199 protein-coding genes, 1 tRNA gene and 2 pseudogenes (2 of these 202 only partly in view) are annotated in these 227,566 nt (G+C 66.6%); 109 read left to right on the top strand and 93 right to left on the bottom strand.

The annotated features are described in order from the left end of the window. Together lolA and CYJ10_RS04395 are read right to left on the bottom strand one after the other, a co-directional pair. Positions 1 to 31, bottom strand: the 5' portion of a protein-coding gene (gene lolA / locus CYJ10_RS04400; protein WP_101680299.1) for an outer membrane lipoprotein chaperone LolA. The gene continues 605 nt to the left of window position 1, outside the view; the window shows 31 of its 636 coding nt (coding positions 1-31); its start codon is at positions 29 to 31; the stop codon falls past the left edge of the window. Positions 32 to 159: 128 nt separating this feature from the next. Then, a complete protein-coding gene (locus CYJ10_RS04395; RefSeq protein ID WP_101680298.1) occupies positions 160 to 2,490 on the bottom strand; it encodes a DNA translocase FtsK in 2,331 nt (776 codons plus the stop codon). Between the two features lie 181 nt (positions 2,491 to 2,671). Between CYJ10_RS04395 and trxB the strand changes: the two genes are divergently transcribed. The 3 genes from trxB (at position 2,672) to CYJ10_RS04380 (ending at position 5,084) form a co-directional block, all read left to right on the top strand. Continuing rightward, positions 2,672 to 3,625 (top strand): thioredoxin-disulfide reductase, encoded by a 954-nt coding sequence (gene trxB / locus CYJ10_RS04390; RefSeq protein ID WP_101680297.1) that lies wholly within the window; start codon positions 2,672 to 2,674, stop codon positions 3,623 to 3,625. A 115-nt stretch (positions 3,626 to 3,740) separates the two neighbouring features. Beyond that, on the top strand, positions 3,741 to 4,409 hold the full coding sequence (locus CYJ10_RS04385; RefSeq protein ID WP_101680296.1) for a Smr/MutS family protein: 669 nt from the start codon (positions 3,741 to 3,743) through the stop codon (positions 4,407 to 4,409). Positions 4,410 to 4,436: 27 nt separating this feature from the next. After that, positions 4,437 to 5,084: a trimeric intracellular cation channel family protein gene (locus CYJ10_RS04380; protein ID WP_101680295.1), complete on the top strand. Its 648-nt coding sequence runs from the start codon at positions 4,437 to 4,439 to the stop codon at positions 5,082 to 5,084. 69 nt (positions 5,085 to 5,153) lie between these two features. Here the strand turns inward: CYJ10_RS04380 and glnK are convergent, their stop codons facing one another. Together glnK and CYJ10_RS04370 are read right to left on the bottom strand one after the other, a co-directional pair. After that, positions 5,154 to 5,492: a P-II family nitrogen regulator gene (gene glnK / locus CYJ10_RS04375; protein WP_061957551.1), complete on the bottom strand. Its 339-nt coding sequence runs from the start codon at positions 5,490 to 5,492 to the stop codon at positions 5,154 to 5,156. A gap of 116 nt (positions 5,493 to 5,608) precedes the next feature. Then, complete coding sequence (locus CYJ10_RS04370; RefSeq protein ID WP_101680294.1) at positions 5,609 to 7,690, bottom strand: NAD(+) synthase; 2,082 nt, start codon at positions 7,688 to 7,690, stop codon at positions 5,609 to 5,611. Between the two features lie 165 nt (positions 7,691 to 7,855). Between CYJ10_RS04370 and CYJ10_RS04365 the strand changes: the two genes are divergently transcribed. Beyond that, positions 7,856 to 9,052 carry a GNAT family N-acetyltransferase gene (locus CYJ10_RS04365; protein ID WP_101680293.1) on the top strand — a complete coding sequence of 399 codons (1,197 nt, stop codon included), beginning with the start codon at positions 7,856 to 7,858 and terminating at the stop codon, positions 9,050 to 9,052. 25 nt (positions 9,053 to 9,077) lie between these two features. Here CYJ10_RS04365 and CYJ10_RS04360 read toward each other — a convergent pair whose 3' ends face one another. Next, positions 9,078 to 9,656, bottom strand: coding sequence for a cytochrome b (locus CYJ10_RS04360; RefSeq protein WP_101680292.1), 579 nt, complete (start codon positions 9,654 to 9,656; stop codon positions 9,078 to 9,080). 138 nt (positions 9,657 to 9,794) lie between these two features. Beyond that, entirely contained in the window at positions 9,795 to 10,322 is a 528-nt protein-coding gene (gene ppa, locus CYJ10_RS04355) for an inorganic diphosphatase (protein ID WP_101680291.1), read from the bottom strand. A gap of 184 nt (positions 10,323 to 10,506) precedes the next feature. On the opposite strand from ppa, the gene CYJ10_RS04350 reads away from it, so the two are divergent. From CYJ10_RS04350 to CYJ10_RS04335, 4 genes are all read left to right on the top strand, one after another. Continuing rightward, positions 10,507 to 11,943, top strand: coding sequence for an aldehyde dehydrogenase family protein (locus tag CYJ10_RS04350; RefSeq protein ID WP_101680290.1), 1,437 nt, complete (start codon positions 10,507 to 10,509; stop codon positions 11,941 to 11,943). Then, positions 11,936 to 12,175, top strand: a complete 240-nt coding sequence (locus tag CYJ10_RS04345; RefSeq protein WP_092594942.1) for a hypothetical protein — start codon at positions 11,936 to 11,938, stop codon at positions 12,173 to 12,175. The genes CYJ10_RS04350 and CYJ10_RS04345 overlap by 8 nt, the downstream gene beginning before the upstream one ends. Before the next feature lie 73 nt (positions 12,176 to 12,248). Further along, the gene (locus CYJ10_RS04340) at positions 12,249 to 13,010 is read left to right on the top strand and encodes an SDR family oxidoreductase (protein ID WP_101680289.1); all 762 of its coding nucleotides are present in this window, start codon (positions 12,249 to 12,251) and stop codon (positions 13,008 to 13,010) included. Between the two features lie 77 nt (positions 13,011 to 13,087). Beyond that, positions 13,088 to 14,401 (top strand): MFS transporter, encoded by a 1,314-nt coding sequence (locus CYJ10_RS04335; protein WP_101680288.1) that lies wholly within the window; start codon positions 13,088 to 13,090, stop codon positions 14,399 to 14,401. 67 nt (positions 14,402 to 14,468) lie between these two features. Here CYJ10_RS04335 and CYJ10_RS04330 read toward each other — a convergent pair whose 3' ends face one another. The 6 genes from CYJ10_RS04330 to CYJ10_RS04305 all read right to left on the bottom strand — a co-directional run bounded on the left by CYJ10_RS04330 (position 14,469) and on the right by CYJ10_RS04305 (position 24,847). Continuing rightward, positions 14,469 to 20,456 (bottom strand): hybrid sensor histidine kinase/response regulator, encoded by a 5,988-nt coding sequence (locus CYJ10_RS04330; protein WP_101680287.1) that lies wholly within the window; start codon positions 20,454 to 20,456, stop codon positions 14,469 to 14,471. A gap of 38 nt (positions 20,457 to 20,494) precedes the next feature. Further along, positions 20,495 to 22,690, bottom strand: coding sequence for a methyl-accepting chemotaxis protein (locus CYJ10_RS04325; RefSeq protein ID WP_101680286.1), 2,196 nt, complete (start codon positions 22,688 to 22,690; stop codon positions 20,495 to 20,497). A 55-nt stretch (positions 22,691 to 22,745) separates the two neighbouring features. Further along, on the bottom strand, positions 22,746 to 23,297 hold the full coding sequence (locus tag CYJ10_RS04320; protein ID WP_101680285.1) for a chemotaxis protein CheW: 552 nt from the start codon (positions 23,295 to 23,297) through the stop codon (positions 22,746 to 22,748). A gap of 124 nt (positions 23,298 to 23,421) precedes the next feature. Further along, positions 23,422 to 23,790, bottom strand: coding sequence for a response regulator (locus tag CYJ10_RS04315; protein WP_092594954.1), 369 nt, complete (start codon positions 23,788 to 23,790; stop codon positions 23,422 to 23,424). A 33-nt stretch (positions 23,791 to 23,823) separates the two neighbouring features. Beyond that, a complete protein-coding gene (locus CYJ10_RS04310; RefSeq protein WP_101680416.1) occupies positions 23,824 to 24,318 on the bottom strand; it encodes a response regulator in 495 nt (164 codons plus the stop codon). Positions 24,319 to 24,676: 358 nt separating this feature from the next. Further along, positions 24,677 to 24,847, bottom strand: coding sequence for a rubredoxin (locus tag CYJ10_RS04305; RefSeq protein ID WP_101680284.1), 171 nt, complete (start codon positions 24,845 to 24,847; stop codon positions 24,677 to 24,679). 253 nt (positions 24,848 to 25,100) lie between these two features. On the opposite strand from CYJ10_RS04305, the gene hemL reads away from it, so the two are divergent. Further along, entirely contained in the window at positions 25,101 to 26,393 is a 1,293-nt protein-coding gene (gene hemL / locus CYJ10_RS04300; protein ID WP_101680283.1) for a glutamate-1-semialdehyde 2,1-aminomutase, read from the top strand. Here the strand turns inward: hemL and dapA are convergent. Beyond that, complete coding sequence (gene dapA / locus CYJ10_RS04295) at positions 26,380 to 27,285, bottom strand: 4-hydroxy-tetrahydrodipicolinate synthase (RefSeq protein ID WP_101680282.1); 906 nt, start codon at positions 27,283 to 27,285, stop codon at positions 26,380 to 26,382. The two genes, hemL and dapA, sit on opposite strands and share 14 nt — an antisense overlap. Positions 27,286 to 27,651: 366 nt before the next feature. Here dapA and CYJ10_RS04290 point away from each other — a divergent pair, with 366 nt between their 5' ends. The 3 genes from CYJ10_RS04290 to CYJ10_RS04280 are packed head-to-tail and all read left to right on the top strand — an operon-like array spanning position 27,652 to position 29,722. Continuing rightward, entirely contained in the window at positions 27,652 to 28,266 is a 615-nt protein-coding gene (locus CYJ10_RS04290) for a LemA family protein (protein ID WP_101680281.1), read from the top strand. Positions 28,267 to 28,296: 30 nt separating this feature from the next. Further along, entirely contained in the window at positions 28,297 to 29,145 is an 849-nt protein-coding gene (locus tag CYJ10_RS04285; RefSeq protein ID WP_101680280.1) for a TPM domain-containing protein, read from the top strand. Between the two features lie 40 nt (positions 29,146 to 29,185). Continuing rightward, positions 29,186 to 29,722 carry a TPM domain-containing protein gene (locus tag CYJ10_RS04280; RefSeq protein WP_101680279.1) on the top strand — a complete coding sequence of 179 codons (537 nt, stop codon included), beginning with the start codon at positions 29,186 to 29,188 and terminating at the stop codon, positions 29,720 to 29,722. A 31-nt stretch (positions 29,723 to 29,753) separates the two neighbouring features. Here CYJ10_RS04280 and CYJ10_RS04275 read toward each other — a convergent pair whose 3' ends face one another. Continuing rightward, positions 29,754 to 31,016, bottom strand: a complete 1,263-nt coding sequence (locus CYJ10_RS04275; RefSeq protein ID WP_101680415.1) for an MFS transporter — start codon at positions 31,014 to 31,016, stop codon at positions 29,754 to 29,756. A gap of 90 nt (positions 31,017 to 31,106) precedes the next feature. On the opposite strand from CYJ10_RS04275, the gene CYJ10_RS04270 reads away from it, so the two are divergent. The 15 genes from CYJ10_RS04270 to CYJ10_RS04205 all read left to right on the top strand — a co-directional run bounded on the left by CYJ10_RS04270 (position 31,107) and on the right by CYJ10_RS04205 (position 45,557). Beyond that, complete coding sequence (locus CYJ10_RS04270) at positions 31,107 to 32,057, top strand: LysR substrate-binding domain-containing protein (protein WP_101680278.1); 951 nt, start codon at positions 31,107 to 31,109, stop codon at positions 32,055 to 32,057. A gap of 1,069 nt (positions 32,058 to 33,126) precedes the next feature. After that, on the top strand, positions 33,127 to 33,309 hold the full coding sequence (locus CYJ10_RS04265; protein WP_374703216.1) for a Flp family type IVb pilin: 183 nt from the start codon (positions 33,127 to 33,129) through the stop codon (positions 33,307 to 33,309). Between the two features lie 91 nt (positions 33,310 to 33,400). Next, complete coding sequence (locus tag CYJ10_RS04260; RefSeq protein WP_101680277.1) at positions 33,401 to 33,979, top strand: A24 family peptidase; 579 nt, start codon at positions 33,401 to 33,403, stop codon at positions 33,977 to 33,979. Positions 33,980 to 34,051: 72 nt separating this feature from the next. After that, positions 34,052 to 34,198 (top strand): hypothetical protein, encoded by a 147-nt coding sequence (locus tag CYJ10_RS34025; protein WP_180862833.1) that lies wholly within the window; start codon positions 34,052 to 34,054, stop codon positions 34,196 to 34,198. Positions 34,199 to 34,351: 153 nt separating this feature from the next. Further along, positions 34,352 to 35,197, top strand: coding sequence for a Flp pilus assembly protein CpaB (gene cpaB, locus CYJ10_RS04255; RefSeq protein ID WP_101680276.1), 846 nt, complete (start codon positions 34,352 to 34,354; stop codon positions 35,195 to 35,197). A gap of 47 nt (positions 35,198 to 35,244) precedes the next feature. Continuing rightward, on the top strand, positions 35,245 to 37,146 hold the full coding sequence (locus CYJ10_RS04250; RefSeq protein WP_101680275.1) for a type II and III secretion system protein family protein: 1,902 nt from the start codon (positions 35,245 to 35,247) through the stop codon (positions 37,144 to 37,146). A 23-nt stretch (positions 37,147 to 37,169) separates the two neighbouring features. Continuing rightward, positions 37,170 to 37,475 (top strand): hypothetical protein, encoded by a 306-nt coding sequence (locus CYJ10_RS04245; protein ID WP_101680274.1) that lies wholly within the window; start codon positions 37,170 to 37,172, stop codon positions 37,473 to 37,475. Between the two features lie 71 nt (positions 37,476 to 37,546). Next, positions 37,547 to 38,755, top strand: coding sequence for a nucleotide-binding protein (locus tag CYJ10_RS04240; protein ID WP_101680273.1), 1,209 nt, complete (start codon positions 37,547 to 37,549; stop codon positions 38,753 to 38,755). An 18-nt stretch (positions 38,756 to 38,773) separates the two neighbouring features. Further along, positions 38,774 to 40,162, top strand: coding sequence for a CpaF family protein (locus tag CYJ10_RS04235; RefSeq protein WP_101680272.1), 1,389 nt, complete (start codon positions 38,774 to 38,776; stop codon positions 40,160 to 40,162). Between the two features lie 27 nt (positions 40,163 to 40,189). Continuing rightward, complete coding sequence (locus tag CYJ10_RS04230; protein WP_101680271.1) at positions 40,190 to 41,167, top strand: type II secretion system F family protein; 978 nt, start codon at positions 40,190 to 40,192, stop codon at positions 41,165 to 41,167. A 10-nt stretch (positions 41,168 to 41,177) separates the two neighbouring features. Continuing rightward, positions 41,178 to 42,137, top strand: coding sequence for a type II secretion system F family protein (locus CYJ10_RS04225; protein WP_101680270.1), 960 nt, complete (start codon positions 41,178 to 41,180; stop codon positions 42,135 to 42,137). An 11-nt stretch (positions 42,138 to 42,148) separates the two neighbouring features. Further along, complete coding sequence (locus CYJ10_RS04220) at positions 42,149 to 42,622, top strand: TadE/TadG family type IV pilus assembly protein (protein ID WP_101680269.1); 474 nt, start codon at positions 42,149 to 42,151, stop codon at positions 42,620 to 42,622. A gap of 27 nt (positions 42,623 to 42,649) precedes the next feature. Further along, the gene (locus CYJ10_RS04215; protein ID WP_101680268.1) at positions 42,650 to 43,300 is read left to right on the top strand and encodes a TadE/TadG family type IV pilus assembly protein; all 651 of its coding nucleotides are present in this window, start codon (positions 42,650 to 42,652) and stop codon (positions 43,298 to 43,300) included. A gap of 20 nt (positions 43,301 to 43,320) precedes the next feature. Next, positions 43,321 to 44,637, top strand: a complete 1,317-nt coding sequence (locus CYJ10_RS04210; RefSeq protein WP_101680267.1) for a vWA domain-containing protein — start codon at positions 43,321 to 43,323, stop codon at positions 44,635 to 44,637. A 131-nt stretch (positions 44,638 to 44,768) separates the two neighbouring features. Next, entirely contained in the window at positions 44,769 to 45,557 is a 789-nt protein-coding gene (locus CYJ10_RS04205; RefSeq protein WP_101680266.1) for a metallophosphoesterase, read from the top strand. A gap of 124 nt (positions 45,558 to 45,681) precedes the next feature. On the opposite strand, the gene groL is transcribed toward CYJ10_RS04205, so the two are convergent. Continuing rightward, complete coding sequence (groL, locus tag CYJ10_RS04200; RefSeq protein ID WP_101680265.1) at positions 45,682 to 47,325, bottom strand: chaperonin GroEL; 1,644 nt, start codon at positions 47,323 to 47,325, stop codon at positions 45,682 to 45,684. A gap of 88 nt (positions 47,326 to 47,413) precedes the next feature. Then, positions 47,414 to 47,704, bottom strand: coding sequence for a co-chaperone GroES (gene groES, locus CYJ10_RS04195; protein ID WP_008644494.1), 291 nt, complete (start codon positions 47,702 to 47,704; stop codon positions 47,414 to 47,416). Positions 47,705 to 48,052: 348 nt separating this feature from the next. Here groES and CYJ10_RS04190 point away from each other — a divergent pair, with 348 nt between their 5' ends. Beyond that, positions 48,053 to 50,389 (top strand): patatin-like phospholipase family protein, encoded by a 2,337-nt coding sequence (locus tag CYJ10_RS04190; RefSeq protein WP_101680264.1) that lies wholly within the window; start codon positions 48,053 to 48,055, stop codon positions 50,387 to 50,389. 33 nt (positions 50,390 to 50,422) lie between these two features. Here CYJ10_RS04190 and CYJ10_RS04185 read toward each other — a convergent pair whose 3' ends face one another. From CYJ10_RS04185 to CYJ10_RS04175, 3 genes are all read right to left on the bottom strand, one after another. After that, the gene (locus CYJ10_RS04185) at positions 50,423 to 51,646 is read right to left on the bottom strand and encodes an alpha/beta fold hydrolase (protein ID WP_101680263.1); all 1,224 of its coding nucleotides are present in this window, start codon (positions 51,644 to 51,646) and stop codon (positions 50,423 to 50,425) included. Then, positions 51,643 to 52,932, bottom strand: a complete 1,290-nt coding sequence (locus CYJ10_RS04180; RefSeq protein ID WP_101680262.1) for an MASE1 domain-containing protein — start codon at positions 52,930 to 52,932, stop codon at positions 51,643 to 51,645. The genes CYJ10_RS04185 and CYJ10_RS04180 overlap by 4 nt, the downstream gene beginning before the upstream one ends. A gap of 112 nt (positions 52,933 to 53,044) precedes the next feature. Then, entirely contained in the window at positions 53,045 to 53,329 is a 285-nt protein-coding gene (locus CYJ10_RS04175) for a transcriptional regulator (RefSeq protein ID WP_101680261.1), read from the bottom strand. Positions 53,330 to 53,488: 159 nt separating this feature from the next. On the opposite strand from CYJ10_RS04175, the gene CYJ10_RS04170 reads away from it, so the two are divergent. After that, positions 53,489 to 54,718: an efflux RND transporter periplasmic adaptor subunit gene (locus CYJ10_RS04170; RefSeq protein ID WP_101680413.1), complete on the top strand. Its 1,230-nt coding sequence runs from the start codon at positions 53,489 to 53,491 to the stop codon at positions 54,716 to 54,718. After that, entirely contained in the window at positions 54,715 to 57,894 is a 3,180-nt protein-coding gene (locus CYJ10_RS04165; protein WP_101680260.1) for an efflux RND transporter permease subunit, read from the top strand. The genes CYJ10_RS04170 and CYJ10_RS04165 overlap by 4 nt, the downstream gene beginning before the upstream one ends. Before the next feature lie 47 nt (positions 57,895 to 57,941). On the opposite strand, the gene CYJ10_RS04160 is transcribed toward CYJ10_RS04165, so the two are convergent. Continuing rightward, positions 57,942 to 58,334 (bottom strand): cupredoxin domain-containing protein, encoded by a 393-nt coding sequence (locus CYJ10_RS04160; protein ID WP_374703227.1) that lies wholly within the window; start codon positions 58,332 to 58,334, stop codon positions 57,942 to 57,944. After that, positions 58,334 to 59,227: a metallophosphoesterase family protein gene (locus tag CYJ10_RS04155; protein ID WP_101680259.1), complete on the bottom strand. Its 894-nt coding sequence runs from the start codon at positions 59,225 to 59,227 to the stop codon at positions 58,334 to 58,336. The genes CYJ10_RS04160 and CYJ10_RS04155 overlap by 1 nt, the downstream gene beginning before the upstream one ends. Before the next feature lie 177 nt (positions 59,228 to 59,404). On the opposite strand from CYJ10_RS04155, the gene CYJ10_RS04150 reads away from it, so the two are divergent. Together CYJ10_RS04150 and CYJ10_RS04145 are read left to right on the top strand one after the other, a co-directional pair. Further along, complete coding sequence (locus tag CYJ10_RS04150) at positions 59,405 to 60,034, top strand: RNA polymerase sigma factor (protein WP_101680258.1); 630 nt, start codon at positions 59,405 to 59,407, stop codon at positions 60,032 to 60,034. Then, positions 60,021 to 60,818, top strand: a complete 798-nt coding sequence (locus CYJ10_RS04145) for an anti-sigma factor family protein (protein ID WP_101680257.1) — start codon at positions 60,021 to 60,023, stop codon at positions 60,816 to 60,818. Before CYJ10_RS04150 ends, CYJ10_RS04145 begins: the two co-directional genes overlap by 14 nt. A gap of 86 nt (positions 60,819 to 60,904) precedes the next feature. On the opposite strand, the gene CYJ10_RS04140 is transcribed toward CYJ10_RS04145, so the two are convergent. The 4 genes from CYJ10_RS04140 to CYJ10_RS04125 all read right to left on the bottom strand — a co-directional run bounded on the left by CYJ10_RS04140 (position 60,905) and on the right by CYJ10_RS04125 (position 65,224). Continuing rightward, on the bottom strand, positions 60,905 to 63,157 hold the full coding sequence (locus CYJ10_RS04140; RefSeq protein WP_101680256.1) for a xanthine dehydrogenase family protein molybdopterin-binding subunit: 2,253 nt from the start codon (positions 63,155 to 63,157) through the stop codon (positions 60,905 to 60,907). A 9-nt stretch (positions 63,158 to 63,166) separates the two neighbouring features. Further along, positions 63,167 to 63,634, bottom strand: a complete 468-nt coding sequence (locus tag CYJ10_RS04135; RefSeq protein WP_066739323.1) for a (2Fe-2S)-binding protein — start codon at positions 63,632 to 63,634, stop codon at positions 63,167 to 63,169. A gap of 165 nt (positions 63,635 to 63,799) precedes the next feature. Then, positions 63,800 to 64,678, bottom strand: a complete 879-nt coding sequence (locus tag CYJ10_RS04130; protein ID WP_101680255.1) for a c-type cytochrome — start codon at positions 64,676 to 64,678, stop codon at positions 63,800 to 63,802. A gap of 135 nt (positions 64,679 to 64,813) precedes the next feature. Beyond that, the gene (locus CYJ10_RS04125) at positions 64,814 to 65,224 is read right to left on the bottom strand and encodes a nuclear transport factor 2 family protein (protein ID WP_101680254.1); all 411 of its coding nucleotides are present in this window, start codon (positions 65,222 to 65,224) and stop codon (positions 64,814 to 64,816) included. A gap of 12 nt (positions 65,225 to 65,236) precedes the next feature. Between CYJ10_RS04125 and CYJ10_RS34020 the strand changes: the two genes are divergently transcribed. From CYJ10_RS34020 to CYJ10_RS04095, 6 genes are all read left to right on the top strand, one after another. Continuing rightward, entirely contained in the window at positions 65,237 to 65,554 is a 318-nt protein-coding gene (locus tag CYJ10_RS34020) for a hypothetical protein (protein ID WP_101680253.1), read from the top strand. Then, positions 65,544 to 68,915 carry a diguanylate cyclase gene (locus CYJ10_RS04115; protein ID WP_101680252.1) on the top strand — a complete coding sequence of 1,124 codons (3,372 nt, stop codon included), beginning with the start codon at positions 65,544 to 65,546 and terminating at the stop codon, positions 68,913 to 68,915. The genes CYJ10_RS34020 and CYJ10_RS04115 overlap by 11 nt, the downstream gene beginning before the upstream one ends. Before the next feature lie 303 nt (positions 68,916 to 69,218). Beyond that, positions 69,219 to 70,523: a dicarboxylate/amino acid:cation symporter gene (locus tag CYJ10_RS04110; protein WP_101680251.1), complete on the top strand. Its 1,305-nt coding sequence runs from the start codon at positions 69,219 to 69,221 to the stop codon at positions 70,521 to 70,523. A gap of 275 nt (positions 70,524 to 70,798) precedes the next feature. Beyond that, complete coding sequence (locus CYJ10_RS04105; protein ID WP_101680250.1) at positions 70,799 to 72,691, top strand: sensor histidine kinase; 1,893 nt, start codon at positions 70,799 to 70,801, stop codon at positions 72,689 to 72,691. Further along, on the top strand, positions 72,681 to 74,057 hold the full coding sequence (locus CYJ10_RS04100) for a sigma-54-dependent transcriptional regulator (protein ID WP_101680249.1): 1,377 nt from the start codon (positions 72,681 to 72,683) through the stop codon (positions 74,055 to 74,057). The genes CYJ10_RS04105 and CYJ10_RS04100 overlap by 11 nt, the downstream gene beginning before the upstream one ends. A gap of 531 nt (positions 74,058 to 74,588) precedes the next feature. Continuing rightward, positions 74,589 to 75,188: a helix-turn-helix domain-containing protein gene (locus CYJ10_RS04095; RefSeq protein ID WP_101680248.1), complete on the top strand. Its 600-nt coding sequence runs from the start codon at positions 74,589 to 74,591 to the stop codon at positions 75,186 to 75,188. A 78-nt stretch (positions 75,189 to 75,266) separates the two neighbouring features. On the opposite strand, the gene CYJ10_RS04090 is transcribed toward CYJ10_RS04095, so the two are convergent. Together CYJ10_RS04090 and CYJ10_RS04085 are read right to left on the bottom strand one after the other, a co-directional pair. Beyond that, positions 75,267 to 76,388: an ornithine cyclodeaminase gene (locus CYJ10_RS04090; protein WP_101680247.1), complete on the bottom strand. Its 1,122-nt coding sequence runs from the start codon at positions 76,386 to 76,388 to the stop codon at positions 75,267 to 75,269. Between the two features lie 12 nt (positions 76,389 to 76,400). Beyond that, complete coding sequence (locus CYJ10_RS04085) at positions 76,401 to 77,279, bottom strand: dimethylarginine dimethylaminohydrolase family protein (protein ID WP_101680246.1); 879 nt, start codon at positions 77,277 to 77,279, stop codon at positions 76,401 to 76,403. Between the two features lie 181 nt (positions 77,280 to 77,460). Between CYJ10_RS04085 and CYJ10_RS04080 the strand changes: the two genes are divergently transcribed. After that, the gene (locus CYJ10_RS04080; protein WP_092595042.1) at positions 77,461 to 77,883 is read left to right on the top strand and encodes an Lrp/AsnC family transcriptional regulator; all 423 of its coding nucleotides are present in this window, start codon (positions 77,461 to 77,463) and stop codon (positions 77,881 to 77,883) included. A gap of 54 nt (positions 77,884 to 77,937) precedes the next feature. On the opposite strand, the gene CYJ10_RS04075 is transcribed toward CYJ10_RS04080, so the two are convergent. Beyond that, the gene (locus CYJ10_RS04075) at positions 77,938 to 79,758 is read right to left on the bottom strand and encodes a chloride channel protein (RefSeq protein WP_101680245.1); all 1,821 of its coding nucleotides are present in this window, start codon (positions 79,756 to 79,758) and stop codon (positions 77,938 to 77,940) included. Between the two features lie 156 nt (positions 79,759 to 79,914). Here CYJ10_RS04075 and CYJ10_RS04070 point away from each other — a divergent pair, with 156 nt between their 5' ends. From CYJ10_RS04070 to CYJ10_RS04045, 6 genes are all read left to right on the top strand, one after another. Next, positions 79,915 to 81,075, top strand: coding sequence for an HPP family protein (locus CYJ10_RS04070; RefSeq protein WP_101680244.1), 1,161 nt, complete (start codon positions 79,915 to 79,917; stop codon positions 81,073 to 81,075). A gap of 133 nt (positions 81,076 to 81,208) precedes the next feature. After that, entirely contained in the window at positions 81,209 to 82,312 is a 1,104-nt protein-coding gene (locus CYJ10_RS04065) for an AI-2E family transporter (RefSeq protein ID WP_101680243.1), read from the top strand. Further along, positions 82,309 to 82,986 carry a paraquat-inducible protein A gene (locus CYJ10_RS04060; RefSeq protein ID WP_101680242.1) on the top strand — a complete coding sequence of 226 codons (678 nt, stop codon included), beginning with the start codon at positions 82,309 to 82,311 and terminating at the stop codon, positions 82,984 to 82,986. The genes CYJ10_RS04065 and CYJ10_RS04060 overlap by 4 nt, the downstream gene beginning before the upstream one ends. Before the next feature lie 59 nt (positions 82,987 to 83,045). Continuing rightward, entirely contained in the window at positions 83,046 to 83,753 is a 708-nt protein-coding gene (locus CYJ10_RS04055) for a paraquat-inducible protein A (RefSeq protein WP_101680411.1), read from the top strand. Then, the gene (locus CYJ10_RS04050) at positions 83,740 to 85,371 is read left to right on the top strand and encodes a PqiB family protein (protein ID WP_101680241.1); all 1,632 of its coding nucleotides are present in this window, start codon (positions 83,740 to 83,742) and stop codon (positions 85,369 to 85,371) included. The genes CYJ10_RS04055 and CYJ10_RS04050 overlap by 14 nt, the downstream gene beginning before the upstream one ends. Beyond that, a complete protein-coding gene (locus tag CYJ10_RS04045) occupies positions 85,368 to 85,994 on the top strand; it encodes a PqiC family protein (RefSeq protein ID WP_101680240.1) in 627 nt (208 codons plus the stop codon). Before CYJ10_RS04050 ends, CYJ10_RS04045 begins: the two co-directional genes overlap by 4 nt. A gap of 246 nt (positions 85,995 to 86,240) precedes the next feature. Here CYJ10_RS04045 and CYJ10_RS04040 read toward each other — a convergent pair whose 3' ends face one another. Continuing rightward, on the bottom strand, positions 86,241 to 86,792 hold the full coding sequence (locus CYJ10_RS04040; protein ID WP_101680239.1) for a nucleoside 2-deoxyribosyltransferase: 552 nt from the start codon (positions 86,790 to 86,792) through the stop codon (positions 86,241 to 86,243). A 288-nt stretch (positions 86,793 to 87,080) separates the two neighbouring features. Between CYJ10_RS04040 and CYJ10_RS34560 the strand changes: the two genes are divergently transcribed. Then, positions 87,081 to 87,278, top strand: a complete 198-nt coding sequence (locus tag CYJ10_RS34560; RefSeq protein WP_257992895.1) for a fimbria/pilus periplasmic chaperone — start codon at positions 87,081 to 87,083, stop codon at positions 87,276 to 87,278. Between the two features lie 22 nt (positions 87,279 to 87,300). Further along, positions 87,301 to 87,582 carry a fimbria/pilus periplasmic chaperone gene (locus CYJ10_RS34555; RefSeq protein WP_308302930.1) on the top strand — a complete coding sequence of 94 codons (282 nt, stop codon included), beginning with the start codon at positions 87,301 to 87,303 and terminating at the stop codon, positions 87,580 to 87,582. A gap of 43 nt (positions 87,583 to 87,625) precedes the next feature. Here the strand turns inward: CYJ10_RS34555 and CYJ10_RS04030 are convergent, their stop codons facing one another. Then, positions 87,626 to 88,456 carry a tetratricopeptide repeat protein gene (locus CYJ10_RS04030; RefSeq protein ID WP_101680238.1) on the bottom strand — a complete coding sequence of 277 codons (831 nt, stop codon included), beginning with the start codon at positions 88,454 to 88,456 and terminating at the stop codon, positions 87,626 to 87,628. A 10-nt stretch (positions 88,457 to 88,466) separates the two neighbouring features. Further along, positions 88,467 to 90,527: pseudogene (locus CYJ10_RS04025) on the bottom strand (bifunctional 2',3'-cyclic-nucleotide 2'-phosphodiesterase/3'-nucleotidase). A gap of 275 nt (positions 90,528 to 90,802) precedes the next feature. Between CYJ10_RS04025 and modA the strand changes: the two are divergent. The 4 genes from modA to CYJ10_RS04005 all read left to right on the top strand — a co-directional run bounded on the left by modA (position 90,803) and on the right by CYJ10_RS04005 (position 94,335). Further along, positions 90,803 to 91,573 (top strand): molybdate ABC transporter substrate-binding protein, encoded by a 771-nt coding sequence (modA, locus tag CYJ10_RS04020; protein WP_101680410.1) that lies wholly within the window; start codon positions 90,803 to 90,805, stop codon positions 91,571 to 91,573. A 59-nt stretch (positions 91,574 to 91,632) separates the two neighbouring features. Further along, positions 91,633 to 92,349, top strand: coding sequence for a molybdate ABC transporter permease subunit (gene modB / locus CYJ10_RS04015; protein ID WP_101680237.1), 717 nt, complete (start codon positions 91,633 to 91,635; stop codon positions 92,347 to 92,349). Positions 92,350 to 92,356: 7 nt separating this feature from the next. After that, positions 92,357 to 93,079, top strand: a complete 723-nt coding sequence (locus CYJ10_RS04010; RefSeq protein WP_101680236.1) for a sulfate/molybdate ABC transporter ATP-binding protein — start codon at positions 92,357 to 92,359, stop codon at positions 93,077 to 93,079. A 128-nt stretch (positions 93,080 to 93,207) separates the two neighbouring features. Further along, positions 93,208 to 94,335, top strand: coding sequence for an IS110 family transposase (locus CYJ10_RS04005; RefSeq protein ID WP_101680235.1), 1,128 nt, complete (start codon positions 93,208 to 93,210; stop codon positions 94,333 to 94,335). A 306-nt stretch (positions 94,336 to 94,641) separates the two neighbouring features. Here the strand turns inward: CYJ10_RS04005 and CYJ10_RS04000 are convergent, their stop codons facing one another. From CYJ10_RS04000 to CYJ10_RS03980, 5 genes are all read right to left on the bottom strand, one after another. Then, on the bottom strand, positions 94,642 to 95,160 hold the full coding sequence (locus CYJ10_RS04000; RefSeq protein WP_101680234.1) for a class IV adenylate cyclase: 519 nt from the start codon (positions 95,158 to 95,160) through the stop codon (positions 94,642 to 94,644). A 3-nt stretch (positions 95,161 to 95,163) separates the two neighbouring features. Next, positions 95,164 to 95,967, bottom strand: coding sequence for a TOBE domain-containing protein (locus tag CYJ10_RS03995; RefSeq protein WP_101680233.1), 804 nt, complete (start codon positions 95,965 to 95,967; stop codon positions 95,164 to 95,166). A gap of 86 nt (positions 95,968 to 96,053) precedes the next feature. Further along, positions 96,054 to 96,296, bottom strand: coding sequence for an RNA recognition motif domain-containing protein (locus tag CYJ10_RS03990; protein ID WP_101680232.1), 243 nt, complete (start codon positions 96,294 to 96,296; stop codon positions 96,054 to 96,056). Positions 96,297 to 96,387: 91 nt separating this feature from the next. Then, on the bottom strand, positions 96,388 to 97,167 hold the full coding sequence (gene fabI / locus CYJ10_RS03985) for an enoyl-ACP reductase FabI (protein ID WP_101680231.1): 780 nt from the start codon (positions 97,165 to 97,167) through the stop codon (positions 96,388 to 96,390). A gap of 87 nt (positions 97,168 to 97,254) precedes the next feature. Further along, positions 97,255 to 99,438: a DUF3141 domain-containing protein gene (locus CYJ10_RS03980; protein ID WP_374703226.1), complete on the bottom strand. Its 2,184-nt coding sequence runs from the start codon at positions 99,436 to 99,438 to the stop codon at positions 97,255 to 97,257. 400 nt (positions 99,439 to 99,838) lie between these two features. On the opposite strand from CYJ10_RS03980, the gene CYJ10_RS03975 reads away from it, so the two are divergent. Together CYJ10_RS03975 and CYJ10_RS03970 are read left to right on the top strand one after the other, a co-directional pair. Continuing rightward, positions 99,839 to 100,804: a bifunctional enoyl-CoA hydratase/phosphate acetyltransferase gene (locus CYJ10_RS03975; RefSeq protein WP_257993081.1), complete on the top strand. Its 966-nt coding sequence runs from the start codon at positions 99,839 to 99,841 to the stop codon at positions 100,802 to 100,804. 12 nt (positions 100,805 to 100,816) lie between these two features. Next, positions 100,817 to 102,040 carry an acetate/propionate family kinase gene (locus CYJ10_RS03970; RefSeq protein ID WP_101680228.1) on the top strand — a complete coding sequence of 408 codons (1,224 nt, stop codon included), beginning with the start codon at positions 100,817 to 100,819 and terminating at the stop codon, positions 102,038 to 102,040. Between the two features lie 15 nt (positions 102,041 to 102,055). Here CYJ10_RS03970 and CYJ10_RS03965 read toward each other — a convergent pair whose 3' ends face one another. Further along, a complete protein-coding gene (locus CYJ10_RS03965; protein ID WP_180862832.1) occupies positions 102,056 to 102,832 on the bottom strand; it encodes a tyrosine-protein phosphatase in 777 nt (258 codons plus the stop codon). Between the two features lie 357 nt (positions 102,833 to 103,189). Between CYJ10_RS03965 and CYJ10_RS03960 the strand changes: the two genes are divergently transcribed. The 3 genes from CYJ10_RS03960 to CYJ10_RS03950 all read left to right on the top strand — a co-directional run bounded on the left by CYJ10_RS03960 (position 103,190) and on the right by CYJ10_RS03950 (position 106,056). Then, positions 103,190 to 104,713 (top strand): DASS family sodium-coupled anion symporter, encoded by a 1,524-nt coding sequence (locus CYJ10_RS03960; RefSeq protein ID WP_219621415.1) that lies wholly within the window; start codon positions 103,190 to 103,192, stop codon positions 104,711 to 104,713. Positions 104,714 to 104,802: 89 nt separating this feature from the next. Then, on the top strand, positions 104,803 to 105,498 hold the full coding sequence (locus tag CYJ10_RS03955; RefSeq protein WP_101680226.1) for a transglycosylase domain-containing protein: 696 nt from the start codon (positions 104,803 to 104,805) through the stop codon (positions 105,496 to 105,498). Between the two features lie 87 nt (positions 105,499 to 105,585). Then, positions 105,586 to 106,056: an MgtC/SapB family protein gene (locus tag CYJ10_RS03950; protein ID WP_101680225.1), complete on the top strand. Its 471-nt coding sequence runs from the start codon at positions 105,586 to 105,588 to the stop codon at positions 106,054 to 106,056. A gap of 27 nt (positions 106,057 to 106,083) precedes the next feature. Here CYJ10_RS03950 and CYJ10_RS03945 read toward each other — a convergent pair whose 3' ends face one another. From CYJ10_RS03945 to CYJ10_RS03925, 5 genes are all read right to left on the bottom strand, one after another. After that, on the bottom strand, positions 106,084 to 106,326 hold the full coding sequence (locus tag CYJ10_RS03945; RefSeq protein WP_101680224.1) for a formate dehydrogenase subunit delta: 243 nt from the start codon (positions 106,324 to 106,326) through the stop codon (positions 106,084 to 106,086). Positions 106,327 to 106,335: 9 nt separating this feature from the next. Further along, positions 106,336 to 107,184, bottom strand: coding sequence for a formate dehydrogenase accessory sulfurtransferase FdhD (gene fdhD, locus CYJ10_RS03940; protein WP_101680223.1), 849 nt, complete (start codon positions 107,182 to 107,184; stop codon positions 106,336 to 106,338). Between the two features lie 13 nt (positions 107,185 to 107,197). Continuing rightward, complete coding sequence (fdhF, locus tag CYJ10_RS03935; protein WP_101680222.1) at positions 107,198 to 110,071, bottom strand: formate dehydrogenase subunit alpha; 2,874 nt, start codon at positions 110,069 to 110,071, stop codon at positions 107,198 to 107,200. Positions 110,072 to 110,145: 74 nt separating this feature from the next. Next, a complete protein-coding gene (locus tag CYJ10_RS03930; RefSeq protein WP_101680221.1) occupies positions 110,146 to 111,702 on the bottom strand; it encodes a formate dehydrogenase beta subunit in 1,557 nt (518 codons plus the stop codon). Then, entirely contained in the window at positions 111,699 to 112,217 is a 519-nt protein-coding gene (locus CYJ10_RS03925) for a formate dehydrogenase subunit gamma (RefSeq protein WP_101680220.1), read from the bottom strand. Before CYJ10_RS03925 ends, CYJ10_RS03930 begins: the two co-directional genes overlap by 4 nt. 136 nt (positions 112,218 to 112,353) lie before the next feature. On the opposite strand from CYJ10_RS03925, the gene CYJ10_RS03920 reads away from it, so the two are divergent. Continuing rightward, positions 112,354 to 113,445 (top strand): substrate-binding domain-containing protein, encoded by a 1,092-nt coding sequence (locus CYJ10_RS03920; protein WP_101680219.1) that lies wholly within the window; start codon positions 112,354 to 112,356, stop codon positions 113,443 to 113,445. 90 nt (positions 113,446 to 113,535) lie between these two features. On the opposite strand, the gene CYJ10_RS03915 is transcribed toward CYJ10_RS03920, so the two are convergent. From CYJ10_RS03915 to CYJ10_RS03905, 3 genes are all read right to left on the bottom strand, one after another. Beyond that, positions 113,536 to 115,224, bottom strand: coding sequence for a M30 family zinc metallopeptidase (locus CYJ10_RS03915; protein WP_101680218.1), 1,689 nt, complete (start codon positions 115,222 to 115,224; stop codon positions 113,536 to 113,538). A gap of 267 nt (positions 115,225 to 115,491) precedes the next feature. Continuing rightward, entirely contained in the window at positions 115,492 to 116,442 is a 951-nt protein-coding gene (gene ppk2 / locus CYJ10_RS03910; protein WP_101680217.1) for a polyphosphate kinase 2, read from the bottom strand. A 99-nt stretch (positions 116,443 to 116,541) separates the two neighbouring features. Beyond that, positions 116,542 to 117,597 carry a transporter gene (locus CYJ10_RS03905; RefSeq protein WP_101680216.1) on the bottom strand — a complete coding sequence of 352 codons (1,056 nt, stop codon included), beginning with the start codon at positions 117,595 to 117,597 and terminating at the stop codon, positions 116,542 to 116,544. A gap of 260 nt (positions 117,598 to 117,857) precedes the next feature. Here CYJ10_RS03905 and adh point away from each other — a divergent pair, with 260 nt between their 5' ends. Beyond that, entirely contained in the window at positions 117,858 to 119,378 is a 1,521-nt protein-coding gene (gene adh / locus CYJ10_RS03900; protein WP_101680215.1) for an aldehyde dehydrogenase, read from the top strand. Between the two features lie 38 nt (positions 119,379 to 119,416). On the opposite strand, the gene CYJ10_RS03895 is transcribed toward adh, so the two are convergent. Then, positions 119,417 to 121,318: a sigma-54-dependent Fis family transcriptional regulator gene (locus CYJ10_RS03895; RefSeq protein ID WP_101680214.1), complete on the bottom strand. Its 1,902-nt coding sequence runs from the start codon at positions 121,316 to 121,318 to the stop codon at positions 119,417 to 119,419. A gap of 69 nt (positions 121,319 to 121,387) precedes the next feature. After that, positions 121,388 to 122,899: a sigma-54 interaction domain-containing protein gene (locus CYJ10_RS03890; RefSeq protein WP_101680213.1), complete on the bottom strand. Its 1,512-nt coding sequence runs from the start codon at positions 122,897 to 122,899 to the stop codon at positions 121,388 to 121,390. 273 nt (positions 122,900 to 123,172) lie between these two features. Between CYJ10_RS03890 and CYJ10_RS03885 the strand changes: the two genes are divergently transcribed. From CYJ10_RS03885 to CYJ10_RS03875, 5 genes are all read left to right on the top strand, one after another. Further along, positions 123,173 to 124,564 carry a GntP family permease gene (locus CYJ10_RS03885; protein ID WP_101680212.1) on the top strand — a complete coding sequence of 464 codons (1,392 nt, stop codon included), beginning with the start codon at positions 123,173 to 123,175 and terminating at the stop codon, positions 124,562 to 124,564. A gap of 19 nt (positions 124,565 to 124,583) precedes the next feature. Beyond that, entirely contained in the window at positions 124,584 to 125,360 is a 777-nt protein-coding gene (locus CYJ10_RS03880; protein ID WP_101680211.1) for a 3-hydroxybutyrate dehydrogenase, read from the top strand. 162 nt (positions 125,361 to 125,522) lie between these two features. Further along, positions 125,523 to 125,651, top strand: a complete 129-nt coding sequence (locus tag CYJ10_RS34550) for a hypothetical protein (RefSeq protein ID WP_257992794.1) — start codon at positions 125,523 to 125,525, stop codon at positions 125,649 to 125,651. Positions 125,652 to 125,806: 155 nt separating this feature from the next. Next, positions 125,807 to 125,983, top strand: coding sequence for a hypothetical protein (locus CYJ10_RS34015; RefSeq protein WP_180862831.1), 177 nt, complete (start codon positions 125,807 to 125,809; stop codon positions 125,981 to 125,983). Positions 125,984 to 126,001: 18 nt separating this feature from the next. After that, positions 126,002 to 127,108 carry a GGDEF domain-containing protein gene (locus CYJ10_RS03875; RefSeq protein WP_101680210.1) on the top strand — a complete coding sequence of 369 codons (1,107 nt, stop codon included), beginning with the start codon at positions 126,002 to 126,004 and terminating at the stop codon, positions 127,106 to 127,108. A gap of 10 nt (positions 127,109 to 127,118) precedes the next feature. Here the strand turns inward: CYJ10_RS03875 and CYJ10_RS03870 are convergent, their stop codons facing one another. From CYJ10_RS03870 to CYJ10_RS03840, 7 genes are all read right to left on the bottom strand, one after another. Further along, positions 127,119 to 127,862 carry a response regulator transcription factor gene (locus tag CYJ10_RS03870; RefSeq protein ID WP_101680408.1) on the bottom strand — a complete coding sequence of 248 codons (744 nt, stop codon included), beginning with the start codon at positions 127,860 to 127,862 and terminating at the stop codon, positions 127,119 to 127,121. Positions 127,863 to 128,101: 239 nt separating this feature from the next. Then, on the bottom strand, positions 128,102 to 129,310 hold the full coding sequence (locus CYJ10_RS03865; RefSeq protein ID WP_101680209.1) for an NAD(P)/FAD-dependent oxidoreductase: 1,209 nt from the start codon (positions 129,308 to 129,310) through the stop codon (positions 128,102 to 128,104). A 156-nt stretch (positions 129,311 to 129,466) separates the two neighbouring features. Next, on the bottom strand, positions 129,467 to 129,874 hold the full coding sequence (locus tag CYJ10_RS03860; protein ID WP_101680208.1) for a cupin domain-containing protein: 408 nt from the start codon (positions 129,872 to 129,874) through the stop codon (positions 129,467 to 129,469). Between the two features lie 4 nt (positions 129,875 to 129,878). Continuing rightward, complete coding sequence (locus tag CYJ10_RS03855; RefSeq protein WP_101680207.1) at positions 129,879 to 130,358, bottom strand: carboxymuconolactone decarboxylase family protein; 480 nt, start codon at positions 130,356 to 130,358, stop codon at positions 129,879 to 129,881. Between the two features lie 190 nt (positions 130,359 to 130,548). After that, positions 130,549 to 131,049: an Ohr family peroxiredoxin gene (locus CYJ10_RS03850; protein ID WP_101680206.1), complete on the bottom strand. Its 501-nt coding sequence runs from the start codon at positions 131,047 to 131,049 to the stop codon at positions 130,549 to 130,551. Between the two features lie 15 nt (positions 131,050 to 131,064). Beyond that, positions 131,065 to 131,817: an SDR family oxidoreductase gene (locus CYJ10_RS03845; RefSeq protein ID WP_101680205.1), complete on the bottom strand. Its 753-nt coding sequence runs from the start codon at positions 131,815 to 131,817 to the stop codon at positions 131,065 to 131,067. 154 nt (positions 131,818 to 131,971) lie between these two features. Beyond that, positions 131,972 to 132,943, bottom strand: coding sequence for a GlxA family transcriptional regulator (locus CYJ10_RS03840; protein WP_257992775.1), 972 nt, complete (start codon positions 132,941 to 132,943; stop codon positions 131,972 to 131,974). Positions 132,944 to 133,491: 548 nt separating this feature from the next. On the opposite strand from CYJ10_RS03840, the gene CYJ10_RS03835 reads away from it, so the two are divergent. Genes CYJ10_RS03835 through CYJ10_RS03820 form a run of 4 tightly spaced genes read left to right on the top strand, consistent with a single transcriptional unit; the run spans position 133,492 to position 136,914 of the window. After that, positions 133,492 to 134,106 carry a flavodoxin family protein gene (locus tag CYJ10_RS03835; protein WP_101680203.1) on the top strand — a complete coding sequence of 205 codons (615 nt, stop codon included), beginning with the start codon at positions 133,492 to 133,494 and terminating at the stop codon, positions 134,104 to 134,106. 2 nt (positions 134,107 to 134,108) lie between these two features. Next, positions 134,109 to 134,948, top strand: a complete 840-nt coding sequence (locus CYJ10_RS03830; RefSeq protein ID WP_101680202.1) for a sensor histidine kinase — start codon at positions 134,109 to 134,111, stop codon at positions 134,946 to 134,948. Positions 134,949 to 134,971: 23 nt separating this feature from the next. Next, positions 134,972 to 136,021 carry a LysR family transcriptional regulator gene (locus CYJ10_RS03825; protein WP_101680201.1) on the top strand — a complete coding sequence of 350 codons (1,050 nt, stop codon included), beginning with the start codon at positions 134,972 to 134,974 and terminating at the stop codon, positions 136,019 to 136,021. Further along, on the top strand, positions 136,018 to 136,914 hold the full coding sequence (locus CYJ10_RS03820; RefSeq protein WP_180862830.1) for a DMT family transporter: 897 nt from the start codon (positions 136,018 to 136,020) through the stop codon (positions 136,912 to 136,914). The genes CYJ10_RS03825 and CYJ10_RS03820 overlap by 4 nt, the downstream gene beginning before the upstream one ends. 102 nt (positions 136,915 to 137,016) lie before the next feature. On the opposite strand, the gene sodB is transcribed toward CYJ10_RS03820, so the two are convergent. Beyond that, positions 137,017 to 137,595, bottom strand: coding sequence for a superoxide dismutase [Fe] (gene sodB / locus CYJ10_RS03815; RefSeq protein ID WP_101680199.1), 579 nt, complete (start codon positions 137,593 to 137,595; stop codon positions 137,017 to 137,019). A 183-nt stretch (positions 137,596 to 137,778) separates the two neighbouring features. Continuing rightward, positions 137,779 to 139,164: an exodeoxyribonuclease VII large subunit gene (gene xseA, locus CYJ10_RS03810; RefSeq protein WP_101680198.1), complete on the bottom strand. Its 1,386-nt coding sequence runs from the start codon at positions 139,162 to 139,164 to the stop codon at positions 137,779 to 137,781. A 1,030-nt stretch (positions 139,165 to 140,194) separates the two neighbouring features. Here xseA and CYJ10_RS03805 point away from each other — a divergent pair. From CYJ10_RS03805 to CYJ10_RS03775, 7 genes are all read left to right on the top strand, one after another. Continuing rightward, positions 140,195 to 140,815 (top strand): MotA/TolQ/ExbB proton channel family protein, encoded by a 621-nt coding sequence (locus CYJ10_RS03805; RefSeq protein WP_101680197.1) that lies wholly within the window; start codon positions 140,195 to 140,197, stop codon positions 140,813 to 140,815. Positions 140,816 to 140,833: 18 nt separating this feature from the next. After that, a complete protein-coding gene (locus tag CYJ10_RS03800) occupies positions 140,834 to 141,265 on the top strand; it encodes an ExbD/TolR family protein (RefSeq protein WP_101680196.1) in 432 nt (143 codons plus the stop codon). Positions 141,266 to 141,393: 128 nt separating this feature from the next. Continuing rightward, entirely contained in the window at positions 141,394 to 142,515 is a 1,122-nt protein-coding gene (gene lpxK, locus CYJ10_RS03795) for a tetraacyldisaccharide 4'-kinase (protein WP_101680195.1), read from the top strand. Continuing rightward, a complete protein-coding gene (locus CYJ10_RS03790; RefSeq protein WP_101680194.1) occupies positions 142,496 to 142,696 on the top strand; it encodes a Trm112 family protein in 201 nt (66 codons plus the stop codon). Before lpxK ends, CYJ10_RS03790 begins: the two co-directional genes overlap by 20 nt. Before the next feature lie 44 nt (positions 142,697 to 142,740). After that, entirely contained in the window at positions 142,741 to 143,550 is an 810-nt protein-coding gene (kdsB, locus tag CYJ10_RS03785) for a 3-deoxy-manno-octulosonate cytidylyltransferase (RefSeq protein WP_101680193.1), read from the top strand. 402 nt (positions 143,551 to 143,952) lie between these two features. Continuing rightward, the gene (gene adk, locus CYJ10_RS03780; RefSeq protein WP_101680192.1) at positions 143,953 to 144,618 is read left to right on the top strand and encodes an adenylate kinase; all 666 of its coding nucleotides are present in this window, start codon (positions 143,953 to 143,955) and stop codon (positions 144,616 to 144,618) included. Between the two features lie 209 nt (positions 144,619 to 144,827). Continuing rightward, entirely contained in the window at positions 144,828 to 145,586 is a 759-nt protein-coding gene (locus CYJ10_RS03775) for a 3-hydroxyacyl-CoA dehydrogenase (protein WP_066739379.1), read from the top strand. Positions 145,587 to 145,593: 7 nt separating this feature from the next. Here CYJ10_RS03775 and CYJ10_RS03770 read toward each other — a convergent pair whose 3' ends face one another. Beyond that, the gene (locus CYJ10_RS03770; protein ID WP_101680191.1) at positions 145,594 to 146,388 is read right to left on the bottom strand and encodes a helix-turn-helix transcriptional regulator; all 795 of its coding nucleotides are present in this window, start codon (positions 146,386 to 146,388) and stop codon (positions 145,594 to 145,596) included. 134 nt (positions 146,389 to 146,522) lie between these two features. Here CYJ10_RS03770 and CYJ10_RS03765 point away from each other — a divergent pair, with 134 nt between their 5' ends. After that, a complete protein-coding gene (locus tag CYJ10_RS03765; RefSeq protein ID WP_101680190.1) occupies positions 146,523 to 147,293 on the top strand; it encodes a class I SAM-dependent methyltransferase in 771 nt (256 codons plus the stop codon). Between the two features lie 37 nt (positions 147,294 to 147,330). Here the strand turns inward: CYJ10_RS03765 and CYJ10_RS03760 are convergent, their stop codons facing one another. Continuing rightward, a complete protein-coding gene (locus tag CYJ10_RS03760; protein WP_101680189.1) occupies positions 147,331 to 148,236 on the bottom strand; it encodes a LysR family transcriptional regulator in 906 nt (301 codons plus the stop codon). A 94-nt stretch (positions 148,237 to 148,330) separates the two neighbouring features. Here CYJ10_RS03760 and CYJ10_RS03755 point away from each other — a divergent pair, with 94 nt between their 5' ends. Continuing rightward, positions 148,331 to 149,356, top strand: coding sequence for a bile acid:sodium symporter family protein (locus CYJ10_RS03755; RefSeq protein WP_101680188.1), 1,026 nt, complete (start codon positions 148,331 to 148,333; stop codon positions 149,354 to 149,356). A 66-nt stretch (positions 149,357 to 149,422) separates the two neighbouring features. Here CYJ10_RS03755 and CYJ10_RS03750 read toward each other — a convergent pair whose 3' ends face one another. Both CYJ10_RS03750 and tsaE read right to left on the bottom strand, forming a co-directional pair. After that, the gene (locus CYJ10_RS03750) at positions 149,423 to 150,934 is read right to left on the bottom strand and encodes an N-acetylmuramoyl-L-alanine amidase (protein ID WP_101680187.1); all 1,512 of its coding nucleotides are present in this window, start codon (positions 150,932 to 150,934) and stop codon (positions 149,423 to 149,425) included. Further along, positions 150,928 to 151,461 carry a tRNA (adenosine(37)-N6)-threonylcarbamoyltransferase complex ATPase subunit type 1 TsaE gene (tsaE, locus tag CYJ10_RS03745; protein WP_101680186.1) on the bottom strand — a complete coding sequence of 178 codons (534 nt, stop codon included), beginning with the start codon at positions 151,459 to 151,461 and terminating at the stop codon, positions 150,928 to 150,930. The genes CYJ10_RS03750 and tsaE overlap by 7 nt, the downstream gene beginning before the upstream one ends. A 16-nt stretch (positions 151,462 to 151,477) precedes the next feature. On the opposite strand from tsaE, the gene queG reads away from it, so the two are divergent. After that, positions 151,478 to 152,671, top strand: a complete 1,194-nt coding sequence (gene queG, locus CYJ10_RS03740) for a tRNA epoxyqueuosine(34) reductase QueG (RefSeq protein ID WP_101680185.1) — start codon at positions 151,478 to 151,480, stop codon at positions 152,669 to 152,671. A gap of 57 nt (positions 152,672 to 152,728) precedes the next feature. On the opposite strand, the gene CYJ10_RS03735 is transcribed toward queG, so the two are convergent. After that, positions 152,729 to 153,622: an AEC family transporter gene (locus tag CYJ10_RS03735; protein ID WP_101680184.1), complete on the bottom strand. Its 894-nt coding sequence runs from the start codon at positions 153,620 to 153,622 to the stop codon at positions 152,729 to 152,731. A gap of 187 nt (positions 153,623 to 153,809) precedes the next feature. Here CYJ10_RS03735 and CYJ10_RS03730 point away from each other — a divergent pair, with 187 nt between their 5' ends. The 6 genes from CYJ10_RS03730 to plsY all read left to right on the top strand — a co-directional run bounded on the left by CYJ10_RS03730 (position 153,810) and on the right by plsY (position 158,453). Further along, positions 153,810 to 154,394, top strand: a complete 585-nt coding sequence (locus CYJ10_RS03730; protein ID WP_257992694.1) for a chalcone isomerase family protein — start codon at positions 153,810 to 153,812, stop codon at positions 154,392 to 154,394. A 105-nt stretch (positions 154,395 to 154,499) separates the two neighbouring features. Then, positions 154,500 to 155,489 (top strand): tripartite tricarboxylate transporter substrate binding protein BugE, encoded by a 990-nt coding sequence (locus CYJ10_RS03725; protein WP_101680182.1) that lies wholly within the window; start codon positions 154,500 to 154,502, stop codon positions 155,487 to 155,489. A 341-nt stretch (positions 155,490 to 155,830) separates the two neighbouring features. After that, positions 155,831 to 156,310 carry a methylated-DNA--[protein]-cysteine S-methyltransferase gene (locus CYJ10_RS03720; protein WP_101680181.1) on the top strand — a complete coding sequence of 160 codons (480 nt, stop codon included), beginning with the start codon at positions 155,831 to 155,833 and terminating at the stop codon, positions 156,308 to 156,310. Continuing rightward, positions 156,307 to 157,215 (top strand): site-specific tyrosine recombinase XerD, encoded by a 909-nt coding sequence (gene xerD / locus CYJ10_RS03715; RefSeq protein ID WP_101680180.1) that lies wholly within the window; start codon positions 156,307 to 156,309, stop codon positions 157,213 to 157,215. Before CYJ10_RS03720 ends, xerD begins: the two co-directional genes overlap by 4 nt. 22 nt (positions 157,216 to 157,237) lie before the next feature. Next, the gene (gene ybaK / locus CYJ10_RS03710) at positions 157,238 to 157,729 is read left to right on the top strand and encodes a Cys-tRNA(Pro) deacylase (RefSeq protein WP_101680179.1); all 492 of its coding nucleotides are present in this window, start codon (positions 157,238 to 157,240) and stop codon (positions 157,727 to 157,729) included. A gap of 115 nt (positions 157,730 to 157,844) precedes the next feature. Then, positions 157,845 to 158,453 (top strand): glycerol-3-phosphate 1-O-acyltransferase PlsY, encoded by a 609-nt coding sequence (plsY, locus tag CYJ10_RS03705; protein WP_101680178.1) that lies wholly within the window; start codon positions 157,845 to 157,847, stop codon positions 158,451 to 158,453. 70 nt (positions 158,454 to 158,523) lie between these two features. On the opposite strand, the gene CYJ10_RS03700 is transcribed toward plsY, so the two are convergent. Together CYJ10_RS03700 and CYJ10_RS03695 are read right to left on the bottom strand one after the other, a co-directional pair. Beyond that, entirely contained in the window at positions 158,524 to 159,807 is a 1,284-nt protein-coding gene (locus CYJ10_RS03700) for an ATP-binding protein (RefSeq protein WP_101680177.1), read from the bottom strand. A 36-nt stretch (positions 159,808 to 159,843) separates the two neighbouring features. After that, the gene (locus CYJ10_RS03695) at positions 159,844 to 160,578 is read right to left on the bottom strand and encodes a response regulator (protein ID WP_101680176.1); all 735 of its coding nucleotides are present in this window, start codon (positions 160,576 to 160,578) and stop codon (positions 159,844 to 159,846) included. A gap of 308 nt (positions 160,579 to 160,886) precedes the next feature. Here CYJ10_RS03695 and CYJ10_RS03690 point away from each other — a divergent pair, with 308 nt between their 5' ends. Genes CYJ10_RS03690 through CYJ10_RS03675 form a run of 4 tightly spaced genes read left to right on the top strand, consistent with a single transcriptional unit; the run spans position 160,887 to position 170,403 of the window. Next, positions 160,887 to 162,407, top strand: coding sequence for an MdtA/MuxA family multidrug efflux RND transporter periplasmic adaptor subunit (locus tag CYJ10_RS03690; RefSeq protein WP_101680175.1), 1,521 nt, complete (start codon positions 160,887 to 160,889; stop codon positions 162,405 to 162,407). A gap of 21 nt (positions 162,408 to 162,428) precedes the next feature. Beyond that, a complete protein-coding gene (locus tag CYJ10_RS03685) occupies positions 162,429 to 165,608 on the top strand; it encodes an MdtB/MuxB family multidrug efflux RND transporter permease subunit (RefSeq protein WP_101680174.1) in 3,180 nt (1,059 codons plus the stop codon). Further along, positions 165,608 to 168,904, top strand: a complete 3,297-nt coding sequence (locus CYJ10_RS03680; protein WP_101680173.1) for an efflux RND transporter permease subunit — start codon at positions 165,608 to 165,610, stop codon at positions 168,902 to 168,904. The genes CYJ10_RS03685 and CYJ10_RS03680 overlap by 1 nt, the downstream gene beginning before the upstream one ends. 14 nt (positions 168,905 to 168,918) lie before the next feature. After that, positions 168,919 to 170,403: an efflux transporter outer membrane subunit gene (locus CYJ10_RS03675; protein WP_101680172.1), complete on the top strand. Its 1,485-nt coding sequence runs from the start codon at positions 168,919 to 168,921 to the stop codon at positions 170,401 to 170,403. A 404-nt stretch (positions 170,404 to 170,807) separates the two neighbouring features. Here the strand turns inward: CYJ10_RS03675 and CYJ10_RS03670 are convergent, their stop codons facing one another. Further along, positions 170,808 to 171,707 (bottom strand): LysR family transcriptional regulator, encoded by a 900-nt coding sequence (locus CYJ10_RS03670; RefSeq protein WP_066739406.1) that lies wholly within the window; start codon positions 171,705 to 171,707, stop codon positions 170,808 to 170,810. A gap of 144 nt (positions 171,708 to 171,851) precedes the next feature. Here CYJ10_RS03670 and CYJ10_RS03665 point away from each other — a divergent pair, with 144 nt between their 5' ends. Then, positions 171,852 to 172,325 carry a PACE efflux transporter gene (locus tag CYJ10_RS03665; RefSeq protein WP_101680171.1) on the top strand — a complete coding sequence of 158 codons (474 nt, stop codon included), beginning with the start codon at positions 171,852 to 171,854 and terminating at the stop codon, positions 172,323 to 172,325. Positions 172,326 to 172,427: 102 nt separating this feature from the next. Beyond that, positions 172,428 to 174,017 (top strand): D-alanyl-D-alanine carboxypeptidase/D-alanyl-D-alanine endopeptidase, encoded by a 1,590-nt coding sequence (dacB, locus tag CYJ10_RS03660; protein ID WP_101680170.1) that lies wholly within the window; start codon positions 172,428 to 172,430, stop codon positions 174,015 to 174,017. A 205-nt stretch (positions 174,018 to 174,222) separates the two neighbouring features. Here the strand turns inward: dacB and CYJ10_RS03655 are convergent, their stop codons facing one another. From CYJ10_RS03655 to CYJ10_RS03625, 7 genes are all read right to left on the bottom strand, one after another. Continuing rightward, positions 174,223 to 175,215 carry an L-threonylcarbamoyladenylate synthase gene (locus CYJ10_RS03655; RefSeq protein ID WP_101680169.1) on the bottom strand — a complete coding sequence of 331 codons (993 nt, stop codon included), beginning with the start codon at positions 175,213 to 175,215 and terminating at the stop codon, positions 174,223 to 174,225. Between the two features lie 6 nt (positions 175,216 to 175,221). Beyond that, complete coding sequence (locus CYJ10_RS03650; protein WP_101680168.1) at positions 175,222 to 176,466, bottom strand: 5-(carboxyamino)imidazole ribonucleotide synthase; 1,245 nt, start codon at positions 176,464 to 176,466, stop codon at positions 175,222 to 175,224. Positions 176,467 to 176,494: 28 nt separating this feature from the next. Continuing rightward, positions 176,495 to 176,992 (bottom strand): 5-(carboxyamino)imidazole ribonucleotide mutase, encoded by a 498-nt coding sequence (purE, locus tag CYJ10_RS03645; protein ID WP_066739411.1) that lies wholly within the window; start codon positions 176,990 to 176,992, stop codon positions 176,495 to 176,497. An 18-nt stretch (positions 176,993 to 177,010) separates the two neighbouring features. Beyond that, positions 177,011 to 177,919, bottom strand: a complete 909-nt coding sequence (locus tag CYJ10_RS03640; RefSeq protein WP_101680167.1) for a phosphoribosylaminoimidazolesuccinocarboxamide synthase — start codon at positions 177,917 to 177,919, stop codon at positions 177,011 to 177,013. Between the two features lie 107 nt (positions 177,920 to 178,026). Then, entirely contained in the window at positions 178,027 to 179,091 is a 1,065-nt protein-coding gene (gene fba / locus CYJ10_RS03635; RefSeq protein ID WP_101680166.1) for a class II fructose-bisphosphate aldolase, read from the bottom strand. Between the two features lie 111 nt (positions 179,092 to 179,202). After that, complete coding sequence (pyk, locus tag CYJ10_RS03630) at positions 179,203 to 180,648, bottom strand: pyruvate kinase (protein WP_101680165.1); 1,446 nt, start codon at positions 180,646 to 180,648, stop codon at positions 179,203 to 179,205. 96 nt (positions 180,649 to 180,744) lie between these two features. Then, positions 180,745 to 181,941 carry a phosphoglycerate kinase gene (locus tag CYJ10_RS03625; RefSeq protein ID WP_101680164.1) on the bottom strand — a complete coding sequence of 399 codons (1,197 nt, stop codon included), beginning with the start codon at positions 181,939 to 181,941 and terminating at the stop codon, positions 180,745 to 180,747. Positions 181,942 to 182,308: 367 nt separating this feature from the next. Between CYJ10_RS03625 and CYJ10_RS03620 the strand changes: the two genes are divergently transcribed. Further along, positions 182,309 to 183,415, top strand: coding sequence for a helix-turn-helix transcriptional regulator (locus tag CYJ10_RS03620; protein WP_101680163.1), 1,107 nt, complete (start codon positions 182,309 to 182,311; stop codon positions 183,413 to 183,415). A 160-nt stretch (positions 183,416 to 183,575) separates the two neighbouring features. Continuing rightward, positions 183,576 to 184,727, top strand: coding sequence for a helix-turn-helix transcriptional regulator (locus tag CYJ10_RS03615; protein WP_101680162.1), 1,152 nt, complete (start codon positions 183,576 to 183,578; stop codon positions 184,725 to 184,727). Here CYJ10_RS03615 and CYJ10_RS03610 read toward each other — a convergent pair. From CYJ10_RS03610 to CYJ10_RS03590, 5 genes and pseudogenes are all read right to left on the bottom strand, one after another. Further along, positions 184,724 to 185,047: an AzlD domain-containing protein gene (locus CYJ10_RS03610; protein WP_101680161.1), complete on the bottom strand. Its 324-nt coding sequence runs from the start codon at positions 185,045 to 185,047 to the stop codon at positions 184,724 to 184,726. The two genes, CYJ10_RS03615 and CYJ10_RS03610, sit on opposite strands and share 4 nt — an antisense overlap. Next, positions 185,044 to 185,841, bottom strand: a complete 798-nt coding sequence (locus CYJ10_RS03605; protein WP_101680160.1) for an AzlC family ABC transporter permease — start codon at positions 185,839 to 185,841, stop codon at positions 185,044 to 185,046. Before CYJ10_RS03605 ends, CYJ10_RS03610 begins: the two co-directional genes overlap by 4 nt. A gap of 242 nt (positions 185,842 to 186,083) precedes the next feature. Then, on the bottom strand, positions 186,084 to 187,415 hold the full coding sequence (locus CYJ10_RS03600; RefSeq protein WP_101680159.1) for an MFS transporter: 1,332 nt from the start codon (positions 187,413 to 187,415) through the stop codon (positions 186,084 to 186,086). A 72-nt stretch (positions 187,416 to 187,487) separates the two neighbouring features. Then, positions 187,488 to 188,920: pseudogene (locus CYJ10_RS03595) on the bottom strand (amidase). Positions 188,921 to 189,354: 434 nt separating this feature from the next. Continuing rightward, the gene (locus CYJ10_RS03590; RefSeq protein WP_257992556.1) at positions 189,355 to 192,282 is read right to left on the bottom strand and encodes a DEAD/DEAH box helicase; all 2,928 of its coding nucleotides are present in this window, start codon (positions 192,280 to 192,282) and stop codon (positions 189,355 to 189,357) included. A gap of 241 nt (positions 192,283 to 192,523) precedes the next feature. Here CYJ10_RS03590 and CYJ10_RS03585 point away from each other — a divergent pair, with 241 nt between their 5' ends. From CYJ10_RS03585 to CYJ10_RS03565, 5 genes are all read left to right on the top strand, one after another. Further along, on the top strand, positions 192,524 to 192,718 hold the full coding sequence (locus CYJ10_RS03585) for a zinc-finger domain-containing protein (RefSeq protein ID WP_029051276.1): 195 nt from the start codon (positions 192,524 to 192,526) through the stop codon (positions 192,716 to 192,718). A gap of 130 nt (positions 192,719 to 192,848) precedes the next feature. Next, positions 192,849 to 193,871 carry a lipopolysaccharide heptosyltransferase II gene (gene waaF / locus CYJ10_RS03580; protein ID WP_101680157.1) on the top strand — a complete coding sequence of 341 codons (1,023 nt, stop codon included), beginning with the start codon at positions 192,849 to 192,851 and terminating at the stop codon, positions 193,869 to 193,871. Positions 193,872 to 193,882: 11 nt separating this feature from the next. Continuing rightward, the gene (locus CYJ10_RS03575; RefSeq protein ID WP_101680156.1) at positions 193,883 to 194,323 is read left to right on the top strand and encodes a YybH family protein; all 441 of its coding nucleotides are present in this window, start codon (positions 193,883 to 193,885) and stop codon (positions 194,321 to 194,323) included. 14 nt (positions 194,324 to 194,337) lie between these two features. Next, positions 194,338 to 195,354 (top strand): YheT family hydrolase, encoded by a 1,017-nt coding sequence (locus CYJ10_RS03570; RefSeq protein ID WP_101680155.1) that lies wholly within the window; start codon positions 194,338 to 194,340, stop codon positions 195,352 to 195,354. A gap of 10 nt (positions 195,355 to 195,364) precedes the next feature. Further along, positions 195,365 to 195,934, top strand: coding sequence for a DUF2946 family protein (locus CYJ10_RS03565; RefSeq protein WP_101680154.1), 570 nt, complete (start codon positions 195,365 to 195,367; stop codon positions 195,932 to 195,934). A gap of 21 nt (positions 195,935 to 195,955) precedes the next feature. Here CYJ10_RS03565 and CYJ10_RS03560 read toward each other — a convergent pair whose 3' ends face one another. Continuing rightward, a complete protein-coding gene (locus tag CYJ10_RS03560) occupies positions 195,956 to 197,818 on the bottom strand; it encodes a beta-barrel assembly-enhancing protease (RefSeq protein ID WP_374703215.1) in 1,863 nt (620 codons plus the stop codon). A 137-nt stretch (positions 197,819 to 197,955) separates the two neighbouring features. Here CYJ10_RS03560 and moaC point away from each other — a divergent pair, with 137 nt between their 5' ends. From moaC to CYJ10_RS03545, 3 genes are all read left to right on the top strand, one after another. Next, positions 197,956 to 198,432: a cyclic pyranopterin monophosphate synthase MoaC gene (gene moaC / locus CYJ10_RS03555; RefSeq protein ID WP_101680152.1), complete on the top strand. Its 477-nt coding sequence runs from the start codon at positions 197,956 to 197,958 to the stop codon at positions 198,430 to 198,432. A gap of 319 nt (positions 198,433 to 198,751) precedes the next feature. Beyond that, the gene (locus CYJ10_RS03550; RefSeq protein ID WP_101680151.1) at positions 198,752 to 199,213 is read left to right on the top strand and encodes a hypothetical protein; all 462 of its coding nucleotides are present in this window, start codon (positions 198,752 to 198,754) and stop codon (positions 199,211 to 199,213) included. After that, the gene (locus CYJ10_RS03545) at positions 199,210 to 199,734 is read left to right on the top strand and encodes a glycine zipper family protein (protein ID WP_101680150.1); all 525 of its coding nucleotides are present in this window, start codon (positions 199,210 to 199,212) and stop codon (positions 199,732 to 199,734) included. The genes CYJ10_RS03550 and CYJ10_RS03545 overlap by 4 nt, the downstream gene beginning before the upstream one ends. A gap of 8 nt (positions 199,735 to 199,742) precedes the next feature. Here the strand turns inward: CYJ10_RS03545 and CYJ10_RS03540 are convergent, their stop codons facing one another. From CYJ10_RS03540 to recA, 9 genes are all read right to left on the bottom strand, one after another. Then, a complete protein-coding gene (locus tag CYJ10_RS03540) occupies positions 199,743 to 201,557 on the bottom strand; it encodes a PglL family O-oligosaccharyltransferase (protein WP_101680149.1) in 1,815 nt (604 codons plus the stop codon). 106 nt (positions 201,558 to 201,663) lie between these two features. Next, positions 201,664 to 202,077 (bottom strand): pilin, encoded by a 414-nt coding sequence (locus CYJ10_RS03535; RefSeq protein WP_257992531.1) that lies wholly within the window; start codon positions 202,075 to 202,077, stop codon positions 201,664 to 201,666. Next, positions 202,047 to 202,235, bottom strand: coding sequence for a prepilin-type N-terminal cleavage/methylation domain-containing protein (locus tag CYJ10_RS34545; protein WP_257992522.1), 189 nt, complete (start codon positions 202,233 to 202,235; stop codon positions 202,047 to 202,049). Before CYJ10_RS34545 ends, CYJ10_RS03535 begins: the two co-directional genes overlap by 31 nt. A gap of 291 nt (positions 202,236 to 202,526) precedes the next feature. After that, a complete protein-coding gene (locus CYJ10_RS03530) occupies positions 202,527 to 203,222 on the bottom strand; it encodes a TerC family protein (protein WP_101680148.1) in 696 nt (231 codons plus the stop codon). 326 nt (positions 203,223 to 203,548) lie between these two features. Beyond that, positions 203,549 to 204,430, bottom strand: a complete 882-nt coding sequence (sucD, locus tag CYJ10_RS03525; RefSeq protein WP_101680147.1) for a succinate--CoA ligase subunit alpha — start codon at positions 204,428 to 204,430, stop codon at positions 203,549 to 203,551. A gap of 58 nt (positions 204,431 to 204,488) precedes the next feature. Beyond that, on the bottom strand, positions 204,489 to 205,655 hold the full coding sequence (gene sucC / locus CYJ10_RS03520; protein ID WP_101680146.1) for an ADP-forming succinate--CoA ligase subunit beta: 1,167 nt from the start codon (positions 205,653 to 205,655) through the stop codon (positions 204,489 to 204,491). Between the two features lie 90 nt (positions 205,656 to 205,745). Then, on the bottom strand, positions 205,746 to 206,417 hold the full coding sequence (locus CYJ10_RS03515) for a DUF2889 domain-containing protein (protein ID WP_101680145.1): 672 nt from the start codon (positions 206,415 to 206,417) through the stop codon (positions 205,746 to 205,748). Positions 206,418 to 206,784: 367 nt separating this feature from the next. Continuing rightward, positions 206,785 to 207,252, bottom strand: a complete 468-nt coding sequence (recX, locus tag CYJ10_RS03510) for a recombination regulator RecX (RefSeq protein ID WP_101680144.1) — start codon at positions 207,250 to 207,252, stop codon at positions 206,785 to 206,787. A gap of 128 nt (positions 207,253 to 207,380) precedes the next feature. Continuing rightward, positions 207,381 to 208,442, bottom strand: coding sequence for a recombinase RecA (gene recA, locus CYJ10_RS03505; RefSeq protein WP_101680143.1), 1,062 nt, complete (start codon positions 208,440 to 208,442; stop codon positions 207,381 to 207,383). Between the two features lie 271 nt (positions 208,443 to 208,713). On the opposite strand from recA, the gene CYJ10_RS03500 reads away from it, so the two are divergent. The 5 genes from CYJ10_RS03500 to CYJ10_RS03480 all read left to right on the top strand — a co-directional run bounded on the left by CYJ10_RS03500 (position 208,714) and on the right by CYJ10_RS03480 (position 213,647). After that, a complete protein-coding gene (locus CYJ10_RS03500; protein WP_101680142.1) occupies positions 208,714 to 209,403 on the top strand; it encodes a response regulator in 690 nt (229 codons plus the stop codon). Between the two features lie 12 nt (positions 209,404 to 209,415). After that, the gene (locus CYJ10_RS03495; RefSeq protein WP_101680141.1) at positions 209,416 to 210,990 is read left to right on the top strand and encodes a sensor histidine kinase; all 1,575 of its coding nucleotides are present in this window, start codon (positions 209,416 to 209,418) and stop codon (positions 210,988 to 210,990) included. Beyond that, positions 210,987 to 211,355: a DUF4212 domain-containing protein gene (locus tag CYJ10_RS03490; RefSeq protein WP_101680140.1), complete on the top strand. Its 369-nt coding sequence runs from the start codon at positions 210,987 to 210,989 to the stop codon at positions 211,353 to 211,355. Before CYJ10_RS03495 ends, CYJ10_RS03490 begins: the two co-directional genes overlap by 4 nt. Before the next feature lie 308 nt (positions 211,356 to 211,663). Then, positions 211,664 to 213,358, top strand: a complete 1,695-nt coding sequence (locus CYJ10_RS03485) for an MFS transporter (RefSeq protein ID WP_101680139.1) — start codon at positions 211,664 to 211,666, stop codon at positions 213,356 to 213,358. 212 nt (positions 213,359 to 213,570) lie between these two features. Next, positions 213,571 to 213,647: transfer RNA gene (locus CYJ10_RS03480), tRNA-Met, on the top strand. A 72-nt stretch (positions 213,648 to 213,719) separates the two neighbouring features. Here the strand turns inward: CYJ10_RS03480 and CYJ10_RS03475 are convergent. The 4 genes from CYJ10_RS03475 to CYJ10_RS03460 all read right to left on the bottom strand — a co-directional run bounded on the left by CYJ10_RS03475 (position 213,720) and on the right by CYJ10_RS03460 (position 219,457). Then, complete coding sequence (locus CYJ10_RS03475; protein ID WP_101680138.1) at positions 213,720 to 215,141, bottom strand: serine hydrolase; 1,422 nt, start codon at positions 215,139 to 215,141, stop codon at positions 213,720 to 213,722. Positions 215,142 to 215,256: 115 nt separating this feature from the next. Further along, entirely contained in the window at positions 215,257 to 216,900 is a 1,644-nt protein-coding gene (panP, locus tag CYJ10_RS03470) for a pyridoxal-dependent aspartate 1-decarboxylase PanP (RefSeq protein ID WP_101680137.1), read from the bottom strand. Between the two features lie 105 nt (positions 216,901 to 217,005). Then, positions 217,006 to 218,439 (bottom strand): N-acyl-D-amino-acid deacylase family protein, encoded by a 1,434-nt coding sequence (locus CYJ10_RS03465; RefSeq protein WP_101680136.1) that lies wholly within the window; start codon positions 218,437 to 218,439, stop codon positions 217,006 to 217,008. 13 nt (positions 218,440 to 218,452) lie between these two features. Further along, entirely contained in the window at positions 218,453 to 219,457 is a 1,005-nt protein-coding gene (locus CYJ10_RS03460) for a Bug family tripartite tricarboxylate transporter substrate binding protein (protein ID WP_257992474.1), read from the bottom strand. A gap of 112 nt (positions 219,458 to 219,569) precedes the next feature. Between CYJ10_RS03460 and CYJ10_RS03455 the strand changes: the two genes are divergently transcribed. Next, positions 219,570 to 220,490 carry a LysR substrate-binding domain-containing protein gene (locus CYJ10_RS03455; RefSeq protein WP_180862829.1) on the top strand — a complete coding sequence of 307 codons (921 nt, stop codon included), beginning with the start codon at positions 219,570 to 219,572 and terminating at the stop codon, positions 220,488 to 220,490. Positions 220,491 to 220,504: 14 nt separating this feature from the next. Here CYJ10_RS03455 and CYJ10_RS03450 read toward each other — a convergent pair whose 3' ends face one another. Beyond that, complete coding sequence (locus CYJ10_RS03450; RefSeq protein ID WP_101680134.1) at positions 220,505 to 221,191, bottom strand: response regulator transcription factor; 687 nt, start codon at positions 221,189 to 221,191, stop codon at positions 220,505 to 220,507. A gap of 328 nt (positions 221,192 to 221,519) precedes the next feature. On the opposite strand from CYJ10_RS03450, the gene CYJ10_RS03445 reads away from it, so the two are divergent. Continuing rightward, complete coding sequence (locus CYJ10_RS03445; protein ID WP_101680133.1) at positions 221,520 to 221,969, top strand: universal stress protein; 450 nt, start codon at positions 221,520 to 221,522, stop codon at positions 221,967 to 221,969. Positions 221,970 to 222,111: 142 nt separating this feature from the next. Here CYJ10_RS03445 and CYJ10_RS03440 read toward each other — a convergent pair whose 3' ends face one another. Together CYJ10_RS03440 and CYJ10_RS03435 are read right to left on the bottom strand one after the other, a co-directional pair. Beyond that, complete coding sequence (locus tag CYJ10_RS03440) at positions 222,112 to 223,161, bottom strand: serine/threonine protein kinase (RefSeq protein ID WP_101680132.1); 1,050 nt, start codon at positions 223,159 to 223,161, stop codon at positions 222,112 to 222,114. Between the two features lie 12 nt (positions 223,162 to 223,173). Then, positions 223,174 to 224,778, bottom strand: coding sequence for a DEAD/DEAH box helicase (locus CYJ10_RS03435; protein WP_101680131.1), 1,605 nt, complete (start codon positions 224,776 to 224,778; stop codon positions 223,174 to 223,176). A 256-nt stretch (positions 224,779 to 225,034) separates the two neighbouring features. On the opposite strand from CYJ10_RS03435, the gene CYJ10_RS03430 reads away from it, so the two are divergent. The 3 genes from CYJ10_RS03430 to miaB form a co-directional block, all read left to right on the top strand. Then, positions 225,035 to 226,723, top strand: a complete 1,689-nt coding sequence (locus tag CYJ10_RS03430) for a ClcB-like voltage-gated chloride channel protein (protein WP_101680406.1) — start codon at positions 225,035 to 225,037, stop codon at positions 226,721 to 226,723. A gap of 167 nt (positions 226,724 to 226,890) precedes the next feature. After that, positions 226,891 to 227,316 carry a hypothetical protein gene (locus CYJ10_RS03425; RefSeq protein WP_101680130.1) on the top strand — a complete coding sequence of 142 codons (426 nt, stop codon included), beginning with the start codon at positions 226,891 to 226,893 and terminating at the stop codon, positions 227,314 to 227,316. A gap of 61 nt (positions 227,317 to 227,377) precedes the next feature. Continuing rightward, a protein-coding gene (gene miaB / locus CYJ10_RS03420) for a tRNA (N6-isopentenyl adenosine(37)-C2)-methylthiotransferase MiaB (RefSeq protein ID WP_101680129.1) crosses the window boundary here: on the top strand, positions 227,378 to 227,566 show its beginning. 1,164 nt of this gene lie beyond the right edge of the window; 189 of the gene's 1,353 nt are visible here — the first part of the coding sequence; it begins with the start codon at positions 227,378 to 227,380; its stop codon lies beyond the right edge, outside the window.

Below are 227,566 nucleotides of genomic sequence, written 5' to 3'. Positions count from 1 at the left end.
CGCACAGCGGCGCGAGAATGCGATGTCGCATGGATCCTTCCCTTACGATTTGGCTGATGTCCAATTAGAGCACGCCGCGGATCGGCAATTCCGCGACAGGCTGTGACGGGCGTAACGGTATATTACCCGTCACTTCAGCCTGTGCGGAGGGGGACGGCTTCAGTCTTCTGCCGTGGCGCTGCTGCCGGCCGGCACCAGGATGTCGCGGTTGCCGTTGCCCGACATGGCCGAGACCAGGCCGGCCTTCTCCATGTCTTCCAGCAGCCGTGCCGCGCGGTTGTAGCCGATGCGCAGATGCCGCTGCACCAGCGAAATCGACGCCCGGCGGTTCTTGATCACCACTTCCACGGCCTGGTCATAGAGCGGATCGACTTCGCCGCCTCCCCCGCCAATGCCGGCGCCGCCGCCCAGGCTGTCGCCTGCGCCATCGCCATCGACCAGCCCGCCTTCGAGGATGCCCTCGATATAGTTGGCCTCGCCGCCCTCCTTGAGCTTGTCGACCACGCGGTGGACTTCCTCGTCGGATACGAACGCGCCGTGCACCCGCACCGGCAGACCGGTGCCGGGCGCCAGGTAGAGCATGTCGCCCATGCCCAGCAGCGCTTCGGCGCCCTGCTGGTCCAGGATCGTGCGCGAATCGATCTTGCTGCTGACCTGGAATGCGATACGCGTCGGCACGTTGGCCTTGATCAGGCCGGTAATCACGTCCACCGACGGACGCTGCGTCGCCAGCACCAGGTGCAGGCCCGCGGCACGCGCCTTCTGCGCGATACGGGCGATCAGTTCCTCGACCTTCTTGCCCACCACCATCATCAGGTCGGCCAGTTCGTCGATGACGATGACGATCGTCGGCAGCTTGTCCAGCGGCTCCGGGGCGTCCGGCGTCAGGCTGAACGGGTTCGGGATCTTTTCTTCCTTGGCCGCGGCCTCGTCGATTTTCTTGTTGTAACCGGCCAGGTTGCGCACGCCCAGCTTGCTCATGAGCTTGTAGCGGCGCTCCATCTCGCCCACCGCCCAGTTCAGAGCGTTGCCGGCCTGGCGCATGTCGGTCACCACCGGGCACAGCAGGTGCGGAATGCCTTCGTAGACGCTCATTTCGAGCATCTTCGGGTCGATCAGGATCAGGCGTACCTGGTCGGCCTTGGCCTTGTAGAGTAGCGACAGGATCATCGCGTTGATGCCCACCGACTTGCCCGACCCCGTGGTACCGGCCACCATGCAGTGCGGCATCTTGGCCAGGTCGGCCACCATCGGCTTGCCGGCGATGTCCTTGCCCAGCGCCATGGTCAGACTCGACGCGCTCTCGTTGTAGACCTGCGAGCCCAGAATCTCGGCCAGCCGTACGTTCTGGCGCTTCGGATTCGGCAGCTCCAGGCCCATGTAGTTCTTGCCCGGGATCGTCTCGACCACGCGGATCGACACCAGCGACAGGCTGCGCGCCAGGTCCCGTGCCAGGTTCACCACCTGGCTACCCTTCACGCCCGTGGCCGGCTCGATCTCGTAGCGGGTGATCACCGGGCCCGGATAGGCGGCCACCACCTTGACCTCGACACCGAAGTCCTTGAGCTTCTTCTCGATCAGGCGCGACGTGTATTCCAGCGTTTCGGCGCTGACCGTTTCCTGGTGGGCCGGCACTGCGTCCAGCAGCGACAACGGCGGCAGGTCGGCATCCTGCAAATCAGCGAACAGCGGCTGCTGCTTCTCGCGTTCCACGCGTTCGTGCTTGGGCACGGCCTGCGGGCGCACGATCTGCACCGGGGGGGCCTCTTCCTGCTTCACGCGCTGCACTTCCACGGTTTCGGTGCGTTCCACCTTGGCGGCCGCGCCGATGATGCGGTCCTGCTTCTTCTCGCGACGGGCCTTGAAGCCCTTGAACAGCGTTTCGACAAAGCCGCCCACGTGCTCGGCCACCGAAATCCAGGAGAAATGGAAGAACAGCGACAGGCCGATGGCAAACATCAGCAGCAGCAGCAGCGTGGCGCCCGAGAAACCCAGCGCCAGCTGCAGCCAGCCGCCAAGCAGGTCGCCCAGCACGCCGCCGGGTGCGCGCGGCAGCGCCGAGCGCAGCGGATACATGCGGATGGCTTCCAGGCCCATGCTGGACACCAGCGTCAACGCGAAGCCGATCCAGCTGATGGCCGTGCTGTGCTGGGCCTCCGGCACGCGCTCGGGCAGTTCGGCGGTCAGCACGCGCCAGCCGCGCCAGCAACGGCGCATCAGCAGCACGCTCCACCAGTAGGCCGAGAAGCCGAAGATGAAAAAGAGGATGTCGGCCACCCAGGCGCCCACGCGGCCGCCAAGGTTGCGAATATCGGACACCTGGCTGGCATGCGACCAGCCTGGATCAGCCTTGCTGTAGCTGGCCAGCACGCACAGGAAGCCAAGCGTCACGGCAAGCAGCAGGAACCAGCGCACCTCGCCAAGCAGCTTGCCGATGCGCGATGGAAGTGCCGACGGGTCGGTCCGGGTAGTCGTGGTTGCGCGAGCCATGCGTCAGGGTCTGTTCGATCGTGCGAAGTGGACGATGGCGGCCATTTTAACCTTGCCTGACCCTATCGCCTTCATTGGAATTTGCAACAGTCGGCAAACGCCGTGCCACATATAATGGCGGTTTCGAGTGACACCGGGGCGAATGCCGCACCGGCCCACTTGCTGCCTACAGGAATGCATCATGTCCGCAAAACACGCAAAAGTGCTGATTCTCGGGTCCGGCCCGGCCGGCTACACCGCCGCCGTCTACGCGGCCCGCGCCAATCTGAACCCGGTTCTGATCACCGGCCTGGCCCAGGGCGGCCAGCTGATGACCACGACCGACGTGGAAAACTGGCCCGCTGACCCTAACGGCGTCCAGGGCCCGGACTTGATGCAGCGCTTCCTGGCGCATGCCGAGCGCTTCAACACCGAAATCATCTTCGATCACATTCATACGGCCAACCTGACCGAGAAGCCGATCCGCCTGATCGGTGACGCCGGCGAGTACACCTGCGACGCGCTGATCATCGCCACCGGCGCCTCGGCACAGTACCTGGGCCTGCCGTCGGAAGAAAGCTTCATGGGCCGCGGCGTGTCCGCCTGCGCCACCTGCGACGGTTTCTTCTACAAGAACCAGGAAGTGGCCGTGATCGGCGGCGGCAACACGGCAGTGGAAGAAGCGCTCTACCTGTCGCATATCGCCAGCAAGGTTACCGTGATCCATCGCCGCGACAAGTTCCGCGCCGAGCCGATCCTGGTGGACCGCCTGCTCCAGCGCGTCAAGGAAGGCCGTGTGGAACTGCGTTACGACCATACGCTCGATGAAGTGCTGGGCGACCAGTCCGGCGTGACCGGCCTGCGCATCCGCAGCACCAAGGACGCGTCGAAGACCGAGGATCTCAAGCTCTCGGGCCTGTTCGTGGCCATCGGCCACAAGCCGAACACTGACCTGTTCGTGGACCAGCTGGAAATGAAAAACGGCTACATCGTCACCAAGAGCGGCCTGTCGGGCGATGCCACGGCCACCAGCATCCCGGGCGTGTTCGCGGCTGGCGACGTGCAGGACCACGTCTACCGCCAGGCCATCACCAGCGCCGGCACGGGCTGCATGGCCGCGCTGGACGCCCAGCGCTATGTGGAAGCACTGAAGTAATTTCCCGCAGGGCGGCCGCTGGCCAGCCCTGGCGCGAAGTCCACGGGGACGCCCGCCTTGCAGCGGCCGTCCCCGTTTTCCTTATAATCGGTGCCGAGCTTTTCGAGATTCCGCTATGTCGCACGGCGCAAAAAACCCTCCTCCCAAGCGATTCGGCCTGCACGATCTGGCTGCGCTACGTGATGACCTCAAGGCCGACGCCGAACGCCGCGAGGCGGATCGGCTCGCCGCCGAGGCCGCCGCCCGGCGTGCCGAGGAAGAGGCCAATGTCTTCCGGTCCAGTATCGGCTCGGTCAGTTCCCTGCGTGACCGCAACCGTGTGCAGCACGCCGCCAAGGCGCCGGCGCCGATCCCTGTACAGACCCAGCTCAACGACAAGGCAGTGCTGGACGCGTCGCTGTCCGACGAGTTCGATGTCGAGAACCTGCTCGATATCGACGAAACCATGTCGTTTCGCCGGCCCGGCATCGGCGAGGATGTGATCAAGAAACTGCGCCGTGGCGAGTGGGTGCCGCAAGACAAGGTGGACCTGCACGGCCTGCGCAGCGAGGAAGCCCGCGAAGCGCTGGCGAATTTCCTGCGTCGTTCGGTGCGCAACGGCGTGCGTTGCGTGCGCGTGATCCACGGCAAGGGCATCGGCTCGCCGGACAAGCTGCCCGTACTCAAGGGCAAGGTCCGCAGCTGGCTGGTGCAGAAGGAAGAAGTGATCGCTTTCGTCCAGGCCCGCGAGTCGCAAGGCGGCGCGGGCGCCCTGATGGTACTGCTGCGCCAGCCGCGTCCCTGACGCGCCGCCAGCCCTCTCCACGCCCCTATGCACCTTCACCTGCCGTTCGATCTGCTGATGGGGCGGCTGCCCCTGATTCTCCATGTCATGGAGATTACCGGGGTACTGGCGTTCGCCGTATCGGGCGTGGTGGATGCCCGCAAGCAGCGGCTGGACGCCGTGGGCACGTTCATCGTCGCCTTTGCCACGGCCTTTGGCGGCGGCACCGTGCGCGACGTGCTGCTGGACCGGCGGCCGTTCTACTGGGTCGAGCACGAATACTACGTGCTGCTGATCTTTGCGATGTCGATTGGTGCGGCGATGGTGTTCCGAGTGGTCAGCACAGTGGCGTCGGATCGCGCGATGCTGGTGGCGGACGCCATCGGCTTGGGGCTGTTCTCAGTCACGGGCACGTCGCTGGCGCTGGTGGCGCAGATGACCCCGACCGTGGCCGTGATGATGGGCATCATCTCCGCCGTGTTCGGCGGCGTGCTACGCGACGTGCTGTGCAACGAAGTGCCGATGATCCTGCGCGACCGCTCACCGTACGCCACGTGTTCGTTCGTGGGCTGCTGGGTATACGTGGGGCTTACGTGGCTGCGCGCGGACCAGGAAGTGGCGCTGCTGTCAGGCGCGCTGGTGACGATGGGGATGCGGCTGCTGTCGGTCCAGTTCGGATGGAAGCTGCCAAGCTGAACGTATCGACGTGAACGCATAAACAGAAAGGCCGGCAAAGCCGGCCTTTCTGTTTATGCACAAGTCCGCTCAGACTGCCGCTTCGTCCTGCTCGCCGGTACGAATGCGGATCACGCGTTCGATTTCGGTCACGAAGATCTTGCCGTCGCCAATCTTGCCCGTGTGGGCGGCCTTGACGATGGAATCGAGCACGGTGTCCAGCTGGTTCTCAGCCACCACCACCTCGATCTTGATCTTCGGCAGGAAGTCGACCACATACTCGGCGCCGCGGTACAGCTCGGTATGACCTTTCTGGCGGCCAAACCCCTTTACCTCGGTCACCGTCAGACCGGTCACGCCCACGTCGGCCAGTGCTTCGCGCACTTCGTCGAGCTTGAACGGTTTGATGATGGCGGTAATCTGCTTCATGGCTGGCCTCTGTCTCTAAAGGTGTCGGAAGATGTCAGATTCTAGCCCGAAACACCACACGCCGATTGCGGGACGGCCCACATTGCCCGCAATCGGCATGCCAGTCACCGTGAGAATCAGCCCACCTGGTCCGGAATCCGGGCCAGATCGCGCACCCAGACTGCCGACTCGCCGTCGCTGGGCGCCCGCCAGTCGCCGCGCGGCGACAGCGACCCGCCCGACCCAACCTTGGGCGCGTTCGGGATGCACGAGCGCTTGAACTGGCTGGTCCGGAAGAACCGGTCGACGAATATCCCGAGGATGCGCTTGATTTCCGGCAGTTGATAGCTGTTACGGGCCACATGGGGGCCGTTCGGCCACGTGCCGCGTGCCACGTCTCCCCAGGCGTGCAACGCCAGGAACGCGACCTTGGATGGCGCATAGCCATAGCGCAACGTGTAGTACAGGTTGAAATCCTGCAGTTCGTAGGGCCCGATGATCTGCTCGGTCTTCTGGCCGGGCGCCTCGTCCTGACCGTTGGCGGCGGGCCCGCTCGGCACCAGTTCGGGGCTGATATCGGTGTCCAGCACCGCCAGCAGCACGTCTTCGCCGCCCTTGCCGATCTGGCTGGTTTCGGCCACCCAACGCACCAGGTGGCTGATCAGCGTCTTGGGCACGCTGGCGTTGACGTTGTAATGGGACATGTGGTCGCCCACCCCATAGGTGCACCAGCCCAGCGCCAGTTCGCTGAGGTCGCCGGTGCCGATCACGATGGCGCCATTGTGGTTGGCCAGCCGGAACAGGTGGTTGGTGCGCTCGCCGGCCTGCACGTTCTCGAACGTGACGTCATAGACCGGCTCGCCGCGCGCATACGGGTGATCCAGGTCCTTCAGCATGGCCAGGCAGCTTGGCCGGATATCGATTTCGCGCGCCGTGCAGCCCACGGCCTGCATCAGTTCGCGCGCCTGCTTCAGCGTGCGGTCGCTGGTGGCGAACCCCGGCATCGTATAGGCCAGGATATTGGCGCGCGGCAGGCCCAGGCGATCCATCGCCTTGGCGCAGACCAGCAGCGCATGGGTGGAATCCAGGCCGCCCGACACCCCGATCACCACCTTCTGGATCCGGCTCGACGACAGCCGCTGCACCAGCGCCTGCACCTGGATGTTGTAGACCTCCATGCAGCGCTCGTCGCGGCGGCGCGGGTCGGCCGGCACATACGGGAAGCGCTCGACCTTGCGTTCCAGCGGCAGCGCCTGCGTGGTCGGCAGTTCCATCTGGAAAGCCACCACGTCGAACTCTTCGACCTCTTCCTTGTGCCGGCGCACCGTTTGGCCGAACGACGTCTGGTGCATGCGTTCGCGCGACAGCCGCTCCAGATCGATATCGGCGAACAGCAGGTGCGAGGTATCGGCAAAACGCGCCGATTCGCCCAGTAACTCGCCGTTTTCGTAGATCAGCGCCTGGCCGTCCCAGGCCAGGTCGGTGGTGGATTCGCCCTTGCCGGCCGACGTGTAGAGATAGGCCGCCAGGCAACGCGCCGACTGCTGCGACACCAGCTGATGGCGGTAACCAGACTTGCCGACCACGATATTCGACGCCGACAGGTTCACCAGTACCGTGGCGCCGGCCAGCGCCGCGAACGAAGACGGCGGAATCGGCACCCAGACGTCCTCGCAGATTTCAGCGTGGAAGCGGAAGAACGGGATGTTCTCGATCTCGAACAGCAGGTTGGCCCCGAACGGCACGTCGGCGCCAAGCAGCGACACCGTGTCGACGGCCGCGCAGTCGGCACTGCTGAACTGGCGTGCCTCGTAGAACTCCCAGTAGTTCGGCAGGTAGGTCTTCGGCACCACGCCCTGCACCACGCCGTTGGCCACGACCACGGCGCAATTGAACAGCTGATGCTCCACCAGCACCGGCATGCCGACGATCATGGCCGCGCGGATGCCGGCCGAAGCCTCGACGATCGCCTGCAGCGCCAGTTCGCACTCACGCAGCAGCGCGCGCTGGTGAAACAGGTCGTCGCAGGTGTAGGCCGGCAGGCCGAGTTCGGGAAACGCCACCAGCACGGCGCCGCCGTCGGCGGCCTGGCGGGCCAGGGCAATGGTCTGTTCGGCGTTGTAGGCGGGATCGGCCACGCGGCACTCGGGCACGCCAACGGCCACACGCGCAAAGCCGTGGGAATAGAGGTTGTAGAAGGGGTGCGTGGGGAGCGTCATGTCTGGGCCCGTACCGGGAAGGCACGTCGGGGGAGTGGACATCGGAAAACGGATATGCGCATTCTACGACGCCCTGTGGCAGGCCGTCGTCCGCGTCACGCTGACGACGCCTGCAGCACAATTTCAATTCCGGTAGACTCGCCCCGCACCCAAGCCAACCCGTTCATGAGTGATTCGCGCCCCAACTACCGCACGGAAATCGTGCTGGACCTTGCCGAGATCGACGCCGCCGACTGGGACGCGCTGCTGGCCGCACAGGCCGAACCCACGCCGTTCCTGCGCCACGCCTTCCTGCACGCCATGCACGCCAGCGGCAGCGCCACCGACGACACCGGCTGGTCGCCCCGCTTCCTGACGCTCTGGGTGCCCGACGGCAAGGGCCCGGGCCGCGACCGGCTGGCTGCCGCCATGCCGCTCTACGCCAAGTCCCACTCGTATGGCGAGTACGTCTTCGACTGGGCCTGGGCCGACGCCTATCGGCAACACGGACTCGACTACTACCCCAAGTGGCTGGCGGCGGTGCCGTTCACGCCGGTGCGCGGTGCACGCATGCTGGCCGAGGACGACCTGGCGCGCAGGGTGCTGCTGCGGTTCGCGCTGGCGCTGGCCGAGGAAAGCCAGATGTCGTCGCTGCACATCCTGTTTCCGTCCGACCACGAGGCCGACCTGATGCAGGAGGCCGGCATGATGATGCGCCACGGCGTGCAGTTCCACTGGACCAATCCCGGCTACGCCGACTTCGACGCTTTCCTGACCACGCTGTCACAGAAGAAGCGCAAGAACATCCGCGCCGAACGCCGGCACGTGGCCGAAGCCGGTATCACGTTTCGCCAGTTGCGCGGCGCGGAAATCGACGACGTAGCCTGGAAGTTCTTCAACCGCTGCTACCGGCAGACGTACCGCGAGCATCATTCCACGCCCTACCTGAACCTGGATTTCTTCCGGCGCATTGGCGAGGCGATGCCAGAAAACCTGCTGCTCGTGATTGCCACGCGCGACGGCGTGGACATCGCCAGTTCACTGCTGGTCTACGATGCCGATCCCGCGGTCAGCACGCTGTATGGCCGCTACTGGGGCGCGCTGGAACACCACCCGTGCCTGCACTTCGAGACGGCCTACTACCAGCCGCTGGAGTTCTGCATCGCCGAGGGCATCGGCACGTTCGAGGGTGGCGCGCAAGGCGAGCACAAGATGGCGCGCGGCTTCCTGCCCGTGGCCACCCGTTCGGCGCACTGGCTGGCGCATCCGTCCTTTGCCGACGCCGTCGAACGCTTCCTGGAACGTGAGCGCCAGGGCATGGATGCCTACCTGGACGAGCTGAACGACCGCAACCCGTTCGCGCGGCCGGCTGGCGGCGGCTGAAGCGCCGCCCCAGCCCCCGGGGTGCCTATTTCCGGCGCGGCAGCATCCGCCGCAACGTGTTGTCGCCCAGCATGTAGTGGTGGAACAGCGCAGCCATCGCATGCAGGCCGATCACCAGATAGAAGGCGTTGCCAACCGTCTCGTGGATCTCGCCCAGCAAGTCCTTGAGCGCCGCGTCGCGCGCGATCAGCGACGGCAGGTCGATACCGAGGCCGGGCACCGTCAGCGCATGTCCGCCCGCATTTATCATCAGGACGCCAAGGATCGGCTGCGCCAGCAGGAACAGGTACAGCAGGCCATGCACGGCCGCGCCGGCCAGTTGGCCCAAGCGCCCATAGGGTTCCGGCGCCGGGGCGCCGCGTACCGCACGCCAGATCAGGCGCGGAACGATCAGCGCCAGGACCAGCACGCCCGCCCACTCGTGGACGTCCATGACAACCATGCGCGCGGTGGTGCCCTTGCCGGTAAAGCCGCGCAGTTCGATCGCGGCGTACGCCACGGCCACCAGCACGAACATCAGCCAGTGAAACGCAATAGCCACGGCGTCATGGCGCGCGAATGGAGCCGCTTCAAGCGCGGCTGCTGTGCCTTTGTGAGCAGGCATCGGTACTCCATTTCTTGTGGGGAATGGCCGGAAGCTTAGCCCTGGGGTCCGGCATCTGGCCTTGCCGCCGATCATCACCCCCAACAAAAAACCCCGCCATCGGGCGGGGTTTTCCTCGGCCATCGGCCAGCGACGCGATTACTTCTTGAAGTTCGCCACGCCGTCGGTGATTTCCTTGTGGGCTTCCTCGATGCCGGCCCAGCCTTCGACCTTGACCCACTTGCCTGCTTCGAGTGCCTTGTAGTGCTCAAAGAAGTGCTTGATCTGGTCGAGCGTATTTTGCGCCACGTCCGACAGGCCCTTGATGTGGGCGGTGGCGGGGCTCAGCTTGTCCACCGGCACGGCCACCAGCTTGGCGTCCACGCCCGACTCGTCGGTCATCTTCAGCATGCCCAGGGCGCGGCAGCGCACGACGGCACCGGCCAGGATCGGGAAGGGGGTCAGCACCAGCACGTCCACCGGGTCGCCGTCGCCCGACAGCGTCTGCGGGATGAAGCCGTAGTTGGCCGGGTAGCGCATGCCCGTGCCAATGAAACGGTCCACGAACAGCAGGCCGGTTTCCTTGTCGGCCTCGTACTTCACCGGATCGCTTTGCGCGGAGATCTCGATGATGACGTTGAAATCGTTGGGAAGGTCCTTGCCCGGGGAGACGAGGTTGAAGCTCATGCGAGTTCTCCGAATACCTGTGGAATGGGATGGGCGGCATTATAGCGGGTCGGCCCTGACCGCAGCCTGACAGCCGCCGCAGCGACATGTGACGTGTAATGCCTTGCGTGCCCGGCGCGGTGCGCGATAATGCGGCATTCCCGATTTCAGCATTTGCTCCATAACCGGAGCCTTGGAGACCTGCATGCATGCCCAGCATTTCGTCGCCAATCGCCTGATCGCCCCCGATTCCGGCCTGCGCATCAAGGTGTTCGACCCGTCCAGCGGCGAGCCGTTCGCCGAGATCGCGCGCGGCAATGCCACCGATATCAGCGTGGCCGTGCGCGCCGCCCGCCAGGCCTTCGAGGGCGAATGGGGCGTGATGAACCCGGCCGACCGCGTGCGCCTACTGAACCGCCTGGCGTTCAAGCTGATCGAGCACGAAGACGAACTGACCGCGCTGGAGGCGCGCGACACCGGCAAGCCGCTGCGTCAGGCCCGCGCCGATGCCCGCGCGGTGGCCCGCTATTTCGAGTTCTACGCCGGCGCGGCCGACAAGCTGCACGGCGAGACCATTCCCTACACCACCGGCTACACGGTACTCACCGTGCGTGAACCGCATGGCGTGACCGGCCACATCATCCCGTGGAACTACCCGCTGCAGATCTTTGGCCGTAGCGTGGGCGCGGCGCTGGCCACCGGCAATGCCTGCGTGGTCAAACCGGCCGAGGACGCCTGCCTGTCGATCCTGCGCGTGGCCGAACTGGCCGCCGAAGCGGGGCTGCCGGAAGGCGCGCTGAACATCGTCACTGGCTACGGCCACGAGGCCGGCGCGGCGCTGGCCCGTCATCCGGGCATCAACCATATTTCGTTCACGGGGTCGCCGCAGACCGGCAAGCTCGTATCGCAACTGGCGTCCGAGAACCACGTGCCGGTGACGCTGGAACTGGGTGGCAAGTCGCCGCAGGTGGTCTTTGCCGATGCCGACCTGGACGCGCTCCTGCCCGTGGTGGTCAACGGCATCGTGCAGAATGCGGGCCAGACCTGCTCGGCCGGCAGCCGCCTGCTGGTGGAGCGGCCCGTCTACGAGGCCCTGCTCGACCGCCTGTCCGGCGTGTTCGAGGCGCTGCGCGTCGGCCCGTCGGAACTTGATCTCGAATGCGGCCCGCTGATCAGCCGCAAGCAGCAGCAACGCGTATGGGACTTCGTGTCCGATGCCCAGCACGCCGGCATCTCGGTGATGGCGCAGGGCCAGATCGTGGGCGATGCGCCGGAGTCCGGCTTCTACCAGGTGCCGATGCTGTTCCGCGACGTGCCCGACACGCACCGGCTGGCCCAGGAAGAAGTCTTCGGCCCGCTGCTGGCCGCCATGCCGTTCGATACCGAGGACGAGGCCATCCGCCTGGCCAACGGCACCGCGTACGGGCTGGTGGCCGGTGTCTGGACGCGCGACGGCGGCCGCCAGATGCGGCTGGCGCGCAAGCTGCGGGCCGGCCAGGTCTTCATCAACAACTATGGCGCCGGCGGCGGCGTCGAGCTGCCGTTCGGCGGCACAGGCCAGTCGGGCTATGGCCGCGAGAAGGGCTTCGAGGCCCTGTACGGATTCACCACTCTGAAAACCATCGCCATTCAACATGGGTAGCATCAACTTTCTATCGGTCACGTTCGCCATCTTCTTTTTCTGGATGGCCTGGCACGTGCGCAACAAGCGCGCCACCAATCCGTCCGGCATGCCCCGCCTGCAGGTATTCAAGCGCAAGTGGGGCGACACCGTAGGCGACCGCGTCCACTGGTGCCTCTACGTGGCCCTGCCCTTCCTGCTGGGCATCATGATGGTGGCCAACGCCCTGCAGAACAAAGGCCCCTTCCACTGATTCGATAATTCCGATGTTCCGCCCGTAGTGCGGCAACAGACCGCGCCGGGCTTCACCAACTGGAGACAAGGCAATGACCAGACTGGCTGGCAAGGTAGCGGTAGTGACGGGCGGCGGCTCGGGCTTTGGGGAAGGCATCGCTCATACGTTCGCGCGGGAAGGTGCAAGCGTGATGGTGGCCGACCTGAACCTCGACGCTGCCCATCGCGTGGCCGCGGCCATTCGTGACGCGGGCGGCAAGGCGGACGCGGTACGCGCCGACGTATCGCAGGGCGACGACGTGGCCGCGATGCGCGATGCCACGCTGACCGCCTTCGGCGACGTCCACTGCGTGGTCAACAACGCCGGCACCACCCATCGCAACAAGCCGATCCTGGAAGTCACCGAGGAAGAGTTCGACCGCGTCTACGCGGTCAACGTGAAGAGCATCTACTGGTCGGCGCACCACTTCATCCCGCACTTCCGCCAGCGTGGCGGCGGCAACTTCGTCAACGTGGCCTCGACGGCAGGCATCCGCCCGCGCCCCGGGCTGGTCTGGTACAACGGCAGCAAGGGCGCCGTCATCGTGGCCAGCAAGGCCATGGCCGCCGAACTGGGCCCCGACAATATCCGCGTTAACTGTGTGAATCCGGTGATCGGTGCCACGGGCCTGCTGGAGCAGTTCATGGGCGTACCCGATACCCCCGAGAACCGCGCCAGGTTTCTGGCGACCATCCCCATGGGGCGCATGTCCACACCGCGGGATGTGGCCAACGCCTGCCTGTACCTGGCATCGGACGACGCCAGCTTCATCACCGGCACCTGCATCGAGGTGGATGGCGGGCGCTGCGTCTAGCCCGCCGATCCCTCGCCGATTTGCTTTCCAACCCGCGGTAACGTCGTACTACTACAAGACCCAATGAGGAGACACCGATGACAACCACCGCAGTCAATACCGGCGCGCGCGACGCCGGCTTCGAGGACGCTACCTACCGCAAGGTCACTTGGCGCCTGGTGCCGTTCCTGCTGCTCTGCTACGTCGTGGCGTATCTGGACCGCGTCAACGTGGGCTTTGCCAAGCTGCAGATGCTCAACGACCTGCAGTTCAGCGAAACCATCTACGGGCTGGGCGCCGGCATCTTCTTCATCGGCTACTTCCTGTTCGAGGTGCCGAGCAACGTGATCCTGCACAAGGTGGGCGCGCGCATCTGGATCGCCCGGATCATGATCACGTGGGGCCTGATTTCGGCGGCCATGATGTTCGTCACCACGCCGACGATGTTCTACGTGCTGCGCTTCCTGCTGGGCATCGCCGAAGCCGGCTTCTTCCCGGGCATCATCCTGTACCTGACCTACTGGTATCCCGCCAGCCGGCGCGGGCGCACCACCACGTTCTTCATGACGGCCATCGCGCTGTCGGGCGTGATCGGCGGGCCGCTGTCGGGCTGGATCATGCAGTCATTCGACGGCCACAACGGCTGGGCCGGCTGGCAATGGATGTTCCTGGTGGAAGGCATCCCGTCGATCCTGGTCGGTATCTGGGTGCTGCTGTACCTGGACGACCGCATCGTCCACGCCAAGTGGCTGAACGACGATGAAAAGACACTGCTCCAACGCAATATCGCGGCCGAGGACCAGCACAAGGAAGATCCGCCCATCACGCAGGTATTGTCGAGCCCCCGCGTCTGGCTGATGAGCGCGATCTACTTCAGCTTCGTGATGGGCCTGTACGGTGTGAGTTTCTGGCTGCCGACGATCATCAAGCAGACCGGCGTGAAGGGGGCACTCGACGTGGGCCTGCTCACCGCCATTCCGTACGGCTGCGCCGTGGTCGGCATGATCCTGTTCGCGCAGAGCGCCGACCGCCGGGGCGAGCGCCGCTGGCACATCGCCGTGCCGGCCCTGCTCGGCGCACTGGGTCTGGTGCTGTCGGTGCAGTGGCATGGCGATACCACGATGGCCATGGTGGCGCTGACGCTGGCCACCATCGGCATCCTGACCACGCTGCCGCTGTTCTGGAGCCTGCCGACGGCTTTCCTGGCCGGCACGGGCGCCGCCGCGGGCATTGCACTGATTAATTCGCTGGGGAACCTGGCGGGCTTTATCAGCCCCTACGCGGTGGGCTGGCTCAAGGACATGACCCACAGCACCGACTCGGGCATGTACCTGCTGGCCGCCTGCATGGTGGTGGGCGCGGCACTGGCGCTGTCGGTTCCGGCGAAGATGGTGAATCCAAAGAGAGATTGATTGGAAGTTGGGGGGCTCCCCTCTCCCGCAAGGCGGGAGAGGGGAGCAAACACAGGGCGATACCAGCTTACGCCTCGCCCAGCATCTGCGCCACTGACGATGCCGTATCAGCGGCCTTTTCGCCGATCAGTTGCTGCAGCGTGCGCAGCAGTTCGTCTTCGTTGAACGGCTTGCCCAGGTAGACGTTCACGCCGATCTCCGCCGCATAGCGGCGATGCTTCTCCGCCGTGCGCGACGTGATCATGACCAGCGGCATGTGGTGGGTGCGCGCATCGGCCCGCACGTTCCGCGTCAGGTCAAAGCCGTCCATGTTCGGCATCTCGATGTCGACGAGCATCGCGTCGGGCATCACTTCCTGCAACTGACGCAGCGCATCCACACCATCGCGAGCCAGCACCACCTGGTAGCCGGCACGCGTCAGCAGACGCTGGCTGGCCTTGCGCACGGTCAGCGAATCGTCCACCACCATCACGGTCGGCTGCGTCATCAACCCCTGCACGGGCACTGCCGCGCCGGCGCCGATGAACTCGGCCACCGCGCCAGTCTGGCCGGCATGTTGCGGCGCGGCCAGCATCGGCGTGGCCGGCGCCGTGGCGCCGCGCTCGCGCACCCAGCGCTGGGCCAGCACCACCGGGTTGTAGATCAGCACGATCTCGCCATCGCCCAGCGTGGTCGCACCGGCAATGCCTTCCATACGCGCCAGATGCGGGCCGATGTGCTTCACCACCACTTCGCGGTTGCCTAGCACGTCGTCCACATGCACGGCCACGCGTTCGGCACCGGAGCGCAACACAACCACCGGCGAATACTTGCGGCTCGACGCCATCGCGGCGGTTTCCTCAAGCAGCGCACCGAAATAGAAGAACGGCACCTCGATACCGGCGGCGGTGAAGCGGCCAGCGTTGTAGGCCTCCACCAGCGGCTTCTCGCGCAACTGGTGGACCTGGTCGATCATGCCGCTCGGCATGGCGAACAGGCGGCCGCCCAGCGACACCAGCAGCACCTGCGTGATCGCCGTCGTCAGCGGCAGGTGCACCGTGAAGCTGGTGCCACGACCGGTCTCGGTCGACAGCGTGATACGGCCGCCCAGCGCCACCGTTTCGGCACGCACCACGTCCATCCCCACGCCACGGCCCGCCAGTTCGGACACCGCGTCGGCGGTCGAGAAGCCCGGCGCAAAGATCATTTCGGTCAGACGGGCGTCGCTGGCGTCCTCGTCGGGCGCCATCAGCTGGCGCGCCACGGCATGCTCGCGAATGCGCTGCAGGTTCAGGCCGCTGCCGTCGTCGAAGAACGTCAGCACCACTTCGTTGCCTTCCTGCTGCACTTCCAGCGTCAGCGCGCCGGTGGTCGACTTGCCCGCCGCACGGCGCGCGTCGGCCGGCTCGATGCCATGCACCACGGCGTTGCGGATCAGATGCTCGATCGGCCCGGCCATGCGGTCCAGCACCGAGCGGTCGATTTCCACGGTGCCACCCTTGATCAGCAGGCGCACTTCCTTGCCGGTCTCGGTGGCCGACTGGCGTGCCACGCGATACAGGCGTTCGGCCAGCGCATCAAACTGCACCATGCGCGCCTGCATCAGGCCGCGCTGCAGGCCACGCGTCAGCCGCGCCTGTGCGGCCAGGTCGCCCGACGCGCGGTCAAAGCCGCGCTGCAAGTTCTGCTCCACGGTGGCCACGTCGTTCACCGACTCGGCCATCATGCGCGTCAGTTCCTGGAAGCGCGTGAAGCGGTCGAACTCCAGCGGATCGAATTCCTGGTTGTGCTGCTGGTCGGCGATCCGCGATGCCATCTGCGTTTCAGCCTGGATTTCGATCTCGCGCAGCTGCATGCGCAGACGGGCGACGTTGTCGTTCAGTTCGCCCAAGTAGCTGCGCAGCGCCTCGAGTTCGCTGTCCAGGCGCGCGCGCGTGGCGCTCACTTCGCCGGCGTCGTTGATCAGCGTGTCCAGCGCGCGAGCCTGCACGCGTACCAAGGCGCGCTGGCGATCGGCGTCGCTCGGCAAGGCGGCCTGGCTGGCCGGCATCAGCGGCGTCACCGGCACGATCGCGTGCTGCGGCATGGCCGGCGCCGAAGCATCCAGCGCCTCCGCCGGTGCCGCCAGCGTGGCAGGGCCGGCAGGCGCAGCCACCAGGCCGTTGACCACATCGGCATCGTCCACCGGCAGCAGACGGCCGTTCTGCAGCGCGTCCACGTGCGCCAGGATGCGGTCGTACCACGCGTACAGCTTGCCGAACAGGTCCGGCGACACGCGCTGGCCGCGCACGCTGGCTTCCAGCAGCGTTTCCATTTCGTGGGCCGCCTGGCCCAGCGCCATGGCGCCGGCCATGCGCGCGCTGCCCTTCAGCGTGTGCAAGCCGCGCAGGATCAGGCCGCCGTGCTGCGCATCGTCGGGCGAGGCTTCCCACGAGCGCACCAGCTTGCCAAGATCGGGCAGCGCGCCGTGGGCTTCCTCCAGGAAAATCTCAACCAGCGCCGGGTCCAGCGCCGAAGTGTCGGTCGAGGTGTCCTCGGGCAGCGTTTCAGGCGAATCCGGCGTGACGTGCGCCACGGCGATCGAGTCGTGGCGCGGCGCGGTCGGCAGCGCGATCACCACGGCGTCCTGCACCGGCGTGACGGGCGTCAGTACCGGGCCCGCCGGCGCCGACACCGGCGGCAGCGACGTGATCGGCGTCAGCTTCACGGGCGGCAATTCCGCCACGGGCGCCTGCGCGTGAGCGTCGATCTCGGGCAGCGGCTGCGGCGTCGTCGGGTTCTGACCGAACAATTGCGATACCGAGCCTTCCTGGCCGGTGGACTGGGCCGCCGGCAGCGCGGCGCGCGGACGCACCAGCGCACGCTCGCCAAAGTCGTTCAGGTCGCGGCACAGCGGCGCATCGGCATCGGGCCAGATGCCGGCGGCAAACTGGTGCAGCATCGCGCGCAGTCGGTCGACGGCCATGTCCAGCAGGCGGAAGTCGGCCGGATGCATGACCACCGGATGGCGGCCAAGCAGCAACAGCAGATGTTCGAGCGCCTCGGCAATCTCGCGCACCGGCTCCAGGCCCACCGTCGACGCGCTGCCTTGCAGCGTGTGCGCCACGCGCAGGGCCAGCTCGCTCGGGCACGGATGATTCTCGTGCCGCCACTCGGACAGGTCCGTGGCGAACTGGCGCAGCAGGTCGTCGGCCTCCTGCAAGTAGACGTTGTACAGCGCCAGACCGATGCGAACCGGGCCAATGACCTTGTAGCCCTCGTCATCGTCGGCCAGGCCGCCGGACAGGCGGAACGGCAGCACGTTGTCGTCGGTGCCAGCCTGGTCGGCAGTATCGGCGGTGGCGGTCGGCAGACCCACCGGTTCGGCGGCAGACAACCGGGTGCCCACCGATGCCAGCGGCGCGGACGCCTGGGCCAGCAGCGCATCAAGCGAATCGATCGGGTCGGCTTCGGCGTCGCCGGTTGCCATGCCGCCCGGCTCGCGCAGCGCCTGCGCAGCGTCCACCAGCGGGGCGATGTCACGCAGCGTCGACGGATCCTCAAGCAGGGCCAGCGCCCATTCGCGCAGCTGATCGTGCGCCTGTTGCAGCAGGGCAGGCAGTTCGGGCACCGACTCGCGCGCCTCGGCAATCCACAGGTTCATTACCTGTTCGACGGCCCAGGCCGCTTCGCCGTAGCGGTTCAGGCCGACCATGCGGCTCGATCCCTTGAGCGTGTGGAAGGCACGGCGCAGGCGGCTCAGCACGTCGGCATCGCGCAGGGCGTCCATGCCGCCAGCCAGGTCGGTGGCGATATTGCCCAGCACCTCTTCGGCCTCGGCCAGGAAAATTTCTAGCAGTTCGGCGTCGATCGCGGCGGCATCGACCGGCATCGACGCCACGACTGGCGCTGCCGTCACCGGCGCAACGGCGGCGGGCAACGGGTCGGCCAGCGCCACCACCATGCGTTCGGCTGCCGATTCGCTACCGGCCAGCCACGCGTGGAGCTGCGTGGTGGCCTCGCTGGCCTGGCGGCGCAGCGCGGCATCGTCGTCGATGGCAGCCTGATCGGATACCGCCTGCAGCGCGGCACGCAGCCGCTGGATTTCGGGGGAATCGGCGGTGGCGGCCACGCGAATGGCGTCCATCGCGGCACTGCGCGCCACGCCCAGCGCGCCTTGCGGCGCGGCGTCGTGGCGTTGCGTGTGCAGCGCGAACGGATCGTCGCCGGCAGCATCGTTCTGCTTGCGGCCGAATTCGAGCAGGTCGGCAAATGCGTGGACCGCGCCCAGTTCTGCGGCGATATCCGACAACTGGTCGATACGCGCGGTGTGGTCGGTGGTTTCACGCAGCACGCCAAGCCGTTGCAGCACCGAGCGCACCGACGCCAGCGCGGCGTCGGTCTCGTCGTCGATGCCCTCGGGCAGCGCGGCGCTGCCGTGGATGCGTTCGATGGAGGCCAGCAGCGCGCCAAAGGCCTGCGCGGCGTCGTCGAGCGCATTGCCCGCGTCGGCGCGTGCCACATTGCGGTCATAAGTATCGAGCCACGATTCACCGCTATCCAACTGGGCACGCACCTGTGCCACGGCTTCGGTCCGCTGCGCCTGGGCGCCGGCGGACTGCACCAGCTCGGCCAGCCACGCGGGCGCTGCCGCATCGGGGTCGGCCAGGCAGGTGGTCAGTGTCTCGCAGCGCACGGCAAACTCGGCCGCCGATGCATGGCCGGATTTGCCGTGGACGCGCCACGGCATGGCCAGCGCCCGTGCCAGGAACAGCGCCACGCCGCCACGGCCCAGTGCATCGCCCGCCGGCTGCCGGCCCGCGTATGCGGCAGCTGCGGTCAGGCACTGCTGCAGCGCTGGCTGCGCCAGCGGCATGGCGGCCTCGGCCAGCGACGCCAGCGCAAGTTCCCAGCCCGACTGGTCGTCGGCGGCGGCCCGCTCGATGGCGGTGGCCGCATGCTGCAGGTTGCGCGTATCGATCGGATCGAGCCAGCCGTAGTAGCGTTGCCGGTAATCGGCCCGCGCCACCACGTGCGCCGGGTCTACCCGGTACGCCTGCAGGCTGCGTGCGATATCCACGCGCAGCACCTGCACGGCGGCCTGCACCACGGGCGGCGTCGTGTCCTCGGGGCCGTCCGGGGTCAAACCGGTGCTGACCAGCAGGAAGACGGCGTCGTTGAGCAGCGCCTGCGGCACGCGCACCTGACCCTGCAGGTACTGGCGCACCAGCAGGTGGGTACGGGCGGCAAAGCGCTTGGCCAGCAGGTCGGACGGCAACAGGCCGTGGGCCAGCGCGCGGAACACCATGGCCAGCGTGTGCCAGATGCCGCGATCGGGTGTGTCGGTGGTACGGCGCGCGTCCTGTTCGTGGTTGCGCACGTCGTCCAGTGCCGACTGCAGCGGCAGCCAGGCCTCGCGCAGCAGCGAGGTTTCCGTACAGGGCGTGGGCAGGCGCAGCGCCTTCAGCAGTGCGGCCTCGAAGCGCTGGCGCGCACGCGTGACGGCCGACGCCGAGCGCGTGGGTAGCACGATGCCGGGCAGCATCTGCAGCTCTTCCAGCCACAGGTCGGCCGGATGCACTCGATCTTCCTTCAGCAGCGTCAGCGCGGCGGCATAGGGCTGGAACAGGCGCAGCGGGTCTTCCGCGTCGCCCGTCATCAGGTCGTCGACGTATTCGGCCAGTGCCTGCACGCCGGTGCGGAACACCGCCAGCATGGCGGCGTCGGCGGCCACGGTGCCGGCATCGACGGCTTCCAGCAGGCGGCGCAGCGCCTGGCAGTAGGCATCCACCCCGCGCAGGCCGACGATATGCACGGCGCCAGCGGCCTGGTGCAGGTGCTGGCCGGCCAGGCGCAGCGACGTGGTGTCGCGGGCGCCCAGCGCTTCCGGCGTTTGCCGGATTTCGTCGACATAGTGGCCCAGCTCGGTCGCGGCGTCGTCCAGCGCGGTGCGCAGGCTTGGCGCCAGCCAGGCCAGCACCGAGAGGTCGCGCTGCGGGGCAGCCGGAACCCCGGCTGCGGCCGTATCCGGCGTGGCATGCGGTTGCGACGCGGCCGTGGCGGCCTCGTCGCTGGTGAGGATGGAATTCAGGGACATGACCAGTTCCGGTGCGGCCGTCAACGTACGGGCCGGCGTCAGGCGATCTTGAATCGCGACACCGAGTTACGCAGCTCTTCGGTCAGCGCGGTCAGCTGGCGCACCGACGTGGCGGTGTGGCGCGTGCCGGCCGTCGTTTGCGCGGTGACTTGCAGGATGCCTTCGATGTGGTGGGCCACGTTGGTGGCCAGACCCGCCTCGTGCGACGTGGTCTGCGCGATCTGTTCGATCAGCTCGGCCAGCTGGCGCGACACGCGTCCGATTTCCACCAGTGCGGCACCGGCGTTGTCCGACAGTCGCGCACCTTCCACCACGCCCGCCGTGCTCTGCTCCATGGCGTGCACGGCGTCCTGCGTGTCGGTCTGAATCGTGCGGATCAGCGCGCCAATCTGCTTGGTTGCCTCGCCCGAGCGTTCGGCCAGTCGCTGCACTTCTTCCGCCACCACCGAGAAGCCGCGGCCTGCTTCGCCCGCCGAAGCCGCCTGGATGGCGGCGTTCAGTGCCAGCACGTTGGTCTGTTCGGTAATGTCCGAGATCAGCTCGACGATTTCACCGATCTCCTGCGACGATTCGCCCAAGCGCTTGATCCGCTTCGAGGTTTCCTGAATCTGGTCGCGAATGTCGTTCATGCCCGCGATGGCGTTTTGCACCGCGTGCTGGCCCTGCTCGGCAGCGGACAGCGACGCACGTGCCACGTTGGCGGATTCAGCCGCGCCGCGCGATACCTGCGTGATGCGGTCTGCCATCTCCACCACCGACTCGCCGGTCTGGCGAATCTGGCGCGACTGCTCTTCGGTCGTGGCCGCCAGCTGCACCGAGGTGTCCTGCACCTGCGACGAAGCGTGCTGCACCTGTCCGGCGGTCTGCTGCACGCGGCCCACCAGTTCCTTCAGTTCTTCCACCGTGTAGTTCACCGAGTCGGCAATGGCGCCGGTGATGTCCTCGGTCACGGTGGCCTGGCGCGTCAAGTCGCCGTCAGCGATGTCCTGCAACTCGTTCATCAGCTGCAGAATGGCCTTCTGGGTGGCGTCGTTGTTGCGCTTTTCCTCCAGGCGGCGCGCTTCGGCTTCACGCTCACGCGCTTCGGCTTCCAGCGTACGCACGCGCGAATCGCGCAGGTACAGCGCCGCGAGCCCGGCCAGGCACAGCAGCGTGGCCACGGCCGACACCACCATGGCGCCAAACGTCCACGGACGGAAACGTGCGCCCTCGGCGTACGACGTCTGCAGTTCGGACAGCTCGCCGCGCAGTGCCTCGTTGTCATTGAAGATCTGCTGCTGCGCGCGCTTGGCGGCGATCAGGCCGGGCAGGTTCTGCAGAATGGTCTGCGTGGTCTTCTGCACCGCCTCGAAACGCTGCGACAGCTGCTGCAGGTAGTTGCGCGTCTCGGCGTCGCTGGCGGGCGCCAGGCGCAGCGCTTCGGAGCCGTTGGTCAGGCCGTCCAGCGTTTCGCGGAAGGTGTTGGTGTCCTTGCCCAGCAGGAACGCGGTTTCGGGGTTGACGCCTTCGCCCGAGAGGAATTCGTTCAGGTTTTTGCCCAGGCGCTGCGTCAGCATCACCAGTTGCGCGGAAGCGGCCACCTCGCGCGTGTTCGAGCCGGCCTGCAGCTTGATGGCGGCCACCTGTTCGGCGGCTTCGAGCAGTTCGGGGTTCGACGCGTTGAAGATCTGCAGCGTCTGGCCGATCGTCGTCAGGATGGGCTGCTGGGCCAGTACGTCGGCCGCGCTCTTTTCCGAGCGCTTCCACGAGCCGAACGCCTTTTCGAGCAGCGGCTCGGCCGGGCCGGACGTGGCGCGCACGTGCTTTTCGTCGCTACCGTTCTGCAGCGCCAGCAAGTCGGCGGTCAGCTGTTCCTTGGACTGGCGCAGCTGCGTGAATGCCTGCGCGTTACCGAGCAGCGCCACCGGCACTGCCTTGCCCAGGCGCTGCGAGTGCATCAGCATATTACCGGCGATCTCGATCTGCGCCGCGCCGTTGTTGGCCTGGCGGTTATCAAGATAGACCGACGCCAGCAGCGCCAGCAGCGATGCCACCACGCCGCCCGTCAGCAATCGTTGCTGGGAGGAGAACGGCATCCGCGTCAGCCAGCCGGACATCATCTCCACCGGCGTCTGGCCCGCGCCACCCCGGCCTGCGCCGGACTTGGCAAATACCGATGCGCGCGGCGGCGCCGCGTCGGCAGCGGCACCGGCGGTAGCGGTGCGACGGCCCAGGCTGATCTTCTTGATTCCCATGGCAACCCTCTGTTTGTTCGTTTTCTGTTTGGTTCTTGTGCTCAGGCGTCAGGCTTCAGGCCGCATCGCGGCCAGCCTGCAGGAATGCCGGCGCATCCAGCAACTGGCGGATATCCAGCACCTGCCAATCGCGCCCGTCCCGGTCCGCGAAGGCGGCACCACGCCAGGCTTCGGGTTCTGCGCCACCGGCCGGCGTCAGGTCCACCGCGTGCCGCAGGCCCACCACGCGCGTGGCGATGATGCCGCAGGCACGTTCCACATGGCGCGACAGCACCACGATCTTGCTGCCCGGCTGCACCGGGGTCGGGCCTTCGCCGCAGAACATGCCGAAGTCGATCACGCCCAGCAGGTTGCCCCGCGCGTTGACCAGGCCGCGATACCACGGCTGCGTCAGCGGCACGGCCGCCGGCGCGCGCATCTCCAGCACCTCGCCGGTGTCCATCAGCGGCAGCAGCCAGTTGCGCTGGCCCACGAGCACGCCCAGGTAGCTGTCGACCGCGGGCAGGTTGCGCGCCTCGCGCAGGCGCCGGGCCAGCATGGCCTGATAGTCATGCAGGCGGGTCTGGCGAGTCTGGCGGGTTCGGATGTCTTGGCGCGGCGCGTTCATGATCGGATACCAGTGAAACCTGGAAACCAGTGGTGAAACCAGTTGTCATGGCCGTGCGCGGGCGCCGCCGGCGTCCCCCGACGGGACACCCGCGCCCACTCCGGCCCCTAGGCTACCGCGGCGCTCAGTGCGCCAGCGCGGCGATCTTCGAAAGCAGTTCCTCGCCGTCCACCGGCTTGACGATGTAGTCGGAAGCGCCCTGGCGAATGCCCCAGATGCGATCCGTCTCCAGGCCCTTGCTGGTGCACATGATCACGGGGATGTCCTTGAAGCGGTCGTCGCGCTTGATCGCGCGGGTGGCCTGGTAGCCGTTCTGGCCCGGCATCACCACGTCCATCAGGATCAGGTCGAAGGTTTCCGCCTCGAGGCGCGTCATGGCCTGTTCGCTGTTGCCGGCCACGGAGACCTTGAAGCCCTTCTTGCCAAGCAGGTCGGACATGAACAGGGCTTCGGTGGGCGAATCGTCGACGATAAGGATTTTGCTGATGGTCATTGTTTTATTCCTGGATACTTCGGGCGGCATGCATCATGCCGCCACGGCCGCACCCTCTTCCGGCACGCAGCCCGCCAGGCAGGTCTGTACCGCCTGCAGCAGGGCTTCGCGGGAAAACGGCTTGGCCAGATGGTTGTGCGCACCGACGAGCTTGCCGCGCGAGCGGTCGAACACGCCGTCGCGGGACGACAGCATGATCACGGGGATGGCGTGGAAGCGTGGGCTTTTCTTGATCAGGGAGCAGGTCTGGTAGCCATCGAGCCGCGGCATGAGGATGTCGCAGAAGATGACGTCCGGATGCAGGTCACCCACCTTGGCGAGCGCCTCGAAGCCGTCCTCGGCCAGCATGACCTGGAAGCCTGCCTGGGTCAGGAATATTTCCGCCGTCCGGCGGATGGTGCTGGAGTCGTCGATCACGAGCACCTTCACAGCGGCCTTGCGCGCTGTGGATGCCTCGCTGGCACCGGCGGTGCCGCCGGCGTTGACCCCATCGACAGACATATCTTGTTCTGTTTGAGTGACCCGCATCATGTTCCCGCGACCCACGTCCTGCGTGACACAACAGGCGTAGGCATTCACTTGAGAACTTCCGCACGGCGCCATGAATGGCTGGCCGGCGGCCCCCGATTTTCCAATTCCCAGTCAAAAAATACCCGGCTACCCTGCCGGTGGCGGCGCGCTTCTTGTCCGCGCCTGCCTGTTACTGCAATGTTCTTGTGCCGCGGCACCCCGTCTTCAGCCTGCCAATGGCGGCGCGGCCGGACGGATGTTCAGTTTTGCCGCAGAGTGTGACAACTCGTGGGGGGGCCGTCAATCAGGACACCCCGGCGTCACCGGCCGTTCTGTCGCTTTGGCGCGACGCACGGCCATTTCCGGACGACAAGCCTCAGATGGCCACCATCTCGAAATCTTCCTTGCGTGCCCCGCATTCCGGACAGGTCCAGTTGATGGGCACGTCCTCCCATTTGGTACCCGCGGCGATGCCGTCTTCCGGCGCGCCGGTGGCCTCGTCATAGATCCAGCCACAAATCAGGCACATCCAAGTCTTGTATTCCATATGCAGGCTCTTGCCAGTCTCCATTAAAATCCAGCGCATGATGGTACCCAATCGGCGCCGATGACGCCACCCATGGGCCAGCGCAAATGGCCCAATATCGCCGCGTTCGTGCAATTTGACGTGCAGATGCCGCCTGAACGGCACCCTTTCGGCCAGGATTGCCCGCATTTCGGGCAACCCGCCGCCAGGCACGCGAGCAGCCGCCCCCGGCCGGACGCCTGTCTTCCCGAATCTTCTTTTTGGTCAGAATTCCATGTCCCGTAACCAGCAGCTTTTCGACCGTGCCCAGCAGACCATTCCCGGCGGCGTCAACTCGCCCGTGCGCGCCTTCCGTTCCGTCGGCGGCACGCCCCGCTTCATTACCCGGGCCGAGGGCGCCTACATGTGGGACGCCGACGGCCAGCAGTACATCGACTACATCGGCTCCTGGGGTCCGATGATCGTCGGCCACGCGCATCCGGACGTGGTGCGCGCCGTACAGGAAACCGCCGTGCAGAGCTTTTCGTTCGGTGCGCCGACCGAGGGCGAGATCGTCATGGCCGAAGAAATCTGCAAGCTCGTGCCGTCGATCGAGCAGGTACGGCTGGTGTCGTCGGGCACCGAGGCCACCATGAGCGCGCTGCGGCTGGCGCGCGGTTTCACGGGCCGCGACCTGATCATCAAGTTCGAGGGCTGCTACCACGGCCACGCCGACAGCCTGCTGGTCAAGGCCGGCTCGGGCCTGCTGACGTTCGCGGACACCACGCAGAACGCGCCGTCGTCGGCCGGCGTGCCCGCCGACGTGACGCGCCACACGATGGTGCTCGAATACAACAACGTGACCCAGCTGGAAGAAGCGTTCGCGCGCCACAAGGGCGAGATCGCGGCGGTCATCGTCGAGCCCGTGGCCGGCAACATGAACCTGGTGCGCGCCAGCAACGCCTTCCTGACGTCCATGCGCAACCTGTGCAGCGAACACGGCAGCGTGCTGATCTTCGACGAAGTCATGACTGGCTTCCGGGTGGCGCTGGGCGGCGCGCAATCGCACTACGGCATCGTCCCCGACATGACCTGCCTGGGCAAGGTGATTGGCGGCGGCATGCCGGCGGCGGCGTTTGGCGGCCGGCGCGACATTATGGCCAAGCTGGCGCCGCTGGGCGGGGTGTACCAGGCCGGCACGCTGTCGGGCAACCCGCTGGCCGTGGCCGCGGGCCTGACCACGCTGAAGCTGATCCAGGCACCGGGCTTCTACGAGCGCCTGGCCACGCAGACGCGCAAGCTGGCCGACGGCCTGACCGCCGCCGCCCGTGCGGCTGGCGTGCCGTTCTCCGCCGATGCCATCGGCGGCATGTTCGGCCTCTACTTCACCAACGCCGTGCCGACCAGCTTTGCCGAAGTCACCCAGGCCGACGTGGGCCGCTTCAACCGCTTCTTCCACGCCATGCTGGCCGAAGGCGTCTACCTGGCGCCGTCGGCCTTCGAGGCCGGCTTTGTCTCGGCAAAGCACGACGACGCCATCATCGACGCGACGATCAAGGCCGCCGAAAAGGCATTCAAGGCCGGCTGATCACGTCGTCCAGCGCATAGTGCAGCGCCGCAAGCTGGTCAGCCAGTTCCGGCGATGCCGATGTCATTGGTGGCCGCAGCGTGTCGGCCAGCCAGCCCAGCCGGGCCAGCAACGCCTTGGCCGGCCCGGGGTTGGGCTCGGCGAACAGCGCCAGCATCAGCGGCATCAGCGCATGGAACAGGCGGCGCGCGTCTGCGAGCCGCCCTACTTCCACGGCGCGCCAGATCTCCACGAACAGTTCGGGCCGGAAATGCGCCGAGGCGATGATCGCTCCGCGTCCGCCCAATGCCAGCGTACCCAGCAGTTGGTGATCCTCCCCCGCCAACACTGACAGCCTGCCATCGGCGATGAGCGCCTGGGTGGTCTGCGCATTGCCGCCGCAATCCTTGATGGCGACGATATTGTCGTGGTCAGCCAATGCCAGCAGGGTGTCCAGCGTCAGCGTGGCGCCGGTCCGGTATGGGATGTCATAGAGCACCAGTGGCGCCCGCGCGGCGTCGGCCAGCCGCGCGAACCAGTCGCGCAAACCCGCCTGCGACGGGCGAATGTAATAGGGCGCGGGCGCCAGCACCCCAGCCAGCGGACGGCTGTTGAGCCGCTCCAGCCGCGCCATGGCATGCCCCAGGTGGTTACCGGCCAGTCCCATCACCACCGGCAGGCCGGCGGCCGCTTCCAACACCGTATCGAGCACGGCCAGTTGCTCGGGCTCGTCGAGCGCGGCGGCCTCGCCCGTGCTGCCACAGACCACGAACCCGGCCAGGCCGGTGGCACGGTAGTGCATCACCATGCGGCGCAGCGCAACATGATCGACGGCGCGGTCGGCGGTATTGTCAACAAAGGGGGTCACCAGCGGCAGCCAGATGCCCTGGAAGGAAGTTTGCGTGGCTTGCATCCATACACTCCGGATCGACCGGTTCAGGAAACCGTCGATGCGCGACGCGGCAGGACTTGCGGCAAGGGGAGGAAAACCTGGCGGGTTCGCCCTCTCAGCCGGTAGGTGCTGTTCCGTCGCCCATCTGACGGAACAGCGCGCTCCGGTCAGACGAGCGACTGTTTTTTGGCTTTGGCGCGCGCAGCCTGGTCCGCCGCGCCCACGACGGGTACGGACAGGACGGAGGAAAGGCGGTTTGCGCACGGCATGGGCAGGAATCTACCGGCCGGCATCGGCCATCGTCAAGCGGCATGCACTTTGCCCGGCGGCGCGACAACGCTGCGCTACACTCCAGAATTGCCATTCCGGAGATCGAGGAGTCCCTTGATGCGCACCGCCACCGCCCCTGCCACCCCCCCTACCCTGTTCCGCTGGCTGCTGCTCGGCCTGCTGGCCAGCCTGCTTTCCGCCTGCGGCTACAACGATTTCCAGAAGAAGGACGAGGCCGTCAAGGCCGCCTGGGGCGAGGTGGTCAACCAGTACCAGCGGCGCGCCGACCTGATCCCGAACCTGGTCGCCACCGTAAAGGGCTACGCCAGCCACGAGCGCGAGACGCTCGAGGCCGTGACCAAGGCCCGCGCGCAGGCCACCAGTATCCAGGTCACCCCCGAAACCCTGAACGATCCCGAAGCGTTTGCCCGCTTCCAGCAGGCACAGGGCCAGCTGACCAACGCGCTGTCGCGGCTGCTGGCGGTGTCCGAGAACTATCCGAACCTGAAGGCTGACGCGTCGTTCCGCGACCTGCAGAGCCAGCTGGAAGGCACCGAGAACCGCATCACCGTGGCCCGCCAGCGCTACATCGTGGCGGTGCAGGACTACAACGTGCTGGCGCGCAGCTTTCCGACCAACGTGACGGCCATGATCTTCAAGTACCCGGTCAAGCCATCGTTCACCGTGGAGAACGAGAAAGCCATTTCCACCCCGCCGGCCGTGAAGTTCTGAGCGCCCGGCACTGAAACGCGGATCGCCATCATGCGCAGACTGGTCAGGCTCTCGTTCCTGGAGTTGATGCTGGCCATCGTGCTGGCCGTGCCGGCATGGGCGGCCCGGGCCGACGACGGCTTCGTGGCCGTGCCGCCGCTGAACGCGCGCGTGACCGACCTGACCGGCACCCTGAGCGCCGACCAGCGCAACGCGCTGGAAAACGTGCTGGCCGAGTACGAGCAGCAGCGCGGCAGCCAGATCTTCGTGCTGATGCTGCCCACCACCAACCCCGAGACCATCGATGCCTACAGCATCCGCGTGGCCGAAACTTGGCGCGCGGGCCGCAAGGGCATCGACGACGGCGTGATCGTGATCGTGGCCAAGGACAACCCCGCCGGCCTGCGCAAGATGCGCATCGAGGTGGGGCGCGGCGTGCAGGGGTCGCTGACCGACGCCATGTCCAGCCGCATCATGCGCGATGTGATGGCGCCACATTTCCGCCAGAACGATTTCTACGGTGGCCTGGCCGCCGGCATTTCGGCCATCCAGGCCACCATCGACAAGGAAGGCCTGGCCGCGCCGGACCGTCGCAAGCCGCAAGGCAATGTCGATCTCGGCGACTGGCTGCCGGTGCTGTTTCCGCTGGCGATCATCGCGTTCTTCTTTCTGTCGGCCATGCTGCGCCGCGGAGGTAGCCCGCACGTGGTGACCGGCCGCCGTGGCTGGCCAACCGGCACGGCCGGCGGGCTGGGCGGCATGACCGGCTACGAGATCGGACGCCACTGGGGCAGTGGCGGAGGCGGCTTTGGTGGCGGGGGCGGCGGCGGAGGGGGTGGTGGCTTTGGCGGCGGAGGCGGCGGCGGCTTCGATGGCGGCGGCGCGTCCGGCAACTGGTAACGACGGCTAACGGTGGCCAATCATGGGTAGTGGAGATCCGATGCACAAACCCCAGGCTTCGCACCCCGCGTCCAGGCTGTCGCTCAAGCGCGTGCTGCGGCATCTGGGCACCGGCCCGGGCACGGCCCGCAAGGCGTTTCCCGACGAAGCCCGCCACCAGCTCCAGGTGGCCGTGCACAAGGGCGAACAGCATCACCGTGGCGAAGTCCGCGTGGTGATCGAAGCCAGCCTGCCGCTGGCACTGGCGTGGCGCGGCACCTCGGCGCGCGACCGCGCCCGCGCGCTATTCGGGGCGCTGGAAGTCTGGAATACCGAAGATCATACGGGCGTGCTGCTGTATATCAATCTGGCCGACCATGCCGTGGAACTGCTGGCCGATCACGGCATCGACGCCTGCGTCACACCCCAGCAATGGCAGCAGGTCTGCGCGCAACTGGCGCAGGGGCTGGCAACGGACCTGTCGGTCAAACCCGTGCTCGACGCCATCGCGCAGATCCACGCGCTGCTGATCAAGCATTTCCCCACCCACGGCGGGCGCAACCCCAACGAACTCGACGACCGGCCCATCGTTCTGTGACCGGCCGCGTCATCCGTCCCCTGCCCGTACCCTAGGGCTGCTTCTCCATCAGATACCAGATGGCCGCCAGCACCTGGACCGCCACCAGCCCGGCCCAGACCCACAGGTGGGCCGCCACCGGATAGTGGCCGCCCGTGGCCGGAAAAACATCCAGCACGATGCCGATGCCGACCTGGAACACGAACGTGGCCAGGAACACGGTCAGCGTCATGGCCGTGGTGGCGCGGCCGATCAGGGCATCGGGAAAGCGCCGGGCCAGCAGTGCGTAGGTCAGGATGCCGCTGGAGCCGAACACGCCATAGGCGGCCCAGAGCACGGCAAGCGGGATGAACGGCAGGCGGGCCATCAGCAGTAGCTGGATCACGATAAAGCCGATCATGCCGAAGCCGGCGAAGGCATAAAGGCTGATACCGCGCCGCTCCAGGTGGCGTGCGGCCCAGCCGGCGCCCACGCAGCCGGCCATCATCGCGATACCGATCACCGACACCAGCCGCGCGCTGGCGCCCGCAGTCAGGCCCTGCACATCGCGCATGAAGGCACTGACCCACAGCGTCTGCACGGCCAGGAAGATGCCCTGGTTCAGCAGTGTCAACGGCACCACGCGCCAGAAGCGCTCGCTGCTCAGGATCAACCGTGTACCGCGCAACTGCTCGGCAAAGCTCTCCTTGCCCACACGCTTGACGTCGGGCACGCCGAACCATAGCAATACAGCCATGCCGAACGAAATCGCCGCCAGGCCGGCGCTGATCGTGCGCCAGTCCGTCCAGGACAGCAGCCACGACAGCGGCGCGCCCACCACCACGGCACCCAGGCCGCCGATGGCCATCACCAGCCCGTTTAGCAGCGGCATGCGCGACAGCGGAAACCACATCGACAGCGCCTGGATGGCGGCGCCCAGGCACACCGACACCCCCACGCCGATCATCGCGCGCCCCACGGCCAGCCCGACCATGCCCGGGGCCCAGGCAAACACCAGCGACCCGGCCACCGCCAGCATCAACAGCGCGGCCTCGGTGCGGCGCGGGCCAAAGCGGTCCAGCAGGATGCCGGCGGGTAGCTGCGCGCAGGCGAAGCCTAGGAAATAGAAGCTCGTCAGCAAGCCCAGATCGCCGGCGGTCAGCCCCAGTTCGCGCGTCAGGAACGGCGCGAAACCCAGGTTCACGCCCCGGAAGATGTATGACACCAGAAAGCCGAGCGAAAAGAACGCCAGGACACGCCAGCGCGCCGGCGAGGCGTGGTTCGGCTGCGCGGCGGCAACAGCCGGTTGCGCGGGATGAGCGGTGGATGTGTTCATGCCCTGCATTGTGATCACCACCGTGGTGCAAGACCAGCGAAAGATACCCGCGGCAATTGTGAGTAGAATTTGACGACATTTCGCCCCGCCATGGTCAACAGTCGCCCCCCTCACCTGCCCCCGCTCCAGGCGCTACGCGCGCTGGAAGCCGCCGCGCGACACCGCAGTTTCTCGCGCGCCGCCGAAGAACTGGCGCTGACGCACAGTGCCATCAGCCATCACATCCGCGCCCTGGAAGGCAATCTCGGCACCAAGCTGTTCCGGCGGACCGGGCTGACGATGACGCCGACCAGCGCCGGCGCCCGGCTGGCCGAACAGGTGCGCGCCGCGCTGGATCAACTGGAATCAGCGCTGCGCGAGGCCAGCGACGAAGCGGCCCCGCCCGTGGTACGGCTGCAGGTCAGCGTCATGGCCGACCTGGCCAACGCGTGGCTGATACGGCGGCTGCCCAGCCTCCATGCGCAGGCCCCGGAACTGGACCTTCACCTGCGCCTGCATGCGGAGATTTCGCCACCAGACCCCTATTCGGTCGACGTCGGCATCTGGCACCAGCGCGTGGACCTGCCCGGCTTTGAATGTCACAACCTGATTGAAGACCATGTGATTGCCGTGGCCAGTCCGGCCTTGCTGGCCCGGTATCCCGGCTTTACCGTGGCCGACCTGCCCCGGATGCCGATGCTGCGGTTTGCGCTGCGTCCGTGGCGCGACTGGCTGCTGCAGGCCGGACTGCCACCCGAGGAGCCCGAGCGCGGCCCGATCTTCCAGGATGCCGGGCTGATGCTGCAATCGGCCGTGGCCGGCCTGGGCGTGGCCACGGCGCGTGCCCAGCTGGCCCACGATTACCTGGCCAGCGGCCAGCTTGTGCAGATCGGCACCACGCACATCCCGTCGAGCCTGCCGTACTGGGTCACCTGGCGCGAAGGGAATCCGCGCGAAAAGGCCATCCATCGCTTTCACGCGTGGCTCAAGAAGCAGGTGGAAGAATCTACATGGCGCGGTCACAGCACTGAAACAGAGTCAGCCCCACCGCCGCCTATGTGAGGTAACGCACGCTTCAATTGCGTGACAGGATGACCCCCAACCGGGCAAACGTTTCATTTCGGCAACCTTTTGAACGCCGGTCCCAAACCGGCTGTTTTTACGTCTGGCCTCCCACTTCTGGACGAAGGCGGCATGCCGCATGCGCCACGTTCTAAATTTGCGTCAGCCAAAAGCATGGCCGCGTCACCCGCGCTCTGATGCCATGCGCACGGCAATCACCCCCCACGGGTGGCGCGCCGGAGACATCCCGATGGCGGAGACAATCAACCGTCCGAATCCCCTCTACCTGTCACGACGTCTGGAAATGCCTTTTACGGCGTTTCATAAATGCAACGTTTTCGCCCGTCACCGCAGCATGCGTATCCACCCGAATGTGACACCTTGAAAATGCCTTATCAGCAACATTACAAGCGCGTCATACACCACAAAGTCTTGTAAGAGATACAAGCGATCGGTAAAAAGCGCCTCCTCAGACGCGTAAAGATCCAGATACATCTGGTTACACAGTCTCGCAAACGACGCATCACCAAAATCCCACCTCTTTGCAAATCAAGCACTTAACGTCAGTGGCACGTTCGTCGCTGTATGTCCGGCACATGGCCAGCAGGCAGGCTCCGCAAAGACGGCGCACCGCAAGGTCCGGAATACCGACGCAAGGAAAGCAGGGGGAGAAAACGGGAATCGGCCAGACGAGCCGGACCCGGGGAGAGCAGAAGCGGCCGGCACGCTGCAGTGCCGGTCCGGGCCAGGCAACACCCAGGATGCCAGGTCAGCAGGTTGCAGCGAATTCAGGTGCGGGTCTGGTCCCTGGAGAAACATCGGATCAGGCTTGCAGTGCCCAACAGGGTGCACGACGTCACCGGGAGTGGCGAGGCACCGGGCATCGGCAGAGGGCCGCCGGGCTTTGTCCCGTGCGGGACTTTTCCCCTGAGACAGGTGGAACCGGAACAGACGCCACACACCACATGGCTGCTGTCTGGTTTGGCCTCGGCCGGTTTCCGGTCGGAACCTTGTGCCCGACCTCCAGCGGGCGCTTTTTTCCACTAACCATGACGTCAAGGAGAAGGACATGAACACCATGTTCAATGGCATCAAGCGTTTCGCCCAGGAAGAAGACGGCGCAGCCGGCGTGGAATACGCCCTGCTGCTGGCGTTCGTGGCCCTCTGCATGGTCGCGGTCGGCCCGGCAGTCAAGGCCGCGGTCACCAAGATCTGGGGTGACATTTCGACGGCGCTTACGGCTGCAGCCTGAGCGGTGCGAGCCCGGTGTGTTGCGCCAGGCACCGGGCTCCACCGCCGTCTTTCCTGGCGCATTGATTTCCCTTTTTGCATAAGAGGCTGCCATGCACACCATGGACTCCGTCACCGTCTTTGCCCCGCTGACCTCGGCCTGCCTGATGGCCGTGCTCGGCACGGCTGTGGTGACTGACCTGCGCAGCCACAAGATTCCGAACCAGCTCGTCGTGACCGGGACCATCGTGGCGCTGGCGCTGCAGATGGGCCTGCACGGCGCGGCAAACGGGACATGGCAATGGGCCACCGGCATTGCCGCCGGGCTCGTGCCGTTTGTCCTGCTGTACATCGTGCGTGCCGTGGGCGCGGGCGACGCCAAACTGATGGGCTGCGTGGGCGCACTCACAGGGCCGGCCGCCATGCCGGAAATCCTGCTGGCGACGCTACTGGCCGGCGGCGTGCTGGCGCTGGGCGTCATGCTCTGGCGCCGCGAATCCCGCCGCACGCTGCACGCAGTCATCGGCACGCTGCTCTGGATGCCGCTCGCCCGCCATGCACCCACCACGGCGGCCGAGATGCCGGAGCCTGGCCCCCGCAGCGGCGCGAACAGGATTCGGACCATCAGACGCCTGCCGTACGCGGTAGCGATTGCCTCAGGCGTGGCACTGGTGATGACGGGCGTGATCTGAGCGCCAGCCATCGCCAGCAGAAGGAAGAAGCACACAAGCCCGGCCTACCGGGCAAGGAACGGGAGAACCATCATGGCCAGGAAGCTTCGCAACACCGTCAGCCCCGCGAACACGCGCCGCTGCCCGTCGCGCCAGTACAACCGCACACCGCAACCCGATTTGCCCGCGCAGGCCGCGCGCACGGTGCGCCAGCACATCGGCTGGGTCTTCCACCACTAGCCGTACGTCACACCGCAGCACCTCAGCACCGCACTACCACATCGACATCGTCAGTGAGCCGAGATGGCGCACCGCCCCGCGCGGTGCCGCCAGGGACGCCTGCATGCCCACGCCGGGACACCAGGCATCGCATGGAAAGGGAGGGATCATCAAATGAGAAACGTACGCACCCTGTTGATGTTGTTGGTGGCCGCCCTCGCTGGCCTGGCCGCTGTCGTGCTGGCTTCCCGGTGGATGGTGGAGCAGAGCGCCGGCAGCACGGTCAAGGTGGCGGTGGCAAACACCGACATCAACCTTGGCCAGCGCCTGGCACCCGAGTTCGTCAAGCTGGTCGAGTGGCCACGCGACAGCCTGCCGCCCGGCGCGCTGAACGATCTCAAGGCCGTCGACGGCCGCGTTACCAAGGCCAGCGTGATGCGCGGCGAGCCGATCCTCGAATCCAAGCTCACGCCGGCGGGCACCAAGGGCGGCCTGTCCGCGGTGATCGCCGACGGCAAGCGCGCCATCACCGTACGCGTCAACGATGTAGTTGGCGTGGCGGGCTTCGCGCTGCCCGGCAGCTTCGTCGACATCATCGTCAACACGCAAAAGGATGGCAAGAGCGGCCCGTCGGAGACCGAGCAGTCGATCTCGAAGATCGTTCTCGAAAAGATCCTGGTGCTGGCCGTGGCGCAGGAAGTGAACCGCGACGAGACCAAGCCGAAGGTGGTGAACGCGGTAACGCTCGAAGTTTCGCCCGAAGAGGCCGAGAAACTGGACCTGGCGCGCAGCGTCGGATCGCTGTCTCTGGTGCTGCGCAATCAGGTGGAAGCGCGCCCCGTGGACACCGCAGGCGCCACCAAGCGCAGCCTGCTGAACGAGCCGGTGGTGCAGGCTGCCGCGCCTTCGCCAATCGCCAGGGTCATCCAGGTGGCACAGCGCATCGTCGAACGCAAGCCCATCAATACCAATTGCGTAGGCGTCATCAGTGGCATGCATCAGGACAAGGAGTGCTTCTGAGCGCGTGAGCCAACGCGCCGGAAGCCGCCAACCGGGGGAAAATCATCATGAAGACCAGCCACACACCGTCAGGCCATGCGCACCTCAAGCGCATGCACGGCACCGTCCGCCTGAGCGCGGTCGCCACCCTGGCCATCACCAGCGTCTGGCTGGCCAGCGCGCAGGTGCAGGCGGCCGAGGAGGCCACCCTTGCGACGCAGCCCACGCGCATCGCGGCGAACGGCCCCATCCAGCTGACCATCGGCGCCACCACGCCAGCGCCCGCACCTGCCGATGCCGGCGGCGGCCGGGGGCCGAGCTGCGTGGGCGCCGCCGCCGAGCCCGAGCAGATCACGGTTCCGGTCGGCAAGTCCCGCATGCTGCCGCTGCCCGAGCCGGTGAAGACCCGGACGCTGGGCAACCCGAGCGTGGTGCAGGCGATGCTGGTGTCACCGCAGACCATGTATCTACTGGGCCTCGACATCGGCACCACGAACATGATCGTACAAGGCCGTAGCGGTCGCTGCACGGTGATCGATGTCACCGTCGGCGCCGATCCGGCGGGCCTGCAGTCCACATTGCGTTCGCTGCTGCCCGGCGCACGCAACGTGCAGGTGGCTTCCGCCGCCGACAGCCTGGTACTGAGCGGCAACGTGCCCGACTCCGCCACCGCCCAGCAGGTCATGGACATCGCCAACGCGTTCGTGCTGCGACAGTCCCGCAGCCCGCTGCAGGCGCCACAGCAATCGCTGGGCGCGCCGGCCAATGCGCCAGGCGGACCGAACATGATGATGCCGATGGGCGGCGCGCTGATGCCCATCTCGGCGAATGCGCAGAACAACAACAGTGGCATGCCGATTCGCAGCAACAAGCTCATCAACATGCTGACGGTGGACGCGCCGCAACAGGTGATGCTCGAAGTGAAGGTGGCCGAGGTATCCAAGACACTGATCGACCAGCTCGGTGCGGCGGCCAACATTCAGGGCGCTTTCGGCAGTTGGCAATTCGGCCTGCTCGCGAACTTCCTATCCGGCGCGCCATCCGCGCTGACGGCCATCAAGAACAACAACCTGCCACTGTCGCTGCAACTTGATGCGCAGAAGGGTGACAGCTTGGTCAAGATTCTTGCCGAGCCAAACCTGATGGCGATCAGCGGCCAGGAAGCCAGCTTCCTGGCGGGCGGCAAGGTCTTTATCCCCGTGCCGCAATCGAGTTTTGGCGGCGTCACCACGATCGTGCTGCAGGAAGAAACCTTCGGCGTGGGGCTCAAGTTCACCCCGACCGTGCTGGCCAACGGCCGCATCAACCTCAAGGTGGCGCCTGAAGTGTCCGAGCTGTCGCCCACGGGCGTGGCCGTGACGGCGCCCAACACGTCGGGTTCCACCATCCTGCCGCTGATCAACACGCGGCGCGCTTCTACCACCCTGCAGGTGATGGATGGCCAGAGCTTCGCCATCGGCGGCCTGATCAAGAGCAATGTCACAGGCAGCCTGAAGGGCCTGCCCGGCGCCGGGGAACTGCCAGTGCTTGGCAACCTGTTCCGCAGCACGAGCTTCCAGCAGGACCGTAGCGAGCTGCTGTTCGTGGTCACCCCGCGCCTGGTGAAGCCGCTGCCGCCGAACTACCCGATGCCGACCGATTCGTTTGGGCCTCCGATCAACGGCGAGGTCTACATCAACGGCAACATGGAAGGCCATCCGCAACGCCTGCCGGACAACCTGGCGCCGCCCCCGATGCCGGCTGGCCCCGCCGCGCCGGTGTCCCCCGCCTACCCGAACCCGCCGACCACGAGCACCGGACCCGCGCCGACGGCCAGCGCGCAGCCCGTGAACTTGCAGCCCGTGACCGCGCAACCCATCGGCCCGGCGCCCGCGAACGCCCCGCAGCCACCCAGCGGCGGCAACTTCGTGCCCACCGCTGCGCTGCCACCTTCGTCGCCCGCCACGCTGGCGGCCGGCAGCGCCCAGTGAACCGACATCGACAGGGGAACATCATGACTTCCACCACACGACTGCTGTGCATCGCCGCGGGCACCCTGCTCTGCACCGGCCTGACTGGCTGCATGAGCACCTCACCGATCTGGGATGCCCATTTCGGCGAATCGGTACGGACCGTGCGCATGATGCAAACGCTCAACCCGAACGCGTCGTACACCAATACCGATCCGGTAAGCGGTGTCGACGGCCGCGCCGCCACGTATTCCATGGACCGTTATGGGCAGTCGTTCCGCAATCCGCCCACGGACGGCAACACGTTCGTGATCGGCATTGGCAATTCGGGCAACAACGGCTCACAGTAACGCGCCGCCGGCCAACCCGTCTTGAACCGGGCACCACCAGAACCACCAGGACCACCCGAGGGAGTTGCAACATGGCAAAGCTGATACTGGTCTCCGCCGACGACACGCGCGCGCGCCAGATGCTGGCATTGGCCCAGCAGGCCGAAACGCGGCGCCAGCCGCAGCTGGTCTGCGTAGACCCCACCAAGGCACTGAGCACCCCCGGCCTGATCCATGCCACAGACTTCGTGGTGCTGCAGGCCGACGAATTCGACATGGACGTGCTGGAACGGCTGCGCCAGCGCTTCCCCGAGCCGGGCGACGTGCCGTGCATCCTGGTCACGCCCCAACCATCGACGGAACTGTTGATGCGGGCGATGCGCATGGGCGTGCGCAGCGTATTGCGCTGGCCGCTGGACCCGAGAGAGTTCAACGAGGAACTGACGCGGCTGGACACGCGCGCAGAGGCCGAAGCCACCGCGCAGGCCCGCACCTTTGCCTTCACTTCGTGCAAGGGCGGCAGTGGCACCACCTTCGCAGCCGCCAACTTCGCCTACGCGGTGGCAGCCCAGCGTGGCAAGCGCGTGCTGCTGGTCGATCTGGACCAGCAGTTCGGCGACGCGGCCTTCGTGGTGACCGACAATCTCCCGCCGGCCACGCTGGGCGACATCTGCCGCCAGATCGACCGGCTCGACGCCGCGCTGCTGGATGCCTGCGTCACGCATGCGCATCCGAATCTCGACGTCATCGCCGGCGCCGGCGATCCGGTCAAATCGGCCGATGTCAAGGCCGCACACCTCGAGCGCATTCTCGACCTGGCCAAGCCTGCGTACGACGTCCTGGTCTTCGACCTCGGCCAGGCGATCAACCCGGCCTCGATCATGGTGCTGGACCATTGCGACACCATCCATCCGGTGGTGCAGCTTTCCCTGCCCTACCTGCGCGCCGGCCGACACATGATGGAGATCTTCCATTCGCTTGGCTACCCGGCCGAGCGCATGCAGGTGGTCTTGAACCAGTTCGAGAAGCACGCCGCCATCACCATCCGGACGATGGAGGACTCGCTGGGCACCCGCATTGCCCACATGCTGCCGCCCGACGCCAAAACCGCCCGGGAAGCCGCCAACCAGGGCGTGCCGGTACCGCAACTGGCCCCCAACAGCGCCATCACCCGCGCGCTGATGCAAATGGTAGACGCCGCCTTCCCCGCTGCGGCAAAGAAGGAGGAAGGCCTGTTCGCCCGGCTGCTCGGAAACCGGGGTGACACCGCCCAGCCGCTGCCCGTGGGCCGGCACGCGTAACCCATCAGGAGAATCGCCATGTCCCTGCGCGCTCAATTGTTCGAGAAAGCCGGTGAAGCCGTGCCCGACCGCGTGAACGACCGTGTACCAGAACGTGCCGGCGAGCGCGCCGCGAATGGCGCGGGCGCCACCGCCGCCTACCAGCAGCTCAAGATGGACATCCACGCCGCCATCATCGAACGCGTGGAGCTGGACAAGCTGCAGCGCCTGACACCGGACCAGGTCAAGCGCGAACTGGCCATCCTGGTCGAGCGCATCGTCGACGAGCGCAACATCCCGCTCAACGAGGCCGAACGCCGTCGTCTGGTATCGGACGTGCGCGACGAAATGCTGGGTTATGGCCCGCTGGAGCCGCTGCTGGCCGACCCCACGGTCTCCGACATCCTGGTCAATACGGCCAGCAAGGTCTATGTGGAGCGGCGCGGCAGGCTGGAACTGACCGACGTGACGTTCCAGGACGATGCACACCTGATGAAGGTGATCGACAAGATGGTGTCGCGCGTGGGCCGGCGCGTCGACGAATCGAGCCCGATGGTCGATGCACGCCTGCCCGATGGCTCGCGTATCAACGCGATCATCCCGCCGTCGGCCGTGGATGGGCCGCTGCTGTCGATCCGGCGTTTTGCCGTGAACCCGCTGATGGTCAAGGACCTGGTCGAACTGCAGACGCTGACGCCGCCGATGGCCCAGCTGATCGAGGCCATGGTCAAGGCCAAGCTCAACATCCTGATTTCCGGCGGTACGGGCAGCGGCAAGACCACGATGCTGAACATCCTGTCGGGGTTCATCCCCGAGAACGAGCGCATCGTCACCATCGAGGATGCCGCCGAACTCCAGCTCCGCCAGGACCATGTGCTGCGGCTGGAAACCCGCCCGCCCAATATTGAAAACCGGGGCGAAATCACGCAGCGCTCACTGGTGCGCAACGCGCTGCGGATGCGACCCGACCGCATCATCCTGGGCGAAGTGCGCGGCGCCGAGGCGCTGGACATGCTGCACGCCATGAACACCGGTCACGAAGGATCGCTGGCCACCATCCACGCCAACACCCCGCGCGATGCGCTCACGCGGCTGGAAAACATGGTCAGCATGGCCGGCCTGTCGTTGCCGCCGCGCACCATGCGCCAGCAGATTACCTCTGCCATTACGGTCATCCTGCAGGTATCGCGCCTGACCGACGGCCGGCGCAAGCTGATGAGCATCCAGGAAGTAACCGGCATGGAAAGCGACGTGGTCAACATGCAGGAGATCTTCACGTTCAAGCGCACCGGCGTGGATGCCGAAGGCCGCGTAAAGGGCTACTTCTGCGCGACCGGCGTGAGGCCGCAGTTTTCTGACCGGCTGCAGGCGTTCGGCCTGTCGGTGCCCGAACGGCTCTACGAGCCGTCGGTGCGGTTCGACGTCTAGCACGGCACGGCAACGCGGAGACTTATCATGGATCGCACCCTCCTCGCCTTTGGCGCCTGCCTGTTCGTGACCATCGTGATGGGGGCCACGGTGGGCTACCAGTGGTGGCAGCGCAGGCACAGCATGGCGGCTCGCCGCTTCGGCCGGCGCCTGCGAGCCGTGGCATCGACGCCCTGGCAGGATGATGCCGCAGCTTCGATCATGAAGGCGCGCGCGCTGGCCCAGACGCCCTTCATGACCGCGCTGCTGCGCCGCCTGCCACATAGCGATGCCCTGGACCGCATGTTGCGGCAGTCCGGGCTGCACTGGACGGTCTCGGTCTTCGTCACCATGACGCTGCTGCCCCCGGTGGCGCTCTGGATCACAGGGCGCATGCTCGGATTGCCCGCCATCCCGGTCGCCGTGGCGGCGGCAGTGTGGCTCCCGGTGCCAGCGCTCTATGTGCGCCGCGCTCGCCTGCGCCGCATGTTGCGCATCGAGCTGCAGTTGCCGGAAGCCGCCGACATGATCAGCCGCGCGCTGCGGGCCGGGCATTCGTTCTCCAGCGCGCTGGACATGGCGGGCGACGAGCTGCCAGAACCTCTGGGCAGCGAGTTCCGCGTCACGTTCGACGAGATCAACTTCGGTACGTCGATGCACGATGCGCTGGGCGCCCTCGCCGAACGGGTGCCGCTGCCGGACCTGCGCTATTTGGTGATCGCGGTACTGATCCAGCGCGAATCGGGCGGCAACCTGGCCGAGATCCTCGGCAACGTCAGCCAGATCATCCGCGAGCGCATGAAGCTGATGGGACACGTACGCGTCCTGTCGGCCGAGGGGCGGCTCTCGGGAATCATCCTCGCCCTGTTGCCCTTCGGCGTGGCGGGGGCCATGTACCTGGTGAACCCCGAATTCCTGGAGCCGCTGGCCAACGACCCGGTCGGCCCGTGGATCGTCGGCTACGCGCTGGCGCTGATGGCAATGGGCCTGTTGTGGATGCAACGGCTTGTGCGGATTCACGTCTGAGGAGCACATCATGAAAACCGGCCAGATCCTGATTCTCCTGCTGACCTTCGCGCTGACCTTCGGTGCCGCGCTGGCCGTCATGCTGCTGATCCAGCCCAATGGCATGCGCCGGCGCATCACGCAGGCCAACCAGACAACGACCACGGAGGACGCTGCCGCCCCCGACATGCAGGACGAATGGCTGCAGCGCGCCGTGCGCGTGTCGCGCCCGCTGGCCAAGCTGGCGGTGCCGAAGGACGGCTGGGACAACTCCACGCTGCGCACGCGCTTCATGAACGCCGGCTGGCGCAATCCCTCCGCCATTCCGCTCTACTTCTCCGCCAAGACTTTCCTGGCGCTGGTCTTGCCTGCCCTGCTGTTTGTCGCCACGGGCGGCGTCCTGAGCGCCGACAATCCGCGCCTGCTGCCCACGGCCTTGCTGGCGGCAGCCATCATCGGCTTCTACCTGCCCGACGTGATCCTGCGGCGCCGCATCGCGCAGCGCAAGCAGGAAATCTTCGAGTCGTTCCCGGACGCACTGGACCTGATCACGGTCTGCGTCGAAGCCGGTCTGGCGCTTGACGCAGCCCTGCTGAAGGTGGTGGAAGAATTGCGCGCCGGCGGCGGATCGGCGATCTGCGACGAACTGGAATTGCTTGTGCTGGAACTGCGCGCGGGCCTGTCCCGCGAGAAAGCCTTGCGGAACCTGGCGCTGCGTACGGGTGTGGAAGACGTCGACATGCTGTCCAGCATGCTGATCCAGGCCGACCGGTTCGGTACCAGCATCGCGGAATCGCTGCGCGTGCAGGCCGACACGCTGCGCACGCGGCGGCGCCAGCGCGCAGAAGAGCGCGCCGCCAAGATTGCGGTGAAGCTGCTGTTTCCGCTGATCTTCTTCATCTTCCCGTCGCTGATGGTGGTCTTGCTGGGCGCACCAGCCCTGCAGTTCTACCGGTCGCTGATGCCGTTCATGATGGGCCAGGGCGCCTGAGGAGTTCCACCATGCAACGACTTCTCCGACATGTTCCCCAGCGCCAGCGCGGCGCCAGCGCCGTGGAGTTCGCGCTGGTGGCGCCCATCTTCTTCCTGCTGCTGTTCTCGATCGTCGACTTCGGCGCCATGATGTGGGCCAACCTGACGATGCAGCACGCCGTGCGGGAAGGCGCCCGCTATGCGGTGACCGGACAGACCAGCCTCGACCCCAAAGGCAACCGCTATGGCGCGGTACTGGACAAGATCCGCGAAAGCTCGCTGGGCGTCTACGACATGTCCAACGCCAAGGTGGCCACCTGGGTCAACGGCACATCCCAGCCCAGCGGCGGCGCCGGTATGTTCGGCAGCGCCGGCGATATCGTCGTGATCCAGATTACCTGTGACTGGCCGCTGCTGACACCACTGGTGGCGGCGTTCTACAAGTCCACGGGCGGCAAGTACCACTTCAATGTGGCCGCCACCATGCGCAACGAAGCGTTCTAGCCAACCCGACCTTCAGCGAGGACAGCCATGACCGCCAGAATCCATCGCCTTGCTCACGCGCGACGCCGTCCTGTGCGGGCAAGGATGCGGGGCATCGCCGCCATCGAGTTCGGCATCCTGCTGCCAATCTTCGTCTTCCTGACGCTGCCCGTGATCGACTTTGCGCGCGCCATCCAGGCCAATCTGATCCTGATCAATCTGACCCGTGAAGGCGCCAGTCTGGCGTCGCGTACGAGCCAGTTGCCCCAGACGATCATGGATTCACTGGCGCAGACCACACCCCCTCTGAACATGACCCAGCGCGGCATGATCTATATCACCAAGGTCATGGGCAACGCCGAGAACTGCAACAAGAGCGGCACAAATTGCACCGTCCGCAACATCGTGCTGGAGCAGTACCGCTGGACTGACGGCTGGGGCGTTGGCGGTAGTTCGCCGGGCAGCAAAGTCTACGGCTGCGGCAGCTACAGCAGCAGCGACGGATCGTGCAAGAACCTGCCTTCGGCGGGCACCACCTCGCCTACCGCCAATGCAATGACCGGCAAGCTGTCTGACGGCCAGGTCATCTACGTGGTGGAGTCCTGGTACAGCTTCAACATGTTCTTCCAAGGCCTGACGATGGGCGTGCTCAAGATGCCCACACTTGGCCCCAATCTTTACTCGGCCACGATCTTCTGAACTGCGTGAAGGAGACCATCATGCGAACTGGACGAATTCCGACGCGACTGCATGGACACCACGCCCGCCAGCGCGGCCAGATCACGCTGATTGCCGCCGCGCTGATGATCGGACTGGTCGGCGTGGCGGGGCTCGGGATCGACGGGGGCATGGCCTACATGACCAAGGCACGCCTGAACGCCGCGGTGGATTCGGCCGCCGTGGCCGGCGCACGCGCCGTCACCAACGGCACCACGCAAGCCGAGCAGACCGCCGCCGCGCGGCAGGCCGCCACCGACTTCTTTAATGCGAACTTTAAGGCCAACTACCTAAAAGGGTCCGCCGCGCTGAACACGCCCAGTGTCACGTTCGACCAGGGCAAGGTCACGATCGCGGTGTCAGCCACGGCCACCATGCCGCTGACGATGATGAAGGTGCTGGGTTTCAACAACGTCGCCGTGGCCGCCACGTCCACCACGATCCGCAAGGATCTGGACATGATCTTCGTGATCGATTCGTCCGGCTCGATGCAGCCCGTCTGGAGTACCGTACGCAGCAACGCCAACAGCTTCCTAAATCAGTTCAGCCCGTCAACCGACCGCGTGGGGTTGGTGCATTTTTCGTCCGGGGGCGTCACTGACATCCCCATTCGCACCTCGTTGCGCGGGTTCGATCGGCCGACCATGCAGACCACCATCACGAACATGTCCAATGGTGGGAACACGAACTACATGGAAGGGCTTTGGCAGGCGCGCAACCAGTTGAACAACATCCCGCAAACCAACCGCTCAAGCCTGCGCGTGGTTGTCTTCTTCTCCGATGGCAAGCCCAATACGATTGCTGCCGCCTACCAGACCAAGAACAGCACCTGTACCGGCGGCATTACTGCCGCCGGCAACGTGAGCGGCTACTACGCGATCAATCAGCAGAACACCACACTCACCGGCAATTGCAACGACGTGACGGCCAACAATAAGGGGCCGACGCAGATCCCCGCGTACTACACCGCCCACAGCCCGACGGATACCGAGTTCAAGATGGTCGGTAGTTCGCCCATGACTGTCACGTCCAGCGTGAGCGGCAACAACCTCAATAGCAACCTCACCGCCGCCTCATACAACCTGCCGATCGCCATGGCGTCTTCGCTGCGCGACCAGGGCGTCTATATCTTCACGTTGGGCCTGGATGGCAACGGCGGTTTTGACGAGCCCCTGCTGAAACGCATGGCCAACACGCCGGACGCCACGGGCTACAACAAGAACCAGCCCTCCGGCATCTATTGCTACGCCAAGACGATCAACGACTTGCGGCCATGCTTCTCGAAGCTGGCCTCTGAAATCCTGCGCATCTCCCAGTAGCCGCGCAGCAACGATTGCCGACGGGGGACCGTGCGCCCTCTCCGGAATACTTCCGGGGAGGGGTCGCACGGGCGGCAATCATGGGACAATCCGCCGTATCGCGGCCAGCGTCGCCGCCAGCGGGAGTCCCCATGAAGCTGCGCATCCTTAGCGATCTCCACATCGAGCACCACATGCCGGAAGATGTCCCCGGCTGCAGCGCCGATCTGACGATCCTGGCCGGCGACATCGCCAACGGCCGCGACGGCATAGACTGGGCCGCCCGTACGTTCGCGGGCCCCGTGCTTTACATCCCCGGCAATCACGAGTACTACGAAAGCGCGTTCGAGCCCGTGGACCAGCTCATGGCCGATGGCGCTGCCGCATCCGGCCACGTGACGCTGCTCAATGGCTCGGTGGCGGAATTCGCCGATGCCCCCGGCGGCGCGGTGCGCGTGATCGGCACCACGTGGTGGACGGACTACGCGCTGTATGGCGAAAGCCGCATCGATGAAGCCATGGCCGCCTGCGCCAAGGTGATGGTCGACCACCGGCTGATTGCCACCGCCGGCGACGACGGCCAGCCCCGCCCCTACACGCCAGCCGATGCGCTGGCGCGCCACCGCGCAGCCACCGCCTGGCTGGCCGACACGCTGGCGCAGCCGTTCGACGGCAAGACCGTGGTCGTCACCCATCACGGCCCCGACCTCGGCAGCCTCGACGCACGCTATGCCCACGACATCGTCTCCGCCGGCTTCATTTCGCGGCGCCCCGACCTCGTGGCCCAGGCCGATCTCTGGATCCACGGCCACACGCACACCAGCTTCGATTACTGGATCGACGACACCCGCGTGGTCTGCAACCCGCGCGGCTATATCTCGCGCCGCACCGGCGTGCCCGAGAACCCCAGGTTCGACTGGGGCAAGGTGGTGGAAGTGTGAGGCGGCCGATCCGGGGCGATTAGGCCCCGTCATCCGCCGGCCGCACAAACAAAAACCCCCGAGGGCTCGCGCCCTCGGGGGTTTTTTGACAGTCAGGCCGTCTGGCCCGGCAGTCCGGCGTGATTTACATCATGCCGTCCATGCCGCCCATGCCGCCCATGCCGCCCGGCATTGCCGGAGCCGACTCTTCCTTTGCCGTTTCGGCAACGGCGCAGTCGGTCGTCAGCATCAGCGAAGCCACCGAAGCAGCGTTCTGCAGCGCGGTGCGGGTCACCTTGGTCGGGTCCAGCACGCCCATTTCCACCAGGTCGCCGTACTCGCCCGAAGCCGCGTTGTAACCGTAGTTACCCTTGCCTTCGATGACCTTGGCCACCACGACCGAAGCTTCTTCACCAGCGTTCAGCACGATCTGGCGCAGCGGCTCTTCCATGGCGCGCAGCACGATCTTGATGCCGGCGTTCTGGTCGGGATTCTCGCCTTGCAGAGCCGAGATGGCAGCGCGGGCACGCAGCAGGGCCACACCACCGCCGGGGACGATACCTTCTTCCACGGCAGCGCGGGTGGCGTGCAGTGCATCTTCCACGCGGGCCTTCTTTTCCTTCATTTCGACTTCGGTGGCAGCGCCAACCTTGATCACGGCAACACCGCCGGCCAGCTTGGCCACGCGCTCTTGCAGCTTCTCGCGGTCGTAGTCCGAGGTCGCTTCTTCGATCTGGGCGCGGATTTGCTTCACGCGGCCTTCGATCGCAGCTGCGTCACCGGCGCCGTCGATGATGATGGTGTTTTCCTTGCCGATCTCGATGCGCTTGGCTTGGCCCAGGTCTTGCAGCGTAGCCTTTTCCAGCGTCAGGCCGATTTCTTCGGCGATCACCGTGCCGCCCGTCAGGATGGCGATGTCTTCCAGCATGGCCTTGCGACGGTCGCCAAAACCCGGAGCCTTCACGGCGGCGGTCTTCAGGATGCCACGGATGTTGTTCACCACCAGCGTGGCCAGGGCTTCGCCTTCCACGTCTTCGGCGATGATCAGCAGCGGGCGGCCAGCCTTGGCCACTTGTTCCAGCACCGGCAGCAGGTCACGGATGTTCGAGACCTTCTTGTCGAACAGCAGCACGAACGGGCTGTCCAGCTGAACAACCTGCTTTTCCGGGTTGTTGATGAAGTACGGCGACAGGTAACCGCGGTCGAACTGCATGCCTTCCACGACTTCCAGCTCGTCGGCCAGCGACTTGCCGTCTTCAACCGTGATCACACCTTCCTTGCCGACCTTGTCCATGGCTTCGGCAATGCGCTCGCCGATCGAGGCGTCGCTGTTGGCCGAAATCGCGCCAACCTGGGCGATTTCCTTGCTGGTCGTGGTCGGCTTGCTCAGCTTCTTCAGCTCTTCCACGGCCGAACCGACGGCCTTGTCGATGCCGCGCTTCAGGTCCATCGGGTTCATGCCGGCGGCCACGAACTTCATGCCCTCGCGGACGATCGACTGGGCCAGCACGGTAGCGGTGGTGGTACCGTCACCGGCGTTGTCGCTGGTCTTGGAAGCCACTTCCTTGACCATCTGGGCGCCCATGTTCTGCAGCTTGTCCTTCAGCTCGATTTCCTTGGCCACGGACACACCGTCCTTGGTCACGGTCGGGCCGCCGAAGCTGCGCTCCAGCACGACGTTACGACCCTTCGGGCCCAGCGTCACCTTCACTGCGTTGGCGAGAATGTTCACGCCTTCAACCATCTTGGCACGTGCGGCGTCGCCGAACACTACGTCTTTTGCTGCCATGTTCTGAATCTCCGAATCTGGGAAGACCGCCCCGCGCATGGGGCAGAGCGGTCAGGAATCTGGGTATGTCTGGAAGGACGGGCGTCGATTACTTGTTGACGACAGCCATGATGTCTTCTTCGCGCATGACCAGCAGCTCCTGGCCATCCACCTTCACGCCCTGGCCGGCATACTTGCCGAACAGCACGCGGTCGCCCACCTTCACGTCGAGGGCAATGTTGTTGCCCTTGTCATCCTTCTTGCCCGGGCCAATGGCGAGCACTTCGCCTTGATCCGGCTTCTCGGCTGCATTGTCGGGAATCACGATGCCGGACGCGGTCTTGGTTTCATTGTCCAGACGCTTCACGATCACACGGTCGTGCAGAGGACGCAGGTTCATACGGACTCCTAAATACAAAAAGTGAGTTTCAGTTCACAAAATGGCCCGTCATCGAGGTCATCGATACCAATCGGCAACGGCCATCAGGTTTTCGGGTATACCGCAGGGTTGGGCGCCAACTGGCTGTTAGCACTCTCCCCCAGCGAGTGCTAATTATAGGGACGGGGTATTTCGTTTTCAAGACGCGACCTGAATGGGGGTTTTCCCGTACACCGAGGATTTTTCTCTTCGGGGCCGGCCAGATCGCCACTTTCCGGGCGTGCGCCCTGACAATGTCCACGAAAAGTCCCGCTGCGACGTTGGCAGACGGGTTCCCCATCGCGCTCCGCCCTTTCCGAAGTCACCGTCATGTTTCGCCAACCCAATGCGCCGCACCGCGCCCCGCCGGGGTGGGCTGTCCTGTTCGGTCTGTTCCTGGTCGGATTGTTGTCCTGGCAGCACGCCCATGGGGCATGCGGCGCCGAGCCGGCCAATGGTGTGACGGGTGCCAATGGAGCCAACGGCGCCCAGGCCGCCCGACCGCGCATCGGGCTGGTGCTGTCCGGCGGCGGGGCGCGGGGCTACGCCCATATCGGCGTGCTCAAGGCGCTGGAGCAAATGCATGTTCCCGTGGATTGCATCGCCGCGACCAGCATGGGGGCCGTGGTCGGCGGGCTGTATGCGAGCGGCATCGGGGCCGACGAGCTTGAAGCCCGGCTGTCCAGGGTCAACCTCAGCGACATCGTGTTCGACCGCAACGAGCGCGCGCAGCTGCCGCAGACGCTCCGGGAAGACAGCTTCCAGTACCCGATCGGCATCTCGGCGGGGGTGGGCAAGGACGGTGTAAAGCTGCCGATCGGCCTGGTGCAGGGCAACAAGCTGCTGACGCTGCTGCAGGACTGGACGTCGGCATGGCCCGGCGACATCGACTTCAACACCCTGCCGGTGCCCTTCCGCACGATTGCCACCGACCTGGGCACGGGCGCGCCCGTGGTGCTGGACCACGGCTCGCTGCCACGCGCCATCCGCGCCAGCGCGGCCGTGCCGGGCCTGTTCGCGCCGTTCGCGGTGAACGGCCGCACGCTGGTCGATGGCGGGCTGGTCAGCAACCTGCCGGTGCAGATGGCGCGCGACATGGGCGCCGACATCGTGATTGCCGTCAATGTGGCGACCCCGCTCGACGATCCGGCCACGCTCGACTCCCCCGCCGCCGTCACGCAACAGATGGTGACGATCCTGACCAACCAGAACGTGGCGACGCAAAAAGCGCTGCTGGGCCCGCGCGACGTGCTGCTGGAGCCCGATCTGGGCACGCTGTCCTTCACCGATTTCTCGCACGCCGGCGATGGTATCGGGCGCGGCTACGCGGCCACCAGCGCCATTGCGCCTCGGCTGGCCGGGTTGGCCCTGCCGCGAGAGGCGTGGGACCAGTACGTGGCGTCGCGTGCCACCCATGTGGCCACCGTGGAACCGCGCCGCGTCGACGCGATCGAAGTGCACACCTCGGGCCGCATCCCGGCGGCGTACGTGCGAAGGTACCTGCGCGTGCGCGAGGGCGACCGCTATGACACGGCCGCCGTCAACCACGACCTCACGCAGTTGTCGACCAGCGGCGATTTCGAGAGCGTGACGCAGGAACTGGTGACCGAAAACGGCCGCTCGGTGCTCAAGGTCGACGCGCAGGAAAAGTCGTGGGGTCCGCAGTTCCTGCTTTTCGGCTTCGGCCTGTCCACCACGTTCGACGGCAAGGGCGCGTTCAACCTGCAGCTGGGCCACCGCTACCCGTGGCTGACGCAAGGCGGGCTCGAATGGCGCAATGACATCGTGCTGGGCAGCAACCAGGCGAAATGGCACACCGAACTGCGCCAGCCGGTGTTCGACCGCCTGGGCTTCTATATCGCGCCCTACCTGGAATACGCGCGCAAGCACGTGGACATCTATCCGGACAACGGCGACAAGCGCAATGCCACCCCGCTGACGGCCGTGCGCGTGGACACCGCCCAGGCAGGTATCGACTTCGGCCTGCCCATCGGCCGCCTGGGCGAGTTCCGCGTTGGCGCTAACTACCAGCAGGTGCGCTACGACTCCGACTACCTGCTGGCCGGCGCGCCCAACGGCCGGTTCAGCGCCCGGGTGCGCCAGCCGGTGGTGCGCGCCCAGCTGACCATCGACCAGCTCGACGATCCGCTCTTCCCGCGCAAGGGCTATTACCTGTACGCGGTGAACCAGCTGTCGTTCGGCGGCGCCGACAACACCTTCGACGACGTACACGCCAAGGCGCTGTGGGCCGGCAGCTACGGGCGTCACACGCTGAACCTGGCCGCCGAAGGCGCCATGACCTACAACGACCACCGGTCGAGCAACAGTGTCAGCGGCGGCCTGGGCTTCACACTGGGCGGATTCCAGCGGCTGTCCGCCTATGCTCCCGACCAGTTCTCGGGCAACTACCTGCTGTATGGCCGCCTGACCTACCTGAACGAACTGCGCGAATTCACGCTGCCGGGGCTGCGGACCACGGTCTTCGGCACCAGCCTCGAAATGGGCGATGTCTGGCTCAGACGGCGCAACTTCGGCAGCGGCCCGTACAAGTCCAGCGCGAGTGCGTTCATCGGGGGAAACAGCGTGATCGGGCCGCTCTACTTCGGCTTCGCGGCGGCCCCGGCGGGCGTCTGGAATATCTACCTGCAGCTGGGCCGCGTGTTCTGACCGGCCCGTTCCGACGAGCGCCGGCCGGCGGGCTCAGACCGCCTGACCGGCCAGTACCGAGGGGCTGGCCACGGCCATCGCCGAGCGGTATTCCACGGCGGCGATGCGCCCATTGCGCAGTTGCAGCATCTGGGTGCCATGGCCTTGCATCGGCGTACCGTCGAACTGATAGGACACGGCGATATCCACCTCCACGGTCTGCCCGTCGATGCGGGGCGGGCCTGCCACGTCGATGCGGATCGTGTCGCCGGCCAGTTGCGCTAGGCGCTGGAACAGGCCGATGACGGCATCGCGGTCGCCATACTCGCCCGCCAGCGGGTGGTCGCCCACATGCCGCCAGACGATGGCCGGATCGAGCTGCGGATAGATCGCCTCGAAATGGCGCGTGGTTAGCGCGGCCAGGTAATCCTGCACCAGCGCCTGCACGGCCTCGACGGCCATCGGCGCCTCCACGGCGCGGCGTGTCCGCACGCGCCCGGCAGCGGCATCGAGCCCCAGGAATTCGGCCACACTGGCCATCACCTGCTCGCGGTCGTTGTCCACGCAGATCATGTGGTAGCTGTTCTCGACCACCACGCCCCGCGCCTGCGGCACGTTCGCCAGCAGGAAGTCGGCCGACCGCACCGATGTCAGCTCGTCCTCGCGCGCATGCACCACCAGCGTCGGGCAGACCACGCGCCGCGCGCCATCGAGCACCCAGCGCCGCAGGCGGTCCACCTGGCGGATGCAGCTCAGCGGCACCCAGCGATAGTGAAAGTTGTCGCCGCGCTCGAACTTGGCCTTGACGATGGCGCGCACCAGATCGTTCTTAATGCCGAACGGCTCGTTTTCCTCCACCTTGATGCGGCCCGGCAGCACCGGCAGGTGGTAGACCACGTGCCGCAGCCAGCGGTACGGCGGGGTCGACCAGCCGTCGATGTAGACCGGCGCGGATAGCGCCACGAGCTTGCCCTTGCCGTGCTGGCGCCGCTCGGCCAGCGCCACCGCCAGCAGCGCGCCCATGCACATGCCGATCACGTGGAAGGTGTCGTATTGGTCCACCAGCGTGTCGTAGGCCTGCGTGACCGTCTCGACCCACTGTTCGGCCCGCACGTGCAGCAGGTCTTCGGGCGTACCGCCGTGGCCCGGCAGCGTCACGGCGTGGGTTTCCACACCGCCGCGCCGCAGCACCTTGTGCATCGGCCCGAGGTCGTACTGGGTGCCACCCAGGCCGTGGATCAGCAAGGCCCCGACGCGCGGCGCCTGTTCGGTCGTCATGCCGCGCGCCGCCCCTCGGTGTCGTGGCTGGCCACGATGCGCCAGGCCCCGGCGATCAGCGCCACGGAGTCGTCACCGTCCAGAAGCGGGCCGCTCATGTCGACCACCGTGGTGGTGGCGCCCAGCGGCAGCAACAGCCGGAAGGTCAGATCGCCACGCGCCTCGCCATCGCTTTCGCGCAGCCAGCGCCGGCGCACTTCGGCGCGGTCGTCGGGATGCACGCAGGCCAGCACGTCGTCCAGCGTGGCGAAAGCCGACTCGACCACGCCAAACGCCTGTTCGACACTACCGCTCCAGCGCAACCGGCCGCTATGCGGGTCGAGGTTGTACACCAGTTGCCCGCTGGCGGCCAGCGCCAGCTCCACGTCGTTCTGCCGGCTCGCCGCCGCCTCGTGCAACTGCTCCCGGGACGTCCGCAGCGTGCTGATCAGCAGCGTGAGCACGGCGGCCACGGCCAGGTAGAGCTGGGCCACCAGCAGCGAATTGCCGTGGTAGACCGCAGTGTCGGCGAACGGGCCGTCGCCCTGGGCGGTGTTGAGCAGCACCAGCGCCGACAGCAGCGCCACGGCCACCGACCCGCCCCGGCCGCCCAGCAGCAAGGCACCGATCGCCACGAAGAACAGCGGGATATAGGTCAGCGCGTAGGCCACGTCCAGCGACAGCTGCACGATGCGTCTACCGTCGAACACAGCCGCAGTGGTGACCAGCACGGCCAGCAGTGCGGCGATGCCGGCCAGGAATTCGCCCCGGCGCCGGCCGCCGGAACGGGCCGCGCTGAACCTAGCCCAGCCCGCAAACACTGGCGTGACGATCAGCACACCCACAAAATCGGCGGCGGCCCAGACCTTGGCGGTAGCCCAGAACGGCACGTCCAGGAACAGCCAGAACCAGCCCGCCCCGAACACCGCGCCGCCCACGCTGCTGACCAGGGCGGCCACCAGCAGGCCGCGCAGGAAGGCCAGCCCTTCCAGCGAGAACCGCATCATGTGGACCAGCGCCACGGCAAGCGCCGCGAAGCCGATTTCGTCCAGCGAGAACAGCAGCATGCGGAAGGCGTCGCGCCCTTCCACCACGCCCAGCAGCATCTGCGCGGCCAGGAATGCCAGCCCCAGCGCCACCCAGCGGCGGGCCGGCGCCAGCATGAAGGCGGCCACGGTCACGCCGGCCGGCAGCCAGATATAGCCTGTGGCCGAAAACGGCCCGTTGATCTTGTGGGACGCGTAGCCGAAGACGAAATACAGGATCGCCCACAGCGGTAGCGTAACGATCCGGTTCGAGAATTTCACAGTGGATTCCTGATGCAAGGCGCAACCCGGCAAAGGCGGTCGCCCTGAATGAACGGAGAACCACGCCGGCCAGTTGACCGGCGCCCTCAAAAAAGCGCCTGAAACAGCACTGTCAGTTCATACCGCTGCGATCGACGAATTCCAGCGCCTCGCGCACCGCGCGGCGGGCCTTGAGCGTGTAGCAGACCTGGTGGTCGCGGATGACCAGCGCCAGTACCTCGGCTTGGACCATCTCCTGGAAATGGTAGGCGGCGCGGCGCAGCGTCACGCCGGACACCTCGGCCAGCGCAATGGCAGGCAGGCAATTTTCGCCGGCCTCCAGCAATGCACGGCAGATGGCCGCGCGGGCCGGCACCGTCAGCAATGCGAGGGTCAGGGTGCTTTCCTGGGTTTCCATGGTGGTCTGCCTGAGAGAAGTTGGCCGCAAGCCCGATGATGCACGACTGCGCTGGCATCGTACGCTGAAATAAACAGTAATACGCCCGTCGTATCCCCGCATGTCGCCGGTAAGGTGGGCGTCCTATCCTTGTCGAGTCAAGCGATGGATGTCGAACCCATGTCCGCAATTGTCCCGCCCCGCCGCCGGCCGCTGGTCGTGGCGCTGGCCATCGTCATCGTGCTGCTGGCCGGCTGGGGCCTGTACCGGCTCCTGCGGCCACGCCCCGTCACGCCGCCCGTGCCGCCGGTAGTGGTCAGCACGGCCACGGCGCGTACCCAGGAGGTCGACATCGGGCTGACCGGCGTGGGCACCGTGCAGGCCATGGCCACAGTGACGGTCAAGGCACGTGTGGACGGACAGCTCGACAGCGTCGGCTTCGCGGAGGGCCAGGATGTGAAGGCCGGGCAGGTGCTGGCGCGCATCGACCCGCGCACGTTCCAGGCCACGCTGCAGCAGGCCCAGGCCACCAAGACCCGTGACGAGGCCCTGCTGGCCAACGCCCGGCTGGACCTGCAGCGCTTCGAGGACCTGATCCGCACCGACTCCACCACCCGGCAGACCCTGGACACCCAGCGCGCGCTGGTCAACCAGCTGGCGGCCACGGTCAGGACCGACGAGGCGCAGATCGCGCTGGCCCGCGTGCAGCTCGACTTCACCACGATCACCGCGCCGCTGTCCGGCCGTGTGGGGGCACGGCTGGTGGACCCCGGCAACATCATCCACGCCACCGACACCACGGGTCTGGTGGTGATCCGCCAGATCGACCCCATCGACGTGGTCTTCACGCTGCCCGACGATGCCTTCGGCCCCATCCAGCGCGCCATGGCCGCCAACGCCGCGCCGCTGGCCGTATTTGCCAACGAGCGCGGCACCGACATCGCGCTGGGCCAGGGCAAGCTGATCCTGCTGAACAACACCATCGACACCACCAGCGGCACCATCCAGCTCAAGGCCCGCTTTCCGAACCCGCGCCAGGCGCTGTGGCCCGGGCAGTACGTCAACGCCCGCCTGGTGCTGGGCCAGCACGACAACGCTGTGGTCATCCCCGCCTCGGCGATCCAGCGCAACGAGGCCGGCACCTATGTCTATGCGGTGCAGGCCGACCAGTCCGTGAAGCTGCAGCCGGTGCAGGTGGCCGAACTGCAGGGCCCCCGTGCCGTGATCGCCAGCGGCGTCAACGCCGGCGACCGCGTGGTGGCCGACGGCCAGTACAAGCTCAAGCCCGGCGCGCGGATTGCCGAGGCGCCGTCGCCAGCCGGGCAGCGTGCCCCCCCGGGCACCCCCGCCAGCGCGCCGGCCGTGGCCGCCAATATGCCGACCAACGCCCCGCCCAGCGCGCGCCCATGAGCGTATCGGCAAACTTCATCAAGCGGCCGATCGGCACTTCGCTGCTGGCACTCGCGCTGTTCATGGTCGGCCTGGCCGCGTGGCCGCTGCTGCCGATCGCGCCGTTGCCGCAGGTGGATTTCCCGACCATCCAGGTCACCGTCAACCTGCCCGGCGCCAACCCAGAGACGATGGCCTCGAACGTGGCGCAGCCGCTGGAGCGGCAGTTTTCGCTGATCGCCGGGCTGTCGCAGATGACGTCCACCAGCGCCCAGGGCACCACGCAGATCACGCTGCAGTTCGACCTGAACCGCAGCATCGACGCCGCCGCAGTGGACGTGCAGGCCGCCATCAACGCCGCCGGCGGCCAGCTGCCGACCAACCTGCCCAGCCCGCCATCGTTCCGCAAGATCAATCCGGCCGATTCGCCCATCCTGGTGCTGGCGGTGCAGTCCGACGCGCTGCCGCTCACCACCGTGAACGACTTCGCCGACAACATCCTGGCCCAGCAGATCTCGCAGATCGAGGGCGTGGGGCTGGTCAATATCGGCGGCCAGCAGAAGCCCGCCGTGCGGATCCAGGTAGACCCGGGCAGGCTGGCCGCGATGGGCATGAGCCTGGAGGACATCCGCGGCGTGGTGGCCACCAGCACGGTCAACCAGCCCACGGGCGCCACCGACGGCACCACCAAGGCCTTCAACGTCTACACCAACGACCAGATCACGAAGGCCAGCGCCTGGAACGACATCGTGCTGGCCTACCGCAACGGTGCGCCGGTACGGGTGCGCGACATCGGCCAGGCCGTGGACGGCCCCGAGAACGCGAAGCTGGCCGGCTGGGCCTTTGCGGGTGCCGCCGCACCCGCCGACAACACCTTCCACAACGGGCGCGGCATCATCCTGGCCGTGACCAAGCAGCCCGGCGCCAATGTGATCGCCACGGTGGACCGCATCAAGGCCGCCCTGCCCCGCCTGCAGCTGTCGATCCCGGCCTCGGTCAGCGTCAACGTGCTGGCCGACCGCACGCAGAACATCCGCGCGTCAGAGGCCGATGTCGAATTCACGCTGGTGCTGACCATCGTGTTGGTGGTGGGCATCATCTTCGTGTTCCTGCGCAACGTGCCGGCCACGCTGATTCCCAGCGTGACGGTGCCGCTGGCGCTGCTGGGCACGGCCGGCGGCATGTACCTGCTGGGCTACAGCCGCGACAACCTGTCGCTGATGGCGCTGACTATCGCCGTGGGCTTTGTGGTCGACGACGCCATCGTGATGCTGGAGAACATCTACCGGCACGTGGAAGCGGGCATGTCGCCGATGGACGCCGCGCTGCAGGGTGCCGGCGAGATCGCGTTCACCATCGTGTCGATCTCGGTGTCGCTGGTGGCAGTCTTTATCCCGCTGCTGCTGATGGGCGGCATCGTGGGCCGGCTGTTCCGCGAGTTCGCGGTGACGGTCACGCTGACCATTGCCGTGTCGGTGATGGTGTCGCTGACGCTGACGCCGATGCTGTGCTCGCGCTTTCTCAAGCCGCACGATCCGGCACACGGCGAGCAGCACGGCCGGCTCTACCAGCTGTTCGAGCGCGGCTTCGACGCGATGCTGGGTGCCTACCGGCGCGGGCTCGACCACGTACTCGACCACCAGTTCCTGACGCTCTGCGTATTCCTGCTGACCGTGGCCACCACCGTGGTGCTGTTCGTCATCATCCCCAAGGGCTTCTTTCCGCAGCAGGACACCGGCTTCCTGTTCGGCACCGCCGAATCCGCGCAGGACGCATCGTTCAAGTCGATGAACGCCCGCATGGTGGCGCTGGCCGACATCGTGCGCAGCGACCCCGACGTGGCCGCCGTAGGCATGACCGGCGGCCAGAACACGGTCAACACCGGCAACTTCTTCATCAGCCTGCGCCCCAAGGAAGACGGCCGCACCGCGTCGGCCGACCAGGTCATCGCGCGCCTGCGCCCGAAGCTGCAGCAGGTGCGGGGCGCCAACCTGTTCCTGCAGGCCGGGCAGGACATCAACGTGGGCGGCCGGCTGTCGCGCACGCAGTACCAGTTCACGCTGACCGACGCCAACCTGGACGAACTGAACAGCTGGGCGCCGCGCATCGTGGAGCGGTTTCGCCAGCTGCCGCAGCTGAGCGACGTGGCGTCCGACCAGCAGAACGCCGCCGCGGCCGCGGTGCTGACCATCGACCGCGCCCGCGCGTCGAGCTTCGGCATCACGCCCGCGCTGATCGACGCCACGCTCTACGATGCCATCGGCCAGCGCCAGGTGGCCCAGTACTTCACGCAGATCAACAGCTACCACGTGATCCTGGAAGTCACGCCCGCGATGCAGCAGGACCCGCTGCTGTTCGACAAGCTCTACCTGACCTCGCCCATCACGGGCCAGCAGGTGCCGCTGTCGTCGTTCGTGAAGATCGACACCAACCGCACGGCCTACCTGTCGATCGGCCACCAGGGGCAGTTTCCGGCCGTGACGATCTCGTTCAACCTGGCGCAGGGGGCGTCGCTGGGCGAGGCGGTGGAGGCCATCAACAAGGCGCTAAACGGGATGGGCCGCCCGCGCACGCTGACCGGCGCGTTCCAGGGCACGGCGCAGGCCTTCGGCGCGTCACTGGCGTCGCAGCCGTACCTGATCGCGGCGGCGCTGATCGCGGTCTATATCGTGCTGGGCCTGCTCTACGAAAGCTACATCCACCCGCTGACGATCCTGTCCACGCTGCCGTCGGCTGGCGTGGGGGCGCTGGCCGTGCTGATGCTGGGCGGCTACGACTTTACCGTGATCGCGCTGATCGGCATCATCCTGCTGATCGGCATCGTCAAGAAGAACGGCATCATGATGGTCGATTTCGCGTTGGTGGCCGAGCGCGAACGCGGCATGGCACCGCGGGACGCCATCTACGAAGCCTGCCTGCTGCGCTTCCGGCCGATCATGATGACCACGATGTGCGCGCTGCTGGCGGGCCTGCCGCTGATGCTGGGCCACGGCGCGGGCTCCGAGCTGCGCCGTCCGCTGGGCTGGGCGATGGTGGGCGGGCTCGTGGTGTCGCAGATGCTGACGCTGTTCAGCACGCCCGTGGTCTACCTGTATCTGGATCGCGCGCATCACTGGTACGTGCGGCGCCGCGCAGCACGCACGGGCCAGCCGCCCGCACATGCCGACACGCGCACCACCGAGTACGATGACGCCTGAGCGCCGCCTCCCCGACCCGTCCTCCCCGTCACGACACCACTACGCCACTACGCCACGCCGATCGTGCCGCTCATGCTCTCGTGGCCCGAGCCGCAGAAAATGTCGCACAGGAAAGTGTAGGTGCCGCGCTTCTTCGGCGCGGTCAGCCTCACCTCCACCGCCTTGCCTGGCGGCAGGTCGGCACGGACAGCGAAGTCCGGCGCCGAGAAGCCCATGATGACGTCCTCGGCGGTGATCGCCAGCACCACGGTCTCGCCGGGCTTGAGTGTCAGCTTGTCGGGGATGAACACGAAGCGCCGGGCGCGCATCGGAATCACGCGCGGCGCGGCGGCCCCGCCCATCACGGGCACGACGGCGGCGGCCAGCATCAGGCCCGTCATCTGTGCCAGCATTCGGCGCCGGCCCGCAGCGGCAGGGCGATCGGTCGGGTCGTTCGTCATCATGCCCTCCCCACCACTGGCTGCTCGGCCAGCTGGAACGCTTCCTTGCCCGGCGATCCGGTGGCGTTCACCTCGCGCCAGCCAAGGCCCTGGTACGGATGCGCGGCGTCCCACGGTATTGGCAGGCGGCGCGGCTGCGACCCGGCCACGGGTAGCGGAAACATCAGCGAGCGCGCGGCGTGGTGCGCGATATGCCCGGTCATGCGGTGGTGTTCCTGATGGATATGCCCGTAGAACACTGTCACGTTCTGGTACGGCATCAGCTGGTCGATCACCTTGGCACCGTCGCGCGTGGCCCAGTCCCATTGCGGATAGAGATCGAACAGCGGCCGGTGCGTGAAGACCACGATGCGTGCGTCGCGCGGCTGCTTCGCCAGGTCGCTGGCCAGCCAGGCGAGCTGGGCTTCGCCCACCTGACCCGCCGGGTCCGACACATTGTCCAGCACGATCGCGTGCAGGCCCTTGTGATCGAACGTGTAGTGCGTGGGCCCGAACAGCTCCTGGTAAGCCGCGCCGTTGTCCAGGCTGGCATCGTGCTCGCCCGGCATCAGGTGGACGGTGCCGGCGCGCAGCGGGGCGATGATGTCGCGGAATTCGCGCATGCGGCGGCGGCGCTCGGCCGGATCGTCGGTCGTGTGGGTCAGATCGCCCGTGAACATCACAAAATCGGGCGGTTTCGGCAGTGCGTTGACCGCCGCCACGGCCTTGGGCAGCGTGCCGCGCGCGTCGGGGTTGGGTGGCCCCTCGAACCCCCAGTGCGCATCGGACAGCTGGACGAACACAAAATCGTCGTCGCGCCCGGCCGCCCAGCCCGGCAGGGCCGATGCGAACACGGCGCCCCCGGCGGCACCCGCCAGGCGCAGGATGTCGCGCCGGCTCCAGTTTCCATTCATGACCGTCTCCGTTGGGTGGATGGTGACTGTCATACCGGGGCGGCACGGTGTTTATTCCCTGCGGGTCTTCCCCGTTGGCGCGCGTGGCCGGCGGGAATAGAATCGGCCCAGCGCCGGTAATACACGGGAGACGCCCCATGACGCAGTGCCCTGCCGATCCGCCCCTGAAGGACTGATTTGGACGCCGCCAACACGCGCCGCCGATTCGACACCCTGGTGCTGCCGCACCTGGATGCCGCGTACAACCTCGCCCGCTGGCTGTGTGGCAACGCGGGCGATGCCGACGACGTGGTGCAGGAGGCCTTCCTGCGCGCGTTCCGGCTGTTCGGCGGCTTCCGGGGCGACCAGGCCCGGCCATGGCTGCTGGCCATCGTGCGCAACACATGGTTCACCACCTGGCAGAAGCGTCGCGCCGCCGCGGAAACGGGCTACGACGAATCGCTGATCGATGCCGACCTGCCCGACTGGCATGGCGCGCCCGGCGATCCGGAGCAATGGCTGCTGCGCGAGGAGGACGTGCGACTGGTCCACGCGGCACTGGACCGGCTGCCGGTGGCGTTTCGGGAGGTGCTGGTGTTACGCGAACTGGAGGAACTGCACTATCGCGATATCGCGCGCATTGCCGACATTCCGGTGGGCACCGTGATGTCGCGGCTGGCGCGCGGCCGTCGCATGCTGGCCGCTGCCGTGATGGCGCTGCGCGATGGCGCACCGCAGCAGGCGGCCACGGACATGCCCGCCGCTGCCGACCGCACCCCCGACGAATCCATCCCCCCCGCAGGAGACCAGCGCCATGGACTGCAATGAAGCCCGCCACCTGCTGCAGGCCACCGCCGACGGCGAGGTGGGCGCGGCCGACAGCGTGCGGCTGGAACGGCATCTCGAAGACTGCGACGGCTGCGTGGATGCGCTAAGTCACCTGCAGGCGCTGCGTCGTGCCACGCGGCGTGGCGCCACGTACCACCGCGCCCCGGCCGAACTGCGCGCCCGCATTCTCGACGCTCTGCCCGCCCCTGCCGATGACGCTTTAGCCGACCCATCATCCGATGCACCGGCCGGCTGGCGCCGCTGGTTCACGTGGTCGCCGCCGGTCAACGCCGCACTGGCCGCCGTGACGGCAGCGGCCGTCGGGTTGAGCCTGTTCCAGTACAACACCCAGCCGACGCCGGACGACCTGCTGGCCAGCAGCATCGTCGCCAGCCATGTGCGCGGGCTGATCTCGAACCGGGCCAGCGATGTGGTCTCGACCGACCAGCACACAGTCAAGCCGTGGTTCAACGGCCGCATTGACTACGCACCCGACGTGCGCGATCTGGCCTCGGCCGGTTTTCCGCTGGTCGGCGGTCGGGTGGACTTTGTCGATGGTCAGCGCGTGGCCGTGCTGGTCTATCAGCGTCGCCAGCATCCGGTGGACGTGTTCGTGATACCGGGCACAGGCGCGGGGGTGGGGGAACGGGTCCGGCAGGGATACCAGCTAGAAAGCTGGACGGCCGGCGGCATGCGCTACGTGGCCATTACCGATGCGTCGGCCGGCGACCTGCGCAAGTTCGTGCAGGCGTGGCGGAACGCGGAGGATGGGGAGCGGCGGTGAGGGAATGAAATCCTGCTTTTTGGGGGGGAAACTCCCCTCTCCCGCCTGCGGGAGAGGGGAGCCAGTCCTCAGCAGCCAGAGACGACTCAGGCCGTCACGAACGGCAACTGGCGCTGGCGCTTGCCCGTGAGGCGGAACAGCGCATTGGCCACGGCCGGGGCAATGCCGGGTGTGCCCGGTTCGCCAAGGCCGGTGGGGTTGTCGTTCGACGGCACGAAGAACACGTCCACGACCGGGGCGTCAGGCATGCGTGGCGGCGGATAGTCCGGGAAGTTGCTGTTCTTGACCGTGCCGTTTTCGATCTCGATGGCAAAGCCCGGCTTGATCATCGACAGCCCGAACACGCAGCCACCCTGGATCTGCGCCTCGGCGGTCAGCGGATTGACCACGCGGTTCGCATGCACGCCAGCCGTCACGCGATGCACGCGTGGCTCGCCCTTCACCACCGACACGTCGACGATATAGGCCACCACCGAACCGAACGACTCGTGCACGGCCACGCCCCAGGCATGGCCCTTGGGCAGCTTCTTCTTGCCGTAGCCCGACTTGTCCACGGCCAGCTGCAGCGCGGCGCGATGGCGCGCGTGCTTCTTTTCGTCCAGGCGCGCCAGGCGCCAGGCTACCGGGTCCTGCCTGGCGGCCGTGGCCATTTCGTCGGCCAGCGTTTCCTTGACGAATGCCGTGTGCGTGTTGCCCACCGAGCGCCACCACAGCACCGGCACGTCCACCTTCGGGTGATGCACGTGCACCTGCAGCGGCAGGTCGTAGTCGTTCTCGACGATGCCTTCGGTCATCGTGGCGTCGACGCCGTTCTTGACCATCATCGGCTCGAACGGCGTGCCGGTGATGATCGACTGGCCGACGATCGTGTGCTGCCAGCCCACGACCTTGCCCTGGGCGTCCACGCCGATACGGGCGCGATGCACGTGCAGCGGACGGTAGTAGCCGCCCTTGATGTCGTCCTCGCGGCTCCACATCACCTTGACGGGCTCGGTGTGGCCGTTGGCCACCCAGGCGCGCAGCACGTTGGCCGATTCCACGAGGTAGTCCGACGTGGGCACGGCGCGGCGGCCGAAGCCACCGCCGGCCATCATCGTGTTCAGCGTGACCTTGTCGGGCGTCAGCTGCAGCGTGCGGGCGATGGCGCCCTGGTCGATTGTCTGGAACTGCGAGCCCACCCACACCTTCACCGCGGTGACCTTGTTACCGGCCACCTCGGGTTGCATCGTGCAGTTCAGTGGTTCCATCGGCGCGTGGGCCAGGTACGGCACGCGATATTCGGCGTCGATGACCTTGGCCGCGCCCGACAGCGCGGTGTCGATGCTGCCGCCTTCGAGCGGCCTGGCCACGATGCCCGGCTGCGCGGCCAGCTTGCTGTACTGGTCGAACAGCGCGGCCGTGCTGACCGTGGAGCCCGTGTCTTCCCAGATAATCTCCAGCGCGTCGCGCGCGGTCTTGGCCGGCCAGTAGCCGTCGGCCACCACGGCCACGCCCGAACCGCCGCGATCGGTGTTCACCAGCATCACATCGGCCACGCCCTTGATCTTGCGCGCCTTGTCTGCGTTGAACGACTTGACCTTGCCGCCGAAGCGCGGCGGGTGGGCCACCACGGCCACCATCATGTCCTTGAGCCGGACGTCCATGCCGAACACGGCGTCGCCGTGCAGCTTCGACGCGGCGTCCAGGCGCGGCGTGGGCTTGCCGACGATACGGAACTGGGCCGGATCCTTGAGCTTGACCTGTGCCGGCACCGGCAGGCCCATGGCCGCCTGCGCCAATTCGCCATAGGTGGCGCGGTTGTTGCCCGACGTGACCACGCCCATCGTCGCGGTGCAACTGGCCGGGTCCACTTCCCACTTCTGCGCGGCGGCGCCAATCAGCATGGCCCGCGCCCGCGCACCCAGTTCGCGGTACTGCTCGAACGAGTGGTTCAGCGCCGTCGAACCGCCCGTCATCTGGATACCGAACATCGGGTCCTTGTACGCATCGCCGGCCGGGGCCAGGATGGCGCGCACGTTCTTCCAGTCGACGTCCAGTTCCTCGGCCAGCGCCATCGGCAGCGCCGTATGCACGCCCTGGCCGAACTCGAGCCGGTTCACGGCGATGGTCACCGTGTTGTCCGGCGCGATGGTCAGGAACGCCTGCGGCGGCGAGGCCGGCTTGGCCGGTGCCTGCTGGGCCAGCGCGGCGTCCACGCCGACGATGCCCAGTGCAAACCCGCTGCCCGCCAGGCCCGAAATCTTCAGGAAGCTGCGCCGCGACAGCGTGGCCGCCGCTTCCGGTTGCGCAGCGGGCGCGCCGCTGCCGCCCGCCAGGGCTTCAATACCTCGAATACGCATGGCGGCCCCTTATGCCTTGACAGCGATGGCGCGCGAGGCGTCCTTGATCGCCGCGCGAATCCGTTGATAGGTGCCGCAGCGGCAGACGTTGCCGGCCATGGCCTGGTCGATATCGGCATCGGTGGGCCGTGGCTTGCTGCGCAGCAGGCCCACGGCACTCATCACCTGGCCGTTCTGGCAATAGCCGCACTGGGCCACGTCGTGCTTGAGCCATGCCGCCAGCACGGCCTTGCCGACCGGGTCGTCGCCCATGCTTTCAATCGTGTTGATCTTGCTTCCGGCAGTGGCCGAGATCGGCATCACGCAGCTGCGCGTGGCCTGACCATTGATATGGACGGTGCAGGCGCCGCACGCGGCCATGCCACAACCGAACTTGGTGCCGGTCATGCCGAGGTTGTCGCGCAGGGCCCACAACAGTGGCGTGGACGGATCGGCGTCCACCTCCACGGTCTTGCCGTTGAGGGTGAGGGTCGTCATTTGGGGGTGCTCCTTGGGTGCTTGGCCCAGTCGGTTATTCGCGCGTCACACCGGGCCAATGGCAAAAACGATCCCTGGCCACCCGGCGAACCCGTGGAGCATAGTAGAAATATGAAAAGCTTGCGCAGCCTCGCTCACTTCATGCTGCGCGCACCATAACTGGGATTATTTCTGGCTGAGGAACAGATATAGCGCCTGCAGATCGGTGTCGTTCATTTTCGCGAAGGCGGTGAACGGCATCACGCGACTGACGTCGGTGCCGTCGGGCCGTTTGCCGGTGCGCATCATGGCCACGAACTGGTCGGCCTGCGGATAGTGCTTCATCGCCCCGCCCGGCTGAAGGTTGGCGGCAGGCGGCCAGTCGGGCGGCGCCCCGGGGATATGGCCGCCGCGCAGTTCGGCCCCGTGGCAGCCCTTGCACGAATTGGCCACGTAGCCACCGTACTGCGCGTTCACGGCCGCGGCCACGGGCGCCGCCGGCGGCAGGCTGTGGTCGATCTTCTCGGCGGCGTCCTTGATCACGCCGGCGCCGTACATGCCCCGGATGAACCACGGCAACTGCACCTCGCCGGGCCGGCCGGGTCCGGGCGGCAGGCTCTGGACATAAGCCACCAGCGCGCCAAAGTCTTCGTTGGACAGCCGGTTGTAGTCCTCGCTGGGCATCACCAGCAGCGGCCGGCCCGATGGCGCCACGCCGTGCCGGATGGCGCGGTCCCAGTCCTGGGGCTGGTATTTGGCGATATCGGGGTTGGCGCGGGTCAGGTCGGGCGCGAACACGCGGAAGCCGTTGGATTCATCGAACACCTGGCGGCCGTTGCCGTTGCCGCCGTGGCAGTCCGCGCAGCCGCGCGAATCGTAAAGATATTTGCCATGGGCGATGGCCGTGGTGTCGGTCGGAATCGCCACCGGCTGCACCGCCACGTCGATCTTGCGCTGGAGCTTGCGGCCGCCCCACCACCAGGTGCTGCCCACGGCCAGCACCACGAACACCACGAAAGCGACCAGCGCGGAGCTGGCAATGCGGAAGAATCGCTTGACGTCCATGGGTGTCCCCCGTGAGCGGCCATCGAGAAAGCGCAGGTTGCGCCACCCGATTGAAACGGGCGCGCGCCGTGTGTTCCGTGCGCGATCGTACAGAAGCTGCGCTGACGCCGCCAGCCCGGGGCATACGAACCGCGTTCAGCCTGCCAGCCCGGCCGGGGCGCGGTCTATGAAGCCGGTCATGCCGGCCAGGCGGCCATCGTCCGAAACCGTGGCGAAGTCAGTGCCCACCACCAGCGCAGCCTCGCCGGCGGGGCCCAGTTCCCAGGTAAAGCGCAGGTTGGCACCGTGGGCGTCCACCGGGGATACCCGGCGGAACACGAAGCCGGGGAAGCGGGCCTGCACCCCGGCCATCATCGCGTCGATGCCGGCATGGCCGTCGCCGCGCATCAGTGGGTCCACGTACACCGCCGACTCGGTCCAGGTCCGGCCGATCAGGGCGCGGCGGCGGGCGGCGTCGGTTTCGTTCCAGGCGGCCAGGTAGCGGTCAGCCAGCTCTGCCAGGTCGGTCGTGGCGGTGCTGGCGCTCGGGGCGATGGTTGCGGTCATGGCTTGCTCCTTATGGTTGCGGATCTGCGGGGGGTTGATTTCGTCATGGCCTCATCATGGATGCCCACCGGCCGCGACACGATTACGCATCAGGTAATCGCCACGATTCCCCGCCGCCAACGCCGCCGGGCGCGCCCGCCATACCAGCTTTCGGCCCACCGCGCCAGCCCCAACAAAGCCATGCAGATGCCCCTATCCCGGCTGTCGGATTCCACCTGGCGCGACTACAGTGCCACCTACGCTGGGCAGGGTGCGGCCATCGCATTCCTGCCGGCATGGCTTTTGGCGCGCCAGGCGCGCCCAGGGAAACCCGAAACTGATGATGCCTGACAGGGCCGCGCCCCCCTCGAATCTTTCGCCCATGGCACGCCTCGGCAACTGGCGCCCGCTACTGCTGGCGGCCGCGGGCTACTTCGTGCTGGCGCTCGCCGGCCTGTGGCTGGCGCGCATTCCCGGCCACGCGGCCGCCGTGTGGCTGGCCAACGCCTTTGGCCTGGGCATGCTGCTGCACCGCCCCACCCGCGAGGCGCCGGCCCTGCTGGCGACCATGCTGGTCTCCAATATTGCCGCCGATATGCTCGGCGGCAACCATCCCGCCGGTGCCGCACTGCTGCTGTCGGTGGCCAACCTGGCCGAACTGGCCGGATCGGCCGTGCTGCTGCAGGTCATGGTGGGCCGCCAGGCACTGGCCCGCACCGGACAACTGGCCACCTTTGCGCTGACGCTCGGCATCGCCTCGACCGTCGGGCCGGCCCTCAGCGGCCTGCTGGGCGCCTGGGTCATCTCGGCGCGCTATGGCACGCCGTTCCCCAAGGTCTGGTGGAACTGGTGGAACGCCGGCGCCGTCGGCATGGCGATGCTGCTGCCGCTGATGGTGTCGCTGTCGCGCGAACGCATGCGCGCGACCTGCCAGCGCCCGATGCTGCTGCGGCTGGCCGGGCTGTTCACGCTGTGCGTGGCCATCGGCGCCGGTGCCATCCGCGCAGGGCATGACCCGTTCGTGGTGATGTCGCTGCCGCTGGTCATCGTCGCGCTGGCCAGCAACCCGTTTGCCACGGCGCTGCTGACACTGCTGTCGGGCGTGGCCGCCGAATGCATCGGGCTGGTCTCGGGCACGGAATTCCTGGCCTCGCGCTCGGTGCCGCTGTCGGGGGCGCTGGTGATGGTGTTTCCGGTCTGCATCGCGTTCATGACCGAGCAGAACCGCAAGGGCCGGCTGGAACTGCGCAGCAGCGAGCGGCGCTTTCGCCAGGCGCTGGAGCATTCGGCCATCGGCATGGCGCTGGTGGGCATGGACGGGCGCTGGCAGATGGTCAACCGCGCCATGATCGACCTGCTGGGCTACAGCGCCGATGAACTGCGCGACCTGCCGTTCCAGCTGATCACCCACCCCGACGACCTCGCGGCCGACCTCCGGCTCGTAGAACGGCTATTGACCGGCGAGATCGACTCGTATCGGCTGGAAAAGCGCTACCGCCACAAGGACGGCCACTATCTGTGGACGCTGCTGGCGGTGTCGCTGGTGTGCGACGACAACACCGGGCGGCCCGACCATTTCATCGCGCAGGTGGAAGACATCCACACGCGCAAGCTGGCGCAGGAACAGCTGGAACAGCTCACGCGCCGCACCCAGTTGGCCGTGGAAGCGGGCGGCGTGGGCATCTGGGAATGGGATTTCACGCAGGCGTCGATCACCTGGGACGCCCGAATGCACGCGCTGCACGGCACGGCGTCGGAGCTTGGGGCGCCCACGCTGGCCCAGTGGATCGCGATGGTCCACCCCGAGGACGTGAGCCGCGTCAGCACCGAAATGCGCCAGGCCATCCGTGGCGTGCGCCGCTTCGACACCGAATACCGCGTGGTGCGGCCCACCGGCGAGATCCGTCACGTGCGCGCCATGGCCACCATCTCGCGCCACGAGGACGACACCACGCGCGCGCTGGTGGGCACCAACTGGGACATCACCGAGCAGCGCAACCTGAACCGGGCACTGTTCGAGGAGAAGGAACGCCTGCACATCACGCTGCGCTCAATTGGCGACGCCGTGATCTGCACGGACCGTGTCATGCGCGTGACGTTCATGAACCCGATTGCCGAGCAGCTAACCGGCTGGAGCATGGACGCCGCCATGGGCCAGCCGCTGGAACAGGTGTTCCGCATCGTCGACGAAGACACTGACCTGGTCATCCCGAGCCCGGTCGAGCAATGCCTGGAAACGCTGCGTCCAGCCTACCTGCAGGAAGGCGCGGTACTGCAGAGCCTGACCGGCGAGCGCCATGACGTGCAGGATTCGGCCGCGCCGGTGCTGACCAACGATGGCAGCGTGCTGGGCGCCGTGCTGGTGTTCCAGGACATCACCACGTCGCGGGCGCTGCAGCGCGAACTGGCCCACTCGGCCACGCACGACGCACTGACCGGCCTGCCCAACCGCGCCTGGTTCGAGAAGCGGCTGCGCGAAGCCTGCGAGAGCGCCCGGCTGCACGGCCATCGCGCCGCGCTCTGCTTTATCGACCTGGACCGCTTCAAGATCGTCAACGACACGGCCGGCCATGGCGCCGGCGACGTGCTGCTGCGCGAACTGGGCTACGTGATCCGCCACCAGGTTCGGCCCGACGACCTGCTGGCGCGCCTGGGCGGCGACGAATTCGCGCTGCTGCTCAAGGATTGCAGCATCGAACACGCCGAGCAGGTCTGCCTGAAGGTCATCGACGCCGTGCGCGAGCGGCGCTTTCCGTGGAACGGCCGCGTCTACGACGTGGGCGCCAGCATCGGCATCGCGGCCATCGACAACGACGTGCCGCCCGTCAGCGAACTGATGAGCCGCGCCGACGTGGCCTGCTACGCCGCCAAGGCCGCCGGCCGCAACCGCGTGTCGCTCTATCGCCGTGACGAAAGCGACGCACGCCGCCATCACCGCGAACTGGAAGTGGCCGCCGGTATCCATTCGGCGCTGGATTCCAACCGCTTCCGGCTCTACGCGCAGGAGATCCGCTCGCTGCGTCCGGGTCAGGACGATTCGCGCCACGTGGAAATTCTGGTGCGGATGGTGGACGAACAGGGCACGCTGATCATGCCGGGCGCGTTCATCCCGGCTGCCGAGCGCTACGACCTGATGGGCCATATCGACCGCTGGGTGATCCGCAACGTGCTGCAGCAGTATGGCGAGCGACTGGCCAGCGTGCCGGGGCTGTCGGTGTCGATCAACCTGTCGGCCAACTCGCTGGGCGAGCCGTTCCTGCTGCCGTTCCTGCACGCCGCGCTGGAAGACTCGGCCCTGCCGGCCGACCGCATCCGGCTGGAAATCACCGAGACCGCGCTGATCAACAACATGACCGCCGCCAGCCGCGTGGTGGCCGACATGCGCAGCGCGGGCTGCACCGTCGCGCTGGACGATTTCGGCGCCGGTTTGTCGTCGTTTGCCTACCTGAAGCAGTTCCCGGTGGACTACCTCAAGATCGACGGCAGCTTTATCCGCAACCTGGCCAAGAACGCCGTGGACCGCGAGATCGTCAGCTCGATCAACGACATCGGCCATCGCCTGGGCGTGCGCACCGTGGCCGAATGGGTCGAGGACGAGGGCACGCTCCATACGCTGCGCGCGATCGGGGTGGATTACGCGCAGGGCTACGCCATCGGCAAGCCCATGCCGCTGGAGGCCTTTCTCGATATCTGCGAGGGCCTGCCGGCCTGATCCCGACCAGGCCGGCTCCGGCTTTCCGGCGCGCCACATGCGCCGGGCTCCACATCTTCCGCTCGCGCCGTTCGGAAATCCGGACGGCGTTTGGCATCCCGTGTCCGGATTTCCGAACGGGGCGCCGGCGCCGCTTCAAAAATCCCTTTGTATTCATCGTTTTACATCTGTATCCAGGTGCAACCGGGCTGGCACGGCTCGTGCGATCTAGCCGCCGCCGTATGACATCCGGCCCCGACTACGCAGCCCTTCCCGAGGGCAGCTTCGCGTACCCGGTCCGGCACAAAGGAGGATGTACCCACGATGACAAAACGACTGCCAACCCTGATTTTCATTGCGATGCTGCTCGGCGTGATCGTCGGCAGTGCCGCGCACAACATGGCGACGGACGCCGCCACGGCCAAGTCGATCGCCGATCACCTGTCGATCCTGACCGACGTGTTCCTGCGGATGATCAAGATGATCATCGGCCCGCTGGTGTTTGCCACGCTGGTGTCGGGCATTGCCAGCATGGGCGACGGCAAGACCGTCGGCCGCATCGGCCTGAAGGCCATGGCGTGGTTCATGGCCGCTTCGATCACGTCGCTGCTGCTGGGCCTGCTGATGTCCAACCTGCTGGCCCCGGGCCATGGCATGAACCTGCCGCTGCCCGCCGCCGACGCCGCGTCGAACCTGAAGACCGGCGCGCTGAACCTGCGCGACTTCGTCGCACACATGTTCCCGAAGAGCTTTGTCGAGGCCATGGCCACCAACGAGGTGCTGCAGATCGTGGTGTTCTCGCTGTTCTTCGGCTTCGCGCTGGGCACGCTCAAGGACGGCGTGGGCAAGCCCGTGCTGGCCTGCATCGACGGCCTGGGCCACATCATGCTGAAGGTCACCAACTACGTGATGGCGTTTGCGCCGCTGGGCGTGTTCGGCGCCGTGGCCGCCGTGATCACCGCGCAGGGCCTGGGCGTGCTGGTGGTGTACGCCAAGCTGCTGGGCAGCGTGTACCTGTCACTGGCGCTGCTGTGGATCGCGCTGATCGCCGGGGGCTACTACTTCCTGGGCCGCGACATCTTCAAGCTGATCCGCCAGCTGCGCGCGCCGCTGATGATCGGCTTTGCCACGGCCAGCAGCGAATCGGCCTACCCGAAGGTCATCGACCAGCTGAACCGCTTTGGCGTGAAGAGCCGCATCACCAATTTCGTGCTGCCGCTGGGCTATTCGTTCAACCTGGACGGCTCGATCATGTACACGTCGTTCGCCGCGCTGTTCGTGGCGCAGGTGTACGGCATCCAGCTGTCGCTGTCGCAGCAGATCACGATGCTGCTGGTGCTGCTGGTGACCAGCAAGGGCATTGCCGGCGTGCCGCGCGCATCGCTGGTGGTGGTGGCCGCCGTGCTGCCGATGTTCGGCCTGCCCGAGGCCGGCATCCTGCTGGTGCTGGGCATCGACCATGTCCTGGACATGGGCCGCACCGTGACCAATGTGCTTGGCAACGCCATTGCTACAACCGTTGTCGCCAAAAGCGAGAACGCGATTGGCGCGCCGGAACTGTCTGACGAGGCAGATACCTCGGCTGACGACGCCGGCCTGACACCCGTTCAGGCCCTGGCCAGTAAGTAAGCTGGCTGGAGGCGTGCCAGGGGCCCGGCTGCCGATCAGGCTGCCGGGCCTTTTTGCGTTTACGGGCACGACGCAGGCGCTGGGCTGGCACTGAGCGGACAGCGGCGCGATGACCCAAACGGGTGAGATCGGGGCCGGCACTTCGGACGGCCGCAGGCCCGGCTGTGGTAAAACGTCGCCTTGCCGAAAAGCGCCGCGCAACCCGAAAGTGGCCCTTTCACCCTACGTCGATTGCCCGATACGCCACACGGCAGCATCCGCATTCCCGAATCCGCATGATCGTGTCCCCCTTCGACGGCGGCCAGGCGTCCCTCTCGCCCTGGCGCCGCATGGCTCCCTTCGTCGCCCTGCTCGTGCTGGCCGTGCTGGTCACCGGCGCCGGCTGGCTGGGCTATCGCTACACCTACGATGCCGCCCTGACCCGCCAGGCCGAACGCGGCCAGGTGCAGATGCGGCTGTACGCCCAGGCGCTGGAAAGCGAACTGGCCCGCTACGACTACGTGCCGAGCCTGCTGTCGCTGGACGCGCGCATCGACGCCCTGCTGCGCCAACCCGGCTCGCCCGACCGCGTGTCACAAGCCAACGCCTACTTGGCGGCGCTGAACGGCCGCGCCGGCACGCGCGTGATCTACCTGCTCGACGCCCACGGCAAGGTGCTGGCCACCAGCAATTTCCAGCGTCCGGACAGCTATCTGGGCGAAGACCTGAGCTTTCGCCCGTATTTCCGCACCGCCATCGAAGGCCAGCTGGGCCGCTTCTACGGCGTGGGCACCACGCGTAGCGAATCGGGTTACTACCTGTCGGCCCCACTGGGCGACCGCGACCACCCTGTGGGCGTGGCCGTGGTCAAGATCGGCCTAGAGCCGCTGGAAAACCGCTGGCAGGGCAACGACAGCCAGATGCTGCTGGCCGACGAGAACGGCGTGGTGATCCTGGCATCGGACCCCTCCTGGAAGCTCGCGGCGCTGCGTCAGCTGTCGGACGACCAGCGCGCCCGGCTGGACCGCAGCCTGCAATACAACCGCGCCCCGCTGCCGCAGCTGGCGCTGAGCACGGTGCGGCAACTCGCCAACGGCCCGTCGCAGGACGGCGACGCGCTGGTGCGGCTGCGCCAGGGGCCGCCCATGCTGGCCCAGCACCTGGCCCTGCCGGGCACCGACTGGGACCTGACCCTGCTGACCAATACATCGCAGGCACGCGTGGCCGCGCTGAACAGCGCCGCGCTGGCCGGCGTGCTGGCCGCCTTCGTGCTGCTGCTGGGCGCCGCGTGGAACGTGCGGCGCCGCATCGTGGGCGAGCGCCTGGCCGCACGCGCCGCACTGGAGGCGGCCAACAGCGAACTGGAACGCAAGGTGGCCGAGCGCACCGCCGACCTGTCCGCCACCAACCAGCAACTGCAGGCCGAGGTCGGCGAGCGGATCCGGACCGAAACCTACCTGCGCCAGGCGCAGGACGGGCTGATGCAGGCCGGCAAGCTGGCTGCCGTGGGGCAGATGTCCGCCGGCATCGCCCATGAACTGAATCAGCCGCTGGCGGCCCTGCGCACGCTGTCCGGCAATACGGGCAAGTTCATCGCGCACGGCGACTATGACACCGCGCAAGGCAACCTCGACCGGATCATTGGCCTGGTGGAGCGCATGGGCCGAATCACCGGCGCGCTGAAGTCGTTCGCGCGCAATCCTGCCGCCGGCGAGCGCCACAGCGCCCGGCTGGCCGATGCCGTGGACAACGCGATGTTCCTGCTGGAAACGCGGGTCGCCGACGTCGGCCCGCGCATCGAACTCGACATCGATGCCCACCTGGCCGTGCGCTGCGACCCGAACCGGCTGGAGCAGGTGCTGGTGAACCTGATCGGCAACGCGCTCGACGCGCTCAAGGACCAGCGAGACCCCCGCCTGTCGCTGCACGCCTACGAGTCGGGCGGCATGGTCCATTTGACCGTGCGCGACAACGGCCCGGGCCTTTCCGAGTCCGCGTTTGCCCGGCTGTTCGAGCCGTTTTTCACGACCAAGCCCGCCGGCGAAGGCCTGGGGCTGGGCCTGACGCTGTCGGCCGGCATCCTGAGCGAGAACGGTGGCAACCTGACCGCGATCAATCATCCCGACGGCGGCGCCTGCTTTACGGTGGCCCTGCCGCGAGCTATCGAGGAACTGCGCCATGTCGGCTGAACCGATCGAAGTCATCGAAGCGGCCGGCGCGCCCGCCGGGATGACGGTGCTGGTCGTCGAGGACGACGCCGACGTGCGGCTGGGCTGCGAGCAGGCGCTCAGGCTCGAAGGCATCGCCACGCGCGCGGTGGGCAGCGCCGAAGCCGCGTTGCGCGAGGTGGAGGCCGGTTTTGCCGGCATCGTCGTCAGCGACATCCACCTGCCCGGCGCCGATGGCATGGCCCTGCTGCGCGAACTCGGCGCGCGCGATGCGACATTGCCCGTGATCATGATTACCGGCCATGGCGACGTCTCGCTGGCGGTGCAGGCAATGAAACAAGGCGCCTACGATTTTCTTGAAAAGCCGTTTTCGCCGGAACGGCTCGTGGCCACTTGCCGCCGCGCGCTGGACAAACGCCGGCTGGCCCTGGAAGTGGCCGACCTGCGCGCACGCCTGGCGGGCCGCGAGGGCCTGGCCGCGCGGCTGATTGGCCATTCGCCGGCCATCGAGCGGTTGCGCCAGATGATCGCCGGCATTGGCGACACGGCAGCCAACGTGCTGATCCACGGCGAAACCGGCACCGGCAAGGAACTGGTGGCGCGCTGCCTGCACGAAGCCAGCGGCCGCCGCACCAGGCATTTCGTGCCGATCAACTGTGGCGGCCTGCCCGAACAGCTGTTCGAGTCGGAAATCTTCGGCCACGAGGCCGGTGCCTTCACCGGGGCGGCCAAGCGCCGCATCGGCAAGATCGAGCACGCCGAAGGTGGCACGCTGTTCCTCGACGAGATCGAGAGCATGCCGATGCCGATGCAGATCAAGCTGCTGCGCGTGCTGCAGGAGCGCGTGGTGGAGCGGCTGGGGTCAAACCAGCCGGTGCCCGTCAACACGCGCGTGGTGGCGGCCACCAAGGCCGACCTGCGCGCGCTGGCCGAGGCCAGTCAATTCCGCGCCGATCTTTACTACCGCCTGAACGTGGTCACGCTCGAACTGCCGCCGCTGCGCGAACGCCGCGAGGACGTGCCGCTGCTGTTCGAGCATTTTCTGGCGCAGGCGGCGTTGCGCTTCGAGCGCGAGGCCATCCCCCCCACGCCCGCGGAACTGGCGGCACTGGTGGCCTACCCTTGGCCCGGCAACGTACGCGAATTGCGCAACCTGGCCGAACGCCATGCGCTTGGACTGGGCTGTGATCCCGCGCAGGGCGGCGCCGCGCCCGAGGCGTTGCCGCTGCCACAGGCCGTGGAGCAGTTCGAGCGCGCGCTGATCGCCGATGCCTTGCGGCGTCATGCCGGCAACCTGACGCGTGCCAGCGAGGCCCTGGGCGTGGCCAAGACCACGTTGTTCGACAAGGTGCGCAAGTACGGCCTGTCCGCCGGCGCGCCGAACTGAGTGCCGAACCGGGCAGCAAACTCGGCACCTACCGGGCGCAAACGACAGGGGTGCAAATGTGTCAAATGTATATAACCTGGGAACCCCCATGCCTCATGCGCAGTCTGTGATCCTGTACGCGACGTCTGCGGCATAAATGTTGAGCGTCATCCCGTTTGTCTATCGCTGTCTACCGAATTGCAACGATGTTCGTTAAACAACAAAAGTGTGACGCCAATCATTGCTTTCCCTGTAGCAACGAATCATCTTGAAGCCATACTATTGGCATCCGGCATTCGGGCGACGCCACAAGCATCGCGCGATGGCCGACCAGGCGACGAAAGATTGCCATAGCAGCAGGCGGGCACGGCTACCTGAAGCCGTTGCTACGTCAACACGAACAAAGCAACAAAGACCGGCCGGGGAGCGGGTCGAACGCATCAGGGTCAGTAAAAACAGCAGCCCGGTCATAGGGCCGACGTGGCGTGTCCGAGGACGCCCGTGCAGCACGCCTGTCGTGCTGTGCTGCTGATAGACACTACGGGTGATTGGATGAAACTGGATCCAGAACTGGCTGAAAAGCCGTACTACAGCACGCGAACCGCTGCAAAACTTCTCAACGTATCGCTGGGCACCGTTCAGAAAATGGTGGAACGCGGAGAACTTGGCGCCTGGAAAACCAACGGTGGCCACAGGCGCATCCACAAGGAAACCGTGCACCGCTTGCTGGCAAACCGCGCCATGCCGGATGTCGGCGTCGAGCACAATCTCGATCTCGTGGTGTTCCACCCTAACCATACCGAAGCGCAACGCATCAGCGCCCAGCTGGGCAAATGGTCGCTGCCGCTGAAGACCCAGGTGCTGGAGGACGTGGTGGATACGCTCATTACGTCGGTCGATTCGCGGCCTCGCGTGGTGCTCTACTACGTGGAGGAACTCAACGATACGGAATCTGCCACGATCGAGAAATTGCAAAATTTCTTCTCGCGGCAGCGCATGATCTTCGCGGTCATCACCAACCGCCAGGCCTACGACGGCGTGGCTGACGCCCTGCAGCAATGGGGCATCATGGTGTTCCTGAAGACGCCATCGCTCGAGGAAATCAAGGGCTTCCTGCGTGCCCAGCTGATGATGGGCCGCGCGGGCGCTTAAGGTTCCGTAAATGTTCGACGTGCAACGGCCCGGACGCAAATCCGGGCCGTTTTTTTGCCGCTTTTTTGTGATGTCGCGTCAGGTGGATTCGGTCGTCTCGGCGGCCGTGGTCGATTCGCAGGCACGCGGCGTAACCGCCTCGGCATTGGCCTGCATCATCCAGCCATAGAGGTCACGCGGGTCGGGGGGCATTGCAACCAGTTCCACGTAGCGCCCGGCATCGCGGGCACACGCCGTCGCATGCAACCACCGCAGCGCCGAATAATCCTCCAGCGCAAAGCCGACCGAATCGAAGACAGTCACTTCGTCGGCACCGGCGCGGCCGGGTGCCGTGCCCGCCAACACTTCCCACAACTCGCTGACCGGCGCCTCGGGCCATTGCTGGATCTCGCCTTCAATGCGCGACTGGGGCGCATATTCCACCACAAGCCGCGCGCCACGCAGGATATCGACGTGCAACTCGGTCTTGCCCGGACAGTCCCCCCCCACGGCGTTCAGATGCATACCCGGTTGCACCATCTCAGGCGTGAGGATGGTCGCCCGCGTCTTGTCGGCCGTGACGGTGGTCACAATGTCGGCACCCGACAGCGCATCGCGCACCGATCGTACCGGCACAATCTCCAGGCCTCGCACTTTCGCCAGATTGCGCGCCAACCGTGCCGTGGCCGAGGCATCGACATCGAAGGCCCGGATGGTCGTGATGCCCGCCATCGCATGGAACGCCAGCGACTGGAACTCGGCCTGCGCGCCGTTGCCGATCAGCGCCATGGTGCGTGCGCCGGGTCGGGCCATGGCCTGCGCGGCCAGGGCCGACGTGGCCGCGGTACGCAGCGCCGTGGCAAGGGTCAGATCCGCCAGCAACAGCGGAAAGCCGGTCTGCACATCGGCCAGCATGCCGCACGCCATGACCGTGGGCAGCGCGAACTGCGCATTGCGCGGATGCCCGTTGACGTACTTGTAGGCAAATCGATTGCCGTCACTAACAGGCATCAACTCGATGACGCCCACTGCCGAGTGGCTCGCCAGCCTCGCGGATTTCTCAAATTCGTGCCAGCGCAAGAAATCCTCGCGCACGCAGCCAGCCACCTGCACGATGGCCTGCCGCACGCCGACACCGCGTACCAGTGCGGCGACATCGCCCGCATCGAGAAAGCGCGTCAGCACGTTCGCTTCCCGGGTCAGTTCCGTGTTCGTTCCCATGGCGGATCTCCTTCATGCCGCAGCTGCACGCCGCACGGGCGTGCTGGTGCGGTCGAGCCGCAGGGTCATGCAGTACGCGCCGCCGCCCGACAGCATGTACGGCGTCAGGTCCACCTCGTGCAGCCGATATCCGCGTCGACCCAATTCATGGCGTAAATGCGATGTGGTGCGGGTCATCACCACGTGCTCGTCGAGATTGACCGCGTTGACGCTGAAGTGGCGCAGGTCGTCCTCGGTGGCCTCGATGCGCTGGGCCACCGGTACGCGTGCGCGCAGCATCCGCAGCGCGTTTTCGGTAAAGGCCGGCGGGTAGTACAGCACTTCGCCGCCCGAGAGCGGACAGAAGCACACGTCGAGGTGATAGCTCTGCGCGGTGGCCAGTTCCAGCGCCACGACCTCCCGATCGAACGCGCGCGCCATGGCGTCGGCAGCCTCGCGCGACGAGCGTGGGCCGAAGCCGGCCCAGAAATGGCCGCGCCGCGCGTCCCAGATGCAATCGCCCGCCCCTTCCTGGAAGCAGCCCTCGGGCAGCAGCGCCACCGTGTCGACCAGGCCGCGCGCTCGCAGGTCGTCGAAGATCGACGCGAAAGGCTGCTCTTCGCCGCGCCGTTCCGGGTAGCGAAACCGCGCCAGCACCGCCTTGCCATCGAGCACCACTGCCGCGTTGGCGGGGAACACCATGTCAGGCTGGCCCGCCGCGCCCTGCACCACTTCCACGGCAAACCCGGCGCGGCCCAACGCATCGTGCAGGGCATCGAACGACGCCAGCGCGCGCCGATGCATGCCGCCGGGGTCACGGGCCCACGCCGTCGGGTCCATCCATGGATTAATGCTGTAGGACACGTCGTAGAACGTCGGGGCAACCAGAAGAATGGTCGGGTCGTTGGTCACGGGGGCTCTCCTCTTTTATGGCCTGCATTCAGGGACCGCCAAGGGCATGGCGATGTCGTGAGTGCATTTTCCTGCCCGCCCGTGCCAACGAATAGTTAACAAACTGGACAAATTGCTATGTACATTTGACAATTTGCCAGTAATGGCTGGCAATCTGCCACGTACTGCTGGAGAAGCCGCAATGGATGCGACCGATCGTCAACTGCTGGGCCTGCTGCGCGACAACGCCCGCACGCCGGTGACGGCGCTGGCCCGCGCACTGCGCGTGTCACGCGCCACGGTGCAGAACCGGATCGAGAAACTGGAGAAGGAAGGCCAGATCGTCGGCTATACGGTGCGGCTCAAGCCGGAGGCCGAACCGCACCGCATCCGCGCCTGGATGACGGTGGCCGTGGAGGGCAACAAGGCGCGCCAGGTGCTGCAGGCGCTGCGGGGCGATCCCAACGTGCAGACGCTGCATACGACCAACGGCCGCTGGGACATCATTGCCGAACTGCGCGCCGATACGCTGGAGCAGTTCGACCGTACGCTCGACCGGATCCGGCTGGTCGATGGCATTTCGGCCACCGAGACCAGCATCCTGCTGTCGAGCTACAAGCTATAGCGCTTCATGCTGTAGCGCGACATAGCCCTTAGCATTTACGCTAGGAAGCGGGCATCAAGAACTCTGGCGCACCGGTGCCTGCGCCGGACCCCGCAGCCGCTCGCGGTGCGTTTCCTCGTGCAGCGCGTGCTCGCTGGGTGCCAGCAGGTCGCGCAGCGACACAATGCCGACCAGCCGCATGGTGGCCAGATTCTCCACCACCGGCATGCGCGCCACGCTCAACGCCGCCATCTGTCCGGCCGCCGCGCGGCCCGTCTGCGACGGCAGCAACACGGTGAGCGTGCCTTTTTCGGTACTTTTATCGATGCCGGCGCCCTGCCCGACAGCAATCAGGTCGCCGCAGCTCAGGCCGGCGTCGTCGCCCGCATGGGCCGCCGTGATGGCCGAGCGATGCAGCGTGCCAAGCACCCGCCCATCGGCCACCACCGGATAGGCACGATGCGCGGCATGGCTGCCAAAGTGGCGCTCCAGGGCAGTGGACACCGGCATGGCGGCATCGATCGTCACCACGTCGCGTGTCATCAGGTCTTCCACGTGCGAACGCTCCAGCGGGTCGACGCCGTATTCGCGGTAGATGTGCAGGCCACGGCGCGCGATCTTCTCGGTCATGATGCCGCGCTTCATCGTCAGCACCGAGAAGCCGTAGGCCACGGCCGTGGTCAGCAGCAACGGCAGCAGGGCCTCGCTGTCATGCGTCAGGCCAAACGCGAACACGATGGCAGTCAGCGGCGCGCCCAGCACACTGCCCAGCACGCCCGCCATGCAGACCAGCGCCCACAGCCCCGGCGATCCGCCCGGCAGAAACGGCCCCAGCACCACGCCTAGGCCGGCGCCCAACATCAGCAGCGGTGCGAGCACCCCGCCCGACGTGCCGGAGCCCAGCGCGGCAATCCAGATCACCGCCTTGACGGCCAGCAGCGCCACGGCCACCTCGATGGCCAGCCGGTTGTTGAGCAGATCGCCAATCACGTCGTAGCCCACGCCGAGCGCACGAGGCTCGAAGTAACCGCCGAGGCCCACCACCAGGCCACCGATGGCCGGCCACCACATCCAGTGCAGGCGCAGCTTGCTGAAAGCGTCCTCGGTGCGATACAGCGCCAGCGTCAGGACCGCGCCCAGCACGCCGCACAGCAACCCGGCCAGCACGCACGAGCCCAGTGCCACGGTGCCGGCCGCCGCCGTCTGCAGCGGGAACAGCGGACCGGCATCGAACAGGAACGGCCGCAGGAAACCCGCCACCGCACAGGCCAGCGCCACCGGCAGCAGGCTGCGCGGACGCAGCTCGAACAGCAGCAGCTCGATGGCCAGCAGCACCGCCGCCACGGGCGTGCCGAAGATGGCCGTCATGCCCGCGCAGGCACCGGCGACCAGCAGCGTCTTGCGCTCGGCGGCAGTCAGGTGCAGGTATTGCGCCAGCAGCGACGCAATCGAGCCGCCCGTCATGATGATCGGCCCTTCGGCGCCGAACGGCCCGCCGCTACCGATCACGATGCCCGACGACAGCGGCTTGAGCACCGCCACCTTCGGCGACATCTTGCTCTTGCCGAACAGCACGGCCTCGATGGCCTCCGGGATGCCGTGGCCGCGGATCTTGTCGCTGCCGTAACGCGCCATCAGGCCGACGATCAGCCCACCCAGCGCCGGCACGGCAATGACCCACGGCCCCAGCGCGTGGTGCGCCGGCGAGCGCTCCACGAGTGACAGGGTCTGGAAAAAGAACAGGTTGGTGAAAAAACGGATCAGGTTGACCAGCACAAATGCTGCGCCGGTACTGATGCCGCCAATGACCAGCGCGATGCCTGCCAGCATGGGCAGGCGGCCATTGACGGCGTAGTCGCGCTTGACGGAATGGTGCGATGCGGAATGATTTGACATGGACGAAAGCCGGGGGCGGCTGGGATGATGCGGAGGTACAGCCTGCGCAATATATCATGCTGTGATACATTGCCGGCTCGGCCAATGCGCCACGACGCCCCCTCCCGGCCAATGCGCCGTGTTGCCCCCAACCCTCAAAAGCCGCCCCCGCTTTCGATGCCTGCTGCATTCGACCCGACCTCTTCCGTCGCCGAGGCCCGTGCCTGGCTGCGCACATTCGTCCCCATGCCGATCGCCGCCAACCGGCTCGAGCGGCTCAAGAGTTGCCTGGGCGCCCTGATTGGCCTGGCGCTGACCGAATGGATCTGCCGCCAGTTCCTGCAGGGCTTCAACCCCTGGTTCATCGCCCCGATGGGCGCCTCGGCCGTGCTGCTGTTCGGCGTGTCGTCCAGTCCACTTGCACAGCCGTGGTCGATCATCGGCGGCAATATGGTGGCCGCCACCGTGGGCGTGGCCTGCGCCAAATGGATACCGGACCCCGGCCTGGCCGCCGGCGTGGCGGTGGCCGGCGCCATCGCGCTGATGTTCCAGTTGCGCTGCGTCCACCCGCCCAGTGGCGCGGTGGCGGTAACCGCCGTGTTCGGTGGGCCTGCCGTGCAGGCGCTGGGATTCGGCTTTGTGGTGATTCCGGTGGCCGTCAACTCGATGTTGCTGCTGCTCACCGCGCTGGCGTTCAACAACTTCACGCGGCGCCGATACCCCCATCGTCCGCCCGAGCCGGCGGCGCAGCATCACACCAAGGACGTGCCGCCCAGCAAGCGGGTGGGCTTCACGCGGGCCGACCTCGATGCGGTGCTGGCGGCACGCGGCGAATTCCTGGACATCGAAGAAGACGATCTCGAGGCCATCCTGGTGGCCGCCGAGCTGCGCGCCCATTCGCGTCGCTTTGGCGAGGTGCTTTGCGGCGACATCATGTCGCGCGACGTGGTGTCGGTGCGTCCGGGCCAACTGGCCGCCGATGCCGCTGCGCTGATGACGCGGCATCACATCAAGGCCCTGCCCGTGGTGGACCGCCAGCGGCGCCTGCTGGGCATCCTGACGCAAAGCGACTTTTTCCGTGCCTATCGCGCGAATTCTCGCCGCGTGAATGGTGCGGTGCGAGACCTGATGACCCGGGCCGTGATCACCACGAGCGCCGACCAGCCTATCGTCAACCTGAGCCAGGCGTTTTCCGACGGCGGCCTGCACCACGTACCGGTGCTGGACGAGCGCAAGCGCGTGGTGGGCATGGTCACGCAATCCGACCTCGTGGCCGCGCTGCTGCACCAGAGCGACCAGGCCATGGATGCCGCCGAAGCCGGCAAGCCGGCGAGCTGATCCGCTCGGCCGGGGCAGTCGGGGCGCCCGGCCTACCGATCGTTGACCCGGCAAGGGATTGCCCGGAGCGTTCATCGAATTCCGCTATGCTTACGGCGTTCTCGCAACACGGACGCCGGAATGGCGTGTAACGATGAGTTCCGGACAACTGATTGAAAAGCTTGCCGCGGTCTTTGCGCTGATCGCCCTGATCGGCGGTTCGCTGCTGGTACTGGCCCCATTTGCCACCGCGCTGGTCTGGGGAGCGATCCTAGCCTACAGCTCGTGGTATCCCTACACCGTACTCACGCGCTGGCTGGGCAACCGGCGTGGTCTGGCCGCGCTGGTCTGCGTGCTGATTGCCACGATCATCGTGCTCGGGCCGTTCGTCTATGCCGGCGCGAGCTTCTCGGCCCATATCGACGAGCTGACCGGCCTGGTCAACAGCTACGCCGAACGCGGCTTTCCGCAGTTGCCCGAATGGCTCAGCAGCCTGCCCTACGTGGGGCCGCAGCTGCAGTCGAGTTACGACCAGATCATCCACGCCGATTCCGAAATGGTGGCCAACCTGCGCAAGCTGATCGCGCCGGTCGGCCATGCGGTGCTGGGCGCGGGGCTGTCCATCGGTGGCGGCCTGGGCCAGCTGGCGCTGTCAATCATCCTGGCGTTCTTCTTCTATACCGGCGGCGAACTGGCCGTGGACTGGCTGCGCGGCGGCATGCGCAGGGTGGCCGGCGAGCGTGCCGACCACCTGCTGGCGCTGGCCGGTGGCACCGTCAAGGGCGTGGTCTACGGCGTGTTGGGTACGGCGTTCGTCCAGGCCGTGCTGGCCGCCATCGGTTTCTGGATCGCCGGCGTGCCGGGCGCCGCCATCCTGGGTCTGATCACGTTCTTCCTGTCGGTGGTGCCGATGGGGCCGCCGCTGGTGTGGATTCCGGCTGCGCTGTGGCTCTATCACGGCGGCGAAACGGGCTGGGCCATCTTCATGGTGGTGTGGGGCGCCGTGGTGGTGGGCATGGCCGACAACGTCATCAAGCCGCTGCTGATCAGCAAGGGCACCGGCCTGCCGCTGATCTGGATCATGATGGGCGTGCTCGGTGGCGCGCTGGCCTTCGGCTTCCTGGGCGTCTTCCTGGGCCCGACCGTGCTGGCCGTGGCCTACGCCTTGCTGCGCGACTGGACCATCGGCTCGCAGGAACGGCCCGGCGTGACCGAGGTGACGCCGGCGCCGCCGTCGCAACTGACCCCGGACGCATGACGCAGGACACGCACGCTTCGCCACCCGCCCCGGCGCTGGACCTGCACCGGCTTGTGGCCTGCGAGTACTGCGACGCGCTCTACGAGCGCACCGCGCTGGCGCCGGGCGAGCGCGCCACCTGCCTGCGCTGCGGCGGCCTGCTGTACCGCGAGAGCAGCCGCGCATACCGGCGCCTGCTGCCGCTGGTGGTGACGGCGCTGATCCTGTTCCTGGTGTCGAACACCTACCCGATCGTCGAGATGGACCTCAAGGGCGTGCGCACCGAAACCACGCTCTGGGGCGCCGTGCAGGCGCTGCACAGCGACCACATGACGCTGGTGGCGCTGCTCGTGTTCGGCACCACGATCCTGTTCCCGGTCTCCGAAATGCTCATGATGTGTTACCTGCTGGTGCCGATGGCGCGCCATCGCATGCCGCCGGGCTTCGACCGCATCGTGCGCGGCATCCGCCAGACGCGGCCGTGGGGCATGATCGAAGTCTTCATGATCGGCGTGCTGGTGACCGTGGTGAAGCTGTCGACCATGGCCCAGGTGATTCCCGGCGTGGCCCTGTGGTCGTTCGGCGCGCTGGTGGTGGTGCTGGCCGCGATGCTGTCGTTCGATCCACGCGATCTCTGGCATTACCTGGAACCGGCGGGCGCCGACCAGACACCGTCCCGCGAGGACGCCGCGTGAGCGCCCCGCGCCCCTCGCGCACGGCCCAGGCGCGCGAGCAGCTGGCACGCTCGCGCCGCATGGCCGCCGACGTGGTGGCCGAGCTGACCGACGACGACGAACGCACACCGCTGGCGGCGGTGCCCACGGCAACATCCCGCGGCCTGCTGTCCTGCCACGCCTGCGACCTGGTCAGCCCGATCGCGCTCGACGGCCAGCCCTGCCCGCGCTGCGGCGCCACGCTGCACGCGCGCAAGCCGGCCAGCGTGGCCCGTACCTGGGCCTTCCTGCTGTCGGCGTTCATCCTGTACATTCCGGCCAACCTGCTGCCGGTGATGGTGACCGAATCGATCCTGGGCACGCAGCGCGACACGATCATGTCCGGCGTGATCTATCTGTGGCTGTCCGGCTCGCACATGCTGGCCGGCGTGGTGCTGATCGCCAGCATCATCGTGCCGCTGCTGAAGATGCTGATCCTGACGTTGCTGCTGGCATCGGTACATTTCAGGTCGACGTGGCGCATTCGCCAGCAGACCCGGCTCTATGGCCTGGTCGAAATCATCGGCCGCTGGTCGATGCTCGATATCTTCGTGGTGGCCCTGCTGGCGGCGCTGGTGCGCGCCGGCGCGCTGGCCACCATCATTCCCGGGGGCGGGGCGCTGGCCTTTGCTTCCGTCGTCGTACTGACCATGCTGGCGTCGCTCTCCTTGGACCCGCGCCTGCTGTGGGATGCGATCGACGCGGCCGCCCCTCCGAAATCGCCGGAATCCGACAATGCCCGATCCTGATACCCCTACCCCGTCGCCCGGCGTGCCCCAGCCCGCGCGCAAACGCCGCGCCCGCTGGCTGCCATCCCTGGTCTGGCTGATCCCGATCGTGGCCGCCGTGGTGGGCATCTCGCTGCTGGTCAACACGCTGACCTCGCGCGGCCCCGACATCACGGTCACGTTCCGTACGGCCGAGGGCCTGACGCCGGGCAAGACCGCCGTGCGCTACAAGGACGTGGACATCGGGCTGGTCAAGTCGGTGCGGCTGGCGTCGGACCGCTCGCACGTGCTGGCATCGATCGAGCTGACCAAGGACGCCGAGAACTTCGCCGTCAAGGACACCCGATTCTGGGTGGTGCGGCCGCGCTTTGCCATCAGCGGCGTATCCGGGCTGGAAACACTACTGTCGGGCGCGTATATCGGCGTGGACGCCGGCAAGTCCACCGAAGGCACGCGCAGCTTCACGGGCCTGGAAGTGCCGCCGGTCGTCACCGCCGATGCCTCGGGCCGGCAGTTCGTGCTGCGCGCGCAGGACCTGGGATCGCTGGACATCGGCTCGCCGGTCTACTACCGGCGCGTGCCGGTCGGCCAGGTGGTGGCCTACCAGTTGGAGCCGAACGGGCGCGACATCACGCTGCGCGTGTTCGTCAACAAGCCCTACGACAAGCTCGTGACCGCCGACACGCGCTTCTGGCATGCCAGCGGCGTGGACCTGAAGCTCGATGCGGGCGGCCTGAAGCTGTCCACGCAATCGCTGGTCACGGTGCTGCTGGGCGGCGTGGCATTCCAGGCGCCCGAGCACACCAGCGCGCACGAGGCCGCCGCCGAGAACACCCAGTATCTGCTGGCATCGGACCAGGCCGAAGCCATGAAGGAACCCGAGGAACTGGCGCCCACGCTGGCCGTGCTGAACTTCGACCAGTCGGTGCGCGGGCTGTCGCCGGGCGCGCCGGTGGACTTCCGGGGCGTGATCGTGGGCCAGGTGCGTTCGATCGGCATCGAATACCAGCGCGAGAAGAAGGCGTTCCGTATGCCTGTGGTGGTGGAGCTCTATCCGTCGCGCATGGGCTTCCGTGAGCGTGACGTGGCCGACGAGGCGCGCAAGCGCACCATCGTGCAGGCCCTAGTCAAGCGCGGCATGCGCGCGCAGCTGCGTACCGGCAATCTGCTGACGGGGCAGCTCTACGTGGCGCTGGACTTCTTCCCGAAGGCGCCGCCGGCCAAGGACATCGACCTCAATGCCCCGATGCCGGAATTCCCCACCACGCCGGGCACGTTCGACGAACTGCAGGCCAAGCTGGGCGATATCGTCAACAAGATCGACAAGGTACCGTTCGAGCAGATCGGACAGGATGCGCGCACGGCCATCGTGTCGATGAACAAGATGCTGGAAACCGCCGACAAGCTCGTGGCGCAGCTCAATGGCGACGTGGCGCCGCAAGTGCTGGCCGCGCTGCAGGATGCCCGGAAGACGCTGACGGCGGCCAACGGCACGCTGGCGTCGGACGCGCCGCTGCAGCAGGACACACGGCGCATGATGCAGGAACTGACGCGCACGGCGGTGTCGCTGCGCGCACTCACCGATTATCTGGAACGCCACCCCGAGGCGCTGCTGCGCGGCAAGACGGAGAACAAATGATGAGAACCGCGATCAAGCTGGCAGCCATTGCACTGGCCGGCGCCGCGCTGCACGGCTGCGCATCGCCCGAGCCGCGCTACTACACGCTGGCCCGGGCACCCGGCACGGCTGCCTCGGCCCCCGTGGCTACCCCCGCGTCGGCCACGTCAGGCGCCCCGACGCAAGCGCAGCCCGTGTGGATCGAGGTGGCGCCGGTGCGCGTGCCCGAGCGCCTGAACCGTGCGCAGTTGGTGGTGACCGATGCCAGTACCGGCGTCGTCAGGTTGCTCGACCAGTCGCGCTGGTCGGCGCCGCTGCCCGACGAGCTGCGCGACGCGCTGTCGCAGCAACTGCAGGGCAACCTGGGCGCGGTGGATATCTACCAGCAGGGCCTGTCGGAAGTGCACCCCGTGTTCCGCGTGACGACCGAGGTCGTGCGGCTCGAAGCCGATCCCGGCCAGCGCGCCGCTGCGTCGATCGCCTGGACCGTGCGGCGCCTGCCCGACGGCAAGGTCCTGACCGGCCGAACCGAAGCGGACCTGCCCGCGCCGGGCCAGGTCGATGGCGTGGTCGGCGCGTATCGCCAGATCGTGGTCATGACCGCCGCCGATATCGCCGCAGGGGTGCAAACACTGCGGCCCTGATCGCGCCGACGCGTGCCACCTGCGGCACGCGTCGCCCTTGCTTCATCGCCGCCCCAGCCCGCGTACCCACAGCGCGGTGGTGTGAACCATTGGCTTGTCGCGCCATCCAGCGACGACGTCGAGTATTTCGATGACTGCCGAGTACCTTGCAACCGGCACGGTCACGCCGGGCGTTGTCCGGGGCGTGGCAACCTTCACAATGAGCTACCAGCAGCACGTATCGAAGACGAACGCGCTCCGTGGACATCAGTCCTCCGGCCCCCCCTCCACCAGCGCCTGGGCACGACGCGCGACGCGCCGGCGGTCGGCTTCGGCCATCTCGGCCAGGCAGGCCTCGGCATCGCCCTTCACCAGCCGCACGCTGCAGGCCAGCATCAGATTCATGGGCAGGCCAAAATTTTCGACCACGTAGTCGTTGGCGTCGCGCGCATCGCCGTCGTCGTCGATCGTCACGTGCGTGCGGTCCAGCAGCGTGCCGGCATCGGCCGCGTAGCCCCACACCGGCTTCTGCAGCGCCACGGCGAAGCCAACCTCGAAGGCCGTGCCGCTGTCGGGCTCGCCCGGGCCGCGAAAATCATCGAGGTTCGCCATCACGATATCGGCACGCCGGATCAGTGCGACATTGGCTTCATAGATCCAATGCGCCGTGTCCGGCCCCGACGCCCCCTTTGGGGCCTCCTTGTCGAGCGGAAACCAGCCTTCATAGCCATGACGGGCGCAAAGTGCCTTCAGATGCTCGCCCCAGGCAAGCGCGTCCTTCCGAAATACGTCGAAACCGGCAAGGTAGATGGTCTTCATGACACGTCCTCGGTAGGGGCACGGCGAGAGCATACCGCAGCGAGACACACGGTTCGGTCTGACGTCGGCGTCACCGCGAAATCGGGCAACTTCTGATCCAACGGGCGCCCGCTTATTCGCTCGAATACCTGTTGAGGCCGCCACCGCGCTTATCTCGATGCATCCGAAAAGATGTCGACGCCTTTTCTGTTAAGACATTTCTGATAAGAAATAGAACTCCTCCGAAAATCTCCCCTTCACTTTACAAAAATCTCGTAGAAAAACGATTCGCTCCAGCCCGTCTTCGTCATGCTCAAGTCTTATCGCCGCCGTGCAGTCATTGTTGCCGTTCTCCTGGCATTGGCTGCGCCCGGAACCCTTGCATCCGTGGTACTCACCGGGACCCGGCTCATCTATACGGAGTTGGATCAAGAGGTAACCATCAAGCTCACCAACGAAGGGGCTACGCCGTCCCTGGTGCAGGCATGGACGACGATGGCGACATGAACGCGACGCCGGAGAACATAAAATCCCCTTTCACGCAGGCAGTGCCCTGTTCAGGCTGGCCCCAAAGAAGGGACAGACGCTGCGCATCATTCGTCCCCAGCAGCCGCTGCCTCGCGACCGCGAATCGCTGTTCCGGCTGAACGTGCTAGATGTGCTCCCAATGGCATCGTGCAGCGCCGATAAGCAGAACTCGCTTGAGTTCGTATTCAGGTCCGCATCAAGCTGCTGTTCCGCCCCGAACCAATGGCTGATCGTAGAAACCACCGGCGCTGCCGATATCCAGAGAAGCACCGAGTATCAGTGACGACAGTGCCGGCCGTGGACGTCACGCCGGCTGGTGCCGCACCTCAAGGATTGATCGCCGGATGTTTCAGTGCGTGCGCGGCTTCAGCCATGTGCTGGCGGTAGTTGCGGTCGTCCTGGGCAAGGCCGAGTTCGCCGTTGCGATAAGCCATGGCCAGTGTCTGGATCGACGCGGGATGCTCGCGTTCGGCGGCTGCTTCGTACCACGCCACCGCGCGGGCATCGTCCTGCGCCACACCCTCGCCTTCGCGATAGGCATTGCCAAGCATGAACATCGCGTGCGCCACCCCGCCGTCGGCGGCCACCTTGAACCACCGTGCCGCGCTGGCCAGATCTGGCGTGCGGCCATGGCCCCCGCGATAGAGCAGGCCCAGGTAGTAGGCGGCGCCGATGTCGCCCCCGTTGGCGGCCGCGTCAAGCTGGCGCCAGGCCAGTTGCAGGTCCGCCCGGCCTGACGCCAGCGTGCCGAGCATCGCCGCCTTGCCGAGCAGGAATTGCGCGCGAGCGTGGCCGCTGTCCGCCGCCATACGCAGCCAGCGTTCGCCGTCGGCACGCGTGGCGGCGTCGGCGCGGGAGATCAGTGTTTCGCCAAGCGCGGCACGTGCGGCGGTCTCGCCAGCGCGGGCGGCCTGCTGAAGTTGATCCAGCGCCGCCGCGTCGCCAGCCGATGTCGCCAGCAACTGCCACTGCGACAGCGCCGCGTGGCGCGTGTCGGACTGGTGCCGCCACACCGCAGCGCCGGCCACGCCGGCGGCAGCCACCGTGACGGCCAGCGTCGCGGCCACGAACAGCGGGTGAATGCGCGGCAGGCGCCGCGATGCGGCACGTGGGGTCCGGGCGGAGGCAGGAACAGAGGCGGTAGCAGTGGCTTGCATCGTGCGTGGATTACTGGTTCAGATCGATCTTGTACTTCGACAGGTTCTTGCCCGAGCCGTCGTCGGCCGCCACCAGCGACACGCCGGCCACACCGCCCGCCGCTGCCTGCGCCAGCATGCCTACCCCGGAACTGAAGACCACGTCGCCGGTGGTCACCACCTTCGTGAAGTGCCAACTGCGGGCGCTGCCGTTGGTGACACGGGTCAAGTTGGCGACGTCCTTCACGTACTGGATCAGCACGTCGCGGTTGGCGTCGGGCGACGCGTAGACCGTCTTCGTGCCATCCAGGCCCGGGAAATTACCGCCGCCGCTGGCGCGGTAGTTGTTGGTGGCCACGATGAAGTCCATGGCGGCCGTGACCGGCGCGCCCTTGTAGGTCAGGTTCTTGATCCGGCTGCCCACTACCTGCGTAACGTCGATCTCGTACTGCATGTCCGCGTCGGTGAACATGTCGAAGTTGTAGCCCGGGAACGTGCTGATCAGTTGCTGCTCGGTGGCCAGCGCCGGGTTGATCTGGTTGAAGCGCTTGGCCGCCGTTTCCAGCCACGCCTTCAATTCGTCACCGTTGACCTTCACCGCGTACACCGTGTTCGGGTACAGGTAGAGGTCGGCCGCGTTGTTGATGGCCAGGTTGCCGGACGCCACGTCGGTGTAATCGTTGCCGCCGCCAAAGCCGCTCTTGAACGGCGCCGAGACCGACAGCACCGGCAGCGAGGCCAGCGCCGGCAGGTTGGCGGTGATGTAGTCCTTCACATATTTCGCCTGCGCCTGGTTCACGATCTGGATCGCGCCGGGGTCGCCCACATCGGCGAAGTAGCTCGTCATGCGGTAGTTCGTGCTGCCGATCGGCGTCTTCACGTACTGGATGGTGGCCTGGTGCTCGGTGTCGATGGCAGGTGCCACGCTGGCGTCGGCGGCCACGTAGGACTTGTCGGCATTCTGGGTCGAACGGGCCTCCACCTTGGTGTTGCCGCGGTCGACGCTCCACTTCTTGCCGTCGTAGTTCAGCGCCAGGTTGACCACGCCCAGGTGCTTGCCCCAGTAGTTGGCCATCACGGTCGGCACGCCGTTGACCGTGCCCTTGACCTTGTCCACGCCCGGCAGGTTGAACTGGCCCACCGTGCTGGTGGCATCGGGGAAGATCTGGTGCGAGTGGCCGATCAGCATCGCGTCCACGCCATCCACCTTCGACAGGTGGTAGCTGCCGTTTTCCATCGTCGGCGAGTACGTGGCGTTGTCCAAGCCGCCGTGGGAGATCACGACAACCAGGTCGGCGCCCTTGGCGCGCATTTCGGGGATGTACTTGTTCGCGGTCTCGACCACGCCCTCGGTGTAGACCTTGCCGTCAAGCCAGCGCTTGTCCCAGCTCAGGATGGCGGGCGGCGCAAAGCCGATGATGCCGACCTTGATCGGCGCCGAAACGGTCTTGCCGTCGGGGCCCGTGGCCGTGATCGTCTTGTTCAGGATCGCATAGGGCTGGAACAGCGGCTGGCGCGTCTTCACGCTGTAGACGTTGGCCAGCACCTGCGGAAACTTCGGCCCGGCGCAGGTCTGCTGCGCGGACGGGTCGGGCAGGCCATCGACATTGAAGCGGTTGCCCGTAACCTGGCTCAGGTACTGCAGGCCGTAGTTGAATTCGTGATTGCCGATGCCGCCGCCGTCGAAGCCGGCCGCGTTCATCACCTTGTACATGGCCAGCGTCTCGCTTCACCCGATGGGCTTGACCAGCGCCTGGTAGTCGGACAGCGCGGTGCCCTGGATGGTGTCGCCGTTGTCCAGCAGCATGCTGTTCGGGAATTCGGCGCGGGCCGCCTTGACCAGCGTGGCCACGCGCTCGAAACCGATCGACTTGTCCTCGGCGAGCTTGAAATAGTCATAGCTCAGCACATTGGTGTGCAGGTCGGTGGTTTCCAGCAGCGCCAGCGTGGACTTCGTGCCCGCCGGGATCGACGTGGCGCCATTGCTGTTGTTGCCGTTGCCCGCGTTGCCGTTGTCGTCGGAGCCGCAGGCGGCCAGCGCAGTGGCGGCCATGGCCGCCAGCATGACGGCCCGGATGCGATGGAGTTGCATGGTCTCGGATTTCCCTGTTGTTTTCTGTTTGTGGTGCAGCCCGGGGATTGTCGGAAGCCGGGATGGCAGGGAAGTGGCGAAACCGCGTCATTACCGTGACAATCGGACGATATATGACAAAAACGTCATATTTGCGGAGACGTCGGGCCGGGTAGGACTATTCCGATCGGCTGAAGACCCTTATCCATTCGCGCAATTGACGCCTCGTTATATAGGCGCTTATATTGCGGATGCAAACCATCAAGCACTCCATCACCCTTCCTGACGCATCTGCCATGAGCCTCTATCCCTTTGCGCGCCGTGCCGCTGCCGGCGCCGCCCTGGTTGCCCTGACCCTGGCCGCGCCGTCGGCGTTTGCCGCCGACCTGGTGGTGTCCGCCGCCGCCAGCCTGACCAACGCGTTCAAGCAGCTGGGCGAGCAGTTCGAGCGCGCCCATCCCGATACCAAGGTGGTGCTGAACTTTGGCGCGTCGGACGTGCTGATGCAGCAGATCGTCAAGGGTGCCCCGGCGGACGTGTTCGCGTCGGCCGACCAGAGCGCCATGGACAAGGCCGACACCGAAAAGGTGGTGCAGGCCGCCACGCGCAAGGATTTCGCGGCCAATGCGATCGTGCTGATCGTGCCGCATGACAGCAAGCTGAACATCGCCGCGCCCAAGGATCTGACCCGCGCCGACATCAAGCGCGTGACCTACGGCAACCCGTCGTCGGTGCCGGTGGGCCGCTACACCAAGGGCGCGCTGGAAGCACAGGGCCTGTGGAGTGCCGTCGAGGCCAAGGGTGTGCCGGCCCAGAACGTGCGCCAGGCGCTGGACTACGTGGCCCGCGGCGAAGTCGACGCCGGCTTTGTGTTCGCCACCGACGCCGCCGTGATGCCCGAAAAGGTCAAGGTGGCCACGCGCGTGCCGACCACCACGCCGGTAACCTATCCGATCGCCGTCACCACGCAGAGCAAGCAGGCCCCCCAGGCCAACGCGTTCGTGCAGTATGTGCTGTCGCCCGAAGGCCAGGCCACGCTGGCCAAGTACGGTTTCCAGAAGCCCTGAGTCACCGCGGCCGGCTCTGGTAACCTCGTTCCCCCAATTCACTGTCTGAAGTCATCGTCATGGATGCTGTCTGGGTTCCGCTGCTGCTGTCGCTCAAGGTAGCGGGATGGGCCACGTTGCTCAATGCCGTACTGGGCGTGGCCGCCGCCTATGCCATCGCGCGCTGGCGCTCGCGGGCACGCGATGTGGTCGACGCCATCCTGACGCTGCCGCTGGTGCTGCCGCCTACCGTGCTGGGCTACTACCTGCTGGTGCTGGTGGGACGGCGCGGCGTGTTCGGTGCCTGGCTCGAAAAGCTGGGCATCGAACTGGTATTCACCTGGCAGGGCGCGGTGCTGGCGTCAACCGTGGTGGCCTTTCCGCTGGTGCTCAAGTCGGCACGCGCCGCATTCGAGGGGGTCGATCACCAGCTTGAAAACGCGGCCCGCGTGCTGGGCGTCTCGGAATCCGCCATCTTCTTCCGCGTGACGCTGCCCATGGCGCTGCCTGGCATCGTGGCCGGCGTACTGCTGGCCTTTGCGCGGGCACTGGGCGAATTCGGTGCCACGCTGATGGTGGCCGGCAACCTGCCGGGCCGCACGCAAACGCTGTCCGTGGCCATCTACGAAGCAGTACAGGCCGGCAACGACGACACGGCGAACCTGCTGGTGCTGGTGACGTCGCTCACCTGCATCGTGCTGCTCGTGGTGGCCGCACGGCTGGTGCCACCGGCCCAGCGCGGTACCGGCAGCGTGTTCGAGCGCCGCAAGTTCCGGCGCGACGCCATCACCGGGTGAGATCGACATGAGCATGCAGATCACCGTCCGGAAGCGCATGGCATCGCAAGATCGCCAATTTGCGCTCGATATTTCCTTCCAGTCCGATAGCCGGCGCATTGCGCTGTTCGGCCCGTCCGGTGCAGGCAAGAGCCTGACGCTGCGGGCCATTGCCGGCCTGATGGCGCCCGACGGCGGCCGCATCGTGCTGAATGGCCGCACGCTGTTCGACAGCGACACCGGCATCGACGTGCGGCCGCAGGAGCGCCGCGTGGCCTACCTGTTCCAGGATTACGCGCTGTTTCCGCACCTGACCGTCTCCCAGAACATCGCGTTCGGGCTCAAGCAGGGCTGGCGCAATCCGGCGCGCCGCGCGCTGCCGCCGGAAGCCGCACGCTGGGTCGAAGCATTCGGCCTGCGCGAGATCGTCAACCAGTATCCGAGCCAGATTTCAGGTGGGCAAAAGCAGCGCGTGGCGCTGGCCCGCGCCCTGGTGGCCCGGCCCGACATCCTGCTGCTGGATGAGCCGTTTTCGGCCCTGGACCCCGCCTTGCGCGTGCGGATGCGCGAGGAACTGCGCGCGCTGCAGGAAAGCCTGGACGTGCCGATGCTGATGATTTCGCACGACCCCGAAGACGTCGAAGTGCTGGGCGACCACGTGCTGGAAATCCGCGATGGGCGTATCCACGCCAGTGGCCGCGCCCACCGGCACCCGCCGGTCTACGCGCCCGCGAGCGCCCACGCCGTCTAGGCAGTATGACTCCCCTGATGGGCAAGAAGGCTGGCCCGCCGCGAGAATCAAACGCGGGTTAGCATGACTGCCAGAGCCGCACGGTGTGGACGGTGCCACACCCGGCGATTTCCAGCGCGGAGGCCAGCATGGAAGACGATATCACTTTGTACGTCGGTCTAGACGTTCATAAGGACTCGATCACGGCCGCCTATGCACTCGGCATGGGCGAGGTGGAACTGCTTGGCAAGATCGCATCGAAGACCGATCTTGATCGTCTTTGCAAGCGCCTACAGTCCAAAGCACGCCACATCCGAGTCGTCTACGAGGCAGGCCCTTGCGGCTACGGTCTTTACCGCGAGCTCACCAGTAAAGGCTTCGACTGCATGGTGTGCGCGCCGTCTCTGATCCCGAGAAAGCCCGGTGAACGCGTCAAGACCGATCGGCGCGACGCGGTCAAACTGGTCCGAGCGTTGCGCGCTGGCGACCTCTCGGCCGTGTACGTACCTAGCGAGGAGGATGAAGCGTTCCGCGATCTGTCGCGCGCATGGGTAAGCGCCAAGGACGATCTGAAGCGCGCCCGACAAAGGCTGAAGGCTTTTCTGCTCTCGCATGGAGTCCGCTACGGCGGCAGGGCCGACTGGGGGCCGGCGCATCGTCGTTGGATCAGCGCCTTCGCGTTCGACACGGCGTGGCAACAACTTGCCTTTGACGAATATCGACGCGCCATCGAGGATCGGCTCGCCCAATGCGGCCGCCTCGAAGCCGCCTTGCGTGAAGCAGTGATCAACTGGCGCTTCTATCCGGCCGTACTGGGCTTGCAGGCCATGCGCGGCGTGCAGTTCACCACTGCGATCGGCATCCTCGCCGAGGTGGGTGATCTCTCGCGCTTCGTCCATCCGCGCCAGCTGATGGCCTGGCTCGGCGTCACGCCCGCCGAGCACTCATCGGGAGAGAAACGGCACCAGGGCAGCATCACCAAGACCGGCAATAGCTATGCAAGAAAGTTACTGATCGAAGCCGCCTGGAGTTACCGCCACCCGGCACGCGTGAGCCCCGAGATACAACGCCGGCATGAATGCATCCCCAAGGCAATCGTTGACCGCTCTTGGGACGCCCAGGTGCGACTGTGCCGGCGCTATCGGAGACTTGCCGTACGTGGCAAGAACCCGAACATCGCAGTGGTCGCGGTGGCGCGCGAACTGAGCGGTTTCATCTGGGATATCAGTCGGCTCGCGATGTCACTCGCCATACCAAACGAGGCGCGCGCAACCTGACCATGGGAGCCAACATATCTGCTGACACCTACGGTAAAACCAGTTTCCTGAAGGCGGCGTAGCCCGGTACACGAGCAACCCGCGAGAACGCTAAGCAATAGATTTGATCCGACTTGCGTCCCTAGATAGCGGCAGGCTCATTGGACGGACCTCTGTAATGCGGTAGCCAACCCGCAGATATCAGCGTGATCCACCGTCGAGACTTACTGCTACGTCGCCTTTAGGAAATTGCGTGGGAAATCCCAACATGACCCTGTGAAACTCAGCCAAACCAATCTCGATTGACGCGGGGAGTCATATCAGCGTTCAGGTGGCCTGCTGGCGCAGCAGGTCAAGATAGGCGCCCTCGATCAACGCATCGGGCGCCACGCCCAGCCGGGCCATCAGCGTGTGGGCCTCGGCCACGCCGGCATCCGCCGATTCGCCGTCGTGCAGCACCACTTCAAGCTCCAGGAAATCGCCCAGGCCTTCCACGCGGTCCAGATGCACGCGGGTGCGGCCCACCAGGAACAGCGTGCGCACCTTGCGTACCCGGCCGATGGAGCCGTGCGCGGCCGTCAGCGCGTCGCGCAGGGTGTCTGGCGAAGCGGTGGGCGACAGGATGTAGAAGCTCTCCTTGGGTCCGGCCTGATCGGGCCGCGCGTAGAAAATGAGCTGGCCTGACGTCGCGTCGAAGGCGCGCAGCTTGAGGCGCCCGTTCGGACACGGGAAGAACGTGTCGTCCTGCTCGATCCGTTCGGGTCCCTCGGTGGCGATGGCCGCCGCACGGGGCACCAGCGCATCGACGCTGTCGATGCGCGCCTTGATTTCCACATTACGTGCCATGGCTCAGATCATCGTGCCCAGGATGACGCTCGACGCCTTGAAGATGGCCAGCGCGCGCGCCCCTTCCTTCAGATCCAGGTCGGTCAGCGCCCCGTTGTTGATGATGGCCGCCACGGTGCCGCCGCCATCGAGTTCGAGTACCACCTCCGCATTGACGGCGCCAGGCACCACACGGGCCACCTTGCCAGGCAACTGGTTGCGCGCGGAGAGTCGCGCGGCGGGGTCTGGCAGGCCGATCAGCACGGACGACGCCTTGACCAGCGCAAACGCCTCGGCGCCCGGCACCAGCCCCAGCGTCTCCACGCTCTCGTGCGTGATCGTGGACACGATACGCAGGCCGCCCGGTAGCGCCAGCGTGACTTCGTCGTTGACGGCGCCGGCCCGCACGGCCTCCACGCGGCCGAACAGCTTGTTGCGGGCACTGGTCTGGATCATCATGCGTTGGATCAGGTGGATATCCTCGGGGTTGGCGTCGGACATCGCGCCGGCCCGTTCCAGATGGGCGATGAACCGGGCATGCTCGGCCTCCATGGCGCGGTAGGTCGCGATCAGGCGTGCGGCCCGTTCCGTCAGCCGTGTGCCGCCTCCGCCCTTGCCGCCGGCGGCGCGTACCACCAGTGGCTCGCCGGCGCTGTTGTTCATGGCGTCGATGGCATCCCATGCGCCCTTGTAGCTGATGCCCACGGCACGCGCGGCGGCCGTGATCGAGCCGTGTTCGCCGATGGCGGCCAGCAGCGCGATGCGGTCGCGGCCGCCCCAATCCTGCTTGCCGGCGCGAAACCAGATGGCGCCCTGGAGTTCGAGCATGCGCTGACCTGTCTGTAATGAAGGGAATGCGTATGGTACCGCCAGAAGCACCCGGTGCGTGACTGGCGGTAGTCCGACACCCGTCGTCAGCTTTGGTGGGCGGGGATGTACCAGCGCATGACGCTGCCGGCAAAGTACTGCTTGTCGAGCTGCCGCAGCAAGCGCCAGCAGGTGAACGGGTCGACCGCCAGGTCCACCCACGCCCACGGGTGATTGGCGTCGCCGTCGCGCACGATCTCGACGGAATTCACCGTGGCGTAGTCCTTGAGCTTGTTGCGCAGCATTTCCTCGGTCACATCACGATGCAGCCCGCGGATCAACACCTGCATGACAGCCTCTCCCCAGTTGGAAAGTTGTGATGTGTGTATTCTAGGCCGCGCTTTGCCACGTGGCGGCCGGACGATGCGGCTATCGCACGTTTCAAGCCATGATGTGTACGCCACCGTCCACGTACACCGTATTGCCCGACACGCGGCGTGCATAGGGCGTGGCCAGGTACGCGGTGGTAAAGCCCACATCCATGATGTCGACCAGCTCGCCCAGCGGCGCGCGGCCGGCCGCCTCGGCCAGCAAGGCATCGAAATCCTTGAGCCCGGACGCCGCGCGTGTCTTGAGCGGCCCCGGCGAGATCGCATGCACGCGGATGCCCTTCGGCCCCAGCTCGTAGGCCAGGTAGCGGCAGGTGGCCTCCAGCGCCGCCTTGACCGGCCCCATCAGGTCGTAGTTCGGCACCACGCGGTTGGCGCCGTCATAGCTCATCGCAAACAGCGTGCCGCCCTGCCCCATCAGCGGCACGGCCCGGCGCGCCATGCGGATGAACGAATGACAGGACACGTCCATGGCCCGCGCGAAGCCGGTAGCCGACGACTGCAGCAACCCGCCCTGCAGGTCGGCCTTCGGTGCGAAGGCCACCGAATGCACGACCGAATCGAGCCGGCCCCAGACCTCGCCAATACGCGCGAACAGCGCATCCATCTGCGCGTCGTCCTCCACGTTCAGCGGCATCAGGATCGGCGCCCCGATCTGTTCGGCCAGCGGCGCCACATACGGATAGGCCTTGTCGTTCAGATAGGTCAGCGCCACCTCGGCGCCCAGTTCGTGAAATGCACGTGCACAGCCCCATGCGATGGAATCCTCGTTGGCGACGCCAACGACCAGCACGCGGCTGCCGGACAGCGGGGGACTAGGAACCTGGAGCATGGGCAAACCTCCCGTTGTTTGCTTCGTTCAGCTGGCTTTCTTCCCTCTCCCTTGTCGCAGGAGAGGGAAGAAAGCGGCGACAAACGGCTACGCCTGCGCTTCCTGCGTGGCCTTGCCGTTGCCGTGGTCGGTGCCAAACAGTTCGGCCACCTCGCGATAGCGCGCCAGCCATTCGGCATCGAGCGGGCCACCCACGGTCAGCACGCGATGCGCCAGCACCATGATGCGGCGGCGCTCCTTCATCTCGGGCACCAGCCCTGGCAACGCCCGGATGGCCCCTTCGGGGTCGAGGCTGACGATATAGCTCTGCCGGCGCACCGCGTCCTTGAATTCCGCCAGCGTGATGCGCTGTTCCGGCGGATTCTCGCGCGCCAGCTTGCGCAGCAGGTTGAACGGCCGCTCCTCGATGGCCGAGCGGCCCTGCGTCACATAGGACAGCACGCGCAGGAAGGCATCGAGCGGCGTGCCGGTGCCGATCTCGCGTTCGGCCTCGCGCCGCCGCAAATCGGCCACCTCCTTGCGCAGCGCCGTGATGGCGGGCGACTCCGGCGCCTTCGGCGTGGCCGTCATGCCCAGCATCGCCGGCAGCCAGGGCGTGGCGTAGATCGACTCGAACATGCGCTCCTGCCAGGCATCGCGCGTGTCGCGATACTGGTCCAGCGACCGCACGATCTGGTCGGACACGGCCTGCTGCATGGCCAGGAACGGATTGTCCGCGGACACCGGCTGGCGCGCGTCGCGCACGGCCGGTGCCATGGCGGCCACCCACTGCATCCACGGATTGCCATCGGCGAACAGCGAGCGTTCGAGCCGCGACGGGTGAATCGCGCGAATGCCCTCGGCCGTGGCCTCGTTCGCCATGGCGCGGACGAACGGCGATGCGTAGGTGTCGTACAGATGCTGGTTGACCTCCGCCACGCGGCGCACCACCTCGAACGGCTGCTCGTCCTCACGGCCGTCGTCCAGCGCGAGGATATCGTCGATGGTCCGTCGCTCGAAGCGCACCAGGTAACGGCCTTCGATCAAGTCGGTGTGCGGAGCATCGGGCGCCACGTCCTCGATCTTGGCTTCGTACAGGCCCGGGGGCAGCACATCGATCAGGTCGAGCGCGCAGAACAGTTCCGAGTGCTCCTTGTTAGCCACGCTGCCCGAGACAAAGATGCCCAGGTGCCCGATGGACGGATGCAGACAATAGACGATGGTCTGATCGTTGGCCACCAGCTCGTCCACGCTCGCATAGAGATCGGGAATCCAGTTCAGCGCCTGCTGCGGCGGCGTGATGTTGTCCCCCCACGACGCGAACACGATCACCGGCGAGCGCACGTTGCGCAGGTCGATCACGGTCTGGCCATCGCTACTGCGCACCTCGCCGGCCGTCAGGTGGTTGCCGACGAACAGGTTCTGCACGATCCAGTCGATCTCGCCGCGGTTCATCAGGAAATGGCCGCCCCACCAGCGCTCGAACTCCAGAAAGCGCGGCCCTTCCGTATCGACCCTGGCGTAGACGTTGTACAGCTTTTCCCAAAGCGTGTTCGACGGATTCAGCTTCTCGAAATTCTGCACCAGCCAGGCGCCATCGAACCGGCCATTGCCCAGGTCGGCCGCCAGCGACGACAGCCATGTACCGCCGAGCAGCCCGCCCGAATACCGCATCGGGTTCTTGCCGCGCACGCCCGACCAGTACGCCACGGGCGCGCCGGCCAGCAGGATCGGACCCGTGGCTTCCGGCGAGGCGGCCGCCAGGATCAGCAACGCCCATCCCGCCTGGCAATTGCCGACGACGAACGGCTTGCCCGGCGCATCGGGATGGCGCTCGGCCACCGCCTGCAGGAACTTGCCCTCGGTGCGTGCCACATCCTCGATCGTCTGGCCCGGACACGGGTCGCGGAAGAACGTGATGAAGTAGCACGGATGCCCGGTGCGGATGGCGTTGCCGATTTCGCTGTCGGCCTTGAAGCCACCGATGCCGGGGCCGTGACCGGCGCGCGGGTCCATCACCACGAAGGGGCGACGGGTCATGTCGGTAGGATGCGCGTCTGGCGGCACGATGCGCATCAGCGCGTAGTTGACCGGCCGGGGCAAGTCGCGCCCGTCGATCAGTACCTCGTAGTCGAAGACGAGCACGGGCGGCATGCCGCCGCGTTCGTGCTCCTCGGTCTCGTTGCCACGGCGACGCAGGATATCCAGGAACAGGACGGAGCGCTGCCAGGCGTCCAGGCCATATTCCCATGCGGCCTGCGCCACCGGATTCATCGGCACCGGCGGGAACATGCCGAAAGGAAATGGGGAACTGGGGAAAGCGGCCTGGCCGGTCGAGGTTGCCGGATCGACCGGCTTGCCCTGCGTGGCGGCCTGGGCGGAGGCGTCCTGTCCGGACGCTTGCCCCGGAGCAGGTTGACGTGCATTCATTTCCGTTTCTCCTTGGGGATTGGCGGAGTCAGATGGCGTGCAGCGTGGCGCGAACATCGCTTGCTGCGATGCAACAGCAAAAATCTACCAGCCTCGGCGCGGCGTGACAACCGTTACCAAAGTCCAATGCGCCCGACCGCATCGCACATGACAGTACCAAGTCATCGATACGACGCTCGCGTTGGCCTATACTGGCTCGACATGTTTGCGCAACGCAGCATCCGCAGGCCATCCGCACGGCTGGCCGGGTGCTGTCCGATGGATTTCCAGGTACCTGCCCATGCCGACACCATCGTCCGACGACAAGTACGCCCGGCTGCTCGCGCGCTGCGAGGGCCTTCCGCCCATCCCGACCGCCGTGGCCCATCCCTGCGACTATTCGTCGCTCGATGGCGCGCTGGAAGCCGCGCGCCTGGGGTTGATCGTACCCATCCTGTGCGGCCCCGCCGCGCGCATCCGCGCCGTCGCCGAGGAACACGGCCTGGCGCTGGGCAACACCGAGATCATCGACGCCCCGCACAGCCATGCGTCAGCCGAATGTGCGGTCGAGGCCGTCCGCACGGGCCGGGCCGAACTGCTGATGAAGGGCAGCCTGCACACCGACGAACTGCTACACGCGGTGGCGCGCAGTGCCAGCGGCCTGCGCACCGAGCGGCGCCTGTCGCATGTGTTCGCGATGGATGTGCCGAGCTATCACAAGCCGCTGTTCATCACCGACGCCGCAGTCAACATCTTCCCCACGCTGAACGAGAAGGCCGACATCGTGCGCAATGCCATCGACCTCGTGCGCGTGCTCGGGGTCGAGCGGCCCAAGGTGGCGATCCTGTCCGCCGTGGAGACCGTCACCGACAAGATCCCGTCGACGATCGAAGCCGCCGCGCTCTGCATGATGAGCCTGCGCGGGCAGATCGAAGGCGGACTGCTCGATGGGCCGCTGGCGTTCGACAACGCCATCAGCAAGGCCGCCGCCGACACCAAGGGGATCAAGTCCGAGGTGGCGGGCGACCCCGACATCCTGCTGGTGCCGGACCTTGAAGCCGGCAACATGCTGGCCAAGCAGCTGACGTTCCTCGCCGGCGCAGAAGCCGCGGGCATCGTGCTGGGTGCGCGCGTGCCGATCATCCTGACCAGCCGCGCAGACAGCGTGCGCGCCCGCATCGGCAGCTGCGCCATCGCGGTGCTGCTGGCGCACGCGCGGCGCAGCACGCAAACCGCCGTACCCGCCTGAGGAGACCCCGGCGTGAGCACACCACATCCCGTCATTCTCGTTGTCAACGCCGGCTCGTCGAGCGTCAAGGTATCGATCTACGTGGTGCCCGACGCGGCGCACGAGAACGTCGACATCCAGCCATCGCTGGCTGCGCACGGCCAGATCGAAGGCATCGGCGTGGCGCCGCGCCTGGTGGCGCGCATGGCCGATGGCCGCGAGGTGACCGATCAGAAATTTCCCGTGGAACAGGTTCCCGACCACGACGCCGCCTTCCGGTTGATCCGCCTGACGCTGAGCGTGGCGCTGCGCGACACGCCGCCGGTGGCCATCGGCCATCGCGTGGTGCACGGCGGCAGCGATTTTGCCGATGCGGTGCGCATCGACGACGCGGTGATCGCCAAGCTGCAAAAACTGGTGCCGCTGGCGCCGCTGCACCAGCCGCACAACCTGACGGCGATCCGTGCCATCCGGGGCGCGGCACCCGATCTGCTGCAGGTGGCCTGCTTCGACACGGCGTTCCACGTCGGCCGCGATGAACTGGCGCAACTGATGGCGCTGCCCTACGAATACTACGAGCAGGGCGTGCGGCGCTACGGCTTTCACGGGCTGTCGTACGCGTATATCGCGCGCCGCCTCAAGCAGGTGGCGCCCGACCTGGCCGAAGGCCGTGTCATCGTGGCACACCTGGGCAATGGCGCCAGCCTGTGCGCGATGCGCGGCGGCAAGAGCGTGGATTCGACCATGGGCCTGACCGCGCTCGACGGCATGCCGATGGGCACGCGCTGCGGGTCGATCGATCCTGGCGCGGTGCTGTACCTGGCCGCGCAGGGCATGAGCACCGATGCGATCCAGTCGATGCTGTACGGGCAATCGGGCCTGAAGGGCATCTCCGGCATCAGCAGCGACATGCGGGCGTTGCTGGCCAGCGACAGCCCACGCGCAAAGCTGGCCGTCGACTACTACGCCTATCGTGCCGCCCAGGAAATCGGCAAGCTGGCGGTCACGCTCGGCGGCCTGGACGCCTTGGTCTTCACGGCCGGTGTCGGCGCCAACTCGCCCGACATTCGTGCCCGCATCTGCGCGCACCTGACCGACCTGTTCGGCATCTCGCTGGACCCCACCGCCAACGGCGACAGCTGCCAACGCGTGAGCCGCGATGCCAGCCGGGTGCCGGTGCTGGTGCTGCCCACGGACGAGGAAGGCATGATCGCGCTGTCGACGGCCCGCATCCTGCGCGAGAGCGGCGGGCTCTGATCGACGATGCTCGGCTTATGACGCGAGGTAGTGGTCCCGCAGCAATGCGGTGTCCACGCCGAGATCGTCGGCCAGAAAGCGTTCCAGGCTGCCGTAGGTTGCGGTGATGGCATCCATCGAGGCCTCGATGTACGCGGGGCGCACTTCCAGCAGCGGCAGCATCGCCTCCGCCGTCACGCCAATCTGCCCCACGCCGGCCAGCATCTTTTCATTGAAGCGCTGGTTCCAGTGGTTCGATTCGAGGTAATTGGCCACGATCTCGTCCTGGGCCACGCCGAGCGCGCTCAGCAGCAGCAGCGACGCAAAGCCAGTGCGGTCCTTGCCTGCCGTGCAGTGGTAGTAGAGCGTCTTGCCCGCTTCGGCATGCCGCAGGAACGTACGGAAGGCGTCGCGGTAGCGCACCGGAAAATCCCGATACACGTCCAGCATGAAGCCGTGCATCTGCGCGGCGTTGCTGGCACGCAGGCGCGGCAGCAAGACGTCCATCGACATCGTGCCATCGAGCACCGGCACCGCCAGCCACTCGAAGCGCTCGCCGAACGCCTGCTCGCCGGCTGACTTCTCGCCCGACGAGCGGAAGTCGACAACGATGTCGAGTTGCAACGCGTGCAGCTTGTCGAGATCCGCCGCACAACCCAGTGCCGGATTGGCGCTGCGGTACAGCTTGTTCTGGCGGATATGGCGTCCTGCATGGGCGGTCAGCCCGCCGAGGTCGCGGGCGTTGGCAATGGTCTCCAGGTCCAGACAGGGCCGCATCGTGGCGGCCGCGCTATGTTCTGTGTAGGTCTGCATGGCTCTTTGGCGCATCACACGATACGCATTGGAAAATGTTCAGCATCGGTGTCGATTATTTCAGATCGCCAACGGCGACGACACCCTGATTTCCACCATACCCCTCCGGCCATTGCAGCGCCTGCAACAAGGCGTTTCGGTCAACAACGATTGACACGGCAGCGGGTTGATCCGGCGCAAGCCGTCGACAGTCGCCGCCTTGGCACCGAGTGACGCCTTTCACATAATGGCCTCATGTCGAACGCGGCGACCCGCGCGTCGCAACGCGATACGACGCGGCACTGCTGGGCGCGACGCCGGCGCAACGCAACACACCACGGCGCGTTTGACAGGCTGATCCCTTCCAAGGACGTCACAATGCCTGATCCGCAAATCTCTCCTGCCACCCCCGGCGGCACCGCCGCCACCGCTGGGGCAACTGCCGCCCCGCCGCTACGCGTCCACTGGGGCCTCTACGCCGCCGTCGCGGTCCTGATCGTCGTGCTAATGGCACCGATGCCACCCGACCTGCCCGTGGCCGGTCAGCGCATGCTGGCCATCCTGGCCTTCGCGGTCGTGGTGTGGATTACCGAAGCCGTCACCTACGAGACCAGTGCCATCATGATCACGTCGCTGATGGCCGGACTGATCGGCTTTGCGCCAACGGTCAATGACCCGAACACCCTCTACGGCACATCGCGTGCGCTGGGCATGGCACTGGCCGGATTCTCGAATACCGCGCTGGCGCTGGTGGCCGCCGCACTGTTCATTTCCGCGGCCATGACCGTCACCGGGCTGGACCGGCGCATCGCACTGGTCACGCTCTCGGCCATCGGCACCAGCACGCGCCGCATCCTGATCGGCACGATCGCCGTCACCATCATCCTGAGCCTGGTGGTACCCAGCGCCACCGCGCGCAGCGCCTGCACGGTGCCGATCATGATGGGCGTGACCGCCGCGTTCGGCGTGGACAGGAAGTCGAATATCGCAACGGGCATCATGATCATGGTGGCCCAGGGCACCAGCGTGTGGAACGTGGGCATCCAGACCGCCGCCGCGCAGAACCTGCTGACGGCCGGCTTCATGGACAAGCTGCTGGGCGAGCGCGTGACCTGGCTGCAATGGCTGATCGCCGGCGCGCCCTGGGCCATCATCATGTCGGCGGTGCTCTACTTCCTGGTGCGCTGGCTGCTGCCGCCGGAAACCGAAGCCATCGCCGGCGGCAAGGAAGCCGTGCAACGCGAACTGAGCGCCCTGGGACCGATGACCGGACCGCAGAAGCGCCTGGCGGCCGTGGCCATCGGCCTGCTGCTGTTCTGGGCCACCGAGGGCAAGCTGCACGCCTTCGACACCGCCACCATCACGTTCGTCGGGCTGGTGATCCTGATGATGCCGCGCATCGGCGTGATGGACTGGAAGACGATGCAACAGCGTACGCCATGGGGCACGCTGATCGTGTTCGGCGTCGGCATCAGCCTGGGCACCGCGCTGCTGACCACGCAGGCCGGCCAATGGCTGGGCAAGTTCGTGGTCACGCATTCCGGGCTGGCCGACCATGGCACGCTGATGGTCTTCGCGGTGCTGGCGGGCTTCCTGATCCTGATCCACCTGGGCTTCGCCAGCGCCACGGCACTGACCGCCGCGCTGCTGCCGATCCTGATCTCCGTACTGCAGACGCTGCCCGGCGATATCAACAGGGTGGGCATGACGATGCTGCTGGGCTTCACGGTCAGCTTTGGCTTCATCCTGCCGATCAATGCCCCGCAGAACATGGTCTGCCTGGGCACCGACACCTTCAACGGCAAGCAGTTCGCCCGCATCGGCATCCCGGTCACGATCATCGGCTACCTGCTGATGCTGCTGTTTGCGTCCACGTACTGGCGCTGGCTGGGCTGGGTGTGAACGCCTCGGCACGACGCGCCACATCCGTCCGGACATCGACGCGGTCACAAAAATCCGGCGCCACGCCGGGCGATGGCACAATACGCGCCATGCAACGTCTCTGGTCCGCCTTCGTCAAGTTCGTGCTGCTCGCCGTGTTGGGCGGCACGTTACTGATTGCCTTCGCCGTGTTGATGGCCAACCGGCAGTTGCCGTCGCTCGACGCGATGATGGCCTTCCGGCAGACGCCGGGCTACGTCAGGCTGGGGGATTTTCCCCACACGCTGCCCGAGGCCGTGGTCGCCATCGAGGATGACCGCTTCTACCTGCATGATGGCGTCGACTACGTGGGCGTGATGCGCGCCGGCATCGCCAACCTGTCCGACGAACTGTCGCAGGGCGCGTCCACCATCACCATGCAGGTGGCCCGCAACTTCTTCCTGTCGCGCAAGAAGACCTACACGCGCAAGCTCTACGAGATCCTGCTGGCCTACCGCATCGAGAACGCGCTGAGCAAGGACGAGATCCTCGAGCTCTACCTGAACAAGATCTACCTGGGCCAGGGCGCCTATGGCTTCTCGGAGGCCGCCGACACCTACTTCGGCAAGCCCGTGGAGCAGCTGTCGCTTGCCGAATGCGCGATGCTGGCCGGGCTGCCCAAGGCGCCTTCGGCCAACAATCCGGTGGTCAACCCGCGACGGGCGCGCCAGCGGCAGAGCTACATCCTGCTGCGGATGATGGAACTGGGCCGCATCACACGTGCCCAGTACGACGCCGCGCTGCTGGAGCCGCTGCGCCTGCGCTGACCGCCTTGTCAGCGGGCGCCCGACGGCGGCGCCCTGCCCCCGCATGCTAGCCTGCCCCCAGCCAAACACGCCTGGGTGGAGACAGCCATGGAAGGAATCTGGGGCGATATCTACGGCACGCTGCGTTCGGAATTTGCCGACGTGCCCGACATCAAGGAACTCACGCGCATCCTGCTGCGCCTGACGCTGGCCGTGCTGCTGGGTGGCCTGATCGGCTACGAGCGCGAGGCGGCGGGCAAGCCGGCCGGCCTGCGCACGCACATGCTGGTGGCCATGGGCTCGGCGCTGTTCGTGCTGGTGCCGCTCCAGGCGGGTGTGCCATTGCCGGACATGAGCCGCGTGCTGCAGGGCCTGATGTCCGGCATCGGCTTCCTGGGCGCCGGCGCGATCATCAAGCTGAACAGCGAGGAGGATGTGCGCGGCCTGACCACGGCGGCCAGCATCTGGACCGTGGCGGCCATCGGGGTCGCCTGCGGGCTGGGCCGCGAAGCGACGGCCGTGATCGGCACCCTGTTCGGGCTGACGATCCTGCAGGTGCTTTACCGGCTGAAGAAGTAGGGAAAGGGGCGGGACGACCCGCGCGGATCAGGCTGCGGCCCGCAACACGATCTGCAGCATTTCGGGATGATGCGCCACCGCTTCCAGGACGATCGGGTGCACCCCCTCGCCGCCGGCTTCGAGGTGCGCCAGGAACGCCCGCTTCATGCGCGGCTCCCAGAACTTCTTGATATGCGCGGCGATATCGGCCAGCGCTTCGTCACGATCGGGCATGGCCTCGAAAAAGCTGCCGATCTGGTTGGCCATCTTGACCAGGTTCTCGATATGCATGCCAGGCCCTTATCCAATATATAGTCGTTGAGGATGGCTGTAGACCACCATGGTGCCGCCCCGCACGAAGCCAGCCAGCGTGATGCCCGCCGTGTCGGCCAGGCGCACCGCCATGGCCGTCGGGCCGGACACCGCCGCCAGCACGCCGGCGCCGATGGCGGCGGTCTTCTGCACCATCTCATAGCTCGCGCGGCTGGTCACGATGACCGCGCCGCGCGCAATGTCTTCCTGGCCGCCACGCGCCAGCGCGCCAGCCAGCTTGTCCAGCGCGTTGTGCCGGCCCACGTCCTCGCGCACCAGCGCGATTTCGCCATCGGGCCGCATCCACGCCGCGGCATGCGTGGCGCCGGTGTCGCGCAGCAGGGCCTGACGCTTGTGCAGCACCGCGAACGCGTGCTCGAACACGCGCGGATCGAACGCGGCCTGGCTGCGCACCGGTTCCGGCATGCGCATGACTTCGTCCAGCGATTCGGTGCCGCAGAGGCCGCACCCGGTACGCCCGGCCATGGCCCGCCGCCGACCCTTGAGTTCCACGAAGGCGCCGGTGGCAATCTCCACCTTGACCGTGATGCCCTGCGCGCTGGCCTCGACGTCAACACCATAGATGTCGCTGGCGGCCTCCACGATGCCTTCGCTGAGGCTGAAGCCCAGCGCGAAGTCCTCCAGGTCGGCCGGCGTCGCCAGCATCACCGCGTGCGAGATGCCGTTGTACTCCAGCGCCACCGGCACTTCCTCGGCCAGATGATCGACCTCCGCCGTCAGCACCCCGTGGCGCCAGCGGCTGACCGGGAACGTGCGCTGCGCCGGCACCTCGTCGGTGCCGGCCGCGCTGTCCGGAGATGGCACGTCGCGTTTCATCGCCGCTCCCGCGTCAGCCCGCCTGCGCCGTCTCGCTGGCCGCGCGCAGGTGGCCAAGCTGCTCTTCGTTGAACGCCTGGTAGTTGCGCTGCCAGGTGGAAGGCTGCGCCACCGGCATCACCTGCACCGCCGTCACCTTGTACTCGGGGCAGTTCGTCGCCCAGTCGGAGTTGTCGGTGGTAATCACATTGGCGCCCGACTCGGGGAAGTGGAAGGTCGTGTAGACCACCCCCGGCTGCATGCGCTGGCTGACGATCGCCCGCAGCACGGTCTCGCCCGCACGGCTCTGCACGCCCACCCAGTCGCCGTCCTTGATGCCACGCTCCTCGGCGTCGTGCGGATGGATCTCCAGCCGGTCCTCGTCGTGCCAGTTCACGTTGTGTGTGCGCCGTGTCTGGGCGCCCACGTTGTACTGCGACAGGATGCGGCCCGTGGTCAGCAGCAGCGGATACTTCTGCGTCACCTTCTCGTCGGTCGGCACGTACTTGGTGATGATGAACTTGCCCTTGCCGCGCACGAAGCCATCGACGTGCATGGTCGGCGTGCCGTGCGGCGCCTCGGCGTTGCACGGCCATTGCACGCTGCCCAGTTCGTCGAGCTTCTGGTAGCTGACGCCCGAGAACGTCGGCGTCAGGCGCGCGATCTCGTCCATGATCTCGGACGGATGCTTGTACTCCATCGGATAGCCCAGGGCCTTCGACAGCAGCAGCGTCACTTCCCAGTCCGAGTACCCCGCCTGCGCCGGCATCACCTTGCGCACGCGCGAGATACGGCGCTCGGCGTTGGTGAACGTGCCGTCCTTTTCCAGGAACGACGAACCCGGCAGGAACACGTGCGCGTACTTGGCCGTCTCGTTCAGGAAGATGTCCTGCACGACGATGCATTCCATCGACGACAGTGCCTCGGCCACGTGCTGGGTGTTCGGATCGGACTGGACGATGTCCTCGCCCTGGCAGTACAGGCCCTTGAACGTGCCGGTCAGCGCGGCCTCGAACATGTTCGGGATGCGCAGACCCGGTTCCGGGTTGATGCCCACGCCCCACGCGGCCTCGAAGGCGGTGCGCACGGTGGAATCCGACACATGGCGATAGCCCGGCAGTTCGTGCGGGAACGATCCCATGTCGCACGATCCCTGCACGTTGTTCTGGCCGCGCAGCGGGTTCACGCCCACGCCTTCGCGGCCGACGTTGCCGGTGGCCATGGCCAGGTTGGCGATGCCCATCACGGTCGTGGAGCCCTGCGCGTGTTCCGTCACGCCCAGGCCGTAGTAGATGGCCGCATTGCCGCCGGTGGCGTAGAGGCGCGCAGCACCGCGCAGCGTTTCGGCCGGCACGCCGGTGGAAGCCTCGAGCGCCTCCGGCGAATTCTCGGGCAGCGCCACAAAGTCGCGCCACTGCTGGAACGCACGGTCTTCGCAACGCTCGGCGATGAACTGCTCGGCCAGCAGGCCCTCGGTGACGATCACGTGCGCCATCGACGTCACCAGGGCGACGTTGGTGCCCGGGCGCAGCTGCAGGTGATAGTCGGCACGGATGTGCGGCGAATCCACCAGATCGATCTGGCGCGGATCGACGACGATCAGCTTGGCACCCGCCCGCAGGCGACGCTTCATGCGCGAGCCGAACACCGGATGGCCGTCGGTCGGGTTGGCGCCGATCACCATGATCACGTCGGACTTGGCCACCGAGCGGAACGTCTGCGTGCCCGCCGACTCACCCAGCGTAGTCTTCAGGCCATAGCCGGTCGGGGAATGGCAAACCCGCGCGCAGGTATCGACGTTGTTGTTGCCGAAAGCGGCGCGCACCAGCTTCTGCACCAGGTAGCCTTCCTCGTTGGTGCAGCGCGACGACACGATGCCGCCGATCGAATCGGTGCCATGGTCGGCCTGGATGCGCTTGAACTCCGACGCGGCGTAGCCGATGGCTTCTTCCCACGACACCTCGCGCCACGGATCGGTGATCTTCGCGCGGATCATCGGCTTTAGGATGCGGTCGGTGTGCGTGGCGTAGCCCCAGGCAAAGCGGCCCTTCACGCAGGCGTGGCCCTCGTTGGCGGCGCCGTCCTTGTGGGGGACCATGCGCACCACCTCGTTGCCCTTCATCTCGGCCTTGAACGAGCAGCCCACACCGCAGTACGCGCACGTGGTCACCACGTTGTGCGACGGCTGGCCAAGCTGGATCACCGAGGTCTCGGTCAGCGTGGCGGTCGGGCAGGCCTGCACGCAGGCGCCGCACGACACGCAGTCCGATTCCATGAACGGCTGGCTGGTACCGGCCGACACGCGCGAATCAAAACCGCGGCCGCTGATGGTCAGTGCAAAGGTGCCCTGCGTTTCCTCGCAGGCGCGCACGCAGCGGTTGCAGACGATGCACTTCGACGGGTCGTACGTGAAGTACGGGTTCGACTCGTCCTTCTTCATGTGCGTATGCGTGGCGATCGGGGCGGCGCCACCGGCGCCGTCTGCGTAACGCACTTCGCGCAGGCCCACCACGCCGGCCATGTCCTGCAGTTCGCAGTTGCCGTTGGTCGGGCAGGTCAGGCAGTCCAGCGGGTGATCGGAGATATAGAGCTCCATCACGCCGCGGCGCAGTTCGCCGAGCTTGCCGCTCTGCGTGCGCACCTTCATGCCAGGTTCCACGGGGGTGGTACACGAGGCCGGATAGCCGCGCCGGCCTTCGATCTCCACCAGGCACAGCCGGCAGGAGCCGAACGGTTCCAGCGAATCGGTGGCGCAGAGCTTGGGCACGCCAATGCCGGCTTCGGCAGAGGCACGCATGACAGAGGTGCCGGCCGGCACGGAAACGGATACCCCATCGATCTCCAGCGTGACCAGCGTGTCGGAATCAATGGCGGGGGTGCCGTAGTCGAAATCGTCGCGAGCGTTCAAGGGATGTCTCCCGTAATGCACTGCTTTGTGTGGATGCGCGCGCCCCTGAGGGGCACGTCGTTCTTAAATGCGGTTCAGGCGGCGCGGGCCGGCTTGGCCGACAACCCGAAGTCTTCGGGGAATTCGTTGAGCGCGGACAGCACCGGATACGGCGTCATGCCGCCCATCGCGCACAGCGAACCCGAAAGCATCGTGTCGCACAGGTCGCGCACCAGCGCCACATGCTTCACGGGCTGGTCGCCCGCGATGATGCGGTCGATCACCTCGACGCCACGCGTCGAACCGATCCGGCAGGGTGTGCATTTGCCGCACGACTCGATGGCGCAGAACTCCATGGCGTAGCGCGCCATCTTTGCCATGTCCACGGTCTCGTCGAACACGACGATGCCGCCGTGGCCCACCACCGCGCCAAACGCGGCATAGGCCTCGTAGTCGAGCGGCGCATCGAAGCGCGACTCGGGCAAGTAGGCGCCCAGCGGGCCGCCCACCTGCACCGCGCGGATGGCACGGCCGCTGCGTGTGCCGCCGCCGAAATCGAACATCAGCTCGCGCAGCGTCACGCCGAACGCCTTTTCCACCAGGCCGCCCTGCTTGATATTGCCGGCCAGCTGGAACGGCAGCGTGCCGCGCGACCGGCCCATGCCAAAGTCCTGGTAGAACTTGGCGCCGCGCGCCAGGATCACCGGCACGGTGGCCAGCGAGATCACGTTGTTGATGACGGTGGGCTGGCCGAACAGGCCCTTCAGCGCCGGCAGCGGCGGCTTGGCGCGTACCACGCCCCGCTTGCCCTCCAGGCTTTCCAGCAGCGCGGTTTCTTCGCCGCACACGTAGGCGCCAGCGCCCTTGCGTACTTCCAGCGTGAATCGCTTGCCGCTGCCGCGGATGTTGTCGCCCAGCCAGCCTGCCTGCGTGGCGGTGGCGATGGCGGCCTCGGTGGCGGCAATCGCGTGCGGGTATTCGGAACGCGTATAGATGTAGCCGGACTCGGCGCCCACGGCCAGGCCGGCAATCGTCATGCCCTCGATCAGCATGAACGGGTCGTCTTCCATGACCATGCGGTCGGAGAACGTGCCCGAATCGCCTTCGTCAGCGTTGCAGACGATGTACTTGACCGGCGACTGGGCGGCCAACACGGTCTTCCACTTGATGCCGGTGGGGAATGCCGCACCGCCCCGGCCGCGCAGGCCGGAGTCGAGCACTTCCTGCACGATCTGCTCGGGCGCCATGGTCAGCGCGCGCGTCAAGCCGGCAAAGCCCTCGTGGGCGATGTAGTCGTCGAGCGAAAGCGGATCGGTAATACCCACGCGGGCGAAGGTCAGACGCTCCTGCTGCTTCAGGAACGGCATCTCGTCGGTCAGCCCCAGTGCCAGCGCATGCTGGCCGCCCGTCAGGAAACCGGCGTCGAACAGCGCGGCAACGTCGTCTTCCGTCACCGGGCCGTACGCCGTGCGTCCGGCAGCGGTCTGCACCTCCACCAGCGGTTCCAGCCAGAACATGCCGCGCGAGCCGTTGCGCACGATGCGTACATCGGCGCCGCGCCGTGCGGCTTCGGCCGCGATGGCCTGCGCCACCTCGTCGGCACCCAACGCCAGCGCGGTGGAGTCGCGCGGAACGAAGATGGTAGTGGTCATGCGCGGGCCTCCTCGTCTTCACGTACCGCATCGACGAGCTTGTCGAAGCGTTTGGCATCGACGCGCGCGTGAATGCGGTCGCCGATCATCATCGACGGGCCGGTGGCACACTGCCCCAGGCAGTAGACCGGCTCCAGCGTGTACTGGCCGTCGGCCGTGGTCTCGTGAAAATCGCAGCCGAGCTTGCGGCACGCGTGTTCGGCCAGTGCATCGGCGCCCACCGACTGGCACGCTTCGGCGCGACACACCTGCACGACATGGCGCCCGGCCGGCTGCTCGCGGAAATGGTGATAGAACGTGATGACGCCATGCACTTCGGCACGCGACAGGTTCAGCGCCTTGGCGATGACTGGCACGGCATCGGCTGGGATATAGCCCTGGGTGTCCTGGATCTCGTGCAGAATCGGCAGCAGCGCGCCAGGCATGTCACGTCTGGCCGCGACAATGCGCGCAATATCGGCGGAATTCGTCCGGCCATTACCGGCTGGCGCCGTGGGGATGGCGGTGTCTGGCATGCTGTCTCCATTTTGTTCTGTCGGTTCCGAAATCGGCTTTTTTATTCATATTCCGGAACATCACAACGGGCTTTTTGGCCTCTTTATGCGACTATAGAACCGTGTTTTGCACCGTTCAATATGCTATTTTCCGCATATGCTACGCATTTCGATCCTTCCGCACCTTCAGATCCGGGACGACGCCTCCCCAGGACCCGCGCCAGCATTGGATGTATCGCGCCTGGTGGCCCTGCTGGGGCTGATCGAATCCACGGGAAATATCGCCCAGTCGGCCGAGGCCATGGCGTTGTCATACCGCTACGCCTGGGGCATCTTGCGTGATGCCGAGACGCTTTTTGGCGGCGCGCTGATCGCCAAGACGCGGGGCCGAGGGTCTACCCTGACGCCGCTGGCGCAACAGCTGGTGTGGGCCAGCAAGCGCATTGCCGCGCGCCTGTCGCCCACGCTCGACAGCCTGGCGTCCGAACTCGAGATCGAACTCAAGAAGCTGATGGCGGCCACCGACCCGGCCGTACGCATCCACGCCAGCCATGGCTTCGCCGTGGCCGCGCTGCGCGATTTCCTGGATGAACAGAAGGTGCGCCACGACCTCAAGTACTGCGGCAGTCTGGAAGCCGCCGCCGCGCTATCCGAGGGCGCCTGCGACGTGGCCGGCTTCCACGTGCCCATCGGCGAGTTCGAGGAAGAAACGCTGCGTGGCTTCTCGCGCTGGCTGCACCCCGAAAAGCATTGCCTGATTCACCTGGCCACGCGCCAGCAGGGGCTGTTCGTCCGGCCCGGCAATCCGCTGAACATCCTCTCGCTGGAAGACCTGACGCGCTCAGACGTGCGCTTCGTCAACCGGCAACTCGGTTCCGGCACCCGCCTGCTGCTGGACCTGATGCTGGCGCGGCGCGGCATCGACAGCAGCCGCATCGAAGGCTTCAGCAACGGCGAATTCACGCACGCGGCTGTGGCGGCCTATATCGGCAGCGGCATGGCGGACGTGGGCTTCGGCGTGGAAACGGCGGCCCGGCGCTTCAACCTGGAATTCGTGCCGGTGCTCAAGGAACGCTACTTCTTCGCCCTGGAATCGGACGCCCTGCACAGCCCGGCGCTGCAGGGCGCGGTATCGGCCATGAAGAGCGGCAGCTTTCGCGAACGCGTCAACGCGCTGCCCGGCTACGACGGTGAACTGACCGGCACAGTGCAGACGTTCGCCCAGGCGTTTCCGGGGGTGGTTTTGTAGCGGACAAGGGTTGCCGCGGGCAGGCACCAACAGAAAGGGCCCCGCACTCGGGGCCCTTTTTCCTTCTGCGTGGCGCGAATCAGCCCCAGTTCAATACACCACCACCGACAGCGCGACGCCGGCCGGCAGGCGTACCTTGTCGGTGTACACGCCATCGCTGGCGCTGCGCGGGACGATGTAGCTGCCGTAGGCCTGGAGCATCGACGGCGCGGTGGCTGGCAGTTTGCGCAGCGTGGTGTAGGTGGTGCCGGACGGGTCGATGGCCGGCAGCGTGTAGGTGCCATCGGACCACTGCGGGTAGCCGAAGCCAAGTGGCGTGCGCGCCATCGGCATGTTGCTGTTCGTGGTGACGCGCCAGTTCACCAGGGCCTGATTGAAGGTCCAGCCAGCGCCCTCTATCGCCTTGCTGAGCACCGCCTTGGACCCCACCTGCTTGCGGGTCAGCAGGTCGCGGAAGAAACCTGCGCCAAGCTGGCGGTTCAGGAAGCCGCCGAAGCTGCCGGACACGGCATAGCTCTCGCACGACACACCGAAGCCAGTGAACGTGGTCAGGTTGCAGTTGTCATCGCTGTAGCGGTAGTAGTCCGGCAGGCGGACGTCACGGATCGGGTTGTAGTTCGAGACGATGACGCCGCTCAGGAAGTCTTCCATCTGCATCGCCGTCATTTCCTCCAGCCACGTGTCGTAGGCAAACTCGGCGCCCATGCTCACCTGACGGCGGTAGAAGTTCTGCATGTGGGTGCCTTCGTGCGCCATCGTGACCTTGACGGATCGCAAGCCGTCGGGGCCGCCCAGCGACAGCGTTTCGCTGTCCAGGTACAGCGAGATCGACTCGTTGCTGTTCGCTTCCTTGGTCTTCAGGAAGTTGTGCAGGCCCCAGAAGTAACCGACCGTGCCGTAGGGCTTGGCGTCGCGGTTGAAGTTCAGCACGACGATGTCCACGGGTATGCCGGCCGGCAGCATCGACGTACCGAACGCATTGGCACCCCAGACCGGCCCGCCCACATTGAGCAGGCGATCGTAGACCATGCGGCTGCCGGCAAACGCGCTGGCCAGTTCAAGCACGGTTGCATCGGGCACATTGAGGGCTTCCGCGGTCTCCACCCAGACGTTGACGATGGTGCCATCGCTGGCGGTCATCTGCTTGCGCAGGGTGGCGGGGCGCTGCGTGCCATCTGTGTGATACCAGTTGCGGGTGGCGCCTTCGCCCAGACCCCGAGTGCCGATTGACACGGCCAGCGGCGCCGGCACGCCCAGCGTGTTCTGCATCGGATCGCCCGACGTGCCCGTGGCAGCGGCCCAGCCCTTGCGGTTGTATTCGCCGATGGCGCGCTGCGTGGCTTCGTCCGCGGATGCCTGGGTCAGCGCCTGGGGCGCGATCATCTCCGCGGCCACCTGCGACGACGGCGCGCCGGGCATGGCCACTGCGGCATCGCCCAGATTGGACAGTTGCAGCCAGATCGACTTGCCTGCCACACCCGAGATGGCGTACTGCACGTCGACCGCGTCGGCATAGACGTTCGGTGTGCCCCAGATCCCGGCAACGGTGCCGGCGTAGGTGCTGCCCGTGGTGGCACCGCAGGCGCTGCATGACTGGCTCAGCTCGGTCACCTGCTGGGGTTGCGCGGCCGTGGTGGCCTGCGCCGGAGCGGCGCTGCCGCCGCCATCACCGCCTCCGCCGCCACAGGCGGCCAGAAGCAGGGCGGCCAAGGCCGCAAGACCGGTCAACCCGGTAGGAAAACGATGACGCGTGCCGGCACGCGAGGTCATGCGACGCATGGATGACTCCGAAGCTAAGCGGTCTCGGGGCCGGGCGCGCACAACGCGCCCATGCCGAGTGGTCACCCAATAACGACGCGGAAAGCACCGGATTTAGTGCCGTGACATCACTTTTCGCCGATGCTTTTTGCCGACGGCGGATTCAATCCGTCGATACATACGCAGGCGGCCTGCGTTCGGCGGGAAGGGGGCGGCGCGGCATTGTGCCTCCATCGCCACACACGAGATCGTGGACTGGCGCCTCGGCCCCTTCTGATCCCCCTGCGCTCAATAGATCTCGGGGATGATCATGTTGTCCGGCACCGGCTGGCGGACATAGTCGGCATGCCGTTCGCGCTCGGGCAGCACGATGGACGTCTGCGACGGCTCCACATACGGCATCTGCTGCAGCAGGTGGTGGATGCAGTTCAGCCGGGCGCGCTTCTTGTCCACGGCCTGCACCACCCACCACGGCGCCTCGGCGATATGCGTGCGCTCCAGCATGATCTCCTTGGCGCGCGTGTAATCTTCCCAACGGCGACGCGACTCCAGATCCATCGGGCTCAGCTTCCATTGCTTGAGCGGGTCGTGGATGCGGCTCAGAAAGCGCATGTGCTGCTCGTCGTCGGTGATCGAGAACCAGTACTTGATCACCTGGATACCCGAACGCACCAGCATCCGCTCGAACTCGGGCACGGAACGGAAGAATTCCTCGTACTGCTCGTCGTTGCAGAACCCCATCACATGTTCCACGCCGGCGCGGTTGTACCAGCTGCGGTCGAACAGCACCATTTCACCGGCAGCGGGCAGATGCGACACATACCGCTGAAAGTACCACTGGGTGCGCTCGCGGTCGTTCGGCGCCGGCAGTGCGGCCACACGGCAGACGCGCGGATTCAGCCGTTGCGTGATCCGCTTGATCACGCCGCCCTTGCCGGCCGCGTCGCGCCCCTCGAACAGGATCACCACCTTGTGGCCCGTGGCCACCACCCAGCTCTGCAGCTTCACCAGTTCGCCCTGCAGGCGGAACAGCTCCCGGAAGTACAGATGGCGCTCGGCGCGCTCGGCTTCGTCGCCGTTGAGATTGCTGTTGTCGCCGGGGCCGCCCGCCTCGCCTGCCAGCACCCGCTGCACCAGCAAAGGGTCGCGGTCTTCCAGCTCCAGCTCGAGCTCTTCGTCGTAGTAGTCCGCCACCTCGCGGTGAATGCGCCGGATCAGGGCTTCGTCGTTGTAGTCCATGGCTTTCCTCCATTGCGCGCGCCGAACGGCGGGCGCCTTGGTGAACGATCGTACGCTTGTCGCATGACAATTCGATGAACTGTCATAGAGCATCATGCATCACATCATGCCGCTTTCCTGCTTGCGGAACGCCCAGCGCCCGGCCAGCACCGTGAAGCTGGCCACCAGCACCACCAGCACCCAGAAACCGTGCGGATGCTCGGCCAGCGGAATCCCGCCCACGTTCATGCCGAAGAAGCCGGCCACAATATTGATCGGCAGCGCCAGCACCGTGACCAGCGTCAGGGTGAACAGCGTGCGGTTGGTCTGTTCGTTGAGCTTGGCGGCGATCTCTTCCTGCAGCAGCTTGATGCGTTCCACCAGCGCGGCCAGGTCATTGAGCACCAACGAGAATTCTTCGGTCGATTCGCGCAATGCCTGCAAATCGGTTTCCAGCAGCCACGCCGGCGGGCGGTTCAGTAGCCGGAACAGCGCGCCGGGCTCGGGCGCCAGCAGCCGCTGCAGGCGCACCAGGCCACGCCGCATGGCGCCAAGGTCCGCCCGGTTCGACTGCAACCGCTGCGACAGCAGCTGGTCTTCGATCTGGTCCACGCTGACACCGGTTTCGCGCACGATCTGTACCAGCACGTCGGCCTGATCCTGCAGCAGGTGCACCACCAGGTTCAGCGGCGACTGGAACATCTCGCCACGCCGCACGGCTGCGCGCAGGCGGTCCACGGACCGCAGCGGGCGGGCGCGCGCGGTCACCACCAGCCGGTGGTCGGCATGCGCCCAGAGTGTGGAAATATCGGTCGAGGCCACGCCGAAGTTGTAGATCACGTCGTTGACCACGGCCAGCAGCGCGGCGTCCTGGCGTTCGATACGGGTCGAATGGGAACCCTGCCGCAGCGCCTCGAAGAAGTCGTCGGGCAAGCCAAGCTGACCACGCATCCAGCGCTCGCACGCGCTGTGCGACAGATTGAAGTGCAGCCAGACAAACGGGCGCTCGGCCTGCTCCACCGTCTCGTCCGGGCCTGCCGCCGGATGCTCGCGAAGCCAGGCGGCGGCGGCGTTGGAATCGATCTCGCGCCCCGGCCGCCCCGGTTCAAACAGGAAACCGCTGACCAGACCGACCGGGTCGGAACCATAGCCGGCTTCGACAATGCCCGATTGCATGCAAACTCCATTCACGTTGCCTCGCGTGACGTTAGCACGCCGCCATGACGATCGGTGCTGCGCCGCACCGCTGTACCCGCCCGCAACACCTGTTCCGTTCTGGAACACCTGCGCCACCCGACTTGGACCGGCGCCGGCCGCCATCCCGCATGGCTGCGTCAGGCGCTGCCCCGGCACGGCGCTTGCAGTCGGTTGCCGCGTGCCAGTCGGCACAACCGCAGACATTCCAACAAGCATCCGATCGACAAGTGGAGCGAGACATGAACATGGCCGAAATTGCCCAGCTGGGCGTGCCCTACCCGTTCAAGGAGCAGTACGACAACTATATTGGCGGCGCCTGGGTGCCGCCGGCCGACGGCCAGTACTTCGAGGCCGTCACGCCGCTCACCGGCAAACCGTTCACGCGCGTGCCGCGCTCGAACGAAAAGGACGTGGAAGCCGCGCTCGACGCGGCCCATCGCGCCCGCGCGGCGTGGGGGCGCACGTCCACGGCCGAGCGCGCGAACCTGCTGAACCGCATCGCCGACCGCATCGAGGCCAACCTCACGCTGCTGGCCGTGGCCGAGACCATCGACAACGGCAAGCCCGTGCGCGAGACCTCCGCCGCCGACCTGCCGCTGGCCGTCGACCACTTCCGCTACTTCGCGGGCTGCATCCGCGCGCAGGAAGGCTCCATCTCGGAAATCGACCACGACACCATCGCCTATCACTTCCACGAGCCGCTCGGCGTGGTGGGCCAGATCATTCCGTGGAACTTCCCGCTGCTGATGGCCGTATGGAAGCTGGCCCCGGCGCTGGCCGCCGGCAACTGCGTTGTGCTCAAGCCCGCCGAGCAGACGCCGGCCTCGATCCTGGTGCTGATGGAACTGCTGCACGACCTGCTGCCCCCGGGCGTGATCAATGTCGTCAACGGCTTTGGCGTGGAAGCAGGCAAGCCACTGGCGTCGAGCCCGCGCATCGCCAAGATCGCCTTTACTGGCGAAACGACGACGGGCCGGCTGATCATGCAGTACGCGTCGCAGAACCTGATCCCGGTGACGCTGGAACTGGGCGGCAAGTCGCCGAACATCTTCTTCGAGGATGTGATGGCTGCCGACGACGCCTACTTCGACAAGGCGCTGGAAGGCTTTGCCATGTTTGCGCTGAACCAGGGCGAGGTCTGCACCTGCCCGTCGCGCGTGCTGATCCAGGAATCGATCTACAAGGCGTTCATGGCACGCGCGGTCAAGCGCGTGGAGGCGATCCGCCAAGGGCATCCGCTGGACAAGTCGACGATGATCGGCGCGCAGGCGTCGGAAGAGCAGTTGCAGAAGATCCTGGCGTACATCGACATCGGCAAGCAGGAAGGTGCCCGCGTGCTGACCGGCGGCGAGCGCAACGCGCTGGGCGGAGACCTGGCGGGCGGCTACTACGTCAAGCCGACGATCTTCGAGGGCCACAACAAGATGCGCATCTTCCAGGAGGAAATCTTCGGGCCGGTGGTCTCGGTCACGACCTTCAAGGACGAGGAGGAAGCGCTGGCGATTGCCAACGACACGCTCTACGGCCTGGGCGCGGGGGTATGGACCCGCGACGGCGCGCGCACGTTCCGCATGGGCCGGGGCATCGAGGCTGGCCGCGTGTGGATCAACTGCTACCACGCCTACCCTGCCCATGCCGCGTTCGGCGGCTACAAGCAGTCGGGCGTGGGCCGCGAGAACCATCGCATGATGCTGGACCACTACCAGCAGACCAAGAACCTGCTGGTCAGCTACAACCCGAATCCGCTCGGATTCTTCTGACCCGCCAGGCCGCCCGGCTGTGCCGGGCCTAACCGGCGCTAGCGCCGCCGGTAGATGGTATTGCGCGACACGCCAAGCTCGCGCGCCGCGGCACTGACATTGCCGCCGTGGCGCGCCAGCGCATCGCGAATGCGCGCGGCTTCCCAGTCGCGCATGCAGCCTGTGGCCGCTTCGGCATCGCCCTTGGCCCAGGCGGCCGGTACGGTCTGAGGGGTCGGCATTGCCGTCGGCACGGCAAAGTCCTCCGGCAGGTGTTCGACGTCGATCCGCGCCTCGCCTTCGGCCATCAGCGCGGCGGTACGCAGCACGCTGGCCAGCTCGCGCAGGTTGCCCGGCCACGCGTGCCGTCGCAGTATCGCCAGGGCCTGGGCCGAGATCGCCTGCGGCCCGTGTTCGCATTCATCCTCCAGGATGCGCCGCACCAGAGCATCGAAATCGCTGCGCCCGGCCAGCGGTGGCAAGGTCACGGCCAGCCCGTGGATGCGGTAGTAGAGATCCTCTCGGAACGTGCCGTCGGCCATCTGCGCGCGCAGGTCGCGGTGCGTGGCGCAGACGATGCGGATATCGACCGGCGTGCTGTGCGTGCCGCCCAGCGCCGTCACCGCGCGCTCCTGCAGCACGCGCACCAGCCTCACCTGCTGCGCCAGCGGCATGTCGCCGATCTCGTCCAGGAACAGCGTGCCGCCGTGTGCCTGCGCGATCTTGCCGGCATGGCCACGTCGCCGCGCCCCCGTGAACGCGCCCTCTTCGTAGCCGAACAACTCGGCCTCGATCAGCGTCTCGGGGATTGCCGCGCAGTTGACGGCCACGAATGGTCCGATGGCCCGTGGCGAATCGGCATGCACGGCCCGCGCCAGCCATTCCTTGCCGGACCCGGTACGGCCCAGGATCAGCAGCGGGATATCGCGCCCGCGCAGACGCGCCACACGCTGCAGCACGGCGGCCATGCCGGCATCGCCGGTATCCAGGCGGGCCAGCGCCGACGACGGCTGCACCGCCGGCTGGGGCACGCTCATAGGGGCGGCAGCTTCCGCGCGATTCGACAACCGCGCGTAGATCCGCACGCCGCTCGGCAGCGCCAGGTCGCGCAGCAGCGTGTCGGCGGTGCCGGACGGCGGCATCGGCAGGGCGAACAGCTCTGTGAAGGTGGCGCCGGCCAGCACGTCGGCGCTCATGCCAAGCTGGAACCACCCGCTGCGATTGGCCGCCAGGAACGTGCCATCGGACGCAAACGCGACCATCCCCTCGAACAGCGTGCCGACCAGTTCCGGCCGGCTGTGAAAGCGCACCAGCAGCGCATCGGGAAATTGCGCGGCGAAGAGCTGGTTCTCGATGGTCTGCGCGGACATGCGCACCAGCGCCATCGTGTGCGGATGAAAGCCACGCGGATCGCCGCTGACGTCGAGCGCGCCCAGCCAGTCACCCATCGGGTTGGCAATCGGCGTACAGGAACAGGTGAGCTGGCGGTTGGCGTGCAGGAAGTGCTCGTCGCCATGGATGATCGCGGAACGCCCCTCCGCCAGCGCGGTGCCGATGGCGTTGGTGCCCTTGCTGGACTCGGACCATGACACGCCGGGCGCCAGCGCCACATCGCGCGCACGCGCGGCAAAGCCGCTGCCATCGCCGTCGCCCACGCTATGCAGGATCACGCCGCCGCTGTCGCTAAGTAGCACCAGGCTGTCGGTGCCGGCCACCTGCCGGTACAGCCCTTCCATCACGGGCAGCGCCAGGCGGTACAGCGCGCGGTTGCCGTCGACGCGTTCGCCCAGCGCGCGGCGGCTCAGCGGGTGATAGTCGGGAACTTGCGCGGCGTCGAGCCCGAAGCCGGCCGAGCGTCCGTGTGCGCGGCGCAGCAGTTCGCTGCGGTCGGTCGCGTCATCGTGTCCGGCGGCAAGCACGTCGGCCTGCAGGGCATCCTGGAATGTCAGCGCATTGCGCATCGGCGGTCTCCTGGCTGGTGCTCTCGCCACGATCAACGCCAGGGCGGAGCCTCTCTGCCGGGGACCTTATCACAGCCCGCTGCGCGAGGCGGCCAACTTCTTGTAGAACGCGGCCCGGCTGATGCCGATGCGCGCGGCAGCTTCTGCGACGCGTCCGCCACACGCGTCCAGCGCCTGGGCCAGGAACGCCGCCTCGAACTGCGCCATGGCCGCCGCATAGGTCTGCGCGGGCGCTGTCGGCAGCGGCATCGGCGCTGCAGCCGCCAGCGGTATCTCGGCCGCTGGCACCGGCGATTCGTCCGCTGGCGTGGCGGCCTCCGCCGATGGCGGCGGGCTGGCGCGCCGCGCGCCCAGCAGCGGCGCCAGCGTGGCGGCGTCCACCGAATCCTCGTCGCACAGCATCACCACGCGCTCCAGTACGTTGCGCAGTTCGCGCACGTTACCGGGCCAGTCGTAGTCGCTCAGCAGTTGCAGCGCGTCGTCGCGCAACCCCATCGGATGGCGCTCGGCCTTGATGCTCAGTTCCTCGATGATGGCGTAGACCAGCGGCAGCAGATCGGTCCGGCGCTCGCGCAGCGAGGGCAGTTCGATCGACAGCACATTGAGCCGGTAGTAGAGATCGGCGCGGAAGCGTCCTTCGGCCACCAGTGCGGGCAGGTCCGCGGAAGTGGCCGCGATGATCCGCACGTCGCTGCGCACGATGCGGTTCGAGCCCAGCGGCTCGAATTCCCGATCCTGCAGTGCGCGCAGCAGCTTGCTTTGCAGCGCCAGCGGCATATCGCCGATTTCGTCCAGGAACAGCGTGCCGCCATCGGCCAGCTCGAACTTGCCCACCCGGCCCTTGCGGTCGACGCCGGTATAGGCGCCCGGCGCGGCACCGAAGAACTCCACTTCCAGCAATGTGTCGGGGATGGCCGCCACGTTGACGGTGACCAGCGGCCGCTCGGCACGCGCCGAACCCGCGTGGATGCCATGCGCCAGCAGTTCCTTGCCCGTGCCCGTTTCGCCCAGCAACAGCACCGGCGAATCCGCCAGCGCAGCCCGCCGGGCCTGGCGCTTGACCTCCTGGGCCGCCGGGCTGGCGCCAACGAAACTGGCGAACGTGTATTTGGCCCGGCGCGCGTGATCGAGCGAACGGCGCGCCGCCGCCAGTTCGGCCTGGGCGCGCGAGTAGTGGGCAAAGATCGGCGTCAGCGCCTTGAGTTCATCGAACAGCGCGAACCCCACCCCACCGATGGTGCGACCGCTGTCGTCCTTGATCGGAAGGCGCGTGACGATCATCGGCTCGCGGTCGGTTTCGAGCAGGTCCAGCAGGATCGGCTTGCCCGTGGTGACCACCTCGCGCATCAGGCTGTTCGGAATCACCTGCTCGCAGTCGAGCCCAATGGCGTCCTGCGGATTGGTGAACCCGAAGCGCGCCGCATAGCGCTTGTTGATCCAGACCACGCGGGCAAACTCGTCCACCACGAACGTGCCTTCGCTGAAATTTTCAAAGGTGCGGAACAGCGATTCCATGCCGCGTCGCGCCACATAGTCGTAGTCGAACAGCAGGGCGCCACCTGGATCGGCGATCTTGTGCATGGCTGCGGGTCTTTTGGGGTTGTCTCGATTTGTAGACGCGCAGTGTCTCATAACAAAGACTTCAACGCCGTGCGCATCGCTTGCCTTGTCTCAATGAAGAGACAAGGCAAGGCAGACTACACTATTTGCGCCTTATTCTTAACTTTTGAATGTGGCACGGAGCCTGCTAATGAAGCGGTCCCTTGTCATCTGCGCAAGGGACCATCGCATTACACGGCACCGGGGCGCCCTGCCCCGGCTCGACCGCATTCAAGAACAAGTAATGGAGACCTCATGTCTTTTGTCATAGTGCTCGCCGCACTGGCCTTTCTCATGTTTGCCGCCTATCGCGGCTACAGCGTGATCCTCTTCGCGCCGCTGGCTGCGCTGGGCGCGGTGCTGCTAACCGATCCGTCGGCCGTGGCGCCGGTGTTTTCCGGCATCTTCATGGAGAAGATGGTCGGCTTCGTCAAGCTCTACTTCCCGGTATTCATGCTCGGTGCCGTGTTCGGCAAGGTCATCGAGCTGTCGGGCTTCTCCGAATCGATCGTGGCCGCGGCCATCCGCTACATCGGCCGCTCGCGTGCCAATGCCGTGATCGTGGCGGTCTGCGCGCTGCTGACGTACGGCGGCGTGTCGCTGTTCGTGGTGGTGTTCGCGGTCTACCCGTTCGCCGCCGAGCTCTACCGCCAGAGCAACATCCCCAAGCGCCTGATGCCGGGCGCTATCGCGCTGGGCGCGTTCTCGTTCACGATGGATTCGCTGCCGGGCACGCCGCAGATCCAGAACATCATCCCGACCACGTTCTTCAAGACCACGTCGTGGGCCGCGCCAGCGCTGGGCGTGGCGGGTTCGCTGTTCATCATCATCGTCGGCCTGTCGTACCTGGAATGGCGCCGCCGCGGCGCCGCGGCACGTGGCGAGGGCTACGGCACGAACCTGCTGAACGAACCGCAACGCGTGGAAGGCGGCAAGCTGCCGCCGCCGCTGCTGGCCATCCTGCCGCTGGTGGTGGTGGGCGTGTCCAACTTCTGGCTGACGCGCATGATTCCGCTCTGGTACGGCCAGGCCAACAGCGTGTCGCTGCCGGGCCTGCCCAAGCCGGTGGAAACCAAGATTGCCAGCGTGACCGCCATCTGGGCCGTGGAAGGCGCCCTGCTGCTGGGCATCGTCATCGTGCTGGTGACCGCGTTCGGCGCCGTCAAGTCGCGCTTTGCCGAGGGCACCAAGAGCGCCGTGTCGGGCGCGCTGCTGGCGTCGATGAACACGGCGTCGGAATACGGCTTTGGTGGCGTGATCGCCGCGCTGCCGGGCTTCCTCGTGGTCAGCGACGCCCTGCACAGCATTCCGAATCCGCTGGTCAACGCGGCCGTGTCGGTCAGCACGCTGGCCGGCATCACCGGCTCCGCATCGGGCGGCATGAGCATCGCGCTGGCCGCCATGTCCGACGTGTTCATCCAGGGCGCGCAGGCCGCGCAGATTCCGCTGGAAGTGCTGCATCGCGTGGTGTCGATGGCCAGCGGCGGCATGGACACGCTGCCCCACAACGGCGCCGTGATCACGCTGCTGGCCGTGACCGGCCTGACACACCGTGAGTCGTACCGCGACATCTTCGCCATCACGCTGATCAAGACGCTGGCCGTCTTCTTCGTGATCTTCGTCTTCTACACGACCGGCCTGGTCTGACCCCACCCAAGGAAGCATCATGGTCAATCTGCATGGCAAGACCGCGCTGGTCACCGGATCCACGAGCGGCATCGGGCTGGGTATTGCGCAGGCACTGGCGCAGGCCGGCGCCAGTATCGTGCTCAATGGCTTTGGCGACGTCGAGGCCGCTCTGGCAAGCCTCCGCACGATGGGTGTCGAGGTGATTCACCATCCCGCCGACATGCGGCGCCCCGACGAGATCGAAGCCATGTTCGCGCTGGCGACCGAGCGTTTCGGCGGCGTCGACGTGCTGGTCAACAATGCCGGCATCCAGCATGTGTCGCCCGTGGAAGACTTCCCGGTGCAGAAGTGGGATGACATCCTGGCGATCAACCTGACGTCGGCCTTCCATACGTCGCGCCTGGCGCTGCCGGGCATGCGCGCCGCCAACTGGGGCCGCATCGTCAACATCGCCTCGGTGCATGGGCTGGTGGGCTCCGCCGGCAAGTCGGCGTATGTGGCCGCCAAGCACGGGCTGGTCGGCCTGACCAAGGTGACCGCACTGGAAACGGCCGCCACCGGCATCACCTGCAACGCGATCTGTCCCGGCTTCGTGCTGACGCCGCTGGTGGCCGCCCAGATCGACGCGATTGCCCAGCGCGACGCCATCACCACCGACGCCGCGCAGGCCCGCCTGCTGTCGGACAAGCAGCCCTCCGGGCAATTCGTCACGCCCGAGCAGCTGGGCAACCTGGTGCTGATGCTGTGCTCGCCGTTCGGCGATCAGGTGCGCGGTGCGGCCTGGGCGATGGATGGCGGCTGGACGGCGCAATAGACGTCTTCAGGCCCCGCCCGCTCCTCTCGCCAGATCGATGGCCCCGGCACCCGCCGGGGCCATTTTTTCGCATATTCGTCGGCCAGCTTGTATGCTTTGGGCGTCAGTTTCCACCGTCGGCCGTTAGCCTGCGCGGGCTGCGGCAAACGCTTCCCGGCCGGAATGCAACCCCCCCACTTTCATGGCACGCCAAAAATCGACCTGCGAACGCTGGTTCTGGGCCTGACGCTGACGGCAAGCGTGGTCACGCTGGCCAACTGCCTGTATGCGGCGTACCAGATCGAGCGGTAAACGCTCGTGGAGCGATCGCTGGAAGCCAATGGGCCTATAGGGCACGCGTTGCGTCCTCGATTGACGGGTTCCTGCGCGAGACACAGTTTCGGTTCCAGCACGCCGGCGAACGGCTTGCCGATCACTTCGACGACCCTGGAGCCCGCCGGGACGCAGTGGAGCGTCTGGATTCGCTGGGCCGGGATTTCGACGCCGTCGCGGTCGTCAATGCCGACGGTCGCATCGTCGCCGCCCTGCCCGAGGCACAGCACCTTCAGGACCGCATGGTGGAGTCACCGGAACAGATCGACGCGGTCCGGGGGCGCAAGCCGATGGTCAGTAGCGCGTATTAGTCGATTGCCGGCAACCTGGTGATCTTCGTCTCGGCGCCGATCTTCGACCGCCATGGCACCTATCTCGGACTGATCGGCGGATCGATCCATCTGCTGAAGGACGGCCGGCTTCATGAGCTGATGAGCAACCATTTCTTCCTCACCGCTTCCGAAGTCTATGTGGTCGATGGCCGGCACCAGTTGCTGTTTCATCCGGTCAAGGCGCGGATCGCTACCGTCGCGGGGGCCAATCCGGCCACGGAGCATGCGCTGGGCGCAGGGCACGGCAGCGTCGAGATGGCGGTCGCCGATGGCCGCGCGATGCTGGCGGGCTATGCCAACATCCCCACCGCGCACTGGGCCATCGTGAGCCAGCAGTCGTTGAGCTCGGTGCTGGCTCCGCTCGACACACTGATGAACCGGATCATTGTCGCCAGCGCGCCGGTTGCAGTGATCGGCTTCGTGCTGGTCTGGATGCTGACGCGATACATTGCCAGGCCGCTGCGGCAACTGGCCGACAGCACCACGGCCACTGGCCTGATCGAAAGCATCGGCTCCGTGGCACAGGTCAACGCCGGGTACTTCGAGGCCAGCCATCTGAAGCAAGCGCTGCCGCACGGCATCGACCTGGCCAGGATGCAAGTGACCGGGCTTGAAATCGCGTCGCAGACAGACCCGCTGACCGGCCTGCTCAATCGTCGCGCGCTCGAAGCCAGGATGGCGACCTTGGAGGCCAGCGGCCGGCAGGTGGCCGTGATTGCGCTCGACATCGACCACTTCAAGCGGGTCAACGACAGCTTCGGCCATGATATTGGCGACGTGGTGCTGCAGCGGCTGGCGGACATGATGCGCCAGGCATCCCGCGCCACCGACCTGGCGTTTCGGGTGGGCGGCGAGGAATTCCTGATGCTGCTGCCCGACATGCACACCGGGTCAGCAGGCGACGCTGCGGAGCGCCTGCGACGGCTTGTCGAACAGACCACCATCGAGCCGGTCGGTCACATCACGATTTCGCTTGGCGTCACCACCTGGCCGCACGACGCCGCGTCGCTGGCCGAAGCCCTGAAAGACGCCGACACGCTGATGTACCAGGCCAAGCAGGCCGGTCGGAACCGCACGGTCATTGTCGGGCAAGCGGCGGCATAGGGCTGTGCCGTCAGTGCGCAACCATCGGCTGGGCCATCGCGCCCAGGCTGACGCGCGCTGCCAGGGCGGCAGGCGGCGCGGTCAGCGGCGCCGAAATATAGGCGGTCTCGGGATCGCGCCGCAGGTCCAGGTCGACCGCCATCTTCACTAGGTCTGCAAACGTGCGGGCAGCCATCTTGCGCATGGCGCGGCTGCGGTGGATCTTGATCGTGACCTCGCTGATACCGATCTCGCCGGCGATCTGCTTGTTCATCAGCCCCGACACGGCCATCGTCATCACCTCGCGCTCGCGGCCGCTCAGTGTCGCAAAGCGCGCCCGCAGGCTGTCACCACATTGCAGCGCGTGCCGCTTGGAGCGGTCCACGGCAATCGCCCCGGTCACGGCGTCGAGAAAGTCCTGGTCGCGGAACGGCTTGGCCAGGAAATCGAGCGCGCCGGCCTTCATGGCGCGCACGGTCATCTCGATATCGCCGTGGCCGGTGATGAACACCACCGGCAGGCACACGCCGCGCCGGATCATCTCGCGATGGACTTCCAGGCCGTTGGCACCGCGCAGCCGCACGTCCATCACCACGCAGCCCGGCACCGGCTCGAGTGGCGTCTCCAGGAACGCGTCGGCCGACAGGAACGAACGTGCCCGCAGGCCAACCGAGCGCAGCAGATCGGCCAGTGCGTCGTTCATGTCCACATCGTCGTCGACGATGTAGACCACGGGTTCGACGGCGTCGCGGCTGCGGCTGGGCTTCGATGTCATGGCGATCACGATGGACTCCGGTAACTCTGCAGGAAGGGCCTTGGGGCACCGCGCGCCGGGCCGGTGCGACGGTATGACTGGAAGTCTAGATAACCTGCCATGACGCAACAAGACGCCGGCGGAGGAAGCCGCGTTTCCGCTTACGCACCAATCGGCGGGCTATGCAGGCAACAAAAAAGGCCGACGCCCCCGGAGGTGGAAGGCGTCGGCCAACGGGACCGAACAACGATCAATACGCGTTACGCGTAGCTGATATTAGGATCGCCGGCGGCCAGTGCCTGGGCACGCTCAGGTGCGGGCGGATAGATCCACTGGGTGTTGATCAGGAGCTTGCGTTCCTTGCCGGCGGCGTGCGTCAGCTTGACCTCGCGGTCCCAGCCTTCGGTGTACACCGCGCCCCATGCGCCGAGGTCGAGACAGGTCGCATAGAACGGCTGCCGGTATTCCAGCGTGGGCAGGCCCAGCAGATCGGCCGCCACGTTGTGGCCGGCAAAACGGCCCATGAACAGCGCATGCTGGCACGACATCAGCGAGTAGTGGCCTTCGCCGTCGGTCAGCGCGCGCACCACGTCGCCGGCGCCGAAGATGTCCTTCGCACCGAGCACGCGCAGATCGCCCGTCACCTCCAGGCGGCCCTGCCGATCCACCTGCGGCCCGATCTGCGCCGTCAGCGCGCTGGCCACCATGCCGCCCGTCCAGATCACGGTGCTGGCGTCGATCCGCTCGCCGGTGCCGGTCACCACACCATTGGCGTCGAACGACACGACACCGCCACCCACGCGCGTCTCGATACCCAGGTGCTCCAGCGCTTCGAGAATCTGCGGACGGGGGCCGGGGCCGAGATCGGGGCCGATGGCGTCAGCACGCTCCACCACCACGATGCGCGGGCACATGGCGTCGCCAAAGACCACGCGCAGCCGATCCGGCAGCTCGGTGGCAACTTCCAGCCCGGTGAAGCCACCGCCCACCACCACGAACGTATTGCGGGCAGCCGTATCCGGCTTCGATACCAGCCCTTCCAGGTGCTGGCGCAGCTTCACGGCCTCGTCGATCTGGTCCACCGCAAAGGCATGCTCGGCCAGGCCAGGCAGCGGCGGGCGGAACAGGCGGCTGCCGCTGGTCAGCACCAGGCGGTCGTAGTTCACCGACTTTTCGCCGCAAGCAGCCATGACGATATCGACGCTGCGATCGCCCGGATGGATGCGTTCGACCATGCCTTCGATGAACTTCACGCCCACCGCGTCGAGCAGCGGCTGGAACGGCACGGCCATCTGCTCGGGGTGGGCTTCATGCAGGCGCGGACGTACATGCAGCGCTGGCTGGGGCGACACCAGCGTGATTTCCACGTCCGATGCGGCAGCGCCTTGCTGGTCGACGACGCGCGCCGCGCCCAGGGCTGTCCACAGTCCGGCGAATCCGCCGCCGACAATCAGGATGTTTCGCTTCATTGGATGACCTCACTTCTTCAGTTGCAAAGGACGAACGCCACCTGCCGCCTGGCAGGCAGGCGTCGGGAGATCGCGGCGGGGGAAATGGTGAAACGAAGGCGCGGCAGGTGCGCGGGGCTGCGAGCGACGCGCTGCCTGCCGGCCCGATGGCGCGGGCTACTTCACCGGCGTCAGGATCGGCGCGCCCTGGTTCTTGATCAGGAACACGATGAACTTGGCCGGCTTGGTCTTGCTGGCGTTGCGCCCGACGGTATGGATGTCGTCGGGCCCTTCGTGAAACGTCTGGCCCGGCTTGAGCGTGACTTCCTTGCCGCCCTTCACGCCCATGATGATGGTGCCCTCAAGGACGTAGATGAAGCCGTGTGCGTCGTGGCGATGCACGGGGTCATAGCCGCCCGGCGGGTACTCCACCATGATCATCTGCACTTCCTTGCCCGGATACTCGGGCAGCGCCTCGGTGGTCAGCGGCGTGACCTTCACCTCGGGTGCCGCGGCAAAGACCGGCGGCGCCAGCAGCGCGCACGAGGCGGCCAGCATGGCCGCGATGGAAAGGACGCGTCTCATCGCCTTACTCCAGCCCGGCCTTGTCGAGGCCGAACATCTTGTCGGCCGAGCCCGGCACCATCTGGAATGCCACATTGAGTCGGTTCCACGCGTTGATCGCGCCGACCTGGAACGTCAGGTCAGACAGTTCCTTCTCCGAGAACTGGGTGCGCACGCGCTCGAACACATCGTCGGGCACGCCATGGGCGGGAATCTGGGTCAGCACTTCGGTCCAGGCCAGCGCGGCACGCTCGCGCGGCGAGAACAGCGTCGACTCGCGCCAGATGGCCACGTGATGCAGGCGCAGTTCGCGCTCGCCGTGGATCTTGGCCTGCTTGACATGCATATCGACGCAGAACGCGCAGCCGTTGAGCTGCGACGCGCGGATCTCCACCAGCTCGCGGATGTGCTGCTCGATCGTGGTCTTCTGGAACAGCGTACCGAGTTCGACGAGCTTTTTCGTCAGTTCGGGCGATTGCTGGAAGTAGTTCAAACGTTGTGACATGTGTCTCTCCTGCGGATCCAAGGGGGGATTGCGCTCGCCAGACCCACCGCAACGCGCGGCGCCACGGGAACGGCTTGGTATTCATCGTAGTGGGCGGTCCGCCGTGCCGGTAGTACCGCCAAGGTGCCCAGTCTGTTGTCGCACCGGCACCAATCGCGCGCCGCCCGGCACGGCGGGCGGCGCGCGTCGATCAGTCGATCACGCTCACGATGCTGTGAATGCCCTCGCGGGCCATCTTCGCGTATGGGCACAGCCGCTCGGTGTTACGCACCAGTTCCTCGGCCACATGCCGCTCCACACCGGGCATGCGGATGCGGACCTCGGCAATCAGCGCGTAACCGCCGTCAACGGGATCGCGGCCGAACGCGACTTCGACCGCCACGGTGGCGTGGGTCATGTCCACCTGTGCGCGCTTGGCCAGCAGGCTCAGCGCGCCGTGAAAGCAGGCGGCATAGCCCGCAGCGAACAGTTGTTCGGGATTGGTGCCGCTGCCAGGGCCGCCCATGGCCGCCGGCAACCGCAGGTCGAGGATGAGATTGCCATCGTCGGACCTGACGATGCCGGATGCGCGGCCATGCGCGGCCTCGCCCCCGGTCACCGTGACGGTTGTCGTGTACAGCGCGGTGAAGCCCTGGCCCCGGTACCTGTCGAGCAGTGTCAATGGCGGAGGCTGCAACCTCTCGTTATCCATGTCGTCGTCTCCGGATTATTTTTGCAGCTGCTGACGATTCCAGTCCTCGAAGCGAATGTGTCCCAGGCGCGCGTTGCCTTCGGGCACGAGCGTGCCTTCCTGCAGATCGGCGCCAAAGTAGCGTGCGGTGGGATCGGCCACGACCGTGCGCGTGTCGCCGGTGGCCTGCAGATAGCGTTGCACGAGGTCGCTCATGCGGAAGCGCTCGGGGCCGGCAATGTCGACCATGCCGTTGATGGGCGCGGCCAGTGCGGCGTCGGCCACCGCATCCGCCACGTCGTCCGACGCGATGGGCTGGATCAGCGCCGGGGTCAGGCTGATCGTTTCCGCCTGCCCTGCCGACTGGGCAATGCCGCCCAGAAACTCCAGGAACTGTGTCGAACGCACGATCGTGTACGGAATGCCGGCTTGGCGGATCAACGCTTCCTGGGCGATCTTGGCCCGGAAGTAGCCGCTTTGCACGAGCTTGTCGGTGCCTACCACGGACAGCGCCACGTGGTGCGCCACGCCGGCTTCCTTCTCGGCGGCTGCCAGATTGCGGCCCGAGGTCTCGAAGAAGTGCAGCACCGCCTGGTCTTCAAACGATGGCGAATTGGCCACGTCCACCACGACCTGCGCACCTGCCAGCGCCTGCGCCAGGCCTTCGCCCGTCAGCGCATTGACGCCGGTGCCCGGCGACGCGGCCAGTACGTCGTGCCCCTGCGCGGCCAGCCGCGCCACCACCTTCTTGCCGATCAGGCCGGTACCACCTACGACCACAATTTTCATGATGCATCTCCATGTTTGGGAGTGGAACTGGGTCCACGTGCCTTGCATGCTAGATGCACCAGGGGAGGGTCACCAGACCGGCGCCGGGCCCACGGTGTTTCCTGATTTGCACCAATCGGATCGAAGCGGATATCGGGGGTGGATCGGGGCGATCCTAGCGGTTGACCTTGAGCCGGTACTCGCTGGGCGACAGCCCGAAATGGCGCTGGAACGTCACGCGCATCCGGTCCTCGGTGCCGAAACCGCACTCGTGGGCAATCACGTCGATGGGCCGGCCCGGGTCCTGCAACTGCCGCCGCGCCGCTTCCAGCCTGAAGTGCTCCACGCCCTTGGCCGGCGTGCGGCCGGTCTTTTCCTTGTAGACGCGCGCGAAATTGCGCGGACTCATGCCAACGTACTCGGCCAGTTGTTCGACCGACAGTTCCTGCGTTGCCAGATTCTGCACGATCCACAAGTGCAGGGACTCGAACACCGGCACCTGCCGGCTCTGGGAGATCAGGATCTCGCTCAACTGCGGCTGCGCCCCGGGCCGCTTCATGTAGACCGCCAGTTCCTTGGCGGCATTGAGTGCAACCTCGTGGCCATAGTCAGCTTCGACCATGGCCAGCGCCAGGTCGATGCCGGTGGTGACGCCGGCCGATGTCCACAGGTTCTGCTGCCGTACGAAGATCGCGTCGGGATCCAGTTCCACCGTGGGGAACAACTCGCGAAAGCGGTCGAGCATGGCCCAGTGCGTGGTCGCGCGCTTGCCATTGAGCAGGCCCGCGAACGCCAGCAGGAAGGCGCCGCTGCACACGGATGCCATGCGGCGGATCTTGCCCGACGCGTTGGCCAGCCAGTCGAGCAGCGCGGTCTCGTTCTTGGCGACTTCCAGGATGGTGGGCGACCCCGGCACGATCACGGTGTCGACCACCCGCAGGTCGAACGACGCCAGCGACACCGAATCCACCGTGGTGCCCTCCACCGTCGCGACCATCCCGCCGGTGAAGCTGGTCGTGTGGCAGCGATAGCCGGCCAAGCCGCGCGCACGCGCGTAATTGGAAGCGGCCCAGAACACGGTCTGAGGCCCAGCAAGGTCAAGCAGGCTGACATCGGGGTAAGCCACGAACAGGATGTTGCGCGGCATGTCTTCAATGTTTCCCGCGGAGGGGGGCGGCTGGTTCTGGAGCATGAGTGGTATTGCGGTGGAGGAGCGATGCTATGCCAATGGGACGATCCCTTGCAAGCGTGCGCACCGGCTGTGACACGGGGCGCAGGCGGCCCAGCTGTTGCACGACCGGCACACCCTGCAGGATGCGCGTAAGCGTTGGCAAGGGGGTCATCGTTCGTCTCCTCCCGGATGTCGCGGGCTCGGTGTCACGGCTGGGAGCCTCGCACTACGCCCGGGCACCCCGCGGCGGATCGGTCTTGCGGGTGTCGTGGCGGCAAGGCAAGTTGGTCGCGAGTCTAGTGACGGCGCGGGCCCGTCACAAGCCAGCGCCGCGCGCGACGCTGTTTCCACATTTGCACCAATCGTGGATGACTTTTTCGTGACGTGCCGGGAACGGCTGGCAGTCTGGCAGAAAAAACGGGAACGCTGTCATTTACCGTCTATTAAGCGCTTATTAACATCAAGTCGAGGTCGGCCAAGGGGTGAGCAGCGGTGCCGGCGGTCAAATCGACAGCGAGAAAAACATGACTGAAGCAGTTCGCGTCGCCGTGGTGTTCCACGACGGCCACGGGCACACGCGCCGGCAGGCAGAAGCCGTTCACGCCGGCGCCGGCAGCGTGATGGGCGTACGGAGCACGCTGGTTCCGGTGGAGGACATCCACGCACACTGGGACCAGCTCGACACCGTCGACGCCATCATCTTCGGCGCGCCCACGCACATGGGCAGCGCCTCGGCACCCTTCAAGGCATTCATGGATGCTTCCGAGCAGGCCGTGTTGGCGCGGGGCGCCTGGAAAGACAAGGTTGCCGCCGGCTTCACCAACGCGGCGGCACGCTCGGGCGACAAGCTCAACACGCTGCAGCAACTGGCCATCTTCGCGGCCCAGCTGGGCATGCATTGGGTCAATCTCGGCCTGCCGCCCGGCCACGATAGTTCCACGTCGACCGAGAACAGCATGAACCGGCACGGCTACTTTCTTGGCGCGGCCGCCCAGTGCGACGCCGATGCCGGGGTCGACAACGGCACCACGCCGGCCGACCTGAAGACGTCGGCCTATCTGGGCGCACGCGTGGCCCGCGTGGCGCTGCAGCTGTCCGCCGGACGCGCGGAACTGGCCAAGACCACGATGACCGCGTAGCCATGGGCGCCCAGGAAGATGCGGGGGCGGCCGAAGGCGCTGCGGAAGCGGCAGCGGAAGGCGCCGCCAGCGCAGGGCTGTCCGATGCCGACCTCGCATATCGCGAGCGGATGCACGCCAATCGACTGGGCCTGCTGGGCCGTTGCGTGGCGATGATCGTCCACGACGCCGTGCAGCCGGTCGCCTCGCTGACGACGCGCGGCCAGTCGGCACTGCGCTGGCTGCGGCACGACCCGCCCGATGTCGACGCCGCCCTTGCCTCGCTCGAACGCCTGGTGGCCGACGCCCAGCGCGCCGGCACGCTGCTGGCCGAACTCAGGGTGCTGGCGTCGCCCGTGGCGCGGCCACGACAGCCGGTGCCGCTCCACGCGGTGCTGCGCGACACCCTGCACTGGCTCGACGACGACCTGCGGCGCGAAGGCATCGACGTGGAGGTGGACCTGGGGACAGACCTGCGCCACGCCGACATCGTCGTCATGGCCGAGCCTGCCGCACTGCAGCAACTGTTTGGCAATCTGATCGTCAACGCCATGCAAGCCATGGCCGAAGCGCCAATTCAGGCGCGCAAGCTGACCGTGGAACTATCGGACGACGGGCGCGATGCCGTGGTGGCCGTCAGCGACCGGGGCTGCGGTATCGACGCCGACACCCTGCCACGCCTGTTCGACGCGTTTCATACCACCAAGGACGAAGGGATGGGCGTCGGGCTGGCCATCTGCCACCGCATCGTGACCGACCACGGCGGCAGCATCCGCGCCGAAAGCCGGCGCGACGGCGGCGCGCGCTTTGAGATTCGCCTGCCCCGGCAGGAACAACCGGTTTCCCGCGCTGCAACAAGGTAGCGCCGGGCCCAAGGGGAGAGACCATGGCATCGACACAACCGGCCGACCCGTCGGACCGAAATTTCAGACTGAGCCTGCCAAACCGTGCCGACGCGCTGTCGACGAGCTTTGCCGCCAGCTACGCCGGCATCATGGCGTTCATGGCCGTGGCCAGCGAAGGCAGCTTCGCCAAGGCCGGCGAGCGCCTGGGCATCGGACGATCGGCAGTCAGCCGCAACGTGCAGAAGCTGGAAACCCAACTGAGCACGCGGCTGTTTTTGCGCACCACGCGCACCACGCAACTGACACGCGAAGGCCAGCGCTTCTTCGACAACTGCCATCAGGGCGTCACGCATATCGTCGAGGCCATGAACGACATGCTGGAACTGCGCCAGGGCCCGCCGCGCGGGCTGGTGCGCATCAGCGCCACCGTGGGCTTTGGCCGGAAGATCGTGGCGCCGCTGCTCGACAAGTTCGTCAAGGCCTACCCGGACATCGCCATCGACCTGCTGCTGGACGACCGTCCCACGGACTTCGCGTCGGAGCAGATCGACGTGGCCTTCCGCAACGGGCGGATCGAGGATTCCAGCATCATCGCCAAACAGCTCATCCCCATGCAGATGGCGTTGTGCGCCGCGCCATCGTACATCGCCAGGCACGGGATGCCGCAGACGCTGGACGACCTGGCGGAACACGAATGCATCAACTTCCGCTTTTCCAGCGGGCGCATCTTTGAATGGGAGTTCAAGGCCGACGGCATCGTGCGCAAATTCCAGCCCCGCGCCCGCATGACGTTCAACGACGCGGACCTGGTGCTGCACGCCGTGCTGGAGGGCTGGGGTATCGCACAAATGGCCGGCTACCAGATCTGCGACCACATCGAAAGGAACGAACTGGTGGTGGCGCTGGCGCGCCATGCGCCCGACGATCGCGGCCACTACATCTGCTACCTCAGCCGGCAGCACCTGCCCACGCGCATTCGCGTGTTTATCGACTTCATGACCGAGCAGATCCGTGCCATGAACCTGAACTGCCTGACGGACTTCAACGTGGCAGACGAATGCGATGGCGCGGCCGTGGGAGCGGCGGCATGAAGCGCGCCGCGTGGCTCTGCGCCGCCGGCGCGATCCTGCTTTGGGCGTCGTTCGCGACGTTGGTATCCCATGCTCCCGACGTGCCACCGCTGCTGCTGACCGGCCTGGCGCTGTGCCTGGGCAGCGCCACGTGCCTGCACCGCGTACGCGAGTGGCGCGTGCCGCCGCGCACGCTGGCGTTCGGCGTGACGTGCCTGTTCGTGTACAACGCCGGCCTGGTCATGGCTTTCCGGCTGGCGCCGATTGCCGAAGCCAACCTGATCAACTACCTGTGGCCGTTGATCCTGGTGCTGCTTGGCACCACGGTCTGGCGCGGCATCGACTGCACGGCCAAGGTCTCCGGCGCGCTGCTGGGCTTCGGCGGCTGCATCGTCGCCATCACCGCAGGATCTGGCGCCGATGCCTTCGGCGCCGACCTTGGCAGCCTGGGCGGCAGGCATATGGCCGGCTATGCCCTGGCGCTGCTGGCCGCCATCGTTTGGGCCGTCTATTCGCTGGGGGCCCGCTGGTTGCCGCCGTTCTCGTCATGGGCCGTCGGCGGCTTCTGCCTGGGGGCCGGGCTGCTGGCCATTGCCAGCCACTTCCTGCTCGAACCGCGCTTCATGCCATCGACCAGCGATCTGGCGTGGGTGGCAGCAATCGGACTCGGGCCACTGGGCATCTCGTTCGTGCTGTGGGACTACGCCATGCGGCATGGCAACGCCGCACAGATCGGCATTCTCGGCTACAGCACGCCTGTGCTGTCGATGCTGTGCCTGGCGCTGGCCGGCAAGGTCACCGGGCGCGACTGGTCGATGATCTTCCTGGCCTGCACGCTGATCGTGACCGGCGTGGCCGTGGCATCGGCGGGGCCGATGATGTGGCGGCGGGTGGCCTGGGCACGGAAGCCGTAGCGGGGTACGACAGCGCGTGCGCAAAAGAAAAAGCCCCGGAAATTCCGGGGCTTTTTACTGGGCCAGCATTTGACCGCCTCAGGCGGCCAACGCTTGCTTCGCTCAGGCGAAGTTCTTCGAGGCGAAGTCCCAGTTCACGACGTTCCAGAATGCCTCGACGTACTTCGGACGGGCATTGCGATAGTCGATGTAGTAAGCGTGTTCCCACACGTCGCAGGTCAACAGCGGCTTGGCGTCGGTGGTCAGCGGCGTGGCGGCGTTCGAGGTGGACACCAGGTCCAGCGAGCCGTCGGTCTTCTTGACCAGCCAGGCCCAGCCCGAACCGAACGTGCCAACAGCCGTCTTCGTGAACTCTTCCTTGAACTTGTCGAACGAGCCCCACTTGGCGTTGATCGCATCAGCCAGTGCGCCGGTCGGCTGGCCGCCGCCGTTCGGCTTCATCGATTCCCAGTAGAACGTGTGGTTCCACACCTGGGCAGCGTTGTTGAAGATGCCGCCCGACGACTTCTTGGTGATTTCTTCCAGCGTGGCGTTCTCGAACTCGGTGCCCTTGATCAGGTTGTTCAGGTTCGTGACGTACGTCTGGTGGTGCTTGTCATGATGGAACTCCAGGGTCTCCTTGGAGATGTGCGGAGCCAGGGCGTCATGCGCGTACGGGAGAGGAGGGAGCGTGTGTTCCATTGTTCTGTCTCTACGGTTTTGGTGGGGAGAATGGCCGATTGTAGGTGACTTGCCAGACCCGCGCAAACGGCCCCGGAAAGCCCCCTGACCTCATGTTAGTTTCCCCTGCGGCCGCTCAGGGGAGCATTTCCAATCGAGTGAGAATCAGTCGCAACCAGGCCTGCGCCAGCCCCTCGGAAACCCTCAGAATGTCGCCAGTTTGGCCTGTACGTTGGCGATTTCCAGGTCTGCCGTGCCGTCCGCCAGATGCGCCTCGACAATGCTGCCGGCGCGCAGCTCATTGGGCGACCGCAAGGCCCGCCCGCGGTTGTCGAGCAGCACCGCGTAGCCACGTTCCAGCGTGCGCTGCGGGGCCAGCAATTCCAGTGCCCCCGCCGCGCGGGCCAGCCGTTGTGTGTCACGTTCGTGACGCCGTTCCAGCGCGGCATCCATGCGCGCCGCCATCCGATCTAGCGCCGCCTGCGCCGCGCCGGTATCGGGCTGGCAGGCACGCCAGCGCATGGCCAGCAAGTCATGCCGATGGCGCTGGGCAGACACGGTATCCCGCAGTGCCGCACGCAAGTGTCGGGCCAGATTGTCGACCTGCGTGCGCCGTTCCTGCAGTTGCGCCTGCGGGCTGCGCAGCTGGCGCGCCAGCCACTGCAGATGCTGCCCGCGCCGTTCGAGCTGGCGGTCCATGCACTGCGCCAGCGATTCGCTCGCCCGGCGAGCGGCCTGCAGCAGATGCGCGCGGTCGGGGCTGACCAGTTCGGCCGCGCCGGTGGGCGTCGGGGCTCGCACGTCGGCCACGAAATCGGCAATCGTGAAATCGGTTTCGTGACCCACGCCGGACACCACCGGTACGCGACTGCGCGCAATGGCCTGCGCCACCACTTCTTCGTTGAACGACCATAGGTCTTCGATACTGCCGCCGCCACGACACAGGATCAGCACATCGCATTCATCGCGTGCGCTGGCCGTATCGAGCATGGCCGCAATCTTGTCCGCCGCGCCGGCGCCCTGCACCGGCACCGGGTATACGATCACGTTGACGTGGGGCGCACGCCGCTGCAGCGTGGTCAGCACGTCGCGCATCGCGGCGGCCTGCAGGGATGTGATCACGCCAATGGTGCGCGGATGCGACGGGATGGGACGCTTGCGTGCGGTATCGAACAGACCCGCCTGTGCAAGTTTTTCCTTGAGCCGCAGGAACGCCTCGTAGAGATTGCCCAGGCCCGCGCGGCGCATGGCTTCCACGCCAAGCTGCAGTTCGCCGCGCGCCTCGTACATCGACACCACGGCGCGCACTTCGACGGCCTCGCCCTCGCGCGGCGTGAAGTCCACGTGCTGGTTACGGCCGCGGAACATCACGCAGCGGATCTGCGCGCGGGCGTCCTTGAGCGAGAAATACCAGTGGCCGCTGGCGGCCCGGGTGAAGTTGGAAATCTCGCCCCTGACCCACGCCAGCGGGAAGCTGCGTTCCAGTACCCCTGCAATTGCATGGTTGAGTTCGCTGACCGGAATCACCTCGCGCGTGCGCGAGGGCGGCTGGGACGGCGCAAAACGCGAAAGGTTCTCGTTCTCTGGCATGGTGCACGACCGCGCAGGCGGCGTGAGATGGACATGTCCACAGCATAACCGCTATGTCAAGAGGCATTGGGCAACGCACATCCGCTGGCCCGCAATCCGCATGAGTCGGTACAAGCTATTGATTCATTTGAATTTTCTGACGGGACCAAAAAACAGGCAATGTAAGAGAAAACCTTACGCGTCAACCACTTACCAAAACGGCCCGAGGCTTGTTCACAAAGTTATCCACAGAAGCTTTGGATAATGGATTTGTCAAGGGTCTGGCCTGTGGACAACGTATACCTTGCATGCCGACCCACGCTGTGGCAACGCTCGGGCATGGCCGAAGTCGACCTCACCGCACGGCACGCCCAGGCGCCCGATTTGCCCATTTTTTAAGCAACTACGTATACCTCCATACGGATCAACGGGTTAGCTGGCTTCTCCCGGCCTTATCCACAACCGATCCACAATCCTGTCCTGCCGGGATGTGGAAAGTGAACGACCTGCCGGGGTCGCAAGTGACGCCCGCAGCGCCATCGAACTGCCTGCTTTTTAGGCATCAGGGCACTTTCCCTTTCAGATCAATGCGTTAGCGCATGTCTTCGACATCTTTCCACAGCCGATCCACAACACTGTCCCGCCAGAGTGTGGAAAGCCGCGCCTGGCGCGGCTCATGCGACCGCAGTGCGGGCGAATGCATCCGAAAACCGGCGGCAAACCCGTCGACTTGGTGTGCTTTCCCCGCCCTGCACAAAAAACAGGCACCAGTTGAACAATCCTTTCCAATCAATGGGTTAGTCCGTTTTTCCGAAGGCTTTCCACAAGTGGTCCACAATCCTGTCCCGCGCCGCTGTGGAAAGCCGCAGACAGCGCCAGCGTGCGCGGCTTGCCGCGCTGGCCGGGGGCGGGTTAGAGTGGCGCCTGCAATTTTTCGAGCATCGCCGGTGCGCACGCGGAACCAGCGCGCGCATCAAAGGCTGCCGCGCAGTTTGTAGTCATAGCCGTTCCATTTCGGGTCTGTCGCTTTCGTAGAATTTCGGGGGTCCACGTGTTTTCCATCATTCAAGCGGCCGGCTGGCCGATCTGGCCGCTGCTGCTCGCCTCGGTCATCGCGCTCGCGCTGATCGTCGAGCGGTTCGTTTCCCTCAAGCGCAGCAAGATCTTGCCGCCGAAGCTGTACGAGGAGGCGCTTTCCGCCGCCCAGCAGCGCAAGGCCACGCCTGAGATCGTCAACAATCTCGAGAAGAATTCCCCGCTCGGCCGCGTGCTGGCCGCCGGCCTGCGCCATGTGGTGCTGCAGCCGCAGACGTCGCGCGATGCCGCCAAGGACGTGGTGGAAGAAGCCGGCCGCGTCGTGGCGCACGACCTGGAGCGCTACCTGAACGCGCTGGGCACGATTGCCTCGGTGGCGCCGCTGATGGGCCTGCTGGGCACCGTGATCGGCATGATCGAGATCTTCGGGCACCAGGGCGGCACGGGCGCCAACCCCGAGCAGCTGGCACACGGCATCTCGGTGGCGCTGTACAACACGGCCTTCGGCCTGATCGTGGCGATTCCAGCCCTGATCTTCTGGCGCTACTTCCGCCGCCTGGTGGACGACTACGTGGCCGAGCTCGAATTCCGCGCCACCGCGTTCCTGGACGCCATCCTGCCGCAGCGCAGGGCCTGACGCGCTCGGGAGCACGCCATGCGTTTCCGTTCCCGCCAGCGGCGCGAGGAGCCAGAGATCAACCTGATCCCGCTCATCGACGTGCTGCTCGTGATCCTGATCTTCCTGATGATCACGACCACGTACTCGCGCTTTACCGAACTGCAGATCCAGCTGCCCACCGCCGATGCCGATCGCGCGCAGCAACATCCGACCGAGATCGTCGTCTCGGTGTCGGCACGCGGGGTCTACTCCGTCAACAAGCAGGTGCTGGAGCAGAAGGACGTCACCAGCCTGGCCGACCAGCTGCGCAGCGCCGCGGGCCCGGCCGGCAGCGGGCAGCAGCCCGTGGTCATCGTCAATGCCGATGCCCAGGCCACGCACCAGGCGGTGATCAACGTGATGGAAGCGGCGCGTGTAGCCGGCCTGTCGCGCCTGACCTTCGCCACGCAGAGCTCGCAGCAGCGCTGACGCCCGCACCGGGCGCGCAGGGCTGGATGGGCGGCAAACTTGCCGCATGCGCTGCGCAGTGCCCATAATGTCTGCATCGGGACGATGCCACCCCAAGGGTGGCATCGCCTTTTTCCATCCATCCGCTCATGCCCGCTCCCCGACACGCCCTTGCCGACTTCGTCACCGTCCAGTGGCAGCGCCGCGGCTGGTTCGCCTGGCTGATGTGGCCACTGTCGCTGCTGTTCGGACTGATCGCACGCATCCGGCGCCACGGCTACCGGCAGGGCTGGTTCCAGTCCACGCGACTGCCGATGCCCGTGATCGTGGTCGGCAACGTCACCGTAGGCGGCACCGGCAAGACGCCGGCCGTGATCGCCCTGGCCCATGCACTGTGCGAGGCCGGGCTCCGTCCCGGCGTGGTATCGCGCGGCTACGGCGTGACCCTGAAACATCCGCGCCGGGTCAAGCCGACCTCGAAGGCCGTGGACGTGGGCGACGAGCCGCTGCTGATTGCGCGCGCCACCGATGTGCCCGTGTGGGTGTTCCCCGACCGCGCGCTGTGCGCGCAGACGATGCTGGTGTCGCACCCCGGCGTCAACGTGCTGCTGCTCGACGACGGGCTGCAGCATTACCGCCTGCAGCGCGACTTCGAGATCGTCATGTTCGATGCACGCATGGGCGGCAACGGCATGCTGCTGCCGGCCGGGCCGCTGCGCGAACCGCTGAGCCGGCCACGCGACGCCACACTGATCAACGACCCGAACTTCAAGGCCACGCCTGACAAGCCCAATGTCTATGGCATGCGCCTGGAATTGGACGACGCCTGGCAGCTCAACGACCCCACCATGGCGCGCCCCGTGACGCAGTTCGCGGGCAAGCGCGTGCTGGCCGCGGCCGGCATCGGCAACCCGGAACGGTTCTTTGCCAGCCTGCGGCGCGCGGGCCTGGTGCCCACGGCAACGATGCCGCTGCCCGACCATTACGACTTCGCCGACGACCCGTTCGCCAGCGACGACGACGCGCTCAATGCGGATGTGATCCTGATCACCGAGAAGGATGCCGTAAAATGCGAGCGCTTTGACGACCCGAGGATCTGGGTCGTCCCCACCACGCCCGTGATCGACGCGGGCCTGATCGATAAAATCCGCCGCGTCGTACTGGCGCGCAACCCGGCCGTCGCCACACCCGTCACCACGGGGCAATCCTCCGCCACGGGCGCGGCGACCGGACTCGACAAGGAACACCAGGATGGACAACCGGCTGCTTGAAATCCTCGTCTGCCCGCTGTGCAAGGGCAAGCTGGAATACGACCGCGCCGCCCAGGAACTGATCTGCCACGCCGACAAGCTGGCCTACCCGATTCGCGACGGTATCCCGGTCATGCTGGCCGATGAAGCCCGCCAGTCGGTGCCCGGCCGCGTGGTGCCCGTGGAACCGTCCGGCAACTGACCGGACGCCCGCGCCGCCAGCATCGGCGCAGTCAGGCAATCATCATGAGCATCCCTGCATTTACCGTCGTCATTCCGGCGCGCCTGGCTTCCACCCGGCTGCCGAACAAGCCGCTGGCCGACATTGGCGGCCATCCGATGATCGTGCGCGTGGCCGAACGCGCGCATGCCTCGTCGGCACAGCGCACCGTGGTGGCCACCGATGCGCCCGAAGTGGCGGCAGCCTGCGCCGCGCGCGGCGTGGAGGCCGTGATCACACGCGCCGACCATCCGTCGGGCACCGACCGCCTGTCTGAAGTGGCCGCTCACCTGGGCCTGGCCGACGACGCCATTGTGGTCAACGTGCAGGGCGACGAGCCGCTGATCGATCCGAACCTGATCGACGAGGTGGCGCTGCACCTGGCCGCGCACCCCGATTGCGCAATCGCCACAGCCGCCCACCCGCTGGACGATGTGGCAGAGGTCTTCAATCCGAATGTCGTGAAGGTGGTGTGCGACAACGCGGGCTGCGCGCTGTACTTCTCGCGCGCGCCGATCCCTTGGGCGCGAGACGCGTGGGCCGCCGTGCCAACGCAGCCGGCCGCCGGCGCGCAAGTGCCGATGCCGGCCATGCCCGTGCTGCGCCATATCGGTATTTACGCCTATCGCGCGGGCTTTCTGCGGCGGTTTCCGACGCTGGCGATCTCGCCGGTCGAGCAGGTCGAGGCGCTGGAACAACTGCGCGCCATGTGGCACGGAGAGCGCATTGGCGTGATGGTGACAGCGGCGGCGCCGGCACCCGGCGTGGATACGCCAGCCGACCTGGAGCGCGTGCGCGCACTTTGGGCGCAGGGCATGGCCCAGGACGGCCCCTGAATCCCGACTAACGGCATGGCGCCGTAGACCCCGGTTTCCCGCTGAAGTTCATACTGCTGCAACCTGGACGAAGGCCGAACCGGCATTGCCCATGGCATAATGCCTGCCGATACAGAGCCCGCAGCCGTGCGCAACACGTCTGCAAAGGCTCGGTGGGGAGATAGAGATCGAGCCGCCCGGATGCGCGCCGCTGGCCAGTCGCCGCGATTTGCAGGACCTTCGCACGACAGGCAGCCGACGCCGCGCTTCGGGCGCCGCGCATGAGCGGACGTCGGCATATGCCTTGACCTTCACGTAGAGACGTCGAGGCATGGCCGGACGTAAGTCCCGCGTCAAGTTGCAGCGGTACCCTCCTTCCATAGATCCCGCCAGACCGAATTCAAATACCTTGAGGACCCGTAAATGCGTTTGATCCTGTTGGGCGCGCCTGGCGCCGGCAAAGGCACGCAAGCCAAGTTCATCTGCGAGAAGTTCGGCATTCCGCAAATCTCCACGGGCGACATGCTGCGCGCCGCGGTGAAGGCCGGTACGCCGCTGGGCATCGAAGCCAAGAAAGTGATGGACGCGGGCGGACTGGTGTCGGATGACATCATTATCGGCCTGGTGAAGGACCGTCTTAAGCAGCCGGACTGCGAAAAAGGCTATCTGTTCGACGGCTTCCCGCGCACGATTCCCCAGGCCGAGGCCATGAAGGAAGCTGGCGTGGCCATCGACTACGTGCTGGAAATCGACGTACCGTTCGATGCCATCATCGAGCGCATGAGCGGTCGCCGCGTCCACGTGGCATCGGGCCGCACCTACCACGTGCGCTACAACCCGCCGAAGGTGGAAAACGTCGACGACGAAACCGGCGAAGCGCTGATCCAGCGCGACGACGACAAGGAAGACACGGTGCGCAAGCGCCTGGACGTGTACTCGCAGCAGACGCGTCCGCTGGTCGACTACTACTCCGACTGGGCCAGCAAGGGCGATGCGTCGACCAAGGTGGCGCCACCCCAGTATCGCAAGATCGTGGGCGTGGGCGACGTGGACAAGATCACGGCCAGCGTGTTCGAGGCGCTGAAGTAATCGGCACTGCCCTGCAGTACATCGGAAACGACCCAGGCATCCCTGGGCCGTTTTTGTTTTTGGGGCTGACCCGGGCTTACGCGGGGCGATGATTTACGTTAACGTAAACGGCACTCAATCGCGACACTCGATCGCGGCACAACTCTCAAATCCCGGCAGCGAATCGCGGCACCCAGATCGCCGCATCCCAACAACGAGGAGACAGACCGATGGACATCCAGGGCAACGTATTCATCGTCACCGGCGGCGCGTCGGGGCTGGGCGCGGGCACCGCGCGCATGCTGGCGCAGGCGGGCGGCAAGGTGGTGATCGCCGACCTCAACGAGGCGGCCGGCACCGCGCTGGCCCAGGAACTGGGCGGCCAGTACGTGAAGTGCGACGTCACGTCGGAGGCCGATGGCCAGGCCGTGGTCGATGCCGCCCGCAAGCTCGGCCGGCTGTCCGGCCTGGTGAACTGCGCGGGTATTGCCGTGGCGGCCAAGACCGTGGGCAAGAACGGCCCGCATCCGCTCGATGCCTTCGAGAAGACCATCCGCGTGAACCTGATCGGCACGTTCAACATGATCCGGCTGGCAGCGGCGGCGATGGTGGAAAACACGCCCGATGCGGAAGGCGAGCGCGGCGTGATCATCAATACCGCGTCGGTGGCGGCCTTCGACGGCCAGATCGGCCAGGCGGCCTATGCGGCGTCCAAGGGCGGCGTGGTCGGCATGACACTGGCCATCGCCCGCGACCTGGCGCGCGACGGCGTGCGCTGCATGACCATCGCGCCGGGCCTGTTCGAGACGCCGATGCTGCTGGGCATGCCGCCCGAAGTGCAGGACGCGCTGGGCAAGATGGTGCCGTTCCCGCCGCGCCTGGGCCGTCCGACCGAATTCGCGAAGCTGGCGCAGGCCATTATCGGCAATACGATGATGAACGGCGAAGTGATCCGCCTCGATGGCGCGATCCGCATGCAGCCAAAGTAACGAAGGCCTACGCCGTCGGCAGCAGCATCGCCAGCATCAAGCCTGGCACGGCCGGCGGCACCAGCGTCAACTGCTCCAGATAGACCAGGCCGTGCGCGGGATGATGAAAGCCGCGCCGGCCGCCCTGCCGCTCCTCTACATCCTGCGACCGCCAGGCATTGGCAAATGCCGGACTGTCCGCCATCAACTGCTCCACCAGCGCGCGTGTGGGCGGATCTTCCGCATGGCGCAGGCTGTGCACGCGGAATTCCGCCACCAGCCGCGCCGCCCGGTGCTGCCAGTCTTCCACCAGCGTCTGCAGGCCAGGCGACAGGAACATGGCCCGCAACAGATTGCGCTCGGTGCTGGCGTCATCGAGCCATCCGACGAACAGGTCGGCCGCCGCATCGTTCCAGGCCAGCGCCGTCCACTGGCGATCCAGCAGATACGCCGGCGCCGCAATCGCCTGCACGCTGGCCAGCAACGCCTGCGGAACCGCCGGCTCGGCGTCGTGCCGGGGTTCGGGCTTGCCGGCCAGCGCATACAGATAGGCGCGTTCCGCGCGCGACAGGCGCAAGGCCTGCGCGAGGCTGGCCAGCGCACGCACCGACATCGCCACCGGACGCCCCTGCTCCAGCCAGGTCACCCATGTGGCACTGAGCCCGGCCAGTTGCGCCACTTCCTCGCGCCGCAGCCCTGGCGTGCGGCGGCGCCGACCGGGCGGCAGGCCGACATCGACCGGGCTCAGCCGCTCGCGGTGATTGCGCAGGAACGCGCCCAGTTCGGATTCGCGGGATGCGGGATCAAGGGGCTCGACGGACATGGCTGGTGGCGCTTATACCAGGATAAAAGAGTGACTTGTACCGGGAAAACACGAAGTCTACAGTACGTGAACCCCCGGGCCCGGGCAATCCCCCCTTCTCTTTTCACCCTCCTAAAAAGAACGAGGCACCCCTCATGCAACAGCAGGAACTCGTCGCCGCCCAGTTCGGCGCCACCGCCAGTGCGTATCTCACCAGCACCGTCCACGCCCAGGGCGCGGACCTGGAGCAACTCAAGCAGGCGCTGGCACACCTGAAGCCGGTGGCGCACAGCCGCGTGCTCGACCTGGGCTGCGGCGCCGGCCATGCCAGCTTTGCCGCCGCAACGGTTGTCAACGAAGTGGTGGCTTACGACCTGTCGGCCGAAATGCTCGATGTCGTGGCCGGCGCCGCCAGGGACCGTGGCCTGTCCAACATCACCACCCGGCAAGGCGCGGCCGAGCGCCTGCCCTTCGACGATGCCAGCTTCTGTGCCGTCGTCTCCCGCATGAGCGCCCATCACTGGCGCGACGTGCCGGCCGCGCTGCGCGAAATCCGCCGGGTACTCAAGCCCAACGGCAAGGTGGTGCTGATCGATATCGTCGGCGCCGAAGACCCGCTCTGCGACACCTGGTTGCAATCGGTGGAACTGCTGCGCGATCCATCGCACATCCGCGACTACACGCCGGTGGACTGGGCGCGTCTGTTCGGGCAGGCGGGCTTCGAGGTAGAGGTGTCGCCGGTCTGGCGGATCGAGATTGAATTCCAGAGCTGGGTGACGCGCATGCGCACGGCGGAGGTGGCGCAGGCGGCCATCCGCCACCTGTGGGACAAGGCGCCCGCCGAAGTGCGTGACCGCTATCGCGTGCAGGCCGATGGCAGCTTCGCGCTGGAAGCCGCGCTGGTCACGGCCACGCCGGCGGGCTGATGCCCGACAGCTAGACGGCCCCGGTGACGGTGGTCGCTTAGTCAGTCGCCACTTCGGCCGGGATCGGCATGGTCTGGACCATTTCCCAGACCGCGGCGGCGGCCGGCGACAGCGACCTGTCTTCGCGCCGCACCATGACGATGCTGCGTTCCTCGCGCGGGGTCAGCGGCTTCGACACCAGCGGCGACGCCGCGGGCAGCGGCAGCGAGAACGACGGCAGCACCGAGGCGCCGATCCCCGCCTCCACCATCCCGAACACGCTGGCCGAGTGGCCCAGCTCCTGCACCACCTGCGGCGCCACGCCGTGGCGCGCCAGAATGCGGTCGATCAGCGGCCGGCTGCCCGAAGCAAAGTCCAGCAGCACCAGGCGCTCGCCATGCAGGGCGCTCCATGGCACCGAATCGGCACCGGCCAACGGGTGATCGCGCCGGCACACGAAGCAGAACGGATCGGTCGCCAGCGGGGCAATCGTCAGCCCTTCCCGCGCCAGCGGATCAATCAGCACGCCAAAGTCCACCGCCCCGGCGCGGATCTGTTCGAGCCCATCGGCCTGGACGTTGTCGCGCACAAACAACCGGATCTCGGGGTATCGGCTGGCGCAGGCCGCCACATACATCGGCATCAATCTCGCGGAGATGGTCGGCGCACTGGCTATCACCACCCTCCCGCGATAGCGCTCCCCTAACTGCCGGGTTTCTTCGAGCGTGTCGTCGAGCTGGCCCAAAAGTCGCTCCAGGGCCGGGACCAATGCCGTGCCGGCATCGGTCAGCACCACCTCACGCGTGGTGCGGTCAAGCAGACGCACGCCAAGCGCCTCTTCCAGCTCGGCCACACCCCGACTGACGGCGGGCTGCGTGAGGCCAACGGCATCCGCCGCCCGGCTGAAGCTGCCGTGCGCCGCCACCGCAAGAAAGACCCGTAACTGCCGGAGTGTGTAATTCATGCAACTAAAAAATGAATAAATGAAATAAATGAATTTGCATTCTAAGCAAGACAAGCGTCCAATACCAAGCGGAAACCCTTACGCACTATCCCCGATGTCTACCTTTCTCGCCCCTTTCAAAAAGATTTACGACCTTATCGACGGGTTCGTTCTCATCATGCTGTGTGCGATCGGCATCGCGCTGGTCGCGCCGGAAATCGGCGCCGGCGATGGCCCGCTGCATCTCGGCATCGTCACCAGTCTTGGTGTCGCGCTGGTGTTCTTCCTGCACGGCGCCGCATTGTCGCGCGACAAGCTTGTGGCCGGGGCCAAGCACTGGCGCCTGCATGTCTTCGTGCAGTCGTTCACCTACATCGTGTTTCCGATCGTGGGTGTCCTGCTGATGCTGTCGCTGCGCAACACGCTGCCGCCCGAACTGCTGCTTGGCGTGTTCTACCTGTGCGCGCTGCCGTCCACGGTATCGTCGTCGGTAGCCATGACGTCGATGGCGCGCGGCAATGTGCCAGGCGCCATCTTCAACGCCACCATCTCGGGCCTGATCGGCATGGCGCTGACCCCACTGCTGATGGGTCTGGTGATCAGCGCCAGCGGTGCCTCGATGCCGCTGGGCCGCGCGCTGACGGGCGTGGCGCTGCAACTGCTGCTGCCGTTTGCACTGGGCCAGGCCTTCCGCCCGCTGATCGGCAACTGGCTGGCCAAGAAGAAGCAGGTCACCAACAAGGTTGACCGTGGCGTGATCGTGCTGATCGTATATTCGTCGTTCTGCGATGCCACCGCTGCCGGCCTGTGGCACCAGTATTCGTGGCAGACCATCGGCGCTGTGATGGGTATCGCCGCCGTGATGCTGTTCGTGATTCTGGGCACCACCACGTTCACGGCGCGCCGCCTCGGTTTCTCGGTCGAGGATGAAATCACCGCCGTGTTCTGCGGCTCGAAGAAGAGCCTGGCCAACGGCATCCCGATGGCCAAGATCCTGTTCGCCGGCCATCCGGCGCTGGGCCTGCTGGTGCTGCCGCTGATGGTCTACCACCAGCTGCAGCTGATCGTCTGCTCGGTGATCGCGGCGCGCTACGCCAGCCGCGACGAAGTCAAGGAAGCCCGCAACGCGGTGCGCGCCTGATCGTAGATCGTCCAGCCCAATAAAAAACGGCGCCTAGGCGCCGTTTTTTATTGGGGTACGGATCTCTTACACCGACGGATTCTTCGACAGCGGCGGGTTCTTGGCGAAGTAGGCCTTGATACCGCGCAGGATGGCGTTGGCCAGTTGCTCCTGGTGCGCGTCGTCGGTGAGCTTGCGCTCCTCTTCCGGGTTCGAGATGAACGCGGTCTCGATCAGGATCGACGGAATATCGGGCGCCTTCAGCACGGCAAACCCGGCCTGCTCGACGCTGCCCTTGTGCAGCCGGTTGATGCCGCCGATTTCCTGCAGCACCGACTTGCCCACCTGCATGCTGTCGTTGATCTGCGCCGTGGTGGACAGGTCCAGCAGCACGCGCGACACCTGGGCGTCCTTATTGCCCATGTTGGTGCCGCCGATCAGGTCGGCATTGTTTTCCTTGTTGGCCAGCCAGCGAGCAGCCGAGCTCGACGCGCCGCGCTCGGACAGCGCGAACACCGACGCCCCGCGCGCTTCCGGCGACACGAATGCATCGGCGTGGATCGACACGAACAGGTCGGCCTGCACGCGGCGTGCCTTCTGCACACGCACGTTCAGCGGCACGAAAAAGTCCGAATCGCGCGTCATCATGGCGCGCATGTTGGGCTCCGAATCGATCTTCTTGCGCAGGCGCGTGGCGATCTGCAGCACCACGTCCTTCTCGCGCGATCCTGCGGCGCCAATGGCGCCCGGGTCTTCGCCACCGTGGCCCGGGTCCAGCGCCACGGTCAGCAGCCGGCGCATCTTGAACTGGCTCGGGGGCGGCACATTGGTCTGGGCGATCGGCGGCGGCACCGGCGGCGCGGCCGGCTTGTCGGCGGCAGCCGGCGCCGACGGCTTCGGCTTCACGGCGGCGATGGCAGGCGGCGGTGCGGTGGTGGCCGGCGGCAGTTGCCCCCGGTCCTCGAACTTGCGCACGATGGCGCCGATGGCATCTTCCTCGGCCCCGGCAGGCGCGCCGGCCACCGTGGTATCGCTGCCCGCAGGCGGCGTGGTGGAGGCAAAGCGGCGCTGCTTGTCTTCGGTATCGCGTACCAGCTTCCAGAGCGGGTCGGGCGGATTGACCGGGTACAGGTCGAACACGAGCCGGTTCTTGTACTCGGCAATTGGCAGCAGCGTGAACACCTGCGGAGAGACATCCTCCTTCAGGTCGAACACCATCCGCACCACGCGCGGCCGGTTCTGGCCCACCCGTACGGACTGGATATAGGGGTCGTTCGGCGTGATCTTGGCCACCAGCTCGCGCAGCGTGGGCGAGAGGTCCAGGCCATCGATGTCGACCACCAGGCGGTCCGGGTTGCGGATCATCTGATGGATCGCCACGAGCTTCTCGTCGGATTCGATCGTGACGCGGGTGTAATCCTCGGCGGGCCAGACGCGCACGGCCACGATGCCGGCGCCAAAGGCGATCTGCGGGCCGACCAGCGACAGCACGACCGTCCCGGCGCCAGCCTTCAGGGCCTGCGCCATCCATTTGCGGCGGGCCTGAAGCAGTCCGTCGGGTCCATCGGGTCGGTCGGTGGCAAGTCGCTTGATCAGCATGCGTTCAGCAGGATAAGTCCAGTGGGAGTATAGGCGCGCAACGTGGCCATGCGGCGATCCGCGCCATCGTCATCCCCATTAACGGCAATTTGTGGCACGCGGTTGTCCGATTGGAGCAACACGTGCAGATCGGGTTCCCCAAGCAGGCGTCCGGCCTTTTCCGGCCACTCCACCAGGTTGAATGCGGGCTCGGCGAAACAATCGCGAAAACCGGCGTCGATCCATTCCTCGGGGTCAGCAAAACGGTACAGGTCGAAGTGGTAGACGGTCAGCGGCGAGCCATCGGCACGCTGCACGTCGTAGGGCTCGCACAGCGTGTAGGTGGGGCTGCGGACCTTGCCGGCATGCCCCAGCGCACGCAGCACGGCGCGCGACAGCGTGGTCTTGCCCGCGCCAAGGTCTCCGGACAGCTGGACATGCACCGTGCGCGGCGGCATGTTGCGCACCGCGCCGGCCAGCGCGGCGCCGAACCGCTCGGTGGCGATTTCGTCGGGCAGCGGCAGGATGCGTTCTTCGAGCAGGGGCATTGCGTACAATTCAGGGATGATCGACCGTGCAGTGCCCGCCCCTACCCCCGCGCAAACCGCGCATCCCGCAGAAGATTCCGCTCCGGCGCGTCCAGACCCCGCCTCCGTCACCACGGACGTGGACCTGGCATCGCTGGCGGCATCCCTGCGCAGCTGGGGCCGCGCGCTCGGATTCGATGAAATCCGCATTGCCGATGTCGATCTGCGGCACGCCGAGGCGGGCCTGCTGGCGTGGTTGCAGGCGGGCTACCACGGCGACATGGATTATATGGCCAACCACGGCGCAAAGCGCGCCCGCCCGCACGAACTGGTGCCCGGCACGGTGCGCGCCATCGTCGCCCGCATGCCCTACCTGCCCGCGCAGGGCCCCGGCGACTGGCGCCGCCACGAACTGGCGCGGCTTGACGACCCATCCACCGCCGTGATCTCGCTCTATGCACGCGGCCGCGACTATCACAAGGTGCTGCGCAACCGCCTGCAGCAACTGGCGGCGCGCATCGAAACGGCCATCGGCCCGTTCGGCTACCGCGTGTTCACCGATTCGGCCCCGGTCATGGAAGTGGCGCTGGCCAGCCAGGGCGGCCTGGGCTGGCGTGGTAAGCACACGCTGCTGCTGGATCGTGACGGCGGGTCTATGTTCTTCCTGGGCGAGATCCTGATCGATATCCCGCTGCCGGCCGACCCCACCGAAGCGCCCCACTGCGGCAATTGCCGCCGCTGCATCGACATCTGCCCCACCGGGGCGATCCTGGAGCCGTTCCGGCTGGATGCGCGCCGCTGCATCTCGTACCTGACGATCGAACACAAGGGTGCCATCCCCGAGCCCCTGCGCGCGCCGATGGGCAACCGCGTTTACGGCTGCGACGACTGCCAGCTGGCCTGCCCGTGGAACAAGTTCGCGCACCGGGCCACGCTGCCCGACTTCGACGTGCGCAACGGCTTCGATGCCCCCGATATGGCCGATCTGTTCGGCTGGACCGAGGCGGAATTCAACCAGCGGCTTGAGGGCAGCCCGATCCGCCGCATTGGCCATGAGCGCTGGCTGCGCAACCTGGCCGTGGGGCTGGGCAACAGCCTGCGCGTGGCCTCGACCAGCGACCCCGCCCTGGCGCAGCGCATCCGCACCGCCCTGCTGGCCCGGCGCGATACCGCCACGCCGCTCGTGCGCGAGCACATCGACTGGGCCCTGGCCCAGGACACCGCTGGCTGAACGGTCTGAAGCCTGAACGGCCCGAGCGGCCGGAAACCCGAAGCCCGAACGCCGCCCCTAGCTGACCAGCGACAGCCAGACCGGCGTGGTCACCACGGCCGCCACGGTCATGGCCGAGATGGTGGCCGCCACCATCGGCCCGTTGCCGCCCATGCGCACGGCCAGGATGTAGGCGCTGGACGCCGTCGGCAGCGACGCATAGATGACCACGATCTGGTACTGCAGCGCGGTCAACGGCAGGTATTTCCCGACCAGCCACGCAAAGCACGGCATGGCCAGCAGCTTCACGCCGCTCCACCAGGCCATCGGGCCGGCCGTGCCGGTGGCCCCGCTCATCTGCAGGCCGGCGCCCACGGTCATCAGGCCCAGCGCGGTCGATGCCGAACCCAGGCGGCCCAGCGTCATGCCGATCACCTCGGGCGGATGCAGGCCCAGCAGGTTCGTGGCCAGCCCGATGGCCGTGGCCAGGATCAGCGGATTGCGCGCCAGTTCGCGCAGCAGGTTCGATTCGCCATGCCGCGCCAGCGCCCAGACCGCCGCCACATTGCACAGCGGCACCGTCACGCCCACCACCAGCGCCATCATCGCCAGCCCCTCGCCGCCGCCAAGCCGCGCCGCCAGGGCCAGTCCGATATAGGAATTGAAGCGGAAGGCGGTCTGGAAGCCCGAGGCAAAGTCGATCGGGGCGGGCCGCAGCACGTAGCGCACCAGGTAGCCGGCAGCCATGCCAAAGGCCATCGTGGCCAGGGCCAGCCCGAGCATGGCCGACGTGGACGAAAAGTCGAACTTCGCACTGTTGGTGGATTGCAACAGCAGCGCGGGGAACAGCACGAAGTAGACCAGGCGTTCCACGCCAGCCCAGAAAGCGCGATCAAAGGGGGTAAATCGAACCAGCAGCCAGCCGATCAGGATCAGGCTGAAGTCCGGCACCAGCAGCAGGGCGGCAGACATGTCTCGAATGCGTTGTAGTTATCGTGGCGCCCGACGGCAGGCTTCGTCAAAAGTGAAGCCTAGGGCAGATCCGGATGGGTATTTTTTCAGAATTCCCACAACATGGCACGCTGAATTTCGCCTTGCCCGCGGCTTTGCCGCCACCTGTCGCACCATGAAGTCCACGCCGTCTTCGTCCCGCCGAGCCATGCTTTCCCGCCGCCTTGCCGTTTCGCTGTGCGCGACACTGGCGCTCGGCCTGCTGTTGCCGTCGGTATCGGCGATGGAAATCGACGGCGTGCGGTTCGACGACATGGCACGCCTGGGCGGCCGGCAGTTGCCGCTCAACGGCACGGGCCTGCGGCAGGTATTCGTGATCAAGGGCTACGCAGCCGGGCTGTACCTGCCCGAGCGCGCCCGCAACGCCACCGTGGTGCTGGGCTCGCCGGGCCCGAAGCGGCTGCAGATCCGCCCGCTGCGCGAGGTGGAATCGACGCAGTTCGTGAAAGCCCTCAACGAGGGGCTGCGCGAAAACCATTCCGAGCTGCAGATGCAGCTGCTGTCCGGCCGCGTGACGCAGCTGGAACGCACGATGAGCCAGCTGGGCACGGCCCAGCGCGGCGACATCATCAATTTCGACTTCACGCCCGAGGGCGGAACCGCCGTGACGCTGAACGGCATTCCGCGCGGCCTGGCCATTCCGGGCGAAGACTTCTACCAGGCCGTGCTGCGCATCTTCCTGGGCGAACACCCGGTGGACCGCAACCTGAAGCGCGGCCTGCTGGGCGGCTGATTCCGAAGCACGCCGGCGCACCGCTGCAACCACAGCGGCGCACCGGTGTTTCATGACCTCCCCGGGCGCGATCCGCCCGGCTTCAACGACGGGAGACTCTCCTCAATGCAAGCTCACAAGAAAGCACTGATCCTGGCTTCGACGGTCTTCATGGCCGCCGCCTCCGTGGCATCCGTAGCACAAGCACAGAGCAACTATCCGACCAAGCCGATCCGCCTGATCATTCCGTTCGCGCCGGGCGGCACGACCGACATCGTCGGCCGCGGCGTGGCCGACCAGATGAGCCGCGTCCTGGGCCAGCCGGTGGTGGTGGAAAACCGCGCCGGTGGCGGCGGGTCGATCGGCGCCGACGCCATTGCCAAGTCGGCCCCGGACGGATACACGATCGGCATCTCCACGGTGTCGACCATGGCCGTGAACCCGGCCTGCAACCCCAAGCTGTCGTACGACCCGATCAAGGACTTCAAGCCCATCGCCAACGTGGCGAACGTGGCCAACGTGATCGCGGTGAACCCGAACTTCCCGGCCAAGGACTACAAGGAATTCCTGGCCGTGCTGAAGGCCAACCCGGGCAAGTATTCGTACGCGTCGTCGGGCACCTGCGGCTTCGGCCACATGCTGGGCGAACAGTTCAAGGTGTCGACCAAGACGTTCATGGTCCACATTCCGTACCGTGGCGCCGGCCCGGCGCTGAACGACGTGCTGGCTGGCCAGGTGCCGATCATGGTGGACAACCTGCCGTCGTCGATGCCCTACATCAAGGCCGGCAAGCTGCGCCCGATCGTGGTGGCCTGGAACAAGCGCGTGGATGGCCTGGCAAACGTGCCTACCTTCAGCGAAATGGGCCTGAAGGAGCCGAACGACCCGGCCTGGTACGGTCTGGTGGCCCCGGCCGGCACGCCTGACGACGTCATCGCCAAGCTGAACGGCGCGGTGGTCAAGGCGCTGCAGGACAAGGGCTTCGTGGATCGCCTGCAAGCCGCCGGCGCCGAGCCGTCGGGCAACACGCCGGCCCAGCACGCTGCCGAAATCAAGAAGGAATTCGACAAGATGAAGAACCTGGTCAAGGTTCAGAACATCAAGCTGGAGCAGTAAGCCGTCAGAAATACCTGGAGGTGTTCTCCCCTCTCCCGTCATTCGGGAGAGGGGGCGGGGGAGAGGGCAAGCGTCTGATCTTTCCGGCGCCTTCCGCCAAGGGCCACCACATCGGTGGTCCTTTTTGCTTTTGGCGGGCGCCTCGCGGCCACGTCTGGCTGGAGCTTGACCCATCCGCCCTCTCCCTCGCCCCTCTCCCGCAGGCGGGTGTTCAAACCATGTCCTCGCACACCTGTCACCTATGTGTCCGGTCTGAACAGCGGGGAAAGGGGGAGAAAACCACGGGTGGCTGCGGCAAATAGGCATAAAATCCGGCTAAGCATTTCACTCAGCCACCCACCATGCAACGTCCCTTCGATGCCGTCCTGCCGGCGCCATTCGGCAAGGTCGGCGTGCGCGTCGACGGCGCGCAGGTCCACGAGATCGTCTACCTGCCCGATTCGTTTGCCGACATCGCGCCGGCCGACACCCTGACGCGGCGCGTGGCCGAACAGCTCACGGCCTACTACGACAATCCCGACATGGTCTTCGACCTGCCGCTGGCCACGCGCGGCACCGACTTCCAGCGCAAGGTCTGGCATGCCATCTGCGCCGTGCCGCGCGGCGGCCTGACCACTTACGGCACCATCGCCAAATCGCTGCAAAGCATGCCGCGTGCCGTGGGCCAGGCCTGCGGGCAGAACTGGTTTCCGATCGTGATCCCGTGCCACCGCGTGGTGGCCGCCAACGGGCTCGGCGGCTTCGCCCATCACGGCGAGGAAGGCTTTCACCTGGGCGTCAAGCGCTGGCTGCTGCGCCACGAAGGGGCAATGCTCCTATGAGCGCGGTGCTGGCCGAAGACCTGGCGCTGGTCGACCGCTTCTGCGATGCGCTGTGGCTCGAAGACGGGCTATCGAAGAACACCATCGACGCCTATCGGCGCGACCTGGCGCTGCTGGCGCGCTGGCTGCACGAGAACGAAACGTGCGCGCTGCTGGCTGTGGACGACACGGCGCTGTCCGGCTACTTCGCGGCACGCCACACGGAAACCCGCGCATCGTCGGCCAACCGGCGCCTGACGGTGTTCCGCCGCTTCTACCAGTGGGCGCTGCGCGAGCACATGATCGAGGCCGATCCCTGCCTGTTGCTGCGCCCGGCTAAACAGCCGCCGCGCTTTCCGAAGACGCTGTCCGAGGGCCAGGTCGAGTCGCTGCTGGAAGCCCCCGACGAAGACACGCCGCTGGGCCTGCGCGACCGCACCATGCTTGAACTGATGTACGCCAGCGGGCTGCGCGTGTCCGAACTGACGAACATGAAGACGATCGAGATCGGGCTCAACGAGGGCGTGGCTCGCGTGGTGGGCGGCAAGGGCAACAAGGAACGGCTGGTGCCGTTTGGCGCGCAGGCCGGCGACTGGCTGCGCCGCTACCTGGCCGAAAGCCGGCCCGTGCTGCTGGCCGGCCGCGCCTGCGACGAACTGTTCGTCACCCAGCGCGGCGAAGGCATGACGCGCCAGACGTTCTGGCACCTGATCAAGAAGCATGCGCGCGACGCCGGCGTCCATGCCCCGCTGTCGCCGCATACGCTGCGGCATGCCTTTGCCACGCACCTGCTAAACCACGGCGCCGACCTGCGCGTAGTGCAGCTGCTGCTGGGCCATGCCGACATCTCCACCACGCAGATCTACACGCACGTGGCGCGCGAGCGCCTGCGCGAGCTGCACCTGCATCACCATCCGCGCGGCTGAGCCGGCGCGGTCATTCCGTTCCATGAGCAAGCAGAAACACATCTCCGAAACACCGGCCACGCAGATGCTGCGCAAGCAGGGCGTGGCGTTTGGCGAGCACGCCTACGACTATGTCGACCACGGCGGCACCGGCGAATCGGCGCGCCAGCTTGGCGTGCCCGAGCACAACGTGGTGAAGACGCTGGTGATGGAAGACGAGGCCGCCAAGCCGCTGATCGTGCTGATGCACGGCGACTGCTCGGTGTCGACCAAGAACCTGGCGCGGCAGATCGGCGCAAAAAGCGTGCAGCCGTGCAAGCCCGAGGTGGCACAGCGCCATAGCGGCTACATGGTGGGCGGCACGTCGCCGTTCGGCACGAAGAAGCGGATGCCGGTCTATGTGGAAGGCACCGTGCTGGCGCTGGACACCATCTACATCAACGGCGGGCGGCGCGGCTACCTGATCAGCATCGCCCCGGGCGTGCTGACCGACCTGCTGGACGCCAGGCCGGTGGCTTGCGCGCTGCCTGACTGATGGCGATCAGGCCGGCCGCCGGATTGGCGGAAGCCTCGGGGAAATCACGGCGTCGGCTGGCGCCGTGCCGCGCTACAATCGCGCCAGCCTGAAATTCCTTCTTTCTTCCCACACAATGGTCAACCTGATATTTGCCGTCATCGCCTACCTGATCGGATCGGTGTCGTTCGCCGTCGTGGTCAGCAAGGTCATGGGCCTGCCCGATCCGCACAGCTACGGTTCCGGCAACCCCGGCGCCACCAACGTGCTGCGCACCGGCAACAAGAAGGCCGCGATCCTGACGCTGATCGGCGATGGCCTGAAGGGCTATGCGGCGGTCATGCTGGTCAAGCACCTGGGCCCCGGCTACGGCGTGGACGATACCGGCATCGCCCTGGCCGCGCTGGCCGTGTTCCTGGGCCACCTGTTCCCGGTGTTCCACCGCTTCGCGGGCGGCAAGGGCGTGGCCACGGCAGCCGGCATCCTGTTCGCCATCCACCCGCTGCTGGGGGCCGGCACACTGGCCAGCTGGCTCATCATCGCGTTCTTTTTCCGCTATTCGTCGCTGGCCGCGCTGGTAGCCGCGATCTTCGCGCCGTTCTTCTACGTGCTGATGTTCGGCGTGGATATCATCGCCGGCGCCGTGCTGGTCATCGGCATACTGCTGATTGCACGCCACCGTAGCAATATCGCCAAGCTGCTGGCCGGCAAGGAAAGCCGGATCGGGGAAAAGAAGAAGGTTTGAGGTTGAGGCACTGCGGGGGTGCTCCCCTCTCCCACAAGTGGAGAGGGAAGAAAACCACGCGCAAGCCGAATCAGGCCGCCTGCGCCAGCGCCGTGAACGGGAACACCATCTCCACGCGCAGGCCGCCTTCGTCGCGGTTGCTGATCGTCAGCCTGCCGCCGCCCTGCCTGACCAGACGGTCGACAATGGCCAGGCCCAGCCCCGAATGTGCATTGCCGCCGCGTGCCGGGTCCAGCCGCACGAACGGCATGGTCACGCGCTCGATGGCATCGGCCGGGATGCCCGGGCCCTGGTCTTCCACGGTCAGGCACCAGCCCTCGCTGGTGCGTGTCGTCGCCACGTAGACCGGCGGCGCCCCGTAGGCATAGGCGTTGTCCACCAGGTTGCCGATGATGCGGTCCAGTTGGGTGGCGATCATGCGGAAGCCCTCGCCGGCGGTCAGTTCCAGCACCACCAGCCTGTCCTGCTCGTGCAGCGACGCTGCCAGTTCCACAATACGCTTGTCCACCGGCACCGGCCGGGCCGTGGGCTCGCTGCTCTGCGCAAAGGTCAGGAACTGCTCGACGATGGCCGACATCGAGTCCACGTCGCGCGTCACGCCGGCGGCCGCCTTGGGGTCCGACAGCATCTCGGCCCGCAGACGCAGGCGCGCCAGCGGTGTCTTCAGGTCATGCGCGATGCCGGCCAGCATCGTATTGCGCTCCTGGTCGATGCGGAACAGGTCCGCCACCATGCGATTGAAACGCACCATCAGCTGGCGCAACTCGTGCGGCCCGCGCTCGCGCAGGGGCGGCACGGCCTGCTGGCGCGACAGCTTCTCGGCCGCTTCCGCCATGTCGCGCACCGGGCGCTGGATCTGCCACGCCACGAACAGCGCGAACACGATCGCCACCCCTACCACCAGCACCACGCCCGGAATCAGCCGATTATCGGGCGGGGGGTTATGCACGAACAGGATCGGCATGGCGATCCAGCGGTTGCGGTTGGGCAGCTTGATCCAGAGCCGGGGCGTGGACAATTCGTCCTCCAGCCGCACCTCCGAGCCCGGTGGCAGGCGGCGCGTGAACTGGTCCACCAGACGGCGCGGGCGGCCCCCCTGGGGCGGCCCGGCGTGCTCGTCCGCCACGGCGGTATCGGCCACTTCCACCAGGCTCGGCAACGGCACGGGCGGCCTGGCGTCCAGGGCACGCTGAATGCTGTCCAGCTGGAACAGCATCTGCTCGACCGAATAGTCGATCTGCTGCTGGCGCCGATCCATGCGCAGGATGGCGAGCCACGAGAAATGGCTGATCATCAGCACGGCGGCGATCAGCAGCGCCATGCGGCCGAACAGGGTGTCAATTCTTAGCTTCATGCCTTGGCTTCATGCGGTGGCTCCATTTCGGGAGCCTTATTGCGGAACGCTGTCCTCGGCTTCGTCGGGCACGAAGGTGTAGCCCCGGCCACGTACGGTCTGGATATAGCGCGGACGCTGCGCGTCTTCGTCCAACAGCCGCCGCAGGCGCCAGATCTGCACGTCGATGCCGCGGTCGCTGATGCCGTTGGCGGTGCCATACATCAGTTCGACGATGCGCTCGCGCGACAGCACTTCCAGCGGGTGCATCAGCAGCAGCTTCAGCAGCGCGAATTCGGTATCGCTGATCGACACGGCCTGGCCGCTGCGCTCCAGCGAGCGCTGTCGAAAATTCACCCGGAACGGGCCGAAGGCGATCGATTCGCGGTCTTCGGGCGCGGCGGCCGGACGGGCCAGCTTGCGCCGCAGCACGGCGTTGATGCGCGCCAGCAGCTCGCGCGGCGAGAAAGGCTTGCCCAGATAGTCGTCGGCGCCAATCTCCAGCCCGACGATGCGGTCGATCTCGTCGCTGCGGGCGGTCAGCAGAATCACCGGGATGTCGTCGTTCTTGGCACGCAGGTTGCGCAAGGCGGTAAGGCCGTCGACCTTGGGCATCATCAGATCGAGCACAATCAGCGAGGGGCGCTCGCGTTCCAGCCGGGCCTGCAGGCCATCGCCATCGTGCAGCACCGACACCGCAAAGCCCTGCGATGTCAGGTATTCGCGCAGGAGGTCGCGCAATTCGGGATCGTCGTCGACGACGAGAATCTGTGTGGGCTGGTTTGTACGCATAGGCACATGATAGTCAGGACGGGCATCCAACTTTGCAAATGCCCGGGACGGTTTTGTTTCTGGAGGTTACACCCACGCCGCCCGTAACCCGCTGTAATAAAAGCGGGAAACCGCGAAATACGTGGGATCACGGCTGCACATTATGCTTGCATCCATGACGCGCCCCGCCGGGCGCCATCCCACCTGACGGCGGGTCGCCCTGCCCTCGCGATGCGGCATACTGCTGCCACTTAGCCGTCACAGTCGCTGTGAGAATACCGTTTGGCATGCACTCCTTTTACGTCGTGCCGGTTCCCAGGATTCCGTTCATGTCCCACCCAGAACAAGGTCAACCCATTCCTCCCACCCCGCCCCGCGGCCCGGTCCGTTCGCGCCGCCGCACCTGGATTGCCGTCGCCGTCATCGTTGTGCTGGCAGGCGCCGGCTGGTACTGGTACAGCCACCACAAGGCGGCGCAGGAAGCCAGCGCCGGCGCGCCCGGGGCCGCCAGCGGCGCGGCGGGCATGGGGGCAGGCCGGCGCGGGCCGGGTGGACCGGGGGGGCCGAACGCCATGCCGCGCTCGCCCGTGGTCGTCAACACGGTCAGCAAGCGCAACATGGACGTGGTGCTGAATGGCCTGGGCAACGTGACGCCGGTGGCCAACGTCACCGTGCGCGCGCAGGTTTCGGGCCCGCTGCTGAAGGTGCTGTTCAAGGAAGGCCAGATGGTCAAGGCCGGCGACGTGCTGGCCGAGATCGATCCGCGCCCGTTCCAGGCCGCGCTGGACCAGGCCGTGGGCCAGCTGGCCCGTGACCAGGCCCTGCTGCAGAACGCCCGGCTGGACCAGCAGCGCTACAAGACGCTACTGTCGCAGGATTCGATCTCGAAGCAGCAGGTGGACACGCAGGACGCGCTGGTGCGCCAGTACGAAGGCGTGGTCAAGACCGACCAGGGCAACGTCGACAACGCGCGGCTGAACCTGGGCTACACGCGCATCGTGGCGCCCACCTCGGGCCGCATCGGCCTGCGTCAGGTGGACCCCGGCAACATCGTCAGCACCGGCGACACCAATGGCATCGCCCTGATCACGCAGATCCAGCCCATCACCGTGCTGTACACGATTCCCGAGGACAACCTGCCCGCCGTGCTCAGGAAACTCAACGCCGGCGAGAAGCTCCAGGTGCAGGCGTGGGATCGCCAGATGCGCAACCAGCTGGCCGAGGGCGCGCTGCTGACCACCGATAACCAGATCGACACCACCACCGGCACGGTCAAGCTCAAGGCCATCTTCCAGAATACGGACGGGATGCTGTTCCCGAACCAGTTCGTGAACGTGCGCACCCGCGTGGATACCATGGAAGACGCCACGGTGATTCCGGTGGCCGCCATCCAGCGTGGCCAGCAAGGCACCTTTGTCTACGTGGTGGGCGACGACAGCACGGTGAAGGTGCAGGTGGTGACGCTGGGCCCGAGCGACGGGGCCCGCACCGCCGTGCTCAAGGGTGTGGAGCCCGGCCAGCGCGTGGTGGTGGACGGCGCGGACCGTCTCAAGGAAGGCATGGTCGTGGAAGCGGTGGACCCGGCCGCGCGCGCCGCGCAACTGCAGCCGTCAAGCGCGCCTCGGGCGCGTGGCCGCCGTGGCAACTGGGGCGGTGCCAGCGGCGCGCATGGTGGCGCCAGCGGCACCCACGCGGCGCCGGGCGCGGCCAGCGACGGCGCCGGCGCTTCGGCAGCGGCGGGCGCCCCGGGCGAACGTCGTCGCATGCGCGACGCCGACGCCAGCCCGAATCCGGCCACCAGCACGCCGGCCAACCCCGGCGCCAGCGTTGGCCAGCGGCCGCAGCAGTAAGCAGAGGAGTCAAAAAGCGGCATGAATCCTTCACGCATCTTTATCGAGCGGCCGGTTGCCACAGCCCTGCTGATGCTGGCCATCCTGCTGTCGGGGCTGCTCGCGTTCAAACTGCTGCCGCTCTCGGCCCTGCCTGAAGTCGACTATCCGACCATCCAGGTCACCACGCTATACCCCGGTGCCAGCCCCGACGTGATGACGTCGTCGGTCACGGCGCCGCTGGAGCGCCAGTTCGGCCAGATGCCGGGCCTCAAGCAGATGTCGTCGTCGTCATCGGGCGGCGCGTCGGTCATCACGCTGCAGTTCGAGCTGACGCTGTCGCTGGACGTGGCCGAGCAGGAGGTGCAGGCCGCCATCAACGCCGGCGGCAACCTGCTGCCCGCCGACCTGCCGATGCCGCCGGTCTACAGCAAGGTCAATCCGGCCGACGCGCCGATCATGACGCTGGCGATGACGTCCGACACCCTGCCGCTGCCCAAGCTGCAGGACATGGTCGACACCCGCGTAGCCGCCAAGATCTCCCAGATCCAGGGTGTGGGCCTGGTCACCATCAGCGGCGGCCAGCGCCCCGCCGTGCGCATCCAGGCCAACCCGACCGCGCTGGCCAACCTGGGCATGTCGATCGACGACCTGCGCACCGCCATCGGCAGCGCCAACGTCAACGGCGCCAAGGGCAGCTTCGACGGCCCGTCGCGCGCGTCGACCATCGACGCCAACGACCAGCTCAAGTCGGCCGACGAATACAAGCAGATCATCATCGGCTACCAGAACGGCGCGCCGATCCGCATCACCGACGTGGCCGACATCATCGATGGCCCCGAGAACAGCCGCCTGGCCGCGTGGGCCAACGCCAAGCCGGCCATTGTGGTCAATATCCAGCGCCAGCCGGGCGCCAATGTGATCGAGGTGGTAGACCGCATCAAGACGCTGCTGCCGCAGTTGCAGCAGGCACTGCCGGCGTCCGTGCACGTGCAGATGCTGACCGACCGCACCACCACGATCCGCGCCTCGGTCAAGGACGTGGAGTTCGAGCTGCTGCTGGCCGTCGCCCTGGTGGTGATGGTGATCTTCATCTTCCTGCGCAACCTGTCGGCCACCATCATCCCGGGCGTGGCCGTGCCGCTGTCGCTGGTGGGCACGTTCGGCGTGATGTACCTGGCCGGCTTCTCGATCAACAATCTCACGCTGATGGCGCTGACTATCGCCACGGGCTTCGTGGTGGACGACGCCATCGTGATGATCGAGAACATCATGCGCTACATCGAGGAAGGCGATTCCCCGATGGAGGCCGCGCTGAAGGGGTCGAAGCAGATCGGCTTCACGATCATCTCGCTGACGTTCTCGCTGGTGGCCGTGCTGATTCCGCTGCTGTTCATGGGCGATGTGGTGGGGCGGCTGTTCCGTGAATTCGCGATCACGCTGGCGGTGTCGATCCTGATCTCGGCCGTGGTGTCGCTGACCCTGACGCCAATGATGTGCGCGCGCCTGCTGCGCCATGTGCCGGAGAGCGAACAGTCGCGCTTCCACCTGGCCACGGGCCGCTTCTTCGACAACGTGATCAAACGGTACGGCCAGGCGCTGGAATGGGTGCTGGCGCGCCAGACCGCCACGCTGATCGTGGCCGTCGGCACGCTGGTGCTGACCGGCCTGCTCTACCTGGTGGTGCCCAAGGGCTTCTTCCCGGTGCAGGACACCGGCGTGATCCAGGCCATCACCGAGGCCGCGCAGACCAGCTCCTTCCAGTCGATGGGGCGCAAGCAGGAAGCCGTGCAAAAGGTGATCCTGCAAGATCCGGCGGTGGCCAGCGTGTCGTCGTTCATCGGCGTGGATGGCACCAACCAAACCATCAACGCCGGGCGCATGCTGATCAACCTGAAGCCCAAGGGCGAGCGCGATTCGATGGCAGCGGTAACCGACCGTCTGCAGGATGCCGTGCAAAAGCTGGGCGGTGTGTCGCTCTACATGCAGCCCGTGCAGGACCTGACGATCGAAGACCGCGTGGCGCGCACCCAGTACCAGTTCACGGTGGAAGACCCCGACCCGACCGTGCTGGCCGAATGGGTGCCGAAGCTTGTCGAACGGCTGCAGCGCGAGCCTGAACTGCGCGACGTGGCCAGCGACCAGCAGAACAACGGCCTGCGCGCCTTCGTGGAGATCGACCGCGACGCCGCCGCACGCTTCGGAATCACCACCGCGGTGATCGACAGCGCGCTGTACAGCGCGTTCGGCCAGCGCCTGATCTCGACCATCTTCACCCAGGCCAGCCAGTACCGCGTGGTGCTGGAGACGATGCCGGAATTCCGTACCAGCCCCGCATCGCTGGCCGAACTGCGGCTGCCGTCGTCGTCGGGCGGCCAGGTGCCGCTGGGCTCCATCGCGCGGATTTCCGAACGCACCGGCCCGCTCGTGATCAACCATCAGGGGCAGTTCCCGGCGGCCACGATCTCGTTCAACCTGGCGCCGGGTGAATCGCTGGGCGCCGCCGTCGACAAGATCACCAAGGTGGAGCAGGAAATCGGGCTGCCGATCTCGATGGCCACCGAATTCCAGGGGGCCGCGCTGGCCTTCCGGGCGTCGCTGTCGAACACGCTGTGGCTGATCCTGGCCGCCGTGGTCACCATGTACATCGTGCTGGGCGTGCTCTACGAGAGCACCATCCATCCGGTGACGATCCTTTCCACGCTGCCGTCGGCGGGTGTCGGCGCGCTGCTGGCACTGCTGGTCTTCCAGCAAGACCTGGGCATTATCGCGATCATCGGCATCATCCTGCTGATCGGGATCGTGAAGAAGAACGCCATCATGATGATCGACTTCGCGCTCGAGGCCGAACGCGAACACGGCATGAAGCCGTACGACGCCATCTTCCAGGCCTGCCTGCTGCGGTTCCGGCCCATCCTGATGACCACCATGGCCGCACTGCTGGCCGCGCTGCCGATGATGCTGGGCTCCGGCATCGGCTCGGAACTGCGCCGGCCGCTGGGTATCACGATGGTTGGTGGCCTGCTGGTCAGCCAGGTGCTGACGCTGTTCACCACGCCGGTAATCTACCTGGCGTTCGACCGCGTGGCGTATCGCCTCAAGGACTGGCGCGTCCGCAGGTACGGCAACCCGAACGATGGCGACGATGATCGTAACGACGGCGACGATGGCGGCCCAGGCGGCCACCACGTGACGCCGCGTCCGCAGGAGCCGAACGTCTGATGAACCTGTCGGCCGCCTTCATCCATCGCCCGGTAGCCACCGCGCTGCTGACCATCGGCATCCTGCTGGCGGGCATTGCCGCGTTCCGGTTGCTGCCGGTATCGCCGCTGCCGCAGGTGGACTTTCCCACGATCTCGGTCTCGGCGTCGCTGCCCGGCGCCAGCCCCGAGACCATGGCCGCCACCGTGGCCACGCCGCTGGAGCGTGCGCTGGGCGCCATCGCGGGCGTGACGGAGATCACGTCGAGCAGTTCGCTGGGCTCCACGCGCGTGACGCTGCAGTTCGACCTGTCGCGCGACATCGACGGCGCCGCCCGCGACGTGCAGGCCGCCATCAATGCGTCGCGCGCCACGCTGCCCACCAGCCTGCCGAACAACCCCACCTACCGCAAGGTGAACCCGGCCGACGCGCCGATCATGATCATCGCGCTGACGTCGCCGACCATGACCCGCGGCCAGCTATACGACGCGGCGTCCACGATCCTGGCCCAGAAGCTGTCGCAGGTGGAGGGCGTGGGCCAGGTGACGATCGGCGGATCATCGCTGCCGGCCGTGCGGGTGGAGCTTAATCCCACCGCGCTGAACCACTACGGCATTTCGCTGGAGGACGTGCGCAACACGATCAGCGCCACCAACGCGAACCGGCCGCTGGGCATCCTGGACAACCCCAACACGGCATGGCAGGTCTATGCCAACGACCAGGCGATGGCGGCCAAGGATTACATGCCGCTGATCATCCGCTACGCCACGCCGGGCACCTATTCGTCGACGTCGGCCGGCGCGCTGATCGCCAGCACGGCCAACGCCGCCGCGGGCGGCAACGTCAGCACCAAGACCGTCAACGGCGTCACCACCACCACGATCACCACCAGCAGCGGCACTACCACCATCAGCACGGGCGCCACGGGCGGCAACGTCAACAGCGGCGGCCCGAACTCGTTCGCGGTGCCGGTGCGGCTGCAGGATGTGGCCAATGTGGTGGATTCGGTGCAGGACATCCGCAACGCCGGCTCGGCCAACGGCCAGCCGTCGGTGCTGCTGGTGCTGAACCGGTCGCCGGGCGCCAACATCATCGAGACCGTCGACCGCGTCAACGACATGCTGCCGCAGCTGCGCAAGATGATCCCGGCCACGATCTCGCTGGACGTGATGATGGACCGCACGCCCACCATCCGCGCGTCGCTGCGCGAGGTGGAGCACACGCTGATGATCTCAGTGGCGCTGGTGATCATGGTGGTGTTCGTGTTCCTGCGCAACGTGCGCGCCACGCTGATCCCGAGCGTGGCCGTGCCGGTATCGCTGGTGGGCACGTTCACCATCATGTACCTGGCCGGCTTCTCACTGAACAACCTGTCGTTGATGGCGCTGACGATTGCCACGGGCTTCGTGGTCGACGACGCCATCGTGGTGCTGGAGAACATCTCGCGGCACATCGAGGAAGGCATGAAACCGATGGCCGCCGCGCTGCGCGGCGCGCGCGAGGTGGGCTTCACGGTGCTGTCGATGAGCCTGTCGCTGATCGCCGTGTTCATTCCGCTGCTGCTGATGGGCGGCATCGTGGGCCGGCTGTTCCAGGAATTCGCGATCACGCTGTCGGTGGCCATCCTGGTGTCGCTGGTGGTCTCGCTGACCACCACGCCGATGATGTGCGCCCTGCTGCTGCGTCCGGTGCATGAGGAGAAGCAGGGCCGCTTCCACCGCGCCACGGAACACCTGTTCGTCCGCCTGCAGAATGGCTATGCGCGCACGCTCGGCGTGGCGCTGCGCCACGGCCCGGTCATCTGGATCGTGCTGCTGCTGACCATCGCGCTGAACGTCTACCTGTACGTGATCGTGCCCAAGGGCTTCTTTCCGCAGCAGGACACCGGGCGGCTGATCGGCTTCATCCGCGCGGACCAGGCCACGTCGTTCCAGCTGATGCGCACCAAGCTCGACAACTTCATCAAGATCGTCCAGTCGGATCCGGCGGTGGTCAACGTGACCGGCTTCACGGGCGGCTCGCAGCGCAACACGGGGCAGATGTTCGTCACGCTGAAGCCGCTTTCCGAGCGCAAGGAGACGGCCGACCAGATCGTGGCGCGGCTGCGCGGCAAGCTGGCCAAGGAGCCCGGCGCGAGCCTGTTCCTGACGCCGGTGCAGGACATCCGCATCGGCGGCCGCCAGAGCAGTTCGGCCTACCAGTTCACGCTGCAGTCCGATGACCTTGATGTGCTGCGCGCGTGGGAGCCCAAGGTGCGCGCGGCGATCTCGAACATCAAGGGCCTGGAGGACGTGGACACCGATACCAACGACAAGGGCTTGCAGACGTCGGTCATCATCGACCGCGACACGGCGTCGAAGCTCGGCGTCACGGCCCAGCAGATCGATGCGATCCTGAACGACGCGTTCGGCCAGCGGCTGGTGTCGACGATCTATCACCCGCTGAACCAGTACCGCGTGGTGATGGAACTGAGCCAGGAATACCTGCAGGGCCCGCATGCGCTGCAGGACATCTACGTGGTCACGGGCGGCGGCAAGCGCGTGCCGCTGTCGGCCTTCGCGCGCGTGACGCCCACCAGCACGCCGCTGGGCGTGAACCACCAGGGCCAGTTCGCCGCGTCGACCATCTCGTTCAACCTAGCCGAGGGCTACTCGCTGTCGCAGGCCACCGACGCCATCAAGCTGGCGATGGCGCAGATCGGCGCGCCCGAGACGCTGCAGGCCAACTTCGCAGGCGGCGCCAAGGCGTTCCAGGATTCGCTCAAGAGCCAGCCGCTGCTGATCCTGGCCGCCATCATCACGATCTACATCGTGCTGGGCATTCTCTACGAGAGCTACGTCCACCCGCTGACGATCCTGTCGACGCTGCCGTCGGCGGGCGTGGGCGCGCTGCTGGCGCTGCTGCTATTCAAGACGGAGTTCAGCATCATCGCGCTGATTGGCGTGATCCTGCTGATCGGCATCGTCAAGAAGAACGCGATCATGATGATCGACTTCGCCATCGACGCCGAACGGCGCGACGGGCTGAGCCCGCGCGACGCCATCTACCGCGCCTGCCTGCTGCGGTTCCGACCGATCATGATGACCACGGCGGCGGCGCTGCTGGGCGCGGTGCCGCTGGCGCTGGGCCGCGGCGATGGCGCCGAGCTGCGTGCGCCGCTGGGTATCTCGATCGTCGGCGGCCTGGTGGTCAGCCAGTTGCTCACGCTGTACACGACGCCCGTGGTCTACCTGACGCTGGACCGCTTGCGCCTGAAGGTCAATGCCTGGCGCGCACGCCGGCAGCAAAGCGGCACCGCGCCGCAACTCGAACACTGAAGAAGGCATCCGCCATGTTCCGACACTCCTATTCTCTTTCGGTGGTGGCCCTGGCCTGTGCCCTGCTGGCCGGCTGCGCGGTCGGCCCCGACTACAAGCGTCCCGACGCCCCCGTCCCCCAGGCCTTCAAGGAAGCCAGCGACACCATGCCCGCATGGACCGGCGACTGGAAGACCGCCGAGCCGCAGGATGCGGCGGGCCGCCCCGACTGGTGGCGCGTGTTCAACGACCCCGCGCTAGACGGCCTGATGTCGCAGGTGCAGGTGTCGAACCAGAACATCAAGGCCGCCGAGGCGATCTATCGCCAGGCCACAGCGTCGCTGGCGGCGGCACGCGCGGGCTACTTCCCGACCGTCGGCGCCAACGTGGGCGTGTCGCGTGGCGCATCAAGTTCGGGGGGCCGGGTCACCAATGGCCAGAACGCCACGCTGTCGGCCAGCTGGGAAATCGACATCTGGGGACGTATCCGTCGCCAGGTGGAGAGCGCCGAGGCCGGCGCGCAGGCCAGCCAGGCCGACCTGGCATCGACACTGCTGTCCACGCAGGCCACGCTGGCCCAGAGCTACTTCTCGCTGCGCGTGGCCGATGCCCAGCGCGCGCTGCTGGACCGCACCGTGGCCGACTATGCCAAGTCGCTGCAACTGGTGCAGAACCAGTACAAGGCCGGCACCGCACAACGTTCCGACGTGCTGCAGTCGGAAACGCAGCTCAAGTCCGCCCAGGCCCAGCAGCTCGATATCCAGATCAGCCGCGCGCAGCTGGAGCACGCCATCGCCATCCTGGTCGGCCGGCCGCCTTCGGAACTGAACATCGCGCCGGCCGACACCCAGGGCCCCGTGCCGGTGGTGCCGGTGGCCGTGCCCTCACAAATGCTGGAACGCCGGCCCGACATCGCCGCCGTCGAGCGCCGCATGGCATCGGCCAATGCCGAAATCGGCGTGGCCCAGGCGGCCTACTATCCCACCCTGTCGCTGTCGGCCACGGGCGGCCTCACGGCCAGCACGCTGGCGCGCTGGCTGTCGCTGCCCGATCGCGTGTGGTCGGTCGGTGCCGGCCTGGCCGGCACGGTGTTCGACGGTGGCCTGCGCAGCGCCGCCAAGGCACAGGCCGTAGCCGCCTACGACCAGACCGTGGCCAACTATCGCCAGACCGTGCTGACGGCCTTCCAGGAAGTCGAGGACAACCTTGCCTCGGCACGCGTGCTGGAACAGGAAGCCACGGTCCAGGGCGACGCCCTGCGCTCCGCCCGCGAGGCGCTATCGCTGGTCAACAACCGCTACAAGGCCGGCACTGCCGGCCTGCTCGACGTACTGACCGCCCAGACAGCGGCCTATACCGCCGAAACCACCACGCTGCGCATCATGGATCGCCAGTACACGGCTGCCATCACGCTGATCAAGGCGCTGGGCGGTGGATGGCATGGGTATGACGTGGAGGTCGGGAAGGCGGAGGCGGCTGGGACCGGCGTTGGCGCTTCCACGCCTGCGACGACGCAGTAAGGCCTTCGTATCGGAATTTCGTAGGAATATGAAAGACAGCCGCGCACGACCGCGTTAGCGGTCGCGCTGTCGGACTCCGCGATTCTCGTCTGGGCGAGATCGAATACCTCGCAAACAGCATTCGCCACACCGACGCCACAAAAACGCAGAACGTCGATCTCCCGGAAGAAAAATTCCTGCAGTTTCCACCAACCCGCTGGAATTGGCTGACCGCTAACCTCCTGCGTCTGACGTACGACCCCTGAGCACATCTTCCATGTGATAGATAGCCAATATCCGGCTGCGTACGCTGTTCTTTACTTGCGTCTTCGGCTTTGTCATCGACGCGGCCAACCTGAAGCCGCGTCGGTGGGATTGCATCTCTTCGACGGACAGGTAGCTGCCGACTCGCCCCCCCAGGCCGCCTACCGCCCCTCCGGCACCGGCAGCGGCTGCTGGCTGACCCGTTCCTTCAGCCACGTCGCGGCCTTGCCCAGCGGGCGCTGCTTGTGCCAGACGATCTCCATGGCGACGGGCCAGTCCTGGTCCTGGAAGGTTAGTTGGGGCGATACCAGCCCGGCCGCCGCTGGCGAATTGGCGGCGACGTGCCACGGCACGAACGCCCAGCCCAGGCGGCGCTTGACCAGTTCGACGATGACCCACTGGCTTTCCACCCACCAGACTTCGGCGGCCACGCGCAGGCGCTTCTTTTCCTCGCTGTCGCTGCGCGTGGCCACCATCAGCTGGCGGTAGCGCTTCAGTTCCTCGAAGTCCACGCGCGGCTGCGCGGCCAGCGGGTGGTCGGGCGCGCAGATGATCGGCATGGGCACCCAGCCCAGCGCGTGGAAGCCCAGTTCCGGCGGCAAGATCTCCTGGCGCCACATGATGCCCAGGTCCGCGCACTGGCTCAGCACCAGGCGGCTGACGTCCTCCATCAGCGGAAACAGGATTTCCAGCTCGACCGACGGGAAGCGCTCCGAAAACTCGGTCAGCAGTTCGCCGAGCGTTTCCTCTGGATACAACTCGTCCACGGCCAGGGTGAGGCGCGACTCAACCCCTTCGCCCAGGCTCTTGGCCACGCCCCGGAAATGCTCGCAGCGCTCCAGGATCACGCGGGCTTCCAGCAACAGCCGTTCGCCAGCGGGCGTCAGCACCGGGTATCGGGCGCTGCGGTCGAACAGCGTGGTGTCCAGGTCGACCTCGAGGTTGGCCACGGCGGCGCTGATCACCGACTGGGCCTTGCCAAGCTGACGGGCAGCGGCCGAAAACGAGCCGGTTTCGGCGGCGGCCGCAAACGCCTGAAGCTGGTCGAGAGAAAGGGACATGGTGTGCGCGGTGTTCTACGACGGCGATGCGGTGGGGCGTCAGCCGTCATCTATCGGATTTTTAGATGGTATCCAACTTGCGATCAGCTGTCGCGCCGATAGAATGCCTCCCATCGTCGAATTTTGCTGAAATTGGAGAGTCTCATGCGTACCACTGCAGACCGTATTCGTCACACCGTCGGTTTCGAGGTGATCGGTCTGATCGCGTTCGCGCCGCTGGCCAGCTGGGTGTTCGGGTACGACCTGCACCAGATGGGCATCGTTGGCGCGGTGGCGGCCCTGATCGCCGCCACGTGGAACTACATCTACAACATCCTGTTCGACCGCGCGATGCTGCGCTTCACGGGCCAGCTCAAGAAGTCGGCGCCGATCCGCGTGCTGCACGCGATCCTGTTCGAGGGCGGCCTGCTGATCGTGTTCCTGCCGTCGGTGGCGTGGTACCTGAAGATCGGCCTGGTCGAGGCCTTTGTCATGGACATCGCCGTGGCCGGCTACTACATGGTCTACGCGTTCTTCTACAACTGGGCCTACGACGTCATCTTCCCGATCCCGAACGCCACGCCGTCGGCGCGCCCGGCGGCATCCACGTCGGCATCCGATTGCCAGTCGGCCAACTGAGCGGACTGAGCGGACCGAGCGCCGCGTAGTCGACCTCGATCACGAAATGCGGCCGGAAACGGCCACATGACGTCATCCGGCGTGCATGGGCCATGCGTTAACATGCTCGCCATGCTCATCCGTCCGTCCATGCTCCGCCGCAGCCTGTCGCCCGCCATCATCGCGGCCACGCTGCTCATCCTCGGCCTGTCCGGAGCCCAGGCCAAGCCCGTCAAGAGTGCCAAGGCTGCTCGCGCTGCCACCGCTGCCACGGCAGTCGCCGCCACAGCCGGTGCCGCCCGCGCCAAGGCCGAACCCGCCGATCCCGCCGCCGCGCGCAGCGGCCTGCCCGCCACCGTGACCGCCGCGCTGCGCCGTGCCCATGTGCCGCTGTCCGCCGCGAGCTTCTACGTGGTCAAGGTGGGCGCCCCGCAGGCGCGCGTGAGCTGGAACGCCGAGACGCCGATGAATCCGGCCTCGACGATGAAGGTAGTCACCACCTTCGCCGGCCTGCAGCTGCTGGGGCCCGAATTCCGCTGGCTGACGTCGCTCTATGCCGATAACCAGCCCGGCCCCGATGGCACGATCAACGGCAACGTCTACCTGCGTGGCCGGGGCGATCCCAAGCTCGTGCCCGAGGAAATGGCCAAGCTCGTGGCCACGGCCCGGTCCGCCGGCGCCAACACCATCAACGGCGACGTGGTGCTGGACCGCAGCTTCTTTGCCGATGGCATGGACGGCAGCTACACCATCGACGGCGAGACCCAGCGCGCCTACAACGTGAATCCGGACGCCCTGCTCTACGCGTTCAAGACGCTGTCCTTCACGATCACCCCCGACGCCGCCAACCGCACCGTGGACGTGGCCGTCACGCCCGCCCTGGCGCAGCTGCGCGTGGACAACCGGATGACGCTGGCCAACGGCCGCTGCGGCGACTGGAAGTCGCGCGCCACGCCGAGCATCATGCCGCAGCCAGACGGCACGGTCGTGGCATCGTTCGACGGCAGCTACTCGGCCGACTGCGGCGAACACATCGTCAACCTGGCCACGCTGAGCCATAGCGATTTCATCTGGGGTGGCTTCGTCGCCGAATGGCAGAACGCCGGCGGCCGCTTCGCGCGTCCGCCCGGCCTGCGCAGCGGCTCGGTGCCGCGCAACGCCTTCCTGCTGGCGCGCCACTACGGCCAGCCGCTGGGCGACATCGTGCGCGACATCAACAAGTTCTCGAACAACGTGATGGCCCGCCAGCTGTTCCTGACGATCGGGGCGGAGATGGATCGCAAGGGGCCGGCCAGCACCGACAAGTCGTCGCGCGTGATTCATCAGTGGCTGGCCAAGCAGGGCCTGGACATGCCGAACCTAGTGCTCGAGAACGGCTCCGGGCTGTCCCGCGACGAGCGCATCAGCGCCTACGACATGGCCCGCCTGCTGCAACAGGCACTGGCCAGCAACGTCGGGCCGGTACTGCTCGATTCGCTGCCGATCCTCGGCGTCGACGGCACGCTGCGCAACCGCCTGACCCGCGCCAATGCGGCCGGCAACGCCTACCTGAAGACCGGAACGCTGGCCGATGTGCGGGCGCTGGCCGGCTATGTCGACGCGCTCAATGGCGAGCGCTATGTGGTGGTGGCCTATATCAACCACCCCAACGCGTCAGGCGCCCAGGAAGCACACGATGCGCTGATGCAGTGGGTCTACAAGGGCGCGCCCTAAAGGTGGATTCGGGCGTGGCGAGATTTGAAACGCCTGCCCTCTCCCCCGTCCCTCACCCGCCTGCGGGAGAGGGGAGAAAACCAAGGGCATACCAAGAGCTTTCCGGATGCTCCCGCTCGTGAACGGGGGCAAAACCGGGGGCTCATCAACAGCTTTTGCCGTGCTCCCCTCTCCCGCCCGGCGGGAGAGGGCCAACGTCTACATCTCAGCTGTCCTCGAACGCCGCCGCCGCGCGGCCCAAGCGGTCGCGCACACCGTCCCACGCTTGGGAATCGGGCACCGGCTCGAACACCAGCCGCTGATAGCCTTCCTTGTCGAGCTTGCGCAGCAGGCCGTACAGCGCCTGGGCATACGCGTCGGGTGTGGCCGGCGCCGCCACGAACACGCAGCGGGCATCGGCACTGGCCAGCGCCTTGCCGACGAACACCAGCCGCCCGCCGTCGGGCAGGCCATGCAGGAGCTGCGGCAGTGCGTCGGCCTGCGCCAGCGTCAGCGTGGTGCGCGGCGCGTAGTGGGCCTTGAGGGTGCCCGACGCACGCGGCGCGGCGGCATCGGGCGGCAACGGCAGCGTACCCAGCACGTCGGCCATCATCGCCGCCGTGATCGCGCCGGGGCGCAACAGCACCGGGCCCAGCGTATCCAGGCGCGAAAGATCCACGATCGACGATTCGATGCCCACGTCCACGCCGTCGCCTTCCAGCACGTAGACAGTGCCGCCGAATTCGTCGCGCACGTGTTCGGCCGTGGTCGGGCTGACCTGGCCAAATTTGTTGGCCGACGGCGCGGCAATGCCGCCCCGGCCACGCTTGAAACGCGCCAGCAGCGCCTGGGCCACCGGATGCGACGGGCAGCGCAGACCGATACTGTCCTGCCCGCCCGCCACGTCGGCCGGAATATGCGCGGCGCGCTTCAGGATGATCGTCAGCGGACCGGGCCAGAAGGCGTCGATCAGCTTCTGTGCAGCCTCGGGCACGTCATCGGTCCAGTAGCTGACGTCGCCGCCATCCACCACATGCACGATGACCGGATGATTGGACGGACGGCCCTTGGCGGCGAAGATGCGCGCCACGGCTTCCGGGTTCTCGGCGTCGGCGCCAAGTCCGTAGACGGTCTCGGTCGGAAAGGCCACGAGCTGGCCGGCTTCGAGCAGACGAACCGCCTCGTCAAGCTCGGCGGCCGTGGGCATGCGTGAGGACATCGAATCTCAGAGGGGGATATGCAGGGCCGTGGCGGCGGCATCGAACGCGGCGGCCGCGGCATCCGCCTGGTCGCCCAGGCAGTTCACGTGGCCCATCTTGCGCGACGGGCGCGCGTCGTTCTTGCCATACAGATGCAGCTTGGCGCCGGGTTGGGCCAGCACTTCGTCCCAGGCCGGCGTGCGCTCCAGGCCGAACTCGAACCAGCAGTCGCCCAGCAGGTTCAGCATCTTGCCGGCCGAATGCTGGCGCGTGCTGCCCAGCGGCAGTCGGGCCATCGCACGCACCTGCTGCTCGAACTGGCTCGTCTCGCAGGCATCCATCGTGATATGGCCAGAATTGTGCGGACGCGGGGCCATCTCGTTGGCCACCAGCGTGCCGTCGGTCAGCACGAAGAACTCGATGCACAGCACGCCGACGTAACCCATTTCCGACGTGATCGTGGCGGCGGCCGCGCGGGCTCGCGTGGCGATGTCGTCGGACACGCTCATCGACGGCATCGTCGTGGAAAACAGGATGCCGTCACGATGCACGTTCTCGGCCAGCGGCCAGGTGGCCGTGGTGCCGTCTGCAGCACGGGCTGCCAGCACGGAGACCTCGTAGGCCAGCGGCAGCATCTGCTCCAGCACGCACGGCACGTGCTGCATGGCCTTCCAGGCGGCGCGCACGTCCTCGCGCGTCTTCACGCGGGCCTGGCCCTTGCCGTCATAGCCCATGCGCGCGGTCTTGAGGATGCCGGGCAGCACGTTGTCGGGCACGTTGTCCACGTCGGCGTCGTGCTGGATCACCCAGTGCGGGGCCGGCGGCACGCCCGTACGCTCGGCGCACGACGCAAAGAACTTCTTCTCGCCGATACGGTTCTGCGCAATCGACACGCAGTAGCCGCGCGGCGCCACGAACACACCGGCCTGCTCCAGGCGGTCCAGCGAGATCGACGGCACGTTCTCGAACTCGGTACTCACGGCCTGGCACAGGCTGGCAAGCTCGGCCAGCGCAGCGTCATCGGTGTAGGTGGCGCAAATATGGCGGTCGGCCACGTTGCCCGCAGGGCTGTCCTGATCGGGATCGAGCACGCAGACGCGATAGCCCATCGACTGCGCCGCGTGCGTGAACATGCGGCCCAGCTGGCCGCCGCCGAGCATGCCAAGCCAGGCGCCGGGCAGGATGGGGGCGCCGGGGGCGTCCACGCCAAATTCGGCGCGCGACTCCGCTGTATGGGCTTCGGACAGGTAGGGATGGATATCGGTCGGCATGGCTCAGGCGTGGGGTCGCTACAAGGTCTTAAACGGGAAGGGTCATCGCGCGCGCGGCTTCGGTCTGCTTCGCGCGGAACGCTTCCAGCGCGCTGGCCAGCGCGTCGTCGGTGGTGGCCAGCGTGGCGATCGCGTGCAGCGCCGCATTGGCGGCACCGGCTTCGCCGATGGCGAACGTGGCCACCGGCACGCCCTTGGGCATCTGCACGATCGACAGCAGCGAATCCTCGCCACGCAGGTACTTCGACGGCACGGGCACGCCGAACACCGGCACGATCGTCTTGGCGGCGATCATGCCCGGCAGGTGCGCGGCACCGCCGGCGCCGGCGATGATCGCGCGGATGCCACGGCTGCGTGCCGACTCGGCATAGCGGAACATGTCGTCGGCCATGCGGTGCGCCGATACCACCTGCGCCTCGAATGCCACGTTGAAATCCTTGAGCATGGCCACGGCGTGCTGCATCACGTCCCAGTCGGAACTGCTGCCCATCACCACGCCCACCACCGGCTTTGCTGCGTTGCTCATGTTCTTGTCCCTTCCGCCTTACAGCAGCTGCTCGCCAGTCAGGCGAGTCAGCGCTTCCTTGTACTTGTCGGCGGTCTTCTGCACCACGTCTTCGGGCAGCTTCGGCGCGGGCGCGGTCTTCGGCCACGGCTTGCCGTCGATGCGCACGGCTTCCAGCCAGTCGCGCACGAACTGCTTGTCGAACGACGGCGGGTTGGTGCCCACCTGGTACGAGTCGGCCGGCCAGAAACGCGACGAATCGGCGGTCAGCACCTCGTCCATCAGCGTCAGCGTGCCGTCTTCGTCCAGGCCGAACTCGAACTTGGTGTCGGCGATGATGATGCCGCGCGTGGCCGCGTACTCGGATGCTTCCTTGTACAGGCGGATCGAGATGTCACGCATCTTTTCGGCCAGCTCGCGGCCGATGCGCTGCACCACCTCGTCGAACGAGATGTTCTCGTCGTGCTCGCCCATCTCGGCCTTGGCCGCCGGGGTGAAGATCGGCTCGGGCAGCTTCTGCGCGTTCTGCAGGCCGGCCGGCAGCGCGATGCCGCAGACCTTGCCCGTGGCCTGGTAGTCCTTCCAGCCGCTGCCGGCCAGGTAGCCGCGCACCACCGCTTCCACCAAGATCGGCTTCAGGCGCTTGACCACCACGGCGCGGCCCTTGACCTGCGCCACTTCGTCCGGCGCCACCACGCTTTCCGCCGTCACGCCCGTCTCGTGGTTCGGCACGATATGCGCGAGCTTCCCGAACCAGAAGTTGGCCATCTGGTTCAGCACGCGGCCCTTGGCCGGAATCGGTTCGCCCATGATCACGTCGAAGGCCGACAGGCGATCGGTCGTCACGATCAGCAGCTTGTCGTCGCCGACAGCGTAGTTGTCGCGGACCTTGCCCTTGCCGAGCAGCGGCAGGGACTGGATGGAGGATTCGTAGAGGGCGTCAGACATGGTGTGAAAGCGGCTGCGGCTGAAAACAAGCGGGGCTTCGTGCAATTGGCGAAGCCCCATGAAGTACGAACGCCCCGCGCGCTGGGCGGGCGGGGCGGCGAAACGATTTACTGCACGACCTGGGCGAGCTTGCCCGACGTGTACTGGCCGGCGATGTCGGCCAGCGACACGGCCTTGATCTTGCTGGCCTGGCCTTCGCAACCGAAAGCGATGTAGCGGGCCTTGCAAACCTGCTTGGCGGCTTCGCGGGCCGGCTTCAGGTATTCGCGCGGGTCGAACTTGCTCGGGTTTTCCGCGAAGAAGCGGCGGATCGCGCCGGTCATCGCCAGGCGGATGTCGGTGTCGATGTTGATCTTGCGCACGCCGTACTTGATGGCTTCCTGGATTTCTTCCACCGGCACGCCGTACGTTTCCTTCATGTCGCCACCGAACTGGCGGATTTCGGCCAGCAGTTCCTGCGGCACCGACGACGAACCGTGCATCACCAGGTGCGTGTTCGGGATGCGGGCGTGGATTTCCTTGATGCGGCCGATGGCCAGGATGTCGCCCGTGGGCTTGCGCGTGAACTTGTACGCGCCGTGCGACGTGCCGATGGCGATGGCCAGGGCGTCCAGTTGTGTGGCCTTGACGAAGTCGGCGGCCTGCTCCGGATCGGTCAGCAGCATCGAGTGGTCGAGCTTGCCTTCGGCGCCGATACCGTCTTCCTCGCCGGCCTCACCAGTTTCCAGCGAGCCCAGGCAGCCCAGTTCGCCTTCCACGGTCACGCCCAGCGCGTGGGCCATCTGCACGACCTTGCGGGTGACGTCGACGTTGTACTCGTAGTCGGACGGGGTCTTGCCGTCTTCCTTCAGCGAGCCGTCCATCATCACCGACGAGAAGTTCAGGTCGATGGCGGCCTTGCAGATCGCCGGCGACTGGCCGTGATCCTGGTGCATCACCACGGGGATGTGCGGATAGGCTTCCACGGCGGCTTCGATCAGGTGACGCAGGAAGTGCTCGCCAGCGTATTTGCGCGCGCCTGCCGAGGCTTGCATGATCACCGGGGCGTTGACCTCGTCGGCGGCCTGCATGATGGCCTGCACCTGCTCGAGGTTGTTCACGTTGAAGGCCGGCAGACCGTAGCTGTTCTCGGCGGCATGGTCCAGCAGCTGGCGCATGGATACGAGTGGCATGTCAAACTCCTGAATAAAAAATCGGTATCTAGTATTTTTTCGATGCTGCGCCGGGCAGGTTCGCGCATCCGCGGTGCGCCGTCCGTGCAGCGCACCACATCGGACGTTTCTCTACTTGAACTTGCTGCCGACCCTCACGATCTTCAGCGTGTTCGTGCCGCCGGCCTGGCCCATCGGCTCACCGATTGTCAGCACAATGAAATCGCCATGCTGCACGGCGCCCTGCGCCAGCAGCAGTTCCTCGGCCTGTTCCAGCGCCTCGTCCCGGTCGGTGCTCGACTGCAGCGGCAGCGGCACCACATTGCGGTAGAGCTGCATCTTGCGCTGCGACGCCAGGTTCGGCGTCATGGCATAGATCGGCACATGGATGCGGTGACGGCTCATCCACAAGGCGGTGGCGCCCGAATCGGTCAGCGCGGCAATGGCCTTCACGCCTAGATGATAGGCCGTGAACAGCGCACCCATGGCAATCGACTGGTCGATGCGCGAGAACGTCTGGTTCAGGAAATCGGTGTCGAGCTGCACCACCTCGGACTTCTCGGCTTCCAGGCAGATCGCGGCCATGGCCTCGACCGTTTCCACCGGATAGCGCCCGGCGGCGGTCTCGGCCGACGTCATCACGGCGTCGGTGCCGTCCAGCACGGCGTTGGCCACGTCAGACACCTCGGCGCGCGTCGGCACCGGGTTGACGATCATGCTTTCCATCATCTGGGTGGCCGTGATCGTCAGCTTGTTCGCCTCGCGGGCCAGCCGGATCATGCGCTTCTGCAGCGCCGGCACGGCCGCGTTGCCCACTTCCACGGCCAGGTCGCCGCGGGCCACCATGATGCCATCCGATGCGTTCAGGATTTCCTCGAGCACGCCGGGGCGAATGGCCTCGGCGCGTTCGATCTTGGCGATCATGCGCGCCTTGTGGTTGTGCGGCTGGCCGGCCACGTTGGCCAGCTGGCGCGCCATTTCCATGTCGGTGGCGTTCTTCGGGAAGCTCACGGCCACGTAGTCGGCGTGCAGGGCCATGGCGGTCTTGATGTCCTCCATGTCCTTCGCGGTCAGCGCCGGCGCAGACAGGCCGCCGCCCTGGCGGTTGATGCCCTTGTTGTTCGACAGATCGCCGCCCACGCGCACCGTGGTGAAGATCTCGGTGCCGATCACGCGGTCCACCACCAGCACGATCAGGCCGTCGTTGAGCAGCAGCACGTCGCCCGGGCCCACGTCGCGCGGCAGGTCCTTGTAGTCCAGCCCCACGCGCTCCTGGTTGCCCACTTCGCAGGTCGAGTCGAGCACGAACGCGTCGCCGGACTTCAGCGTGACCTTGCCGTTCTCGAACTTGCCCACGCGGATCTTGGGCCCCTGCAGGTCGGCCATGATGGCCACCTCGCGGCCGCAGGCCGTGGCCGCCTCACGCACCAGCGCGGCGCGGTCGATATGGTCCTGCGCGGTGCCGTGCGAGAAATTCAGGCGCACCACGTCGACACCGGCCCCGATCATGCGGGTCAGCACTTCCAGCGAGCTGGACGCGGGGCCAATCGTGGCAACGATCTTGGTGGAACGGGTCATGCGGACGGTTTCCTGGGGTTAGCTGGCTTGAGGGCTTGTCGGCTTCAGGGGCGTGGCCACGGGCCGGCCGGCTCGCGCCGCCAGCCCGCGCGGGCTTCAGCCGGCAGCGCGTTGTTCCAGCACTTCAAACGCCGGCAGCTTCTTGCCTTCCAGGAACTCCAGGAAGGCGCCGCCACCGGTGGAGATGTAGTCGATGCGATCGGCGATGTTGTACTTGGCGATGGCGGCCAGCGTGTCGCCGCCGCCGGCGATCGAAAACGCCTTCGACGATGCCACCGCTTCGGCCAGCACCTTGGTGCCGTTGCCGAACTGGTCGAACTCGAACACGCCAACCGGGCCGTTCCAGACGATGGTGCCGGCGGCCTTGAGCTGGTCGGCCAGCATGGCGGCGGTCTTCGGACCGATGTCCAGGATCATGTCGTCGTCGGCCACGTCCTTGACGTCCTTGACCGTCGCGGCGGCCGTGGCGCTGAATTCCTTGGCGCAGACCACGTCGACCGGAATCGGCACCGATGCGCCGCGGGCGGCCATGATGTCGATGATGGTGCGGGCGTCGCCCACCAGGTCGGCCTCGGCCAGCGACTTGCCGATCTTCAGGCCGGCGGCCAGCATGAACGTGTTGGCGATGCCGCCACCCACCACGAGGTTGTCCACCTTGTCGGCCAGCGCCTTCAGGATGGTCAGCTTGGTCGATACCTTCGAGCCGGCCACGATGGCCACCAGCGGACGGGCCGGCTGGCCCAGCGCGCGGCCCAGCGCGTCGATCTCGGCGGCCAGCAGCGGGCCGGCGCAGGCGATCGGGGCGAACTTGGCGATACCGTTAGTGGTGGCTTCGGCGCGGTGCGCCGTGCCAAAGGCGTCATTGACGTAGATGTCGCAGAGCTTGGCCATCTTCTGAGCCAGCTCGTCGCTGTTCTTCTTCTCGCCCTTGTTGACGCGGCAGTTTTCCAGCAGCACCACCTGGCCGGGCGCCACTTCCACGCCATCGACCCAGTTCTGCACCAGCTTCACCGGCTTGCCGAGCAGTTCCGACAGGCGCGTGGCGATCGGGGCCAGCGAATCCTCGGGCTTGAACTCGCCTTCGGTCGGACGCCCCAGGTGTGACGTCACCATCACTGCAGCACCCGCCTCCAGGCAGGCCTGGATGGCCGGCACCGAAGCGCGGATGCGGGTGTCCTCGGTGATGTTTCCTGCGTCGTCTTGCGGCACGTTCAGATCGGCGCGAATAAACACACGCTTGCCGGAGAGTTTGCCTTGGGAAATGAGATCAGTAAGACGCAGAACAGAGGTCATGGCGATAAGAGCGGGGACGGGGACGGCATACAACCGTCCACAGAAGTCGGGGAAACCGCCATTTTACCTGATCACCGTTACGGATTTACGCCTTCCGGCGGCAGCGCCGCTGATGCATCACACGGCGGCCAAACCACACCCCTACTTAAGGAGGGTTAATTGTCTTAACAACAAGCGGCCCGCATGCGGTAATGTACGCTTAATGTACTAAACGTATGCATAGTCAGACACTCGAACTATTTTTGATAGTTTTAATACATCATGACACCAGACGACAGCCGGCAGAGACTGGCTCCACCATTTCCGCGGACGTGCGCGACGGACACGCGGAAAGGAACAGATGTGGTGAATGCAAGGGGGTAGTCAGATGGAACAAGCCGCCATCCACGGCGCTATCCGTGGGTTGTATGAAGGCATCCTCGATCCCGCCGTGTGGCAGCAAAGCCTGCGCGCACTGACCGAGATTGCCGACACGGCGCATGCGTCGATGATGGTGTGGGACACGGTGCGCGACCAGGTGACGGTCAACGAAGTGGTCAACCCGGTGGCGGAGCTGTTCACCGCCTATGAAAACGATTTCCAATCCATCGACCCGGCCAAGGCCTTCGCGCCCCGGCTGGTGCCGGGTGCGTGGTACATCGACGCGCGCGACCTGGGCCCGCAGGCCATGGCGCGTCATCCGTTTTATCGCGATTTCTTCAATCGGTTCGACCTGCGCTCGTACGTCGCCTGCCTGGTAGAACGGCAGCCGCACTACGAGGTGTATTTCTCGATGCAGCGCGGGCTGTCGCAAAGCGCCTTCTCGGGCGAGGACACGCGCCGGCTCGACTGGGTCATCCCCCATATGCGCAGCGCCATTGCCATGCGCGACCGCACGCTGGCGCTGTCGACCATGGCCTCGATCTCGGCCCGCCTGCTTGAACGGCTGGCCTTCGCCGTGGGCGTCTACGCGCCCGACCGGCACCTGCTGCTAGCCAACATGGCTGGCGAACGTTGGGCGCGCCGCCTGGAACCATCGGGCAAGACCTCAGCCTGGCACCTGTCGCGCCCGTTTGCCGAGATGGTGCAGGCGGCCTGCGACCCCGGCAATCCGCTTGGTGCGCAAGCCGCGCGCGCCAGCGACGATCACGGCAACCATGCCGAAGTCCTTGTCCTGCCGTTGCCGCCCACGCACACGTTTGCGTCGCAGTGGCAGCAGCCGGCGGCGCTGGTGGTGGTGCACGAGGCGGGCGCGCCGTCCGTCCTGCTCGACACCGTGCTGCGCAATCTCTACGGTCTGACCCCGGCGGAAACGCGGCTGGCGTCGCGGCTGGCCACGGGCGAAGGCCTGCCCGAGGCAGCCCTGCACATGCGCATTCGCCACGAGACCGCGCGCACCCAGCTCAAGGCTGTCTTCCTGAAGACCGGCTGCACGAGCCAGGCGCAGTTCACCCACCTGTTGACGAAGCTGGCGGCCACGCTGGACGGAGGCTGACGCCCGTCTCGCTGTCCCTGCAGGGAATCCCCCGCAGCAGCCCTGGCACGCCCCACCACGTCGGCCCTCATCGGGTCGCGATGCACGACGGCGCCCTTCGCTCGTGCGCTCGCCGTCGAAAAGGACGCTCGCCGTCGAAAAGGACAAAGGAAGTCACGTGATGAACGCAGCAGACATGCATGAGACCATTCGTGGCCTCTATTTGGGCGTTTTCGAGCCCCTTGCCTGGCAACGCAGTCTCCACGCGCTGTGCGAACAAAGCGGCAGCATCCAGGCATCCCTGCTGGTGCTGGATAGCGCGCAGCAGACCGTGCAGGTACGCCACATGGTCAACCGTGCGCCCGACAACCTGGCCATCCTGCCGCCGCCCTACCGGCTGCACAGCGGCATGCTGGTATCGGGCTCCATGCCGGTCGGCGGCTGGCATATCGACCGGAGCGACACCGCCGGCGCCACGGCACAGCACCAGGCCTTTGGGGGCGAATCGTTCGATGACGTGGCGCTGACATCGGTCATGGCCTGCCTGGTGGACCGCCGTCCGGCGCGCGAGATTTATCTGGTGCTCCAGCGCCCGGCCAGCGCGGACGGCTATGCGGAAACCGACGCCCGCGCGCTGGATTGGGCCATACCGCACCTGCGCGAAGCCATGGCCCTGCGCGACCGCACGCATGCGGTGGCTGCCCAAGGCCACGTCTCGGCCGACATGCTCAATCGGCTGCCATTCGGGGTGGTCGTCTTTTCGGAATCGGGAAAGGTGCTGCTGGCCAATGCGGCCGGCCATCCGTGGACCCGCCGGCTGCTGCCCGGCGACGCCGCCGACAGCCAGGGTAGCGCCAACGGCCACGGATGGCGCCTGTCGCGACCGTTCTCCGATGTCGTGCGATCGCTGTGCGACCCCAACACATTGCAGCCCGCGCAGGCCATCCAGGCGATCGGTGCCGATGGCCGGGGGGCGCAGATCGTCGCAGTGGCGATGACGCCCGCGCTCTACCTGTCTTCGGAATGGGAGGGCCAGCCGGTCCTGGTGGCCATCCACGAGACCCAGGGCCCGCCGCGTGCGGTGCCGGCCGTGCTACGTGACCTGTACGGCCTGACGCCGGCCGAGAACCGGCTGGCCATGCTGCTGACCACGGGTATCGGCCTGCCGGATGCGTGCATGCAGCTAGGGATTAAGCGTGAAACCGGGCGTTCGCAGCTCAAGGCCATCTTCACCAAGACCAGTACCAGCACCCAGGCCCAACTGGCGCACCTGCTGACGCGCCTGGGCAGTATCCTGGCCGAGCCGGCCGGCCAGGAGGCGCAGGCCGTCTAGCCCAGCAGCCGCAGCGCGGTGTAGACTGCCATGCCCACCACGATCATCCCGACCATGCGTCGGGTCAGCACATAGCAGACCGTGGCGGCAATGCCCGCCATGAGCTTGTCGTTGCCGGGCGAGATCGTGAAATGGCCCTCGAAGGTCAGCAGGTCGGGCAGGATGATGGCCGCCAGCGCCGCGGCCGGCGCATAGCGCAGCGCGCGCTGGATGCGGTCTGGCACCGTGACGCGCTCGCCCGCCATCAGGAACAGCGCCCGCGAGAACACCGTCACCACGGTCATGCCGAGGATGGCGATCCAGGTATCGAGATGGCTCATGCCTGGTCTCCCGTCGGTTGGCCGCCCTTGCGAGCGCGGATACCGCGCAGTGTGGCGCGCGCCGCCATCTCGTCGCTGGCCATGCCGGCGGCAATCGCGGCCACCACGGCAATCACCAGCGCCAGCCGGTACGGCAGGTCGAAGCACAGCAGCGCCACCACCGCCGACACCACCACGGCCATCAGCGTCGAGCGCGAGTTGATCGTCGCGATCATCACCGGGATCAGCGCCAGCGTGCCCGCCAGCGCCAGGCCCCAGCTGTCCGGGAACAGGCTGGCCAGCACGATGCCGATGATCGACGACACCTGCCACGTGGCGCCGTTGATCAGCGCCATGCCCCAGAAATACCCTTCCTTGCCCGGCGCGTAGCCCGGTTCGGCGTACCGCTGCATGAAGTAGACAAAATGCAGGTCGCCGTTGAAGAAGCCCAGCAGCGTGCGGCGCCAGCCCGGCAGGTAGTTGAAGTGCGGCTGCAGCGCGGCGCTGAAGATCACGAAGCGCAGGTTGACCACGGCCGCCGTAAGCCAGACCGTCCAGATCGGCATGCCCGCCGCGAACAGCGGCAGCACGGCCAGTTGCGCGGACCCCGCATAGACCAGCAGCGACATGCCGATGGCCTCGGGCACGGTCAGCGCCGACTTGCTCATGGCCACCCCGGTGACCAGGCCCCAGGAAAATACTGCGGGCAGCGAGGGCGCGAAGAATCGCGCCCCGTCGAGAAAGGCGTTGCGTTCCACCTCGGCAAAGCGATGCCAGAGGCGCAACCACACCGGGGACGACTGTCGGGGTGTCATGGCGAGATGAGAAGAGACGGTACGGCAGGCCGTCTTGTGTGCGGCCTTGCCGTCAGGAAGGACCATCGGCCACGCTGAGACGCGTGGCCGATGGCGGAGCAGCCATTATAGGGCCGCCGGCACCACTGGTAAGCAGTGGCTTAATTGCGAGCGGGGCGACTGTTGTTTCGAGGTCAAAGCGCAGCCGTCACATGGCAACCCGCCACCCCCAATCGCCGCTTGCCGGGCACATCCAGACCGGCTCAGGCGGGCTTGCTGGCCGGCGCGACAGGCGTCAGCGGCGCTGCCGTGGCGCCCGCGGGTTCGGTCGCATCGTCGTGGTCGCCGCCCCCGGCCTGTCCCAGGTCGATACCCGAAGTCTCGGGCAGCAGCGCCGCCGATACCATCACCAGCGCATAGCCGACCCCGGCCACCATGGCGATGGCCAGCGCCAGCGACGTGCGCCCACTGTTGAGCCAGCCCACGGCCAGTGGAAAGAACGATCCGATCACGCGGCCCAGGTTGTACGCCACGCCGTAGCCGGTGGCCCGCACGCTGCTCGGATATGACTCCGAGATCGTGGCGCCGATGCCCGAGAACACGCCCTGCATCAGCACCCCCAGCGGAAAGCCCAGGAACAGCATCGACGTGTTCGATACCGGAATCACCATGTAGATCATGGCCATCACGAACGCGCCGGCCGCAAAGGCGATATAGGTCAGGCGTCGGCCCCAGCGGTCGGTGGCATAGGCCCCGGCCACATAGCCGACCAGCGAGCCCAGGATCGTCACGGCCAGATAGGAACTGGTGCCGAATACCGACAGGCCGCGCTCGGTCTTCAGGAACGTCGGCAGCCAGGTGGCAATGGCGTAGTAGGCGCCCAGCATGCCGCCCGACAGCAGGCTGCACAGCACGGTCTTGCGCAGCAGCGGCTTGCGGAACACGCGCGCCAGGTCGGCACCGGCCGACGTCCCCGCCCGTTCGGCACGACTCTTCAGGAAGACTTCGGGTTCCTCAAGGTTGCGGCGCAGGTAGACCACCACCAGCGCGGGCAGGATGCCCAGGAAGAAGCAGACCCGCCATGCCGTCTCGGGCTCGAACAGGCTGAACGTGATGGCGTACGCGATGGCCGCGCCGCCCCAGCCGAACGAGTAGCTGCTGGCCGTGAAGCCCGAGTACTTGCCGCGATGCGCCGGATTGCGGATCAGCTCGGTCACCAGCACCATGCACAGCGACGATTCCCCGCCAAAGCCCAGGCCCTGCAGCATGCGGAACACCATCAGCTGTTCTGGCGAATTGGCGATGCCACACAGGAAGCAGGACACCGCGAATACCACGATGGTCCAGCGCAGCACGCGCACGCGGCCAAAGCGGTCGGCCAGCAGGCCCGCGCCCACGGCGCCCACCAGCGACGACACCAGCGTCCACGTGACGATGGCCCCGGCCATCGATTTGCTCATGCCCCACTGCGCCAGCAGCGTCGAAATCAGGAACGAATAGATCATGAAGTCGAACACGTCGACCGCATGCCCCAGGAACGCCCCGTAGAACCCCTTGCGCTCGGCGCGCGACAACTCCTTGAACCAGTCCAGCATGATCGCCCTCCCCTTTTTAGCGATATTGCGATGCAGCGATGTCGTGATGTGGCGAATGGGTGATGCGGTGATTTAACGATTCGACGATGCAGCGAGGCGCGGTGGCCGGAAGCCGTGGCCGGCGTCTTCCAGCAACTGCGCGAACCGCAGCGACGTGAGATCGCCGTAGCGGCGGGCCACGATCTGCACACCCACCGGCAAGCCGTCGCGCGCCGGGCCGATCGGCGCCACGGTCGACGGCAGGCCGCACAGCCCCGAATGGCCGGCCCAGAACAGCTGCGATGTCAGCGGCCACGGCTGGCCATTGACCGTGATCGTGCGTTGCCACGGCTCGCCCTGTTCGTCGAGCGGAAAGGCCGTGGTGGACGCGGCCGGGCACAGCAACACGTCGAAGTCTCCAAAGAAGTGGTTCCAGGCACGCGCGAACGCCTCGCGGGCCGGCTGCATCCCCAGCCAGTGCCGGTGGCTCAGCACGGCGCCGGTGAACTGCAGCGTGTCGTAATTGGCATCGTCGCCATCGGGGTCGCCGGCACGCGCCAGCGCATCGGCGAACGCGGCGTCATCCATGTGCAGCGACGTCGTGGCGCGCAGCAGCAGCACGTAGATGCGCCACAGTTGCGCGGCATCGAAGTCAGGGCGGACGTTCCAGGCGACCTGCGCGCCGGCCGCCTCCAGCTGGTGCCCAAGCTGCGCGATGGCGCCGCTGACCGTGTCGTCGACTTCGGCCAGCGGGTGGGTGGGCAGCACGGCCACGCGGAAATCGGCCAGGCGGGTGTGGTCGCACGGCGGCAGGTCCAGCTGCCACGCCGGCGCCTCGGCGGCGTCGGGCCCGGCGATGGCGCGCAGCACCAGTTCCAGGTCGCGCGCGCTGCGGGCCACGGGTCCGGCCACGTTGATGTCCTGCTCCGCAAACCCCGCCCGCCCGTTGCCATGGCCGCGCAGCGGCACGATGCCGTGGCTGCTCTTGTGCGAGAACACGCCGCAGTAGTGCGCCGGGTTGCGCAGCGACGAGCCGATATCCGAGCCGATATCGAAATAGCTCATGCCGGTGCAGACCGCCGCCGCGCTGCCGCCCGACGAACCGCCCGGGGTGCGCGACAGATCGTGCGGATTGCGCGTGGTGCCGTAGACCGCGTTGTAGCTCTGCCAGTCGCGCAGGCCCAGCGGCACGTTGGTCTTGCCCAGCAGCACGGCGCCGTGCGCGCGCAGGCGCTCGACCACCACTGCGTCGGCACCAGCGCGATGGGTGGCGCGCGCCGGCACGCCGCACGTGGTGGGCCAGCCGGCTACATCGAACGATTCCTTGATCGAAAACGGCACGCCATCGAGCGGGCCGCCTCGAAATCGGCCAGCACGATCGCATTGACCTGACCGTGATGGGCGTCCCAGGCGGCCTGGCACGATTCGACCAGCGCCAGCGCCGTGGTTTCGCCACGCGCCAATTGCGCGGCGGCAACGTGGGCGGGCATCCAGCGGACATCTGGCCGGGACGCATCGTCCGGCATGGGGTCAGGCAGGGTCACAGTGGCTCCGTTGTTGTCATGGGCGCGGCAATCCAATGGATGCAATGGGCCGGGCCTGTGGGGGCGTGTTGGAAGCTGGCGTCGAGAATCGACGGATCGGTATACTATATTCTGTATCCGAAGAATCTCAAGGCAGTATTTGTGCTAAGACTAGATGCACCGCGGCAAGGATGTGGAACCGCGAGGAATCCCCCCTCTCCCGCCTGTGTGAGAGGTTGGGGGAGAGGGCAGGCGCATCACACCCTTGCCACGGTGCCAAAGCACGCCTCGCGGAAAAGGCCTACGGATGTGCATTCGCACCAAATCCGGGATGAATTTGTATACCGTTTGGTGCAAGCGCCATCGGATCTGGAACGGTCTGCCCTCACCCCGCTCCCGCAGCGCGGGAGCGGGGTGACAACCTTAGGGAGGCAAGCTCAGCGCCGTAGCAAACCCACCAGTTCGTCGATATCGGGCAGCGGCGCGGCGCGGCCCGTGGCCTCGTCGGCGGATGCGTCGAGCACGCCTTCGGCCAGTGCGCGCTTGCCCTGGTGCAGATCGACGATGCGCTCCTCGATCGTGCCGGCCGTAATCAGCCGGTAGACGGTGACGGGCCGTTGCTGGCCGATGCGGTGCGCGCGGCCCATGGCCTGGTCTTCGGCGGCGGGGTTCCACCACGGGTCCGCAATCACGACGTAGTCGGCCGCCGTCAGGTTCAGGCCGAAGCCACCGGCCTTCAGGCTGATCAGGAAGACATCGCCCTCGCCGGCCTGGAAAGCCGCCACGCGTTTGGTGCGCTCGGCGGCGGGCGTGGCGCCGTCCAGGTACTGGCAGACCAGGCCGGCCTCGTCCAGCGGCTGGCGCAGCAACTGCAGGAAATCGACGAACTGGCTGAACACCAGCGTCTTGTGGCCGTTGGCCGCCAGCGTGGCCGCCAGTTCCGCGAAGGCACGCACCTTGGCGCCGGGATGGCCGGTCTCGGGCGTTACCAGGCGCGGATCGCACGCCGCGCGGCGCATGCGCATCAGTTGCGCCAGCACGTGGATACGCGCCTGCGGTTCGGGCAGCGTGGCGCGCGCCTTGCGGTCCTTTCTGGGGCGCAGCAGCGCGCGTTCGGCCTCGGACAGCGCCTGGCGACGCAGCGCCTCGTAGTGCGCGGCCTCGGCCGGCTCGGGCGCCACGCGGATCACCAGTTCCGTGCGGGATGGCAGTTCGTCCAGAACCTGCGCCTTGGTCCGGCGCAGCACGAAGGGCGCGATCATCCGGCGCAAGCGGGCGCGCGGGTCGCGGGCGCCGTTACGCTCGATCGGATTCGCAAAATGTTCGTTGAAACGCGCCAGCGATCCCAGCAGGCCCGGATTGCAGAAGCGCATCACGGCCCAGAGTTCCGCCAGGCGGTTTTCCACCGGCGTACCGGACAGCGCGATACGGCAGTCGGCCTGCAGCGCGAACATCGCCTGCGCGCGCCGCGACGACGGATTCTTGAACGACTGTGCCTCGTCGGCCACCACGGTGTGCCACGCCCGGTCGCAGAACGCACGGCGCGCCTGTTGCAGCAGGTTGTACGAGACGATCACCAGATCGTGCGCGCCAGCCTGTTCGACGATGGCTGCACGGTCGCCTTCCGCGTAGACATGCACCTGCAGCGCCGGGGCAAAGCGCCGCGCCTCGGCCGCCCAGTTGCCGCATACCGACGTGGGCGCCACCACCAGGGCCGGCCCGCCCGCCGCGCGCGCCAGCAGCAGAGCCAGCGACTGCAACGTCTTGCCCAGGCCCATGTCGTCCGCCAGGCAGGCGCCGAATCCGGCCTCGGCCAGCGACATCATCCAGCGATAGCCCTCCACCTGGTACGCGCGCAGATCGGCGGCCAGCGAGGCCGGCACCGGGGCGTCGGCCTCGCGCGCACCGTGCAGCCGCTTCACGCGCGTGCGGAAGTGCGCGTCGGGATTGATGCCGACGCCCGCCAGTGCGTCGTCGAGCCAGGGCGTGGCCACCAGCGGCACGCGAATGCCATCGCGCACGCCGTCGCCCACGGCGGCCAGGTCTCGCAGGCGCTCGCGCAGCTGGCGGGTCAGCGCCACGTACACGCCGTGCTCCATCGCAATAAAGCGACCCGCGTGCCCGTGCGCCCACGCCACCAGCTTTTCCAGCGACAGCACCAGGCCTTCCGCCACATGCAGCTCGCCCACGAGCTTGAACCATTCGCTGCCGGTTTCCACGCTGACCGCCAGCTGCGGCAGATCGGCCGACAACACACGCAGTTCGCGGCCACGCGGCCATTCGAGGTCGATCACGCCTGCCAGGCCCGGCAAGGTCTCGATCACGGTCAGCGCGTCTTCGGGGTCATCCAGCGTCCAGCTGTGCTCGCCGCTGGCGGGCGCCTGCTGCACCAGGAACGGCAGCGCATCGAACACCTCGGCCACGTGGACCTGCTCGGCGGCGAGATCGCGGTATGTGACCAGCGTGTCGCCGCCGATCGTCGCCATCAGCTGCGCGCGGCCATGGGCCGGGGCCATCCGCGGGCCAAGAGCCCCGAGCGGCGTCACCACCAGGCGCAGGCTGATGCCGCGCCCCACGGGCGCCACTTCGGCCCGCAGCCGCGATTCGGGGTCGCGCTCGCGCGCTTCGCCCGAACTGTCCGCGTGGATCTGGAAGTGGCCCGCCAGTGCCCGCAACGTGCTGTCCAGCCGCGCCTGCGCCGTGGCCGGCACGGTCAGGCCGCCGGCGATCAGCTTGGCGGCCTCTTGCTGGGCGGGGGTAAAGCGGATCACGCGCAGGCGGCGCGCGCCGTCCTGCAGCACCGTGACCTGACGCAAGGCTTCGGCTTCCTGCTTCGCGGCGGCCGGCAGAAAGCCTTCCATCGACTTCGGCGCGCGCATCGGCGGCACGATGCGCAGCTGAAAGCGGTCGCCGTCGCGTACGGCTTCCAGCGCGGGTGCCGCTTCAAGCACCTCCATCGGCACGGTGGGCGCATGGGCCAGCACCACGGACGGGTGGCCGACCAGCGCCAGAATGGCGGCGGCGCGGTCGAGCACCAGGCGCCGATTGCGCGAGCTGTCGCGCCGGATGGCGCGCGCCACCCGGGCATCCCACGGCGGGAGGGTATCGTCGTCGGCCACGCGGGCCAGCGTCACGGGACGCGGGCGGGTCCAGCCACGCGCGCCCCAACTTTGCTCCATCGGCTCGATGGTGCCGATCTCACCGTCCGCGTCGAACGTCAGCGCCCACAGCAGGCGGCGGCCCGCGCCGGTATCGGGAGCCGGCTCGCCGGTTGCCAGAGCCTCCAGCGCGCCCAGCGCATCCTGCCAGCCGTCGGCGCCGGCGGGTTCGTCGGGATCTTGGGGGGTGGGAGCAGGCTGGGACACTGGGAACAGGTGGCGCGCAGGTCGGAACGAAGGTGCGATTGTAGAACGGTGTGTGTGCCCCGCCGCGTTGGCACGCAAGGCCCCCCGGCTTACAATGGCGCCTTTACGGCTTTTGTTGGTGCCACGCGTTCTTCGCGGCCGTGGGCGATACCGACGAGAAGTACAGGAAGTGGCTGACGCTGGTCTGATCCGGCGCTATCCGCAGAATCCGAATCCATCCCTGCAAGACAACCGCAAGATCATGACGCAAACCGCAACCGTCGTCGAAATCGGCGCAGAAGACATTCCGCTGCATTGCCCCACCGGCAACACGCCGGCCTGGAACTACCACCCCCGCGTGTTCCTGGACGTGGTGGATACCGGCGAAGTGAAGTGCCCGTACTGCGGCACCGTGTACAAGCTCAAGCCGGGCACCGTGCTGAAGGGTCACCACTGACCCGCCCGGCCCACGCCTTTTCCTGCCGTTTCGACCTGACGCCCCGGGCCGCCCAGCGCCCCGGGGCGTTGACATGCCCGGGCAAGCAAAACAGGGCCACGCAACAAAGGGCCAAGCAATACCCACTGACATGAGAAAAGCCCTAGTCATCGCCCCCAACTGGATCGGCGACGCCCTGATGGCGCAGCCGCTGTTCGCGCTGCTCAAGGCGCGCCATCCACGCCTGGTCATCGACGCCCTGGCACCCAAATGGGTGGCCCCGGTGCTGGCGCGCATGCCCGAGATCAGCAAGGTCTTCCCGAGCGATCTGGCGCACGGCAAGCTGCAGCTCAGCGCGCGGCTGATGTTCGCCCAGCAGCTCAAGCACGAAGGCTACGACGTGGCCTATGTGCTGCCGAATTCGCTGAAGTCGTCCCTGATTCCGTTCTTGGCCGGCATCCCGCTGCGCATCGGCTATCGCGGCGAAGCACGCTTTGGCATGCTCAACGTGCGCCACGCCAATCCGCCGCGCGACAAGCGTCCGCCGATGGTGGAGCACTATGCCCGTCTGGCCCTCAAGCCCGGCGCCCGAGCGCCCGAATCGATTCCCGACCCGCGTCTGAAGGTGGACCCGGCGCGCATGGCCACCACGGCCGAGCGCTTCGGCATCGCCCCGGGCACGCGCGTGATCGCGTTCTGCCCAGGTGCCGAATACGGCCCGGCCAAGCGCTGGCCCGCCGCCCACTTCGCGGCGCTGGCGCAGATGCTGCGCCGGTCGTACCCGTATGCACAGATCATCACGCTGGGGTCGGGCAAGGATGCCGAGATCGCGGAAGAGATCGTGCAGGGCGCGCCGTTCGTGCGCAACCTGTGCGGCCAGACATCGCTGGACGATGCCGTGGACCTGCTGGCGCTGTCCGAGGCCGCGGTCTGCAACGACTCCGGCCTGATGCACGTGACCGCCGCGCTGAACCGGCCCCAGGTGGCCGTTTATGGTTCCAGCGACCCGCGCCACACGCCCCCACTGTCACAGGCAGCGAGTATCATGTGGCTTCAACTCGAGTGCAGCCCCTGCTTCAAGCGCGAGTGCCCGTTGGGCCACCTGCGCTGTCTGAAGGAAATCGAGCCCGAAATGGTGTTCGTCGAGTTGCGCAAGCTCCTGCACCGTCCCTGACCCAACCCAACATGCCCCGTTTCGCCCGCCTGTTCGATTCCGCCGAAGACATCGTCGAGGCCTTCCGTGAAGCCATGAAGTTGCGCGATGCCGATGGCGCGCTGCGACTCTGGCTGGACGAGGATTCGGTCACCTGCGTGATGCCCGACGGCCAGCGCCTGATCGGCCATGACAACCTGCGCCAGGCCTTTGCGCAGTTGCTGGAAGAGCAACCGGTGCTGATCGACGCCATCGAAACCAGCAGCCATGCATCGCTGGGCGTATCGATCTTCGACGTCACCGAGGCGCTGCGCTTTGGCGAAGGCCGTGTGGAAGCCGACCTGTTCGTCCACACCACCTATGTGCTGATGCAGAACCACGAAGGCTGGCGCCTGGCCCACATCCACTGCAGCCCGGCCAACGCAGTGCAGGTGGCCGCCGTGGCCGCCGCACCGGGGCAGGCGCTGCATTGACGGCTGCGCGGGCCATGCTGTTCGGCGACACGTTCCAGACGCCCTGGTGGCTGCGCGGCGGTCACGCCCAAACCATCCTGCCGGCCCGTTTCACGCGGCACCGCCGCATCGCGTTCCGCCGCGAACGCTGGACCACGCCGGACGGCGACTTCATCGACCTCGACTGGACCACCCACCCCACGACGCCCGGATCGCCGCTGGTGGTGATGTTCCACGGCCTCGAGGGCGACTCCAACAGCCACTATGCCCAGACGCTGATGACGGCGCTGCGCGACCGCGGCTGGCAAGGCGTGATTCCGCATTTCCGTGGCTGCTCGGGCGAGCTGAACCAGGCACCGCGTTTCTATCACTCGGGCGATTCGGCCGAGATCCGCTGGGTTCTGCATCGGCTGCGCGACCAGCTGCAAGCCACCGAGCCCGACCGGCCGATGCTGGCCGTGGGCATCTCGCTGGGCGGTAACGCGCTGCTGCGCTTCCTGGGCGAGGATGGCAGCGAGGCCAGCTTCCTGCGCGGCGCGGCGGCCATCTCGGCGCCACTCGATCTGGCTGCCGGCGGCGCCGCGCTGTCGATCGGCTTCAACATGCTCTACACGCGCATGTTCCTGCAGACGCTCAAGCGCAAGTCGCTGGCCAAGCTCGACCAGTTTCCGGGCCTGTTCGATCGCGAGACCATGCTGCGCAGCCGCGACCTGTACGCGTTCGACAACGTGGTCACCGCGCCGCTGCACGGCTATCGCGATACCGACGACTACTGGGCCCGCGCCGCCAGCAAACCCATCCTGGGCGAGATCCGCATTCCCACGCTGGTGCTCAACGCCCGGAACGACCCGTTCCTGCCCGCCCGGCATCTGCCCGGCCCTGCCGACGTCAGCGCCGACGTGCTGCTGGAACAGCCCGCGTACGGCGGCCATGTCGGCTTCATGACGCCGCGTGGCGGCCTGCTGGGACAACTGCCGCTGCTGCCGCTGGCCGGCCATATCGAATGGCTGCCCGAGCGGATCCTGGGCTTCTTCGACGGCATCGGCAAATAAAGGAGACACCATGGATGACGTGGTCAAACAAGCCATGGCGCGCTGGCCGAACGTGCCGAACTGCTTCGGTTGGCTGGCGTTGGACCGCCGCGGCCAATGGCGCATGCGCAACGAATTCGCACAGCAGCACGGCCTGTCTGGCGATCCGATCCGTCATGAAGCGCTGCTCGGCTTTATCGAGCGCAACTACACGCACGACGAGCGCGGCGGCTGGTATTTCCAGAACGGGCCGCAGCGGGTGTTCGTGTCGCTGGCGTATGCCCCATGGATTGCGCGCCTGCACAACGGCGCGCTGGCCACGTCCACCGGCCGGGCGTTCACGCCGACGGCGTGTTTCGCGGATGAGCACGGCAATGTCGTGCTGTCCGGTACCGTGGAAGGGGTGGAGGGCGAGCAGGCGGTGCTGCTGCACGACCATGATCTCGACGCGTTCAGCACGGCCAGCGACTGGCACGGCGAGGCTTGCGGGGCGGTGCTGGGCGTCTTTCACTACGCCGGGCGCAATCTCGATATCGAACCGATCGTGGAAGCGGAAGTGCCGAAGCGGTTCGGCTTCGTGCGGGCGCCGGTGGCGGAATAACGCGCCCGAGGCCCGGGGCCGCTAGTTCGGCATGCCCTTGTTGTCCTGCCGGTCTTCCTTGAATTGAAGCTGGAGCTGGTGCAGCCGCGCGTCGACTTCCGACAGCGTATAGAAATCGCCATCGCCAGCCTTGCGCGCGATCTGCAGCTGTTCGATGGCCGCCTGGAACGAGCCGTCCATCGCATACTTCTCGGCCAACGCCTGATGCTGCTGCAGCCGCTTGCCCTGCGCGGCATAGGCACGCGCCAACAGCTCCCACCATTCCGAACGGCCGGTTTCCTCACGCGTGCGCGAGCGCAGGAAGGTCACCGCGTCGTCCAGCCGGTTGGTGGCCAGCAGCGTGTCGGCATAGGTCAGCGCAGCCGCGTGCGATAGCGGGAAGGCCCTCAGCGTGGCGGCCGCCTGCGTGAGCGCGTCCTGCTGACGGCCCTCGCTGCGTGCCAGCTCCACCGCCATCACATCCAGCATCGGCGTGCCGGACGTGGCACCGGGAATCGTGCCGTACAGGCGCCGCGCCTCGGCCAGGGCCTTGTCGGCATCCACAAAGCGGCCCAACTGCTGGTTGGCGAACGCGATACCGTAGTACACCGCTGGCAGCCGCATGGGCGGGGCCTTGGACAACTGGGCCTGGAACGAGGCCAGCAGGTTGCGCAGGTCGTTCGGCGTGGGCGATTGCAACACCGCCGCACGCACGCGGGCGAATTCGTAGTCGGGGGTATTGCCAACCCTGTGCGCGGCCACATGGCGCACGCGGTCCTGCATGTCGGCGATACGTTCGGAGGTCAGCGGGTGGGTGCGCACGTAGGCGGGCACGGAATTGTCCGAGATCCCCATCACGCGCTGCAGACGCTGGAAGAAGTCGGGCATGCCCTGCGGATCGAAGCCCGCGGCGGTCATGATCTGGAAGCCCACGCGGTCCGCCTCGCGTTCGGCGCCACGCGAAAACGACAACTGGTTGGCGATGGCCGCGCCCTGCCCGCCCATGGCCAGCGCCGCCGCTGCGTCGCCGCTCTTGGTGGCGGCCAGGCCGGCCAGCACCATCGACGCCAGCGCAATCCACATCGACTGGTCCTGGCTGGTGATGCCGCGCGCAATATGCCGCTGCATGACGTGGCCGATTTCGTGGCCCAGCACCGATGCCAGCTCGGACTCCGTATCGGACTGCACCAGCAGGCCCGTATGCACGCCGATAAAGCCGCCCGGCATGGCGAACGCGTTGATCGAGCGGTCTCGCACGCCAAACAGCTCGAACCCGGTGGCGAAAGTGCCCGCACCGTTGGACCCGGCGATGTTCATGCGCCGCGCGGCTTGCACCAGTCGGTAGCCGAGCGCGTTCAGGTAGTCGTTCAGCAAGGCGTCCGACACGTAGTCCGGATCGCGGCGGATGCTGCGCATGATGCGGTCGCCGAGCCGCTTTTCCATATCGGGCGACAGCGACGCCGTCGACGGATCGCCCAGATCCGGCAACTGGATACCGGCGCTTTCCACCACCGTGTTGCCGCTGCGCAGGCCGAATTCCGATTTCTGGCCGGCGCGGACACTGCGGTTGAGGTTGTCATAGACCTGGTCGCTGACGGTGCCGTTCAGGGTGGGCACCGGTGCCGGGGCCGACGTCGAGGTCTGCGACGCCGATCCCGTCGAAGTGGCCGTGGCCAGCTTCGCGTTGGCCGCTGCCGCGGCACTGGTCCGGCCCGACTGCGAAGACGTGGAGGCAGGCGCGGTGGCAGACGTGCCCTGCGACCACGCGGGTGCCGCCATGGCCAATACCAGCACGGCCGCGACCGCGCGCGTCAGATGTGACGCACGGACGGCAGGCAGAGCGGGCTCCTGGGCGCGGGCACTCGACCGGACGGGCAGGCGGCGAGACCATGATGTCTTGGGCATGTTGCTATGATAGCGGCCTCTGGATGCCGTTCCCATCGGGCTAGCCCCAGCGCAGGCAACCGTTGTTTTACGCCACGTTTCAGGCTCCGTGCGACCGCGCCGTCCCCCTACGTTTTCCCCTATCTCCCTTTGCCGCCATGAGTCAGCTCACCCACTTCGACACCGCCGGCCAGGCCCATATGGTCGACGTCGGCAACAAGACCAGCACCCATCGCGTGGCCGTGGCCACCGGCACCATCACGATGCTGCCCGAAACCTTTGCGCTGGTCCGCGACGGCACCGCCAAGAAAGGCGACGTGCTCGGCATTGCGCGCGTAGCGGCCATCATGGCCACCAAGCGCACGGCCGACCTGATTCCGCTGTGCCATCCCATCGGCCTGACCCGCGTGGCCGTCGACTTCGCGCTCGACGCGCCCAGCTCGACCATCGCCTGCATCGTGCGCACCGAGACACACGGCCAGACCGGCGTGGAGATGGAAGCACTGACCGGTGTGCAGGTGGCGCTGCTGACCATCTATGACATGTGCAAGGCGGTGGACCGGGGCATGGTGATGGGCAATGTGAAGCTGCTGGAGAAGCATGGTGGGAAATCGGGGGATTGGGTGGCGAAGTAATTGGGTGGCGAAGTGAAGGCACGGGGCCACGGTAACCACGCGGCCGCGCGGGGCCGCTTGCTTCGCCCGTCGCGTTCGTCGCTGCCCGTTGTTCTGTCGCCGCCTTGTCACGCTCCTGTGGCGCCCTGTCGCGCGCCCGCACCGGCACATCTGCCTTGTTCGTCCCACCCGTAATAAAGGTAACGCCACATTTCCGCATGCCCCGAAATGCCCCTGCCGGCGGCAAATTGATATTCAATGCAAAACATGGCGGTTGCCGCCAGTCGTCCGTCCGCAGGGCTCGGACGTTAAGCACAGGCAGGAACTCGAGGTACACATCATGAATGGGCGCAAGCTCTGCCAGATCGTTCTGGCATTGGCCGCGATGGGCGCGGCGGGGTACAGCACGACATCGCTGGCCCATGGGTATTACCACGGCGGCCATGCCCGCGTGGGTGTGGGTGTCTACGTGGGACCGGGCTGGGGATGGGGTCCGGGATGGGGCCCGGGGTGGTATCCGTATGGCCCTTACTACGCTCCCGGCTACTACCCGGGGTACTATCCGGGGCCCGCCGTCGTGGCAGCGCCGCCTGCGGATCCGCCGCAATACATCGAACAGGGCGGCGACGGCAACCCGGCCGTCACCGATGGGTCGTCGCCCAACGCCTGGTGGTATCACTGTGCCCGGCCCGAAGGCTACTTTCCGTACGTGAAGGAATGCCCCGGTGGCTGGCAGCGCGAGCAGCCCCATGCGCCGTCTTCGTCCGCCCCTGTCCCCGCCGCACCTGGAGTCACCTCATGAGATTGCGCTCGCTGAGTCTGTTGATGGCCGCGTCGCTGGGCCTGGGTGCCTGCGCGGTGATGCCGTCGGGTCCTAGCGTGATGGCGCTGCCGGGCACCAACAAGACGTTCGACCAGTTCCGTGGCGACGACTACAACTGCCGGCAGTTCGCTTTTGGACAGGTGGGTGGCACCACGCCACAGCAAAACGCCAACGCGGCAGCCGTGGGCAGCGCCGTGGTAGGCACCGCGCTGGGCGCGGCGGCGGGTGCTGCATTCGGCGGCGGCCAGGGTGCCGCCGTGGGTGCCGGCGTTGGCCTGCTGACGGGGTCGGCAGTCGGGGCGGGCAACTCGTACAACGCCGGGTATGGCTCACAACGCGCCTATGACGCGGCCTACGTCCAGTGCATGTACGCCAGCGGCAATCGCGTGCCGGTCTATGGTCAGATGGTGACCTCGCAGCCGCCGGCGCGCGCCGCGATGCCACCGTCCAACTACCAGCCGTACTATCCGCCCCCGCCTCCGCCCGGCTACGTGCGCTGATACCCGTCTTAGTTGTCCTGCGGCGTGCTGTGCTGTCCGCGCTGCACGCGCAGGTGAACCCACGCGCAGAATTCGCGTGGCCGGCGATCGGCGCCCAGCGCATCGCAATCGCGCGATAGCACGGCAAGCTGAGCCGCTTCATCCCCCTGGTAGTAATAGCGCAGGCGCTCCATCCAGAGTCGTGCGCGCGCCTGCTCGCCAGTCAGTGCAAGCAGCCACGCACTGCGACGGATCAGGTTGGGCGTTGGCAGCAGATGCAGCGCCTCGATATGGCTCGGCAGCAAGCCGGCTGCACTATCGGGCGTGATGGTCGTGTGCTCTGCAACGTCGGATGCCGCATGCTGGCGGAACCAATGACGGGGCATCGGCAAGGCATCGCGGTGCGCTTCACTTGCGTACTCGCGCGCCTCGACGCGCTTGTAGTCTTGCCACAGCGTGACGAGCGCCACCGCCGACACCACCACGAACGCCAGGCTCGCCACCATCGCGCCGGCCCGCGGCCATGGGCGACCAAAGCCCGACGGCTCCAGCCAGGCCAGCAGGAAGCAGAACGGCAGGAAGAAGTACAGATAGTGCAGCGGATACTCAAGCATCGAATGCGCCGCAAGCATGGCCAGCCAGATCAGCACCGGCACCGCCATGCCGCGTTCGGCCGGCGTACCACGCCAGATGCGATCACGGATCACGCGCCAGAACCACGCCGTCAGCACCAGGACGACACCCGCGGTGCCCACCGCCCCCGTCTTGGCCAGCAGATCGAGCATCGCGTTGTGCGCATGCAGCGACATTTCCGCCACCACCCGCACTTGCGACGCCACCTGGAACTGCGCCCATCCGAATTCGCCGTAGCCGACGCCCAGCCACGGATGCGCGTGAAACATCGCCAGCGCCTGGGACCACAGGGCACCGCGATAGGAGATCTGGTTGCCCGACTGCAGCTGCGACACCGTATCGAACAACCGCCAGTCGAACGCCTGCCCCGCCATCTTGATGGCCGGCTGCAGCACCACGATGCCCACGACCAGCAGCACGGCGGCGGCAATCAGGCCAGGGGCCTGATGCATCGGGCTGGCCCCGCGCGGCGTGCCGCGCGCCATGGCGGCCGCCAGCAACGCGTAGACGGCGGTCAGCCCGACATGCACCAGGCCCGTCCGCGACCCGGACAGCACGATGCCGCTTTCCAGCAGCAACGTTGCCACCAGCCAGGACGGAAACTGCAGCCAGCTGCGCGTCGCCAGCCAGATGGCAGCCGCCAGCGCCAGGCCGTTGAGCGTCGCCTGATGGTTCGGCTGGTTCAGGTTGCCCCAGAGCCGGCGGTTCGTGTCATAGAAATACTCCGAGACCAGCCCGAACGTCTGGTCTTCCATATGGAAGACCTGTACCCACTGCGCCAGCGTACCGAGCAGCCCGGCCACCAGAAAGGCAATGGCCAGCGCATCGACGATGCTGGCCCGGCGGTCCATCGACGACGCCTGCCCCATGCGCCAGGCGCCCGGCATGACGGCCGTACCCAGCGCCAGCACCAGTTGCGTGGTCAGGCGGCTGCCCGACACATCGGCCATGCCCGACGCGGACTGCAGCAACGTGGTCGCAATCAGCCAGAGCGGAAATGCCGCCACCCAGGGAAACGCCTTGCGTGGGCGCGAGCCCGACACGTCGACGCGCACCAGGGCCAGCACGGCCACTAGCGCCACGCCGAGCAGCGCGGCGGTCCATTCGCCAAAGAACGTCGCCAGCGGCAGCGTGTGCCGCGACACCAGAAACGGGAGGGTAAAGGCGACGACAATCGCCGTCGCGGGAAGCGTGGCTCGGTGCAGCGGCATGCGCGCAGGGGCTCAAGGGGGCAAAGGCGCAATGATAGCGTGGCGGCCTGCGCCGATGCTCAGTTATGGGCGCGCGAAGAGGAATACGGACAGGTCACGCCGACTATTACCCAGTGGCATCCCAGTATCCGTTGCAGATTTCCGGCCTGTATTCCGGTTCGATCTCATCTGACCAACATCGCCGCGTAGCAAAGCCCGCCCTCGCGTCTTGTCCGTAGAACATCAGTTCCATGGTCTTTCCTGCGAGGTGCCGGGAGACATTGCGCGCCCTGAACTTCGCCGTGATATGGCAGGAGGAAAAGGGAATCCCCTGATCAGAGGCAGCCAGTCCGATATCGAACTGGCTGTGAACGGTCACACGTTCCACATAACGGCCGGAAATGTCAGTGGCAACCGGAATGCCCATGTCGCTCGCTTCGGAATTGTCGAGGTAGGTATTGGTCTGCGCAAATGCCGTATAAACCCGAAACTTCAGTTCCGAAACCAGGCTCAATGCTTCTGCGAACTGCGCGCGAGCCACATACGCCTGGTACTGCGGAATGGCGATCGCCGCAGAAGACCAACGATTCCAACGGCGATCATCAATTCGATCAGCGTAAAGCCCCGTTGCGATCCGGGCGTGGCATGGCTGGTGGCGCGGCACGCGCCGCGATGGATGGCGTTCAGTTTGCGTTGCATATTGACCCTTTCGTTTTCGTCGTCAAGCCGACGTGTTGAATTGGAAGTTCAGCCACGCGACGCGGGCCCGAAGGCCTGTGGCGCGTGACCGGGGTCATGATCGGAAGAACGCTGGTGAGGCTCCAATGACCTCGGACAATTCCTACAGAAATGTGGGAATTGTTTGGAAATCCGCAGGAGTCCGTGGCGCGGACGCTGCGATTCGGGTGTTGTAAAAACAAAACGGGCGACCCGTGGTGGGTCGCCCGTTTCAGGCTCGCGATGCTATTTCTGTGTTGCCCGATGCAGTCGTCAGGCGGTCTGTGCGCTACGGCGGCGCATCAGCTTGCCGATCAGCACGACCAGCACGGCGCCAATCACGCCGAAGACCAGGTGCGCGTGCGGCACGTGGACCTGGAACCATTCGGCGTCCACCGGATCGCTGACCAGCATTTCGCCGGCCAGGTAGCCCAGCAGCGCTGCGCCCAGCACGATGATGATCGGGAAACGCTCCATCACCTTGAGCAGCAGCGTGCTGCCGAAGACGATCAGCGGAATGGACAGGCCCAGGCCGATGATCAGCAGCATCAGCTGGCTGCCCTCGGGGCCCTTCTGCGCGGCGGCGGCCACGGCCACCACGTTGTCCAGCGACATGACCAGGTCGGCGATCAGGATCGTGCGGATCGCGGCCCAGATGTTGTCCTTGGCGTCATGCCCGTCTTCGTCGTCATCGCCGGTCAGCAGCTGTACGCCGATGTAGACCAGCAGCAGGGCGCCCACGATCTTCAGGTACGGCAGGCTCAGCAGCTTGACGGCGGCCACGGTCAGCACCACGCGCATGATGATGGCGGCGGCGCTACCCCAGAAAATGGCCTTCTTTTGCTGGGCGGGGGGCAGGTTGCGCGATGCGAGCGCGATCACCACGGCGTTATCGCCCGACAGGACGATATTGGTCAGGATGATCGACCCCAGCGCAATCCAGAACGTGCTGCTGGACAACAATTCCACGGCTAGACTCCTCGAAATTCCAAAGTTATGTTCCGTGCCCGCGGAAGCTGCCAGATGCGGCCAACTGCGGACTTTCGGATGTCTGAACTACCAGACATGAAGATTTATCGTACGAACCTTTCGATTCGGTTTCAACCAGGGTGGTTCATGTCTCGGGATATACCCTAGGACATTGCCACGCCAGAACGACATTGCCCCCGCCACAAGGACGGGGGCAATGAATCGCGGTGCGTGTGGAGTCATATCGACCCCGACGCCCCACAGGTACGGCGCGCCCTGCGGTGTGCCAGACAAGCCACACCGCCGCGCGGCTTCGGCCTGGCTGCTTACAGCATTGCCTTCAGCAGACGAGCCATTTCCGACGGGTTCTTGGTCACCGTGATACCGCAGGCTTCCATGATTTCCAGCTTGGCCTGGGCGGTGTCGGCACCACCCGAGATGAGCGCGCCGGCGTGGCCCATGCGCTTGCCCGGAGGCGCGGTCACGCCAGCGATGAAGCCAACCACCGGCTTCTTCATGTTTTCCTTGATCCAGTAAGCCGCGTTGGCTTCGTCCGGACCACCGATCTCACCGATCATGACCACGGCGTCCGTATCCGGATCGTCGTTGAACATCTTCATCACGTCGATGTGCTTCAGGCCGTTGATGGGGTCACCACCAATGCCGACAGCCGACGACTGGCCCAGGCCCAGCGCGGTCAGCTGGCCCACGGCTTCGTACGTCAGCGTGCCCGAGCGCGACACCACGCCGATGCGGCCCTTGCGGTGGATGTGACCCGGCATGATGCCGATCTTGATCTCGTCCGGCGTGATCAGGCCCGGGCAGTTCGGCCCCAGCAGCAGGGTCTTCTTGTTCTGCTTACGCATCTTGTCCTTGACTTCCATCATGTCGCGGACGGGGATGCCTTCGGTAATGCAGACCACCAGGTCCAGGTCGGCGTCGACGGCTTCCCAGATGGCGGCAGCTGCGCCTGCGGGCGGCACGTAGATCACCGACACGGTGGCACCGGTCTGTGCCTTGGCGTCCTTCACGCTGGCGTAAATAGGAATACCTTCGAAGTCTTCGCCGGCCTTCTTCGGGTTCACGCCGGCAACGAACGCGTTCTTGCCGTTGGCATAGTCGCGGCAGCCACGGGTGTGGAACTGGCCGGTCTTGCCGGTGATGCCCTGGGTGATGACCTTCGTGTCCTTGTTGATCAGAATGCTCATTTGCTAGTCCTTTTAGTCGCCCCGCCCGGCTGCGGCCAGGCGGCAACGAAAGTTGTCCTTACTTGCCAGCGACAGCGGCCACGACCTTCTGGGCGGCTTCTTCCATCGTGTCGGCCGAGATGATCGGCAGACCCGACTCAGCCAGCATCTTGCGGCCCAGCTCTTCGTTCGTGCCCTTCATGCGGACGACCAGCGGCACGCCCAGCTGCACGGCCTTCGACGCGGTGATCACGCCTTCGGCGATCACGTCGCAGCGCATGATGCCGCCGAAGATGTTGACCAGGATGGCCTGCACGTTCGGGTTCTTCAGCATCAGCTTGAAGGCTTCGGTCACCTTCTCGGTGGTGGCACCGCCGCCCACGTCCAGGAAGTTGGCCGGCTCGCCGCCGAACAGCTTGATGGTGTCCATCGTGGCCATGGCCAGACCGGCACCGTTCACCAGGCAGCCGATGTTGCCGTCCAGCGAGATGTAGGCCAGGTCGAACTTCGAGGCTTCGATTTCGTTGGCGTCTTCTTCGTCCAGGTCACGGTACGCAACGATTTCCGGGTGACGGAACAGTGCGTTGGAGTCGAAGTTGAACTTGGCGTCCAGGGCGATGACCTTGCCGTCGCCGGTCAGGATCAGCGGGTTGATTTCGGCCAGCGAAGCGTCGGTTTCCCAGAACGCCTTGTACAGGCCTTGCAGTGCCTGGCGAGCCTGGGCGATGCTGGCGTCGGGCACGCCGATCTTGCGGGCGATGTCGTCGGCGTCAGCGTCCTTCAGGCCTTCGGCCGGATCAACGATCAGCGTGTGGATCTTTTCCGGGCTATGGGCAGCGACTTCCTCGATGTCCATGCCGCCTTCGCTCGATGCCATCAGGGCCACCTTCTGCGACACGCGGTCCACCACCAGCGAAACGTACAGTTCCTTCTTGATGTCGGCGCCTTCTTCGATCAGCAGGCGGTTGACCTTCTTGCCTTCCGGGCCGGTCTGGTGCGTCACCAGCGTCATGCCGAGGATGTTGCTGGCGTAGGTCTTCACCTCGTCGATGCTCTTGGCCACCTTCACACCGCCGCCCTTGCCGCGGCCGCCTGCGTGGATCTGCGCCTTGACGACCCACACCGGGCCGCCGAGCTGTTCAGCCGCCTTCAGGGCCTCTTCGACCGAGAAAGCCGGGATGCCGCGCGGAACCGGCACATTGTATTTGCGCAGGATTTCCTTGCCTTGATACTCATGGATATTCATGCGTGTTTCCTTTCGGGTAGGCGTAAAGGGATTGGAAAAATAGTTGGAGACGAAGGGCTTGCGCCTGTTTCCTTGAGCCGACCGTGACGGTCAGCCCGACGTACCGTTGGGCCGGTGGGCCAGGGTGTCTTCGCCACCTGATGCGGGGGCATCGGCGCGTGACGCGGTCTGGGGGGACGACGCCGCAGCGCCGGCTCTCGGTTTCGGCTGGTGACCATACCAGCGCGGGTAAAACTGGCGAACCACCTCGCCCTCGAAATGGAGCGCGTGGCATCCATGGAGCTGCATGGGTGGTTCAGGATTGGGATCGTCGGCGCCGTCGCGAATCTTGAACACGTCGCCCGCGAAGGCCTGGATGGCGGCGGTCGGCAGCACGCCGGCCAGTTCGGTGAGATGGGTGCAGCCGGCCACATGGCCCAGCCGGTCACGCACGGCCTTGCGGAACCCCTTCGTCAGGTTCAGGCCGATCAACTGGCGGTAGGCCGGACCGATCGTGTCGCAATGCGTCGGATAGGGCACCCAGTCAGAACACGCTTCGGCGTCCACGATATTCAGGCGCAGATCGATCGTCACGCGCAGCCAGAGGTCGTGCAACGGCTGGCCTTCGGGGCGGATGCGGTTGCCGGCCAGCTCGATATCGCGCGGCTTCGTGTCGGTCAGGCGCGCCTCGATGTCCCACAAACCGTCGTCTCGCAAATACGCTTCGGCCGTGATGGCACGGCGATGACGCAAAGCACGGTTGACGGGTGGGGAAAGCGGCATGACAGCGGGGCTGAAGCGGCAGGCTGAACGTGGCGGAATTCTGGGGCGGTACTTACGCGGGGTTCGTTACGGCGAACTTTGCGGCTTGCTTCCGTCCGGACAGCCCGGCGCGTGCCGGAAGGCCGCCTGGGCCGGATAACTCGTGGAGTTTAACATGCCGCGCTGCTTTGACCGGGAACATCCTGCGCGACAGTCTGTCCGGCCCGGATTGTTGCAGCGGCAAAGGCGCCAAACCCGCCCCACACCTGGGTTTCCGGGCGCCGACACGGAACGACGCTGCGTTGCATCAGTGGTACGACAACTGGCTTGACGGCCGCCCGAATACCCCTTATGCGTACGCAGGTATGCAGATGGCCACCCGACTGGCCTACTCGGCGTCCAGATCGTCCTCGGCGCCCCGGATGATCTTGCCGATCACCCCTCGCGAAAACCCCCGCGCCATCATGAAACGGATCTGCTTGGCCCTCGCCTCGGGTGAATCGGGCGGCACACCAAAGCGCTTGCGCCAGACTTCGGCGGCGCGCTCCACCTCGGTATCGCGCAACCGGTCTTGGAGTTCGCGCAGTTGCTCGTTGCCAAGCTGATGGGTCTTGGCTTCCTGCATGACGCGCGCCGCGCCGTAGCGGCTGGCGCGCCGGTGGACCAGGCTGTCGACGAAGCGATCATTCGACAGCCAGTTTTCGCGCTCCAGCGCATCGAGCAAGGCTTCCACTTCTTCGGCCGATTCGGCATGCGGTGCCAGCTTGCGCGCCAGTTCGACGCGACTATGCTCGCGGCGCGAGAGGTAGCCAACGGCGCGGGCCTTGAGGGAAAGCGGAGGACGGGTTCCGGCCATCAGAAATCAGGGGAGCGTAGCGAGGATACGGCGAGTATCGGGGGAATATCGCGCGGAATAATGTGGGCAAAAATAAAAAAGCCGCCGCACTGTCATGCGACGGCTTTCGTTGCCGGCAGGCGCCCGCCTCAGTCTTCGATCACGGCCGGCGTACCCAGCGTGGTGTTCGTCGGGGCCACACCCAGCACAGCGCGCACCTTGTTTTCGATCTCGGCGGCGATGTCCGGATTCTCGCGCAGGTATTCACGCGCGTTGTCCTTGCCCTGGCCGATCTTGTCGCCGTTGTAGCTGTACCACGCGCCCGACTTCTCGACGATCTTGGCGTCCACGCCCAGGTCGATGATCTCGCCCTGACGCGAGATACCTTGGCCGTAGAGGATGTCGAAGAACGCTTCGCGGAACGGCGGCGAAACCTTGTTCTTGACCACCTTGACCTTGGTCTCGTTGCCCACCACTTCGTCGCCCTTCTTGATCGAGCCGATGCGGCGGATGTCCAGACGCACCGAGGCGTAGAACTTCAGCGCGTTACCGCCGGTCGTGGTTTCAGGCGATCCAAACATCACACCGATTTTCATACGGATCTGGTTGATGAAGATGACCAGGCAGTTGGTACGCTTGATGGTACCGGTCAGCTTGCGCAGCGCCTGGCTCATCAGGCGGGCCTGCAGACCCGGCAGCGAATCGCCCATCTCGCCTTCGATTTCGGCCTTCGGCACCAGCGCGGCCACCGAGTCGATCACGATCAGGTCGATTGAGCCCGAGCGCACCAGCGCGTCGGTGATTTCCAGTGCCTGCTCGCCGGTGTCCGGCTGGGAGATCAGCAGGTCGCCCACGTTCACGCCCAGCTTGCCGGCGTATTGCACGTCCAGGGCGTGTTCCGCGTCGATGAACGCGCAGGTGCCGCCCAGCTTCTGCATTTCGGCAACGACCTGCAGCGTCAGGGTGGTCTTGCCCGACGATTCCGGGCCGTAGATCTCGACCACGCGGCCGCGTGGCAGGCCGCCGACGCCCAGCGCGACGTCCAGACCCAGCGATCCGGTGGACACCACCTGGATATCCTGTTCGACGTCGCCATCGCCCAGGCGCATGATCGAGCCCTTGCCGAACTGCTTCTCGATCTGGGAGAGCGCGGCGGCAAGCGCCTTCTGCTTCTCAGCGCTTACGCCGGCGCCGGCCTTCTTGTCGTCCATGGTCGTCCTTCAGTCAATGGGTGGTCAATTGGTGTATAAATAGGCCGCATGCGGCGTGGCGCCTGTTTTTCAAGCCTTTTCCGATCAATTTCGGCGGCTTTTGGCACCTCGACTCGCCAGTCCCGGCCCTGCGCCAGTCCCTTCCAGGACCACTCGCGCGGAATGTCGGGTACTGTATAAAAAAACAGTATGCTTGGCAAGCCCCACCGGCACCGCAAACCGGCGGCCGGCGATGCCGGCCCAAAAAAGGTGACAAGGGTGGAGACAAACCATGCGGATTCTGATCGCCGAAGATGACGACGTGCTGGCAGACGGCCTGACACGGTCGCTGCGCCATTCCGGCTATGCCGTCGATCACGTCGCCAACGGCGTGGAAGCCGACTCGGCCCTTTCCACGCAGACTTTCGACCTGCTGATCCTGGACCTGGGCCTGCCCCGCATGCCCGGCCTGGAAGTGCTCAAGCGGCTGCGTGCGCGCGGCGCGATGCTGCCCGTGATGATCCTGACCGCGGCCGACGGCGTGGACGAGCGCGTCAAGGGGCTGGACCTGGGCGCCGACGACTACATGGCCAAGCCCTTTGCGCTATCCGAGCTGGAAGCACGCGTGCGCGCGCTGGTGCGGCGCGGTGCCGGCGGCGGCGCCACGCTGATGCGCCACGGCCCGCTGGCGTTCGATCAGGTCGGGCGCATCGCCTTCCTCAACGACCAGATGCTGGACCTGTCGGCGCGCGAGATCGGCCTGCTGGAAATCCTGCTCACGCGCAGCGGCCGGCTGGTGTCGAAGGAACAGCTCGTCGACCATCTGTGCGAATGGGGCGAGGAAGTCAGCAACAACGCCATCGAAGTCTACGTGCACCGCCTGCGCAAGAAGATCGAGGTGGGCGGCATCCGCATCGCCACCGTGCGCGGCCTGGGCTACTGCCTGGAGAAATTCCAGCCGGCCATGGCCACCCACGGCTGACGCGAACTGCTCATGAGCCTGCTGCGCCTGCCCTGGCGACGCCATCCCGCCGCAGGCGCTGCCCCCCTGCCTGAAGCCGCACGCCCCACGCTGGCCGATGTCGCCGCCGAGGATTTGGCGCTGGCGGACGCCCTGCCCCACCTGGAAGAAACTTCCGCCCATCCCGCACCGCGCTCGCTGTTTGGCGAGATCCTGGACTGGATGCTGGCGCCGCTGCTGCTGCTCTGGCCGATGAGCATCGCGGTCACGTACCTGGTGGCCAAGTCGATCGCCAACGGGCCGTTCGACCGCGCGCTGGAGGCCAGTGCCATCGTGCTGTCGCAGCAGGTGCGCGAAGTGAACGGGCGCGTGACGCTGCAGCTGCCGCTGTCGGCCCGCGAGATCCTGCGCGCCGACGAGACCGACAATATCTATTATCAGGTGGTGGGCAAGCGCGGCGAGTATGTGGCCGGCGACCACGACCTGCCGCTGCCGTCGGAAGAGGAACAGGGCCATGCCGGCCTGGTGTCGATGCGTGACGACCGCGTGGCCGGTAACGATGTGCGCGTGGCTTATACCTATGTCGATCTGAAAAATGTCGGCGGCGACCAGCCGGTGCTGGTGCAGGTGGCCGAGACACTCGACAAGCGCGCCCGGCTGGCCAACGAAATCATCAAGGGCGTGATCCTGCCGCAGTTCGTGATCCTGCCACTGGCCGTGGTGCTGGTGTGGTTCGGGCTCACGCGCGGGCTGGCGCCGCTGACGGCCATCCAGCAGCGCATCCGCTCGCGCAATCCGGGCGACACGAGCCCCATCGACGAACGCGCCGCGCCGCAGGAAATCACGCCGCTGGTGGCGTCGTTCAACGACCTGCTGGCCCAGCTCGACCAGTCCGTGCAGACCCAGAAGCGTTTCATTGCCGATGCCGCGCACCAGATGAAGACACCGCTGGCGGGCTTGCGCATGCAGGCCGAACTGGCCCAGCGCGAACAGTCGCCCGAGGAACTGCGGCGGTCGCTAGCGCAGATCGCCGGCAGTTCGGAACGCACCGCGCACCTGGTGACGCAACTGCTGTCGCTGGCGCGCATGGAAAACCTGGGGGGCGCCGGCGGCATGGCGCCGCTGGATCTTTCGGCACTGGCCCGCGACGTGGTCAAGGACTGGCTGCCGCAGGCGTGGGCGCGCAACATCGACCTGGGGCTGGAAGCCGACGAGCACCCCGTCATGATCACCGGCAACCGCCTGATGCTGACCGAAATGCTCAACAACCTGGTGGACAACGCCATCCGCTACACGCCTGCCGGCGGCCACGCCACCGTGCGCGTGACCAGCGACGCCTTCGAGCCATTCGCCTATCTGGATGTGGAAGACACGGGCCCCGGCATCGCGCCCGGCGAGCGCGAACGCGTGATGGAGCGCTTCTACCGCGTGCTGGGCACCAACACCGAGGGCAGCGGGCTTGGGCTGGCCATCGTGCGTGAAATCGTGCAGCAGCATGGCGGCGAGGTGAGCATCCACGACAACGTCTATCAGACGTCGCCGCGGCTGGCCGGTGCGCGACTGCGCATCACCCTGCGCCGCACCGCACCGGAAGAGAACCCGGCATGACCAGGAAACCGCCCCGCGACCGCATGACGCCGCTCGAACGACGCGGCTGGCATCACAACGTGCGATGGATCGTGGCGCTGCTGGCAGCCTGGTTCCTGATCACGTTCGGGATCAGCTGGTTTGCGCGCGACCTGCGCTTTGACTTCCTGGGCTGGCCCTTTTCGTTCTGGATGGCCGCCCAGGGATCGCTAATTCTTTACGTGCTGATGGCCGCGCTGTACGCCTGGCGCATGAACCGGGCCGACGACGAGATGCACGCCCGCGAGAGCGAACTGGCCGGCGCCGGTATCCACATCGAAGCCCACCCGTCGCCGCCCGCCCAACCTGACGGCGCCGGCGAAAAACCCCGCCACGACCCGCTCTAAGGGTTTCCTCCGGGCTTACGCCCATTGCTGCGCCGCAAGAACGGCGCCCGGTGGCGGCGGCCGGCGGCCGGCGGTCCGGGGGCCTCGCAATGCAGCACGTCCACGCCCCGATTTCGGCCCGATTTGCCTAGCGTATACCCCGACGGATTCAGTCCGGTTTGCCCTGAATCTGTCAGAACTCAGTAAGTTTCGCCTCCCACAATCGTTCCAACCTTGGCGCAATGGGCCGGTACGCGCACACGTACACGCGCCTGACGACGGGGACCTGAAGATTTTCGACGGAAGAACGGAAACGGAGGAGACAACAAATGGCAAACGCGCAAAATGTGGGGGCCGTACCTGCGGCCCACAATGCGCCGATGACGAAGGAAGAGAAGAAGGTCATCATGGCCTCTTCCCTCGGCACGGTGTTCGAGTGGTACGACTTTTATCTGTACGGTTCGCTGGCGTCGGTCATCGCCAAGCAGTTCTTCGCGGGGCTGGACCCCACTTCGGCATTCATCTTCGCGCTGCTGGCCTTCGCGGCGGGCTTCATCGTCCGCCCCTTCGGCGCCCTGGTGTTTGGCCGTCTCGGCGACATGATCGGCCGCAAGTACACCTTCCTGGTGACCATCCTGATCATGGGCGTCTCGACGTTCATCGTCGGCCTGCTGCCGGGGTACGCCGCCATCGGCTGGGCCGCCCCGATCATCCTGATCGCCCTGCGCATGCTGCAGGGCCTGGCACTGGGCGGCGAGTACGGCGGTGCCGCCACGTACGTGGCCGAGCACGCACCGCACGGCAAGCGCGGCGCCTATACCGCATGGATCCAGACCACCGCCACACTGGGCCTGTTCCTTTCGCTGATCGTGATTCTGCTGTGCCGCCAGGCGATGACGCCCGCCGCGTTCGACGCCTGGGGCTGGCGTATCCCGTTCCTGGTCTCGATCCTGCTGCTGGCCATGTCGGTGTATATCCGCCTGTCGATGAGCGAGTCGCCGGCCTTCCAGAAGATGAAGGCCGAGGGCAAGACGTCGAAGGCACCGCTGACCGAAGCCTTCGGCCAATGGCGCAACCTGAAGATCGTGATCCTGGCGCTGGTGGGCCTGACCGCCGGCCAGGCCGTGGTCTGGTACACGGGCCAGTTCTACTCGCTGTTCTTCCTCACGCAGGTGCTGAAGGTGGACGCCACCACGGCCAACCTGCTGATCGCCGGCGCACTGGTGATCGGCACGCCGTTCTTCATCTTCTTCGGCTCGCTGTCGGACAAGATCGGCCGCAAGTGGATCATCATGCTGGGCTGCGCGCTGGCCGTGCTGACCTACTTCCCGCTGTTCAAGGCAATGACGCACTACGCCAACCCGGCGCTGGAGCGTGCCCAGCAGTCGGCCCAGATCGTGGTCACGGCCGACCCAGCCACCTGTTCGTTCCAGGGCAGCCCGATCGCCCGCGAGATCGATTTCCGCAGCTCGTGCGACATCGTCAAGCGTACGCTGGCCCAGGCATCGGCCAGCTATGAGGTGGTCAACGCTCCGGCCGGTACCGTGGCGTCGGTGAAGATCGGCGACAAGGAAATCAAGTCCTTCGACGCCACCGTGGGCAAGGGCGCCTTCGACGACGCCAGCAAGAAGCAGATCGCCGACTTCAAGAAGGCAGTCAGCACCGAGATGACGGCGCACGGCTATCCGACCAAGGCGGACCCGGCCCAGATGAACACGATCATGGTGCTGGTGGTCCTGGTCATCCTGGTGATCTACGTGACGATGGTGTACGGCCCGATCGCGGCCATGCTGGTGGAAATGTTCCCGACCCGCATCCGCTACTCGTCGATGTCGCTGCCGTATCACATCGGCAATGGCTGGTTCGGCGGCCTGCTGCCCACCATCTCGTTCGCGCTGGTGGCCCAGAACGGCAACATCTACTACGGCCTCTGGTACCCGATCATCATCGCCGCCATGACCTTCGTGCTGGGCGCGCTGTTCGTCCGCGAAACCAAGGACGTGGACATCTACGCCAACGACTAAGCGGCCACACGACAACAACCACGCAATCCAGGCATTCACCGGAGGGATACAACCGGTAACCCTCGCTCAGGATGGCTGGCCTACCGGCCAGCCGCTCCTTCTAGGCAGACCCTCGGGTCTGCCATTTTTTTAGGCAAGCGCCGAAGCTTGCAGAAAATTGTCACAAAGGTGTTGACAGCCCGAAAAGCGTGGGTATAATTTCGATCTTCGTTGGCGAATTAGCTCAGTTGGTTAGAGCGACGGAATCATAATCCGCAGGTCCGGGGTTCGAGTCCCTGATTCGCCACCATCTATTTGGAAGACGCCGCAATCCTTCACGGGATTGCGGCGTTTTGCTTTGGGGCGGCCGAGAATGGCTAGTTCACGCCCGCCGAAACACGATGTCAGCCACCTTCGGCTCCAGGGGCGCCGACACCCGGTCGACTTCCCCTTTGCCATCGCGTCCAAACGTCAGTGGCAGGTTGTCCGGATGAATCTCCGCGGGCCTGTCTTCGGTGCTGAAGACATCGGCATCCACAGCGGCGAGTCGCCCCGACATGCCTCGCCAGCGCCAGCCCAGGCCCTCGCCTTCGCGAACGATGGCGAAACGGCCATAGGCAGGGTGCGTGTAGTCACCCACGTACTGGGTCAGCGAAAGCGGTACTGTCCGCGCCTTCTCCCGCTCTGCCTCGCGCCGGGCCTTTTCCTCGCGTTCCTGCGCCAGCGCCTTGCGCCGCCCTTCGGCAAAGCGTGCCAGCCAATCGACTGGCTCGTGTCCGCGCAACCGGTCGAACGCGCTATAGGTGAGCAGCTCCGTCACGCCGCCGGGCACCCGGTTGGTCAGTATGGCGATGCCAAGGCCATGCTCGGGCAGTATCGCCATGATCGTGGACCAACCTACCCAGGACCCGGTGTGCCACTGCATCCGCGCGCCACGATAGTGGCCAATGTTCCAGCCAAAGCCGTAGTGCAAATGCCCGACGTGCTCGTTTGGCGATTGGCCGGCGTAGACCCAAGGCGTAGTCATTTCCCGAATCGCCTGACTGGACAGAAGCCGGCTGCCGGCTACCTGGCCATCGCCCAACCACAGGTTCAGCCATCGGGCCAGGTCTCGGACGCTTGCGTTGAGGGCCCCGGCCGGCGCCGCTCGAATGGGGCACAGGTGGGCGCGTTCCACCTCGGCACCCCGGCGCACATGGGGGTGCGCGTGATCTGCCGCACCAGCCAGCGCCTCGATTGCAAACCCGAAATCGGTGAAGCCAAGTGGGTGCAGCAACCGATCGGCGGTGAACGACTCCCAACGCTGCCCACTGATCCGCTCGGCAATGTGTCCGGCAACGACATAGCCCAGGTTCTGGTACTCGAACCCGGTGCGGATATCACGACTGAGTTGCAGGTGCCTCAGGGACTCGACAATTTGCGCGGTGGAAAGGTCGCCGGGCCCGTGGATCCAGTCGTGGCGAGGCAACCCGGTGTGATGGCATAGCAGATCGCGAACGGTGACACGCTCGCTGGCGACGGCATCGTGCAGTTGGAACGCCGGCAGATAGTCCCGAACCGGTCGGCCAAAATCCAGCTTGCCTTCGTCGAACAGCAGGCCAAGACCGGCCGCCGTGAAGGATTTGGTCAGGGAACAAAGCAAGAACTGCGTATCGGGCGTGACAACATCGTCTGCATCGATATCCTTTCGGCCGTACCCCTTGAGCAGCAGCGTTTCGCCCGCCTTTACGATCGCTATCGCCGCACCTGGAACGCGCCATTCCGCCATGGCCGCCTCCACCAGCCCATCGAAGTCTCCCAGCATTCCCCCCCCTCGAAACGTTTGTACGAGCGAACAAGACCTACCGTGGACTATCGTGTGCTGGCGCGCGATGGGAACGCACCTGCGCCAGCCGTAGCGGCCATCGCCGCCGGAAGCCTCAAACCAGCGCCATCAACGGCGCCAGCATCGGGCTCCGCGCGGCCAGCGCGCGTTGTTCGGCCAGCACGCCCTGCAGGATGTCGCGCGTCGTGTCCGGATTCGCCAGCACCACTCGGAACACCGCGATTGCCCTGCCGCCCCACTGCGACGACGTCAGCTGCGTGCGCGACACGAACGACCGCCCGGCGTCGCGCTGCATCTCCTGGATGCTGATGGTGAGCGCGTCCAGCGCCTGCTGGATCTGCTCGCGGGTCTCCGCCGGCGTCGACGCCGACACCAGCGCCGTGCGCACAGGTTCGGGCACGTAGCGGTACGTCAGGATGCAAAGCTGCGGCCGGCTATCGAGCTCGAAATCGGCCTGTTGCTCGATCAGTCCGGCAAAGAACTTCGCGTTGTCGATGCCGGTGTCGATCAGCCTGGCCAGCCCCTTGCGTCCCAGCAGGTGCAGGTTGGCGTAGAGCATTACGGCCGCCGCGCCGCGCGAGCCTTCGAGTGTGTGGCGTCCCAGGTCGACCGAGCCCTTGCGCACGATGTAGTTCGCGTGCTGGATGATCTCCTGCGTCCAGGCCGGATCGCGGAACAGCACCATGCCGGCGCCCATCGGCACATAAAACTGCTTGTGTGCGTCGATCACCACGGAATCCGCACGTTCGATGCCGGCAAAGCGCCCGCGCTCGCGTTCGGACAGCAATGTCGCACCGCCCCAGGCGGCATCGACATGAAAATGGCACCCGGCTTCCTGCGCCACGTCGGCCATCGCGTCCAGCGGGTCCACCGCGCCAGTTTCGGTCGATCCGGCAATGCCAACGATGGCCATCGTCCGGATATTGCTTGCCTGCAGATCGCCCAGCGTGTCGCGGAGCTTGTCGATCCGCATGCGGCCATCGCCATCGACCGCCACCGGCACCAGGTTGTCGCGGCCGATACCCAGCACGTCGGCGGCCTTGCGCAGCGAATAGTGGCCGCGCTCGGACACCACGATCGCCAGCCCGTCGTAGCCGTAGTGGCGCAGCGCCGCCATCAGGCCGGCATTGTGGACGCCCGCGAAGCCGTCGCGCGCACGCAGCACGTTGTTGCGGCTGGCCCAGAGCGCCGCCAGGTTGGCCGTGGTGCCACCCGCGCAAAACGCGCCAAGCGAATGCTCGGGGTTGTGCAGCCACTGGGCATAGAAGTCGCCCTCGCGCGCAAAGACCAGCTTGTGCAGCATGCCGATGACCTGGCGCTCCAGGCCGGTCAACGCGCCCGAGGTTTCAAGCTTCACCACGTTCTGGTTCAGCGCCGCCACGATCTTGGCCAGCGACGGCATGAACGACGGCAGCGACGACGTCATATGACCGACGAAGCTCGGCGAGGCCACCGGCATCACGTGGCGGAATACGTCGTGCAACAGGTGATCGGCGTGCGCCTGCGGCGCGGTGGGGTCTTCGGGCAGGTCCACCGACGCGAACTGCGCCTCGCGCGTGGCGCAGGCGCCCACCGGATCGAAATCCTGGCTGGCGAAGAAATCCGCAGGGTGCTCGGCGATGCGTCGCTCCAGGTCCTCGAACGCACCCCGGTCAGCGTCGAACCAGTGCAGCGGACAGTCGTCGTCCAATCGAGGGTCGTGCGAGTTGTCTGACTTCTCCGTCTTCGGCGCGTTCATTTGCAAAGCCCAGTCGATACCGTGCCGCCCCGGATGCGGCGCGGTGTGGCTGGGATTATGCCGGATAAGGGCCGAATAAGGCCGGACAGGGCCGGCCCCGGTGCGTCAGCGTGCCGCGCGGCGCAGGCTCCGCCCCGGCCGTGCGCAGGTTGCCGCGCCGTGCTCCCACACGGCCTGCCCGTTCACGAACACGTGCGCAATGCCGGCCGACGGCTGTTGCGGATCCAGGTACGTCGCCACATCCTTCACCGTCTTCGGATCGAACACGGTGACGTCGGCGGCGTGGCCTTCCCGGATCTCGCCGCGACCAGCCAGCCCGAACGCGTGCGCAGTCATGCCTGTCATCTTGTGGACGGTTTCCTCCAGCGTCAGCAGGCCCAGGTCGCGGCTGTAGTGGCCCAGCAGGCGCGTGAAGGTGCCCCACAGGCGCGGATGCGGATAGTCGTCGGACGGAATCCCGTCCGATCCGATCATCGTGTCGCGGTACGCCAGCACGCGCTGGACGTCGCCTTCGTCCATGAAGAAGTACATGCCCATGCCTGGCATCACGCGGTCCAGCGCCTCGGCACGCGAGCACTGCCATTCGTGCGCCAGGTCGGACAGCTTGCGGCCGGCGCTTTTCGGCGCCGAGCGCGAATAGGTAATCAGGATCTCGTCGCTGATGGCCAGCCGTTCGCGGCGCAGCAGCGACGACGACGCCGTGTACGGATAGCAGTCCAGGCAGATCTTCTGCGCACGGCCCAGTTCGCCGATACGGGCCAGCGTCTCGCGCGTGCGGCCGAAGTTGGGCTTGCCGATGACCTTGTGATGCGAGATCACGAGCCTGACGTCGATGGCGCGCGCAATCCGGGCCGATTCCTCGATGGCCTCGATCACGCCGTCGCCCTCGGTACGCATGTGCGTGGCATAGACAACACCGAACTGCTTCAGGTCGCGCCCCACGCCGATGATTTCCTCGGCCGGCGCGGACGCCGCGGGCGGGTAGAACGTGCCCGTGGACATGCCGATCGCGCCCTGCTCCAGCGCAGCGTTGGCGGCCTGGCGCATGGCTTCTACCTCGACGGCGGTGGCAGGCCGGTCGAAGTCCGCCTGATGCACCGCGCGCAACGCCGTATGGCCAACCAGTGATGCCACGTTGACAGCCGCCGGCGTGGCGTCGAGGGCATCGAGATACTGGCCGAACGCCGCAAAGCGCCACTGCGGGTCAACCGTGCGCAGGGGCAGCGGCGGGTCCCCACCGCTCTGCCGGTACGGCGCCAGGCTGATGCCGCAGTTGCCGTTCACGACGGTCGTCACCCCCTGCGAGATCTTCGGCGCCATGCCCGGGGTTTCCAGTACGGCGCGGTCGTCGTGCGCGTGGCTGTCGATAAAGCCCGGCGCCACGACCATCCCGGCCACATCGATCTCGCGGTCGGCGCGCTGGCCCGTGGCGTCGCCAATGAACACGATACGGCCACCCTGCAGCGCCACGTCGGCACGGTAACGCGCCGCGCCGGTGCCGTCGATCACATCGCCGCCGCGCAAAATCACATCGAACATGCTGGTCTCCCCGTCAGTCGAGCTTGATGTCAGCCTTGCGGATCAGGTCGCCCCACTTGCGGCTTTCCTTTCCGATCATCTGGGCAAACGCCTCGGGCGAGCCGCCCACCACCACCGATCCGTTCTGCTCGGCCTCCTTCCGCGTGGCCGGCAACTGCAGGTAGGCATTGATCTCGCGGTTCAGCCGCTCCACCACGGGCCGGGGCGTGCCGGCGGGCGCCACGATGCCGCCCCAGGCATTGACCTCGAAACCGGGCAGGCCCGCTTCCTCCATCGTCGGCACGTTGGCCAGCACCGGCAGCCGCGCCTTGCTGGTCACCGCAATGGCGCGCAGCTTGTTGCCCTGCACGGCGGCGAGGATGGAGGGCACGTTGTCGAACATGAAGTCGACCTGGCCGCTGATGACGTCGATCTGTGCCTGCGGCGCGCCACGGTATGGAATATGGCGAAATTCGATGTGCGCCTGGTCTCTGAGCATTTCGCCGCTCAGGTGGCTGGTCGTACCGTTGCCGCCCGAGCCCATCGTCAGGCGGCCCGGATTCTTGCGTGCGTAGTCGATCAGCTCCCTGACCGTGTGCACCGGCAGGCCGGGGCTCACGGCCAGGATATTCGGGATGGTCGTGGTGGCGCAGACCGGCACCAGGTCCTTGTCGGGGTCATAGCCGGGGCGCGCCAGCAGGCTGCGGTTGATGGCCATCGTCACGATATTGCCGAAGCCGATCGTGTAGCCGTCCGGCCTGCTGCGCACCAGCGTCTGCATGGCGATGCTGCCGGCCGCGCCGGGCCGGTTGTCCACCACCACCGACGAGCCGAGCCTGTCGCCCAGGTACTGGGCCAGCTTGCGGCTCGACTGGTCGGGCGTGCTGCCCGCGGCTGCCGGCACGATCAGTGTGATCGGCTTGCCGGCGGGCCAGTCCGCCGCCTGTGCGCTGCCTGCGGCACATGCGGCCAGCAGCCCGGCCATCACGGCGCGGGTTTTAAGAATTTCAATGGCTTTGTGTCTCTGGGGTATCGTCATCGGCAACCTCGCGGCAAGCGTGCAATCTCTGTGTGAACGCGCTATGTTGCGCCCAGGCCCGCGCCGCTGTATATCGAAGTTTCGGCAAGCACCCATTCCTTTTTTTGATGACATGAAGCATCCCGCCCGGCGTCAAATCCCCTCCGTGGTCAACCTGAACACGTTCGACACCATCGCGCGACGGGGCAGCGTGACGGCAGCGGCCGACGAGCTTGGCCTGAGCCAGGGTGCCGTCAGCAAGCAGCTGCTGGATCTCGAGAGCTTTCTTGGCACGACCCTGTTCGAGCGCAACAACGCCCGGCTGGCATTGAGCGATGAAGGCGCTGGCTACCTGGCACGCATCCGGTCGCTGCTGGACCAGCTGGAAGCGGCAACGGTGGCCGCCTCGGGCGCCGCCCAGCGGATGCGCGAGGTGCGCTTCTCGGTGCCGAACACGTTCGGCCTGCTATGGGTCATGCCGCGCCTGTGCGGCTTCGCGGCGGCGCATCCCGAGATTCGCATCCATGTGGCCAACCACATCGGCGCGGTATCGTTGCGCGATGCGGGGCTGGACGCCGCCATCGTCTACGCCGAAGACGGTCTCGACGACGACAGCGCCGACCTACTGCACGGCGTACGCAGCCTGCCGGTTGCAGCGCGCGAACTGGTCCGCGGCCGGCTCCCGCTGCAGGCCAGCCGCATCGCCGCCCTGCCGCTGCTGCACCACACAACCGCGCCCAGCGCCTGGGCCAGTTACCTGCGCGATCTCGACACCAGCATCGATCTGCCGCTGCCGCCCGGTACGCAGTACAACCTCGTCACGTTCGCACTCAAGGCCGCCGAGGCCGGCCTCGGCGCCGCGCTGGTGCCCGACTACGCGGTGGCCGACAGCCTGCGCGAGGGGCGCGTGGTGCAGCTCAATCGTGCATCGGTGCCGTCGCGGCGCGGGTACTACCTGATCCGTCGCGCCGATCGTGCCGACGTGCCGGCGGTGAAGGTGCTGCGCGAATGGCTGATGACCCGGCGCGCAGACGTCGCCGGCATGGAAGGCTAGCGCACGGCGCCACACTAGAACGCGGCGGCGTCGTTCCGCCTGACGCGCGGCTTTGCCACGCTAGGAACCGGCTCGCCCTCCATCGGCAATAGCCGATGCACGCGCGCAAATTCCGCTAGGGCGATCAGCGAGCCCAGACCCAGCTTGTCCATGATGCTGGCCTTGTGCGAGCTAACGGTCTTGTTGCTGATCTCCAGCACGTCCGAGATCGCCTTGTTGGAATGGCCGACCGCCAGCAGACGCAACACAGTCAGTTCGCGCCGGCTCAGCAGGGCCTTGGGATCAGCCGGATTGGCGGCGGCGCGGCGGAAGGTCGGCAACGACTTCAGCGGAAACGCCGCGTAGCCGGTCATCAGCGCGCGCACAGCGTCGGCCAATCCGTCCAGCCCCGCGCTCTTGTCGATGTACCCGTGGGCACCGCCCAGCAACGCGCGCTCCGCCGCGCGCCGTTGGGCCGAGAGCACCAGCACGCACGTGACCGGCCAGGTCGACACCACCTCCTCAAGCACGGCGTCGCCGGGCAGGTCATCCAGCTGCAGATCCATCACGACCAGATCGGCCGGGCGGTCGCGCAGCGCCAGCAGCCCGGCGGCGCCACCGGGGGCAACGCGGACTTCCTCGAAGCCCGACGCGCTCTCGAGGATGTTGCAGACAGACTTGCGAACGGCGGTATGCGGGTCAATAACGATGGCGTTGGGCATGCCAAATCTCCGTGAACTCGAACAGCGGGCAGCTTAGGCCTTTCAGCGCAACGGCAGAACGGGCTGAAAATGCATGTTGAAATTTCCGGGCTTTCCTACGGAAATTTCAGACGTTGAGCCGTTGCGTCCGCACGCTGGCAGATGTGCGGCTCACGGAGCGACGATCAACCTAAAAGTCCAACAGATGACAATCGTGAAATCCTCAAAAATTCATCGCGGATTTGATCTACGTTACGGTGTGACCAACCTCTGCGTGCCATGATGAAACACGTCGCGCCCCGTCGCGCGCTCGCAGTTTTTCAACCAAGGAGATAGCGCCATGCCCCCGATGTCCAATATCGTGCTCGCCACTGACGGTTCCGCATTCAGCGATGCCGCCGCGCGCTTTCTTGCCGATGGCAAGCTGCTGCAGACCGGTTTCACGGTGCATGTGGTACACGTGTCACCTGACGTCACCGGCCAGGTGCGCGCGTTTGTCAGCAAGGAAACGATCGACGCGTGGCACAACGAGGCCAGCGAGAAGGCCATGACATCGGTCTGCGCCATCCTGGAAGCCGCGAAGGTCCCGTTTGAACGCCACGCGCTGCACGGCTATCCGCCCGAGAAGATCCTCGCTCATGCAAAGTCGGTGAATGCCAGCGCCATTGTCATGGGCACGCACGGGCGTGGGTCGTTCTTCGACGCCGTGCTCGGATCGGTAGCCGGCCGCGTGCTTGCGCAGGCCGCTTGTCCGGTTGTGATGGTGAAGGCGGAGGAAAAGGCCAAGCCCCAGGTGTGAGGTACCGGCTGGCCGGATTTCTGGAAGGCGCAGGGATCTGGCCGCCGGATGGCACTCAAGGCCGTTGCACGGGAATCAAGGCGGTCCAGGGCGATTCCGGCCAATCGCCGGTCTCATGCGGACGCGGCGGTATCGTGCCGTCTCAGGCCGCCCAGAGCGGCGGTTCGTCCATCAGCGCGATCTGTTCGCGCAGTTCCAGGATGCGATCCTGCCAGTAGCGCGCGGTACCGAACCACGGAAACGCGGCCGGAAATGCGGGATCGCGCCAGCGACTGGCCAGCCAGGCACTGTAGTGCAGCAGGCGCAGCGTACGCAGCGCCTCGACCAGCCACAGCTCGCGCGTATCGAAATCGGCAAAATCTTCGTAGCCGGCCACGATGTCGGCCAGTTGATCCTGCATCGCCGCCCGGTCGCCTTCGAGCAGCATCCAGATGTCCTGTACCGCCGGCCCCATGCGGCTGTCGTCGAAGTCGACGAAGTGCGGCCCTGGCGTGCCACGGCCGCGCGCATCGTCTTCATCGATCCACAGCACATTGCCGCGATGGCAATCGCCATGCAGCCGTAGCAGCCGCACGTCACCGGCGCGCTCGTAACAGCGGCGAACGGCGTCGAGCGCCAGGTCCACGGCCGCACGCCACGGCGCCAGCAGATCGGCGGGAATGCAGTCGTGGTCGAGCAGATAGTCGCGCGAGGCCACGCCGAACGTGTCGATATCCAGCGCCGGCCGCGCCTGGTACGCCGTGGCCGCGCCGCAGGCGTGAATCCGGCCGATGAAACGGCCCAGCCACGTGCGCGTGGCGGCCTGGTCCAGCGGCGGCTCGCGGCCGCCACAGCGCGGAAACACGGCAAAGCGGAAGCCCGCGTGCGCGAGCAACGTGCTGGCCGGGGCTTCGCCCATGCGCAGTGGCAGCGCCGGCACGGCGGGGATCTCCGCGTCGGCCAGTTGCTGCACGAAGGCATGTTCTTCGAGGATGGCCGCGTCGCTCCACCGGCCAGGCCGGTAGAACTTGACCACCAACGGTGCGGCGTCCTCGATGCCGACTTGCCACACGCGATTCTCGTAGCTGTTCAGCGCCAGCAGACGGCCATCCGGATAGAAGCCCGTCGCCTCCAGCGCATCGAGGATGCACTCGGGCGTCAGTCCCGCATAGGGGACGTCGTCGTGTGACACAGGGCTATCCGGGGTGGCCATGGCGGGGTCCGGTCAGGGTGCCGGCTTGCGGCTGCCGCCAAGCAGCGCGGCTTGCGGCGCGGGACGGCGATTGCGGGCCGGTGCAGCAGCGACAGCATCCTGTGCGGGACGCGGCTGCTGGGGACGTGCCTGCTGCTGACGCGGTTGCTGCGTGCGAGCCTGCTGCGGACGCTGGCCCGCCGGCTTGGCGGCGTTACCACCATTGCCACCACCATTGCCATTGCCCGAGCCATTGCCGTTCCGGCCTTCGCCGCGCGCCGGCTGCGCGCCCTGTGCGGGGCGCGGCTGACGCGGCTGGCTCGGCTGACCGGCAGACTCCTGGCGCTGTCCTTGCGGGGCACGCGGCGCGCGGCGCTCGCCGCCATTGGCATTGCCGCCGCCGTTGCCACGCGGCTGGCTGCCACGGCCCTGCGGCGGACCGCCACGTTGCTGGCGCCCCTTCTGGATCGGCTCGGCCGCAATGCTCGGGTCCACTTCAAACCCGGTCAGTGCCACCTGTTCGATCTGTCGCTTGATCAGACGCTCGATATCGCGCAGCAAGCCAAGCTCGTCGACGCAAACCAGCGAGATCGCCTCGCCTTCGGCGCCCGCGCGGCCCGTGCGGCCGATACGGTGAACATAGTCCTCGGGCACGTTGGGCAGGTCGAAGTTCACCACGTGCGGCAACTGGTCGATATCGATACCTCGCGCCGCGATGTCGGTGGCCACCAGCAGCCGCAGCGTGCCGGCCTTGAATTCAGTCAGCGCGCGGGTGCGGGCCGACTGACTCTTGTTGCCGTGGATGGCCAGCGCGGACAGGCCGTCCTTGCTCAGTTGTTCTGCCAGGCGGTTGGCGCCGTGCTTGGTACGCGTGAAGACCAGCACCTGGTGCCAGTCGTGCTGGCGCACCAGATGGGCCAGCAGTTCGCGCTTGCGTTCGCGGTCCACGGGGAACACGCGCTGCGCCACGGTTTCGGCCGTGGTGTTGCGGCGGGCCACCTCGATCGACGCGGGGTTGTTCAGCAGGCGGTCGGCCAGCGCGCGGATATCGTCCGAGAACGTGGCCGAGAACAGCAGGTTCTGCCGCTTGGCCGGCAGCACGTTCAGGATCTTGCGGATGTCGTGGATGAAGCCCATGTCGAGCATGCGGTCGGCTTCATCGAGCACCAGCAGTTCCACGTGGGACAGATCGATGGTGCGCTGGGATACGTGATCGAGCAGGCGGCCAGGGGTGGCCACCACGATGTCCACGCCGCGCTTGAGCGCTTCGATCTGCGGATTGATGCCGACGCCGCCGAACATCACCATCGAACGCAGCTTCAGGTACTTGCCGTAGTTGCGTACGCTTTCCTCGACCTGGGCGGCCAGTTCGCGTGTGGGGGTCAGCACCAGGGCGCGTACCTGCGGGCGGGCGCCGCGCGGTGCCGGGTTGCGCGCCGCGGTATCGGCCAGCATCTGCAGCATCGGCAGCGTGAAACCTGCGGTCTTGCCAGTGCCGGTCTGGGCACCGGCGAGAAGGTCGCCACCTTTCAGAATTGCGGGAATGGCTTGCGCCTGAATAGGGGTCGGCGTGGTGTAGCCCTGTTCGGCCACGGCACGCACCAGCTTGTCGGACAAGCCGAGTTCGGAAAAAGACATGAAATGACGCTTCGGCTGCCCGTTGCGCAGCAGATGTGCGCCAATCGTGGGGCAGCTCGGGTAGATGACCGTACCTGAGGGTCAGGGCCGGCGGGATGGGTCGATTGCCCCCCGTTCCCGGGCTGGAAAGGCCCGTAGTGTACCAGCCTGTGGAAACTGGCGCGCCGCTTGCGGAGCGCAGGTGGCGCTGCGCTATCATGACGGCCACCCGGTGCCGGCGCGCGCCAGCCCCCTTCCATCGCCCTTCCCCATCGCCATGCGGTTCCGTTTCGTCGAAGATCAGGAAGTCACGCTCTTTGCGGCCATCCCCGTCGGCCTGCTGGCTGGCGTCGTGACCACGCTGTTCAAGGACGCGCTGGAGGCCAGCGGCCTGGTCATGTTCGGCAAGGACGCCGACATCGTGCTGATCTTCGCGGGCCTGGCCCTGGCCTGGCGCGTCGTCATCCCGGTGGTGGGCGGCGCCCTGGCCGGTGCGCTGCTGGTGGCGGCACAGCGCTATGCCCGCACCGAAGCCCTGCCCAGCGAATACATGGAAGCCGTGGCGCGCGGTACGGGCCGGCTGCCGGTGCGCATCACGCTGCTGCGCGCGCTGTCGTCGTTCTGCTCGATCGTCTCGGGCAGCTCGGTCGGCAAGGAAGGCGCGATGATCCAGCTGGCCGCGCTGACCGGATCGATCTTCCCGTCCGGACGCGCCGACCAGGCCATCGGCGACAGCAACATGCGCCGTATGCTGACTGCCTGCGGCGCGGCAGCGGGCCTGGCCACGGCCTATCACACCCCCTTGTCGGCGGCGGTATTCGTGGCCGAAGTCGTGTTTGGCGCACTGGCCGTGCAGCGCCTGATGCCGCTGCTGCTGGCGTCGGTGGCCGGCACCATGGTCAGCCAGTGGCACGGCGGCCTAGAACCGCTCTATTCCGGCCTGCATATCGGCCCGGACCTGCTCCAGCAACCGCACCTGCTGCTGGCCGCCGCCGGCATCGGCCTGATCGCCGGGGTGTCGGGCGCGGTGTTCATGCGCGCCAACACGCTGGCCCGCAACGGGTTCCGGCACGTGCCCGGTGGCCCGGTGGCGCGCCTGGCGCTGGGCGGCCTGCTGGTGGGGCTGCTGGCCATGGTGGTGCCCGAAGTGGTCGGCAACGGCTATTACACGATCCAGACCATCCTGCGCAACGAACCACTTTCGGTGGCGGTCTGGGGCGTGCTGCTGGCCAAGCTGCTGGCGACCGTGGTCAGCATGGGCTCGGGCGCCGTGGGCGGCGTGTTCACGCCATCGATGTTCGTGGGCGCGGCCCTGGGCCAGCTCGTGGCGCTGGGCATTCCGGGCGGCACGTCGAGCCCGGTGCTGCCGCTGGTCGGCATGACGGCCTTCCTGGCGGCCACCAGCCAGGCGCCGCTGATGTCGATCCTGATGGTCTTCGAGATGACACTGGCGCCCACGCTGCTGCTGCCGCTGATGATCGGCGCGGTGGCGGCGTACTACACGGCGTCGCGCTGCCAGACGCTGTCGCTCTACAGCGTGGTGGTGGAGCGCGCGCAGGCATCGGCCGCCGTGGAACGCGCGCGCGGCCTGCGCCTGGCCGGGCTGTGCGATCCCACCAGCACGGTGATCGACCCCACCGCCACGGTGGCCCAAGCCGCCGACAAGTTTGCCGAAACCGGCACGCGCTACCTGTATCTGGTGGACGCGGCCGGCACGCTGCTGGGTGCCATCTCGATCCATGCCATCCAGCGCGCGCAGCGCGAGGCGCCTGACGCCACGCTGCTGTCCCTGGGCGATCTGACGTTTCCGTCGCTGACCCCCGACTCCCGGCTGCGCGACGCGCTGGCGATCTTTTCCGAGCACGGCATCAACCGCATTCCGCTGGTGCGTGATGCCGCCAGTCGCGAATTGATGGGCACCGTGTCCAAGCAGCGCGTGCTGCAGGAGGCATCCTGCCTGTTCTGAGGCGGCTACGCCACAAACGCCGGGTGCACGGTTCCCCCGCCCCCAGCGCAAACGGGTAAAATCGCGGGTTACCCTGCCTGCGCGATGGCTGCAAGCGTGATGGCGTCCGGCGCCGGCGGTATTCCATATTCCAAGAACGATCGCTGTATTTCTTGTCGGGGGCCTTCATGCTGAAACTGTTGTCGCGTTCGTCGCACATCGCGTGCGCCGCGGTCGTGCTGTTATCCGCCGTTCCTGCCATGGCGCAGACCGTCCAGACCACGAGCCAGACCACTGGCCAGGTCACAACCCAGGTGACGAACCTGGCGGTGGCCGGCACGCCAGTACGCGTGATCCCGGACGATGCCCCGATGGCGCGCCTGGAACTGGCCCGGCCCACCGCCACCGAACCGCTGCAGGCAAAGCTCGACGGCAAGGTCCATGGCGTGGCCCCCGGACTGCGGATCTTCAGCACCGACACCATGCTGATGAATCCGAACACGGTGGCCGGCAAGAAGCTCAACGTGCGATACAAACTCGACCTCTATGGCCAGTTGCTGACCGCGTGGGTACTGACCGATGCGGAAACGAAGGCGTGGAAGGCCACGCACTGACCCTTTAAGAATCAACCTGTTGTGCCCTGATGCCCCCAGGTAAACCACTGAGACCGGCACCATGAAGAAGGTATTTGTCAAAACGTACGGCTGCCAGATGAACGAGTACGACTCGGACAAGATGGTGGACGTGCTGAACGCCACGCAGGGCATGGAGCCCACGGACAACGTCGAAGACGCCGATGTGATCCTGTTCAACACCTGCTCGATCCGCGAGAAGGCCCAGGAGAAAGTGTTCTCCGAACTGGGC

Source organism: Cupriavidus pauculus (genome assembly GCF_002858765.1).
In the GTDB taxonomy this organism is placed as follows: Bacteria; Pseudomonadota; Gammaproteobacteria; order Burkholderiales; family Burkholderiaceae; genus Cupriavidus; species Cupriavidus pauculus_B.
The sequence above is the reverse complement of the archived record's forward strand: the minus strand, read 5'-3'. Positions and strand labels throughout refer to the sequence as shown.

Coding starts and splice junctions, on each gene's coding strand:
- CYJ10_RS04395 (WP_101680298.1), bottom strand. CDS start 2,490: ATGGCTCGCGCAACCACGACTACCCGGACCGACCCGTCGGCACTTCCA.
- trxB (WP_101680297.1), top strand. CDS start 2,672: ATGTCCGCAAAACACGCAAAAGTGCTGATTCTCGGGTCCGGCCCGGCC.
- CYJ10_RS04385 (WP_101680296.1), top strand. CDS start 3,741: ATGTCGCACGGCGCAAAAAACCCTCCTCCCAAGCGATTCGGCCTGCAC.
- CYJ10_RS04380 (WP_101680295.1), top strand. CDS start 4,437: ATGCACCTTCACCTGCCGTTCGATCTGCTGATGGGGCGGCTGCCCCTG.
- glnK (WP_061957551.1), bottom strand. CDS start 5,492: ATGAAGCAGATTACCGCCATCATCAAACCGTTCAAGCTCGACGAAGTG.
- CYJ10_RS04370 (WP_101680294.1), bottom strand. CDS start 7,690: ATGACGCTCCCCACGCACCCCTTCTACAACCTCTATTCCCACGGCTTT.
- CYJ10_RS04365 (WP_101680293.1), top strand. CDS start 7,856: ATGAGTGATTCGCGCCCCAACTACCGCACGGAAATCGTGCTGGACCTT.
- CYJ10_RS04360 (WP_101680292.1), bottom strand. CDS start 9,656: ATGCCTGCTCACAAAGGCACAGCAGCCGCGCTTGAAGCGGCTCCATTC.
- ppa (WP_101680291.1), bottom strand. CDS start 10,322: ATGAGCTTCAACCTCGTCTCCCCGGGCAAGGACCTTCCCAACGATTTC.
- CYJ10_RS04350 (WP_101680290.1), top strand. CDS start 10,507: ATGCATGCCCAGCATTTCGTCGCCAATCGCCTGATCGCCCCCGATTCC.
- CYJ10_RS04345 (WP_092594942.1), top strand. CDS start 11,936: ATGGGTAGCATCAACTTTCTATCGGTCACGTTCGCCATCTTCTTTTTC.
- CYJ10_RS04340 (WP_101680289.1), top strand. CDS start 12,249: ATGACCAGACTGGCTGGCAAGGTAGCGGTAGTGACGGGCGGCGGCTCG.
- CYJ10_RS04335 (WP_101680288.1), top strand. CDS start 13,088: ATGACAACCACCGCAGTCAATACCGGCGCGCGCGACGCCGGCTTCGAG.
- CYJ10_RS04330 (WP_101680287.1), bottom strand. CDS start 20,456: ATGTCCCTGAATTCCATCCTCACCAGCGACGAGGCCGCCACGGCCGCG.
- CYJ10_RS04325 (WP_101680286.1), bottom strand. CDS start 22,690: ATGGGAATCAAGAAGATCAGCCTGGGCCGTCGCACCGCTACCGCCGGT.
- CYJ10_RS04320 (WP_101680285.1), bottom strand. CDS start 23,297: ATGAACGCGCCGCGCCAAGACATCCGAACCCGCCAGACTCGCCAGACC.
- CYJ10_RS04315 (WP_092594954.1), bottom strand. CDS start 23,790: ATGACCATCAGCAAAATCCTTATCGTCGACGATTCGCCCACCGAAGCC.
- CYJ10_RS04310 (WP_101680416.1), bottom strand. CDS start 24,318: ATGCGGGTCACTCAAACAGAACAAGATATGTCTGTCGATGGGGTCAAC.
- CYJ10_RS04305 (WP_101680284.1), bottom strand. CDS start 24,847: ATGGAATACAAGACTTGGATGTGCCTGATTTGTGGCTGGATCTATGAC.
- hemL (WP_101680283.1), top strand. CDS start 25,101: ATGTCCCGTAACCAGCAGCTTTTCGACCGTGCCCAGCAGACCATTCCC.
- dapA (WP_101680282.1), bottom strand. CDS start 27,285: ATGCAAGCCACGCAAACTTCCTTCCAGGGCATCTGGCTGCCGCTGGTG.
- CYJ10_RS04290 (WP_101680281.1), top strand. CDS start 27,652: ATGCGCACCGCCACCGCCCCTGCCACCCCCCCTACCCTGTTCCGCTGG.
- CYJ10_RS04285 (WP_101680280.1), top strand. CDS start 28,297: ATGCGCAGACTGGTCAGGCTCTCGTTCCTGGAGTTGATGCTGGCCATC.
- CYJ10_RS04280 (WP_101680279.1), top strand. CDS start 29,186: ATGCACAAACCCCAGGCTTCGCACCCCGCGTCCAGGCTGTCGCTCAAG.
- CYJ10_RS04275 (WP_101680415.1), bottom strand. CDS start 31,016: ATGAACACATCCACCGCTCATCCCGCGCAACCGGCTGTTGCCGCCGCG.
- CYJ10_RS04270 (WP_101680278.1), top strand. CDS start 31,107: ATGGTCAACAGTCGCCCCCCTCACCTGCCCCCGCTCCAGGCGCTACGC.
- CYJ10_RS04265 (WP_374703216.1), top strand. CDS start 33,127: ATGAACACCATGTTCAATGGCATCAAGCGTTTCGCCCAGGAAGAAGAC.
- CYJ10_RS04260 (WP_101680277.1), top strand. CDS start 33,401: ATGCACACCATGGACTCCGTCACCGTCTTTGCCCCGCTGACCTCGGCC.
- CYJ10_RS34025 (WP_180862833.1), top strand. CDS start 34,052: ATGGCCAGGAAGCTTCGCAACACCGTCAGCCCCGCGAACACGCGCCGC.
- cpaB (WP_101680276.1), top strand. CDS start 34,352: ATGAGAAACGTACGCACCCTGTTGATGTTGTTGGTGGCCGCCCTCGCT.
- CYJ10_RS04250 (WP_101680275.1), top strand. CDS start 35,245: ATGAAGACCAGCCACACACCGTCAGGCCATGCGCACCTCAAGCGCATG.
- CYJ10_RS04245 (WP_101680274.1), top strand. CDS start 37,170: ATGACTTCCACCACACGACTGCTGTGCATCGCCGCGGGCACCCTGCTC.
- CYJ10_RS04240 (WP_101680273.1), top strand. CDS start 37,547: ATGGCAAAGCTGATACTGGTCTCCGCCGACGACACGCGCGCGCGCCAG.
- CYJ10_RS04235 (WP_101680272.1), top strand. CDS start 38,774: ATGTCCCTGCGCGCTCAATTGTTCGAGAAAGCCGGTGAAGCCGTGCCC.
- CYJ10_RS04230 (WP_101680271.1), top strand. CDS start 40,190: ATGGATCGCACCCTCCTCGCCTTTGGCGCCTGCCTGTTCGTGACCATC.
- CYJ10_RS04225 (WP_101680270.1), top strand. CDS start 41,178: ATGAAAACCGGCCAGATCCTGATTCTCCTGCTGACCTTCGCGCTGACC.
- CYJ10_RS04220 (WP_101680269.1), top strand. CDS start 42,149: ATGCAACGACTTCTCCGACATGTTCCCCAGCGCCAGCGCGGCGCCAGC.
- CYJ10_RS04215 (WP_101680268.1), top strand. CDS start 42,650: ATGACCGCCAGAATCCATCGCCTTGCTCACGCGCGACGCCGTCCTGTG.
- CYJ10_RS04210 (WP_101680267.1), top strand. CDS start 43,321: ATGCGAACTGGACGAATTCCGACGCGACTGCATGGACACCACGCCCGC.
- CYJ10_RS04205 (WP_101680266.1), top strand. CDS start 44,769: ATGAAGCTGCGCATCCTTAGCGATCTCCACATCGAGCACCACATGCCG.
- groL (WP_101680265.1), bottom strand. CDS start 47,325: ATGGCAGCAAAAGACGTAGTGTTCGGCGACGCCGCACGTGCCAAGATG.
- groES (WP_008644494.1), bottom strand. CDS start 47,704: ATGAACCTGCGTCCTCTGCACGACCGTGTGATCGTGAAGCGTCTGGAC.
- CYJ10_RS04190 (WP_101680264.1), top strand. CDS start 48,053: ATGTTTCGCCAACCCAATGCGCCGCACCGCGCCCCGCCGGGGTGGGCT.
- CYJ10_RS04185 (WP_101680263.1), bottom strand. CDS start 51,646: ATGACGACCGAACAGGCGCCGCGCGTCGGGGCCTTGCTGATCCACGGC.
- CYJ10_RS04175 (WP_101680261.1), bottom strand. CDS start 53,329: ATGGAAACCCAGGAAAGCACCCTGACCCTCGCATTGCTGACGGTGCCG.
- CYJ10_RS04170 (WP_101680413.1), top strand. CDS start 53,489: ATGTCCGCAATTGTCCCGCCCCGCCGCCGGCCGCTGGTCGTGGCGCTG.
- CYJ10_RS04165 (WP_101680260.1), top strand. CDS start 54,715: ATGAGCGTATCGGCAAACTTCATCAAGCGGCCGATCGGCACTTCGCTG.
- CYJ10_RS04160 (WP_374703227.1), bottom strand. CDS start 58,334: ATGACGAACGACCCGACCGATCGCCCTGCCGCTGCGGGCCGGCGCCGA.
- CYJ10_RS04155 (WP_101680259.1), bottom strand. CDS start 59,227: ATGAATGGAAACTGGAGCCGGCGCGACATCCTGCGCCTGGCGGGTGCC.
- CYJ10_RS04145 (WP_101680257.1), top strand. CDS start 60,021: ATGGACTGCAATGAAGCCCGCCACCTGCTGCAGGCCACCGCCGACGGC.
- CYJ10_RS04140 (WP_101680256.1), bottom strand. CDS start 63,157: ATGCGTATTCGAGGTATTGAAGCCCTGGCGGGCGGCAGCGGCGCGCCC.
- CYJ10_RS04135 (WP_066739323.1), bottom strand. CDS start 63,634: ATGACGACCCTCACCCTCAACGGCAAGACCGTGGAGGTGGACGCCGAT.
- CYJ10_RS04130 (WP_101680255.1), bottom strand. CDS start 64,678: ATGGACGTCAAGCGATTCTTCCGCATTGCCAGCTCCGCGCTGGTCGCT.
- CYJ10_RS04125 (WP_101680254.1), bottom strand. CDS start 65,224: ATGACCGCAACCATCGCCCCGAGCGCCAGCACCGCCACGACCGACCTG.
- CYJ10_RS34020 (WP_101680253.1), top strand. CDS start 65,237: ATGGTTGCGGATCTGCGGGGGGTTGATTTCGTCATGGCCTCATCATGG.
- CYJ10_RS04115 (WP_101680252.1), top strand. CDS start 65,544: ATGATGCCTGACAGGGCCGCGCCCCCCTCGAATCTTTCGCCCATGGCA.
- CYJ10_RS04110 (WP_101680251.1), top strand. CDS start 69,219: ATGACAAAACGACTGCCAACCCTGATTTTCATTGCGATGCTGCTCGGC.
- CYJ10_RS04105 (WP_101680250.1), top strand. CDS start 70,799: ATGATCGTGTCCCCCTTCGACGGCGGCCAGGCGTCCCTCTCGCCCTGG.
- CYJ10_RS04100 (WP_101680249.1), top strand. CDS start 72,681: ATGTCGGCTGAACCGATCGAAGTCATCGAAGCGGCCGGCGCGCCCGCC.
- CYJ10_RS04095 (WP_101680248.1), top strand. CDS start 74,589: ATGAAACTGGATCCAGAACTGGCTGAAAAGCCGTACTACAGCACGCGA.
- CYJ10_RS04090 (WP_101680247.1), bottom strand. CDS start 76,388: ATGGGAACGAACACGGAACTGACCCGGGAAGCGAACGTGCTGACGCGC.
- CYJ10_RS04080 (WP_092595042.1), top strand. CDS start 77,461: ATGGATGCGACCGATCGTCAACTGCTGGGCCTGCTGCGCGACAACGCC.
- CYJ10_RS04075 (WP_101680245.1), bottom strand. CDS start 79,758: ATGTCAAATCATTCCGCATCGCACCATTCCGTCAAGCGCGACTACGCC.
- CYJ10_RS04070 (WP_101680244.1), top strand. CDS start 79,915: ATGCCTGCTGCATTCGACCCGACCTCTTCCGTCGCCGAGGCCCGTGCC.
- CYJ10_RS04065 (WP_101680243.1), top strand. CDS start 81,209: ATGAGTTCCGGACAACTGATTGAAAAGCTTGCCGCGGTCTTTGCGCTG.
- CYJ10_RS04060 (WP_101680242.1), top strand. CDS start 82,309: ATGACGCAGGACACGCACGCTTCGCCACCCGCCCCGGCGCTGGACCTG.
- CYJ10_RS04055 (WP_101680411.1), top strand. CDS start 83,046: ATGGCCGCCGACGTGGTGGCCGAGCTGACCGACGACGACGAACGCACA.
- CYJ10_RS04050 (WP_101680241.1), top strand. CDS start 83,740: ATGCCCGATCCTGATACCCCTACCCCGTCGCCCGGCGTGCCCCAGCCC.
- CYJ10_RS04045 (WP_101680240.1), top strand. CDS start 85,368: ATGATGAGAACCGCGATCAAGCTGGCAGCCATTGCACTGGCCGGCGCC.
- CYJ10_RS04040 (WP_101680239.1), bottom strand. CDS start 86,792: ATGAAGACCATCTACCTTGCCGGTTTCGACGTATTTCGGAAGGACGCG.
- CYJ10_RS34560 (WP_257992895.1), top strand. CDS start 87,081: ATGCTCAAGTCTTATCGCCGCCGTGCAGTCATTGTTGCCGTTCTCCTG.
- CYJ10_RS04030 (WP_101680238.1), bottom strand. CDS start 88,456: ATGCAAGCCACTGCTACCGCCTCTGTTCCTGCCTCCGCCCGGACCCCA.
- modA (WP_101680410.1), top strand. CDS start 90,803: ATGAGCCTCTATCCCTTTGCGCGCCGTGCCGCTGCCGGCGCCGCCCTG.
- modB (WP_101680237.1), top strand. CDS start 91,633: ATGGATGCTGTCTGGGTTCCGCTGCTGCTGTCGCTCAAGGTAGCGGGA.
- CYJ10_RS04010 (WP_101680236.1), top strand. CDS start 92,357: ATGAGCATGCAGATCACCGTCCGGAAGCGCATGGCATCGCAAGATCGC.
- CYJ10_RS04005 (WP_101680235.1), top strand. CDS start 93,208: ATGGAAGACGATATCACTTTGTACGTCGGTCTAGACGTTCATAAGGAC.
- CYJ10_RS04000 (WP_101680234.1), bottom strand. CDS start 95,160: ATGGCACGTAATGTGGAAATCAAGGCGCGCATCGACAGCGTCGATGCG.
- CYJ10_RS03995 (WP_101680233.1), bottom strand. CDS start 95,967: ATGCTCGAACTCCAGGGCGCCATCTGGTTTCGCGCCGGCAAGCAGGAT.
- CYJ10_RS03990 (WP_101680232.1), bottom strand. CDS start 96,296: ATGCAGGTGTTGATCCGCGGGCTGCATCGTGATGTGACCGAGGAAATG.
- fabI (WP_101680231.1), bottom strand. CDS start 97,167: ATGCTCCAGGTTCCTAGTCCCCCGCTGTCCGGCAGCCGCGTGCTGGTC.
- CYJ10_RS03980 (WP_374703226.1), bottom strand. CDS start 99,438: ATGTTCCCGCCGGTGCCGATGAATCCGGTGGCGCAGGCCGCATGGGAA.
- CYJ10_RS03965 (WP_180862832.1), bottom strand. CDS start 102,832: ATGCAGACCTACACAGAACATAGCGCGGCCGCCACGATGCGGCCCTGT.
- CYJ10_RS03960 (WP_219621415.1), top strand. CDS start 103,190: ATGCCTGATCCGCAAATCTCTCCTGCCACCCCCGGCGGCACCGCCGCC.
- CYJ10_RS03955 (WP_101680226.1), top strand. CDS start 104,803: ATGCAACGTCTCTGGTCCGCCTTCGTCAAGTTCGTGCTGCTCGCCGTG.
- CYJ10_RS03950 (WP_101680225.1), top strand. CDS start 105,586: ATGGAAGGAATCTGGGGCGATATCTACGGCACGCTGCGTTCGGAATTT.
- CYJ10_RS03945 (WP_101680224.1), bottom strand. CDS start 106,326: ATGCATATCGAGAACCTGGTCAAGATGGCCAACCAGATCGGCAGCTTT.
- fdhD (WP_101680223.1), bottom strand. CDS start 107,184: ATGAAACGCGACGTGCCATCTCCGGACAGCGCGGCCGGCACCGACGAG.
- CYJ10_RS03930 (WP_101680221.1), bottom strand. CDS start 111,702: ATGACCACTACCATCTTCGTTCCGCGCGACTCCACCGCGCTGGCGTTG.
- CYJ10_RS03925 (WP_101680220.1), bottom strand. CDS start 112,217: ATGCCAGACACCGCCATCCCCACGGCGCCAGCCGGTAATGGCCGGACG.
- CYJ10_RS03920 (WP_101680219.1), top strand. CDS start 112,354: ATGCTACGCATTTCGATCCTTCCGCACCTTCAGATCCGGGACGACGCC.
- CYJ10_RS03915 (WP_101680218.1), bottom strand. CDS start 115,224: ATGCGTCGCATGACCTCGCGTGCCGGCACGCGTCATCGTTTTCCTACC.
- ppk2 (WP_101680217.1), bottom strand. CDS start 116,442: ATGGACTACAACGACGAAGCCCTGATCCGGCGCATTCACCGCGAGGTG.
- CYJ10_RS03905 (WP_101680216.1), bottom strand. CDS start 117,597: ATGCAATCGGGCATTGTCGAAGCCGGCTATGGTTCCGACCCGGTCGGT.
- adh (WP_101680215.1), top strand. CDS start 117,858: ATGAACATGGCCGAAATTGCCCAGCTGGGCGTGCCCTACCCGTTCAAG.
- CYJ10_RS03895 (WP_101680214.1), bottom strand. CDS start 121,318: ATGCGCAATGCGCTGACATTCCAGGATGCCCTGCAGGCCGACGTGCTT.
- CYJ10_RS03890 (WP_101680213.1), bottom strand. CDS start 122,899: ATGCACAAGATCGCCGATCCAGGTGGCGCCCTGCTGTTCGACTACGAC.
- CYJ10_RS03885 (WP_101680212.1), top strand. CDS start 123,173: ATGTCTTTTGTCATAGTGCTCGCCGCACTGGCCTTTCTCATGTTTGCC.
- CYJ10_RS03880 (WP_101680211.1), top strand. CDS start 124,584: ATGGTCAATCTGCATGGCAAGACCGCGCTGGTCACCGGATCCACGAGC.
- CYJ10_RS34550 (WP_257992794.1), top strand. CDS start 125,523: ATGCAACCCCCCCACTTTCATGGCACGCCAAAAATCGACCTGCGAACG.
- CYJ10_RS03870 (WP_101680408.1), bottom strand. CDS start 127,862: ATGACATCGAAGCCCAGCCGCAGCCGCGACGCCGTCGAACCCGTGGTC.
- CYJ10_RS03865 (WP_101680209.1), bottom strand. CDS start 129,310: ATGAAGCGAAACATCCTGATTGTCGGCGGCGGATTCGCCGGACTGTGG.
- CYJ10_RS03860 (WP_101680208.1), bottom strand. CDS start 129,874: ATGAGACGCGTCCTTTCCATCGCGGCCATGCTGGCCGCCTCGTGCGCG.
- CYJ10_RS03855 (WP_101680207.1), bottom strand. CDS start 130,358: ATGTCACAACGTTTGAACTACTTCCAGCAATCGCCCGAACTGACGAAA.
- CYJ10_RS03850 (WP_101680206.1), bottom strand. CDS start 131,049: ATGGATAACGAGAGGTTGCAGCCTCCGCCATTGACACTGCTCGACAGG.
- CYJ10_RS03845 (WP_101680205.1), bottom strand. CDS start 131,817: ATGAAAATTGTGGTCGTAGGTGGTACCGGCCTGATCGGCAAGAAGGTG.
- CYJ10_RS03840 (WP_257992775.1), bottom strand. CDS start 132,943: ATGCCGCGCAACATCCTGTTCGTGGCTTACCCCGATGTCAGCCTGCTT.
- CYJ10_RS03835 (WP_101680203.1), top strand. CDS start 133,492: ATGACTGAAGCAGTTCGCGTCGCCGTGGTGTTCCACGACGGCCACGGG.
- CYJ10_RS03830 (WP_101680202.1), top strand. CDS start 134,109: ATGGGCGCCCAGGAAGATGCGGGGGCGGCCGAAGGCGCTGCGGAAGCG.
- CYJ10_RS03825 (WP_101680201.1), top strand. CDS start 134,972: ATGGCATCGACACAACCGGCCGACCCGTCGGACCGAAATTTCAGACTG.
- CYJ10_RS03820 (WP_180862830.1), top strand. CDS start 136,018: ATGAAGCGCGCCGCGTGGCTCTGCGCCGCCGGCGCGATCCTGCTTTGG.
- sodB (WP_101680199.1), bottom strand. CDS start 137,595: ATGGAACACACGCTCCCTCCTCTCCCGTACGCGCATGACGCCCTGGCT.
- xseA (WP_101680198.1), bottom strand. CDS start 139,164: ATGCCAGAGAACGAGAACCTTTCGCGTTTTGCGCCGTCCCAGCCGCCC.
- CYJ10_RS03800 (WP_101680196.1), top strand. CDS start 140,834: ATGCGTTTCCGTTCCCGCCAGCGGCGCGAGGAGCCAGAGATCAACCTG.
- lpxK (WP_101680195.1), top strand. CDS start 141,394: ATGCCCGCTCCCCGACACGCCCTTGCCGACTTCGTCACCGTCCAGTGG.
- CYJ10_RS03790 (WP_101680194.1), top strand. CDS start 142,496: ATGGACAACCGGCTGCTTGAAATCCTCGTCTGCCCGCTGTGCAAGGGC.
- kdsB (WP_101680193.1), top strand. CDS start 142,741: ATGAGCATCCCTGCATTTACCGTCGTCATTCCGGCGCGCCTGGCTTCC.
- adk (WP_101680192.1), top strand. CDS start 143,953: ATGCGTTTGATCCTGTTGGGCGCGCCTGGCGCCGGCAAAGGCACGCAA.
- CYJ10_RS03775 (WP_066739379.1), top strand. CDS start 144,828: ATGGACATCCAGGGCAACGTATTCATCGTCACCGGCGGCGCGTCGGGG.
- CYJ10_RS03770 (WP_101680191.1), bottom strand. CDS start 146,388: ATGTCCGTCGAGCCCCTTGATCCCGCATCCCGCGAATCCGAACTGGGC.
- CYJ10_RS03765 (WP_101680190.1), top strand. CDS start 146,523: ATGCAACAGCAGGAACTCGTCGCCGCCCAGTTCGGCGCCACCGCCAGT.
- CYJ10_RS03760 (WP_101680189.1), bottom strand. CDS start 148,236: ATGAATTACACACTCCGGCAGTTACGGGTCTTTCTTGCGGTGGCGGCG.
- CYJ10_RS03755 (WP_101680188.1), top strand. CDS start 148,331: ATGTCTACCTTTCTCGCCCCTTTCAAAAAGATTTACGACCTTATCGAC.
- CYJ10_RS03750 (WP_101680187.1), bottom strand. CDS start 150,934: ATGCTGATCAAGCGACTTGCCACCGACCGACCCGATGGACCCGACGGA.
- tsaE (WP_101680186.1), bottom strand. CDS start 151,461: ATGCCCCTGCTCGAAGAACGCATCCTGCCGCTGCCCGACGAAATCGCC.
- queG (WP_101680185.1), top strand. CDS start 151,478: ATGATCGACCGTGCAGTGCCCGCCCCTACCCCCGCGCAAACCGCGCAT.
- CYJ10_RS03735 (WP_101680184.1), bottom strand. CDS start 153,622: ATGTCTGCCGCCCTGCTGCTGGTGCCGGACTTCAGCCTGATCCTGATC.
- CYJ10_RS03730 (WP_257992694.1), top strand. CDS start 153,810: ATGCTTTCCCGCCGCCTTGCCGTTTCGCTGTGCGCGACACTGGCGCTC.
- CYJ10_RS03725 (WP_101680182.1), top strand. CDS start 154,500: ATGCAAGCTCACAAGAAAGCACTGATCCTGGCTTCGACGGTCTTCATG.
- CYJ10_RS03720 (WP_101680181.1), top strand. CDS start 155,831: ATGCAACGTCCCTTCGATGCCGTCCTGCCGGCGCCATTCGGCAAGGTC.
- xerD (WP_101680180.1), top strand. CDS start 156,307: ATGAGCGCGGTGCTGGCCGAAGACCTGGCGCTGGTCGACCGCTTCTGC.
- ybaK (WP_101680179.1), top strand. CDS start 157,238: ATGAGCAAGCAGAAACACATCTCCGAAACACCGGCCACGCAGATGCTG.
- plsY (WP_101680178.1), top strand. CDS start 157,845: ATGGTCAACCTGATATTTGCCGTCATCGCCTACCTGATCGGATCGGTG.
- CYJ10_RS03700 (WP_101680177.1), bottom strand. CDS start 159,807: ATGAAGCTAAGAATTGACACCCTGTTCGGCCGCATGGCGCTGCTGATC.
- CYJ10_RS03695 (WP_101680176.1), bottom strand. CDS start 160,578: ATGCGTACAAACCAGCCCACACAGATTCTCGTCGTCGACGACGATCCC.
- CYJ10_RS03690 (WP_101680175.1), top strand. CDS start 160,887: ATGTCCCACCCAGAACAAGGTCAACCCATTCCTCCCACCCCGCCCCGC.
- CYJ10_RS03685 (WP_101680174.1), top strand. CDS start 162,429: ATGAATCCTTCACGCATCTTTATCGAGCGGCCGGTTGCCACAGCCCTG.
- CYJ10_RS03680 (WP_101680173.1), top strand. CDS start 165,608: ATGAACCTGTCGGCCGCCTTCATCCATCGCCCGGTAGCCACCGCGCTG.
- CYJ10_RS03675 (WP_101680172.1), top strand. CDS start 168,919: ATGTTCCGACACTCCTATTCTCTTTCGGTGGTGGCCCTGGCCTGTGCC.
- CYJ10_RS03670 (WP_066739406.1), bottom strand. CDS start 171,707: ATGTCCCTTTCTCTCGACCAGCTTCAGGCGTTTGCGGCCGCCGCCGAA.
- CYJ10_RS03665 (WP_101680171.1), top strand. CDS start 171,852: ATGCGTACCACTGCAGACCGTATTCGTCACACCGTCGGTTTCGAGGTG.
- dacB (WP_101680170.1), top strand. CDS start 172,428: ATGCTCGCCATGCTCATCCGTCCGTCCATGCTCCGCCGCAGCCTGTCG.
- CYJ10_RS03655 (WP_101680169.1), bottom strand. CDS start 175,215: ATGTCCTCACGCATGCCCACGGCCGCCGAGCTTGACGAGGCGGTTCGT.
- CYJ10_RS03650 (WP_101680168.1), bottom strand. CDS start 176,466: ATGCCGACCGATATCCATCCCTACCTGTCCGAAGCCCATACAGCGGAG.
- purE (WP_066739411.1), bottom strand. CDS start 176,992: ATGAGCAACGCAGCAAAGCCGGTGGTGGGCGTGGTGATGGGCAGCAGT.
- CYJ10_RS03640 (WP_101680167.1), bottom strand. CDS start 177,919: ATGTCTGACGCCCTCTACGAATCCTCCATCCAGTCCCTGCCGCTGCTC.
- fba (WP_101680166.1), bottom strand. CDS start 179,091: ATGCCACTCGTATCCATGCGCCAGCTGCTGGACCATGCCGCCGAGAAC.
- pyk (WP_101680165.1), bottom strand. CDS start 180,648: ATGACCCGTTCCACCAAGATCGTTGCCACGATTGGCCCCGCGTCCAGC.
- CYJ10_RS03625 (WP_101680164.1), bottom strand. CDS start 181,941: ATGACCTCTGTTCTGCGTCTTACTGATCTCATTTCCCAAGGCAAACTC.
- CYJ10_RS03620 (WP_101680163.1), top strand. CDS start 182,309: ATGGAACAAGCCGCCATCCACGGCGCTATCCGTGGGTTGTATGAAGGC.
- CYJ10_RS03615 (WP_101680162.1), top strand. CDS start 183,576: ATGAACGCAGCAGACATGCATGAGACCATTCGTGGCCTCTATTTGGGC.
- CYJ10_RS03610 (WP_101680161.1), bottom strand. CDS start 185,047: ATGAGCCATCTCGATACCTGGATCGCCATCCTCGGCATGACCGTGGTG.
- CYJ10_RS03605 (WP_101680160.1), bottom strand. CDS start 185,841: ATGACACCCCGACAGTCGTCCCCGGTGTGGTTGCGCCTCTGGCATCGC.
- CYJ10_RS03600 (WP_101680159.1), bottom strand. CDS start 187,415: ATGCTGGACTGGTTCAAGGAGTTGTCGCGCGCCGAGCGCAAGGGGTTC.
- CYJ10_RS03585 (WP_029051276.1), top strand. CDS start 192,524: ATGACGCAAACCGCAACCGTCGTCGAAATCGGCGCAGAAGACATTCCG.
- waaF (WP_101680157.1), top strand. CDS start 192,849: ATGAGAAAAGCCCTAGTCATCGCCCCCAACTGGATCGGCGACGCCCTG.
- CYJ10_RS03575 (WP_101680156.1), top strand. CDS start 193,883: ATGCCCCGTTTCGCCCGCCTGTTCGATTCCGCCGAAGACATCGTCGAG.
- CYJ10_RS03570 (WP_101680155.1), top strand. CDS start 194,338: ATGCTGTTCGGCGACACGTTCCAGACGCCCTGGTGGCTGCGCGGCGGT.
- CYJ10_RS03565 (WP_101680154.1), top strand. CDS start 195,365: ATGGATGACGTGGTCAAACAAGCCATGGCGCGCTGGCCGAACGTGCCG.
- CYJ10_RS03560 (WP_374703215.1), bottom strand. CDS start 197,818: ATGCCCAAGACATCATGGTCTCGCCGCCTGCCCGTCCGGTCGAGTGCC.
- moaC (WP_101680152.1), top strand. CDS start 197,956: ATGAGTCAGCTCACCCACTTCGACACCGCCGGCCAGGCCCATATGGTC.
- CYJ10_RS03550 (WP_101680151.1), top strand. CDS start 198,752: ATGAATGGGCGCAAGCTCTGCCAGATCGTTCTGGCATTGGCCGCGATG.
- CYJ10_RS03545 (WP_101680150.1), top strand. CDS start 199,210: ATGAGATTGCGCTCGCTGAGTCTGTTGATGGCCGCGTCGCTGGGCCTG.
- CYJ10_RS03540 (WP_101680149.1), bottom strand. CDS start 201,557: ATGCCGCTGCACCGAGCCACGCTTCCCGCGACGGCGATTGTCGTCGCC.
- CYJ10_RS34545 (WP_257992522.1), bottom strand. CDS start 202,235: ATGCAACGCAAACTGAACGCCATCCATCGCGGCGCGTGCCGCGCCACC.
- sucD (WP_101680147.1), bottom strand. CDS start 204,430: ATGAGCATTCTGATCAACAAGGACACGAAGGTCATCACCCAGGGCATC.
- sucC (WP_101680146.1), bottom strand. CDS start 205,655: ATGAATATCCATGAGTATCAAGGCAAGGAAATCCTGCGCAAATACAAT.
- CYJ10_RS03515 (WP_101680145.1), bottom strand. CDS start 206,417: ATGCCGCTTTCCCCACCCGTCAACCGTGCTTTGCGTCATCGCCGTGCC.
- recX (WP_101680144.1), bottom strand. CDS start 207,252: ATGGCCGGAACCCGTCCTCCGCTTTCCCTCAAGGCCCGCGCCGTTGGC.
- recA (WP_101680143.1), bottom strand. CDS start 208,442: ATGGACGACAAGAAGGCCGGCGCCGGCGTAAGCGCTGAGAAGCAGAAG.
- CYJ10_RS03500 (WP_101680142.1), top strand. CDS start 208,714: ATGCGGATTCTGATCGCCGAAGATGACGACGTGCTGGCAGACGGCCTG.
- CYJ10_RS03495 (WP_101680141.1), top strand. CDS start 209,416: ATGAGCCTGCTGCGCCTGCCCTGGCGACGCCATCCCGCCGCAGGCGCT.
- CYJ10_RS03490 (WP_101680140.1), top strand. CDS start 210,987: ATGACCAGGAAACCGCCCCGCGACCGCATGACGCCGCTCGAACGACGC.
- CYJ10_RS03485 (WP_101680139.1), top strand. CDS start 211,664: ATGGCAAACGCGCAAAATGTGGGGGCCGTACCTGCGGCCCACAATGCG.
- CYJ10_RS03475 (WP_101680138.1), bottom strand. CDS start 215,141: ATGCTGGGAGACTTCGATGGGCTGGTGGAGGCGGCCATGGCGGAATGG.
- panP (WP_101680137.1), bottom strand. CDS start 216,900: ATGAACGCGCCGAAGACGGAGAAGTCAGACAACTCGCACGACCCTCGA.
- CYJ10_RS03465 (WP_101680136.1), bottom strand. CDS start 218,439: ATGTTCGATGTGATTTTGCGCGGCGGCGATGTGATCGACGGCACCGGC.
- CYJ10_RS03460 (WP_257992474.1), bottom strand. CDS start 219,457: ATGACGATACCCCAGAGACACAAAGCCATTGAAATTCTTAAAACCCGC.
- CYJ10_RS03455 (WP_180862829.1), top strand. CDS start 219,570: ATGAAGCATCCCGCCCGGCGTCAAATCCCCTCCGTGGTCAACCTGAAC.
- CYJ10_RS03450 (WP_101680134.1), bottom strand. CDS start 221,191: ATGCCCAACGCCATCGTTATTGACCCGCATACCGCCGTTCGCAAGTCT.
- CYJ10_RS03445 (WP_101680133.1), top strand. CDS start 221,520: ATGTCCAATATCGTGCTCGCCACTGACGGTTCCGCATTCAGCGATGCC.
- CYJ10_RS03440 (WP_101680132.1), bottom strand. CDS start 223,161: ATGGCCACCCCGGATAGCCCTGTGTCACACGACGACGTCCCCTATGCG.
- CYJ10_RS03435 (WP_101680131.1), bottom strand. CDS start 224,778: ATGTCTTTTTCCGAACTCGGCTTGTCCGACAAGCTGGTGCGTGCCGTG.
- CYJ10_RS03430 (WP_101680406.1), top strand. CDS start 225,035: ATGCGGTTCCGTTTCGTCGAAGATCAGGAAGTCACGCTCTTTGCGGCC.
- CYJ10_RS03425 (WP_101680130.1), top strand. CDS start 226,891: ATGCTGAAACTGTTGTCGCGTTCGTCGCACATCGCGTGCGCCGCGGTC.